The sequence below is a fragment of the Psychrobacter muriicola 2pS genome (assembly GCF_904846535.1).
Classification (GTDB): Bacteria; Pseudomonadota; Gammaproteobacteria; order Pseudomonadales; family Moraxellaceae; genus Psychrobacter; species Psychrobacter aquimaris.
Genome location: NZ_CAJHBC010000001.1, coordinates 288,357 through 519,042 on the forward strand (window position 1 = coordinate 288,357; position 230,686 = coordinate 519,042).

The window sequence follows — 230,686 nt, forward strand, 5'->3', positions numbered from 1 at the left end:
TAACTTGCGCGCATTGGTTTGCTCTGCAATCCATTGTAGCACGGTCATTGCATCTACGACTTCACCATCCGCATAATCGTGCTCGCCAGTCGACTGCCCAACACCGCGAAAGTTAAAGCGTACCACGTGCATACCATTATCACGAGCAAAGCGATACATCGTCGTCACCACTTTATTATTCATCGTACCATCGAATAACGGATTGGGATGACACAATAACGCCACTGTATCGGTATTTGGATCGTTAGGATTGTCTTGTTGCCAAAGCGCGTCGACTTCGAGCACACCAGCAGGAGCAGGAATTAATGGCATAAAATTACTTATTGGTTAAAAATGAATAGGTCAATTATCCTAGATATGGTTTATATTTCAAGTGATTTGCTGTGTCACAGTGCAGCTTATTTTCATTTTCGCTCATAATACGTAAATAGCGCCTATGAATATGTGAGGTCTCTGCAATACCGCACACAATAACCGACTAGACACCCCAGAGCCGAATAGGTTAGATTCATCATAGTTGTTGAGCCACATTTGGATCGATACGTACATGGCATACCATCAACTTTGTTTTGATATTCAACTTTGCGTATGACTGACAGACATTAGGAATCGTTTATGAATACTATTAATAAAACCGCAACACTGACAGCTACTTTAGCGGCAGCACTCGCTCTCAGTGCTTGCCAAACTACCCCTTCATCACCAGTTATCCAACGCGCCAACTCTATTTATGAGACGACTGGTATCGCCGATAGCAAAGTAAAAGCACAGCAAAATGCGATAGACAGCGCACAAAAGACTTGCAGAAGTAAGCAAGTTATCATTGTCGATGACAAAGTCACTTATAACGGTATTTTAGATGAACGTACTGGCCGTATGGTTGGACAAGCGGGTGCGGTTATCGGCTCAATCTTTGGTACTGGCTCGCCAGATTTATCACGTGATGACGATTACGAGTATACAATCAACTTTCGTTGCCAATAAAATAATCATTATTTCATAAAGCACTTATTATCTCATAAAGCATTTAGCCAATAAGTCAGCGATAAGAATATATTAATCGCTGACTTATTGGCTTCTCTTTTTGTGTGGTCGCTTTTGGGGTAAACTATCCTTTCTGATTTTTTATGAATCTTACTCTATAAACAGCCAGTTTTTAAGCTTCCTCACTTTTGGTCTATTATTATGCGCAAACCTAACCTGTCAAATATTAAACCAGCTAAAGTCTTAGAACCTGCTAAAGATTTAGCGACCTTGGAGGCCGAGTTAGCTGAACAAGAAAATAGTCTCGAAGTCAATTTAGAAGATACCGTTCTGCGGCTGAGTGACTATTTGTCAGCCGTTGATATGGTTATCAAGCAAACCTTTAACCACCGTGTATGGGTGAAAGCCGAGATTCGCAATTTATCAAGCAAAGGTGGGCATTATTACTTTGAGCTGGCAGAAAAAGATGATGAAGGCAAAGTTATCGCTAGCTGCCGTGGTAATCTCTGGCGCTTTAAAGCGGCGCGGGTATTAGCAAAATTTGAGCGCGCAACGGGTATGCCGCTTGACCGTGATTTAACGGTATTGCTTAAAGTATCGGCAGGCTTTCACGCACAGTATGGATTCTCCCTCACCATTGAAGATATCGACCCTAGCTACACGTTAGGCGACTTGGCACGGCAATACGCAGAAATGGTCGATCGCTTGACGGGAGAAGGTTTATTAACCCTTAATCAACAGCTACCTGTTCCATTTGATATTGAGCATGTGCTGGTCATCGCCCCTGAAAAAGCCGCTGGATTGGGCGACTTTCAAGCCGACGCTGATCGCTTAGCACGCACAGGTGCCTGTCATTTCCATTATCATAACGCTACCTTTCAGGGCAATCATGCACCAAGCGAAATCCGCCAAGCAATCGTTAACGCCCAACAGCAGTTTTACGACACTTATGAGCGTCTACCAGACTTATTGGTGATTATTCGTGGCGGCGGTGCAGTCGGTGATTTGGCGTATCTCAACGATTATGAGCTGGCAGCTCTCGTTGCCGAGCAGCCCATCCCTGTCTGGGTTGGCATTGGTCACGAGCGTGATAAAGTGATTTTAGATGAAGTGGCGCATACTAGCTTTGATACGCCGTCAAAAGTGATTGCCGCTATCATGACGCATTTAGCCCAATTGGTCTCTCAAACGCTGCAATACCAAGCGCAAATCAAGCAAGCAGCCCAGCGTCAATTAAACACCGCTGAGCAACAAACGACACGCCAGTTAAGCCAAATACAATCACAAACGATTGGTCAATTAACGGCACTGCAAAAAGACAGTGATTACGCGTGGCGTAGTATTCAGCAAAGTGCCCAGCGACAGGTGAAACAAGCCGCTAGACTCACCAGCGAGCTACGCACAAAAACTCAAGCGTCTGCCTATCAGCAGTTAGCAGTGGCTGCTAGCGCCAGTCAAAATAGTCAAAAAACGATTATGCATTCGGCACAGCAGCAGTTAATACAAGCACAGCGTGATAGCGAACATCTGCGTGATATTGTGCTTCTGCACCGTCCTTCTCGGGTGCTCAAGCAAGGCTATACCATGCTTACTGATGCAAAAGACAAGCAGATACTGACCAGCAGTACGCAGCTCCATCCAGAACAAACGGTGCACATCCTCTTAAAGGACGGTAAAGCAAAAGCACAGATTATTGACGTAAATATGAATCACTAGGGCGTGTCCTCAATTCAAATCAATCAAGTATTATCTAACCATTCCTTCTCTTCTAACCGTTATTTTAAAAACTAGGAAACCTTATGACAACCCCTACTCGCCGACGCAAAAAAGCCGCCCCAAAAACCTTTAAGGCGGCTTATGATATTCTAAAAACCAATGCCGCTGAATTGCAGCAACAAGATGAGCCAGATATTGATAATCTGATGACAACGGTTGAAGAGTCGATTGCTGCCTATCGCGTTTGCGAAACCCGCATCAATGCAGTACAGCAAGCACTAGATGCAGCCTTCGCTGAAGAAGATAAAACCGAAAGTAGCGACAGTTAAACAAGCTCTATTCAGGTTCATCAACCTCAAATACTTGGCGCAAATAGGCAAGATATGTATCATTATTGATCATGGTCTTGCCTGGACTGTCTGACAGTTTAGCGACCGGCTGCCCATTGCATTCAACCAATTTTAAGACGATATTTATCGGGGTGATACCCATGTCATTGGTGAGGTTGGTACCAATACCAAAACTGGTCTTTATTTGACCTTTAAAATACTGATGTAAATCCCAAGCCTTATTCAAATCCAAACCGTCACTAAAAGTCAAAATCTTCGTTCTTGGGTCTATTTTAAGCTTTTTATAATGAGCAATCGCCTTATCACCCCAGATATACGGGTCACCACTATCATGACGCAAACCATCAAACAGCTTGGCAAAATACAAATCAAAATCGCGTAAAAACGCATCCATGCCAACGACATCAGTCAGCGCAATACCCAAATCGCCGCGATACTCATGTACCCATGCTTCAAGCGCCGCTGTTTGTGAATTCCGCAAACGCACATCCAAAGCCTGAAATGCCTGCATAAACTCATGTGCCATCGTACCGATTGGCGTCATGCCGAGTTTTTTTGCTAAATAAACATTGGAAGTGCCGCTCACTATTTTTGGTTCAGCTTTATGCAGGGTCTCAACCACATGGGCTTGCCAAGCTTTGCTAAAACGTCTACGAGTACCAAAATCAGCGATAATTAATGGCGGGGTATTAGCATCACATTTTGCCTGCTCTGTCGCATACTGATGCAACAATATGACTTTTTCATCCAATCTACGCTGCCCTTCTTCAATCACACTGGCATTTGATAGCGCATCAAAATATAGCTCATTAACGATCGCGAGTACAAATACTTCAAAGAACATCGCTTGAATCATCGGCCCTTCGATATCGATAAATAAGCGACCTTTATCATCCGTACTGACGGTAATAAAACGACGTTTCAACTTAAACAATTCTAGATAGTCAACGAAGTCTGAGCGCATAAACCGCAAACCACGTAAGTATTCTAGTTCATCCTCTAAAAATCGCAATTCACATAAATTGTCTAGTTGCTGCTCTAGCGCCTCTTTAATATCAGCCAATGGATACAGCGCGTCTTTGTTATTACGACAGCGAAAGCGATAAACACCATGTGTCTGTGGAAACTGATGCAGCATGGCTTGCAACATCGTAAATTTGTATAAATCATTATCAAGTAAAGACGTAATAATAGGTTCAAAAGGTTTAGAGGTATGAGTAACGGTCATGTTACAGCCTTAAATACAAAAATGAAAAGCCGCCAAACAAATCCAGCGACGAAATAGGTATACGTAACCATAAAGGTGTTAATAATAGAAAACTCTCAGCTTTTGAGTATAACGAAGTTTGGTTGGTTTTTCATAATTCAACGGCTATAACAGCAAAAATATAACGATAATAAAAAGAACCCGTGTACTGTGATAGTATTTATACTCAATGCATAAACTATAAAAAAGACGCTAAGAATCCTCTTAACGTCTTTTTTATAGTCGATTATCAATATTAATAATTAAGGTTTTGCAGGCTTAACCAACTTCACTAATGGCGCATAGCCTGACTGCGGCATCACATCGACAGGGATAAACTGTAGCGCCCCACCATTGATACAATAGCGCAGACCGCCACGATCTTTTGGCCCATCTGGAAATACGTGACCCAGATGTGAGTCTGCTACTCGCGAACGAACTTCAGTACGTACCATATTAAAGGCGGTATCTTCATGCTGAGTAATGACTTGCATATCAATCGGTTTGGTAAAGCTCGGCCAACCACAACCAGACTGGTACTTATCGGTTGATAAGAACAGTGGCTCACCACTCACCACGTCGACATATATACCTGGCGCAAACAAGTTATCATATTCATGACTAAAGGCGCGCTCAGTACCAGCATCTTGCGTGATATTATACTGGGCTTTGGTCAATGTATTTTTTAATGCACCTTTATCAAATCCCGCATAACGCTTAGGATCTAAGGTCTCAGCAACCGTGCTCACAGGCGCAAGCTTGGTACGTGCGGTGCCTTCTGGCTTATCATCAGCCAAACTTAAATCAACATGACAATAGCCGTTTGGATTTTTTGCCAGATAATCTTGATGATACATTTCAGCTAAGTAGAAATTGTCTAGCGGCTCATTTTCTACCACAACTTTTTGCTTATACTGGCTTTGCACGCGCTTGAGTGCGGCATCAATCACTGCTTTATCTTCTTTATCAGTGTAATAAACGCCTGAGCGGTACTGCACACCGCGATCATTGCCTTGTTTGTTAAGGCTCGTTGGATCAATCACGCGGAAGTAGTATTTTAAGATGGTATCAAGGTCTGTTTTGTCCGCATCGTAAGTGACTTTGACGGCTTCGGCATGACCTGAGCCACGAATCACTTGCTCGTAGCTTGGATTGGCAGTATCGCCATTGGCATAGCCTGATACTGCATCGACGACACCCTCGACGCGCTCCATATAAGCTTCTACGCCCCAAAAACAGCCACCTGCCAAATAGATTGAGCGCGTATTAATCGCTTTGCCTTTATCGTTATAATAAACGCCATCTTTTTGTTTGATGGTTTCAATTTTACTGTTGTTGTCTAATGTTTGCGCGTTTGCTGGTTTAGCACTACCTGCTTTAAGCTCAGCAAAATCATTATTGGCATTTTCAGCGAGGGCGTAGGCTTGCTTTGCCGATATATTACCTTTTACCAAATGCACCAAGTTACCGCTTTTATCGAGTATCGCCCAGCTTGGATAAACTTGCACGCCAAGCTTATTAATCAGCTCGCCTGAAGCGTCAGACAATACTGGTAACTTTGGATAGTCAGCTTGGACGCCTGCATACCAAGTGCTAAAGTCGTTATCGGCTTTTTCGTTTAGATGACCGGGACTGACAACAGTAACGACATTTAAATCAGCGAACTTGGGATCGGTGCGCCATTCTTCGGTTTCTGCCAACGTACCCAAGCATAATGGGCACCAGCTTGCCCAAAATTTAATCAATGTCGGTTTATTAGGATCAATGACTGCTGTGCCCGTATCACCTAAGCCTTTTGTTAATTGTGGCAGTGCTTGCATTTGTCCAAGCATATCAGAGGGCAGCATGTCACGTGAGCTAGTCACACCACTGTTTTGCTTGGCTGATTTAGTACTGCTACTTGCATTACTCTCCGCACTACTCATTTGTCCACAAGCGACTAATATGCCAGCGCTCAGCACTGTCGTTATACCAACAGCACTGACGTTCTTCAACCAACATGATGAATCAGGTGATGAGCCTGTCGCTAACTTGTTAATCTTACTACGACTATTATGACGAATTTTCTTATGCGGCATGAGAGGTCCTTTTTACGAAGTCTTACGATCATGAACTGAGTTTGTGTGCTCGCTAATGGTCTTCTTACGTGATCAATGAGAGTGGATAAATCGAGATTTTAGCAAAGCTGACACACTATTAGAGTATCTTAACAGTATACATTGATGATGGAGTTTACTTTAATAGTAACTAACGGGTTACTACACTTTTTTAACAACAGTGTAAGAATGACGATATAGACAGAAATCTGTCATTTTGCAGGTGCAATTTATAAAACAGCATGTTATAAAACAACATCGTGTTATTTTTAAATTAAATTTTGGCACGCATAAATTGAGCCACATAATCATCAGCGGGGTTATGGCGCAATTCACTGGGTGTATCCGTTTGTACCAAACGCCCGCCATTTAAAATACTAATACGCTGACCGACCTTAATCGCTTCATCGATATCATGAGTGATAAAGACGATGGTTTTATTTAGCCGTGCTTGTAGCTCAAGTAGTTGGTCTTGTAATTGGGCACGAATGAGGGGATCAAGAGCAGAGAAAGCCTCGTCCATCAGCAATATCGGATTATCAGTTGCCAAGGCACGCGCCAGCCCCACACGCTGCTGCATCCCTCCTGACAGCTCATCAGGGTAGCTTTTCTCCAAATTTGATAGCCCAACTTCATTGAGCCAGTGCCGAGCAACCTCGTGGCGTTCTTTGATACTCATTTTTCGCACCCGCAAACCGTAAGCGACGTTTTGCATCACTGTCATATGTGGCACCAAACCAAAATGCTGAAAAACCATACTGATTGTCTGCTGGCGATAATGCTGTAGCGCTTTATCATTTAGTTCTAAAATATTGATAGCAGACGATGATTTTCCATTTTCTAATAAATCAGTAGAGGATTTGGCATTAGTGGAGGGCTTAGTATTAGTAGACGGCTTCGCATTAATAGAAGTATCAACCCATATTTTACCGCTAGTTGGGTCAATCAAACGATTGATATGGCGTATCAAGGTTGATTTCCCTGAACCTGATAAGCCCATAATACAATGCAGCTCACCTGCTTTAACGCTTAAATTGATATCATAAAGCCCGACCGAATAGCCTGTTTGTTCCTTTACCTGAATACTATCCATACCTTCTGCTAGTAATGCCAATGCAGAACTTGCCTGCGAGCTACTGGCGTTATAAATCTTGCTGATATTTTCCAATTGAATATGATTCATGATGGCTCTCATTTTTATTTTTCTAGTTATCATTATGATTAATAATCAACCAATGGGATGCCTGCCAGCATCGATGGTTTTTTGCCGAGCACGCTTACCTTGACCGAACGCTTGCGTAATGCGGTCAATGATAATGGCAACGATGACAATCGCCGTGCCTGCTTGCAAGCCCTGACCGATATTAAGCGTTTGAATCGATTGCAACACATCTTCGCCAAGCCCCGGTGCGCCAATCATAGAGGCGAGTACCACCATAGAGAGCGACATCATCACGGCTTGATTCACGCCCGCCATAATACTGGGTAATGCTTGCGGCAATTTAATCCAAATGAGTAACTGCAAGTGCGTACTACCGAACGAGCGCCCTGCTTCGACCATCTCGTGATTGACTTGAGTAATCCCCAATGTCGTTAGCCGAATCAGTGGTGGCAAGGCATAAATAATGGTGGCAAATAACGCAGGCACTTTACCAATCCCAAATAACATCAATACAGGTATCAAATAGACAAAACTTGGCATGGTCTGCATCACATCCAGTATCGGCGTCACAACCTTGCGAAGAATTTGACTACCTGACATAGCAATACCCATAGGAATACCAATTACCACCGTAACCAACACAGATACGATGAGCAATGCAAAGGTATCAATCAGTGCGCCCCACAGTCCAAATGCGCCAATTAAAAACAGTCCTACGCCGCATGCCAGCGCAAACCATATTTTGCGGACACCAAACCATGCTAATACGGTTACCAGCGCAATAATTAGCCAAGGCGGCATAACGGTTAATAGACGCTCAATGGGTAACAATAGATAGGTTAATGCCATGGTACTGATGCTACGAAACACATCGCCATAATTTTGGACGACGCTTGATAATGTATTATTAAGCGGCGTCTCAAGTGACCAAGAAGGAAAGCTTGATAATGGGGTTAGTCGGTTAGCACTAGAGGCAGTTGTATCAGCAGTGATAGCAGCGCCCGTTAAGCTAATGCCTAACTTAGCAGCAAGGTTAGTGGCTGCTTCATCAGACAACCATGCTTGCCAAACATCAGGGTTATTACGTAGAAACTCGACTGCTTGTTCATCGCCGCTACGCTTATTCTCATCCATCTCTAAAATTGCGCCGTTAAGCTGATCAGGGGTGAACTGCACTTTTGCAAAAGCATCCGATAGCTCAGGGTTATCAGTAGCAAACTGTCTAGATACCGCGATAGCTAAAGGCGAAACCGCAAAGTCGCTCACGCAATCGGAAGTGCCATTCGCGACCAGTAGATCTTGCCAACAGGCATCGTCATAAGCTGGAAAGTCCAACTCTGCAAAGTCATATTTGGCGATAAGACCAGTCGGCTGCCAGTAATAGAATAATAACGGCTTACGTTGCTCAAAGGCGGAAGCAATCTCGGCGTTAAGCGCAGCGCCTGTGCCAGGTTGCACATTATTAAAGGTGCTATCTAAACCAGTGTTTTTAAGTAAACGTGTATTAAATACCTCACAGGACCAACCGGTAGGACAATTAATAAAGCGTGATCTATCTGGGTCTTCAGGATCTTTAAACAGCTCAGCATATTTAGGTAAGTCTTGATAGCTTCGTAAGCCAGGATTATCATCTATTACATATTGCGGGACGTACCAGCCTTGAGTGGCCCCGCCTTTTAGCGTATCGCCAATGATATCTATCTTGCCATCTGCTATGTCTTTTTCCATAGCGGGAGAACGTCCGTCCCAACGTTCACTGACTACTTGGATATCATTTTGTGCTAGCGCACTGTTGAGTGCTGGATCGGCACCTGGCACTTCTTCAGTCGTGCAGCCATAGCCACCTTCAGCGATGTATTTGAGGATGCCTGTGCTAAATTGCCCGCTCTCCCATGTCAACGCGCCAAACTTGATCGGGGTCTCACATTCTGCGGACGCTGATAAAGGAAATAACAACGAACTTATCAATAATAAGCTTAACGCAATCCATTGGCGCATAGGATATCCTATTCATGATTTTATTATTAATAATTAACGCTTAGCTCAATCATACTGATACTTGAAACCAAGCATGTATTGCTTATAACTCATTTAATCGTTGATAACTTATTCAGTCGTTCATGACGAAGCGGTGTATTCATCTAAAATTAACACAGCTATCGTTTAGACTTACTACAAAGTGTAGCGATTTATAGACAAGATGACAAATGCTCATTAATTTTTTATGGCTTACTTTTATACAAAAAAATAGCATCTACCGAGGTAGATGCTATTTTTAACGTTGCTGCTATGATTATTCACAAGGACCAAATACGCTTTCTTACTTGAATAAAAGCGACTTCAACTTTGCCCGCTTTAGCATTCGTTATTTTAAAAACATTGCCATAGCCTTTTTAAATAACCCGCCATAAGGTGGCAACAACAAATTCAATCCATTCAACTTGGATTGTACAAATACTGGTTTCATATGGCTTAGCCGCTCGAATCCCGCTTTGCCATGGTAAGCACCAGTCCCTGAGTCGCCAACCCCGCCAAACGGTAAGTCATGCTGGGCAACATGTATCAGCACTTCATTAATACATAGGCCACCAGAGACCGTCTTGTTACGTACTTTTTCTAGGCCGCTATAATTATCACCAAAAACGTATAGTGCTAGTGGGCGTGGTCGCTTATTGACAAACTGAATCGCGTCATCTAGTGTCTCGTAATGCATTAATGGCAAAATCGGCGCAAAAATCTCGTCCTGCATCACGTCACTGTCAGGGGCAGGTTCACTCACGATAACGGGTGGCATTAGACGCGTTTCGATATTAGCATCAGCATTAGTAAGCTTATGTATCTCATCGCCCGATAGCGCATCTAGATAGCCTTTGACACGCTTAAACTGCTCACCATTGATGATGCGTGAGTAGTCTGGATTGTTCTCAATATTTGGATAGTGCTTTTCCATCCACTCTTTCGCCAAACGGATAAACTCTTGATGATATTGGCGCTGAATCAGTACATAATCAGGCGCAATACAGGTCTGACCAGCGTTCAGCGTTTTGCCCATCATCACTCGATTGACCACAGACTCTAAGTTTGCATCATCTAATACAATTACTGGTGACTTACCACCCAGCTCAAGCGTCACTGGCGTCAGATTAGGTGCGGCAGCAGCCATCACCTTTTTACCCACAGCAGTAGAGCCTGTATATAGCAGATGATCAAAAGGCAACTTACTAAAAGCGACGGCGATGTCTACTTCACCCAGTACCACACAAATCATGTCTGGTGAAAAATAACGGGCAATCGCACTGGCGAATGCTTGGGCGAACTGCGGTGCCGCTTCACTCATCTTGATCATAATTCTGTTGCCAGCAGTGAGTGCATCAATCATTGGCCCTACTGCTAAAAATAGTGGATAGTTCCAAGGCACCATAATACCAACCACGCCCAATGGTTGAGGCTGAATTTCATTATGCGCTGGCATATACAGCGCTGAAATAGAAGCGCGCTGCACTTTCATCCATTTTTTACCATGCTTTTTGGCATGGCTGATACCCGTAAAGCTAGGAAACAACTCGGCAAACTGGGTCTCTGATTCGCTACGATAACCAAAGTCGGCACTGATCGCTTTGGCGAAACTGGCTTGGTTATCGCTCAGCATAACCTCTAGACTGTCTAGTTGGGTTTCACGGGTGGCCCAGTCATTGATTGGCTGCGTGCGACTGAGTGTTTGTAAGCGTGAAAATTGCGCTTGCATCTCATCAACCGTATTGGCAATGCTAGGCTTTTTAGGCGATTTTTGCTGCAACATATCCGTGTCGATTGAGGTTTGCTCATTCATGTTTTGATTATTATCTGTCATTTATCTTCCTTGTCACATGCGTTGGAGTCAATATTCTATATTGGGTTAGAGACTCTGTATTTCTAGTCAGTGGATGACATCAATGCTAATCCCTGAATATAAGTAATGCGATTCCATTCATTACACTTTAATGTAGCGCATCAACCAATCAATGAACAGCACCTTAAGTTGACTACTGCGTCTGTATGGCATAAGTGTCTGCCAACATTCATAGCGATGCTAGGAATTTTATTTTAAGTGCTAAAGACTTGTCCTTATTATGGCTACTTCTCTAGGGCATTTACCAGTGTTTTAATTGTTGGATTTTACAGCGTGACAAGAGATAATCTTGGGTACCAATCTCAAAAACTGCTACACTCACTATCGATATCAATACTTAACATCAGCGATAAACATCTTTGAACCAGATAACCATAAGACTGTGACTCTCATGCAAAATAACACGCAACAGCTTAATGACACACTGATCAGCAAATCTCTAGCAGCAGCCGATTACGTTCCTACTCTCGATGCGATGCTAGCACGTACTCTCGCACGTATTGACTTAAAAAAACAGCAAGGACTGCGCACACCTGATGAATTATGGATCGTCGATCACAATGATGTCTATACTTTAGGGCAAGCAGGTAAAGAAGAGCACATCTTACAACGCACCAATACACCTATTATAAAAACTGATCGCGGTGGTCAAGTGACATGGCATGGTCACGGGCAGCTGGTCCTTTATTGGTTGTTCGATTTGAATAGCTTGGGCTGGAGTGTGCGCAACTTGGTCTCGCATGCCGAGCAAGCAATCGAAGATGTCATTAATGACTGTTTGCAAAACCCTTCTTCATCAGACCCTACAACCATTAGCGCCCATGCGCGCCGTGACGCACCCGGCGTTTATCTATATGCTGATACTTCTGTAGCAGATGACAGTGACGATGCCGATGCACCAGCCAACAGCACCTTCCTCGATGATAAAATCATGCTGGGGAAAATGGCGTCACTAGGCTTCAAAATTAAACATGGATTTAGCTATCATGGTATCGCGATTAATTTAAATTGTGATTTGTCCGCATTTAATGCCATTAATCCTTGCGGTTATGCGGGTATGCAAATGTTACGCCTGTCTGATTTCGTGGATATGCAAAAAGAGTCAGAGGTTCACACCACTCAGCCAATAAGCGATTTATTAAGCTATGAGGTGGTTACTCAAAAGCTTATTGATAATATTGCTAAGCGTCATGCCGGACTCATTGAGCTACGAGCACTCGCGCCCAAATGAGTTCTTTGAGTCCAGTTTTGCATAATCTTTTTTTGCATAATATCGTGCACGCTTAGACTTAAGCATTGTGAGAAAATTTGAGTCAAACTTGTTATAATCGCAGACGGCACGAATTGGGCACAGTGATAATATCGCCATGCCGCGACGTTATCCTTTTATCATCACTTATTATTCAAACACTTAAAACAAAAGCAAATTGGAGCACTTTATGGCAGATTTTAATAAAATTTTAGATGCAGGCGACGTAGACGGCGGCATTATCAACGTAGTAGTAGAAATCCCAGCTGGTAGCAGCCATAAAATTGAGTGGAATCGCGAATTGGCTGTGTTCGAGCTTGATCGTATTGATCCACAGATTTTTGCCAAGCCTTGCAACTATGGCTTTATCCCGCAAACGCTTGACGAAGATGGTGATGAGCTTGATGTATTATTGCTGACTGAGCAGCCGCTACCAACGGGTATTTTCCTAAAAGCCAAAGTCATTGGTGTGATGAAGTTCGTTGATGATGGCGAAGTCGATGACAAGATCGTTGTTGTACCTGCTGACGACCGCGATACAGGCAATGCTTATAACAGCTTAGATGATCTACCAAAACAGCTGATCAACCAGTTAGAGTTCCATTTCAGCCACTATAAAGACCTGAAAAAACCAGGTACGACTGTGGTTGAGTCTTGGGGTGATGTCGCAGAAGCGAAAGAAGTCATCAAAGAATCTATCCAACGCTGGAAAGATCTATAACCTATCAAAAATTGGCAGAAATGTTGATAAAGGATAGATATTAAAAGACCGCAGTCATTGTTATGATTGCGGTCTTTTTTTGCTTGAATATTACTGCTGTAAAATGGTTATAATAATCAACACTATCGATGCCTATTTTTCATATCGCTATAAGGACAGTCATGTTTAACCCCGACCCTAGCTCAAAACCAGTCAATCCAAAGCTGCCAAAAGCGGTCATCATGATGATCGAAAAAAACAATTTAGTGATGGCGATCAAGACTTTGGCGGCCGATGAAAACATTAGCATGGATGAAGCCAAAAATAGGATTGATGCCTATGAGACACAACTAAAGGTGAAGCAGCAGCAAAAACTCAACACTATTGCCAGCAAGCAAGGCATTCCTAACCATGCTATTAGCTTTGATAGAGAGCAAGATGCTGAGGATGAGACTGGACAGCTGATAAAAAATCGCGTCAAAACGACTAAGCAGAGTCGAGGATTCAAGAGCCTACAAAATGGGGTGGACAGCCAGCTTAATAATTTAGGATACAAAAAACCGCTGATACCCTATTGGCTAAAGCGGCTGTTGGTTATTGCAATTATTATGGCCGGACTATTTTGGATATTGTGGCGGGTGTTTGGCTAAATAAAAAAGGATACTGAAGTGCTATATTTTCTATAGCCTGTTTTCAGTAGTTCCATTATGTTGATCTATTTTGAATGATCTATTTTGAATGATCTATTTTGAATGATCTATTTTGAATGATCTATAAATATATTTAAACATGTCATAAGCTAAGTCCATTAGGGTATACCTAATTAGGTGATTTCCAATTAAGGCTTATTAGCGTGCCCTAACAATATTGGCATCGGTTTTTCTAGAACACTCCCTAGATTAAAGCTTATGCCAATCTTCCATCGCTTTGTGTCCAACTTCTAGTCCTACATCATAGCTATAACGGATTTTAGCTTTATTTTTGGATAATCGACTCGCCATGTTTTTTAAGTTGGGTGGACAAATCTCTAAAATTTTCTGTGATGATGGAGTCTGTAAAAATTGTACCGAGTCGTTATAGCGTTGGGTTCGCGTCAACAAGCTTTGGGCAAAACCATGTCGTTGCTTAGTATAATATTTAGCCAACAGCTGATCGCCTTTACTGCTTGCTTTAGAGTAATTTTGTGGGCGGGTACGTATGACCATGAGCTTATCAATACGCTCTTGCCCAGCTGCCCACTGTACGGGCAAAGCATCTGCCACACCACCATCGAAGTAAGGTTCGCCACATATCTCGACCGCCTGTCGAGTCAACACTGGGATAGAACTTGATGCTCTTAATCCATCCAAAATATTGTCTTTAGCCGCTTTGATGTAGGTAGCCTCTCCTGAAATAGCATGTGTTAATACCATGTAGAACTCAGCATGATGGGCAAATAATTGTGCCTGATTCAGTGGATATTCCTGTTCGACTACATCCCACATCCACTTTAAATCCAGTAAGTCACCACCTTTAAGGAAACGGCCATAGTGGATAAATTCAGATCGAAGGGAATGATCCAAGTAAATGTGCAGGGTGCGACCTTGTTGTGCAGCCAAATAGTTAGCAACGTTAGTTGAACCTGAGGAGACCCCCACACAAAGATCAAAAGGATTGAATTGTTGTTGTAAAAAGGCGTCTAAGACACCGCTGCTAAATGCGCCACGCATGCCGCCGCCTTCAACCACTAGTGCTTGTCGATGTTGTTTCAGCATTGAAAACCTCGAATGACTCTCGCAAAGTACACCCACAAGTACACTAGGCGAGAAGATAAAAAATATTTAGAAATAAATAGCTCAATCTTTAGCGCTGTCTACCCAAGAAAACTCTTCTAAGATACGCATCCATTGGTCGTCTAATTTCGCTTTTAGTAATAATGGCTCACCAGTGACGGGATGGCTGAGCGCTAAAGTCTGAGCATGCAACAGCATGCGCGTACAGTCATAGTGAGTACGAAAAAATCGTGTGTGCCGTATATCACCGTGGCTGGTATCACCCACGATATGATGGAATACATGTCGCATGTGCCGACGCAGCTGATGCTTGCGCCCAGTTTCGGGTGTCAAGCGCACAAGACTATAGCGGCTCGTGTCATGCTTTTTTGATACGGCAAATGGTAGCTCAACCTGTGCCAAACTTTGCCAATGGGTCACCGCCTCTTGAGCGGGTTTGTCCAAATCGGCAAACTTATCGGCGATGGCATCGGGTTGAAAGCTCAACGCATAATCAATGGTGCCTTGTTCTGACATATAGCCACGCACCACGGCTAAATATTGCTTGGTAACTCTGTGTTCAGTAAAAGCCTCGGTCAGGCTGCGCGCCAAGGCTGGGCTCTTGGCAAACAACAACACACCTGATGTAGGCTTGTCTAATCTATGCACCGGAAATACATGACAACCTACCGCATCACGGGTGAGTTGCATGGCAAAGCGCGTCTCGCCTTTATCCAGCCAACTGCGATGCACCAATAGACCAGCCTCTTTATTAATCGCCACCAAAAATTCATCTTCATAGATTATTTCTATTTGATTAGCGATTTGATTAGCGATTTGATTAGCGGTACCGCTTTCGATATCCATGTTTTCCTTACCCATACTTTAGATACTATAATTATATATCTGCTGTCTTTTGTATATGTCTTTTTTATCGTACCTGTAGTGGCATAATAAATTTAGACTATGTTTTAGAAAAAATACGCCGTACACCAATGAATAGTAATTTGAATCCACTATATGTTAGTAAGTTTGACGATCACAAATACATACCCAAAAGAACACCACCATCCTACCCATTTATATGATTATTTATAATTTTTGAAACATTAAAAAAGGATACCGCAGCATCCTTTTTGTATTTTAACTCAAGGCTAATAAAGGCATATTCTAATGATGTTCGCCCGGTAGAATTCTTGCAAAGGCACGTTGAGCAAGGTTTGGTTTTTTATCAGCAGTCAGTCCAGCGCGGGTGCTTGGGAAAATACGATAACCCATCGATTGAATGCCAACGTTGATCGCTGGTGCTAATGAATAAGTGGCTGATGCAAACTTACCCATGTTGCTGGCAATACTGTTTGGTTTATGAACAATCGCTTTTGCAACCATCATCGCTGCTTCATCAGGCATAAGCGCAGGCATATAGCGGTATAACTTAGTAGGCTCAATCATAGGCGTGCGTACCAATGGCATAAAGATATTGGTAATCGTGACGTTATCGCCTTTTACTTCGGCAGCTAAGCAGCGACTAAAAGCATCCAATGCTGATTTCGATGCGACATAAGCGGCAAAACGTGGACTGTTTGCCAGTACGCCAATAGACGAGATATTAACAATTTGACCAGTCTGACGCTCAATCATCGTCGGCAAAAACCCAAGAACTATTTTAACGGCGCCAAAGTAATTGATGTCCATGGTACGCTCAAAATCATGGAAACGATCAATAGACTCGTGAACCGAGCGCCGAATTGAGCGACCAGCATTATTTACTAAAACATCAACATGACCAAAATCTGCTAAAATTTGTTCACCAACTGTTTCAATCTCATTCATATTGGTCAAATCACAAGGATAATAACTGGCCTTGCCACCAAGCTCCTCGATACTTTCTTTAACAGCTTTTAATTTGTCTTCGGTACGTGCCAATAAGATAACATGCGCACCGCACTCACTGAGTAAATACGCTGTACGCTCACCAATACCGCTTGATGCCCCTGTGATAATGATATGCTTATCTTTGACCGCTTTGTTTATTGCTTTTTTTGAGGGATTGGCCATAAAAAATCCTTTTTGTTGGTTCTATGCCTATGAATGTTTGGTTATAGCATAGCAAAAAAGCATGGCTTGAAGTGAAGAAAACAGCCGAATCAGCCAGATACTTTGGCGATTATAAAGACTGATGAAGGTATAATCGTAGCATTGCTCAAACTTACGCTTTTCACCAAGCATGGATAAGGAGTATCTATTTTGATTGCAACTTTAGCTCATTACATTGATTTAATTGCCAAGATAGTCGAAGTCATTGGCGTACTTATTATATTTTTTGGACTTCTTTTTGCTTTTTATCGAGGGATTCGCTTAACCGGTGGTTTTAACCACAAGACCTATATCGAAATCAGACAAACTGTAGGTAAATCTATTTTATTAGGATTAGAAGTCCTCATCGCCGCTGATATTATGGCGACTGTCGTCACAGAACCGACGTTACGCAGCGTCCTAGTACTAGGTTTTATCGTACTCATTCGGACTTTTTTGAGCTTGTCACTACAAGTAGAATTAGAAGGTAAATTTCCTTGGCAAAACAAAAATACAGCACTCAAACAAGAACCAAAGACCGCTCAAGTGGACGAGCTTTAAAGACTTTTTAATTATTTAACAGGCGCTTAGCATGAACCGTCTGCTCACTCGCTATTCGTGCGCCTGCAAAAAATCTTCGACCACGCGAAACTGTCCAGCGGTGCTTTCCTCACCATACATCGCTTGGCGAAAAGCGTTCGAATTTGGAATGCCTGTCGTATACCAAGCAATGTGCTTGCGAGCGATACGGCAACCTGAATACTCGCCATAAAAGTCATATAACTCTTGCAAATGCGCCAGTACGATCTCTTTTATCTCACTGACACTAGGTGCATCCAGACGCTCGCTAGTACGCAAAAAATGCTCGATATCGCGAAATATCCATGGCTGCCCTTGAGCAGCCCGACCAATCATCACAGCATCACAGCCTGTTAACTCGTAGACACGCTGTGCTTTTTGCGCACTATCGATATCGCCATTAGCAATGACTGGAATGTTGATGCTTTCTTTGACTTCGCGTATCAGCTCGTAACGCGCCTCGCCAGTATACATGTCCTCACGCGTACGCCCATGAATGGCAATTGCGGCAATACCTGCTTGCTCTGCTCGCTTCGCCACACGTAAAATATTCTCACGACCATTTTCAAATCCTAGTCTTGTTTTCAATGTGACAGGTGCATCGACGGCGTTGACCGCCGCGTCGAGTAAACGCGCGACCAAATCCTCATCTTGTAGCAAGGCAGAACCTGCCAGCTTACGACAAACTTTTTTGGCAGGGCAACCCATATTGATATCGATAATCTGCGCGCCATTATCGATTTGATAACGAGCCGCTTCAGCCAATTTTTCTGGTTCTGCGCCTGCTATCTGTGCAGAAATAGGCGCAATCTCATTGTCGAAATTGGCACGATATAATGATTTTTTGCGTGCATAAAGCGCCGTATCAGCGATGATCATCTCGCTGACCGCATGACCTGCGCCAAATGATTTACATAGTCGGCGAAAAGGGTTGTCCGTCACGCCTGCCATCGGTGCGACCATCAAACGGTTTTCAATCGTTAGACCACCTATGTTCAATGGCTGTAACAATGGATGGTCAGACAAAGTCGAGGACGAAGATAAAACGGGAGAATCAATAGACATAAAAAAAACGGCTTGATTTGTAAAGAAAACAAGCCGTTATTCTAAGGATTCCTGCGTTTATTGCAAGCTATTAACGTGAATAGCTTGCATAAGCAATACTCATTTTTAATACAGTCAATGCATTATTTATCAAGCACACTTCCCTGCTCTAGCGTGATGTCATCATCATGCTCTTGCATGCGCCATGGCAAACTATCTGGCGACACATTTAAGAAGTGTAGGTATTTTTCGAACTGATCAATAATATCGTTAATTACCGACTCTGATTGATAGCCATATAAATCATAGGTTTGACCACCACGCCGCAAATATACCTCAGCACGATGATGGTGCTCTTGTGGTAATTCATTGGCCATATCTTCAGTATAATAGTCGGGCACATCATGCTCAGATAAGCGCACCTCATACCAAAATTCGACATCGTCGCCACGTTGCAACTCAAGCACCGCACGGTTATTGACCGCGTCGTAGTTGACCTCAGTCGTCCAACCTGTTTCTGCAAATTTAGACGACACTTCCATCATCGAAGGCATAATTACTTCTTTGATATAACTTAGAACCTTATCACGCGTCGGTTTATCGGTCATATAATCGATACGCTCACGCCATGCAGACGGTTTTAGCAAATGCGGTGGTAGTCTGTTGTCATTACCAAGGCTCTGATTACGATGTCCCTCGATACGCAGCGCACGCCACATGCCAAACATTGAAATAAGAATGATAATCGCAAACGGTAGCGCACTGACAATAGCCGCCGTTTGAAGCGCCGTTAGGCCACCTGCAATCAGTAGTACTGCGGCAACAGCACCTTCGGTTACCACCCAAAAGCTGCGCTGCCACCATGGTGTATCACTGCGACCACCCGCCGCTAGCGAATCGATCACCAATGAGCCAGAATCCGACGACGTCACAAAAAAAGTAATGATTAATAAAATGGTCAATGACGACACAAACTCAGTAAACGGTAAGTTTTCTAATAGCTTAAACAAGGCAATCGCTTGGTTATCTTGTACGTCACCGATTAGCGAGGTATAACCATCTATCATAATCATATGTAGCGCGGTATCACCGAACACAGCAAACCAGAAGAACGTAAAGAAAGTCGGTACGAGCATCACACCCAGTACAAACTCACGGATGGTACGACCACGGCTGATCTTAGCAATAAACAGACCCACAAAAGGTGCCCATGCAATCGTCCATGCAAAGATAAACAATGTCCAGCTGCCGATCCAATCACTATTTTCGTACGCTTGTAAGCTAAAGGTACGCTCGACAATATTACCCAAATAACTGCCAGTATTTTCCATAAAGGCGTTCAGAATAAAGATGGTCGGGCCCACAATAAACACAAACAACATCAGCGCAGTCGCCAATACCATATTTAAGATAGACAAGCGTTTTACGCCTTTATCCATCCCTGCCAATACCGATACTAGTGCCGCTGCTGTCACCAATGCAATAGCAATCACCTGTACGGTCGTATTCACTGGGATCAGATCTGGTAACAGATAGTTGAGTCCTGCATTGATTTGCGATACTGACAAGCCCAAACTGGTGGCAATACCGAACATCGTGCCCAATATCGCAAACACATCGACCGTATGCCCGATAGGACCATAAATCTTGTCACCGATAATCGGATAAAGTGTCGAGCGTATTGATAACGGTAGACCATGACGAAAAGCAAAGTATGCCAGTGATAAACCCACCACACCGTAAATCGCCCAAATATGAAAACCCCAGTGAAAATATGCAATTTGCATCGCCTCTTTTGCAGCCGCGATCGTCTGCGGATCGGACATTGGCGGACTCGAAAAATGCATTACTGGCTCGGCAACCCCGTAGAATAGTAAAGCAATACCGTAACCTGCCGAAAAAAGCATGGCAAACCATTCGAGGAATTTATACTCCGCCTCAGCATGATCAGGCCCCAGCTTGATACTGCCATAAGACGAAAATGCCAATACAATAATAAACATTAAAAATAACGCCACTGCCAGCATATAAAACCAACCGAACGTCTGGGTCGTGAAGCTAAGCACATCACTGAACAGAGCCCCCGCTGCTTCAGGATTGATCGCGGTACCGATAACCAGCAGCAGCATAATGACCGCTGCGGGTATAAAGACCGGCAATAAAATGGTAGAGCGTGAACCGTTACTCATAAGCAGTGGTATCCTCAAAGCCAAAGAAATAGGTGATAAAAATGATATCCCTGAAAACAATCAACATAAAAACTGTCAATATAAAAAACGCCAAAGCAGCACAGCGGCGGTAATACCGACTGATGCTGCACGAATCGAGTATTGAGTGTTAAGTAAGCGTACTGTGTAACATACTCTTTGCCTAAACCCTAGAAAGAGCGCTTATTTATAACAATAACTTAACGATTCTTACACAATTATTACTGGGCAATAAAAAAGGCAACTTGTTAGTTGCCTTCTAATCTTATACGTCTTGCCAAGCTATCAACTTATGACTTAAACCTATAAATAGCTATGGACCTTCCAACCATAAAGTATGGTGCTGATATCATTCAGCACTAATTGCTGCAGCAAGTCGCTGCGCAATATCTGCAAGCTCCTTATGATCGGCTTGGGTCACTGCATGGCGGCCCAGCTCATGAATGCTCGATGGAATCAGATGCACATGATAATGAAATACGGTTTGACCGGCTTGTGAGCCATTCAACTGCATCTGAATAATGCCTTCACGCTCAAACACTTGACGCTGTGCTTGCATAACCTTTTTAGACGTCATTAATACCGCAGCGGCATATTCTGGCTCAAGGTCTGCTAAATCAATGGCTTTTTGCTTAGGTATGACTAATACATGACCTTCTGCTTGCGGCATGATATCCATAAAGGCAAGTGTTTTATCATCTTCATAGACTTTGTGATAGGGAATATCACCGTTTAGCATTTTGGCAAAGATATTGTTATCGTCATATGTGGTTTGCTCATTGATTTGGGTCATTATTTTGTCCTTTAATTGTTTGACTATTAGTTGCTCGATAGCTTTTAGAAGCGATTAGACACTCTGTAATTAATATAGTGGACGAAATGTCGTTTAAGCACAAGCGGCTATAGCACTCGTCATTAAAAACTGGCAATCTACAAGCTAATCGCAGTAGCTCACTAATTTGGTTGGCGAGTCAGGCGCTTTAGATGTTATATTAACCCCCTACTTTAACAATGCTATGTTTATGGATTCGTCTACTTTGCCGACTCAATCAAATATGAATGACATTTACAAAGAACCTACTCATGTGGCGCAAACATCTGCCACAGCTGACTCTGCGTTCAATAGTGAGCAAAAACCAAGTAGCGCTGAGACTGAAAATGAGACTCAAGCCCCTACTCAAAGCATTGAGCCTAACGCGCTCATTCTGGCTGAAGTACTGAGCGATAAGACGATTGGTTGGAAAATACACAATTGCAAAATCACTAAAAAGACGGTGACACAAGATTTGCCACTACCGTTTTTATATCATTACGACAGTTTAAATGACGCGATTAAACTAGCAAATCCGCTCACACCCGCTCTACTATCACAGTTCAATACCCCCATGAGCCCTCATGAAGCTGCCAAGCTCATTGGTATCAGCGAAGCACTAATAACCAGCCCTTGGCATGTCAAAGTCATGGGGTCATTGGTGGTTTTTAGCGAGGCGCTGCAATTAGCCGTACGCTTGCATTGGACCAATACGGGTAAAGACACCCAACAACTTTATACCCAAAATGAAGCGGATGCTATCATAGCCGCTTTTAAAGATTGGCAGTTTTTTGGTCGTATCGATGTACTCTATAAAAACAATAAACAAGCCTTAGTCAGTATAAACGAACAAGCTGAAAGCAATGAGCAACTACTTCGTATTGAAGCAAACGCTGATTATCAGTGCTTGCCAGCGACTCATGCGTTAGTCGTTATTGCTAAATTGGAAGCGGATAAGACAGAGCTACCTTGGTTTGAGACGGCGATAGTAGAGCGCGTCGAATAACCCCTTATCTGCCAACTGTTTACGATGTTATGACTACTATTGACTTGGCATTATCAGTGAATGGTTTTCAGTGATTCATATCTAATGGTATGGTAACGACCTAGTATTATTCACTAGTCCTCGCATTTTATAAAAAGCACACTATCAATATTAAAATTGAGGGTGCACATTTTCACAAACCTCGCCTATTTGTAAGGAACATCACATGGATTATCGCTCAAAAACCTCTACTGGCGGCCGTAATATGGCAGGCGCGCGCGCATTATGGCGCGCAACTGGCATGACTGACGGCGACTTTGGCAAACCGATTATTGCCATTGCTAACTCTTTCACCCAGTTTGTACCTGGCCATGTGCATCTAAAAGACCTTGGACAACTGGTCGCACGTGAAATTGAACAAGCCGGCGGCGTTGCAAAAGAGTTCAATACTATTGCGGTCGATGATGGTATTGCGATGGGTCATAGCGGTATGTTGTATTCACTGCCGAGTCGCGACCTGATTGCTGACTCGGTCGAGTACATGGTCAATGCCCACTGTGCAGACGCGCTAGTATGTATCTCGAACTGCGATAAGATCACCCCGGGTATGCTGATGGCCGCGATGCGCCTGAATATTCCAGTGGTGTTTATTTCAGGTGGCCCAATGGAAGCAGGCAAAATTTTAGCCAGTACCGTTGGCAAGAGCCACAATACCGATAGTAGTGACAGCAGTGCCGTTCGTAAACTTGACCTCGTCGATGCGATGATGGATGCCGCGGATGACAGCATTAGCGATGAAGATGTGGCCGCCATTGAAGCCTCAGCCTGCCCTACTTGTGGTTCGTGCTCTGGTATGTTTACTGCTAACTCGATGAACTGTTTAACCGAAGCCTTAGGATTGGCCTTGCCGGGTAATGGCTCGCTACTGGCGACCCATTCGCTGCGTCGTGAGCTATTTTTAGAAGCGGGACGCACTATCGTCTCGCTTGCCAAACGTCGCTATGAGCAGGATGATAATTCGGTATTGCCGCGCTCAATCGCTAGCAAAGCGGCTTTTGAAAATGCGATGACATTAGATATCGCAATGGGTGGCTCAACCAATACTATTCTGCATTTATTGGCAGCAGCTAACGAAGCAGAAGTTGATTTTAAAATGTCAGACATTGATCGTCTAAGTCGCGGTGTGCCTTGCCTAGCAAAAGTCGCCCCTGCCTCACAAAAATACCATATGGAAGACGTGCATCGTGCCGGCGGTGTCTTTGCCTTATTGGCCGAGCTTGATCGTGCCGGATTACTGAAGACTGATGTGCCGACTATCCATAGCGCGACGATGAAAGAAGCGATTGATAAATGGGATATCATGAACTCTGATAATCATGAGGCACGCGCACGATATCTGGCAGCACCTGGTGGCGTACGCACCACTGAGGCATTTTCACAATCAAAAGAATGGTCAAACCTCGACGTTAACCGTGAGTCAGGCTGTATCCGTAGTGCCAAACACGCCTATTCTACAGATGGCGGATTGGCCGTACTGTATGGCAATATCGCAGAGCGTGGCTGCGTTGTCAAAACCGCAGGCGTCGACGAGAGTATCTTAACCTTCACTGGTCGCGCGCGCTTATTTGAATCACAAGATGATGCCGTCGCTGCGGTATTGGCTGACAATATCGTTGCAGGTGATGTGGTCATCATCCGCTACGAAGGCCCTAAAGGTGGCCCTGGTATGCAAGAGATGCTTTACCCAACGACTTACTTGAAGTCAAAAGGATTGGGTAAAGAATGCGCCCTACTCACTGATGGTCGCTTCTCTGGTGGGACATCAGGTCTTTCGATCGGTCACGCCAGCCCTGAAGCGGCTGAAGGCGGTGCCATTGGTCTGGTTGAAGAAGGCGATACCATCCATATCGATATTCCTAATCGTACTATTAACATGCAAGTCAGTGATGCTGATTTGGCTACTCGCCGCGAAGCCATGGAAGCTCGAGGCCGTGATGCTTGGAAGCCAGTCAGCCGTGATCGTCATGTCACTCCAGCTCTACGTGCTTATGCTGCTATGACCACCAGTGCAGATACTGGTGCTGTACGTGACGTGAGTCAAGTTGAACGCTAAACCTTGAGCGATTAATGTTTAAACATACTTGTAGTAATATATTAAGCCTGCGCCATGCAGGCTTTTTTTTCACCAAAAAACAACGCAGCTCTCGTTTTGATAACTATTTTTTTCGGTAATAATTCTTTTTTATCGTCATGATAAGGCATATTGTTGGCTCAACACTTACTATCAGTACCAATCATCAATATCAAAACCCACCCCCTTAAAACTAATCTCTTAAAATACAACGACGTGCGTAAACCTTATGATTGAAAACTACAATTTATTTTTATTAATCTGTGGTATCGCTTTTTTACTAGGGGCATTGTTTCCTGTTATCTTTAAACGCACCTCCATCTCATTACCGATGCTACAAGTCAGCTTCGGTCTGATCATGGGGTATTGGTGGACATCCTTGTCGTTTTTGGATCCTATCAATAATGGCGTAATCATCGAAAAACTGACTGAGATTGTCATCTTGGTCTCGTTGGTTGGTGCTGGTATCAAGATTGATACCGAGTTCTCTTGGCAGCTGTGGCGACCCACAATCAGGCTACTGCTCATCACCATGCCGATTGGCATTTTTGCGATGGCAGGCTTAGGTTATTACGCATTTGGCTTGAGTCTGGGCGCTGCTATTTTGCTTGGAGCAGTCTTGGCACCCACCGATCCTGTTCTAGCTTCTAGTATTCAAGTGGGGCCTCCTAATACAGGCAGAGAAGACACACCGCGCTTTACTTTAACCTCAGAGGCAGGGTTAAACGATGGACTGGCTTTTCCCTTTGTTTACTTGGCAATTAAAGTGGCGGAAGCTTTTAGTGAAGGACAAGCTTTTACTGACGAGATGCTTTGGTCATGGTTTACGCATGATGTCTTATGGAAAATTGGCGCAGGGGTATTGGTTGGTGTCCTAGTTGGAAAGGCTTTGGCCAAGGTCGTGTTCTCTAGACACACCCGTGAGACCACCATTTCGCAAGGATATGTGGTCATTGCCCTGACCTTAGTGGCATATGGTGTCGCAGAATATGTACACAGTTATGGGTTTATCGCCGTCTTTGTCGCTGCCTTTGCATTTCGGCGTTCAGAATGTGAGCACACTTATCATCAAAAACTGCACGACTTTGCTGAGCAATCAGAAGGCTTACTGATGTCATTAGTGCTAGTTATCTTTGGCATGTTCCTTGGTCAAGGTTTACAATCTGGCGTTGAGTTGACATGGCGTGTCTACATCGTAAGCTTTACCTTTTTACTACTCATACGTCCGATTGGCGGATTCATTGCCTTATCAGGACTTAACTTACCTCGCACTGAAAAATACGCAATCTCAGCGCTAGGTATTCGCGGTATTGGTACTTTGTACTATTTATCTTATGCGCTCAATCAAGGTTTTTTCGCTGAGGATGATGCGCTCAAGCTATGGATTGTCTGCTCGATTGTGATTCTAGCCTCAATTTTTATCCATGGTCTAAGCGCAACAAGGCTGCTTAAAATGACACCAAAAAAGCATCATTGATCATTTACACGGCAAATACATTTAATAAAATTAGTTCGCCTAAAGAACTAAAGAACTAAAGAACTAAAGAACTAAAGAACTAAAGAACTAAAGAACTAAAGAACTAAAGAACTAAAGAACTAAAGAACTAAAGAACTAAAGAACTAAAGAACTAAAGAACCGACTTGATCACAGCACCTCATCGACCCACTTCAAGACCGCTTCCGTCAGTGCAAACTGACGAATATCGTTGAGCATGGTGGTATCAAAGTTATGAATAAAAGCAAATGACAGTTGACGCGCAGGATCACACCAAGCAACTGAGCCGTTATATCCCATATGCCCAAACCCTGACAATGCCGGATCAACTCTCTTAGCGGTATTGCTCTTGTTACTGCATATACTAAACAACCTATGATAGCCCAATCGCCACTGCATGGGCGCTGGCATGACTGCATCTAGACCTGTAACTTGCGGTGTAGATAGTTGCTCAAAAGTAGCACTATCAATCAACGTTTGCCCTTTCCAGACACCACCGTTGGCTAACATCGCGTAAATAGTTGCCAGTGCTTGAGCTGAGGCAACGCCATTAGCAGCGGGAATGACTGCCTTTAATGTCTTACGGTTATGATAATCAAGCGCTTGTTTGCCAGCAGGTATGAGCGCCGCCTTATAGTTTTTTAGATTAAGCTGACTGGTATTGAAGTACAAACGACTAATACGAGCCGTGTCCAATATCGGCAATTCGTTTTGTTCATCATCTTTGCTCGGGTCTACCATTTTGCTATCGACTAAGGCTTGCTGCTGCCAGCAAACATAGCTGGGCAGGCTAGCATAAGTACGTAAGGTACTTTGTGAGTCCGATTTTAGGGTCGGCTTTTGACGCTTGTTACGCAGTTGCACGCTGTCTTCATTTGATGCCTCAAAGTCTTTGGCCAGTTTTGCCACTTGGTTGACTTTGCTCTCTGGTACACCAAAATAACAACTATCTGCAATGCCTAAAGGTTCAGTAAGATATTGGCGCAAAGCTTCGGCTAATGACATATGGGTCACGGCTTCTATCACACCGCCAAGTATCCAGCCGTATACCAGTGCACTATAAGCGCTGTCATATGATGCTGCATCTTCAGGAGGTGTGATAGGCATTGCCTCGATATTGTTCAGCATAGCGCGCCAATCGAGCACCGTATCACTGTCGGCTTCGATACTTTGAATTGAAAATAAATCAGCCTGATGCGACATGACGCGTCGTAAAGTGATTTGGTCTTTGTCTTTTGCAGCAAACTCCGGCCAGTAGTGAGCAATAGGGACATCATAATCAAGCAACTGCTGAGAAACCAACACATGCACGAGTGTTGCCAATACTCCTTTACCGGTAGAAAAGTTAATCGCTAGCGTATCAGGCTGCCATGACGTATCCAAACGTGCCATACCTATACTTGCCTGAGCAATACACTTCCCTGCCTGATATACAACCACAGCACCACCTGCTGGCGCATCATCAAGCTGTAAATCCGCCAGTAATTGCTGTAAGCGTTGCTGAAAATCAATCCTCGTTGATGTATTAGAACTTTCTTTATTATGGTCCGTCATTGATATCTTGCTCCAGTGATATGAATTATTCTAGTTTTAAGATGGTGTAAGTAAGCTGTAAAAATGGTTGAACCAGTATAAATGAATTATTGACCAATAAAAAAGGCCACCTATAGGTCGCCTTTTTACTCTTCAATCATAATGATACTTTATCGCGGTACTAGCAAACGATTATGCACTTCTTGTTCAAGCTTGGTCAGGCCGTGACTACGTCCACGCTCCATAGCAGTATCCATCTTACGTCCACGCAACCAGCCTGCCCGTAGCGCAATCGCAGCCCCAACTCTATTGCCCGATCCGCAATGCATGGCAATCTTTTTACCATGATACTGACGCAATATATTATCAAATGCCAGTATTTTAAGTTGCTTTAGCTCTGCAGCACCATTGATAGGCAGATGCTCATAGCTCATTCCTGCTCGCTCAACCGCTGCTGCTTCATCAAAGCTTAACTCATCGTCTGGCTGCAAATTAATCACCAACTCCACACCAGATTTTGCTAATGCGACAACTTTTTCGTCATCTAACGCACCGCATACAATAGTGTTGGCATCTGGACGAAAATACGGCTCAAAAACAGCAGCCAAATCAACACCATTATCAGAATCGACAATTTCATTGCCTAAAGTATCAGTGGCAAAATTATCGTTGGCAGCTACTGTATCAATAGATACTGAGCTATCAGATTGATCGGTGCTTGTCGCATTGTTTTGTGAATTCATAATGATAAATATGTTCGTTAAATATGGTTATTAAGATACAGGCTTTGAGACGCTATACAGTACTTGCTACTTGCTTTCGCTATTTAGTGTCACAACACCAGCCAAATGTGGCTTACTGTTTTTAGAGCTATACAGCCCAAAGTCACAGGTATCGCCTACATTTTTTAGCTGTTCTACTGGCTGAGCGATGAGCTCTACTTCAGCTGGCAAAAAGATAGGCAGTTTGAATGAGACATCGATGGTATAAGCATCAGGTAGCTCACCCATGAGAGCAAGACACTTAGCTTTTGACCACATACCATGCGCAATCGCTTTAGGGAAACCAAAGGCACGTGCTGATAGTGGATGCAAATGAATCAGGTTAAAGTCACCTGAAACAAAGGCATAACGGCGACCAATGTCTTCTGGTACTTCAAAAATGCTATGTACGTCTTTTTTACCTACTTCTGGTTTAACGGCAACTGGACGCGGCGTGCTTTTTTTGTCTTTACTACTGCTAGATTTTTTGCTGCGTGCTAGATAAGTTGACGTACCTTCCCAAATCACTTCATTTTCTGATTTAACGGTAGTGACAAAATCAAATTGCTGACCTTGGGCATGGTCACGTAAATTATCAAAAGTGACCGACATTGCTACTGTCTCACGCTCACCGATAGGACGATGCTGCGTGACGCTATTGTCAACGTGTACGAGACCCAACATAGCAAATGGAAATGGCTCTTTGACCATCATATTCATCTGCAAAGTTTGCGATAGTACCGAGAAGTAAGTGGCTGGTATTTTGCCATCATCAGCAAATCCACAAATTTTACGATAGTCGTTCAGATTGTCCTGATCGATATGCAGATCATCGACGTAATAGGTGGCCTGCGGCAATTCATCTTTACCGACCTTACTACCGTTACCAATAGGTAATAAGCTTTTGACGATATTGGCATAGGTGGTGTGTGCTTTTGGCAACGCGTCATAATGGGTGTCTGACATAAGTAAATCCTAAGTGGGGCTTGAGCAAATTTTCTTGGTGCGCCTAAAGATGCTATAACGTGATTGGTTACAGCCTATAATTGAGCGATACCACTAATATTAGGCCTAAACTAGGCACAATTCATAGGCATGGTCTTAGACCATATAAGCAACTCTCACAGCAAAAAACAATTTGGCTAAGGGTTCTCTGTGTTTTTATCATAAAAAAGCCACCCTTGGGCAGCTTTATTACAATTTATCAGCAATTATTTCGTAAGCATATGTGAGAGAAGTCAAAAACGAAGAAAAACATCATAAAACCACCCTCTCATTATTCACCACATATGCTCATTGATAAATCGGTCTTATGCACCAAGTAAGCTTTGGCCACAGACGCGGACAGTGTTGCCATTTAGGCCACCAGAAGCAGGTGAAGCCAACCATGCGATGGTCTCAGCCACGTCTACTGGTAAGCCGCCTTGGCTCATTGAGTTCATGCGGCGACCCGCTTCGCGAATAGCGAACGGAATGGCTTCAGTCATTTGTGTTTCGATGAATCCTGGTGCCACTGCATTAATTGTCATGCCTTTAGCATTGTCTTCTAACTGTTTTGCCGTAGCATTGACCAAGCCAATAACGCCTGCTTTAGAAGTCGCATAGTTGGTCTGACCCATGTTACCAGCGATACCTGAAATTGATGACACACAAACGATACGTGCATTGTCTTTTAATACGTCGTTGTCTAGCAAGTAGCGATTCAGCCTAGCAATACTACCTAGGTTAATATCAATAACCATGTCCCACTTCTTCTCGTCCATATTTGCCAATGTCTTATCACGAGTAACGCCAGCATTATGAATGATTGAATCGAGTCCGCCACGCTTTTGTGCGGCTTCGGCGATTTGTTTGCCAGCATCATCACTGGTGATATCAACGGTCAATACTGAGCCACTAATTTCGCTAGCCACTTTTTGTAGGTCTGCTTGCTGCTGCGGTACATCAAGGCAGATAACGTGGGCGCCTTCGCGAGCCAACACACGGGCAATTGCTTCACCAATACCGCGACTTGCACCAGTCACCAGCATGGTTTTGCCACCAAGAGGTTGTGTCCAATCGACGTCGACATTACTACCTTTACTAACGCGTACGACTTGTCCTGAGACATAAGCTGAACGAGCTGAGGTGAAAAAACGTAAAGTTGAATCTAGGTTTTGCTCTGCGCCTTCTTCAACATAGATAAGCTGTGCAGTAATACCGCGTTTGAATTCTTTACCAACAGACTTCACAAAGCCTTCAAGCGCTCGCTGAGCCAAAGCTGTATCAATGTCAGTAATATTTTCTGGTGTGCGGCCGATAATAATGACGCGACCAGACTTTTCTACACGACGAGCCACAGTATGGAAGAACTCGTACACTTCTTTTAATTGATCGGCATTGCTAATATTGCTTGCATCAAAAAGCAATACTTTAAATTTATCATCGCCGCCCGTATTGGCTTTTGCTTCAACGCCTGCATCAGCAAGGGCATCTTTGATATCATCACTGCTGTTTACATAAACATCAGCATGTACGTCTGACAAAATCCGCGCAACGGACTCACTGACGCTTTGATCATCACCATTAGCACGGCCAACCAATACACTACCACGTACTAAAGGCTCACCGCTTTCGAAGCGATCAAGGGTAACGGGTAACGGTAAACCCAAATTTTTGGCCACTTTTTTGCCAATAGAAGACTGAACAAAATCACCATAACGGTCTGACATAATATAATCCCTATAACGAACGGTTAGAATAATAATAATAAAAAATGTAATGTGCCTATTATATAGACTCAATAACCTCATCATTATTGATATTTAGTAAATGAGTCTAAAGCTGGCCTAACTATACACTGCCAGCTTAAACAAGTCCAAAAACCGATAATGTCTACAACAATCTGTAAACAAGCCAGTATACAAGACGGTCACTTTTTCTGGATTTAAAAATCACCGCATTGTGCTAAAATCAGACCTATAAGTTATAGCAAATGCAATTATTGATAACAATATATTATCAAATCTATCGTTATGCAATGCCAATAATCGATACTAGCCAGTCTACGAAAGTCATATTGATGTCTTTCAAAGCCAATACCGACCTTAGATAAGCGTCACATAGTTTGCCAAAGATATACAGTAAGGTCGTAAAAATGCCTTATCGTAAACAGCTATGCTGCGTAATAAGTGATAACATTTGCTTCTTGTTTATTTTCGATTATTGAGTTTTCTAATTTAACCATTTTTATTATTAGCTTTATTATTGTTAGCCTCCTTTTTTCTTCTACCCATATTTTTTAAGGATAATATTATGAGTAATAAAAACAATCACCCTGATAGCCCTGTTGTTGAAAGCACAGTCGTAAAAGCCACTGCCCCAAAATCTACTGATAATAAATCAGACAGCACCAAAACAGAAACGCCTGCTAAAAAAGTTAAAAGTACGACAGCCACAGATACATCTAATAATAAAGAGTCTTCTAACAAAACAGAAGCGAACAATAAAGTAGCAGCTTCTACTACGAAAAAGCCAGCATCTGCTGCCAAAAAAACCAGTAAAACCAAAGCTGTTGCCGGTCAAAACCGCGTGGCTATCTTAGGTGGTAACCGTATTCCATTTGCACGCTCGAACGGTTCATACGCTGATGTTAGTAACACCGACATGTTGACAGCAGCGTTAGATGGCTTGATTGAACGTTATAATCTACAAGACGAAGTGTTGGGCGAAGTGGTTGCTGGTGCTGTTATGAAGCTAAGCCGCGATATCAACTTGACTCGTGAAGCAACATTGAACACAGCACTGAACCCACACACGCCAACTTATGATATCTCACAAGCTTGCGGTACTGGCTTGCAAGCGACCTTTGCTTCTGCCAACAAGATCGCACTTGGACTTATTGATTCAGCCATCACTGGCGGCGTAGATACAACCTCTGACGCACCGATCGCGATTGGTGATGGTCTACGTAAAGTACTCATCAAACTGGGCGCGGCTAAAAACAATAAACAGCGCCTAAAAGCGCTAATGGGTCTAAATCCAAAAGACTTAATCGATTCACCACAAAATGGCGAGCCACGTACTGGTTTATCAATGGGTGACCATCAGGCCATCACCACACTTGAGTGGAATATCAGCCGTGAAGCACAAGATGAGCTTGCTTTTAACAGCCATCAGAACCTAGCGCGCGCTTATGATGAAGGGTTCTTCGATGACCTAATCACTCCATACAAAGGTCTAACGCGCGATAACAACTTGCGTCCTGATACTACTTTAGAAAAACTGGCTAAATTAAAGCCTGTGTTTGGTAAAAAGAATGCCAACCCAACGATGACAGCAGCCAATTCTACACCGCTAACGGATGGCGCTTCTTGTGTCCTATTAGGAACCGATGAGTGGGCAAAAGAGCATGGTCTTAAGCCATTGGCTTATATTGTTCATCAAGAAACAGCAGCGGTAGATTTCATCGGAAAATCTGGCACCACAGAAGGGCTATTAATGGCACCTGCTTATGCCGTACCACGTATGCTTGAACGCGCTGGCCTGACACTACAAGATTTCGATTTTTATGAAATTCATGAAGCCTTTGCATCACAAGTGTTATCAACACTAGCCGCTTGGGAAGATGAGACATTCTGTGAAGAGCGTCTAGGACTAGATGCACCACTAGGTTCTATCGATCGTAGTAAGCTAAACGTGAATGGTTCATCGTTGGCTGCGGGCCATCCTTTTGCCGCAACGGGCGGTCGTATCCTAGCCACTGCAGCCAAGCTTTTGGATCAAAAAGGCTCAGGTCGCGCACTTATCTCTATCTGTGCAGCGGGTGGTCAGGGCGTTACTTGTATCTTAGAGAAATAAGTTTGATGACTTTTAGGTTAAAAAGACACGCTGACTTATTATTTTAATCAGCATATATGTGTCAATAAAAAATGCCCTTTAATTTATTTAAAGGGCATTTTTTATTGTCTGTACTTTGTTATGATAGAAATGACCTAGATAACAGCCTCTCAAAAAAGCCGATACGCCACACAAAGGTAATATTTATGGGTAAGACAAAAGTTTTATTAAAAAAAATGAGGCAAGTCATTTTTGGCTCTGAAAAATTGGTGATGACAGCACCCCTTACAACCACTGATTTTCAATCTCTAACGACTAAGGAGGATTTAGATCGGTACAATCAGGAACAAGCCCTCCTCTCTGAACGCATCGAAAAAGATATTCTTGACGATGAACTGCGTCGAAAAATGCATCAAGACTTAATCGATACCTATGATGAAGAACTAGAAAATGAAATAGATGATTATGCACGTGACTTTCGTTTTAACGGACGTGAGATGAGCGAGCAAGAAAAACTGGATCGGCGCACTTACTTCCATGAATTGGTACGCCTACAGCGAGAACTTATAAAACTACAGGATTGGGTTGTTGACCGCGGTGAGCGCATCGTCGTTATCTTTGAAGGGCGGGATTCTGCTGGTAAAGGTGGCGCTATCAAACGCATTACCCAGCGACTAAATCCGCGAGTTTGCCGTGTTGCAGCCTTACCTGCCCCAACGGAACGCGAGCAAACACAATGGTATTTTCAGCGCTATGTCGCGCATTTACCAGCAGCAGGTGAGATCGTATTGTTTGATCGTAGCTGGTATAACCGCGGCGGGGTTGAGCACGTGATGGGCTTTTGTACCGATGCACAATATGAAGAGTTTTTTCAGTCGGTGCCTGAGTTTGAACGCATGCTAGTACGATCAGGCATTCGCTTAGTAAAATATTGGTTTTCTATTACTGATGATGAGCAACATGCGCGCTTTATGAGTCGAATATATGACCCACTTAAACAGTGGAAGCTCTCACCGATGGATTTACAATCACGCCGGCGGTGGGAAGATTACACCAAAGCAAAAGAAACCATGTTTGAACGCACTCATATCCCTGAAGCGCCATGGTGGGTAGTTGAGGGCAATAACAAGAAGCGCGCAAGGCTAAACTGTATTGCGCATTTACTCGAACAAATCCCTTATAAAGAAATACCTCGTGACGAAGTTGAGCTACCCAACCGCAAACGCGATGACGAATACTACCGTGAACCTATCCCAGATGATATGTATGTGCCACCGCGTTATTAAAATGTATGGTGGCTTTACTTAGTCTTATGCTCATTATAAAAAAGCCGCCTTATCGATATATAAAGCGGCTTTTTCCACACTGTTTATTTAGTAATAGTTGTCTAACACTTATCAAAACCATTACAAGTACCATTAATAATTACATGGTATACGTAGACTGCAAACCGTCTATTTTACCCGCCAATAACCGCTCAACTTCGTTTTTAATTCTTTGACCTGCAATATCAGTTCCAATCTGTACAGCAAAACCTGCCGGTCGACCACCTTGAGTTTTAGAATTGATCCAAACCACTTTACCATTCATGGGTAAACGCTCGCTAGAATTGGGTAAAGTGATGGCGATAAATACTTCGTTACCTAGCTGCTGAGCCTGATTGGATGGCACAAATAATGCGCCATTACTGACAAAGGACAAGTAGCTGGCATATAACATTTCGATATTTTCAATATGGCAGGTTAATATCCCGCCGCGTCCTGGCATGGCCATAGTCAGCTTCCTTCATTAATTTTGGTATTTTTATTTGCTATTAAGGCGGATTTTCTTATAAACAAGCCAATTCTTGCATTAGCTTATCATAGGCAAATTTTTCTTGCACATTTTGTTGCAGAGCGATTTTTGTCTGCTGTAAGCTACTAGAAAAAAGCGCCAAGCCATTATTATCAGGTGGATGCTTTTCTAATACAGCGGATAGATTGACGTCTTTTTGAAGCTCATTAAGCCCTAAGCAAACACGGCGCATATCAAGTAGCATCAGCTCAGACAGCTGAATAAATTCTGTGATACTCAGTTGGTTTTGCCAATAGTCACTGGCTGCCACACTACTACGTTTACCACTACGCAATGCCTGCCACGTCGTCAACCATAGCGCACGTTTGCTGTACCATGGAGCTTGTGCCATGGCTATCGCGGCCAAAGGTGCGCCATTTGCCAATTGGATAAGCTGCTCAATCGCAGCCGTACCGACCGCTTCACGATTGACCGTAGAGCCAAGCGCCCGTGTCACATAGTCAACGGCGATCATAGGCTGAATGGTCTGCAATGGCAGCTGCTGCACCCGACTTTTAATGGTGGGCAGTAATTGCGCAGGAGTATCACTGATCAAAAATAAATGGACTTGAGCTTGTGGTTCTTCTAAGGTCTTGAGTAGCGCATTAGCCGCGGCAATCGTCATTTGCTCTGCATGGTCTAACACACAGATACGCATACCTTGACCACCTTGGTAGATAAAAGGCTGCAAGTTACGAATATCATCCACTTTAATCTTAAGAGCACTATTACCGGCTGTTTTGGGTGATTTTTTATCTTTTGCAGCGTTACTTAATTTCTCTTTATTATCAGCATTGTCTGCACTGATTGGCATACTGATCAGTGGCAATACCTGTAAGCTTGGATGCGTACCAGATCTTAGCCACTGGCAACTTTCACATGCGCCGCAAGCCCCTGTTGGATGACTGTCACGCTCACGGCATAACAGCCAAGCGACCAAACGCCATACAAAAGCCCGCTTGCCCATACCCTGCATACCGGCGGCTAATAGCGCATGTGGCAAAGATTGCTGTGATGTCAAAACTCGCTTGGTCAATTGCGACCACAGATTTTGCTGCCATGGCAATAACGCTGCAAAATAAATGTGGTCTGTGGTATCCATTGTGCCTGTATTTTGCGTCTTATCACTCATAGCTAACGTCCTATAACTTCGCTTGATTATTCAGGATATAGCGTGTTCATGACGCTTTAGATGAATTATTTGCTTAGGCTATTTATCCAACTGGACTCTGAAAGTCAGTCAAGCTCATGGCATTTAAGCGGTCTAAATCTTCTTGCGTATCGACCCCTGCTGGTAGATGACAAGCAGCAACTGCAATAGCAATTTGCTCTCCATTTTCTAAAACGCGTAACTGCTCTAGGCTCTCAAGTCTCTCAAGTGGTGTTTGCGGCCAATGCACAAACTGCTGTAATAAACGGACGCGATAAGCGTATAGCCCTAAATGACGATAAGCATTTTTTGGTGGGTTTCTATGATCGTCATTGGACAATACGACATCACGATCACAAGGAATGGGCGCTCGGCTAAAATAAAGCGCACGTTGCAAGTCATTAGATTGTTGACTGACAACCTTTACCACTGATGAGCGCATAAAGGTCTCATAGTCGTCGATAGACTCACACAAAGTCGCCATCACGCTATCACTGTCTGCGACCAAAAGCGCCTGCACCTGCTCTAATAATAACGGTGGCACTAACGGTTCATCACCTTGCATGTTGACTACGATATCATGGTCAGCCCATCCTTTGATGGCGGCTACTTCTGCCAAACGGTCAGTGCCTGAAGCATGCTCGCTACTGGTCATCAACACATCAAACCCTGCATCCATGCATACCTTGGCAATATCGTCATCATCCGTGGCAATACACATATCATCAGCGAAGTGCGCTGTTTGCGCTTTTTCAGCAACCCAAAGAATCATCGGCTTACCATGTATTTCTAGTAATGGCTTGCCAGGCAGCCGTGTGCTCTTAAAACGAGCAGGGATAACAATATGAGTTTTGGCGGGTATAATTACTGACGACATGGGGTTTCCTATAGCAATTTTTATACGGTTTAAAGCATCATTTATTATTTGCTTTATTATTGTTATTGGTACTGTCATTATTTTCGATATCAATACCTAGCTTCTTTAGCTGCTGCTGCAGATTATCATAACAGCTGTCAGAGAGTTCGGCGGTTACTGGCAGTACCCATAGTCTGTTTATCAGCCCTTGATACTCATCATTTAGCGCTTTATCAGTAGTGGCTTTCGACAGCAACGCTCTCATTTTTACCGCATCTTTACTGGTTACTACGATTGGATATTCTGTATACTGTAACAATTCCGCCAAGTCAAAATCATAATGATCAGGATAAGCATGTCCAACGACATCGAAGCCAAGCGAATTTAAAGTATCAAAAAACCGCTGCGGATAACCAATACCGCTCACCGCATGTACTTTATGGCCCTTTTTAGGCGCATCAATGTGAGAATAAGATAAAGTAGGTTGCCATAAGAGTTGCAGAGCATTCGCCTCTAGATGCATCGTCAAGCGATTGGCTCGATATAGACTGCTATTATCTTTGTTATTATCAACTGAATCTGTTTTTAGTGGCTCATGGTAGATGACAGTTGCCCCCTGCAACCGCGACATGGGCTCACGTAAAAACCCTGTTGGCAGGAGTTGCTGATTACCAAAGCCTCGTGTCGAATCGACCACAATCCATTCAATGTCACGTTGCAGTGCATAATGCTGCAAGCCATCGTCGGCAATAATGAATTGCAAGTCAGGATGGGCAGCTAACAAGGTCATAATTGCTTGCTTACGATCAGGACATACTGCCATGGGCGCATTTGTCATATTAACAATCAAACAAGGCTCATCCCCTACCACATTGGGCAAACTGGTGGCATCGACCAAAGCGGGCATTTGACTGGTATCACCACCATAACCACGACTAATAACACCTACCTTTATTCCCCGTTCTTGTAGATAATCAACCAAGGCAATAATTAATGGCGTTTTGCCACTACCGCCCACGCTGATATTACCGATCACCATCACGGGAACCGGCGCACGATAACTTTCTAACAGCCCAGATTTGTAAGCTTGACGACGCAGCGTGGTGATGAGTCCATACAACCAACTAATAGGTAGCAATAGCCATAGCCAAGCGGCTTGACGTTGCCAGGCACGCGTCACTGTCGTCTCAATGCTCATTATTATTGGCTACTTATCCTATTATTTTAGTGCGGCTCAAGTGGCAAGAGTGTTGCAAGATAGCGATACATAAATCTACTCAAAATCGCGCTCATACATTTGTGCATAATGACCTTGCAATTGCATCAGCTCATCATGCGTGCCTAACTCAACGATTTGACCACTATCTAACACTGCGATACGATCTGCGGACTCAATAGTGGTTAATCGATGTGCAATGACTAACGTCGTACGATCTTTCATCACATTATCAAGCGCTTGTTGAATGTAGTACTCTGACTCATTGTCTAACGCACTGGTTGCTTCATCTAAAATTAAAATCGGCGCGTCTTTTAATAGCGCACGAGCAATCGATAAGCGCTGACGCTGCCCGCCAGACAGCTGCAAACCTTCAGCACCGATTTCACTTTGATAGCCGTTTGGCATTTTCATAATAAAATCATGGGCAAAAGCATCTTTTGCGGCGCGTTCAACTTCGGCTTGGGTTTTACTGGCTAAGCCACCATAAGCAATATTGTTAAATACCGTGGTATTGAACAGGACTACTTGCTGATTGACCATCGCAATCTGCGCCCGTAAGCTCTCAAGCTTAATGTCTTCAATCGGTATTCCATCCAAAGTAATTTGCCCAGAAGAAGTCGATAAGGTACGCGTCAGTAAATTGACTAAAGATGATTTACCAGCACCACTTCGCCCTACCAATGCAACCGTCTCACCCGCTCTTACATCTAATGTAAAGTCACGCAAAGCGACCGTCGAATCAGGATAAACCAGACTGACATTATCCAGCTTAATTTCACCTGTCAAAGTAGGGCTAAGCACACCAGTATCTGTTTCTTCTGGCTCATCTAGCAATGCAAAAATAGACTCACCTGCCGCAATTCCTTTTTGCAGTTTTTGATTCACATCAGTCAGTGAGCGCACCGGTTTACTGAGCAATCCTGCAGCAGCGATATACGAGATAAACTCACCCGCTGAGATATTGTCTATCACCGATGGGCGCAGTGCGAGCCACACCACAACTGACATGGCTATCGCCATTAGCAACTGTACCGCTGGTGTATTGATACTATTGGTCACAACGACCTTCATGCCTTGGCGTAAGTTCTTTTTTGATGTTTTATCGAAGCGTGCGGCTTCGTATGCTTGACCGCCATAGTTTTTGACAACCTGATAGCCACCGATAACTTCATTGGTAATATGGCTGACATCACCCATCGTCTCTTGAATGCCCTTAGACAACTTTAGATAACGCTTTGAAGCCACACGAATAAGCCACAATATGGGCGGTAGCACAATAAACAAAATTAACGTCAAACGCCAATTGCTATAAAGCAAGAAGCCTATCAAGGCCACGACAGTCAAACCATCTCGCAGTAGCGTCTTCATAGAGTCTGTGCTGGCTGCGGTGACTTGCTCAACATCAAATATCAGCTTGGATGAAATGGTTCCAGCAGGATTGGCCAAGTAGAAGGAGCTTGGCAGACGAAGCAATTTATTAAAGACTTCCACCCGCAGCTCATATACCAAATTACGCGAGACCAGAGCAGAGTAATAATTACCCAAAAAGCTACCAACACCGCGGACAAAAAATAGACCAATGATCAATAATGGAAATAAATCCTGTTTGCTTTGATCGCTCTGATTAATGGCGTCGGTGATGTATTGAAGTAATTTGGCAATCCAAATCTCTGTCGCTGCATTAATCGCAAAGCCTACCACAGTAAGCATTAATGCCCACCAATATGGTTTTAAATAACTCAGCAAACGCAGCAAGGTCTTATGTTTAGGTATGTTTGACGGCTCTGCTGATAATGTTTTAGCAGCAGTTTTTGCAGAGTCAGGTTGATATGCTTGGCTCATAAAAGCCTCAATTTGGGGGTCATAATATGAATGGACTGCGCTAAAATCACAGTGTTATAAAGGCATCAATGGCACTAAAGTAGTTATAGGCTACTGCGGTAACGGCTGACCAAGTGGCACGACCGTACTGATATTAAGATTCAAAAATCCCAGTTTACCCGCAATATCCATCACTCGTACAACCGATTGATGGGTGGCATTGGCATCCGCAGCAATAACAAATAGCATGTCACGATTACTGCCTGCTTCTTGTTGTAGCATGCTGGTCAACTCTGCCTCATTGCTACTGGCAAGCGTAATACCGTTCACCAGATAACTGCCATCTTCTTGTACTGCCACTTCGATACTATTTTTCTCTTCTGTCAGCGCGACACCTTCAGCTTCAGGAAGAATAATATTTAAACGGCTAAAATGATTAAACGACGTTGCTAACAGCAAAAATACGATCAAAAACAATAAACAGTCAATCATCGGGGTCAAGTTAATTTCGAGCGGCTCAACAGTCGGTTTTCTAAAGCGCATATCACTCTCTTTAATTTACTGAATACTCATGTGCTTGATGGATTATTAGGGCCTGCTGAACAGTCACAAATATTAAGAAGTGAGAGCAACACCATTATTTGAGCTTAACCCATCCACTCCATACTCGTGATCTACAACGTCATCCGATGGCGCACGATGTGCAGGCACATTCAAACCAGCAGCAGACGTATTTTCCAGCAAATGATAATCATACAACTCTTGAATCATTAGCCCCGCTTGCGTCTCAAATTGGGCATTAATATCGATAATACGGCGCTGAAAATAACGATAGGCAACCAGTGCTGGAATAGCCACGATCATACCAGCAGCAGTCGTAATCAACGCTTGTGACACACCAGCAGCAAGCATCGTTGGGTCTTGCATCGCGCCATCGGTAATCGCCAAAAATGACGAAATAATGCCTAATACCGTACCTAACAAACCCAGTAGTGGCGCAATCGCCCCTATGGTCCCAAGCATATTGATGTTTTTTTCTAACTGATGCACTTGTACGCTAGCGCGGTTTTGCATATGCATCGTCATCGAATCTAAGCCATATTGACGATACAGCAGCCCTGTCGCTAAAATATCTCCCAAAGGTGTTTTTTCTTTGACATTCATCAGCTGTGTACGACCAATATCCCCATTCTCACGTAAGCGTGTGATTAGCTGTTCGCGCAACCTACTCGGAGCAACTTTATTAAACTGTAAGGTATGACTACGCTCGATGATGATAACCAATGCCAATATTGAGCACACCACGATAGGCGTCATCAACCAACCACCCGCTTTTACCAACTCCCACATACTGACTCTCTTTTATATTTTTATAAGAATAGCGGTTATCAAAATATCTCAAGTTCAAAGCATCATGACAAACTCGTTAGCGATATCAAGCCTGTGCTTCTATATGCTTAATTAAGGCTGCTAACTGATCTTGGCTGTGGAAAAATATCTCAACACTACCCTGACCATCTTTTTTGTGTTTGAGTTTGACTTCAGCCCCTAACATGTCTGTCAGTCTTTGTATCAAACGCTCAGACTCACGAGATTGCGTTTGCTCAGCACGATTGGCTTTAGGCGCAGGCTGCAAGATCGATTTGACCAACTTTTCAGCGTCGCGTACTGTCATACCGCCATCGATGATTTTTTGCGCGATAATTGGCTGCTGCTCAGAAGATAATGCCAATAGTGTGCGCGCATGACCCATATCTAAGGCGCTATTTGCCAAATGATCTTTGACTGTATCATGTAGCTGATTGAGACGCAGCAGGTTTGATACGGTGGTGCGCGCCTTGCCAACGACTTCGGCAATCATCGCATGACTCATACCAAATTCAGTATGAAAACGTTGTAATGCGGCGGCCTGCTCAATCACTGACAAGTCTTCACGCTGGATATTTTCAATCAAGGCCAGTGCGATGGCAAGCTCATCCGATAAAGCACGTTCAATCGCTGGGATGACAGATTTACCTGCCATTTTTGCCGCTCGCCAGCGGCGCTCGCCAGCGATGATTTCATGGGTAACGAATGCTTCACTCTTGTCTTCATTGGCCAACAACGGACGGATAACGATCGGTTGCATGACGCCATGCTGCTCAATCGAAGACGCCAGCTCTGCAAGCGCCGTTTCACTCATATCACGGCGTGGCTGATACTTACCCGCTTGCAAACGCGTGACATCTATTTGCACCAAGCTGATTTGGTCTTCAGGTGCACTGGCATCTGTTCCATTAACACGACTCTTATTAACCGTACCTTTGTTTACCGTACGCGGCGACCGTGTGCTACGACTACTGGCAATGGTGTCAGAGGCAACAGGTTTGGCCATTGGTTTTTCACTGGTCTCGTTACTATCAGATTGAGCAGGCGTGCTAATATTTAATCTATCAGCGTTTAGCGTTTCAGCTGGCAAAGTACTCTCACGCGCCGCCATATCGTCTTGCAAGGCAGAGGCGGTGATTTGCTTTTCTTTTTTGATTGACCCCAATAAGGCATCTAAGCCTCGATTGGCAGCCAACCCTCTTTTCTTCGCCATGATTACCTATCCTCTAACGCTAAAATAAAAGCCAAATAATTATTAATACAACTTACTCATTACTCATAAATATAATATTCAATATCTGTTTGCACGCTTTTGCTTGCAGTCTATCATTGGTGCTAAAAAAATATGCATATTAGTCACTTTGTTTCATGACTTCAGCCGCCAATTTTTGATAAGCGCGCGCACCTTTTGACCATCTCTCATAAGCGATAACTGGCAAACCATGCGCTGGCGCTTCTGCTAAGCGAATATTTCTTGGAATATGGGTCTTATACATAATATTGCCAAAATGCGCTTCCAGCTCGGCAGACACATCACGAGCCAGTGTATTGCGTGCATCAAATAATGTTCTCACCACACCGCGGATATATAGCTTCGGATTCAACTCGGTTAAACGCTCAATCGTCTGCGACAAATCAGCCAAGCCTTCTAGTGCATAGTATTCACACTGCATCGGAATAATGACGCTATCTGTAGCAACTAACGCATTAATCGTCAGCAAATTCAAGCTGGGTGCGCAGTCTATAACCACATAGTCGTAAGCCGGTTCTTTAGCAGCTAGCTGATCATTGACCAATGCTGCCATTGCTGTTTTAAACAGCTCATGGCTATCGGTCTTATTCATCAAGGTAATATCCATGCCAGCCAAATCACGATTGGCACCGATCACATCAAACCCTGCCGGACTAGTAACAATAGCATCAGACAGCGACACCCCGTCCAATAGCACGTCCGCTATCGTCAGTGCTAATTCGTTCTTATCGACACCCGTACCACTGGTCGCATTACCCTGTGGGTCTAAGTCAATCAGCAGTACATGCTTGCGCTTCGCAGCCAAGCTGGCGGTCAAATTTACTGCCGTCGTGGTTTTGCCCACGCCGCCTTTTTGATTCGCAATTGCTATGATTTCCATACACTCACTCAATTTAATTAGGGTCTATTACTGTTATTTTACTTTTGGCTTAAACAATCAATTTTTCGCTAAACTTTGCATAGCATAATACTCATAAGCGTAAACAATACGAGTATCTCTATATAATTAGCGCGATCTGTATCACCATATTTTGAATATCTTGCCATTAAGATATCCACAAAACTATGTGTCACCGACACGTATCACTTAAAAGGTGTTCATAGCTTAGACATTTTTATAGGACAATTCAATTAAATGACGACTATCATGTAAACGAGGCACTTTAAGTTTAATCGTCTTAATATGCCAGTCATTGTCTAGTGCTTGTAGTTCTTCATCACTTGGTGCTTTGCCTTTCATCGCGCATAAGTAACCATTATCTGCTAAGCGCGGCTGAGCCACTTCGACAAAGTCGATCAAACTGGCGAAGGCTCTAGAGGTCACAACGTCATAGCTGGCTTCATGCGCCTCGATACGAGAAGCGATTGGCTGCATATTATTCAAACCCAGCTCGCTGCTGATTTGCTTAATAAAACGAATTTTTTTCTGATTACTATCAAGTGCGGTGCATTGACGCTCTGGCTGACAAATCGCAATAATAACCGCTGGCAACCCTGCTCCCGTGCCAATATCTAACAGTGACCCTGATGGTAAATGCGTTATAATAGCCAAACAATCAATCACATGTTTGATCAATGCCTCTTCTGGATCAGTGATGGCGGTCAGATTATACGCTTTATTCCACAACAAAAGCTGGTCTAAGTACAATAATAATGTGCGCTGCTGCATCTCACTCAAGGATAGACTGAGCTCATTGACCGCTTGTGCCAAGGTATTCGCCAGCGCTGGCAACTGTGCGCCAAGCTTTACAAAGCCAGTTGGATCAATACGGATATTGCCCGTGTTAGCAGAGGATGAAGATGTTTTAGTAAAGTCTGACATACAACAAGTTATCCAGTTTTGACATGTGAACCGTCTATTTTATCATGCAGTCTGCCCATTGAATAGTTGCAGATTGCGCCAATGTGAGACATCTTATACTATCTGAGCCTATATTGAGGCGTTATTGTTATTTGATCACCTTAAATGGATGATGAATGATTGCTTATATATGCGTTTTTAACAGAGCCTGCTAATGATACAAAACTGCTTTTAATGATTTATCTAAAGTATGGCTATATCTTGTAAAATACCTGTATTAATGATTAAGCTCAGTACAAAAAATTCAGCATAACCATTCCACTTTCTACAAACGATTACTGTACACCTATGACTGAACAGCCACACATCTCTACCTCTCAACTATCAAAAGACGCTAATAAAAAAGACGCTAATAATATGGCAACACCCATCATTGAATTAAAAAGCACCAAATCAGCAACAGCGAATGCACCACATCCATGCTTTATTGATATCAAGCAGCGCTGCCTTGTCACCGCTGAGCAACTAAAGCGGTATAGCGACCCTGATGAGTTGCCCACGGATACCCGCACGGCACCAGATCTAGACGTTGGCTTTGGTCAGCAGCGTGCCCTAAAAGCCTTACAAACGGCTTTGGATATCAAAGCCAGTGGCTATCATGTGTTTGCGGCTGGTGAAAATGGCTTGGGCAAACGCACCGTCATCAGCCGCTTGCTAACGCGTATTGCCGCCGATGCACCCACACCTGATGACTGGGTATATGTGCATAATTTTACCGATCCACGCACCCCACTAGCCTTGCGTCTACCTGCGGGACAAGCCTCCTTATTGCAGCAGCAGGTCAATCATTTATGGCAACAAGCCAAAAAACGATTGAGCCAACGCTTTCGTAGTGACCAATATCAAAGCAAAATCGAAGCCATCAAAAACGACACTCATCAAAAAGAGAGTCAGGCTTATGATGTGCTCAATGCGGAAGGTAAACAATATGATTTAGCACTGACGTTTCGCTCCTTTGATAATAAAGCAGTGTTTGTACATCCCAGTCAACTGGCGACAGAAACTAGTGGTGGTGATGACAAAGCATCTGCTAGCCATAAAAATAAATCCGTGAGCGAGAATAGTAGCAAAGCGAGCACTCCTAGCACCGAGCATAACGATCCTATTAATGCAGAGCGGAATGAAAACAATACTGAATACGGCAATAGTGAATACGAAGCTGAGCTAAATAACTTCGTCCAAAAAAATCATATGCAAAAACGCTTAAGTCAGTTGACCATCGCATTAGAGCAGTTAGAGGACGAAGCCAATGATGCCATAGAAGCGCTGCATCGCAATATTGCACGGCGTGCATTACAACCGTTATTTGCCCCCGTTTATGAGCAACTTGCCAGTCATCCGCTGGTCATTGACTATCTCAAAGCGGTATTTGCAGATATGGTTACGCATGTCGAGCGCATCGTCAATGGCGATGATGAAGAGTTTGTAACGGCAGTTTTGGCCACGACCCCAAGTCGCTATGCGGTCAACGTCATTGTCAGTCACACCCCAGAAGATGGCGCACCTGTCATCTTTGAGGACTTACCGACGCACTTGAACTTGTTGGGTCATGTCGAGCAAATCACCCAATTGGGCACGGTCACCACTGATGTCAGTATGATTCGAGCGGGTGCTCTACACCGTGCCAATGGTGGTTATTTACTATTAGAAGCGAGTCACTTACTTGAGCATCCTTATGCTTGGCAAGGTCTCAAGCGTGCACTACAATCACGAAAAATCAAACTCTCTAGCCTTGAGCAGATGCTAACTTTAACAGGCAGCTTATCGCTAGCGCCTGCCCCCATTGATCTTGATATTAAAGTAATTTTACTTGGCGAAGCTGATTTATATTATGAGCTATTAGAGCTTGAGCCTGAATTTGATGCGGTGTTTAAAGTACGTGCTGACTTTCACGATGATGTGGTTCGCAGCAGTGAGCACGAATTGGCGTTAGTCGCAAAAATGGCTGATATCATTGACTATGCCAACCTCTATCCGTTTGATCGTAGCGCGCAAGCTGCCCTACTTGAACATCTAAGCTTACAGGCAGAAGATCAAGATCGCTTAAGTTTGCATAGTGACTTACTGATTAAGCTCTTACATGAATCCAACCGCCATGCACATTTGAACGGACAAAACATCGTCAGCGCCAATCATGTGACCCACGCTATTGATGATATGGATGAGCGCTCAGGATACCTGCGTGACCTCTATTGGGATGAGCTAAAAAATGGTCAGCAGCTTATTCAAACCCAAGGCAGCGCTGTCGGACAAGTCAATGCGCTGACAGTGGTCAGCTATGCCGATAGTGAGTTTGGCATGCCCGCCCGCTTGACTGCCGTTATTCAACCAAATATCGGTACGGGTGAGATTCTCGATATCGAGCGTGATGTGGATCTAGGCGGTAGTTTACACGCCAAAGGCATGCTGATTATGACCAGTTATTTGCGCGCGTTATTCAGTCAACATCATGCGCTAAACTTTAGTGCCTCACTCGCTTTTGAGCAGAGCTATGCCCATATCGATGGCGATAGTGCCACCGTCAGCGAAGGCTGTGCGCTGCTATCTGCGTTAGCAAATGTGCCAATTGATCAATCATTTGCCATTACTGGCTCTATGAATCAATTGGGCGAAGTGCAAGCGGTTGGTGGCATCAATTCTAAAATTGCCGGATTTTTTGATGCGTGCCGCGAGCAAGAACTGACTGGGCAGCAAGGCGTGGTCATTCCGATGGCCAACGTCAAACAGCTCATGCTGCGTGACGACATCATTGCTGCCGTCAAAGCGGGCGAATTTCATATTTATGGTGTCTATACACTGAGCGAAGCCTTGACGCTGATGACTGGTTTACCTATCGATACCATGAACAAAAAAGGTCGCTATCGTAAAGACACGTTATTTGGCAAAGTTTTAAGTCGTCTGATGTTATGGGATGCAAATCAAGATCGCAATGACGATGATATTGATGATAAAAAGTCCAAAAAGAAAGATAAAAAAAAGCAGAAAGCAAAGCGTCAAAAAAAAGAGGAAAAAAGAAAACAAGAAAAACGTAAAGACAAGGTAAAGGATAACGAAGTCGTTATAAATGAGGATTCAAGCATCGATAACGATGCTAGTAAAATGCCCATTGACGACATATAAGCTGATTTATAGCAAAAGTTAACCGTGTTAAAACCAATCAATGCGTCAGTGGGCTAATTCATGAGATACCCTAGAGCGTGTCCTCATTTTAAAAATGGAGATAGAAATGTTCATTGATTGAATTGAAGACATGCCCTAGACGCTACGATGCTTTTCTGCGATGATAAATGGTTAATGCTACGCTAAGATATACAAAAGCCAACTCGTAATTTCATAAAGGTTATCGCTTAATGACTGTACATTCTATTGACGCCGACCATTCTCACGCTCAAACAAACTCGGTTGAGCAAGTTCATACTGTAGCGGCATCGGACAGTCATGTCTCAGGAGACAGCAACGATAATCGCCATGGCGCAGCAACAACGGCGCGCCAATGGCAAGTGCTATCACAACTACAGCGCAATCGCTGGGTGGGCACAACACATATCTACGAGCAGCTTATGATGGCAGGCTTTGACATCAGCTTGCGTACTGTTCAGCGTGACTTAAATGCGTTGGCGAAACGCTTTCCCATAGAAAAAAACAATGCCAACCCGCAAGGCTGGCGCTGGCGTGATGACGCGCCACTCCAAAGCTTACCGCACATGAATCTATCGCAAGCCGTCGCCTTTAATATGGTTGAAGCCAATCTAACTCAGCTATTACCACCCGTTATTTTAGACGAATTATTTCCATGGTTTGACTTGGCAAGGCGGCAGCTAAAAAACAGTAAAGTCACACATTCATGGATCGATAGAGTGCGTATCGAGCCTGCCACTCAGCCGTTAATCGCGCCACATATTGACTTGGTTAGCAAAGACAATATCTACCATGCACTATTTTATCAATTACAAATCAAAGCCAGTTATACCCGCAGCAATAAATCACAAGCCAGTGAATACCTTTTAAATCCTATCGCTATTATCCAGCGCGGGGTGATTATTTATCTGCTGGCAACTCGTACTGATGATCCAAAAGCCACCATTCGTACCTTTGCTCTACATCGATTTGCTAGCGTTGAAATTCTTGAAAGTGCCGCACAAACGCCTGATAATTTCCAACTCGATACTTATTTGGATGCTGGTGGTATGGGCTTTAGCCATCCCTTATTCGGCGAGCTGCCTAATCATGGTAAAAACACCGCCATTGAGCTACAATTCACCAAACAGGCAGGAAATAGCCTGACTGAAAGCAAACTCAGTGACGATCAAACTGTCACGTTGAATGATGACATGCTGACCATCCAAGCCACGGTCAATCTAACTTCACAACTGGTTTGGTGGTTACGTGGTTTTGGCAATGGTTTATTAACTGCCAAACCAGAACTGTTACATCAAGCCGTGTTGGATAAGTCTTTCGATCATAAATAACAACTGCGGGTAATGACGCTCAAATTTATCCGTATTCAGACGGTTACCACTATTTAAAAATTAAGAACGAAAATAAATAAGGAATGTTATGTCGACCACTGCCTCATTGCCATTACTGTCAGACAGTTTAAGAGGACTGGGCTTAGACGCTGGAACCTTATTTTTTGCGCTAAACTATGAATTTACTAAGATTGAACCAAAAGGTCTGTTTAAGCGCTTCAAAAAAAATCAAAGCGCCATTGATATTGATTTGGCTTGCGTACTATATGACGATAATTGCACCATTAGTGACATCATCTGGTTCAAACAATTGCGCGATAAAGCGGAGTCAGTGAAACATCAAGGCGACAGTCTCAATGGCAAAGATCGCGGCGAACAAGCGATGTATTTGGCACCTCTTGACCAAGAGCAAATCAGGCTTTATTTAGATAAAATTCCAGCACATATCACTCACATCGCTATGATAGCCAACTCTTACTACGGTCATCCGTTTTCGAGAGTCAAAAAAGGCGAGATTCATCTAAGCGATGATGAGGGCAATCGTTGTTTTGAAGTCAATCTAAAGCAACTGCCACGTGATTGTACGACGCTTTGGGTCGCACATTTACGCCGAGAAGTGGATGATTGGCATCTCACGCTGCAAAACTTACCCCTTCCTGCCAAAGACTTGGCAACGGCGGCGCAGCAAGTCGCCCATGAATTGGCACGGGCACTGCCTATTCCTCAAGCCATCTAAATGCCATAAAATATCCGTTTATTTCTAATAAAAAGAGTGCGACGTTCTTATAACGTCGCACCCTTTTCTTAAATACCTATTTGTTTGAAACCTAAAATAATCACTATAAAAGGTTTACAGTGGCTCTCCGCAATGTGGGCAAAAATTCTTTTGTCGTGTTTCTACCTCTCTTTCGCGGCGCTCAAGCTCTTGTTCGCGTAATACCTGTAATACGATATTTTGTGCCTGCTCTTTATTCAGTCCAAGCTCACGGCGAATTTTATCGATCATCATCTGATTTTTTACCAAATCAAAATCGCTATCAATCAGCTGCGCTCGAAATTCCTGTTCAAGTCCTTCCAGACGCTGAGCAAGCTCATTGGCCAATCCAGTCGCTAAAATACCTGCAGGTAAGGCGGCCAGACCTACACCCAATATGGTAATAACCGCACCCAATATTTTACCCGCATTGGTAATAGGCGTGACATCGCCATAGCCCACCGTCGTTAACGTCACCACCGCCCACCACATCGCCTTTGGTATCGATTCAAACTCCTCTGGCTGGGCATGATTTTCAACCAAGTAAATACCACTAGATGCCGTCACAATCATAATTATTAGAATAAAAATAACCGCTTGGAATGAGCCTTTTTCTTTGCTGATGACTACCAATAAGATGCGCAGAGAAGCAAAATAGCGTGTCAGTTTGAGAATTCGGAACAAACGTAAAATACGTAAGAAGCGTAAATCAATCGTAACTAAGAAATTCAGAAAAGCCGGCGCAATGGCGACCAAATCAATCAATGCGGAAGGACTCTTCAACCACTCCCAGCGCTGACGCCAAGTAGTTTGCTCTGGCTTTTCCTCGGCCACACTCCACAAACGCAGCAAATACTCAATAGAAAACACCACAATAGAGAAATTTTCAAACCAAGTAAAATACTCTTGATAAGGGTAATACCAACTATCAACCGACTCAGCAATGACTGCTGCTACATTGGTCATGATTAAAAATATTAAAAAATAATCAACGCAACGGCTAAACAAAGTATCGTGCTCATCATTTTGCAGAATATTGTAAACAAAAAGACGCAAGCGCCGTATAGATTGGAATAGCATGCCGTCCCTATGCGGTGAAACACCGGTCTTGTATTAATAGAATAAAGCAGTCATCACAGCATATGACATTAATGCTCGGTCACCCTCAACACTTCATACCCATTACTACTTGGCAATGCACTGCTCTCAAAGCATTGCTAATAATGGGGCTGGCTTATTAAGTATGAATCATGATCGGTGATTATACAAAATTTAAATAATAAATGTAGGCAGACAAAATTAGAATCAGCATAATCGCCATGATAGCGGATCGTAAGAAATTCTCATCAGCGCGTAACTGCTGACTGACATCTTGCGCAGGCAGCAAAAATAAGTTGCACTCAGGGCAGCAAGAGTCCATCCGATTTAATATCGTCATAGAACGTGCGTTTGTGCAGCGTAGAGGAGAATTACTGCAATAGCCAAGCATAATATATTACGCCTCTTTTTGTACCATTGTCGTTCATTCGAAACTTATTAGACCATCATTACCGACTTTAAGTTCTTAATATTTTAACATTCTGAAAATGTCAGCGAGAGTTCAGCATCATTAACTATAGGCTAAGTTTACTCATCGTATCCCAATACAACATTGGCATGACGGAATCTAAGCCCTACTTCACAAACACTAACTATCCTAGATAATTTTTAATTACTCCAACAAATATACCTTTTACGGTAAATTTATGCCATAAAAGCCATTAATATGCGTTTAAAACCTTACAGTAAATATGGTTTTGTACTATAATAGCGTTGTAATGTTACAGATTAATCAATAATCATAACATTGTGTATCGGTAACTAATGTCATCCCTCATTAGATAACCACCGATAATCTTCTATTACGTTAAGGAATCAAATGATGAAACTACAATCCCTAGTTTTAGCCACTGCTGCTGCACTTACTATGACCACAGCATTTGCTGTACCAGCTGGTACTTGGTCTATCGCTGCTGGCGCTCACATGGTTGATCCAAAGAGCAATAACGGTACTCTTGCAGATGGCACTATTGGTGTCGACGTAGACAGTGATATTCAGCCAACCATTAGTGGCGAATATTTCGTTGCCAATAACGTTGGTATTGAATTACTAGCCGCTACCCCATTCCATCATGACATTACCTTAACTGCTGGCGACACTACTATTGATGCTAAAACTCAGCATTTACCACCCACTCTATCTGTACAATATCACTTCGATGGCTACAACATGCCTATGAATGTGAAACCATTTGTTGGTGTTGGTGTTAACTATACGACTTTCTTTAAAGAAAAAATCTACAGCGATGCTTTCGAAAAATTAGAACTTGATGATAGCGTTGGCGTTGCTGGTCACATTGGTCTTGATATACCTTTTGCTCCAACTGAATACTTCCGTATTGATGCTCGCTACATGGACATCAAAACAGATGCCAGCGTAAAAGCTAATGGTGAGACCATTGAACTTGGTGAAGTTGACATCAGCCCTTGGGTATATGGCGTTGCATTTGTTAAACAGTTTTAATCACAAACCGTATTAACCTCGATTATCTAATTATAAAAAGCCAGCGCTAAAGCTGGCTTTTTTTTGGCTAATAGTTACTCATTTCAAATACAGTACTGCTCAAAAAAAAGACCACCCTTAGGTAGTCTTTTTTTGATTTTAGCTTTTAGAGTAGCGTATGAGCTATAGCAAAATACGGCGCGGATCAGCCAGCAGTGTCGCGATATAGCGGGTAAATACAGCGGCATCTGCTCCATTAATCACACGATGATCATAAGACAGTGACAATGGCAACATGAGGCGCGGCTCAAAGCTTTGCTTTTTAGCATCCCAACGTGGCTGCATGCTTGCCTCAGACACGCCTAAAATACCCACTTGAGGCCAATTTACTAATGGCGTAAAGGCTGTGCCACCTAAATTGCCTTGGCTTGATATGGTAAAGCTTGCGCCTTGCAAATCTTTAGTAGTGAGTTTCTTGTCACGCGCTTTTACCGCAAGCTCACCAATTTCAATGGCTATTTGCTTCAGACCTTTATCTTGCACGTTCTTGATAACAGGTACGATGAGACCATCATCCGTTGCCACCGCGATGCCCATATTGACACTTTTCCGCAAGATAACTTGCGTATTGTCGTCGCTTAAATGACTGTTAAAGCGTGGATGCTGTGTTAAGGCATAGGCCGTCGCTTTGACTACAAATGCCAAAATAGTGAAACCAATGCCTTCAGCCTTCATCCCGCCTTTTAGCTCACCGCGCAGTTTTTCCGTCTCGGTAATATCAGATAGGTCAAACTGCGTTACTTGCGGTAGTAAAGTATTATAATTAAGCTGCGGTATTGACACTTTTTGTAGGCGGCTTAAATCTTGTGCTTCGGTCTCACCCCAAATCTCAGTATTGCTCATGTCAGGCAGTTTTGGTAATCCTGAGCTAATGCTACTATTACTTGCAGGTGCGGCTTTCTGTGTGGTCAGACTCTTTTTAACGTGAGCAAACAAGTCTTCTTTTAAGATACGATCATTCAATGCTGAGCCATTCACTTGAGTGATATCAACACCCAATTGACGTGCCAGCTTACGTACGGCTGGACCTGCATACACGTCAACCAACTTTTCATTAACCTGTGCTTCGGTCAACTTGCCATTGCTCTTGCTAGCGGTTGTTTCAGTTTTTGCAGCTTGGTTTGGCTCGCCAGTTGTTTGCTGCTCGGCAGCACTCATGTCTTTATTAGCACGGTCTTTGCTGACACTATCTTTACTAACATTGTCGTCTGATTTGGCTGGCGCTGAACCCTGTGAGTCAGGGGTATCAGCAGCTGTATCATTACTGACAATAACGATAAAATCCTGACCATTAGCAACCATATCACCAGTCTGGACTAAGATTTTTTCAATCTTGCCCGCGACTGGTGCTGGTACTTCCACCGATGCTTTATCAGATTCAATCAATAGAATTGATTGCTCAGCACTGACAATATCGCCAACACTGACCATAATCTCAGAGACTTGTGCCTCATCAACACCTAGATCAGGCAGTGCGTGAGTCGTGGCTTTGCCAGCGGCTTCAGGTGTGCTTGGCTCAGCAGCTGACTCCGTTGCAACAGGTGTAGATTCTTCACTTCCACTTTTTGTGTCATTGGCTTTCTGATTGTCATCAGCGGCGCTGTCGCTATTGTCTTCTGCATTGTCTGCTTCACTTTCAAGCTCAATAAGCACCATACCTTCACTGACTTGGTCGCCGATAGCAACGCTGATTTTGGTGACTTTCCCAGCAGCGGAACTTGGCACTTCAACTGACGCTTTGTCAGACTCTAGCAAAATGATGTTGTCATCTTTTGCAATGACATCACCCACTTCTACCATAATTTCGCTGACTTCGGCGCTATCAACACCCAAATCGGGGGCTTTAATATCCATGATTTATCTCCTAGTCTTATGATTATTATTCTTTGACATCACCGTTATTAAGTAAAGTCGCATCAGCTTGATCTTCAGCCCGACCCTCATTGCTGATTTCATCATCATCTTCAGCGACAAATTCAGGGACAGGATTTGGATTGACATTACCAGGTGCTGGTGCATCGGGAGAATGATCATAATAAGGCTGTTGTTGCCAAGCAGGTGGCTGATCCACATCAATGCCTAAGCTTGAAATGGCATCTTTCACCAAACGCATCTCAACTTCACCCTCATCCGCTAGGCGTTTGAGCGTCGCAACAACGATATGCGCGGCGTCAACGTTAAAGAAACTACGCAAATTTTCACGGGTATCAGAACGACCGTAACCATCTGTTCCTAAAGTCGTATAAGGACGATTATCTGGTAACCAAGCACGGATTTGCTCTGAATAATTGCGCATATAATCCGTCGCTGCGACTACGATACCTTCGTGCGGCGCTAACTGCTCAGTGACCCATGGCACCCGCTCTTCATCCATTGGATGCAAGCGATTATAGTCATCACAGACCATACCGTCACGAGTCAACTCGTTAAAGCTGGTCACACTCCAGACGTTGGACGTGATATTGAACTCATCTTTTAGAATCTGCGCCGCTTTTTGTACTTCACGTAAAATAACGCCTGAGCCTAATAGTTGCACCTGAGTTGAACCATTGTCTTCGAGCAAATACATACCACGCTTGATGCCTTCTTCCGCGCCTTCTGGCATCTCAGGCTGCTCATAGTTTTCATTCATAAGTGTCAAGTAATAGTAGACGCGCTCGCCTTCACCATACATGCGGCGTAGACCGTCGTGCATGACGACTGCTAGCTCGTAACCGAAGCAAGGATCATACGTCACACAGTTAGGCACGACGTTAAATAGAATTTGTGAATGGCCATCCTGATGCTGCAAGCCTTCGCCGTTCAAGGTGGTACGACCAGCCGTTGCACCCAATAAGAAACCCTGTGCTTGACAATCGCCTGCTGCCCAAGCTAAATCGCCCACACGCTGGAAACCAAACATTGAGTAATAGATATACATTGGAATCATCGGTAACGCGTTCACAGAATAACTGGTTGCCAAAGCAATCCACGTACTCATTGCGCCTGCTTCGTTGATACCTTCTTCTAACATGTGACCGTCGATGGCTTCTTTATAACCCATCAAGGCTTCGCTATCTTCTGGCGTATATTTTTGGCCAACCGCAGAGTAGATGCCCAATTGACGGAACATACCTTCTAAACCAAAAGTACGCGCTTCGTCAGGTACAATCGGCACGACGCGATCTTGGATGTCTTTGTTTTTGAGCATCGCTGACAATAAGCGCACAAACACCATAGTCGTCGATTGCTCTTTACCATTACTGCCTTTTAATACCCGATCAAACATCGATAATTCAGGGATATTCAGTGGAATATGACCACTGCGACGATTTGGCAAATGACCACCTAGCGCTTCGCGGCGACCTTTAAGGTACTTCATTTCCGCTGAACCTTCTTCAGGGCGATAAAACGGTAGCGTCTCTAACTGCTCGTCAGTAAATGGTAAATCAAAGCGATCACGGAAATACATCAAGGCTTCTTGATCGAGCTTCTTAATCTGATGTGATTTATTGACCGCTTGTGTTTGAGTCGATAAGCCATAGCCTTTGACCGTTTTGACCAAAATAACGGTTGGCTGACCTTTGGTTTTCATGGCTTCACTAAAGGCGGCATAGACTTTCATTGGATCATGGCCACCACGATTCAAGCGTGAGATATCCTCATCAGATAGCGCATCAGCCATCTCTTCTAACTCAGGATATTTACCAAAGAACTCTTTGCGCGTAAATTCAGGTGTACGGGCTTCGTATAGCTGATACTCACCATCGACCGCTTCTTCCATACGATGTTTGAGCACGCCAGTTTTGTCATTGGCAAGTAAACTGTCCCATTTACCACCCCAAATAACTTTAATCACTCGCCAGCCAGCGCCGCGGAACACAGACTCTAGCTCTTGAATGATTTTACCGTTACCACGGACTGGACCATCGAGGCGCTGTAAATTACAGTTGACGACCCAAATCAGATTATCTAACTTCTCACGACCAGCAAGCGATATCGCTCCTAAACTCTCTGGCTCATCAGTTTCACCATCACCCAAGAATGTCCAAATCTTACGACCTTCTTTCTCTAGCAGACCGCGGTTTTCCATATAGCGATGTACATGGGCATGGTAAATCGACATGATCGGACCAAGTCCCATCGATACGGTTGGAAACTGCCAATAATCAGGCATAAGGTATGGATGAGGATAGCTTGATAAGCCTTTGCCACCGACTTCACGACGGAAATTATCAAGCTGATCTTCGGTCAATCGACCTTCTAAATAAGAGCGCGCATAAATACCAGGTGCTGAGTGACCTTGATAATAAATCATGTCACCGCCGAAGTGATCGCTAGCCGCGCGGAAGAAATGGTTAAAACCAGTTTCATAAAGCGTCGCACTAGAAGCAAATGTTGCTAAATGCCCACCCAAGTCGTCGTCGTTTTTGTTCGCGCGCATGACCATGGCCAAGGCGTTATAGCGAATCAACGCACGAATTTTGCGCTCAATAGTTAGGTCACCAGGGTACATCGGCTCATCTTCAACGGCGATGGTATTGATATAAGCGGTATCGAGACGATTGAACGGCAGGTCTTCTTGAACTGCCATGTTGTATAAAGCTTTTAGCAGAAACTGAGCGCGATCTTTGTCTGCATGTTTGATAACAGATTCAAACGCTTCCAGCCACTCTTGGGTTTCGGTGCTATCAGCATCCTTATAATAATTCATCACTATTGTCCTTTTTTATCAGTCAGTCCTGCCCGGAGACAGGATATTATTAAATCAAAGTATTACTTCAATATTGTCGTGCGGGAATGATTTTCTCAATGACTTCCTTGTTAATTTGAAGAAGTGACATTTATAGTAGGGTGCGGTTATACAGCAGTATTTGACCGACTCATAATCTGGAGCGGCCTCACATAGCCAAAATAAAAACAGCGCTACTATCCATTGCATATGAATTGAGTATTTAGAAGTGGTTAGATAATAAAATACCAACCCAACTTTTATAGTCAATTATCAAACGATAATAACTCTTTATTATAGGCTCTTATGCTGCGGTTGTTTATAGCTGTAAAGAAATGGTGATATGACAAGTATTTTTGAAATAAATAATGATTAGTTTTTTCAGAAATGTTTCAAAGAAATATCAAGGTCAATCACTAACGAGCTAACGTCTATGGCTCGATACTGTAACTGGTCATGAAATATCTGCCATTCATCCACTTCGTAGGACTTTTACCAAATTATTACTTAATATGTTAAGTTACATAATATATACATTAGTTTAGTTAGTGAAATAATTGAGAGCTAGTTAAACGCTTATAGCAAGTTTTAGCTTCTTATAGGGATAACCATATGCATAAAACGCCATACGTTCTAAATTCAATAATCTCACAACTATTCAGTAAATATATATATCATGTACTGGCATTGATAGCCACTATGGGCTTGATATTGGTAAGTAATGAAGCCTTTGCCGCCGACCCTAATCCTTTCGAGTCTTCTCCGTCTTCTGACTTGGCAAGTTGCCCTGTGAATCATAAGATGTACTATATTGGAGCTAACGCTCCAATATCTACTACAAGTAAGCCTGTAATCTCTCAAGCGCTTAACTGGACTTCTGGAAGTGATAATAGAACTTTTACTTTTACGGAGGGCTCAGGTAACAAAGAATTTGTAATTAATTTTCCTATACTTTTGGATTTAAATACTAATTATGGTGGTAGCCCGCCCTTCTTTGGTTCTATCAATGGCGCTACTACGTCGGCATTGAACCTAGTTCACAACTCACCTTCGGTCAAAAATAATCATAGTCTTAATGTAAGTATCAATCGATCGGTTAGTAAAGTTGGATACAAGATACAAGATTTAGACTCTACTGGTACTACTGGACAAATACCTTATATCGAGCAAGTTGATGTTTCTGCTAATCAAGGACAGTTGACATTCAATACAAACTTTCATACGAGAAATGCTACTAATAATATTGTGACAGCTCGTTCAGGGCTTAACTGTGGTACTGGAGGATGTACTATAGATGCTGCTTGGAACTACAATATTTCGAATATTGCTCTAAACCTTAAGCATAACAACACATTTACACAAACAAATAGCCCACATGCTATCGGCTACTCCGACTTTTATTTTTGTTTAGCACCACCGAAGCTTATTGTGAAAAAGGCATTAAATGGTGCTCGCATCAATGATACTAATACTAAACGCGATCAGTTCGAGATAAAAGTCACTGGCGGCTCGATAGCAGCCAATAATTTTACCACGACGGGTACTGGGTCTAATATCACCATTGGTACCAGTTCATTACTAACCTTAACAGAAGGTAATAGCTACACGATTACTGAACAAGTTATGAATGGTACAACACTTGGCGAGATAGCAAATTATAATGCGACCTACGCTTGTACTAATGCAACAACAGGTAGCACATCCATTATGCCTTCTGGAAATGCTAGCTCTTTTACACTATCAGGCTTAAATTATGGCGATGAAGTTACTTGTACAATTACCAACACGCCAAAAACCTACAGCTTTTCAGGTGTTGTGTTTAACGACAATGGTAAAATTACAAGCCCAACTAAAGATGATATATCCGATAAATATCTAAATAACCCTCTTTACTTCAACGGTAAATACGATTCACCAACTGAATCTGGTATTCCTTTTACTACAGGTCATACTATCACCCTAAATAAATGCGCAAGTGATACGGGCACGTTTACATCTCAAACTATGAACATCAATCCTGATGGCACCTATAATTTCACTCTGACACCTGCACAGCTTGGAAGCAATACGAGGCTCTGTGCTACTCAGAATGAACCTAATAATTACACATACTCTGTGGACACTACGAGCAATGTGCGACAAATAAACATTACAAATAATACATTTAATTATCCTGATAACAACTTCGGTGATGTTATTCAAGATAATGCAGCTCTAGTACTGTTCAAGAGTCAATATGTCCATGATTGCAGCTTGACTGACCTGACGATCATTAGTGTTAATTATACGGGTAGCGCCAGTACTGTTTATAGTACAAACCCAATATCTAACATCATACCAGGCCAGTGTATCGCTTATAGGATTGAAGCTGTTAACCGTGGTAATGTGCCTTTGACAGATATCATTATTAGAGACACCTTACAGAAAAAAGGAGAAAATGGTGCTCTTGTAACGTCTACTTTAGCCACGCCTACACCTATTGGAGAAAATAGCGGTGTACCTTCTTTTTCAAGCAGTTCAGTGTCCATTGGTAATAATGGTCCAGTGCTAACTAATGGCTTTCCGCTAGGCATTACTAGCTCTGATCGCAGTCGAGCTATTCGCTTCAATACTAAGTACGGCACTACCATAACTCCCTAGTAAATACTTTTCCTTGCCTACTACTAAATCTAGAAAAAACTTTCTTACCAATAAAAGCCCTATCTCCTTAGATAGGGCTTTTACCGTTTGTGTACTTCAAAATACCATTTGTCGTTTTTGTAGTGAATATTTGTATTGTTTACGTGAAAATAGTTCTTAGAAACAATTCTAACTTTGTCAGCATCTTTTATTCGTAGTTGACTGCAGTTTTTATGCTGCATAGGACGAAGTCGAGATTAACTTGATAATAATGGTATAAGCAAGGAACACGATATGAAAGGTTTTAATTTTTTACGCAGTGCCATATTAGCAGGCTTAGCATCAGTCACAGTATTAAGTACTGCCCATGCCAATGATGCCTTAAAAATGGATTTAACAGCCAATCAAGTAGTCAAAAGCGCCGAAGGTAAAACTTCTTATGTCCCTGTTCGTAACGCTCCAGCAGGCACGGTTATTCAATATAAAGCAACCTATAGCAATACTATTAATAAAGATATCCAAGATCTGGCTGTCGTACTACCTATCCCTGCCAATATGACTTTCACTGGTGACGCTAATCCTACCAGTGCTCAAGCCAGTATTGATGGCAAGAACTATGCCGATATGCCACTGATGCGTAAAGTCGATGGCAAAATGGTCAAAATTCCATTTTCTGAATACCGTACCCTGCGTTGGAATATAAAGCTATTACCAGCACAAAAATCTGCAGCCGTTGCTCTTAACACAATTGTTAACTAGACCTCCCCTTCAACTCATAAAATACTGCTTTTTCAATTCTAGGATATCTCTATGAAATCAAACAATTTTAATCATAGCCTGTTAGCCATTGGTGTTGCCGCAGTTATGGGTATCTCTACAGGTGCTATGGCTGAAACTAAGACCGCAACAGGCGCAGTCGTTATTGATAATACTGCAAAAGCTAGCTATAGCGTTGATGGCGTTACACAGAATGAAGTCGTCTCAAACAAAGTTACGGTTAATGTATCTGAAAGTGGTTCTTTCTTATTAATTGCCCAAAATGCAGATGGCAACCCTGGTGATGATTTGAACGCTGGAGTAGAAGTTGTTCCTACTGGTATTGCTCAATTCACCCACCGCTTAGAAAACTTAGGTAACTTGACTGATACCTATGCCATGGCATTGCCAAACAAGATTGATGATACTAAGAACTTCGATCTTGCCGCTACTAAAGTCACTTATGTCGTTTACAAAGACAATGGCACCGTAGTTAGAACAGTGAGCGATATAACGGGAACTGCTTTCACGGATACAGCTATTGTTCTAGCAAAAGACGAATATGCGGTCATCACGATCAACGGTAAAACTACTGGTAACGTAGGTGGTGATACTCAGAATTTAACTCTAACTGCTAAGAGTACTTATCTAGCAGGCAAAGGATCAGATGCGACTGCTACTAATACAGATGAATCTATCACTAAACTACCAGTATTCAGTATTGTAAAATCAGTTTCACAAACGTTGGATCTAAACAAGCCTAATGCTACTGCTGAGTATACTATTACCGTCAAAAACGACGACTCTGCTACTTACGCGGCAAATGCTGTCGGTGCCAAAATTGTTGATAACCTACCACAAGGTCTAAAACTTGTATCAGGATCAATCGTTGTATCTGCTGCTACAGGCTCTACTGGGGTAGTGACAGGTTCAACAACTGAGACCACGGCTGGTGCAGCAGCAGGTACAACATTAGATGGTTTTACCATTAATGGTGTTACCCTTCCAAAAGGTCAGTCAATTATTGTTAAATTCCAAGTGCAAAAAGACGCTCTTCCTTTAGCCAAAACTACTATCAACCATGCCAGTGTTGAAGTACCTTTGGGTGGTGGCAGTAATGTCACTATTATCGATAGTACTGATGGTACTAACGGTGGAGAAAACACAGGTACATATTATCCTAATGGCGCCGACAACGAAAATCAAACTGGTGCTACTCCAACTACACCAGGTGGCGACTCTACACAACCTTTGACCTCTAATCAACGTGGTCTAACACTTACTGGTGAAACTGTTAGAGAAATACCAAATACGTCAACGGCTGTTACTCAAGTAGTACATCAGACTGTCATCACTAACACTGGTCGTGAGACTGAAGGTGCTAACGCTGGTGAATTGAAATTCAAAATCGAAGATGGCGGTACTAATGCCAATGTTAAACCTGCTGAGACTGGTGTCATTACGCTTACTTATGATGTAGATGGTAATCCAGCTACTACTACCGATATTTCTATTGTTACTCTGCCATACAATACAAGCGGTGAATATGATATCAACTCTGCATTCGCAGGTGGTATTGCACCTAAAGGTACAGTAACTATCAGTTATCCCGTCGTATCAACGAATGCCGTGACTGGCACTTATGAGACTACCTTAGTCACATTAATCCCAGGTGGTACTGATAGACCAGTGGCTCCAACTCCTGTCACTGATACCACTAATGTCAAAGGTTTACAATTAGTTAAGAGTCAGGCATTAGACGCTACCTGTAGTGGTACCGTTGCTGCCAGTGCATTCAGCTCTTCTGCTACGCCACTCGAAGCATTACCTGGACAGTGTGTGGTCTATAAAATCGTAGCAACTAATACTTTCTCAAGCTTTGGTATCAATGACTTAGTAATCTCAGATTTGTTGTCTAACTTTTCAGCAGGCGCTACTGTTCAATCTATAACTCCTACCACCACTACTGGTTCGGGTAACACGATTACGGTCCCCGCTAACAACAACAACACGTCTATTAATACATCAGTAAGTCCGTTAGCAGCCACTAATACCGCTACTCTACAGTTCTCAATCAAAATCAAACCTTAACTAATTCCTAGTTAACCTACAAGCATTTCAGGATGCTTGTAGGTTCCCTCACTGATATTTTATTGGATAAGCGACATATGACTCTATCTACCATGACACTGTCTAATCGTACCGCATTGTGTACAGCGAAGATCTCTACGCTGTCATTGGCAATGTTGCTTATGCAATCAAACATCGCAATTGCAGCTGATGCATCAAACCCTAACCTACAAATTATCAATAATATTGCAAACGCCAGCTATAACGTTGGCAATCAAAATGAAGTCGCAATCTCCAGCACATCAAACCAAGTACAAGTCAAAGCCTCAGACCTTCCTGAATACGGTATTGAACTCACTCAACAACCGTTACTTACCGTTATGCCTAACGCCTTGGTAAACTGGGTAAACGTCCTAAGCAATACCAGCTATAGCAACCAGACAGTTGAGCTGACATTAGATGTATCGCCCACGCTTTCTAATATAAAAGTTTATCAAGATTTAAATAAAAACGGCATCATCGATAGTACGGATAGTGAAGTTATCTTTGATAGCTTAAGCGCACAAATCAAGCTCGGACACAGTGAAAGCATTCAATTTATTATGCAAGCTTTGTCAGATTCTAACGGCAAAAGTGGCGATACCGCTGATATTAAAATTGGTGCTGTCGTTCTAGAAGACCCGTCCGTATCGAGTGTCAACGCGACTGATAAACTAATCATCGTCGAATCTGGAATAAAATTTACGACGCCTACATTCGATGAAAACAAAACTACCTCACAACTCAACGAAAACGTCTATATTGATGCAAGCTACGCGCAGTGTAACGCCCAGCCGGAAAAAACGGATCAAGTGTGGCTGACAATCACGTCCTTGATGACAGGTGACAAGGTCTCGTGGAAAGCCATTGAAACTGGCAATAATACGGGGCAATATCGCTTGTCTATGCCAACACAAAACAATGCCAATGCCATCAGCGATAAGCTGATTCAAGTATTAGCAAACGATACTGTGACAGTAAGCTTAGATGCTTGTATTGCTCCTTCTGTTAGCACTGGTGATGAAGAAATACCAGGCGATAGCGACTTGACGTTCCGTATCGATAATTTATCTTCACAGATCCGTATCGTCGATGACATTCCAAGCCTTGTCGTGAACAAAGAGAGTGATGTCAAAAGTGCCGAGCTTGGTGACTATGTCAGCTATACCATCAATATCACCAATAGCGGTAACGCTACTGCTTATGATGTGCAACTAAAAGACGCCCTACCACGTGGCTTTGCCTATGTAGATGGTAGCGTACGTGTCAACCAAACTGCTGATATCAATATCGACCAAGAACAAACCACTGAGTTTAAGACTGACGGTAAATATCAGGTGCTAAATTTAGGTAACATGGCAAATGGCGAAAGTAAAAAAATCACTTATCGTGTCTTAATCGGTGCCTCATCATTGGGTGGTGATGGCATCAACCGTGCAACCGCTGTTGCTAGCAATGAACAAGGTAAAAGCTTAGTCTCAAGAGAAGCGCAGTGGAAGATTGAAGTAGAGCGCGGCGTCATGAATACTGATGGCATCATCATCGGTAAGGTCTACCACGATATCAACCGTGATGGTATTCAACAAAAAGAAGATAGCGAGCTTGGTGTTGCAGGCGTACGTATCTACATGGAAAACGGTAACTTTGTCGTCACCGACCCTGAAGGTAAGTATAACTTCTATGGTGTTAGTGCCAAAACTCATGTCTTAAAAGTTGACCGCACCACCATCCCTCACTCAACCGAGATGGTCACTCAAAGTAATCGCAATACTGGCGATGCTGGCAGCCGTTTCGTTGATTTGAAGTATGGCGAATTACATCGTGCGGATTTCGGTATCGTGGTCGGTATGGGCGAGAGCACTGAGCGTTTGAATACGGAGCTTGTCGCTCGTAGCAAGTCAGTGAGCGCTAAGAATGATAGCCTTGAGCAAGCAGTAAAAACCGAGCTAACCCTAGATCCTGACTACAATCGTGACTACGATGATAATGTAGACGCCAGTGGCTGCAACATCAATGGCGACTTAGATCTGGGCAGCAACTGTGACTCTGCTATCGTCAATGAGATGATCAATCCAGCCGCCAATCGGGTTGATATGACCGTAACTACGGTAGCACCGCCAGTAGAAAAAGAGCTGGAAGAATATCTCAAAGAAGTGGCTAACAATGACGTGGCTTTTATCAATTTAAACGAAGGTCAACAGCTCAGCACTTATAAACAAATGGTACAGGTACAAGCGCCACTGGGTTCAATATTTACATTATATGCCAATGGAAAAGCAGTATCAGAACAACAAATCGGCAAAACTGCTGAGCAAGAAAAACAGAATGTGACTGCCTTTGATTACTATGCCGTCGACTTAAAGCGTGGCAACAATACCTTGCGCGGTGTCGCTACTGACGTGAATGGCAAAACTATCTCTGAGCAAACCATTACAGTATTAACGCCAGACAACTTACAAGCCATTGACTACCGTACTCAAGCGCAGCTAGTACCGGCAGATGGCGTTAGCGACTATCAAGTCGTTATTAGCCTAAAAGACCGTGATGGCCGTCCTTATATCGCCTCAACGCCAATCACTATCGATACCAATATTGGCCGTATTAATCTTAATGACAGCAGTAAAGATCAAGCTGGTACGCAAGTTATTGTCTCTGGTGGAGAGCTACTCATACCCGTGACCGCACCAAGTGTACCGGGTAAAGGTGAGTTGGTCATCGACACTGGTAGCAGTAAACAGATTATCCCACTACAATTTACCGCGCAATTACGTCCTCTAATTGCCGTCGGTATCGTCGAAGGTACGATCTCACTTAAAGACTTTGATGGCGGCAGCATTACCGACGCCCAAGGTGCTTTTGAGCAAGAGCTCAATGATTTTGCTGGTAACGATGACTATACCGCTTCTGGTCGCGCCGCGATGTTCCTTAAAGGCAAAGTACGTGGTGATTATTTGCTGACGCTGGCTTATGACAGTGACAAAAAAGGCGAGCGCCTCTTCCGTGATATTGAGCCTGGTGAGTACTATCCTGTCTATGGTGATTCATCTGCAAAAGGCTTTGATGCACAATCAACCAGTAAGCTCTATGTGCGTCTAGACAAGGGTCGCTCGTTCGCTATGTATGGCGATCTAAAAACACAAATTGACAATGATGAAGGCATCAAACTGGGTCAATACAACCGTACGTTGACTGGTCTAAAAGCCCAATTTGAAGATAACAATACTCGTGTGACTGCGTTTTTGGCAGAGACTAGTACTAGCCAGCGCGTTAACGAGACTCGCGGCTTAGGTATTTCAGGTCCCTACCCACTGGCGGAGAACTTTGACGCGGTGCTAGAAAACTCTGAAATCGTCGAAGTTATCACTCGTGACGCCAATAATCCTGGTCTCATCATCAATCGTGAGACGCTAACTCGTTTTGCTGATTATGAGATTGACCCTATCAGCCGCAGCTTATTTTTAAAAGCCCCTATCGCTAGCCAAGATATCGATGGCAACCCTATTTATCTACGGGTCACTGTAGAAGTAGATGAAGGCGGCGAAAAATACTTGGTCGGTGGCATTGCCGCTAAGCAACAGTTGACTAATAAAGTCGCCATCGGTGGTAGCTATATCAACAGTGACGACCCACTGAACAAAGAAGAACTTGCTAGTGTCAATAGCGTTATCAAGTTCAACGATAAGCTAAAGCTCGTTGCTGAATACGCGATGAACAAAGCTGAAAACCCAAATTTTCAGCCAAGCAATCAAATTAATGCGACAGAATTAGATGGTCAGAATGCAGAAGGTGATGCCTTACGTATCGAGCTTGACTTTGATAACAAGAAAAACACTCGTGCCAAAGCTTATTATAACGATACTGATGAAGGTTTCGTTACTGGGGCCTCACCGCAGACTGCTGGACGGGCTGAGTCGGGTATTGAAGTCACTCATTTAATTAATGATAAAAAGACCGCGCTAAAACTAGAAGGCATACGCACTAAAGATCATACCACTGATGCTAGCCGCCAAGGTGTCTTAGCCAGTATTGAACAGCGTTTGAGCACCAACATTGTTGGCGAGATTGGCTTACGTTATTATAAGCAAGATGCGACGGCTGCCTCACGCAATATCCAAGCGGTAACAGACGTTGTAGATGTGACTAATGACACTATCTTTAATGACGATATTATCAATCAGTCGGCACTAAATAATGTTAGTGACTCTGAAAAAGATATTGAAGGTACCACCGCCCGCGCTCGTATCACGGCACGATTACCAAAGCTCAATGACTCTTTAGTATTTGCAGAATATGAGCAAGATATCGAGAACAGTAATCGTAATGCAACCTCTATCGGAGGCGAAACGCCGCTAGGTGGTTTAGGTCGCCTATACGCCCGTCATGACTTGATCAACAGTCTATCTGGTAGCTATGGTCTTGATGATACTGAAGAACGCCAACGTACCGTATTTGGTTTTGATGCCAACTATATGAAAGACGGCAAAGTCTATAGCGAATACCGCATGCGCGATGCTATCAGTGCCCGCGAAGCTGAAGCGGCCATCGGTCTTAAGAACAAATGGTATGTCCAGCAAGGTTTAACCATCAATACTCTATTTGAGCGTGTTGAATCATTAGAGGGTGATACCGAAAACACCGCAACGGCAGCGGGCATTGGTGTAGAGTATCTTGCGAAAGAAGACTACAAAGCCTCGGCGCGTTTTGAAAAGCGTTGGGGTGAGACCAGTGACACATTGTTAGGTAGCGCTGGTATTGCTTATCGCTATACCGACGATGTGACTCTGTTGGCCAAAGACATCTACTCGCGCGTCGATTATGACGATGGCAATCGCACGATTAATCGTTTCCAGCTAGGGGCTGCTTATCGTGATTATGATAGCAATCAGTTAGACATGTTAGCCAAGCTTGAGTATCGCTTAGATGATAACAGTACTGGCGATGATGCCTATCAAAAAGACGCCGTTATCTGGTCATTGAGTGGTAACTATCATCCAACACGTCCGCTGACGTTATCAGGTCGTTATGCAGGTAAATATACTCAATTTGATGCAGATAATATCAGCAGTGACAATACAGCTCATGCGCTTTATACTCGTGGTCTGTATGACATCAGTGAGCGCTGGGATGTAGGCTTGCAAGCAGGCACTTATTGGAACAAACAAGCAGATGATATATCTTATATGCTGGGTGCTGAAGTGGGCTATAGTCCAATGACCAATCTTTGGTTGTCACTAGGTTATAACTTTATGGGCTTTGAGGATGAAGATATCGCCTATGATGATACAACCCAGCAGGGCGCTTACTTTAGACTACGTTTCAAGTTTGACGAAAACTTATTCAAACGTGATGATCCACGCAAAAACAAGCATTTAACGACCCATTCTACATTGTAATTTAGTCTCATTGTCGTGTTATCATCTGACGACAATGCGGGCGTTATCGCGCTGTTCATCATATTACATGACAAATATATTTTAATAAGCAATGAAATCAGTGCCGAAAATTGCAAGTACTGATACTAATCCGCTTAATATAAGGTTTTTCATCATGCCTAATCCTACCAACAAAGCAGCCCATGATAAACAGCCTATAAAAGCTTTGTTATCAACCGTTTTGTTCCTGACAATGACCTCGGTTGCATCGGCGGGTCCTCATATTCCTGAAATGACAGTAACCCATGGCGCTACTCACTGTGCCAATGATATTCAAACTCAGCCTCACCGCCCAAAATACCAAAGTACGCGCCAACGTAATATGAATTGCATGCTGACACAGTTACAAGCGTACCAACAAAAAAATATGAGCGCACGTCAGCAATATTTTGCCTATAAAGCTCAGGCTTGGCTTAACTATGCCCTTCATCAAGACAGTATGAATAGTCGTTCACCTGCTGGCCAGCAAGCCGCACAGGCAGCGGAGACGATTTTGAACACCTTAAAAAATGGCAAGGAACAAGATCTCAACCTTATTCAAGACATACCATCAAACTCTGCTCTCATGCGCCCCGATCTATGGGCGACCTTAAGTGCACTCAAAGATAGTGGTGGTATCGAGTCAGCACCACGAGAGATAGCCTTCAGCGAGGTCGCTTTAATTTGGGCCGCTACGAACCAATGCGAGCGCGGCTGGCGGGAATCAGGTATCCATTTCCGCATGGCAGATCGTTGGCTTGAACAAGCCCGCGAAGCTTACGTCAATACCCATGATTCACAGACCAACGTCGCTTTGGAAGAACTGATCGTCAGCTATTATAAGCAATATGAGACATTAGATACGAGTGCTGATAGTTGCCGTGGGCAAGTATTAACGCCTATCCGTTAAGTCCATTAAAACTACTGCTCATCAAAATAGCAAACACAAAAAAGCCGACATATGATGTCGGCTTTTTCTGTATTTACTTAGCAGATATTAGAGCATGTTAACCATGCCCTAATGTCTTTTTATCACCTATATAGCGAAAAAAACTAGCGATTTTTACGCGGTAGCTTTTCTGGTAGATAGCAACGCAAATAAGCGATAAATGCGGTGTTCGCTTCTTGAATATATTCATTGGTAATGCTTTGATGACGACGATAAGACAATGTGAATATCGCATTAATAATGCTATAAGCAATCAATAGCGTGTCTTGAATATCGTGGAAACTCGGCATCTCATAACGCTCTGACAAACGCTTATAAACCAAATCGACGATTTGATGATCGATATCTTCACCAAAACTATCACCTTCAAAATCAGGCGTGTTCGTGTCATAAATGAGCTTGGCTTTGGTTTCGTCGTTATGGAATATCGTCACACACTTATCAATAAGTGCCGTCAAATAGCCCTGCCATCTGTCATAATTACCAATATCGACCGTTTCTACTATTTCTAATATTTCGATAGCATTCAAAAAACGCAATGCTAAAAATATTGCTTCGATGTTAGGGAAGAAGTGATAAGCAGAAGCTCTTGGAATGCCAGCTTCTTCACATACAGCAGCCAAAGTAATATCATTAATAGGTTGGGTTTCACTCAATTTTTTGGCACCAGCCAAAAGTTTTTGACGGCGCGCACGGCCTTGCTGGCTAGTAAACTTAAACTTATTCGGTACCAGTTTTTTTGCCAGTTCCGAGTCTACCAACACATCTTCAATCTTTTCGTCTTTATTTTCGCTCATCATAATTCTCTTAATGTTACACCCTATTTTATGAATATAATCTTCAATAGTTAGTATTCGCCCTAAATTGAAGAGTTACATCCTATTAGCTAATAATGTAGAACTGGTATCAGCGCTACTACGTCTAACGGAGTGGCATCATAAACGCTTGTACACTATCAAGCAAGGGAGATAAATGGGTTTAAAAAAATGTATAGGTCAACCATTTAATAGCGTTAACCAAGCAATGTAATAAAATTAATCATTGAGTTTAATTTTCGCTCTTATAATACCATGATCGATGACCCTATCTGCATAATCCCACTTCAAATGGTCATTAAAATAGTCCACTCTTTCAACCTGACCAAGTGAAAACTTACTATCAGGTAGAAATTCTTCTGAAACAAATAACTGATCAATCACTTCTGGCATGCCTTGATATATATGGGTATATGCCACATCTTTCATCCAGCCATAACGTGCTTGGATGCGTGCAGCATCGAATAAGGCAACATCACGCATGCCTTTATCGTAATTAACTTCACCAGTCTCAGCCATCAATTGGGTAGTGACGCTACCGGTGACATCGTTCATATCACCTAATAAAATCAATGGCTCTCGAGTATGGTGCAAACGCTCTATGATAGACATACGGATAGAGGCAGCTTCTGCAGCGCGCATACATAAACTACGGAGCTTGGCACGGACTCGAATATTTGGATCATCCATGTCTTCTAACAAATCGCCATTTTCATCACGTAAGAAAAAAGCACGTTTGCTTTTTAGATGCGCCGTAATAATCGTTATCGGTTGACCAAAGGCATCAACCCGTACTACCAATGGTGGACGATTAAAACGTAGATAAGGGCCAATATCAGGGATATCAATCACCGCTTTTGGTGCAATATCTTCAAGCAAGCTGCTTTCTAATTGTTCAAAGCGACTAATGATACCAACGGCAGGAGTGTTTTTCGCCCCTTTTCCATGGGTATAAGGGCTTGAACTGTCATTACTTGCCAATGGAATAACGACATGCTCGGGCTTAAACCCCAATGATAGCGCCAATGCTTCAAGCGCTTTACTATCCCAGACTTCTTGTACTGCAATAATATCGGCATGAGCCTTTGCTAATAAATCGGTAATGCCGCGTAGCTTATGCTCGTATTCATTATCATTGTAAGCCGGCGCATTGTCGTAATAAATTCGGTTAGGATTGGCAAGATTGAGCAAATTGGCAGTGGCGATATAAAATTGTTTGGCGCTGTTACCTGCTGCGTTACTGGTCATAAATTACCTATTATTTTTATTTTAGATTATTGCTTCTAAAGATAACCTTGCTATTAGATATATTCATATATACTAATATACAGTAAAAAAGCCTCCAAAGAAATCTTTGGAAGCTTTAAAATAGCATAAATTGAAATTACTTAGTCTATTAACAGAATAAAGTCTACAATTAGACTAATCACAGTGATGAGATAGTAAGCTTATGTGCTATTTACTTACTTAAATTAGATATGCTGTTAGTTTCGCTTATTTAATTTAAAGGTAGCTCTCCTATCTACTATCACCTCATTCATAATAATATTCTCATATAGGGGTCAACTGCCCTATTACGACACACGATTCCATGCGTCATGCGATGCTCTGCGTGCCTCTTCCCACTCCATGCGCGATTCACCTTTTACTTCATGCCATGAACGCTCTAATTCAGCTTCATGATCTTCAAAGCGCGCATCGACAGGATAACGAGCACGATTGGCATACCCTACTGCATAGGCTGGATGTAGATCACGGTCGAAATCATAACCTTCTTTGTAATAATCTACATTTGCATATTCTGCACGCCAGTAAGCCTCTTCACGCGTTGGGTCAATCGCTTCTGCTGCTGCATGCCCTGCACCGCCACCAACGATAGCACCAATAGCACCGCCAATTAACGTACCAAGTGGGCCAGCCATTGTACCAATTGCTGCACCGGCTGCTGCACCGCCGATACCACCAATACCTGTCCCTATTGGATGCGAGCCTGGCTCACCTGTAATAATGTCAGCATTCAAATCTTGCTTGGTTTCTTTTGACATGTGCTTTACTTCACTGCGATCAATACCGTCATGGTTACTCATTATATTTTCCTTAAATTATTTATTATTTGTTGAATTATTTGTTTGCTAAAAAACTAGCGGTCTTGCTAAATCCAACTGAAGTATAGAAATTTATAGGTAAGGACAGATAGGCTGATTATGTAAACTGTGTCCGTATTGCGATTGCCTTGCGTTACAGCCTGTATCTTTATAACGATTTTGTAGGACAGTGAAGCGTTTTAAGTAATTTTTCATTCAGTTGTTACAATATTTTTATTCATCTATTCAAATACTTATAATGAAGTCAATGCCCTATCAATGGCTCGTTGCCACTTATCCAGATGCTGTTCACGGATATCACTGGACATTTTGGGTTCAAAAATCCGATCGACTTGCCATGACGCTTGCATCGTCGCTTCATCATATAGCCCCGTTTTTAATCCCGCGAGTAATGCTGCACCTTTGGCAGTGATTTCTGTATCCCTCGGACGCAAAACAGGCACATCGAGCAAATCAGCTTGAAACTGCATCAATAAGTCATTATTGGCAGCGCCGCCATCTACTCTTAGCTCAGTTAATGGATGAGGACTGTCTTTTTGCATAGCAATGAGCACATCATAAGTTTGATAAGCAACTGCCTCTAAAGCCGCACGGGCAATATGGGCTTTAGTCGTACCACGGCTCATACCGGTAATGCTCGCGCTGATATCGGAGCGCCAATAAGGGGCCCCTAGTCCCGTGAATGCAGGCAGTAACACCACGTCTTCACTGCTGTCCACTTGCAGTGCTAACTCTTCGATTTCACTGCTTTTTTGAATCATACCCAAATTATCACGTAACCATTGGACAATAGCACCTGCCATAAATACACTACCTTCTAAGGCATAAGTGACTTCCTTTTTGGGTGGCTGCAATATGCGTTTACCCGACTGTACAATTTGATCAAACGATAAATTATCTGGACAAGTTGGTGTGGATTTTCGTTGCCAAGCAATGGTTGTTAGGAGTTTATGCTCGCTAAGTCTGGGTTTTTGACCAATATTCATCAGCATGAAACACCCAGTCCCATAAGTGTTTTTGGCCATACCAGCATCGAGGCAGCCTTGGCCAAAAAGTGCCGCTTGCTGATCGCCCAATACCGCTTGAATAGGAATTTGTTTGGCAAACAATCCTTTCTTGGTTTTACCAAAATCACCATCAGATGGTAGCACTTTAGGCAAGATATTCATGGGTATGGCGAAACGGGCACAAAGCTCGTCTGACCACGCCAGCTTATGTATGTCATATAGCAAGGTACGGGAAGCGTTGGTCACATCAATGACATGCTCGCCACCTGTTAGCTTATATATAAGCCAACTGTCTATAGTACCAACTGCTATTTCTCCTCTACTGGCTCGTACGCTCAATTTTGGATTGTTCTCTAACAACCAAGCGATTTTACTGGCGCTAAAATACGGGTCTAAACGCAGCCCTGTAATGCGTTGCACTTCGCTTGCCACATCATCATGGCTGTCATTCATCATACTGCTAGCACCCTCAGCCGCGAGTGTTTTACAATAGTCCGCAGTGCGGCGATCTTGCCAAATGATGGCAGGGGCTAAAGGTTTACCCGTTTGCTTATCCCACATGACAATCGATTCACGCTGATTGGTAATCGCGATACTGGTGACATCGATAGCAAGCAGCCCTGCTTGATTAATCACATCATGCGCACAGCTAATCTGCGTTTGCCAAATCTGTTGCGCGTCTTGCTCGACAAACCCCGCTTTTGGGGTTTGTAAAGTGGTGGGCTGCTGCGCCATTTTTATCGGACGCGCATGATCATCGTACAATATCGCTCGACTCGATGTTGTCCCTTGATCCAAAGCCAAAATATATCCTGCCATTACTCACACCCTGTCTTATTTCATGCATTTTTGTTATTTGAATTTTATAGCAATGTCTTTACTGATATCACATAATCTGTAAGAGCAACGCTTATCAACTTATCAACTTATCAACTTATCAACTTATCAACTTATCAACTTATCAACTTATCAACTTATCAACTTATCAACTTATCATTTCTATTGAAATGGGTATTGAACCAACGATCAACTGACGACAGTTAAAAGTAAGTACCTTTATTTTTTCTTGATGCTATAAAATGCTGAAATATAGCACACACTTCAATTATTTATAGTTTATAAACTGCCTTGTTGTAGTACAACAATCCTAACTAACAATCATTATCCTTGAAAAATTTTCAAAGTAATTTAAGTGCTAATGACTTGATAAACCTTTTATTATTAATCAACAAATGATGTTATTATTTATTCTGACATCCGACACCTAACATAAAATTATGACTTATTCAACGCACAGTAAGCAAATACTGAGCATTGACCCGTCACCATTGTGGCACTACAGTGTAGCGCTTATTATCAATAACAAGATTTTAGCTTCTGTTAATGGTCTACAATTTTGCTCTTTTCAACCAGGGTCTGACCATAACAGTTGATATTTTTAATAGTTTTTTGCCTAACTCTAAAATACCTTGCATTCTAATTAATGGCTTATGTGACTTATGAAATTTGCTTTATCGACTCTGTCTACTGCGGTGATGACGGTTACGTTCATGGGCTTAGCTGCGTCTACCTCCGCAAGCGCTAACGAGAATAATATTGAGTCACCAAATGAAGTCACAGCCGTGGCAGTGACGAAAATTATTGACGCTGACACTCAATATAGTACTCAAAGCAGCACTCCAAACAGTCCTCAAAAAAACGAGATTCAAAACAGAAGGTCGACGACAGATACGGATATGGGTCAAGCCGAGCAAAAAACTGGCTTAACAACGCTTATTGATCCCATCACTCATAAAAGTATTGATAATAGCTATCCATTAGCAGTATCTAGCCTATTAAGTCTTGAGCAAGCTCAAAATATTTTATTGCAAGTGTCACCCAAACTGGCCGCCAACCAAGCGGCGATTGCCGCCAGTGAATATCAAACAGAGGCTCTCAAAACCTTAGACAATCCATTGGTGTTTGCGCAATTATCAGCCAACGCTTACAACTTGGACGCGGATCTTGACTTATCAACACTGAAAAACGGTATTGTTAATGACGTCAACAATAGTGTCGATAGTGTGGTTCCGCCTATTCCACCGTTACCAGATTTGCCGAATTTCGGTGAATTGGTCGGTGAGCGTATCCCAGATTCTTATGAGTTAAAGCGCTCAGGCTCAACAGCTGGCGCAGGTCTCGGCGTGGTTTGGCCCATCTATACCGCTGGACGTACCACTGCTTTAACAGGTGCTTCCAATGCCCGTACCCAAGAAGCCGTCGCAGACAGTCTATTGGATAAGAATGAGCTTTATAACACTCTGATTGAGCGTTACTTTAAGGCGCAATTGGCCATCATTGCTGCTTACTTACGTGAAGATGCTTATGATACCTTGCAGCAAACTGACCATATGGCGCAGCGGCTTTTTGAAGAAGGTTTTATCTCACGTGTTGATCGCTTAGAAGCGCAATCTGCGCTTGCCGATGCAAAAAGTGAATCCGTCAATGCCAATAATGATGCTCGTCTTGCGATGATGGCCTTACAACGGCTATTGCGTACCGACTATCGTATCAAACCCACGACACCGTTATTTGTCTCTAGTCGTCCTTTACCCGATGTAAACTACTTTCAGAATGTAGCACTCACCAATCATCCAGGTCTACAAAAAGTGGCAGCTAAACGCGCACAGGCTGAGCAGCTACACGCGCTATCAGACACAGGCCATAAGCCTACCGTCATGCTTTATGGCTATGGACAAGTCGAGAAAGATCCCAGTTGGGTAGCAGGTATATCAGCTAGCTGGAAGCTGTGGGGTGGTCTTGATAAAACTGCGTCACTAGCATCGAGTAATGCCAAAATACGCCAAGCGGATCTGTCTGCAATCGAAGTCAGTGACAATTTATTATTACTGGTCGAAAAAAACTGGCACGATGTTAATAACGCCCAATCTCGTTATCAGGCATTACAAAGTAACGTAGATTTAGCCGCAGAAGTATTGCGTTTGCGCCAGTTGGGGCTACAAGAAGGTGTAAATACACCGATTGAGGTAGTCCAAGCGCAAACGCAGTCACTTAAAGCACGTACGGAGCAAGCACAAGCGGCGAATAGCTATGTACAATCGCTGGCCGCACTCATGCAAAGCTGTGGTACGCCTCTTGCCTTTAACGCCTATCTTAATGCGGCTGATATTCAATTACCGACTTTGTATACTGAGTAATGATTTAATTTGAAAATTATAGATAGTGTGGATAAGCGTTTATATAGTTGATTTAACTTGAAAATATGACAAGGCAACTAACTGAGCAAAGATGTATATTTGATACCTCAAGCGAGGTTAACGCTGCAATACTATTGTAGTGGACTGACCATACTCATTATCATGCAGCTGTCAATAACCATACTATTGCTAACTCTATTGTGAATAACTGTTTTATGAAAACCCCAACTTCTAAATTAATAAGTAACTGGCTGCAGCCTTCATTAAAGGCGTTGCGTATTGCGAACAACTATCATGTTTGGGCACATTGCGCGAGCGTGGGGTTTTTTGGTTTCTTATCAATTTTTCCAGCAATGGCTGTGTTTGTGCTGCTTTATGGTCTCGTTTTTTCACCCACTGAGATGCAAGAACAGATCTCACTTTTGCGTCCATTTATACCTGATACGGTATATGGCGTCCTCCATTCACGCCTAAACGAGTTGGTCTCTAATACCACGTTCTCGCTAACGTTCAGTCTTATTGTATCGACCTTGCTTGCCCTTTATACTGGCTCTAAAGGTATCAAATTTTTAATTATTCTTATCAATCTGGCCTTTCATATCACTCAAGAGCGTAACTTTATACAAAACACGATTCGAGCAGTTATTTTGACCTTTGGCGCGGTAGTAGTGTTGATTATAGCGCTCTCTTCTATTGCTATTATTCCTGTAGCGGCAGCCTATTTTCCCTTCCCCCAAATAGCTGAAACGATTGCGCTCTGGAGCAGGTGGCCTATATTGGCTGGTATTATATTTTTAAGCTTTTTAAGTCTCTATCGCCTAGCCCCAAACCGTGAAGGCATCGCGCTAAAAAAACTGGTGCCAGGAGCAGCTCTAGCGACCATTCTTTGGATTTTATTATCTGTGCTATTTTCGATTTATGTGCAAAACTTTAATAACTATAGCGCTGAGTTTGGAGCACTTTCAGCTGCCGTGGTCATTATGCTTTGGCTTTATTATTCAGCATTTATCGTCGCTTTTGGTGCGATTTTCAATTCTGAAGCCCTAGAAAGCGCCAAACCTTATGCTGTCCGAATATACTAGAAATATACCCTTTATCCTCAATTTTGCTGCTTTAGGAATCTCACTGTCATGACTGAATCTACCAACGAATCAGACGACTCGCGCAAATTAAACGACTCAGAGCAATCTACCGACTCAGTCAACAATCATAATGAGCAAGCAACTGATGCTGAAAATGAGCAAGCAGTGCCTACTTATAAGCGCCATGCAGAAAAAACGGATAAATCTGCCATGATAAAAAAGGCACTTCTGGCGCTATTTGTTCTGATTGTATTAGGCGTTATTGCCTATGGTCTATATAAAAGCAATCAACATAGCAAGCCTGAAGTCGTGACTTTGCAAGGGCAAATGCAGATGCAGCAAACCTCCATCGCTGCAAAAGTGCCGGGACGTATTGCCAAAATTCTGGTCACAGAAGGTGATGCAGTGACAGTCGGGCAACAGCTGATTGAAATGGACTCGCCTGAGATTAACGCAAAGATCAATCAAGCACGGGCTGGCAAGCAAATGGCACAAAGTGAGTTGGATAAGGCAGAGAATGGCGCCCGTCCACAAGAAATTGCTCAAGCAAAAGCGGCGTGGCAAGCCAACAAGGCCGCCTCTGATTTGGCTGAAAACACCTATCAGCGTGTCAACCGCCTTTATGAAGAAGGGCTGATGGCGCGGCAAAAACGCGATGAGGCGTATGCGCAATACCTGGCCACTCAAGATCAGACTGAAGCGGCGCGATTGCAATACGATTTGGCAAAAGAAGGCGCTCGCAGTGAGGATAAATCAGCAGCGACAGCGCAAGTAGCAAAAGTCGATGCTCAGTTAGAAGAGGCTCTGTTAGCAAAAGAAGAAGCCAACTTAAAAAGCCCTATTGCGGGTATCGTGGACAATGTCATTGTCAGTGTGGGTGAAGTCATCGGACAAGGCGTGCCGATCTTAACCTTGGTCAACACCGATGAGCAATGGGTCGTGCTTAATGTCACCGAATCGTATTTGAATCAATTTGCGATTGGTCAGCAATTTACTGGTACGATTCCTGCGCTGTCATCAGCAAATAAACCGTATACCAAACAATTCACCGTTTATGCTACGTCAACATTGTCTGACTTTGCCACTTGGCGCCCAACCAATAATGATGACGGCTTCGATGTACGTACCTTTGAAGTAAAAGCACGTCCGACGACTCCTGATGCACGTATTCGCTCAGGTATGAGCGTTATTGTACGCATCAATCCAGCACTTACTAATGCAAGCCAAGAGTAAGCCATGCGCCTGATGAAGTTAAGTAAGGCTTTTTTACGTAGTGCTGCCTATGAGCGACGATTTTTGACCAAAAATCCGTGGGACTTTAGCATGGTGGTATGGATACCATTGGCAACCGTCCTACTGATTTGGTGGATATTTTCACAAACGCAGATTACAGATTTACCCATTGGGGTAATAGATCAAGACAATAGCCCGATTGCCAACACCGCCGTACGCTATCTGGAAGCCAGCCCTACTCTAACGGTCAGACAGCTTTATTACTCAGAGGCTGAGGCAAAAGCGGCTATTTTGCAGCGTGATATTTACGCTATCGTCATTATCCCTGAAGACTTTTCTCGGCATATTTTATCTGATAAGCCTGCACCCTTGATTTTGCAAGTAAATGCACAATACGGTACGCATTCGGGCATTATCCAAACCAGCGTTCAAGCTGTCGCTGGGACGTTATCGGCAGGTGTTGAAATACAGCGCTTAATCAAGCAAGGCATGGCACCGTCGCAAGCCGCGATTGCTTACTCGCCGATTGGTATACAGCGCATCAGCCTATTTAACGCAGCCACCGATTATCAGCAGTTTTTGGCTTCAACCGTTATCCCCGCACTGCTGCATATTTTAGCGATGGTGATCGGTGCAACGACGATTGGTCGTGAGCTTCGTGATAAACGACTCGGCCACTGGTATCGCTTTATTAGTACAGGCCATCCTGATTTGACGCTAACCACACAAAACGAGTCAACATCAGGGCGAACATCAAATGCCGTAGAAAACAGCCAAGACTTGAGCAAAAATGATAAAATTTCAGGCTCTAGCCACGCGAATGAAGAGGTGGCTGAGAGTACAAACTTTTTAGTATTGTTGTTTGGTTTATTGGGTAAATACTTTTGGCCGACATTGGCCTTTAGCGTTTGGGCGATGTTGGCTCTATGGCTTGCCACGCCGCAAGAATCCGTTGCCATTAGCTCAGTGATTGCGACTTATGCTGGTTTGATATTATTAATAATGCTATCGTTTTGGCTGGGCGCTATCTTTACCTTAGGCTCATTCTCATTACGCATGGGCTTGTCTGCTACTGGCTTTATTTCAGCACCTTCTTACGCCTTTGCTGGTGTGACCTTTCCTTATATTGCTATCAGTGACAGTGCACGGCATTGGTCAGATGCACTGCCACTCACCCATTATCTAAAGCTGCACATTGCACAATTGCAGATGCAAGCGCCTGTTGCTGTGTCATTGCCTATCGTCTATGGTCTTGCTATTGCCACGACGATTGCGATGAGCTTGACCACTTTATTAACCAAACGCGCGCTGGCGCATCCTGAACGTTGGGGGGCGCGCTAATGTCATTACCACCAAAAGACTATTTATCTTCGATAACATCAGATTCAACCAAGCAGTCCTCAACACCAAGTTTCTTGGGTAGCTTTTTACAAACCATTAAAGACGTCTTTTCTGATAAAGGTGTGCTATTACTGTTACTGATTGCCCCCATTATTTATGGTTTCTTTTATCCTTGGCCGTATTCAACAGAAGTGGTCAACCATGTACCTGTTGGTATCATTGATAAAGACAATAGTAATCTATCACGAACCATCGTTCGCTATGCAAGTGCCAGTCCGCAGTTGGACACACAGCTTTTTCTCAACGAGCAGCAGGCTAAAGAGGCCATATGGTCAGATGAAATCGCTGGGTATATGGTCATTCCAAGTGGGCTCGAGCAGCAAGTACTATCGGGAAAAGCGGCGAGCGTCAGCGTACTGGGTAATGGCGGCTACTTTTTGTTAAATAAAAACGTGCAGATGGGGTTTTTAAAAGCAGTCAGTACGGTATCAGCAGGTATTGAAATCAAAAAGAACGTGGCACAAGGTGCCTATTCAGCGACAGCCGCTGCTAATACTCAAGCGGTGCCATTAGTAATTGTCCCTTTATACAATCAAACGGAAGGTTATGGCGCTTACGTGGTGCCAGCGGTTTCTATTCTAATTTTGCAACAAACCTTATTAATCGCCACAGCGATGCTGATTGGTACGTGGTATGAGCAGCGGCGACATACGACGAGTATCCGTGGTTGGCTTGGGCGAATTGCGGCGCTCAGTATGTTTAGCTTTATTATTGGCTGCTTTTATTATGGCTGGACATTTGAGCTACACCACTATCCGCGCGGGCAAAACATGCTTGGCAGTTTATTGTTCCTGCTGTTATTTTGTCCAACCGTGGCGACACTTGGCTGTGTACTTGGACTCTGGTTCCGCCAGCGTGAACGTAGTATGCAAATTCTCATTTTTAGCTCCCTGCCGATGTTTTTTGTCAGTGGTTATCCGTGGCCAGCAGATCAACTGCCCACATTTTTACAAATCATACGGTGGTTCATACCCACGACACCTGGTATCAATACCTCTGTCCAGCTTAATCAAATGGGTGCCAGTATTTCCCAAGTTTCTACTGGATTTTATGCACTAGCAGCCTTATGGGCGTTTTACTTTGCGCTACTTCTGTGGGTGCGCTGGCATAATGCTAATAAACCACTTAAAACAGTGTCGTAAAGCAAAAGACGACTACCTGTCATAAACGCCTGCCCTCAATAAATGCCAAATTGATGACCATTAATCAAAAAAAAGCGCCTGCTAATATAGCAGACGCTTTTTTATTTGAAGTGTTTCAATATTCTATCACTTAAAACACACGATTAAGACCATTTAGTGCAGCAACGCGATACGCTTCTGCCATCGTTGGATAGTTGAAGGTCGTATTCACAAAGTACTCAAGCGTATTATTACTCTTACACTTCATCACGGCTTGTCCAATGTGGATAATCTCTGAAGCATGGTTACCGTAGCAATGTATCCCTAAAATCTCCAATGTATCACGATGGAACAAAATCTTTAGTACGCCTGAGCGTTCACCGATGATTTGCGCACGTGCGAGGTGCTTGAAGAATGCTTGACCCACTTCATAAGGTACTTTTTCATCGGTCAGCTCTTGCTCGGTTTTACCGATACATGAGATTTCAGGAATCGTATATATACCAGTCGGTACACTAGATACTGGCTCAGCATCACTATCACCAACCATAAAGGCCGCCGCGCAGCGTCCTTGATCATAAGCAGCAGAAGCCAGAGATGGCCAACCAATCACATCACCAGCGGCGTAGATATTTTCAACGTCAGTACAATAAGTATCATCTACTTTAAGCTGACCACGACTGTTTGCTTTTAGACCAATCGCTTCTAAGTTTAAACCTTCAGTATTACCTGAGCGACCATTTGACCAAAGAATGGCATCAGATTTGATGCGCTTACCACTCTTTAGATGCAATACTACATAATCGTCATGCGTTTCAAGATGATCAATCTCTTCATTACTGCGAATTAGTACGCCAAATTGTCTAAAGTCATGCGCGATGGCATCGCTAATTTCACTATCTAAATAAGTTAGTAGCTGATCTTGGTTATTGATTAAGTCAACTTTATAGCCAAGACCGGTAAAGATAGACGCATACTCGCAACCAATTACCCCTGCCCCATAAATGATGATTTTTTTAACCACATAATCCATTTGCAAGATTTTGTCAGAGTCAAAAACGCGTGGATGATTGAAGTCTAGAATATCAGGACGGTAAGGACGGCTACCTACGGTGATAATTGCTTTATTAAAGGTGATGGTTTCATAAACATTGTCATCGACTTCAACACGTAGCGTATGCTTATCGACGAAACTTGCCCAACCTTGGATAACTTCAATGCGGTTGCGCTCATAAAAGCGTGTATGCGTACTGACTTGACGACGAATAACTTGACGCGCCTTAGCCAATACTTCATTCAGAGGAACTTGCTTGTATTCCATCGCCTTGGTAAACATCGGATCGCGGCGAAAGTTAATCAAGTTAAATACCGATTGGCGCAGCGCTTTACTTGGAATAGTACCCACATGAGTAGAGTTACCACCCACCTGATCACGCGGATCAACAACCACGACTCTTTTGCCAGATTTAGTCAGTTTCATAGCCGCCGCTTCACCAGCAGGACCTGCCCCTAAAATAACCGCATCATATTCATATTCATGATCATCGCTTTTTAAGCGACGAGAGTCTTTAGCAAATCCAGATTTGATATCGATGCGCGTATCATCAAGCGGATTAACGAGATCAGGATGATGCATGACATCGTCAGTGACTTGTTCGTGAGTTTGTTCAATCTTTTGTTGTTTATCTTTTCCTTGAGTATGCTCAGGGCTAGGCGTGTGACCACTCGCTTTGTTCGATACTTCGGTGTGAATGTCTTCACCGATATCATTGGTCGCGTCGCTTGGTTTTTTACTTCCCATCGTGTCCTCTTTATATTTACTTATTTATTTAATATTTAGACTGTGTATGAATCAATAATTGGTTGAGTCAAAATCACAGGACTAAGGCGTGCCCACCATACGTTGTGACACAATATTTTGCAATGTCCAATGCCCAGTCGCAATTTTCTGTCCCTCATCAATCTGAGGACGAGCACTAATCACGTATTCTGTGCCAAGGCTTGGTTTAAAGTCATCAATCCAATCATAAGGAATCTGAAACACGCTACCATCTTTGCTTGATTTGGCCAATAAGCACTGCATCGGTAATGCCGAAGCACAGGCAACACGATTGGGCATAATTGTTAGCGTTTGTGCTTCACCCAATACAATGGTTGGGATATAACGTGGCTCAGGTACTGGCTCACGTGAAAAAGGTGACGTTTGACAAGCACTCAGTAAACTGACCGCACTCAGCAAGCTGGCCAATAACAAAGGGGTCTTGCTAGACTTATAAGATGAACGCATAATATTCTCTATGTGATAATGAGATGGTATTAAATGATGGTTATTTTTTGAGCAATCGTTATTGCTAAGCGATTAATTGATTCAATCGGTTAATTGATAGCTTACACTTTACTAACCGATACGGCGTTTGAGACCAGTCATCTGCAAGATACGCGTAGCGATTTCTTCAACGGACATCTCAGAGACATCAAGGCTTGGAATACCATGCGTGATATAAATCCCTTGTATCGCACGCTGCTCCTGCTGACATTGCTGATAGCTTGAATAACGACTGCCCGCACGGCGCTCTTGGCGAATTTTTACCAAACGATCGGTATCGATCAGTAGACCAAACAATTTGTCTTTGTGCTCGCGCAATGCTTTTGGTAATTGATTGTCGTACAAATCATCTTCAGTTAACGGATAGTTTGCTGCTCGAATACCAAATTGTAATGCTAAGTATAAAGAAGTCGGTGTCTTACCCGAACGTGATACCCCAATCAGAATAATATCAGCTGCATTATAGTGGCGAGTACGTGCCCCATCGTCGTTATCTAAGGCGAAATGCACCGCATCGATACGTTCTTTATAAGTTTCAGAATCCACATCATCATGTGCATGACCTGAATGTCCATCAGGCTCCACGCCAGTCTCTTCGGCAACGCGTCCAATCAAACCTTCGTACATATCCAAGTTACAGCTTTGGGCAGAATTAATCTTTTCACGAATATCAGGGTTAACAATCGTATCAAAGACCAACGGCAACAAACCATCTCGTTGATACGCCATGTTGATTTGCTCAACGGCATCGTCTGCACGCTCTAAGCTATCGACATAAGGCAATACTCGTGTTTCAAAAGGTACTGAGGCAAACTGACTCAAAATAGCGCGGCCAAGTGTCTCAGCAGTAATTGCTGTACCATCTGAGATAAAAAACGCGGTTCGAATAGCTTGAGAGCTGTCTAAGTTTAGTGCATTGCGGTTTTGAATGGTAGGATTCACTTGTTCAGCTGAATTGCTTGAGTACATAACTTTGACACCTCGATTGACAACACAATGGTAATCTTCATTTGGCTTTTATTTTTAAACGACTGTAGACGAAATTCTCGTTTTATATCAGCGCTAATGTTGCACATTTATATAAGGATAAACCGCTACTATTTATGCTCTACATTATACGCATAATAGCGACCTAATAGAAATCAATGTTACAGGCGTACACTTAGAAAGCCACAGTGTCTTTAATCTTATAATAACCATTAATAATCATTAATGTGCTGACTGGTTACTCATACTAGGGCGTGTCCTCATTTAAAAAACGGTGATAAAAATGAGATAAATGGGCGTCAAACAAGGAAAGTAGCGCAAATAATATCGAGATATTGATAAGCTATTTGACGATGTTTGGCAAAATTTAGCTATTTTTAGCCCATTTAGAGGTTAATTGATTGAATTGAGGAAACGCCCTAGCGCAGCATTACCTGCTATATATAAAGGCAGCTATCATAAGAATATTCTAGAGTTCTTCTATTATTCATTTTAAACCCTCTATTTATCAACCGATTTATAGAGATATCTTGATAATCAGAGTGGTCTTTACTCACATTTTTCCATCATCTCAATAATGTAAAAATGAAGCACTTTCTATTAATTATGTAGCAAACCCCACAATTTGTATCTTTTTGACAAAAATATTGATTCAACCCCTCGAAATTCTCCAAATATAGCGGTATAATTGACCGTTATAATCTTTACTAAATAACCTTATTTTCTGGAGTTATCATGGCAGCGCAATCTACAGCACTTGTAATCAATCTGGATCAGCTAGGAAAAGACGACATTGAGATGGTTGGTGGCAAGAATGCCTCGCTTGGTGAGATGATCAGTCATCTTTCTGATTTAGGTGTCAGTGTTCCAGGCGGCTTTGCCACCACTTCAAATGCATTCAACCGTTTTTTGACAGAAACTGGCTTGCTTGACAAAATTAATAGCGAACTAAAAACGTTAGACGTGAATGATGTCAACAAGCTTGCTGCAACTGGCAAAAAAATCCGTACTTGGATTATTGAGCAAGAGCTGCCAAGTGACCTTGAGCAAGAAGTGCGTCAATCGTTTGAAACGATGAGCGGCGGTGAAGACATCGCGGTTGCTGTACGTTCTTCTGCGACTGCCGAAGATTTGCCAGATGCGTCATTTGCTGGTCAGCAAGAGACATTCTTGAACATTCGCGGCATTGATAACGTCCTAATTGCGATTAAAGAAGTATTTGCCTCACTATACAACGACCGTGCTATCTCTTACCGCGTACACAAAGGTTTTGAGCATGAAGGCGTTGCATTGTCTGCTGCGGTACAGCGTATGGTTCGCTCAGAAACTGGCGCAGCTGGCGTTATGTTTACGCTAGATACAGAAAGTGGCTTTGATCAAGTGGTATTTATCACCTCAAGCTACGGCCTAGGTGAAATGGTTGTACAGGGTGCGGTTAACCCAGACGAATTCTACATTTCTAAGCAATTGCTAGCCAATGGTAAGCCTGCGGTGATTCGCCGTAACCTAGGTAGCAAGCATAAGAAAATGATTTACGGTGATGAAGGTAGCACCACTAAATCAGTGAAAACCGTGGATGTTGAAAAACAAGATCGTATGCAGTTCTCATTATCTACTGAAGAGCTGACCTCTCTTGCCAAGCAAGCCGTCACGATCGAAAAGCATTATGGTCAAGCGATGGATATCGAATGGGCAAAAGACGGCGATACTAACGAGATCTTTATCGTTCAAGCACGTCCTGAGACCGTTAAGAGCCGTCAAGACAGCAATGTCATGGAACGTTATATCATCGACACAACTGGCGCAAAAGTATTGTGCGAAGGTCGCTCAATTGGTCAGCGCATCGGTTCAGGTAAAGTACGTATCGTTAGTAACCTAAACGAGATGGACAAAGTACAAGAAGGCGATGTACTCGTATCAGACATGACTGATCCGGATTGGGAACCAGTGATGAAACGTGCTTCTGCCATCATCACTAACCGTGGTGGCCGTACGTGCCACGCTGCGATTATCGCTCGTGAGCTAGGTGTACCAGCTATCGTTGGTTGTGGTAATGCCACTGAGCTATTGGTTGACGGTCAAGACGTGACTGCTTCTTGTGCTGAAGGTGATACGGGCTTCATTTATGAAAGTCAGATTGACTTTGAAGTACAGACCAACTCTGTTGAGTCTATGCCAGAACTTGCGTTCAAAGTCATGATGAACGTTGGTAACCCAGATCGCGCCTTCTCATTCACCCAAATGCCAAACGAAGGCATTGGTCTTGCACGTCTAGAATTCATCATCAACCGTATGATTGGTGTGCATCCAAAAGCACTACTGAACATGAACAGCTTGCCACGCGAGATTGCCCAAGCCATTAATGAGCGTATCGCTGGTTATGCCTCACCGGTTGATTTCTACGTTGACAAATTGGTTGAAGGTATCTCAACCCTAGCCGTTGCCTTTATGGATCAGCCAGTTATCGTTCGTATGTCAGATTTCAAATCGAACGAATATGCTAACTTGCTTGGTGGTAAGTTATACGAGCCATCAGAAGAAAACCCAATGCTTGGTTTCCGCGGTGCTAGCCGTTATGTGTCTGACAACTTCCGTGACTGTTTCGAGCTTGAGTGTAAAGCACTGAAACGTGTCCGTGACGAGATGGGCTTGACCAACGTCGAGATTATGATTCCATTCGTACGTACCGTTGGCGAAGCCAAAGAAGTCATCGAATTACTTGAGAAAAATGGTCTAAAACGCGGTGAAAATGGTCTACGCGTCATCATGATGTGTGAATTGCCGACCAATGCCCTATTGGCAGAAGAGTTCCTAGAGCACTTCGATGGTTTCTCAATCGGCTCTAATGACTTGACTCAGTTGACACTTGGTCTTGACCGTGACTCAGGTATCGTCTCGCATCTATTTGATGAGCGTGATCCTGCGGTTAAGAAGCTATTGACTATGGCGATTGATGCTTGCCGTAAAGCAAATAAATATGTCGGCATCTGTGGTCAGGGTCCATCAGACCATCCAGATCTCGCGTTCTGGCTCATGGAGCAAGGTATCAGCTCAGTGTCATTGAACCCTGACTCAGTACTAGATACTTGGTTCTTCTTAGCTGGTGAAGAAACAAAATAAGCCGTAACGTTCAGTCACAGCAGTAATTCACACAGTCATTAAAGAAACAATTATTAGGGTCTATTTGAAAAATGTTAAATAGACCCTAATATTATGTATCATATATAGTGACTTAAGATATGACTAACTATGCAGGCAATTATGCAGATTTTCCTTGCTCGAAATAACGTACAAGCTGGTCCCTACAATTTGGAGCAGCTAAATATCATGTTGGCATCTGGTGAAGTACTGCTAGATGATTTGATGTGGCATGAAGGCTTAGACCAATGGCAGCGTGTCGGTAACTTGACCAATAATCAAACGGTTTATCGACCTACCAACGTTGGCAGTCATGAGGTTAATGACTCTATTATCAATAACGTAACTGTTTTTCCTGAAGATAACGCTAGCAATAGCTCGGATAGAAAATCAGTTTCATTAGATAGATTGTATGGCAAGCCTGAACGTCCGAAAGACACGGATAAAAATGTGAAAGCTGACATGACCACCAATCGTCAGCAGATACCGCACAATAATGTGTCACTAAATAAGTCTAATAGCAATAAGGCTGCGTCTAGCAAAGACAAAGTCGTCGGCAATGTGACACTTGCACCTATCATGTCGCGAGTATTAGCAACAGCCATCAATGGATTACTCTATCTACTGGCTATTTTTCCGCTAGTGATGGCATTGACTAAAATGGATGTGGATTATACCAGATTCCAAAATATCCAAGATATGGATGCGGCTTATCAGTATTCAATGACACTGATGGAGAGTCTTCCTAGTAGTACATTGATGATGTCGCAAGTTATGGTATTTGGCTTATTTGCGCTGCAATTGGTATTTATCACATTACGTGGTCAGTCACTCGGTAAGCTGATTACGGGTATTCGCGTGGTGGATCAAACCACCCATCGGTTGCCCTCTTTTACCAAGCTTATCGGTGTGCGTACTTTGTTATTGTTTATTATTTACAACTTATTGTTCTCGTTTACCAGCTTTTTAGGGTTCGTGATTATTGCGATTCATTATTACATGGCCTCGAAAAGCCCTGAAAATATCGGTTGGCATGACAAATTGGCCAAAACCTTAGTGGTAAAAGCAGACAGCAGTCAGTTAGTGAAAGAACCAAAAATAAAATAGCTCGTTTATTGATAATCGATCTTACTATTTTGATAAAAAAGCAGCGTATTAGCGTTGCTTTTTTATTGACCGAACATTCCTAATTACTTTAATAATTTATTAACGGCTGCTCAGTGATTAACCTTTGTGTTACTTGCTAAGTACTGTTATAATACGGCGCTTTATAAACTAAGCTTATTTCTGATTTTATTGTTCACAATAATAGCTAGAAATTGGGCTTACCTTATAAATCTCCTTGCTATTAACATAGGGTTAATAGCTACTAATCCGTAAGGAGTCATAATGCGACATTACGAACTGGTGTTACTTGTACACCCAGACCAAAGCGACCAAGTGGTCGGCATGGTTGAACGCTATATCAAGTTGGTTCAAGACAACAACGGCACTATCCATCGTCTAGAAGATTGGGGCCGTCGTCAACTGGCTTACCCAATTAACAAGATTCACAAAGCTCATTACGTTCTTTTCAACATTGAAACTGACGGTGAAACTTTAGCTGAACTTGAAGAATTATTCCGTTATAACGACGCGATCATTCGTAGTCTAGTTATGCGCCGTGACGACGCTGTCACTGAAGAGTCGCAGTTAGCCAAGAATGCCGATGAAAAACGCGCACGCAAAGCAACTACTCGTCGTCCAGACAGTCGTGAAAACGATAATGACGACAACGACAACAGTGAAGACTAATTAAAGGAGAATACTCATGGCACGTTTCTATCGCCGTCGCAAATTCTGCCGTTTCACTGCTGAAGGCATCACTCACATCGACTATAAAGATGTTGAATTGCTAAAACAGTATATCAGTGATAATGGTAAAATCGTACCAAGCCGCATTACCGGTACGTCTACTAAATATCAGCGTCAACTAGCGACTGCTATCAAGCAAGCTCGTTATTTATCGCTACTTCCATACACTGATAACCATCAGGGTTAACCGTTAACTTTAACTAGGAATGACTCATGCAAATTATTTTGTTACAGCGTATCGTCAACCTTGGTAAACTCGGTGAAACTGTCGATGTGAAACCAGGTTACGGACGTAACTTTCTTATCCCTTTGGGTAAAGCACTACCTGCTACTGCAGCTAACATTGAAAAGTTCGAAGCACGTCGTGCCGAGCTTGAAGCTGAAGAAGCCAAAGAAGTGGCTGTTGCTCAAGAACGTGCTGATGCGCTAACTGACGTTAATGTCATCATGCGTGCTAAATCAGGCGACGAAGGCAAGCTATTCGGCTCTATCGGTACTCGTGATATTGCTGAAGCATTGACTAACTCAGGTCTAGAAGTAGACCGTGCTGAAATCAAGCTTCCTGAAGGTACTTTACGTCAAGTTGGCGAATACAATGTTGATATTCAGCTACACCATGACGTTACTGCTACTATTTTAGTTACCATTCTTTCTGAAGATGGCGACAACGAAGAGTCAGCAACAGAAGTTGAAGACGAGAACGAAGATTATTCAGAAGAGTAATTTTTTGAATGTTTAGCTCTAGTCTAAAAAAGCCAGTAACGTCATGTTGCTGGCTTTTTTGCATTTTGCTATCGCGCTTAACTTATGATTTTATCACCTATCTTTTACAGTGATATATTCCAGCAACTATCTGTAATAAATAGCTTAGAAAGCCTATACTTAACAATAAAATACTACTCATATAATCATCTTTATTATTTCTAACTGAGTTGTTATCCTTCTAGTATCTGATTGATAGATTTTTTTAGATAACGATAGGCTGCGATGACATGATAAATACTGACGACAAATTACGATGTATCCAAGGCAATCACTTTTACAGCAAAGGTGAAATTTATAAGGTGGGTAGAATCGTTAACAACAAATATTTTCAAATCCTAACTGATAATGATGCAGACCATTGGTATGCAACACTGGACGATAAAGGCATTTATGTGAGCTTTGATTCGAACTTGGGATTAGCAGAAAACGAGAAAGCCTATTTTGAAAAAATCGATGAGCTACAAGCTGAAAGTTAGCAGTCTCCTAAAGTATTTAAGATTGAACAACGGTCAACATAATGGCCGTTTTTTTAGTGAAACATCAATACGATTACAGGACAGATATGCTACAGAACGAGGCCACTCAGCGGCTGTTTTTGGCACCTCTTGGTCAGTAGCTATCATCTTGGCAGCATTTATCCAGCCTGCATGACCGATGACTAATACTGGGCTATCTTTTTGTTCAGCTGAAACCTTAACCAACCAACCTCCAACACGTTCAAATAGCTGCTGCAAGCTCTCGCCATGATTGGGTGCAAAATGTGCAAAGTTATGACACCACTCATCAATCTCTTGCTTAGTGATTTGCGTCCACGGCCGTCCATCCCATTCGCCAAAATTAATCTCAGCCAATTCAGGCGCGACTCGACACTCAAAGCCACGTTGCGCTAATATTTGCCCAACCTTTAGTGAACGCTGTAAGGGACTGATCCAAATTATTCTTGGTAATTGATACAAACGCACAAAGCGCTCGATTTTATTGGCAAGGCATTTCAACTTACGTTTATCTACGCTGATATCCATTTGTCCGATACAAACTCCTTCGGCTGCAATAGGCCTAGGATGCCGCCAAACATAAAGAATCATAGCTGATAGTGTCCTTTTTTAATGTTCAAAGCCTACATAAGCGGTATAGAAGCAGCCAACCCTATGTAAACAGCGATTTCGCTAAGCTGCTGCGTCGCGCCGAGCCCATCGCCCGTGTAACCATCCAAGCGCCTACGTAATAAACGTCGCATGTAATCAGTGGCTATCAGCGCCAGTATGATGGCTAATAACCATCGACCAATTCCAATCTGCTGCACAGTATTAGGAAACACTAGCACCACTAATAAACCAGCTAACAATAACCAGCCACTGCTTAATAACCCTTGCAATGGCGTCAGCTGCTGCGCCATCGGTTTGGCTTTTGCGTGTTCTATCTCTCCACCATAAGGCAGTAAAGCAAGTAGGCTAATACAAAGTAATCGTGAAACGGTATGCCCTATGATAAGTGCGACAACAGCTATCGATAAGGGCATAGAGGCAAGTAAGCTAATTTTGAGTAATAACGCCGATACCAAACCCAATACACCATAAGTACCCAAGCGTGAGTCTTTCATAATAGTCAGTGTGCGCTCGCGAGTCAGACCACCGCCTAGACCGTCACAGCTATCCGCAAGACCATCTTCATGAAAAGCGCCAGTGAGTTTAATTCCAAAAGCTGTGCTCAACACCGCAGCAACTAGGGGCGTAAATAAGATACTGCCAAGCCAAAACACGCCAGCACAAAGTAAGCCAACCAGTAAACCGACTGCGGGAAAATGGCGGCTGCTCTGGTGTAACCATTGCGGATCATAATGTTTAAATAGTGGTACTGGTAATCTCGTTAAAAATTGAACGGCCACCAGTAACAATATCCATTCATGCTTTATCAATTGAGCAAGGGTTCGTCTAGGCGAAGACGGTTGTGATGGCTCTAGTTGATTTGATGGCTTTTTTAATGATTGCGACATCAGTTGTTTTGCTCGCTGATACCTGCGTCACTAAAGCTTGCCATCTCATTGATAATGGCGCAAGCGGATTGCAACAACGGATACGCTAGCGCCGCCCCACTACCCTCGCCTAAGCGCATGCCCATATTGAGTAAAGGCTCAGCATTCAGTGATTTCAATAAATGAGTGTGCCCCGGCTCAACAGAGTGATGAGCAAAGACAGCATATTGAGCAACTCCGGGCGCTAGGCATTCAGCCACCAACAATGCGCTACTGGCAATAAAACCGTCAATCAAGAGAATACGCCGTTCACTAGCAGCCTGAATCAGCGCACCTGCCATCATGGCAATCTCAAGCCCGCCCAATGCAGCGAGCACATCAAACGGTGCTTGTACCGTTTGATGACGCTCTAATACTTGCGTTAAAATAGTCATTTTATGCTGTAACCCTGCATCGTCAAGCCCGGTACCACGCCCGATACAATCAGCAAGCGGCGCATCAACCAATCTCGCCAGCAATAGACTTGCCGCCGAAGTATTGCCAATACCCATTTCTCCAACAATGAGCAAATTACCCGCTAAATTCTTGACGACTTTCATTCCGTTTTCTAGCGCTGCTAAACATTCTGCTGCTGTCATCGCAGGCTCTATCAACGCGTCTCGGCTACCATGGCGAACTTTATAATCTAGCAATTTTGGATGAGGAGCAAAGTCGGCATCCACCCCAGCGTCAACGACTTTTAACTCAATATTATGCTGGCGTGCCAGTACATTAATGGCAGCGCCACCTTGCAAAAAGTTATAAACCATTTGCGCAGTGACAGCACTAGGAAACGCTGACGTACCATGCTTAGTTAAACCATGATCGGCGGCAAACACTCGGATTTGCGGTTGCTCAATGTGCGGTGTGGTCGTTCCCTGAATCATGCCTAACTGCACAGCGAGCGTCTCTATCCGCCCAAGCGCACCCAGCGGCTTGGTTTTTAGGTCTATAATCTGCTGTAGCTGCTGACGTAATTCATCATTTTCTATATTGGCGATAGTAGGTGCAGTAAATATGGTCAAGGGAGGCATCCTGATATTGGTACATGTGAAACAAGAACCACATATTAGCAGAGTATGGATTTTTTGCCATGAACAAAGTCATATCTGAACCGAATAGATTTCCTAGTAGCACTTATTTGCTATAGAATATGCCCCTTTAAAAATTCATATTGCTATTGATGCTGTTGTTAATGAAATATTAGCTAAGTAGTAGCATCCATAATTATCGCTATCAACCCTACATGTAGAGACAGTAATGATCGTATTTTGGCTTGTGCTGACCATTCTTTTTATTATTTTTGCCACAGCAAAGTTAAAGTGGCATCCTTTTTTAGTGTTGATATTATCAGCTTTTTTAGTAGCGCTGTTTTACCAAGTGCCGCTTAATACCGTTGCTAAAACAATCTCTGATGGCTTTGGAGGTATCTTAGGTTACATCGGCTTGGTTATTGTCTTTGGTACCATTATTGGCTTAATCCTTGAAAAAACAGGTGCCGCCATTGTAATGGCAGAAACGGTCATCAAAGTTTTGGGGCCACGCTTCCCTACTTTGACCATGTCCATCGTGGGTGCTGTCGTTTCAGTGCCAGTATTCTGTGACTCTGGCTACATCATTCTAAACTCTCTAAAAGAATCGTTGGCCGAGCGTTTACACGTATCCAGTGTGGCGATGAGTATTGCCTTAGCAACGGGTCTATATGCTACCCATACTTTTGTGCCACCGACACCAGGCCCTATTGCAGCAGCAGGAAACTTGGGGTTAGAGTCCAATTTAGGCTTGGTTATCATGGTCGGCGTGGTGGTGACAGCCGTTGCAGTACTGGCGGGCTGGTGGTGGTCTAATCGCTTCTTGAATGTCACCCCAGACAATATAGATGCACTGGATGCGCCAGCAGCGACTTTACCTGAAAACATGAAAACACGTGACGACTATAGCAGCATGCCGTCAGCAACAATGGCGTTTCTGCCTATTATTGTTCCTATCGTATTGATTTGCCTATCTTCTGTTGCCAACTTCCCAAGCGCACCATTTGGCAATGGCACGTTGACAGATATATTAGTGTTTATCGGCAATCCGCTCACGGCACTGCTTATTGGTTTATTCTTGTCTTTCTTACTAATTAACACTGAGCAAAAAACGCAGCAAATTAGCGACAGCATCTCACAAGGTTTGGTCGTGGCTGCCCCTATTCTATTGATTACTGGTGCTGGCGGCGCATTTGGCGCTATGCTAAAGGTCACACCGATTGGCGATTATTTAGGCACAACGTTATCTGCGTTAGGGCTTGGTATTTTTATGCCATTCATTGTTTCTGCTGCCTTAAAAACGGCACAAGGTTCAACCACAGTCGCTTTGGTCACCACCTCTGCGATGGTCGCACCGTTACTGGATCAAATTGGTCTCGACAGTGAGCTTGGTCGGGTATTTTGTGTGATGGCCATTGGTGCAGGCGCAATGACTATCTCGCATGCTAATGACAGCTTTTTTTGGATTGTCAGTCAATTTAGTCGTATGAGTGTGGCGCAGGCTTACAAAGCCCATTCTATGGCAACGGGTATTCAAGGCGTGACCAGCATCGTCTTTATCTGGCTATTAACCTTGGTATTTATTTAAAGAGATTCAAAGAGAACTTCATGAAAATTTTAATTGCCCCCGACTCATTTAAAGAAAGCTTAGAGGCACTGGATGTGTGCCGCGCCATTCAATCTGGTTTTAGCCAAGTGTTTCCAGATGCCGACTATAAGCTATTGCCAATGGCAGATGGCGGTGAAGGCACCTCAGCGGTATTGTCTTATGTGTTGGGCGGGCGCTGGAAAGACGTTAAAGTACACGATCCCTTGATGAGACCGATCACAGCAAAATACTTGCTATTGCCAGATGCTACTGCCGTCATCGAAATTGCCCAAGCGTGCGGATTGCACTTATTAAAAGCAGCAGAGCGTAATCCTGTCACCACCAGCAGTTATGGTGTCGGTGAACTGATTGCTGATGCTTTAAAAGAAGGTGCTAAACGTATCATTATTGGTCTCGGTGGTAGCGGAACCAATGACGCAGGTCTGGGCATGCTAATGGCGCTAGGCTTGACATTTCATGATGTCAATGACAGCCTACTCACTCATGGCGGCGGCGCACTTGCCAATCTACATCGAATTGACGATAGCAACCTTCATACAAAGGTGCTCGATACGATATTTGAGGTCGCCTGTGATGTGACCAATCCGTTATGTGGTCTTTTGGGTGCGAGCGCGGTATTTGGTCCACAAAAAGGCGCCTATCCAGAGCAAGTCAATGAGTTAGATAAGGCACTAAATCACTTTGCCACCATATGTGATCAGCAAGGCTATGAGGATTGCCAACATATCGAGGGTGCTGGGGCTGCTGGCGGTCTTGGCTACGCGATGATGACGTTCTTTCAAGCTCAGTTAAAATCAGGATTTAACACCGTCGCTGAAGTGGCTCATCTGTCACAGCATATCGCAGAGGCTGATCTGGTCATCACTGGCGAAGGTAAGCTAGATGTACAGACTGCCATGGGTAAAGTGGCTGGCGGTATCAGTCAAATTGCTAAAGCCACTCATACGCCTGTCATCGCTATCTGCGGCAGTGTAGACGGTCTAAAATCCGCGCAAACCAGCCAATTCGATGTCATCATGCCAAGCATTCAAAAGATAGATACCCTCGATAATGTACTGAGTCAGGCTTATGACAATATCGAGACTACTGCTGCTAATATCGCTGCAAGTATCAAACTTGGGCAAACTTTAAGATAGTCTTAACCTATCAATAAGCATTTTCTGTTACATGCGCAGCTATTGAATGCTTTTGATAGCTGCGCATGTAATATTTTCTCTGAACACCTCTATAGCCATTTTTTGACTTCATCAATGACCGTTTGCATTCTACTTGAGAGTGGATGCTGTCGTCTGACTGCAAGATATAGCGTCTCGCTAATGGCAATAGGCAAATGATGGCTTTTTATAAGCTCAGACTTTGGATAAGCAGCCACTGCATGTGCTGGTAGAACGGTAAAGCCAATTCCCCTACTAACTGGCTCTAAGATTAACCCTATCTGATTAGAAAAGCCTTTTTTCTCAAAGTCATTGATATGCTGGAATTGCTCGTAATTGGCAGTCAGTAGCATGCCTGCATGATGAGCGCCATCTGGATGATTGATAAATCCAAGCTCGATAAGCTGCTCCCAGCTGGGCTCTACTGTAGCCGCAGGTGTCACTAGTATCAATGCTTCTTGCGCCATGGGCTTGCAGCTAACCGTTTCATCATCTGAAATATTCGTCATAAAACCAATATCAATCTCATGTTTGGCAAGCGCTCGCTCGATATCAGAATTTGGGGCAAAGCGATAATCAATCACTAGCTTCGGATGCCGCTGCTGTAAGGTTAAAAGCTGCGGATACAGTTTAAGTCCTACACTACCCGGTGACATCAACCGTACCAATCCTTCGTAAGGTGGATCCTCACCGATACGCTGCTCCAAATTTGATAATCGCTGCAATATCTCGCCTGCTTCTTTATAGAGCTGCTCACCTGCATTAGTCAATGAGAACTGCTTTCCTTGTCGAATTAACAAATCTATATCTAACTGCTCCTCTAACTTACGTACGTGCTGGCTTACCCCAGACTGCGTCATATATAGACGTTCAGCCGTACGAGTAAAGTGCCCAATCTCAGCAAGCGTACAAAAAGTTCGTAGCCATGTGATATTAATCATTACATTTCATACTTATTTATATAATATTTGATAATTTTATATAATGACAGTGCGTTTGTATACTGGCCTCACGTTAAACAAGAGTACAGCAAACAGGAGCACAAACTATGAACAACGTTTATCCAAGAAGCTTTTCGCACATCGGTCTGTCAGTCACTGACTTAGATGCTGCTGTAAAATTTTATACTGAAGTGATGGGTTGGTACACCATAATGGAACCAACTAAGATTGTTGAAGATGAAAGCCCGATTGGCGAGATGTGTACTGAAGTATTCGGTGCTGGTTGGGGCAGCTTCCGCATCGCTCACTTGTCTACTGGTGACCGTATCGGTGTTGAAATTTTTGAGTTCAAAAATCAAGAAGACCCTGAAAACAATTTTGAATACTGGAAAACTGGCATCTTTCACTTTTGTGTTCAAGATCCAAATGTTGAAGAACTGGCTGAGCGTATGGTTGCAGCAGGGGGCAAAAAGCGTATGGAAAAACCGCGCTACTACTACCCTGGCGAAAAACCTTATCGCATGATCTATATGGAAGACCCGTTCGGTAATATCGTCGAGATATACAGCCATAGCTACGAGCTAATCTATAGCGAAGGCGCATACTAAGTTCAGTATAGATACAGCTTAGTATAAATTTAACTTAGTATAGATTTAGCTTATATCTGACCGACAAACTAATAGCTTACTCATAATCTGAGTGCGCTATTTTTGTTTGTGAGCTTTCTATGTCAGTCATCTATTGTATAGGATATGAGCCATGCTACTATTTAGTTGGCTATATATAAAATTCTTAAACCAACCCATTATCAAGGATGATAAATGACTCAATCTGACGTTACTCTAGATACAGATGACCTTTTGGTTATCAGAGAAGACAATGAAGAAAGTGGCGTAGTCACTCTCACCTTAAACCAACCCAAACAATTCAATGCCCTGTCCGTTGAAGTACTATCTGCCATGCAAGCAGAGCTGGACAATATCGCTCAAGACGATACGATCAGAGTCGTGGTTATTCAAGCGACGGGTAAGGCATTCTGTGCTGGTCACAATTTAAAGCAAATGCGTGCACACCCGGATGAAGCATTTCATCGTGCCCTATTTCAGCAGTGCAGTCGAATGATGCTTACCATCAACTCTATGCCACAAGTCGTCATCGCTAAAGTGCAAGGCATTGCCACAGCCGCAGGGTGTCAGCTGGTTGCAGCTTGTGACTTGGCCGTTGCCGCTGATGATGCAAAATTTGCCACTTCTGGGATAAATGTGGGGCTTTTTTGCTCCACGCCTGCCGTTGCTGTCAGTCGTAACTTGCCGCGCAAGCAAGCATTTGAGATGTTAATCACAGGTGAATTTATCGATGCGCATACTGCCTTACAATATGGATTGATCAATCGAGTGGCGCCAGCAGAGCAGTTAAATCAAACACTACAGTCTTTGCTAGCGGCGATTACTACCAAGTCTCCGGTAGCAGTAAGAACTGGCAAAAATATGTTTTATAAACAACTGAATATGAACATCGAAGATGCTTATGACTATGCCAGTGAAGTAATGACCTGCAATATGATGGCAGACGATGTGGGTGAAGGTATTGATGCATTTATTGAAAAACGCCAAGCGGTATGGAAAGGATGCTAATCTCTATGATATTAATCGGTATATTGCTTAGCTGACGTTATACGGCGTGTGCTTGGATTAAAAAGCTAGCATATTCCTTTTCAATAATCGAGTTGGCTTATTGCTACGCATAGAAAAGGCCATGATATCGCTATCATGGCCTTTTTTATTTCTAGTTAATACCGATACTACAAGTACTACGAGCCGTTTATTACTCGGCAGCGATGGCAATCATCTCAACCAATAGCTCAGGACGGGCAAGCGCTGATTCGCCGCAAGCACGCGCAGGTGGCTGTATGCCTTCGAACCATTTGTCATAGACTTCATTCATAGCCGCAAAATCTGCCATGTCTTTGATCCAAACTGTGACTGATAGTAGCTTTGATTTATCACTACCCACTTCTTCTAATAACGTTTGGATCTTTTCCAAGCAAGTCAACGTTTGCGCTTTGATATCGTCTTCTGCATTACCGACCTGACCACACAAATAAATCGTCTGGTTATGGATTACCGTTTTACTCATACGTTGATTGCTATGTAGCTTCTTTATCATGTCATATACCTTTCATTTATTAATTTAAATCTATGCTTAACTATTCAAATTGCTTTTAGTTAGAGAAACGCTGAGCGCTAAATGGTGCAAGATCGACCAATGCAGGCTTATCATGAATCATTTCTTCAACAAGACGTCCTGTCATTGGCCCTAAAGTGAAGCCCTGATGGCTGTGACCAAATGCGAACCATAGTTTGTCATGCTTATCAGCAGGACCAATTACTGGCTTCATGTCAGGCATACAAGGACGTGATCCTGCCCATGCTTCACTCTCTACTGCATCTTCCAATGGCAAGATTTTTTTAGCAAGCTTCAATACGGTTTGCAATTGACCAAAGTTCTTTGGCGCATTCATGGTGGTCATCTCAGCACCCGTGGTGATACGAATACCCTGCTGCATTGGACCCATGACAAAACCTTTATCCATATCAAACATACTATGATGGATTGTATTTTTTTCCGTCACTTTGAAATGCTGATGATAGCCACGCATTGGGAACAATGGCAAATTATAACCAAGTGGTTTGATCAAATCATTTGACCAAGGGCCTGCTGCGATGACCAATTTGTCACTATAATACGTATCTTTATCAGTGATAACTTTCCAGCCATCCGCTTCTTGGACGATTTCTTTTACATCATTTTCTTTGATCGTACCTTTCATGTCTTGGAAGTTTTTCGCGTAGGCTTTCACGAGCGAGCTTGGGTTTGATACTTGCCATGAATTTAACCAATGAATAGCACCAACGAAACCTTCGAAATTGGCGCGAGGCTCTATTGCTTTTAGCTCTTCAAGGTTCAGTACGTTATGCTCAACACCTTGGTTACGAGCATCAATGGCTGATACTTGCGCTTCTTTAAACGTTTCTTCTGAGCGATGTAGTTGCAGCCAACCATCACGAGTAATGAGCTCGTCAGCACCAGAAGCGCTAATCATAGTTTGGTGCTCACTCGTACAATGCTCAATCAGCGTCTGCCACTCTGATTCGATTTTTTTGACTGAAGCAGGCGTAGAGTATTTCCAGTACTGGAGCAGCGCTTGGTGATAACGTAGAATCGCCGGTATGCGATAACGAATATCAGTACCTTGGTTCGGCAATACTCGGATCATCTCTGTCAGCTGACGCGGAAAAGGATGCGTATGAATGGCTTCGCGCTGAATCAATCCTGCATTGCCATATGAGGTCTCTGACCCTGGCAGTTTCTTGTCTAAGAGTAATACATTTGAATTGTTTTTTTGTAAATGCCACGCAACTGACGTGCCAACCATACCTGCACCGATAACGATCACTTCATAGCGCATAACCTATCCTTTTCTTATGGTGTTAATACAAAGTATCAAATATGAGGGTCTAACGGAATAAGGTGGTAATAGTAACGCATTAAGCTGAATATTAAACCCCAATCTCATAAATATTTTTGCTATTAAATACTTTTGGTTATAAGGTTTTTGAAAAAGTATTTTTGATAGGAATAATGAAAGTTTGATTGATAAAATAGTAATGATTAACCATCATTTTTAAAAATACTAGATGCGACTTATCATCATTAATTTCTGTGCTATAGTTTGGTCTTTTTTTAATCTAGAAATTATCAGCCGCCTAAGCATTTTAATTATAAAAACTGATAAACAGTATTTATGATGTGCCAGTGAGGTCAGAGCTAACATTTTGATGATTTGGAAGGTTTAACAAATGAGTATTTACGCACAAAGACTGGCCTCTCAGATTGAGTTCATTAAGCAGTGTGCTTTGATGAAAAAAATGCCTACTCAAGATTTTGCTAAACACAGTGATTTCACTTGTACTGAGGAACAGGTAATAGGCTTGCCGGGTATCAGTCTGAACATCACCGACGATACCTCGGAGGACGTTTGGCTTCGTGTGGAGCGATTACGTGAAAACTCAGCACCTAAACCCAACAGCTCACTATTAGCAAACTGGTTAAAGTTTCCAACAAAATTCAGCGATCAACCTTTATTGCAAGAAAAAATCAATATAAAAAATCTAATAGATGATGGTGTTATCGCTTATGAAGAAGCATTTACACCCTTTGAAGTTGATGATACCTATCAAAATGAGTTATTAGATATAGAAGCATCATCAGAAAAAGAAGTTTATTTAAAAGATTTCTCGGAAAGAGGTACTGTACAAGAGGCATTTAACGATTATCTCAAAGATATTTGGAAACCTTGGCTAGCACAAGAGAAACTCGTCCGCCAAAGTATTGCTTTGTATTCTAGCCTATTCATGCTTAATCAACAGCTTCAAGGCAATCTCGCTGATGCCCAGCTGGAGTTAGTATGGGGTGTGGGTATTGCTCTAAGAAAAAGCGATGACAATGAGCAAAGCAGCAAGCAGATAAAGTATCCCCTATTGACGCAATCCGTTGAAATCACCTTAGATCAAAAAACGATGGCGTTACTCATCAAGCCTACCCTATCTGCTCCTACGCTTGAAACTGAACCTTTTTCTATAGAGGAAAATCAAGGTTTGGCTAAGTTATTAAAAAATAGTAAAGAGTTTTATGATTCAGAAGATGTTTCATTAATTCCTTTTTTGCCAAGTAGCTATGAGCCTATTTTAAAATCAGCCGTTACTTTGCTTGACTCCTCTGGTGTTTATCAGCCAAATCATACTAGTGCAGATGAGCGAAAAATACCTAAAGCGCAGAGCAACCTGATTGTTACTGACACATGGGTCATTATGGCGCGTCCCAGAAGTAATAACATATTTTTGCAAGATTTGAACAACCTATCAATTCAGCTAGAAACGGTCACTGACATCAATTTACCGAGCGCCCTTAAGGCAATGCTGACAGAACCCGCCACAGAAAACAAAGAAACCATACTTCCTGCTTATCGTGGTTTATCAACGGTGAGCGGCAGTGACAGCTATACCGGCACGCCAGCCGAACTATATTTCCCCAAAGCATTCAACGATGAGCAAGTACACATAATACAGCAACTGGATGTCCACGATGGGGTGGTCGTTCAAGGCCCGCCCGGTACAGGAAAAACCCATACTATTGCCAATGTCATTTGTCATTACTTAGCGCTTGGTAAGCGGGTACTGGTCACATCGATGAAAGACCCTGCACTAAAGGTGCTGCAAGGACAGTTACCCGAATCTATTCGCCCGCTCGCCGTTAGTCTACTGACCAGCGAGAACGAGGGTTTAAAGCAGTTTGAACATACCATCAAAAAAATCTCGAGTGAAGTGTCTAGCATCAATCGTGATGCCTACAAAAAAGAAATCGTCATGTTTGACAATCAGATTGATACTATTCATGCACAGTTAGCCAGCACTGATAATAAAATCACGGCTTGGGCACGGTTAAATCTTGACGATATCACTATCGATAACGAGACTATCAAGCCCATAGATGCCGCGACTGAGGTGGCTCAAAACAGGCAGCTTATCGAAAGCTTTCCAGATAACTTGGGCATAGAAGACACATTTAAGCCTCGATTTACTCATACTGATATCACGGTGCTAAAAAATGCAAGAATCAAGCTCGGCAATGATTTGGATTATCTTAATAAAAAGATTCCTGCTGTTTCAGACCTGCCACCTACCAATTCTATAAAACAACTTCACAAAGATTTGAGTTATCTCAATGAGTCACATGCAGCTGAGCAGCAAGGAGAACTACCAAGCTTAATAAATGACAGTGCTAGCACAATAAATATTGCTCACGAAGTCACTTCTCATACTTCTCGTTTAACTGATCTGCTGCAGAAAATTGTAGAGGCTGGGCAGAGTTGGACGACTGCTATTCAGCAGCATTTAGCTAATGAGACTAAGCAAGGCATCATCGCTCATCTCACTATACTAAACGATGAAATCAAAGCGCTTTTTGATGAGAGAACCATTTATTTAACCAAACCTATTACGATGGCTGATGATTTTGATAAAAATCCAGAGCTCGTTGACGCGGTTAAAAACTTATCTGAAGGCAAAAAGCCTTTTGGCTTAGCAGGTATTTTCGGTAAATCGTCAGAAAAGAAAAGCCTTGAATCTATTATGATAATCTCATCACCAGCTTCAAGCGTAGAGGACTGGCAGTATATATCCAGCTTTATAGCGTTTAGAAAAAAATCTCAAGCGCTTATCCTTCGCTGGAATGCTCTATCAAATGAGCTGTCCCTGCCAATATTTGAGGTATCGCATAATAATCTGTCTGCGTTACATTCAGCCGTTCATCTATACGATGATATCGTTGATAGTAACAATTTGCAGCACAGTATCAAGCAGGCGTTAAGCACTATATTTATAGATTGGGGTGTTATTACTACAGCACCTTATGACAAAGAGATTTTGACTGAGATTGAAAGTGTTCTTAAACAACATTTAAAGAGACATAATCTGGCTGAAAGTCTCACCTTAAAAGGAACTTTACTTAATAATCTCGCCGACTGTAAAGGCGATATTAGTGAGAAAATAACAGCCTTTGTCACTCAAAATATTGGTGACCCGAGTTTATCTGACGATGAGTTACAAACAGACTATCAAGAACTGTTGAGTGAGCTGCAACGAGTAAATAACCTTGCAACAGACTTACAGACAGTCGCTGACGTTACCCAACTCATTGAAGATAACGGCGCACCACTCTGGGCAAAAAAATTGCGTTATGAACCTTGTCATAACTCTCAAGACACCTTGGCATCGGATAACTGGCAACAAATTTGGCGAATTGGTAGATTGACAAGCTTTATAGACAGCATCGATGGTCGCAAGGAATTGGTTCAACTGGCAAAAACTCGTGGCAATTTAGAAGTAAATTTAGCAAGACTCTATCAAGAAGCGATCACCAAAAGAGCTTGGCTAAAAGTCGCAGAAAATGCGACGCCAAACGTGAGAGCGTCTTTAGAAAAATACCGCTCTGCCATTATGCGTATCGGTAAAGGAACAGGAAAAGGCGCGCATTATTATCGCCGTGAAGCGCGAGAAGCCTCTGCGGGAGCAAGTGCGGCTATCCCGTGTTGGATTATGCCGCATTATCGTATTTCTGAATCCTTGCCAGCAGAATTTGGAAGTTTTGACTTGGTTATCATCGATGAAGCGTCTCAGTCTGATTTAACGGCGTTGCCAGCCATCATGAGAGCCAAGAAAGTTCTAATCGTTGGTGACGATAAGCAAGTGTCGCCAGAAGGCGTTGGTCTCGATATCGAAAAAATTCGTAATCTGATGGCACAGTATCTGAGCAATCAAGTCCCTGTCTATCGCTCACAGATGTCGCCTGATCGTTCGATATATGATTTATTCAAAGTCGTTTTTGCAGATAGCAGTGTGATGTTAAAAGAACACTTTCGTAGTGTTGCGCCAATTATTGAGTTCTCAAAACGTGAGTTTTACAATCATGAGCTGATACCTTTACGTAAAGCCAAACCCTCAGAGCGCTTAGACCCTCCACTCATTGATATTTATGTCACCGATGGCTACCGGATTAAAGGTTCTGATATTAATCCGTCAGAAGTCAGATTTATTGTTGATGAAATCAAAACCATCGTTTCTGACCCAGCTTACAAAAGTAAAACCATCGGTGTTGTCTCGTTACTAGGTAATAAGCAAGCGCATAATATTATGGAGATACTCAATAAAGAACTAGATGAAGCGATAATGACTGCTTTTGATATTGCTTGCGGTGATGCCAGAACCTTTCAGGGTAAAGAACGCGATATCATGTTCTTGTCATTGGTAGTGGTACCAGGAGCGGCTCATGCACAAACGAGAGATACTTTCGCCCAGCGAATGAATGTCGCTGCCTCAAGAGCACGTGATAGAATGTATTTGGTACGCAGTATTGAACTGGATGAACTAAGCCAAGCCGATCACTATCGAGCGGAGCTTATCAAGCACTTTCAAGCACCGTTCATGAAAGATGAAGAAGAAGTCTCTGATTTGCGTGAAAAATGCGAGTCTCTTTTTGAAACAGAAGTCTTTGATCTTCTCGTTGAGAGAGGTTATCGAGTGATTCCACAGGTTGAAGCCGGTGCCTACCGAATCGATATGGTTGTCGAAGGTGAAAATGATAACAGTCTAGCCATCGAGTGTGATGGTGATAGATATCATGGGCCTGATAAATGGGACAGCGATATGCAACGTCAGCGTATTTTGGAGCGTGCTGGCTGGAAATTTTGGCGCTGCTTTGCGTCCACCTTCGTCACTCGTAAAAACGAAGTCATTCAAGATTTATTAGCAGAACTGGAACGTTTAGATATTCATCCGATAAGTACGGATGCAACTTATAGCAGTTCTTATGTGGAGTCTAGAGTCTTCACCACTGTTGAAGAACCAATACTCAATATTGAAGCTGAGATTTAGATATGTATAGCCTGCTAGATACTCATTTCATAGCTACGATCATAATTGTCTTGAGAAAAAACCGTATTTTGCCAAAGCACGGTTTTTTCTATTCTTAATTTCCTAAACTAAAAACAATTCTTATCATTCACTACAAGCCACAGTTTTACCTAGCTTATTAATACAGACAGACGTACCATCACTTTTCTCTTCTATCTTCGCCGTACCATTATTAAAGTTGAAATACATTGCACCAAAATAAGTAACGCTCATTCTTGTCACTTTATCGTCCGAGAACTTGAAAGGAATGACAGTTCTATTGGCCCCATCTATGAAGCCCCAACGCTTACCTTTGCGCACGCCAGCGAGCTGCTCACTAAAAGGTCTGATTTCATCATAAATGAAAGGAACAGCAACAGTTCCTGTCTTGGTAACAAACCCCCATTTATCATCTTTAATTACACCGAGCAGACCTTCATGAAAACCATAGTGTCCACCCAAATGACCATCCAGACCGTCGTATTGCGGGACAACAACTTCTTTACCGTTAGTGTCTATAAGACCCCATAACTCCGTATTAAAGTCATAAATAGGCGCCCTATCATTGCTAAAAGAATCCATCATGGCATAGTTATTTTCAAAACTGAGAATAACTTTATTGTTAGTATCGATGACACCATATGCACCATCTTTTACAACGACAATTTTACCTTGATAAACAGGGTTTGCCCAAACCTCATTATATTTATCATTAGGATCTATTAAGTTGTCGTAAATAGTAGGTACGACCAGTTTACCTTGTTCGTTGATATAGCCGACTTGATCGTTTTTTAAAACAGGAAAAAATCCATCGCTGTACAACCACGCCTCAACTTTATCAAAATCTTTGAGACTAGCTGTTACTTTACCTTTTATATTGAGTAACGCTTGTGGACGATAATCGTCATCATAAGCAACAAATAGATGCTTATTATCAGTACATTGAATATTTCTATAGTGACTCGTCGGCGGCATACAGTCCTCAACAGCTAAAGCAGGAAAACTACTTATTGAAGCAATAATTGGGACTAATAAAGCTTTAGCTATTTGCTTATACAAAACCTAATACCTCGAAATATTATTACTGTGAATTCGATAAAACACTACCACCACACTGGATCATCACTCTCTTCTCTCACTTGTTTAGAATTTTCTACCGTCACTTCATCAGTAGACAGCTCAGCGATAAAGCGTGATGGCTTGTCAAAATACCCTGAATAACTGGCAAAGTAATCAGGCGCCGTTAGATACAGTCTGCTCTTAGCGCGACTGCAAGCAACATAAAACAATTTTCGTTCTTCTTCTAGCTCTTCAAAATCATCCAAAGAGCGATAATGCGGCATCATGCCATCGACTAAGGAGTTGACGAACACTACTGGCCATTCAAGTCCTTTTGCACTATGAATGGTAGAAATGGTTAATTTATCATCGTCCTGCCCTTCTGCCTCACCTGACGTAGCGACCGAATCATTCGGCGGATCAAGAACCAAGTTTTCCAAAAAATCATCAAGGTTGTCATGCTCTGCCGCTAAGTTTGTGAGAACACGAAAATCCTCGCTACGCTCCCGCCAGTTATCCTCATTGATTTTTAGAACAGGTATATAAAACTCAAGAATCAGCTCGATAACTTGTTCAACGGTACCTGCGCGGCTTGCTTTGCTCAATAATTCATACAATGGCGCAAGTTGTGTGCTTTTTTTGGCAAATTTTGCAGTCAGTAGGGGCTCAAAAGAATTATTGTCAGCGGCAATCGCTTGCGTTAAGCGGGTTGCAGTGACTGCGCCTACTCCTTTAAACAAAGTCAAAATACGATGCCAAGCAATGTTGTCGTTGGGGTTATAGAGTATTTTGACAAAGGCTAAAAAGTCTTTAATATGTCGTCTTTCAATGAACTTGATGCCACCCACTACGATGAATGGAATATGACGCTCCATAAATTCTAACTGGACATAGTTAGACTGAAAGGACGTGCGGCACAGTACCGCAAAATCGTTGTAATCATACTCTGATTTTAGCGCTATAATTTTATCCGCAATGTATTTGGCCTCGCGGGTCTCATCACTTAAACGGCTAAATATCGGCTTTTTCCCCGCTAGACTGACCTTTGAATATAGCTGCTTTTGATAGCCCAAGGTGATTTGCGCTGACAGAGCATTGATATAGTTTAGAACAGAGGGCGTACTGCGATAGTTTTGTTCAAGCTTAATGAGACGGGCTTCAGGATAGCTCTCACCGAACAGCAGTATGTTTTCGTAATTGGCACCGCGAAACGCATAGATACTTTGATTGTCATCCCCGACCACCATTAGCGATACCGAGTCAGGCTCACAAATCAAATCTATCAGCTGCTTTTGCGGAATATTGGTGTCTTGATATTCATCAACCATAATGTAGCGATATTGGTTTTGCAGCATCTGGCGAAAGGTATGGTTGGTTTTTAAATGACGTACTACCTGACTAATGATGTCATCAAAATCATAGAGATGATTGGCGCGTTTATATTCATGAAAATCAATTGCCAATTGCTCAATGATAGGAATGTGCACAGCGATATCAGGATAACTGCTTTCGATTAAATTGCGTATATGAATGCGTCTGTTTCTAGAGGTCGATATGATATTTTGCAGCGTTTTTTTACGCGGAAAGGCTTGGGTTTTGGTTTGCGCAGGATACTTTTTTTCTTTATGGATTAAATCGATGGCATCCTCACTATCACCCGTATCTAAAATCGTAAATCGTGGATTAATACCAAGTAAGCCTGAATACTGACGCAGCAGCATATTACAAAATGAGTGAAAGGTGCCGCTAGTGATACTATTTAACGCCTTATCAGTCGGCAACTTATCCTCAGCTAATTCTTCATTCGATAGCTCTTCATTGGACAGATTACTTGCCAGCAAAGACTTAGCTCGATCTTTGATTTCATTGGCCGCTTTACGAGTAAAGGTTAATAGCAAGATGCTTTTGGGTGTTACCCCGTTTTCTAATAGGTAGCTGGTCCGATAAGTTAAGGTTTTGGTCTTACCAGAGCCAGCACCAGCGATTACCAAAACCTTACCTTCGATGGTAGTAGCAGCTAGTAATTGATCGGGGTTTAACTCACTGGCGTAGTCTACTTGCAACCCTAATGCACCACTCAATCTTTGATTCACTAGCTCAATATTCGCATCGTCATCAGCGTCGATTAGATTTGCCTCTAGTTTTTTAATTGCTTTCTCAAGACGTTCAAGCTTAGGCTTAATCTCCACGAAATTCTGCGGATAATTATAGCGACGCGTGTCAAAAATAGCGGTAGTCATTATCGGAATTTGCCTTTCATTTATTTTAGTCGCCCTTATCGATACAAAGCACTCATCTTCAATAGTGCCACTAGTTAAGTTGTTTTATGGCACAGCTTACCATAATCGATAAAATAGAAAAATTGCCAGTAAGAGCCAAAGCAAAATCTCAGTATACAACACAACAACCTCACCCCTATTCCGGTAAATTTGCTACAATGTGCCCAATTTTGATTTATCATTTAACCAAACTTTATACCAACTGATTTTATTAATACATTGAGAGAATGTTATGGGTTTTAATTGCGGCATCGTCGGCCTACCAAACGTGGGTAAATCCACCTTGTTTAATGCCTTGACTAAAGCGGGTATCGCCGCTGAAAACTTTCCGTTTTGTACCAAAGATCCCAACACAGGTATCGTACCTGTACCTGACCCACGCCTGAAGAAATTGGCTGATATCGTCAATCCTGAGCGTGTACTACCAACGACAATGGAGTTTGTGGACATCGCAGGCCTGGTCGCAGGCGCGTCAAAAGGCGAAGGTATGGGCAATCAGTTCCTAGCCAACATTCGTGAGACCGATGCGATTGCTCATGTAGTGCGCTGTTTTGATGATGACAACGTCGTACACGTTGATGGGCGCGTCAGCCCGATTGATGATATCGAAACCATCAATACTGAACTGGCATTGGCAGATTTAGAGGCCGTTGAGCGTGCCATCCACAACCAAACCAAGAAGGCTAAAGGTGGCGACAAAGACGCGCAAGCATTGCTTGATATCTTTAAAAAAGTTGAGCCTTTATTAGCCGAAGGTAAAGCGGCACGCGCAGCAAACCTAGATGCTGATGAGAAAAAACTGATCAGAAGTTATGGTTTAATCACGCTAAAACCAACCATGTATATCGCTAACGTCAGTGAAGATGGCTTTGAAAATAACCCATACTTAGATGCGGTGCGCAACTATGCGACTGGCGAAGATTCTATCGTTATCGCATTATGCAACCAAATCGAATCTGAAATTGCTCAACTTGATGAAGACGATAAAAAAGACTTCCTAGCTGAGATGGATATGGAAGAAGCGGGTCTTGATCAAGTGATCCGAGGTGGCTACGACTTACTTGATATGCAGACTTACTTTACCGCTGGTGTCAAAGAAGTACGTGCTTGGACCGTTGCTGTTGGTGCAACCGCACCGCAAGCAGCTGGCGTTATTCACACTGACTTTGAGCGCGGCTTCATTCGTGCCGAAGTCATTGCTTATGATGACTTTATCGAATACAACGGTGAAAAAGGCGCAGCAGCTGCTGGTAAATCACGTCTAGAAGGCAAAACCTATATCGTTCAAGATGGCGATATCATGCACTTTAGATTTAACGTGTAGTTTTAAGCAGTACATACCATTTAATATAGTCTGTCCTATATAAATCAGATACTGCGTCAGGCTCACTTAGTCTACTACTTGTAGCACTTTCACTCGCCTTTCTTGTATCTAAATTATCTTGAACCGACTATAGTTAATGAGCCGATGTTGGATATTTGCCATCATCGGCTTTATTTTATATATCAATTGTTATATTATAACATATCTTTATTTTGTTTCTTTGAGGACTCATACTGTGACCAACCATTTCTCTTTTTCTAAATTTGCAAGTGTTGCGCTTGTAGGAAGTATCATGACAGGCTCTCTATTGGGTTGTCAGCCTAATACAGACACTGATACGGTAGTATCTGAAGAAGTAACAGCCGTAGACAATCATGCAGAACAACATCACTCTGAAGATGATCACGACATGCATAGCCACGAAGAGCATAATGATATGGAGCACGGTCATGAAGGACATGATCATGCAGAACACGCCAGCAATAGCACACCATTTTCTTGTGAGCCTACTGCTACTATCGGCGTGTCTTATCATACCGATGATACACCTCAGACCGCGCATCTACTCATCGATGGTATCGAATACGATTTAACAGCTGCGGCTAGTAGCGACGCCAGTACTGGGAAAGCCATCTATACGAGTGATATCGGATTAGATGACACCCATGGCATTATATGGCAAGTGAATAATGACAATGCAACGTTGCGAAATAAGACACTAAATAGCGATGTTGCTATCGAAGCGGAAGAAGTGCTTTTTGACTGCCAGAAATCTTAGTTGCTGTACCAAGGGCGCTATTTTGCTATGCTAAAGGCTCCCTTGGTTTCGGATGTTTCCATATGCTAAGTACATCAACCCCTTTGTCGTCCTCCACCACACAATGGTCCCATCTCCTTAATTCACAACGTCTTGGCGCTTCTAAAAAATTTAATGCTAATACCAGTACCCGATCTCAATTTCATAAAGACTATGACAGACTGGTATTTTCGCACTCATTTCGACAGTTGAATCAAAAAACCCAAGTTCATCCTCTGACCAATCAGCTCGGTATCCATACGCGTCTGACTCATTCTCTTGAAGTGTCTTGTATTGGACGTTCATTAGGGATGATGGCCGCAGAAAAACTGCATAGCAAACTAACCAGCGGTCTACCAGCAGGTATCTCACCATACGATGTCGGGGTGATTGTACAAGCAGCCTGCCTCGCTCATGATATTGGTAACCCGCCTTTTGGACATGCAGGAGAATACGCCATTCGTGATTGGTTTAGTCACTCTGACCGTCATGCTATTTTGCAAAATATGAGCAGCAATGAGCGACTGGACTTGCTGGCTTACGAAGGTAATGCACAAGGATTTCGGTTACTGGCGCGTAATGAGCACCATCCTGATAAAGGTGGCATGCGTCTCACTTGTGCAACGCTAGGTGCTTTTATGAAGTATCCTTGGTTGGCTACTCATAGCAACGATGTCAATGATAAACACCACCATCATAATGTACAAAAATTTGGCTGCTTTTATAGTGAGTCGGCACCACTAGAAGAATTAGCAGCCTGCTTAAATCTGCCACGTTCAACACAGCACGATGGCTTTGCTCGCCATCCATTAGCTTATTTGCTAGAAGCGGCGGACGATATTTGCTATGCCTTGATCGATTTAGAAGATGGTATCAATCTTAATATGCTGACCTATAGCGAGGTTGCCGCCATATTTTATGAGCTGATTGGTGAGCGCCCTAGCGGTATCAGTCTGCCCGCACACATGTCTGTCAGGCAGAGCTTAGCATCATTGCGAGCCCGCGCCATGATGCGCTTGGTCAATGCCGTGACTGATGCTTTTGTCGCTAATAGTGAGGCACTGTTGGCCGGAACCCTCAATGGCAGTCTATTTACCCATTGTGATGCACATGTGCAAAATGGCATTAACCAAGCCAAGCAATTGGCACGCGAAAAAATATTCAATCACCCAAGCAAAGTACGTATGGAGTTGATGGCCAATCAATGCCTGCATCGATTATTAGACGCCTTCATACCATTGGCTTGGACAAATGCAAAAGCTGCCCCAATCTCCTTTGAGCAGCAGCACCTACTAATGTTGTTACAGCCACATCTCAATGAGCATCGGCAGATATTATCAGATAATGTCTATCACAATATTTTAAATATATTGGACTTTATCACTGGGATGAATGATCATGAAGCGTATCGATTGGCACAGGAGTTACAAGGCCATTGGGGTACCATGGTGTAAAACACCAGTGCAGGTCTAGTAAATTAACACAAGTTGCGTATTTCAGTCGTATTTTTACGCCGAAATGAGTATGATAAACCCTTATTGGACAATTTTGAAATATTATGAGCAGTCGTGAACAAAAGAAACTTCAAACTCGGCACGCCTTTTTTAATGCCGTGCTTGATTTATGTATGACAGGGCAATCTTTTAGCTCTATCAGCCTCCGGCAAGTAACGCGTGAGGTTGGCGTGGTGCCGACCGCGTTTTATCGGCATTTCGATGACATGGAATCGCTTGGTCGAGCATTAGTGGTAGAAGAACTAGGGGGTACGCTGGCGATACTAAGCGATAGCTTGCAAATTGGGCGTAAGCGTAGCTTTGATCGCCAAATTGCTAAGAGCATTCAGCTATTCTTGTATATGGTCAGTGATCAGCCTTATTACTGGCAATTTTTAGTCAGTGAGCGTTATGGTGGCTCAGAAGCTGTACGCAAAGCCATCAATGAACTTGTCAAAAAACATGCTCAAAGCTTGGCTGATGATTTAGCGCTACAGCCTGCCTTTACTCATATCAATGCCTATGACCGTCGCCTATTGGCTGAGGCTGGGGTAAATATGTTCTTTTCTTGGATTATCGATTGGTTGGAGCTGACTTATACTGAAGATCATGATGATGAAGTCGATCTAAACGAGATTGAAGAGAATAAGCAGCTGATGCTCCATAATTGTACTCGCCAAGCACAGATGCTGTTTTATGGTGCTTATAACTGGAAATCTACGGAAGAAACGCACTTAGGAGATTAGGCAGTGTCAGGTCAGACATTTCACCTCGGCACTGATCAAGACTCTTTTTAGGTGGCTCAACGTTAGAAATTGGGTCTAAATGCCCATAAACGCTGTGTCACCACTTTAATTTCTTTGGCTTTTTTATTATTGCCATTCTCATTATTACTGTTAGGCGTTCTGTTATTAGCATTACTCCCTGCTGCCGCGCTAGCATCAGTCACAATCTTGCTAATTAATACAGTTGCAAACCGTTGTCTTTGTTGACCAAGATTTGCACTATCAGTTGCTGTAATAAGTGCCATGAACGCTTGGCTATCGACTGCGAGTAGTGGTGTTAATGCTTTTCGTTGATCATTATTTAAGCTGCTCAGCATCGGCAATTGCCACACATCATCAATAGAGGCTAACGCCTGCTTTGCCCGCGTATCGACCAATCCCTGCATCTGTTGGCTGGTTGCGCCATCTATCAGTGCAGCCAGCAAAACTGGACTAGCAGTATTGACATTAATAGGCAGATAATAAGGAACCGTAGTAATATAAGGACGTAGTGCCGCTAGTACTTCAGCATTTACCCCTCGAATCTCTTGCAACTGATCGATACTGACCAATGCTTGGTTGGGCAAAGTCTTACTCGCTGAACCACTTGTTTGCTGAGAATAAACCACACTCTCATCACCACCATCTTGATAAACGTCGCTATCCGTATCTTGATAGTCAAGAATAGCAATGGCAATATCAGATTCTAGATTTAATTGCGTCAACAATCTTTGAAATATGGCTAAAGCGTTGCTATCAACCGCGCCATTCTGATATAAGTTATTAATATTAAAACGACTGGCTTCATCGCGCAATTCAATACTGATGCTGTGATTGGCTAAAAGATAAGGCGGTAGTGGCTGCGCCCAAATATCTTGCTCGCTATCTGTGTCGTTCAGCTTATCGTCAGCACGAATCATCGTGATGGCTAATTGCTGACCAGCATTGATATCTTGTGACAGCTGATTTTGATCAAACAATAAGCTGCTACGTCTAATAGCAATCTTTTGGCTGGCAAGCATCGCTCCCGCCACTACGGTAATACTAACCACCAATAGCAAGATAGTGAGCAGCGCTACTCCGCGCTGAGAGTGCGCTGTCATTGACTTAAGCCGTCTTTATGATTGACCCAATGATACATTTTAAATATTACTTCCTGCATTGTTATTTACATTGCTATTTGGATTGTCATTAGTATTATCACTACTATCGTTATTGCTACCATTGCCATTATTGGAAGCATTGTTATTGCTTTTATTTTTATTGTTACTTGGTATTGGTTGTGGAGCAAGCGCCCATTGCCAAGTTATTGGCATATCCTGATAAGTAAAATTGACAGCAATACCTTTGGGTAGTAAAACCACTGCTGGCTTGGCGCTCACGGCACTGGCCGTTTGCCCAGAGGTTGTATTTGTACTGTTATTACTGCTGTCTGCATTAGGGAACTTGGTGCTCAGTTCAGGTAAATATGCTTGCCAACGCCCTGCGGTGACGCCTTCGAGCAATACACTATCTAGGCTGATGCTATCGCGCCCACCATCGATGCTGGTATATTGGCGACGAATTAAACGCTCATCTGCAAAAATATATTCGATATGCTGGACACTCATGCTACTTTGATAACGTGGATCGGGATCGGCAAAACGAACAAAACTCACATGCTCACCATCCAAACTCATAAAAGGCTCAGGTACTATTTCATTAGCTTGGGCGCTATTGTTTGCACTGTTATTTATCACACTGACATTTTGAGTATTTGGTATTTGATAAGGGATAATTTGACCCATGTCTTGCTGTAGCTGCAAATAAGCATATTGCAAAACAGCTAGATTATCAGCATGAAATTGTGCACGTTCTCGGGCGCGGTTGACACTATCAAATACTTGCCAGCCAGCCACTGCCAACATCGCAAATATCGCCATGGCGACCATCAATTCAAGTAGCGTAAATCCACGCTGCGACCTCACGGATTGCCTCCAGACTGCCCTGCAATATCAGCACCCAAACGGTTTAAGTCCAAACTGCCAACGTCTTGCTCCGCATTGCTTAATATTACGTTGATATCAGTCACGGTGGTGCGCGTCTGTCCATCTATAATGGGTGCGACAGCAATATTCACCTCTTTTAAAGCGGGCGTAATGGCATCACTGACCGTCATTACTACTTGCCAATCACGCCCTTGAGCATTGATTGTTTGTGTGCGATTGGCCGTCAGCCATGTCTCTTGAATACGCAAATCAGCGGCTGCGTTCTGTGCGACAAAATGTGCAAGTGTGCGTGTGCGTAATACATCCACTGAGCTGAGATAGGCACTACTGGCACGGCTAGCAGCCACAGCAACAACCGCTAAAATCGCTAACGCTACCATTACCTCAATCAGAGTAAAGCCGCTTTCATGCTTTGATAACATTGGCTTTTTCTTTATATGAGCAGATATAATCTTACCCTTATCTATCATCAGTTACAGCCCTTGTCCGATCATCATACTGCCATCAGGCATAATGGTAATAACCTCGCCCACCAGACGTGAATTGTGCAGCACCTCAATGGTGACAGGCGTTGCTTGCCCTGTACCAAACCATAATATCTGTGGGACTGCTTGATTGGCAAACCAAGGCTGCAATGTTTGTTCTTGTTCAGGCATTGATAGGTTGCCAGCCTCCAAGCTTTGCACCCTTAAACTGACCCCAGCAGGTAACTCAGGCAAACTGACTTCTGGCTCAATCTCCCAGCTAGGCACTGGCTGTTGCTTTCCTATCCCCCCCGACATACTTGTCAGATCAGCAGACAATTCCATCGAATTTTTAGGCGTACTGTCCATGCTATTTGACGGGATATCATTATTCTGATAGGCAATATAAGGATTGGATAAAGTGACGATAACGGGGTTTACTTGACCTTGTTTATCCGCTTGTAAACTTAAACCCATGGGCTGCATACGCTCAGCAGACAACAACCGTACATAGCTCAGTGAGTCAGTCAAATGCTCATAAAAAGCACGGTTTTTACGCGATTCACTACTACCGACCGACAGGCTCATCGTGCCAGCAAAGATAGATAGAATAACCACCACCACTACAATTTCGACAAGGGTAAAGCCCTGTTGTGCCTGAGCAAGGCTTGAGGATGTATAAAGGGAAACGTTAGCGTTTTGTACTGGAAAGCATTTATGCTGATAAACAAGAGGTAAGGGATATCTATCCGTTTTTTTATATTGCAAATATTGATGACTTAAGTGTGAATAGCAAGTGACCGCTGAGCTGGACGGAGTCTTGGCAGTGACCGGCATATTACACCTATAAACCTATAAGTAGGTTGTGGTATGAAGAATAAAACTATGATTGGGCATTAAAACTGGTAAGCATGTATCCATTTTTAGCATGGATGCACCGTGCTGCGATAACGAATATAGCAACACGAATTTAGAAAAGTTTAAGGCATGTTGAATAAAGACATTAATAACTGGTATTACGGTGCTCTTCTGACTCAGTATCGATTTGCTCTACCAACTCCTGCATATCTTCATCCATCACTTCATCATCAGCCGCAGGATAATGACTCGGCAACTCAAGCATTTGCTGAACGAAAGCATAGCGTAGAGTATCGCGGCGACCCAAATACCGCTGGTAAAAGCTTGAATTTAATAGTCCAGCACCGCCTTGACCCATCGCCCAAATCGAGGACAAATAGTCGCGCGTACTCAAACTACTATGCTCATCCTTTAAATAAGCACTGATAATGTCAATCAAGCGTTTCATACGCTGACGGCGAATATCATATAACTCACCAAATAAACGATTGAGACCCGTCACTGATGCCGCCAAACGCTCTTCGATTTGATTGAGCAACATGGCTTTTTGTGGATTGAATAACTGCTGAAAAATCATACGAGCAACGCCTGCTGATGGACAATCATCAATACGATTAATCTCAAACAGTTGTTCTTCGTAGCGGATAATAATACGTAAATAGAGTTCATCTTTACTGGAGAAATGCTTGTACAGTGTACCTTTAGCCAAATCCAGCTGGTCTGCCAAACTGTCTAAAGTAATATCACCATCGCCCGACTCAAGTAGCAATTGCTCTGCCATTGCTAAGATATTCTCTTCTCGTGCCTTGAACTGATGCTGACGACTCATAATCTCTCCTAAAACCTGACAAGATTAAGCATATGACCATCGTGTGGATTAGTGCGTCGGCGACAAGCGTATCACGTCATACAAAGTCTGCTCGAAAACCACCAAAAGAGATATGCTTATATTTGCTAAATAGTCATTGATAATCATATGCTTACGCTTCAAATAACGTAAAACAACAAGACTGTCTCATAAATGACTGAGTGGTCATAGCATAACCATTTTAGTGATACTGTGCCAGTAAATTTTCAAAGTTTTTTGCGGTTAATGCGCCAACGTCATCGCTACTACAGCCATACATCTCTGCCAGACAACTGGCGACATACGGTACATAGGCAGGCTCATTGGGTCTACCACGCTTGGGCACTGGTGCTAGATAAGGACTATCGGTTTCGATAAGCAGTCTGTCTCTAGGCATATTTTTTGCGGCATCTTGAATCATTTGGGCACTTTTAAAACTAACAATGCCTGAAAATGAGATATAAAAACCTAAATCTAGAGCGCGCTTCGCCGTCTCCCAATCTTCGGTAAAGCAATGAATAATGCCGTGTTCCGCACCTTCCGCTTTTAGAATATCGATCGTATCTTCTTTGGCATCCCGCATATGTATGACGAGTGGCTTTTTCAGGCTTTGACTGGCATGAATATGGCGAGCAAGACTGGCTTGCTGCTCTTTTTTGTTTTCCGTTGACCAGTAATAATCTAATCCTGTCTCTCCAATCGCCCATACATGGTCAGCATCAGCCGTTTCGATCAAACGCTCGACCGTCGCTGATTGCAAGACACTGATATCTTCACAAGGATGAATACCGACGCTCATGCCAAGATTTAGCGCCTCATCACTATAGGTACTGACAATATGGGCAATCTCATCATATTCGGCAAAATCACACATAATCGCCATTGCCCGAGTGACATTGGCAGTTTTCATAGCATCAATCGCGCCAGACAATTGACCATCATACTTGGTTAAATCTAAGCGATTAAGATGGCAATGGCTATCAGTAAACATAAATAATCTCGTTAATAAAAATGAATGAATAAAAAAATATTAGGACATGTTCTCATTTTGAAAATGATGATAAAAATTAGATAAATGGTAGGTCAAATAAGGAAAATAGTGCAGATAATATCAGGGTATTGACCCGCCATTTGACGCAGCTTAGCAAAATTTAGCCATTTTCAATCCATTTAGTCGTTTCCGTTCAGAATGAAGACACGCCATAGTGGTAAGCCTTGAAACGGATAACCCTATTGATTGCTCCAAAGGCAGCTGTTTTCAAGTAAATTTTAGCGGTACACTATCAACACGCTCCTCAACCATATTTAAAACAGCAAACCAACCATAAAAGCCAGCGCTAGAAAAAACATGGCGTCTTCTACTCACTTTTCATAAGCCCTTCATTATGAACCATAAAAAAACCATCAGCCTTTCCCCTATCATAAAAACATTATTACCCAAACAGCTCTATAAAAAGCGGTTTTTATTACAAGACAAAGGGTACAATAATCATATCAATATTGCTAAAGATGTACGCATCATTGGCGATTCAGCCATCACTATTCGTACAGGTCAGGACAATCAAATCACTGTCGGTAAAGGCGGCAAATTTAATCAATTAAAAATTGACATCAACGGCAATTACAATCAAGTCACGATTGGAGAGCAATTGAAGTTCTCAGGACAATTATTGGTTGTCGGTAATCATCTGCATATTTATATCGGTAATCATACCACCGCTATTGATTGCTATATTTTGGCACGCGATAAAAGTGTGACCATTGGTCAATCATGCATGATATCACGTGGTATTGAAATTCGAGCAACTGACGTTCACAAGGTCTATGATATAGACACTAACGCGCGAGTGAATAAGGCGCATACAGACGTCATTTTAGGAGACCATATTTGGATTGCCGCTAATGTGACCATCTCTAAAAACGTCTCTATCGCCAGTGGTTGTATCATTGCAGCAGGTGCATTTGTCAATAAACCAGTGACAATACCCAACTGCATGATTGCTGGTACACCAGCCAAAATCATTCGTCAAAATGTGCGCTGGGAGCGTTAAAAAATCAAGTTATAAGGCGACGTTTTACTAAAGCAAGCACTGGCTATTTGACGTCAATGCAATGGCACCACTCGCATTACTTCTTCTATGGTCGTCACGCCTTCACTAATACGCTTTGCGCCCGATAAGCGCAACGGCTGTACACCTTCACGATATGCTTGCTGCTTCAATACATCTAAATTTGCATCGGCGGCGACCAGTTTTTTTAGCTCATTTGATAACGGCATAATCTCATACAGACCAATGCGACCTTGATAGCCCGTATGGCGGCAATGCTCGCAGCCCTGCGCCGTATAAATTTGTGCTGGAGCGGGCGCACGCCAAGGTTGAACCAATTCCTGCCACTGAATAGCAATTTCACTATCTGGAGTCACGTCTAGCGCTTTTTTACAGTGCGGACATAATGTCCGTAATAGACGCTGCGCCATGACGCCTAGTATCGTCGCTGAGGTTAAAAACGGCTGAATGCCCAAATCATGCAAGCGAGTAAGTGAGCTTGGTGCATCATTGGTATGCAACGTCGAGAGCACCAAATGTCCAGTCAGTGATGCCTGCACTGCCATATTGGCGGTTTCGGCATCGCGAATCTCACCAACCATAATGATGTCTGGGTCTTGGCGCATCAAAGAGCGAATGCCTTCAGCGAAATGCAAATCAACCCCTGGATTGACCTGCATTTGGTTGAAAGCTGGCTCAATCATCTCGATAGGATCTTCAATCGTACAGACATTGACTTGTTCTGTGGCGAGCTGCTTGAGCGTACTGTACAACGTCGTAGTCTTGCCTGAGCCAGTGGGACCAGTGACCAAGATAATACCGTTTGGATGCGCCGTCAGCTCATGCCAAGTCTCGAGCTGTTTACCTGACAAGCCAAGCTGAGCAAACGAGCGCACCAGCACTTCAGGGTCAAACACCCGCATGACCAGCTTTTCGCCAAAGGCAGTGGGCATCGTCGATAGACGCAGCTCAGTTTCTAGACCTTTTGGCGTACGGGTTTTTAGCCTGCCATCTTGTGGTTTGCGTTTTTCTGCCACATTCAGTCGTCCTAATATTTTAATACGTGCGGTCACTGCGACGATAATAGCCAATGGCATCTCATAGACGGTATGTAGCACGCCATCAATACGAAAGCGAACTTTACCCGTCTCACGGCGAGGCTCTAAATGAATATCGCTGGCTCGCTGCTCAAACGCATATTGCAATAACCAATCGACAACTCTGACAATATGTTGGTCATTGGCATCAGGGTTAGTATTGTCGCCGAGTTGCAATAATGCCTCAACATTGGTGACATCAGCCGCTGCCCGCTTGTGGACACTATTTGCTCCTGCAATCGCTTGGGTGACTTGGTAAAACTCTTGACGGTAGCGATTAATTTGCTCAGGATTGACATAAACTGTGCGATAGCTTTTAGACTTGATTAGTTTTTCGATACTTGTCTGCCACTCAGTATAAAACGGCTGGTCTGTACCGATGATGACTTCATCTAACGTCACTTCAATGGGCAAAATATGCTGTGAGCGTGCATACTCAAAGGACATCAGTTGGGTTACGGCTGGGACATCGACTTTTAACGGGTCAATACGGACGAGTGACATACCTGCTTTGGCAGCCAGCCATTGATTCAACCACACCAAAGTCAGTTTATTCTCAACATTTTTATCCAGTGCATGACCGTTTGGCAAACCAAATTCACTGATGGTTAGAAGTGGATGCTGCGCTTTATCACGACGGCTCGTCATCACCAAATTGTAGCCACGCTGATCAATCACCTTATCTGCCAATAATTCATCTAGGCACCAACGCAAATCAATCACGATTGAATATTTCTGAGCAGACATATTTTTCTTCTTTTATCATTGATGCGTTATTTATTGAGGAGTGATTTATGGATAATTCATGCGGCAGTAATGGCGTCACTGAGCACTACAAGCTCACTTTGACAATAGCCGTTATCTGCAACTGCCCTGAGTCTATCAGCTGAAAGCTTACATCGACAGATTTATAGCGCATGACAAACGGCGTATTTATCTTCGTGCGACGGTAGGCTGGACGCGGATCTTGCGCGATTAATGCTTTAATAGTCTCGATATCAAAAATGAGCAACTGCTCTTGCATCTGTTGAACAAGCGTCGCTACGCTATGATTTTTTGCACGAATAGCTTTCTTATTATTTTTATTCTCAATCTTATTGTCATTTTTATCGCATCGTCCAGCGTCAACCAATGTCATAAATTGCTCATAAGCAGACTCAGTAATGATCACTTCTAATAAGTCTGGCGCAGTTGGCGCAAACCCGCTTTTTGCATTGCTGAGCACATCACTATAAGCGACATAGGGCTTAATATCGATAATCGGCGTACCATCTATCATATCCGCACCGCTAATGATAAGTAATACACCTCCTTCTACAATCTCAATACTTTCAAGCTTAACGGCAGATAACCCAAGCGCTGAGGGTCGATACATACTGCGACTGGCGAATACCCCTATTTTTTGATTCCCGCCCAATCTTGGTGGGCGCACTTGCGCTCGAAAGTTGCTATTCGCTTGATTATTGTCTTTATGTCGATAGTTATGATGAAACTGCCAACTGATCCATATATGGCTAAATGCTTCTAAACCCTCAAACGCAGCTGGCGTATCGTAGGGCGCTAGCATTTCAATAGCACTATTTAGCGCGACCAAATTCGGCTGGCGCGGTGCACCAAATTTTTGTGAAAGCGGCGCACGATGGTAGCCAATGATAGGGGCTTGATGATAATTATCTAAAGACAGATTGTCATCAGACATAAGCTTGCTCCAGTAATAACACACTGCCTTTTTCAAACAGTTCTGCCAAATGATACAAAATTACTCACTAACGATATTCCATTTTATCATGCCGCATCGTCGCTGCTAGACGGATTTTTATTTTAAATTTTGGTATTATGAGCCATAAATTCGATGATAGCCTTTATTTTTCAGCCCTTATAAGCGTTCTACAGCAACATCCATTGTCATGGTTTTATAGAAGACAGATTAGGTCGTATCTACCCTTAGACTCTATATGCTCCTCTCCTGATTTTAAATGCTTAATAAAGTGTTAGTATATCGTCCCATAATGTTGGTTAAAACATCGTCTATGCTACTCACTTTGCATGACAAGGTTTTAAACAATTAGCCGTTCCAATGACGATTGAAATTTTACTATCCTTCTTATCATTGAAAATTTTAATTTAACACTCATTTAGACTTAATAAAACCGATAGCAACTTATTAACGAGGACTTTATGTCAAAACTTCGCACCGAAACGGTCACAGAGGTTCATCACTGGAATGACGCTCTATTTAGCATCAAGACAACTCGCGACGATGGTCTGCGCTTTCGTAATGGCGAATTTGCGATGATCGGAATCGTTGTCGATGGCAGACCGCTATTGCGCGCTTATTCGATTGCTAGCCCGAACTACGAAGATCACTTAGAATTCTTTTCTATCAAGGTTCAAGATGGTCCATTAACCTCGCGCTTGCAGCATATCAAAGTCGGTGACGAGCTGTTGGTCAGCAAAAAACCAACGGGCACTTTGGTACTAGATGATTTACTGCCTGGCAAAAACCTTTATATGCTCTCAACAGGCACTGGACTGGCGCCATTCTTAGCATTGGCACGTGATCCTGAAGTCTATGAACGCTTTGAAAAGATCATTTTGGTACATGGTGTGCGCCATGTCGATGACTTGGCTTATCGTGATATGTTTGAAAACGAACTACCTAACGACGAGATATTTGGTGAATGGTACCGTGAAAAATTCATTTACTACCCGACAGTGACTCGTGAAGAGTTCAAAAATCAAGGCCGCGTAACTGACTTGATGACCTCAGGAAAGCTCTTTGAAGACATTGGGTTACCACCGATGAATAAAGAAGACGACCGTGTTATGATCTGCGGTAGCATGCCTTTTAACGCAGAAGTTTCAGCGATTTTGGACGATTTTGGTTTGACCGTGTCACCACGCATGGGTGTCCAAGCGGATTATGCCGTTGAACGCGCTTTTGTAGGCTAAACCAATTTTTTTGATTTAATTGAAAATTATATTAAATAATTCTTGACGGATAAAAATAGGCTGCTATAATACGCAGCCTATACAGAGTTAAACCTGTAGCCCAATTCGATAATTTCTATCTAATAGACCTTATCTTCTAACATGCCAGTGTGATGGAATTGGTAGACATGACGGATTCAAAATCCGTTGCCTTTATAAGCGTGTCGGTTCGAGTCCGACCACTGGTACCAATATTAGTAACAAATCAGCCTCCTCATTAGGAGGTTTTTTTGTGCCGGTAACATTCGTTACTACACTTATATATCTACTTCAGATTGCATCACCGCAATTATCTTAATGTGCACGGCAAATTCCCATGGCATGCCAGCATTACAATAAAAATACCCGTCACGAAATGACACGATATAAGCCGTAAAATCATTACCACAATGATCCATCATTGCTTGCTCATCGCTATCATCACACACCGCACACCATACTTTTTTATCGCCGCGTGCTAGCATCGCTCTTGTTAGATCGCTCCCTTTTAGTTCATTATTCATCATAAGCTCCTTGATCATTCTAAACTCTCTAACGACAGGCTCTTAAAGAGTTAACTTTACCAAAACTCCATTTCCGATCTTGGCATGAGCGATAAGCAATGTCTTTTTTAAATGGTCATAGAGGCGCACAAGGCATTACTTATTGTTTTACAGTCATCCATTAGCGCGGATACTATATTGTAAAACACTGGAATTAAAACTGTAATATCTAAATGTGAGATTCATGACAAACGGTGAGATTGATACGACAAGTGGTGCAACAGTGCAAATGAGTTTGATTTACAGTAGACTTAGACAAATAAATAGTAAAAATATGTTTGCTAAATTGCATTTTATAAGATTTATTCCGTCATTTTTTATTAACTAACCCCATGATATATAAGATATAAAATTATTTATATCTTATTGCTAACGTCCTGCTAACCTATTAAAGAAATCTATCTAAAAACCTAACTTTTGATACTAAGTTAAAGCGATTGAATCAGGTAAAATAGTGAGTATGACAAACTCTATAAACGCTAGCCCTCGTAAAATTATCCATATAGACATGGATGCTTTTTATGCCAGTGTGGAGCAGCGTGACTTTCCTAAACTGCGCGGTAAGCCATTGGTGGTTGGTGGCGATCCAAATGGTCGCGGTGTGGTCGCGGCAGCCAGCTATGAAGTACGTAAGTTTGGTGTACGCTCTGCCATGTCTTGTTATGAGGCACGCAAACGTTGTCCAGAGGTCGTTTTTGTTAGACCACGTTTTGAGGTGTATCGCGCAGTTAGCAGCGATATTCGCCAGATTATGTACCGCTTAACGCCACATGTTGAACCATTGTCTCTGGATGAAGCATATCTCGATGTTACAGGGCTACAAGTCCATAAAGGCTCAGCAACCTTGATGGCCAATTGGCTAAGGGCACAAATACTAACACATACTGGATTGACGGCCTCAGCAGGTGTGTCATTTAACAAAATGCTGGCGAAAATTGCCTCTGATATTAACAAACCCAATGGTACGGCTATCATCACGCCAGCGGACGCTGATGCCTTTATTAGTACGTTACCTATCGAGCGTTTTCACGGTATTGGTAAAGCCACGACCAAGCGCTTACATGCGATGGGTGTCAATAATGGCGCGGATCTCAAGCGAATGCAAGCAGCTATATTGGTGCAGGAGTTCGGCAAGCGTGGGCAGTTTTATCACGACATTGCCCATGGGCGTGATGAGCGTGCTGTCAAATCTGAGCGCACGCATAAATCTGTGGGTTCTGAGACCACATTCAAAGATAATTTAAGTGATAACCATGAATTACGTATACAAATTTATGAACAAAATGCCGATGCCTTTCATCAACTGCAAAAAAAACAGCTGGTCGCCTATACCATTACTTTAAAAGTTAAATATGCAGACTTCACTCAAATCACTCGCTCGCACACGCTATCGACTGCTTTTGACAGTGCTGGTTCTGCCCATTATTGGTTAGACAAACTGTTTTTAGACATCCCTCGTGAGCTACCTATCCGCCTAGTTGGTGTTACTTTCTCTTCATTAGCACCTGCCACCCAATTGTTGCCGCAGTTAAATTTGTTTGAATAACATACTGCCGCTCATTGCTTTTGTTAATTGTTCATTCTAGTAATGAATGATTAGGCTATTTGCTGTTCAAGCAGCTTTGTGCGCATAAGTCCTTACTAAACTGTCCTTTCATGACATGGTTTCTGCTACAATTACGCCAAAATTTACATTCATTTAAAGATTGATTATGACCGATTTTCACACTGTAGACTCTACTACTACTGCCTCAATTGATGCCAAAAAAAATGACAATGGTTTGAATTATTTGAGCGTTGATGACTATGATTATGAGCTGCCAGACAGCCTGATTGCACGCTATCCACTATCACAGCGTTCTGCCTCAAAACTTTTGTATTTGCCCACCAATAATCAAAAAGAACCTACGCTTGTAGAAGATCGCTTATTCGCTGAGTTACCTGAGTTATTAAATGAGGGTGATTTGATTGTATTTAATGATACAAAAGTGATGAAAGCGCGCCTCTTCGGTCAAAAGGATACTGGTGGTAAGCTTGAAGTATTGATTGAACGCTTGGTTGATATCTCAGATTTAAAAACAGCGACTTTGCATCTAGAAGCTACAAATGACAAACCAGTGAATCAAGAACATATTGCACTTTGCCATGTTAAAGCCAGCAAGGCGCTCAAACTTGGACAACACTTGCAGCTTGCTGACGGTCATATGAAAGCAGTGATGATTGGTCGTCAAGACAACTTATTTATTTTAGCGTTTGATGCGCCGATCTTGCCGCATTTAGAGCTTTATGGCGAGCTGCCTATTCCACCCTACTTTGAACGCCATGCGGATGAGACAGACAATAGTCGTTATCAAACTGTTTTTCATGATCCAAGCAAGCTTGCAAGCGTGGCTGCACCGACTGCAAGCTTACATTTTGATGAATCGGTACTGAGCAAACTTGCGGCAAAAGGGATTCATACTGCTTTTGTGACTTTACACGTTGGCGCTGGTACATTTGCGCCAGTAAAAACGGACAATTTGCTCAATCACACCATGCATAGCGAATATGCACATTTACCACAAGCAACCGCTGAGCTCATCAATCAAACCCATGCGAATGGTAAACAAGTCATCGCTATTGGTACCACGGTCACACGTGTGCTCGAAACGGCTTATCAAAAAACAGCCGTTAATGGTCAGCCTCTTTCCAGCTGGTCAGGTGATACTGATATATTCATTTATCCAGGGTTTAAGTTTGGTGTGATAGATCGACTGTTAACCAATTTCCATTTACCAAAATCAACGTTGCTAATGCTGGTGTCGGCATTTTCTGGTAAAGAATCCATTGAGCATGCTTATCAACATGCGATTAAAGAACACTATCGCTTCTTTAGTTATGGCGATGCAATGCTGCTTGATAGAAAACGCGATTAAACAATACTCAAACATTTTTTGCATTGGCCACAACAGTTGTGAAATAAACTGGTAAACTAAATGGTATTTTGTTATAACAGCACAGATAACTTATATCTTAAAGGTCTGCACATGTCTTGTCATTTATCTCATCGGTTGACTACTGTACATCGCGCGGTATCGATGGCACTACTTTGTTCCGTAGGCTATGCGGCTCTCGCATCGAGTGCACAAGCTGCAACGATTGGTAAGACTGTTGTCACCTCTGCCCAGCATGAGCCGCTAGCTGCGAGCATTGTAGTCAGTGATATTCGAGCCGCTGACTTCTCAGCAAGTTTGGCAAACTCTACTATTTATCAGCAAATGGGCTTAGCCCAAACTGATTCGATGACCGTACGTTTCAAACCTACCTCAGCCACTAGCGGTCAAGTATTTATTACTACTTCAAAGCCTGTATCGACACCTTTTGCTGATGTGGTCTTGAACATAAATGATAAAGGTCAACGCAATGTCATTCCCAAGACATTGTTGATGCCTCTCGATAGCAGCTTGCCCACTGATACGCCTAAAAACATCGTTACTGGCGCAAAAAAACCCAATCTACCCAGTGTGTCCTCAAGTACGGCTAAACCGTTGACCGTTAGAGAAGGTGCGCCGCCGCCACTAACATTATCACCCTTACTACCGACTAGTCATTCATCAACGAGCGAGTTAGTGGCGTCTAAATTGTCAGTGCCTAATATCCAAGCGCCTACAACGATTCCTATATCGCAAGGCAACAATCTTGCTTATGCACCTAGCCGACTAAATAACGGTCGTTTAAACAACGTTAACAACGATCTTAACGCTAACGACAATAACCGCAATCCAACCAGTCGATTAGACAATGGTCGCTTGGGTGCAAATGAAAAAGTGACGACCATTGGTGACAGCAATATTGACCTAAATTCTGCTAAAAATGTAGCGAATAATACAGCACCAATCAATAACAAGACCATGCCAATAGGTAATAATCTGGCTGCTATAGCTGTCACTGATAAACAGCTCGATATTTTGAATATCCAAGTTACTCGCCAGATACAGCCGAGTAGTAAATCAGAAGCTGGCATGATGGCTGCTTCTCCTATTATGCCAATACCGAGTGACAACAAAGCAAATACACCAAAAGCTAGTCTTGACACCAGCAATACAGCTGTCGCCACTGTCCCAGCCAATGACATCTCGGTCAATACAGCTTCTAATGTCACCAATAACGCCTCTAGCAATACGGCAGCCAGTACTACATCCCAATATCAAGTACAGCGTAACGATAGCCTATGGGTTATTGCACAGCAGATTGCGCAGGAGAACAACTTAGATATTCAAACAGTGATGAAGCAGATTCAGTCGCAGAATCCTGATGCCTTTATTAATAAAGACGCAGGTCAACTCAAAGCGGATGCTAAGCTTAGCTTGCCCAGTTACGAGGTTGTACCATCACAACAAAAATTAGAAGCGGCTATTAAGGCACAAAGACAATATAGCCGCAGAGCAAACACACCTGTGGAAAAAAAGGCTGCCAAAGCACCATCTAAAAAACCATCTGAGACGAATCAAACCGCTAAACAGCGTAAAAAACCAATGATTACTAAAACACAAACGCTGCCAAAAGCACAGTTTTCAGTTCTAGCTCCTGGTCATAATGGCAACGCAGATGGTACTCAAGCAACATCAGCAGCGGCAACAGGTAATGGTCTCAGTACAGATATATTAGCCACGCTCAAAGCCTCAAGACAAAGTACGGCAGCCCAAGCTCAGCGCCTGTCAAAAACCAGCAGTGCACTTGATAGCTATACGAGAAAAATTCAATTACAAAACCAAAAACTGGCTGAGCTACAAGCTCGTCTCAAAAAACTACGCAATCAATAATTGCCTAACTGATCAACGCAGTTTGCTGTGATCATAGGCGTGGGAGTAACTATGGACAATATGCTATATATCATCGCCGGATTGGTACTTATCCTAATAGTAGCTGGTTTACTATTGTACAAAAAGAAAGCGCAAAAGCCCTCAGCGCAACCGGGGATGAGTACCGCTACGCCAGCTCCGATGCCAAAAAAGGGTCACGACACTCCTGCCCAAAGCCATAGAGGTGATGACAATAAGTTCGATCATATTACGATTGCCCAGCGCTTCATGGATCAACAGCGCTATGACAAAGCAATTGAGACACTTAATCGTGGCCTAAGTGAAAAACCAAATGATGGCCCATTGTCTGTTAAATTACTCAGCATATACGCGACCATTAATCAGCTAGAGGATTTTAACAAAGTTTATGATGCCATCAAAACGCAAAGCGACCCAAAGAGTCTTGCTCTAGCTGATGAGTTAAAAACTTTATTTTCAGAAGAGCAGAATCAAGTCGCGGCAAAAGAGGCACCCGTAGAAGATAATAGCAATTTTGAAAGCATAGATTTTGACTTACCTATTAATCAGGTCGATAGTAAGAACGCGATATCTGATCAGCCAACCTCTGAAGATAACCGTCGTACGCTGATAGATGACAGCATGTCTAATTCGGCAGTGACAAGCACTTCTTATGAGGCCAGTCTTACTAGCGAAAATGTAGAGGATAACTTTGATCTTACGCTGAGTGATTTAGAGAGTAATATCAATGCACCTGAGGCGACTGATACTGCGCCAGTCACATCATTAGAGATGGTAGACGATGAAAGCCTTAACACTGCCAATATTGACATAACTAGTAATGATGTCGCGGTGTCCGCTGAAGATAATGACTTTAATGATCTTAGCGATTTTGACTTTAGCCTTGATTCACCTGAAGAAACTGATGCGCAGGCAACGGATTCGGTCATTTCAGACCGCTCTGATAGTATTAACGATGAGATGACACTAGACGATGACGCGTTCATTTTAGACTTTGATGACCTAGCAACCGATGTCGATAAAGATATTGCCGAGACTGCTGAAGAATTGTCTATCGATGCTGTCCAAAATGACGAAGAAAATGATTTCGCTTTGTCTTTAGACAGTCTTGATGCGCCAAACACCATAGAAACTTCAATAGAAAACGAAGCTCCTGCACCTGAAGAAAATAGTGATACTGATAACTTCATCATTGAAGACAGTGGTGTTGAAGAAGATCGTTTTGAAATTGAAAGCTTTGAAAATATTAATCTCGAAGCGCAATCGCTTGATAATGATGATTCAGAATATGCTCTTGCTGAAGAATCTAGTGTCACACCGACTGCCCCGTTGCTATTCGATGATCACGCTTTATTAGACAATGAATTCGATACTCACTCTTCAACAGCACTGAGCCCAGTTGCTCCGATCGAGGACGAGTCTACACTTACCTCCGAAAATGCCGCTGAAACAGCAGAAGATTTTTCATCGCGCTTTGCAGCAGACTTCGATTTTGTAAAGTCATTAGATAGCAACCAAGTCACGCTAGATTTGGCAGGTCAATATTTACAATTAGGTGAATACGACAGTGCTAAACGTTTGTTGAATGAGGTATTAATTCAGGGCACTAGTGAACAACAGAACCAAGCTCAAGTTCTACTAGATCGTACTGCATAAAAGATCCGTCCTTCTCTTGTCAGCAAGTATTCTATAACACGAAGAATACTTGCTGATTTTTTTTGCATTTAACCTTTATACTATTTATTATTACTGAACGCTATTAGCATCCAACCTTAGTCTCTCTTTTTTCTTACATACTTCTTTATTACGGCTCATACTATGCCATCTTCTGCTATGACAAAAACATTATCCGATCCTGTCCAACTTATTTATGCTGGCGGTACTTTTGGTAGCTATGGACGACCCTTAGCACCGTTACCAGCAGAAATATTCTTACCCACTTTACAAAAGCTATTGGCTGACCAAGATAATGCTGACCATCTGCCTAAAATCTCATGGCTGGATAACACCTTAATTAAAGACAGTAGTCAACTGACTCCTAACGACTTTATACATTTTTATCAGCTTTTGCTGGCCGCCTATGCACAAGGTGATAGGCGTTTTGTGCTCATCACTGGTACAGATACCTTGAGTTATTTGGGTGCATTTTTAGCAGAAGCTTTTGCTGGCAGTGATATTTGTGTAGTCGTTACCGGTAGTATGCGTCCATTGTTAGACAGCGACGTGCTGCACTCCTACACCATCGACGCACATAGCGACGCATGGAATAACCTCAGCGATTCACTAAAACTGGCAGCAGCTGGTGAGTCAGGTGTAAAAATTAGTTTTGGCGGTGAGTCTTGGCCTGCGCAAACGGTTCAAAAAATTCATAGCCACGATTTGATGGCATTTACGGGTCACTCTAGAGCCGCCTATCCTGCCAATAGTTATATCAAAAGCTTACCGAATACCCGCCGCCAGCATTGGCTCGATGATCAGCAAGCTATCATTAAAAATATCGAATCTCGGGCAGCGCAAGCACGCATTCATGCTTTATATTGCTTGCCGAACGATACGGAGGTAATGAGTAGCCAACTACAGGCATTACTATCACAGCCGCCATGTGGCATTATCTTATTGGGATTTGGCGCAGGCAACGTTCCTTATTCGCTAGCGCTAGCAGAGGCACTAGAGCTTGCTTATGAAAACGGCCACATGGTGATATGCGCCAGCCAGTCTCCATTTGGCGGTGTCAGTGACAGTTATGCGGCTGGTAGTTGGCAATACCAGTATCATGTGATTGCTGGCGGACGCTTAACGATTCCCGCTATCTATGCACGATTATTATGGCTATTGCTGCGTTATGACAATCCCGCTCGGCGCAGACAACGTTGGTTGAACAATGTCAATCAGGCGGGCACCACTATCAAAAAACGTTAGACTATCGTTAAATATGTTTACTTTATAAGAACCAATACGAAAATATTCAATACCAATCATGTCCGAGATTAACATGTCCGAGATTAACAGCAGCAACGCTGAAACGCCCCCAACCTACACGTTAGCCATTGCGATTGAGTTTTTGGGGACACACTATCATGGCTGGCAGCGGCAACGAGAAGTATTGGGCGTGCAAGAAGCATTAGAAACCGCTATCGGTAAAGTCGCGAATGAGACGGTAGAGGTCGTCGCAGCTGGTCGTACCGATGCAAGCGTCCATGCCAGTAATATGATTGCCCACTTTACGACACATGCCTATCGTCCTACTAATAACTGGCTACGCGGGGTCAACAGCCTATTGCCTGATGATATCGCCCTGCGGTGGATTCAACCGATGCCTGACGACTTTCATGCGCGTTTTGGTGCCATTGCTCGTCGTTATCGCTACATTACGCTGAATCAAGCACAGCGCCCGGCTATTTTGAATCACCAAGTGACTCACATCTATGAACCGCTCGATTTAGCAGCGATGCAACTGGCAGCAGCCGATATCGTCGGTACTCACGATTTTAGTAGCTACCGTGCCGCTGCCTGCCAGTCTAATCAGCCCGTACGGTCAGTCAGTCATGCAAAACTCTTTACCCATGGTCAGTTTATCGTTTTTGACATTCAAGCAGATGGATTTTTGCATCACATGGTCCGTAACTTAATGGGCACCTTATATGCTATCGGTCGACACGAGTTACAGCCAGAAGCCTTTTTAGATATTTTAGCCAAAAAAGATCGTACTATCGCACCGCCTACTGCCTCTGGTGACGGCCTATATTTTATCAATGCTTACTATCCTGAGCACTTTCAACAATTATTGCCAAATGCTCCTTTAACCCCTATTTGGCTAAATTTGCCTGACTAAATGAATATGAGCTGGCATACATAACGGTTACAGGCTGTCAAGTAAAAACCTAGTGCTGTATTGCTTTAATCCGCTAACTTACGTATAATATGGGCTTATTTTTAATTGATTGATACCAGCTATGGCAAAAGACGATATTATTGAATTTGAAGGTGAAGTCATTGACACCCTTCCTAATACACTGTTTAGAGTTCGTTTAGAAAACGGACACGAAATTATTGCGCACATCTCAGGTAAGATGCGTAAGCATTATATCCGCATCTTGACAGGTGATAAAGTTAAGGTCGAAATGACACCTTATGACCTATCGAAAGGTCGTATTACTTATCGCGGCAAAAACTAATTTCTTATAGACTAAAATGGTTATAAAAATATTTATATAAATACAGCTGGTTGCTAAATGGCTTCTTTTCGCTGGTATAAATGTTTGGGTGGTTTAACTGATAATAATAATGAAAAAGCTAACCTGCTCATTATTGCCTATCAATATTTTAGTTATTCAGTCTTAGTTATTTGTTTTTAACATAAAAAATACCGCTAAATTTCAGCGGTATTTTTTTGTCTAAATTTTATGAGTTAATTTTTTTAAAGAATGGCTAATAAGTAGTGAGTCATTCTTTAAACTCGACGGTTGCACCATTTTGAATCACCCCTAGCAAAGCAAGGGCATCCCAATTTGTCAGGCGTATACAGCCCGCTGACGCTTGACGGCTAATACGGTCAGGATCGGGTGAGCCATGAATACCATAAGAAGGCTTGCTAAGCCCAATCCATACCGAACCTACTGGATTATTAGGACCAGGTGGAAGAATAGACTTGCTACCATCTTTAGCAGTATAAGTATAGTTCGGCTCATGAACCTTCACCTCTACCGTATGTGTACCTGTCGGTGACGGTGTCGCTATACTACCTACTGTGGTCGGATAGCTGGCAACTAAGTTTCCTTTATCGTCATAAGCATATAGCGTTTCAGTGACTTTATCAGCAACGACTCGACTGACAGGCTTGGTATTTGGGTTGCCAGGATTATAAACCGTGATTGTTTCGCCCGCAATAAAGCTAGCTTTAGGGTTTAACGTCTTGAGATAATTTTCACTGATATGAAATTTTTCTGCTAGCGCTTCCGTGATATTTTCGTAATATAAACCCTCGAGTTTAGATTTGGCTTCGGCACCAGCTGGTATTTCTGTGGTCTTGATAGTGACGTCCGCATCAGTTATCTGATAGCTGACCAGCACTGGCTGTACCATGAGTTTCTCATCCTTCGTCAGCGCCTGCCATGTTTCATTGTTTAGCGTGTCAGTGACTGCCAAACCATTTGCTTGTTGAAACGCTTGCATCGCCTTGCGGGTGTTTTTTCCCCAATACCCATCAACAGGACCCACACCGTTATGATGCCAATTCAATAATGCTTGCAATTTAGTACCGATGATACGGTCGATACTCATGCCCTCTTTCCAAGTGGCATTATTCACCTTTTGAGCAGAAACTGATAAATTGTCTGTCGTATACTTTATCGTAGGTAAGAATTTGTTCAGAGCATTTGCTGTTTTGCTATCGCCTGCCAACTTTTGGCTAACGCCATTGGTCACTGGGCTGATATCTTTAGCAGCATTGGCTTGGTTAGCGTTACTTTTGCTAATTTTGGCTTCATTTATACTGGTCGCTTGAGGATTAACATTTGCACTATCCAGTGGCACTGCAACGCTCTGCCCCATAAAAGCTGCCGTAGAAAAGCCAATCATCGCTATAGCCATGCTGATTTTTTTTAATTGATACACCTCATGCTCCTAATTTTTTATAAAAGTGATAAATTTTATTTTTTTATGTGGTCATTAAGGCTTATTCTTTTGAGTTTTAACACCTTAACAATCAACCCTGCTCAAACGTTATCTTCTTACTGTTCTATCAAATTCAAAAGACTGCATTTCTGTTTACAAGCAGTTAATAATGTCATATCACCCTGTGAGCATATAACAGCTTTATGTTAATAAAGCCCTTGTCCTGCGGTGTCTGTGTTAAAACAAGTACTTTTTTACAACTATCTGGTCTAGTGTGTTACCGCTGAACAATGATTCAAACAAACATAAAAAACCCATAATCTGCTGAGCAAATTATGGGTTTAAATTGACGATAAATTGTAAAGGTAAGAGTTCTGCCCTATCGAAATAAAACAGGAAAAAATTCAATCTATCGTGATCATTAAAGCAATTTAGCCAATACTGCTTGTCCCATCTCTTGACAACCTACTTGCTTCAGTCCAGCTTCATTACTATCTAAAATATCAAGCGTACGCAAACCATCATCAAGGACATCACTGACTGCTTGCTCAATCGCTTGTGCTGCTGCCTCTTGCTTAAAGGTATAACGCAGCATCATGGCAACAGATAAAATAGTAGCCAACGGATTGGCTTTGTCTTGTCCAGCAATATCAGGCGCTGAGCCGTGACATGGCTCGTACATGCCTTTGCCTGCTTCATCAAGACTGGCTGATGGCAACATACCGATAGAGCCTGTCAACATCGCAGCTTCATCAGACAAGATATCACCGAACATATTACCCGTCACCATGACATCAAACTGTTTGGGATTCTTGATCAATTGCATACAAGCATTGTCAGCATACATGTGCGATAACGCCACATCGCTATAATCTGCTTGTTGCATCTGGGTCATCGTCTGCTTCCACAGCTCAGTCACTTCTAAAACATTGGCCTTATCCACAGAACAAACTTTGGCAGCCGTACCTGCTGCTTGCGCACGCGTTTTTGCCAACTCAAAAGCAACTTTGCCGATACGCTGAATTTCACTCGTACTATAGACCATGGTGTTGTAGCCTTGCTGTTCACCATTCTCTAATGTACGTATCCCACGTGGCTCACCAAAATAGATACCACCAGTCAGCTCACGGACGATAAGCAAATCCAAGCCTGAAATAATCTCAGGTTTGATACTAGAAGCATTGACCAACTGCGGGTAAAGCTTTGCCACACGTAGATTAGCAAACAAACCAAGCTCACCACGTATTTTAAGTAAGCCACGCTCAGGACGCTTGCTGCGCTCAATACCATCCCATTTAGGACCACCGACCGCTCCTAGCAATACCGCATCTGCTGCTCGGGCACGGGTTAACGTCTCATCTGGCAAAGGCTCACCCGTTGCATCAATGGCCACACCGCCAATCAATCCAGATTCAAGTGTCAAATCTAACGCAAATTTATTATTGACCGCATTAAGTACGTCAATGGCTTGAGTCATAATTTCAGGGCCGATACCATCGCCCGCTAATGTTAAAATCGTTGCCATACTAATCCTTGTGAGTAGATAGTTTTTTATTTATGCTGATGCTACAAACTTACGATATTTTCCTAAAAACGATTTTTGGTGCCATCAATAGCACACAAAACAATAGTCTATTGCTATTTGTGTAAATCAAATGCACCCTAAGCTTTGGCTTTTACTTTCGATGGTATGGGCAGCGCTTTCACGATACGAGTTTCTACAAACTCTCCTTGGTGCTCAGTACCCAGCTCTTTACAAAAGCGGCGCTGTACAGTGTTGCCTTGATACAGCTCAACACATAGCGGCTGTGGTGAAGCAGTGTCCAATAAACTACCCGAATTATCGTTAGATTTTGTCTGATAAGCTCGCAATTGATAAGTATCCGCCTCAATAAAATCGTGAATTAAGACAAAACGTTCAACATAGTCCAAATTATTTTCTGGATAGAAATTCACCTGTACTTCGCGTTTTGCAGGTTTTACCCGCGCATAATAATTGGTTAGACTCGGCATACCTGAAGCAGACAAAGGTACAATTTTAATCTCATTTTTAGATGCGAGTGGTGTCATGTTCATGTTTGTGTACATTGATGTTTGCGCATGCTTAATACCGATACGACCTTTTGCGCTCGCGTCTTTCATCGCAACCAGCATGGCAGGATTGATAGGCTCATGCGTATCCGCTCCTATCACTCGTGTCTTATCTATGCGTGCAATTTCACAGTGATAAGTCCCTATGCAGGCAATATTGACTTCACCAGTGATCGGCTGAATCTTACCTGCCCATGCTTTGGCGTTTTCTGCCTCATCTATTTTCTGATACCCAGTCAATAGCTGACAGCCTGACAACAATAAGCTTGCGGCAACAACCGTACTTGTCCATAAAGCATAACGTTTTTTATTCATAATGGCGGCTACTATTTATGAGAGAAAGAATAAAATATCGTAAAAAAACTATCCTTCATTTTAGCCAGTTCACCGCCATAACTCAACGCTACATTACTACTGTTCAGCAGTTTTATGAGTAATAGCTTGCAGATTTATTGTTTATGCTCGTACATTATTAAATATCCACGGTGTTTTTTGCATCATCTTATGCTCATAATCTTTAATGGCATCGCTTTGCTGCAAAGTTAAACCAATATCATCAAGCCCATTTAACAGGCAATGTTTGCGAAAAGCATCCACATCAAATGCGTATTCTTCACCTGTTGAGGTAATGACGACTTGGCGCTCAAGATCTGCGGTTAGCTCATAGCCTTCATTAGCAAGCGTGTCTTTCATTAATATATCTACAATTGCCTCGTCCAAGACGATTGGTAGCATGCCGTTTTTAAAGCAATTGTTATAAAAAATATCCGCAAAGCTTGGCGCGATTACCGTACGAAAACCATATTCAGACAATGCCCAAGGCGCATGCTCACGACTAGAGCCACAACCAAAGTTTCGGCGTGCCAGCAAAATAGTCGCGCCTTGATAACGCGGTTTGTTTAGGACAAATTCTGGATTGATAACGCGTGTGCTATTGTCTTGACCTGGATACCCTTCGTCAAGATAGCGCCAATCATCAAACAGATTGACACCAAAGCCTGTGCGTTTGATGGACTTTAAAAACTGTTTTGCAATAATTTGATCGGTATCGACGTTTGCGCGATCTAATGGGCAAACGATACCCGTTTGAGTGTTATAAGCTTGCATAGTTTTTCCTTAAAATATCAATTACTAACGTAAAATTTTCTGGCTGCTTAATACAGCTCAAAAGAGCGTGCCATTTGCTTGACTATCTTAGTCATCCTACCCGTTTCATTTTTGGCATAGTTCAAGTGTAGGACAGCTTCCTTACCGTCATCAACTTTAATAACATGATAGAAAACTTGACCGTTTTCTCTATAGCCGCTTACTGTATAGGTGTTATCTTTTAAAAGCTCGTAGGTAACTGTGGTACCTATCTTGTATCGATGCTGCTTTTCTTTCAAATAATCGCTATCGGTATAAGAGAAGACAATTGGTGTATAACTACCAAAGACCAAAATATCGGCATTAGAATTAGCCAACTTAAAATGACGACCATCACCATTATCTGCCTCGGGTAGCCATTTTAATTGGTTAGGCACATCGATACAGTAGGCAAATTTTGCATTACAGTATTCAAGAGCCATCGCTAACTGAGAGCTACTCAATAAATAAAATAAAACAAGTAGCCTTTTCATTTTCATGCTCTATACAAATGTAAAATTAAAACGTTCTTACATCGACAAAATGACCAGCTAACGCTGCTGCCGCTGCCATTGCTGGGCTTACCAAATGCGTACGACCACCATTGCCCTGACGACCTTCAAAGTTACGATTAGATGTTGAGGCACAGTGCTCTTGCGGCTCAAGTTTGTCTGCATTCATCGCCAGACACATCGAACAACCCGGCTCGCGCCACTCAAAACCAGCCTCCGTAAACAAGGCATCTAAACCTTCTGCTTCAGCCTGCAATTTCACTTGCCCAGAACCCGCCACAACGATGGCTTCTTTGATATTGTCCGCGACTTTACGACCTTTAATGACTGCAGCGGCATCACGCAAATCTTCGATACGGGAGTTGGTACATGAACCAATAAAAATGCGATCAAGCTGGATATCGGTAATCTTCTGCCCAGCGTCTAAACCCATATAAGTATAAGCACGTAACCAGCCTTCTTCTTGTGCCTCATCTGCGGCTTGATCAGGTGTCGGTACTGACTGTGTGATATCGACAACCATTTCAGGAGAAGTTCCCCAAGAGACTTGTGGTGCTATTTGGCTACCATCGAGCTCAACCACAGTATCAAATACTGCGTCATCATCTGAATATAAGGTACGCCAGTAAGCTTCCGCTTGCTCCCATTGCTCAGAGGTTGGCGCATAAGGACGACCTTTGACATATTTAATGGTCGTGTCATCGACTGCAACCATACCCACGCGAGCACCTGCTTCGATCGCCATGTTACAAACGGTCATGCGACCTTCCATACTCATGTCTTCAAATACTTGCCCAGCAAATTCGATAGCATGGCCTGTTCCGCCAGCCGTGCCAATTTTGGCGATAATAGCCAATACCACGTCTTTTGAGGTCACGCCAGCACCAAGCTTACCGGTAACACGGATTTGCATATTTTTTGATTTCTTCTGAATCAAGCATTGAGTTGCCAATACATGCTCAACTTCAGACGTACCGATACCATGCGCTAAGCAGCCCAGTGCGCCATGAGTAGCAGTATGCGAATCACCACAAACAACCGTCATACCCGGTAACACCAAACCTTGCTCAGGGCCAACAACGTGTAAAATGCCTTGACGAGCATCATTAATCGTGAATTCAGCGATATCAAATTTGGCGCAATTTTCATCCAAGGTTACTACCTGCAAGCGTGATACCTTGTCTTTGATACCAGGCACGCCTTCTAAACGCTCTTTAGTGACTGTGGGTACGTTATGATCAGGACTGGCGATATTAGCCGACAGGCGCCACGGCGCTCTATTGGCTAATTCCAAGCCTTCAAATGCTTGCGGACTAGTCACTTCATGCAACAGATGGCGGTCGATGTAAATCAGGCTCGAACCATCATCACGCTTGGTGACTTCGTGAGCGTTCCAAAGTTTGTCATATAACGTTTGACCAGCCATGTTGCTATCCTTTATTGGTTGCTAATTACTGAATTTTTTACTTAACGATATTTTATCGTCAGCGGCGCTTGTATAAAAATCGATATTTTCATATTGGCCATGCTGAATAAATACTGCCAAAAATTGGTATTAAGAATGAATGTACGGTAAAAAACATAAATATTGCTTATTGGTAATCTTACATTTATGACCACTGTCAGTGCTTAAAACGTGCAATGAACTGCAAATAATCAATTTAATAGAATAAATACGTCTCGATGTCTTGTGATTATAGCAGGCTAATCCTATAATAATAATTGATGATTTTTGACCAGATGCAAACTTTTATTTCTAATACATTGTGATTGGGTCAGCCAACTTTTATTTATAGCTCACAAAGTAGCTAAGGACATCCGTTTGAACACCACAAACTTGACAACATTCGTTACCGTTATGCACACTGGTAGCATCTCAGGCGCCGCAGAGAAACTGTTTATTACTCAGCCTGCTGTCAGTAAGCGCATCAAAAATCTGGAAGATGAATTTAACATTACTTTGTTTGATACGGTGGGACGCGGCATTGTGCCAACCCAAGCAGCCAGCGAAATGCTGCCACACGCTAAGCGTTGGCTAGAAGATTATGAGAATTTCAAGATTAATCTGCAACACTCTCAACATATCGTATCGGGTAAGTTAGTCATCGGTACCAGCCATCATATTGGCTTGCACCACTTAGCGCCTGTACTCAAGCATTTTATCCAAGCTTATCCTGCCGTACAACTAGAAGTACATTTTGTCGATTCAGAAACTGCTCATAAAGCCGTGCTTGATGGCGATTTATCATTGGCATTTTTAACACTGCCGCCCGTCTATGATAAGCGTTTGACTTATCATACTTTATGGTCCGATCCCCTCTACTTTATGACTGGCACTTTATCTCCTTTAGCGACAAAGTCTAATGTAACACTAGAGCAATTGGCGCGCTATCCTGCTATCTTGCCTTCTGCCAATACCTTTACTAGTCAGATTACCTTGGCTGAATTCGCTAAGCACAATCTCAAGCCTTATGCCACGATGAGCACCAATCCACTTGAGTCTATTCGCATGCTGGTTTCTGTCGGACTGGGTTGGTCAGTGTTACCCCAGACTATGATCAGTCAGGATTTAGAACGTATTGACATGGCAGATAATATTGAATTGCAGCGCTACTTGGGGGTTGTCATTAATCCAAAATTGACAAAATCTAGTAGTGTTACTGCTTTGTTAGATTTATTAGCGCCTATTGAATAGGAGTTTTCTGCCGTAGTAATGATGATTGTAGCGTGCTCTTAAATCAAGAAAGCACGCTATTCGCATTTGTGACCCTCATGAGTTATAATACACCTGACGTTGTTTTCATAACAAAAATTTACCATAAGAACACTGATAGTCATATATTGAACACTTCGAGTAATATATGATAGTTGATAGTAGGTTTAATGGTTTTAAATGATTGGTTATATAGGCGGCCGATACTGATAGATGAGTCGTCAATGCGAGCAATAGAAATCGTAGAATGTGACATTTTTATGGCTTTCTAAGCACGGCGGATTAGTATGAGCCCTAAAACAGCATCAATCATATAAAACTAACAACAGATATTGAATAAAAGCCATTATGTCCTACTTAATGGCTTTTTTCGTCTTTAGATATTGTTTTGGACATCGTCTTATAACACTTAATCTTTATAGTTAAAAATAATTACCGCCAACAATGTTGGTTAAGGACAATTTATATGAACGGAGTTTCTAGCGGCGTGCTGGTATCACTTGGCGCCTATTTTTTAGTGATGATTGGGATTGGCATTTACGCTTACTTTAAGCAAGCCAATGATACTGAAGGCTATATGTTAGGAGGACGCAGTTTAGGTCCCGCAGTTACTGCATTATCGGCAGGTGCATCAGATATGTCCGGTTGGTTACTACTTGGCTTACCCGGTTACATGTATGCTGACGGTGTCGTGAGCATATGGATCGCGCTTGGTTTGACACTTGGTGCATTTTTAAACTACCTTATTGTGGCACCGCGCCTTCGCGTTTATACCGAAGTGGCTGATAACGCCATTACGCTACCTGATTATTTCGCTAACCGCTTCGAAGATAAATCGCACATGCTACGTGTGATATCTGCCTTGGTTATCATTCTATTCTTCACCGTTTATACCGCTGCAAGCCTAGTGGGTGGCGGTAAGCTCTTTGAAAGCTCTTTAAATCTTTCTTATAGCACTGGCCTATGGGTCACCGCTGGCGTTGTTGTTGCTTATACGCTATTCGGTGGTTTCTTAGCCGTTTCGATGACTGACTTTGTACAAGGTATCATCATGCTGTTTGCAATGGTGATTGTTCCTGTCGTCGCTTTCACTGATCTTGGTGGTATTTCAGCCACGACTCAAGCTGTTAGAAACATTGATCCAAGCTTGCTTAACATTACTAGTGGTATGAGTATTCTTGGTATTGTTTCCTTAATGGCATGGGGCTTGGGTTATTTTGGCCAGCCACACATCATCGTGCGCTTTATGGCAATTCGCTCAGTCAAAGATGTCCCTACTGCCCGTAACATCGGTATGAGCTGGATGATTGTCAGCCTTATTGGAGCACTGATGACTGGTTTTGCTGGTCGTGCGTATGTCCAAAAGACAGCGATGACTCTAGATGATCCTGAGACCATCTTTTTAGTATTTACGCAGTTTTTATTCCATCCATTGGTTTCAGGCTTCTTATTAGCCGCGATTTTAGCAGCGATCATGAGTACCATCTCATCGCAACTATTGGTGGTATCAAGCTCATTGACTAAAGATGTGTATAAGCTGTTTTTTGATAAAGATGCACCGGAAGCGCGTCAAGTATTGGTCGGCCGTATTTCCGTAATCATTGTCGCCGTGGTTGCCATTTTACTGGCGTCTAATCCAGAAAGCTCGGTATTGAATTTGGTCTCTAACGCCTGGGCAGGATTTGGTGCAGCATTTGGACCATTGGTTATTTTTAGTCTCACATGGCGCGGTATGAACCGTAACGGTGCAGTTGCTGGTATGGTCATTGGTGCATTGACGGTTATCCTATGGATTTATGGTCCTTTCCAAATGAATGGCATGGCATTAAATAGCTGGTTATATGCTATCGTTCCAGGCTTTATATTAAGCACTATTGCAATATTCGCGGTTAGTATTATGACTGGGGGTCCAAAACCATCAGTCACTGCTAAGTATAAAGAGATGGAGCTGAACTTAAATAAATAAGTTTATACACGACTTTTCTAATAAAAAAACCTCGCCATCATTGGCGAGGTTTTTTATTGAGAGCTATTAGCTCTAATACATAAATTGATAATGCAATTCAAACCTCGAAGATAAATAAATGACTAAATTATAATCATTCAATATACAGTTATATTTTTAAAAAACATGGTGGTGTATGAAAAAATATTCTGAGGTAATAAAGGAAGGCTCACAGCCTGAGGTAATTAAAATCCCAATAGATATCAGCTGTCTCGACTTTCCCAGTCTGAGCTTGAAGAAAAATGGTATAAAAAGCGATGGTAAGCAGAACTACTAATGTGCGGCTCATAAGTTAGAGATATTGCCGTTATGATGTCAATTAGCATCGGCAAAGTACTGAGCGCCATAGAGACATCGATGTTTAAGATTCTCCATAACAGGAAATACTATGAGTGCTTAGAGGTTGACGAATTTTGGGCTTAAGTAGTTCAAAAAAAGTCTAAATCCTGGCTCATCAATGCTTATTATCGTAATAATTCAATGAGATTGTGGCTTATATTTGAGGCAAATATCATTTCATTACGGGCAAGAAACCAATCACTGCCGTCTTAGATATCGTCTGAAAAAAGCTGTCAAATAATCCATTATTTTTCTAAAAATCTTTATGCACAATTTAAAGTCTTTGATGTAATGTTCTTTTATATCAATTTCTATTTCGAACACCCATAAAAAAGCGACCCATCACGGATCGCTTTTTTTATGTATTAATACTGCTAAATATGCGTATTATTTAATATCTTGGTAAGATAATTTCACACCAAAAATATATCCATCGTTATCTTGGAAATCACCAACTATCTGCTTAGTCGGTAACTGACCTTTTGCATCACCAAACCATAAGTATTTGCCGCCCGCTGATACTGCCCAGTTTTCTGTCACGTTATACTTTGCACCCAAACCAGCGCTGTAATAGCCTTCGATAGGACCTAACGAAGTGACAGGGTTGCCAGCACCACTATCCCAACCAACGGTACCGCTAATTGCAAGTGCTGGCGCAACACGCTTGGCAAGACCAAGCTCTACTTGCCATTGATCATCATCATATTCTACGAGTGCTAATCCATCAGGACCATAAGATCTTTTACTAACCTCATTATATAGTGGTGGCGTAATCTTAAAATCACCCCAAGGTACCCAGCGCACTTTTGCGGTTGCTAACGTCGTCGGGTTGATGCCCGTTTGAAAGTCAAAGTTTACGGATTTAGGAGTAGTAATTTCCATATTACTGGTGCGATTGGCTGCTGCTGGGTTACCCGCTAATAAACCTGCTAACGGATACGTTTCAGCGATCTTCATACTATGATCAATCTCTGAACGATAGGTCAACGCCGCTTTTAAAGCAATTTCAGGTTTGCTATATGATGCGCCTACTATATAACCATAGTCTTGATCTGGACTAACATGTGAGGTATAACCAGTGGCAGGTCCATATGCACTACCACGCAATTTGACATCAGCCTGAATCCGCTGAGCAACAGGGCCGCCGTAAACTTGGAACTCTTTATTGGCACCAAATTTGGCACCTAAAATAGCCGTGATACTTTCAGAACGCACTTCAACGTTCGTGCCTTCAGTATTAGCAAGCTGACCAGCAGCATAACCATTTAACCCTTCTAAAGGAGCTAGCTGTGCTTCACCGGCGGCAATTTGTGCTTTACCGGCATCAATTTGTGGACGTAAAACTGGTTCAAGAGCTGGATTTCCTGCAATGGCTGCTTCAGCTTGTCTAACTTGCTCTCTACCCGTCTCTAATTGTTGTTGAACCCCTGTAACGTATGTATCGAGACCTTCAGCGCTAGTAATTGTTTGCCCAGGAACTTTTCCGTTTAGTTGTGAGGCGATAAGCCCATCTATTGCTGCAGTTGGAGCGCCTGTAAAGTTACTATTTCCAGTGTAAGCTGCTGCTGCACCAAATGGCTCATCATATAAAATACCGACACTAAACGTATCGTTGACATCCGCTTTTACGCCATAACGGAAGAAATCGTAAGACTCAGCGATATCTCCAGTCTTATTGCCTTGAACATAACCTGCATCATCGGTAGCGACACGGCCATTATCATAACCACTAACGTCAGCATCAATATAAGTGTAGACGGCTTCAGCATAGGTGCCATCTTGGAGGAAGGCTGTGACATCTTGACCTGAACGGTCAAGACCAGCAGCGTTGGTTACGCTAGCTACAGAAAGTGTGGCAATTGCTACTGCAAGGGTTTTCAAATGAAAGGTAGTGCGCATTGTGTATCTCCAAACGTCCTCGTTGTTTAATCATTTTAATAATCTGTATGTGGCATTGCTGCGCACAACATTCTGACTATTAAAGCGGTGTCCTAAGGTGAATACTAATGCCTTTTTGACACTAAAACAACAATTAAAGCACTTTATTTCTCGAATATGACTGGACAGTACAAATAAGATACACGTACAAAATTGATATTTAATTTTTAGTTCTCATATTTTTTAGAATGCCCTCAGCATTTTTTAGATATAGCCGTCAAATACCTATCGATTATAACTTAGTGGTTCTAATATACTCTAAACCTTCCTTGCACATAAACACACTGACATAAAAAAGCGATCCTATCAGGATCGCTTTTTATTATCTAGGCTATGGATTTATAACTTAACGACTTGCACATCACATTAGTTTGCTTGATAAGACAGCTTCATGCCAAGTGCAAACCCATCGTTATCTTCAAAATTACTCACAACATTTTTATTCGGTATTTGACCTTCAGCATCACCAAACCACAGATACTTACCACCAGCAGACACAGCCCAGTTTTCTGTCACATTATACTTTGCACCCAAACCAGCACTGTAATAGCCTTCGATAGGACCTAATGATGTCACTGGATTACCAGCACCACTATCCCAACCGACAGTACCTGTTACTGCTAATACTGGAGTCAGGCGCTTAGCCAAACCTAGCTCAACTTGCCATTGATCTTCATCATAGCTTACCAATGCCAAGCCATCCGGTTTATATGCGGGATTTACAGCGCTTACTTCATTGTATAGTGATGGTACGATTGCAAAATCACTCCAAGGAACCCAACGAACCTTTGCCGTTGCTAGTGTCGTTGGATTAATACCTGTTTGAAAGTCAAAGTTCACTGATTCAGGAGTAGTAATATCAATAGTATTGCTTCTGCTTGTAGGCTTTCCAGCTTTTATAGCTAAAGGATAAGACTCAGCTGCATTAGTGGTATGATCAATCTCTGAACGATACGTTAGGGCTGCTTTCAATGCAATTTCGGGTTTGCTATAAGCAACGCCAGCTAACCAACCATAATCTTGGTCAGCACTAATATGTGTCGTGTAACCATTAGCAACTTCATAAGCAGTACCACGCAATTTCACATCAGCCTTTACACGCTGTGCCACTGGACCACCATAGACTTGAAAGCTCTTACTTTCGCCAAGTTTCGCACCGACGATACCAGTGATACTTTCAGTACGCACTTCCACGTTAGTGCCTTCGCCGTTTCTATCTGAAGCGGGGTTTTGGTCTACAAAGTCATTATTACCACTGTAATCCGCTGCTGCACCAAAAGGCTCATCATATAAAATACCGATGCTAAACGTGTCGTTAATATCTGCTTTTACGCCATAACGGAAAAAATCATAATACTCAGCGATATCACCAATCTTATTGCCTGACAAGTCTTTACCACTTACATCGGCATCGATATAAGTATAAACAGCTTCAGCGTATAGGCCATCTTGTAAGAATGCGGTGATATCTTGACCTGAACGATCAAGACCAGCAGCACTAGCAACGCTAGCAATAGAAAGAGCAGCAACAGCTACTGTTAGAGTTTTCAAATGAAAATTTGCGCGCATTATATATCTCCAAACGTCCGCATTGTTTTACTACTTTGCCTAGTATTAGTGGGCAAGCAGTATCCGAGGTGGAGGATAGTAAAGATTTTCGAACATTAAAACAACTGCAAAAACACATTATTTCCTCATTATGACTGAACAGTATCTGTATTTCATAACGCGGATATAATGGCTATAGATTTTCAATTATCTAGCTTTTGCCAATCTTAGGGCGTGTGCTCATTTTGAAAATGGTGATGAAAATGAGATAAATGGCAGCCAAATAAGAAAAATAGTGCAGATAATATCAGGATATTAACCAGCTATTTGACGTAGTTTAGCAAGATTTAACCATTTTTAGCCCATTTAGTCGCTTTCGTTCAGATTGAGGACACACCCTAATAATGAGGTGGTCTTTCTGCCATGACATCAAAAGGCGCAATGCCGCCTTCAGGATCCTGACTTTCAACTTGTTTATAAATCAGCTGCAACTGTCGTTGTAATGTCTGAATATCTTTATCTTGCCGCGCAATCACTTCATCGAGTCGCTCTACTGTCATCTCTAGATGCGCCATACTCATCTGTAAATCAATGACTTGTTGCGTTTGTAGGTCAGCATGCACAGCTAAAGCCTCGTTCTGAGCCTTATCTTGAGGATTAAATTGATTCATATTTTTCTCTGAAGTATCATAAATATAAGACTGGTAGAAGTCATTAATAGAATGGCTTGATGACCGATAAAAAGTAGTGATTGGACGACGATGCTCTTTATAAAATAGCAGCCGTTAATAAAACCATAAATAGTGCGGATAAAATTATTTACGCCCACTACAGTCACGTGATGGCATGTTATACTGCTCGCAATTTTGCAGCAACCCCTACCTCACTATTATATAAGCTTAAGATATTCTATGGCACTGATACATTTAAAAGATATCCACCTTGCTTTTGGCGTCGCTCCTGTTCTTGATGGCATTGATTTTGCTATTGAAGCAGGTGAACGTGTCTGTTTAATTGGCCGTAATGGCGAAGGCAAATCTACCTTGTTTAAGCTGATTAGCGGCACATTACAGCCTGATAGCGGCGAAGTCATTATCAACAGCAGCGTGCGCGTTGCGATGCTAGAGCAAGACGTTCCCGAAACCAGTGGACGTATTTTAGATATCGTCATGGGTGGTAGCCGCCGCACTGCTGAGCTGCTTATCAACTACAATGCCCAAACTGACTTATGTGCGAATGGTGATATGGATGCTTGCGAGCGGATGGCCGATTTGCAGCATGATATTGATGCGGTACACGGTTGGGATTTGGAACGTGAAGCAACCCGCCTGATCAAAACCATGGGGCTTGACCCAGAAGATGATTTGTCTTCATTATCAGGTGGTCGTAAGCGCCGTGTACTACTAGCACGTGCGTTGGTTACCAAACCCGATGTATTGCTTCTTGATGAACCAACCAACCATTTGGATGTTGATAGTATTGAATGGTTAGAGCGCTTTTTATTAGATTGGCAAGGTCTGACATTGTTGTTTGTCACCCATGATAGAGCATTCGTTAACAAATTATCGACTCGTATTATTGAGCTTGATCGTGGTCAATTGACCAGCTATGACGTAACCCAAGGCGAAGGTGGCTACGCACGCTATCAAGAGCTAAAAGAGTTACAGTTATTGGCTGAAGAAAAAAACAACGCCAACTTTGATAAAAAACTGGCGCAAGAAGAAGTTTGGATTCGCCAAGGTATCAAAGCCCGTCGTACCCGTAATGAAGGCCGCGTCCGCGAACTAAAAGCACTGCGTGAAGAGCGTAGCGATCGCCGTGAGCAAGTGGGTAATGTCAACATCACGATGGGTCAAGGCGAGAAAAGCGGTAAGCTCGTCTGTAAAGTTAAAAACTTACATCTTGAGTACGATGGCAATGTCTTGGTTGATGACTTTACCACCACTATCATGCGTGGCGATAAAATCGGTATTGTCGGACCTAATGGTGCGGGTAAAACCACCCTTATCAAAGCCCTACTCGATATGTCTGATGACGAAGTCACCAAGACTGGTAACGTCGAATTAGGCACCAACCTAAAAATCGCCTTTTTCGACCAGCTACGCGATCAGTTAGACCTTGAAGCCAGTGTGGCGCAAAACGTCTCAGAAGGCTCAGACTTTGTTGAAGTTGGTGGTCGCAAGACGCACATCATGAGCTATTTGCAAGACTTCTTATTTGCCCCAGAGCGCGCACGTACGCCTGTCAAAGCACTATCAGGTGGTGAACGTAACCGCGTACTACTTGCCAAGCAACTATTGAAGCCTGCCAATATTCTAGTACTCGATGAGCCAACCAACGATTTGGACATGGCGACACTTGAGCTACTAGAAGAGTCAGTAGCCAGCTTTGGTGGTACGATTTTGCTAATCAGCCATGACCGCTCATTTATGGACAATGTCGTTACCTCTACTTGGGTATTTGACCAAGATGAAGACGGTAAAGGTATCGTCAAAGAGTATGTCGGTGGTTATCAAGAATACTTGGTACAAAAAAACCGTGAGCAAGCCGCACAAGCTGCTAGATCTAATCATAGTGGTGCTGCAAACAGTAAGCCAGCTAATAAGTCGACGCAAGCTGTCACGGCTCAGCCTAATAAGGCCAATAAAAAGCTCAATTATAATGAACAGCGTGAATTGGATAACTTACCAAAAGAAATCGCGGCACTCGAAGCCGAACAAGCCCAGTTGCAAGAGAAACTGGCTGACGGCTCTTGGTTCAATACCGATTTTGACGCCGCAACCGCTGCCAGTGAGCGTCTATTGACGATTGAAGATGAGATGATGAGCAAGCTTGAGCGTTGGAGTGCGCTTGAGAGCTAACGTTAGCGACTGAAGCGATGTCTTATAGAACTCCGAGTTTTATAAGACACGAAAGGTAATGAAATAATCACCGTTTTGTTCTTATAAAGCGGTGATTATTGGTTTACGACTACTTACACAGTAGTTAGGTACTGAAAGTTAGTGAACATTGCCTTAATTTCAAGTATCATTCGCTATTGCTGAAAATCCTTATTAATTATAAGGTCATCACGTTCACAATCCTTGTTAAAACAAAGTCGACGTTAAACATTGATAATCCAGCTATTTTGGCTTGGTTGTCACATTCAACCTTATAATATGTCCTATCGAGGTTGCTTTATTTTTAACGCAATAATTTATTTTATCACCGAAATAGCTTAGAATAGCAACAATTAGCAAAATTAGGCACAGCTAAAGTGGCTTGATATTGTATATTTTCTAAGCCACAAACCCAGTGTGGGATAATCCCATTTCATTCACCTGGAGGAAGTATTAATGAGCCAAGCCGAAGGCGTTAATGTACAACGCCGTAGAGTTCTTATTGCCTCAACTGCCGCAATTGGTGCAGCTGGGGTAGCTGCCGTGGCGACACCTTTTGTCCGTTCTTGGTACCCAAGCGCTAAAGCTGAGGCTGCAGGGGCTGCAGTGACCCAAGATATTGGTTCTATCGAAAATGGACAAATGATCGTTGTCAAATATCGTGGCAAACCTATTTATGTGGTTAAACGCACAGAAGACATGCTAGCGACTTTAGGGCCAGTAACACCTTTACTGTCTGACCCTGAATCTAATGCATCATTACAACCCGAATACTGTAAAAATCCAGAACGCTCTATCTCGCCAGAAATCTTGGTGGTAGAAGGCGTCTGTACACATTTAGGTTGTGCACCAAACTACCGTCCTGACGTTGGCGCGGCTGACTTGGGCGGTAATGATTGGTATGGCGGATTTTTCTGCCCATGCCACGGGTCTAAATATGACTTGGCGGGTCGCGTCTTTAGTGGCGTTCCTGCACCTCTTAACTTACCTATCCCAGATTACAACATGGATGGTACCATCTTGACGATTGGGGAGGCTTAATATGAGCATGGGTAAAAAGTTAATGCATTGGGTGGACGCACGCTTTCCAGCGACCGAAACCTATGAATATCATATGTCAAAATACTATGCACCAAAAAACTTTAACTTTTGGTACTTTTTTGGCGTGTTATCAATGGTGGTACTGGTTAACCAATTGGTAACAGGTATTTGGCTGACCATGATGTACAACCCAAGTGCCGAAGGGGCATTTGCGTCTGTTGAATACATCATGCGCGATGTCAAAGGGGGCTGGCTCATCCGTTATATGCACTCGACTGGCGCATCTGCGTTCTTTGTGGTCGTATATCTGCATATGTTCAGAGCACTGCTGTATGGTTCATATCAAAAACCACGTGAGCTTATTTGGCTCATCGGTATGGGTATTTACTTAGCATTGATGGCAGAAGGTTTCTTCGGTTACCTACTTCCTTGGGGCAACATGTCATTTTGGGGTGCACAGGTTATCTTGAACCTTCCTGCTGCGTTACCTGTGATTGGTGACGGGCTTGCAGAATGGGTACGTGGTGACTATATCATCTCAGGTATCACCCTAAACCGCTTCTTTGCTCTACACGTGGTTGCTATCCCATTAGTACTTGTGGGCTTAGTATTCATGCATATTGTAGCGCTACACCATGTGGGTTCAAACAACCCTGATGGTATTGATATCAAGAAGCTTAAAGACAAAAACGGTGTACCATTAGATGGTATTGAATTCCATCCGTACTACACGGTACACGATATGATTGGTATCGTGGTCTTCTTTATCTTGTTCTTTGCAGTGGTATTCTTCTTCCCAGAAGGCGGCGGTTTCTTCCTTGAGCCACCAAACTTTGAGACAGCGAACTCACTGAAAACACCAGCACACATTGCACCAGTATGGTATTACACGCCATTCTATGCCATTTTACGTGCGGTTCCTGACAAGCTAGGTGGTGTGATTGCGATGGGTGGTGCGATTGCCGTACTATTCTTGATACCATGGCTAGACAGATCGCCTGTGCGCTCTATACGTTATAAAGGTATTTTATCCAAGATTGCGCTAACTGTCTTTGCGATTAGCTTTGTAGTATTGGGCTACTTGGGTGCGACACCTGCGACGCCGACATCCACTATCATGGCACGTGTATTCACTATTCTATATTTCTTGTTCTTCTTACTAATGCCGTTCTACACTGCTATTGAGAAGTGTAAACAGCCACCAGAACGCGTTACCGGAGGTCACTAATGAACACGCTAATTAAATCCCTAGCGGGTCTAGGCTTAGGCGCGGCATTAACCTTGACGGCTGGTACTGCACTGGCAGCTGGTGGCGGTGGATGTGGTACATTCACCAATGCTGACGGTGTAGTAGAACACTTAGCTTGTAGTACTGCCCCTATTGATTTTACCAATAAGGGCTCGCTACAAAACGGTGCGAAGATCTTTATGAACTACTGCGCTGGGTGTCACTCAGCCAAGTATGTTCGTCACTCGCGCATTGCTAAAGATTTAGAGATACCACCTGAGCTGGTCGAAAAGTATTTGATGGTCACCACCGATCAAATCGGTGACCATATCACTGCTGAAATTGATCCTGAAATTCAAGCGTCTTGGTTTGGCGCAGCACCACCAGACCTATCACTTGAAACCAGATTACGTGGCGATGACTGGGTATACACTTACCTATTGTCATTTTATGAAGACCCAAGCCGTCCTTGGGGTGCCAATAATTTAGTACTTGCAAATGCTGCAATGCCTCATGTCTTGCATAATATGCAAGAAAAATTGAGCGCTGAAGAGTTTGAAAGTGAAGTGGGCGATTTGGTTAACTTTATGGCGTGGATGGCAGAACCTAACCGTCATGACCGTCAAGTGATTGGTTTCTTCGTGATTTTATTCTTATTAGTATTACTCATTCCAGTTTACTTGTTGAACAAAGAATTCTGGAAAGATGTAAAATAATTAAGTATTAAAAAATATATTGTCATCATAAAAAGGCACTACTTTGGTAGTGCCTTTTTTTATTCATCTTTTAGTAATTAAGCATTTAGTATCACTATCCTTGTTGAGAAAGCAGAGAAGTAAAGCGCTTATCATCAATGTTTACGTACGTTGCCTTGATAATCAAGGCAACTTTGTTTACGATGACAGGCTTTACTATTAACATTAGGCTTTCATGATTGATGCAAACGACATTCCAAGTAGTCAGCTGATTTTATACGCTGATGACGGCTACGACAGTCATGTGGTGCGCCTATTGCTTGAGGAAAAAAAGCTTGCCTATTATCTATCACGTTTGCACTCTGAGCGTCCTGAAGATTTGACTGAGCTTAATCCCTATCATACGTTGCCTGTTCTGCAACAACGTGAAATTGCACTGTATGAGATTAACGTTATCTTTGAGTATCTTGAAGAGCGTTATCACACCAATAAGCTACTGCCTGATACCCCGCAAGAGCGTGCCCAATTTCGCCAGCTGGCTTGGCGTATTCAGCACGATTGGCTGGTACTCGGTAAGCGTCTACTCATGCACCCTAATAGCTTTAATAAAGCACAAGCTGCTATTGCGAAAAAGCAATTAAGCGATTCTTTAATTACTTTGTCACCACTGTTTGCTCATAAGCCTTATTTTATGGCAGACGAGTTTGGGTGGTGTGATGTGCTGCTAGCGCCACTACTGTGGCGACTTGAAGAAATGGGAATCGAGCTACCACGCGCGATTAGTCGTCCCCTATTTGACTATCAACAGCGAGTCTTTGAGCGTACTAGCTTTCAAAAAAGTGTGCGTTAATTAGACAGCTGCAGACAGCTTGCTTACAATAGGAAGCAGTCTAATATAAGCGAATAAAACGAAAGCTAAGCAAATTTTATTGATGTTTTATCGGTAGTAAAACGCTGACAAAAGTATTTTTTAATCATTAAAGACCATTAAATATAGGAAGCCAACAGATGAGCGAAACCACCTCTATTACTCCAACACGTCCCTATATGGTGCGCGCGCTATATCAATGGATAGAAGACAACGCACTTACCCCTTATCTGATGGTTGATGCCACTGCCGAAAACGTACAGATTCCAAGGGAACACGTGCAAGATGGTCGTATCGTATTGAATATCGCTAGCCGTGCGACTGGTAATATGAGTATGGAAAATGATTATATTCATTTTAGCGCGCGTTTTGGCGGCGTGTCACAAGAGATTTGGGTACCACTGACGGCGGTGCTAGGTATTTATGCGAAAGAAAACTCGCAAGGGATGTTTTTTGACCCCAATGAATATGATAACTATCAACCTGAAGATGATGCGATAGCAAGCTCACAAAAAAGCCCTACTGCGATGCCTAAAGCCAAACGTGATAATAAAGCGGGTTTGAAAGTGTTGAAATAGTAAAATCGGACACATAAAAAAGCCAGTCGTATCAAATATGACTGGCTTTTTTTATTGTAAACATAAAAGGGTGACGATTTTAGAAAAATTAGGTTCTTGGCAATGTCACACCGCGTTGACCTTGATATTTACCGCCGCGATCTTTATAGCTGGTTTCACAAACATCATCAGCATCACTTTGGAAAAATAGCATTTGTGCTACCCCTTCGCCTGCATAAATACGCGCTGGTAGATTGGTGGTATTACTAAATTCTAAAGTAACATGTCCTTCCCACTCAGGCTCCAGCGGCGTCACGTTGACGATAATTCCGCAGCGCGCATACGTTGATTTACCAAGACAGATCGTCAATACGTCACGTGGAATACGGAAATATTCCATGGTGCGTGCTAGCGCAAATGAATTGGGCGGAATGATACATTCATCGCCGACGATATCGATAAAACTTTTTTCATCGAAGTTTTTAGGATCAACGACTACTGAATGAACATTGGTGAAAACTTTAAACTCAGGTGCACAGCGCACATCATAACCATAGCTTGACGTACCGTAGCTGACCAAACGCTCGCCTGCATCATTGAATCGTACTTGACCCGCTTCAAACGGCTCAATCATGCCATGTTCTTCGGCCATTTTACGAATCCAGCGGTCAGATTTGATAGACATTGTTGTTCCTTAGCAAATATTAAATGATGGTGATGGTCTGAATAGTATTTTGATAGCGACGATTATACGGAATTGATGGCCCGATTTATAGAGCAGTAGCGACTTTAAAATCAATACCTCTGATAACTTCCTCATCATCACTCTATATTTTACAGCCTACCATTTGGCAAAGTGATCTTCTGCTAAGCCCATTACTTTATCGATTTTAATAACTTCGTCTTTTAGACGAATCTCACCACTATAAAAGCCAAGCCATTGCTCAAAAATACTGGCAATCACACCAAAGTTATCCGTCTTCTTATAAACAGTCATCGGTGTAAAGTTTAAATCAATATCAACATTGCTCCAGCCTAGGTTTTGATGATAGACACGCCAAGTATTTTGCACGGCTGTATCCACGTCTTGAAGTATAAATAGCACTGGTGGTAAATAATAAATCTGCCCATCTAGCCAGCACGCATTTTCGCTGACCCCTGTTTCATTGACACCCATCGACAAGTTCAACGTAAAATGACGACCATCGGGTAAATAGCTGTTGATACAGGTCCAAAACCAATTGGTCTTGTGACGCATATAGCCGAGCGTCCAATCTAGATTGGCTATAGTCGTTTCGGAAAAGTGGATTTGTTTGGCTTGAGCATCCACGTTAAATTTTGAATTGGCTTTAATTAGCAAATGACCAGATAGGGCTATTAACGGCTCTTTTTGGGTGAACGTCCAGCCTCGTCTACCCGTCGGCGTACAGATAGCAAGTGGCTGCGACTGCCGCGCCAATGTTGCATATACTGCAAGAGACTGACTGTCCAGTATTACCTCAACTTGTAAAGGCGTAAAAACCAAGTTTACGGTGAGCTTGGGATGAGTAAATAGCATCTGACCTTGATAGCAGCTACCTTCTAAACTCGTTTGTCGAGTCAACGGCTGCAAAGCTTCACAAACCTCTAACTCATCCGTCGCATCGTTATAAACATAAATGAAGGCGCTGCTTGCCAATTTAATTGTTGCCAATGCCAGACAAATCCGATGAGGCGGCTGGATAATTTGAATAAAGCAGAATTGATTGGCTTTTAAATCTTTGCGCCAGTTTGGCAGCGCCTTTTGCGAAATCAGATGACTGTAGTAGTCCAAATAGTTGATATTTTTTACTTGTGCAAAAACACCAAAAACAGGCTGAGCATTTTTAATAAGCTCATTGAGAACAACTGGCTTCATGCTGGTGGATAGGTACTGCTGATCTTGCTCGTTGCTATTTTGATTCATGATTGAGGCCATCCTAGCCAAACTTTTCTAAAGGTACTATTTTTCCTTGATAACTCACGGCAGTATGTACAGTTTTTCTTTTTGCCTTCGCAGAACCCACAAAAAACGCTTCCGTTATCACCTTAACTTCAATGCTGGTCAATCCATCTGCCAGTGTTTCTGTCACATCGGTAGCGGCTATCGCGCTCATCCATAAAAAATGCCGAGGAAACTTAAGTAACAGGTCAGTTAACGCCTGTGAGAATTTGTTAAAGTCAGCAATCACCATTCGGCGATTGCTAAAGTCGGCGTTGACCTGATGGCGTTTACTACTCCCATCTTTATAGTAGCAAACGGCAATCACTTGATTGTTTGAGAGCTCAATCACGTATATCGGCGGGCGCAATAATTTCAAAAACATATACTGCGTGGGAATATCGTCTAAATGGCGTTGATAAATAGATAAGCTCACAATACTCCCTTTTTGAAAATCTAAGCCCTTCAATTTTATTTGCTTAGGCTATTTAACTATTACTAGAAGCAATTAAAAACTATTAAAAAATACGCTTATCATCGATAGGCTTGGCAAATTTATTAATATTGGCTTCGATATTTTTAGCAATACTGAGATAGTACGGCGCAAATTCATCATCCGCTAAGACGCTTGGCTCACCTTTATCCACTTGTGCACGAATTCCACTGGCAAGTGGCAGCTGCCCTAATAGCGGCACCCGATATTGTTCAGCGATTTTCTCTCCACCACCTGTGCCAAAGATAGCTTCGGTATGATTACAGTTACTACAGGTATGCAGCGCCATGTTTTCAACCACACCAAGTACTGGAATGTTGGTTTTATTAAACATCTCAATACCTTTTTGCGCATCAAGTAGTGCAACGTGCTGCGGCGTCGTAACAATCACGGCACCCGTCACTGGAATACGCTGCGCTAGTGTCAACTGAATATCTCCCGTACCTGGTGGCATATCAATCACTAAGTAATCCAGCTGCGGCCAATTGGTTTGGTTATACAACTGCATCAGCGCACCAGTGGCTTTTGGTCCACGCCACGCGACAGGCGTATTGTCACCATCGAGCAAGCTACCAATCGATAGCATCGCCATACCATGCGCATTGATAGGAACAAACTGCTCATTTTCCAGCTCAGGTTTGATATTATCGACGCCCAGCATCGTTGGCATACTAGGACCATAAATATCGGCATCCAGTACGCCAACACGGTTGCCTAGCTTTTGTAATGCCAAAGCAATGTTGACCGTGGTGGTGGATTTACCAACGCCACCTTTACCTGATGCTACGACGATAATATGGCGAATGCGTGGATGCGCGGCAAGTGACGCTTGTGTCGGCGCTGCTTTGGTAATCGGCGGTTCGGCATCAGCCGTCTTACTATCAGCTGTTTCTGACGACTGACTTTGACTATCCATTGCATTGGTGGTCTTGGGCATTGCCTTCGGTAAGCTTGATCCTGTCCCTTTCGCTGGTGCTGGCAAACGAACATTCATGTGAATAGTCTTGATACCATGCGGATGTAGCAGTTGCCCAAGCTCTTGTTGGATGATTTCAGGATTACTATTTACGGGTAGACGCAAGTCTAAGGTGAGCTGGTCACCATCGCGCTCAAGCCCCGTTACCATGGTGGCAATGCTGACAGTACCTACTTCGTAACCCAGCAGCACTTTGTCCACAGCACTATCGCGCTCTGCCCGCTGCTCTGGTGTTTCTGGTTTTTTGGTGGAGGTTTTCTTCATAAAGTTAAACATAGCGACCATTACTTCCTATACAAGTGGGTGGGCATGGCAAAAACTCAGTGAATACTGTCGTAAATAGCGTAAACAGTATAGCTCATGAGCATTTTAGCCAAACCTTTTATAGTGACAGTGTAGCTGAATTGCCCATATAAAAAAACCACAACGATAGTGGGATTAAGCTTTATAGAAGGTGGCCTATAAGGCTAATATCTATATAATGATTACTATCTTTTAAGCAGTTTTACTTTAACCTATAGACAAAAACTGTGAAGCAACAAACAAATAAATCAGCACACCTGACGCATCACAAACAGAAGTAATCAAAGGTGCACTGGCAGTGGCAGGATCAAAACCTAATTTATTAAGCACAAAAGGTAGGCTCATACCAATCATCACCACAGACATCATACTCAGTGCCAGCACTAACGATACCACGGCATCACCACGTACATAACCGATGATTGAGATAGCAACAGCCATCGTAGCCCCAAGCATCAACGCAACTAGCGCTTCTCGACCCAACAATGAAAACCAGTCGCGCATGACCACATCACCAGTCGCCAAAGCTCTCACCATCAAAGTCGCTGACTGCGAGCCAGCGTTACCGCCACTGTCGACTAATAAAGGTAAAAAGAACACCAATACCAACTTAGCTGCAATCACATCTTCAAAATTGGAAATACTTAACCCTGAGAGTAAATTACCAAATACTAAGAACACCAACCAAAACACCCGCTTACGGTATAACACTCGAATGCTGACGTCTTTTAATTTGCCTACCATGGTCGAGACACCGCCCGACTTATGGAAATCATCGGTAGCCTCATCACTGGCGACGTCCATCGCATCATCGTGGGTAACAATACCGACCAAAGCACCACTATCATCGGTAATCGGCAAGGCAATAGTCGCATAATCAGACGTCATCAACGCACCAGCAGTGCGCTCCTCATAGGCAGATAACTTACGAATATCTTCACGTTGTGCCTGTGCCAATGCTGGTAACAAAGCATCCCGCTGTCCTGACTTAGGTGCTTATATAAGTCGGTACGCTCATCTGCAGGCATCTCGCCTACTATCTTTGCTAGGTTTGCGCGCGGAAACTCATGTGCCATCGCGACCTGAATATCCCCCTCTAGGTAAGAAAATACCGTAGAACGATTTGGCAGCCGTTCCAATAGCTGCCAAGCAAGATTTGGCTCCATGAGTGCCAGAACATCAGCAATATCAATGGGTCGCTAGTCTTGGAATTGATTAACTGATTACTCAAACTTCTGCTGTTCGATCGCACAGTTTAACTTTGCTGCAAAATCTTTATTATTCATTATCTTTACTCTGTGCGACCCGAAACGGTATTCAAGCGCTCATAAAAAAGAGCCAATCTAATTGGCTCAAATTAATATAAAACCAGATGCTAATGGATTGGTCTTTTATTAGCAAGCCAATGATTCTTAAACCAATCAAACAGCCCGCAAACCCATTAATTCACCACTCAGTTAATTCATAAACCAACCATGACTGGCAACGATAGACTGACCTGTGAATACATTGCTCGGGAATGCTGCTAAAAATAATGCCAATTGGGCAATATCATCAACGGCCGTGAATTCTTTATCTACCGTATTCACCAGCATAATATCATTGACTACAGATTCTTCACTGATACCTTTTTCAGCAGCTTGTTGCGGGATTTGTTTTTCGACCAACGGCGTTTTGACAAACCCTGGGCAAATCACATGCGAGCGTACATTATGCTCAGCGCCTTCTTTTGCCAATACACGGCACAGCCCAAGTAGACCGTGTTTCGCCGTGACGTAAGGCGCCTTAAACATTGATGCCTCATGCGAATGTACTGAGCCCATATAGATAACCGTACCGCCCTTGTCATCCTTATACATGTGCTGTACCGCCGCTTTAGTGGTTAAAAATGCGCCATCTAAATGAATGGCGAGCATTTTTTTCCAATCATCAAACGCCATTTTGTTGATTGGGTCGATAATCTGAATACCAGCATTAGAGACCAAGATATCAATACTGCCAAAGGTATCAACAAGCTGCTGCACACCATTATTTACGGCATCTTCAGACGTTACATCCATGGCAATGGCAAGTGCACGCCCGCCTAGCGCTTCGATAGCATCGACCGTTTTCTGGGCGGCTGCAAGATTAATATCAGCAATACCAACCGCCGCGCCTGCCTTCGCATAAGTCTCAGCGATATTACGTCCGATACCACTGGCAGCGCCAGTGACTAATGCCACTTTGCCCGTCAAATCCTGTTGTAATTGGGTCGCCATATATTGTCCTTAATAATGGGTAATGATATGAAGTTATGAGGTAAACCAGTAAATAAGCCACTAAAATCTAGTGGCTATCAAATAAAGTATTACGCAGCCTTTACACTATCAGGTAATGTATCACAGCTATTGAGCAATGCTCACTGGCGTCTTTTCTTGTAGCTCATCAAAGCTAACGCCATCTGCCAGCTCAACCAGTTTCAATCCATTGTCCGTCACATCGAGTACGGCAAGCTCAGTAATAATACGATCAACCACCCCTTTACCTGTCAATGGCAGCTCGCAATTAGCAAGAATTTTTGGCTCACCGTGTTTGTTGACCTGCTCCATCAATACAATCACGCGCTGCACACCAGCGACTAGATCCATTGCGCCACCCATGCCTTTGACCATTTTTTTGGGAATCATCCAGTTGGCTAAATCGCCTTTTTCTGACACTTCCATCGCACCCAATATCGCCAGGTTGACATGACCACCGCGAATCATCGCAAATGACTCTGAACTACTAAAATAACTGGCGCCCGCCTCTGCGGTCACGGTCTGTTTACCAGCGTTGATCAAATCCGCATCGACGTTATCCGCCGTTGGAAACTCGCCAATACCTAATAGACCATTTTCTGACTGTAGCCAAACATCTACATCTTCAGGAATATAATTAGCAACTAAGGTGGGTAGCCCAATACCTAGGTTTACATAATAGCCATCTTCTAATTCTTTTGCGGCACGCTGTGCCATCTGCTCTCTTGTCCATGCCATGGTAACTTCCTTATTTTTATAACTACCCCAAAAAATATGATTAGCGGTGTCAAACTCGCTTCGTCTACTAAATATAGCACTTTCACTCGTTTGCCTTGCTACCCAAATTTTTAGGAATAGTATTACGATATTCTGTTATTAATTTAATATTTTAAAAATTTTTCTATAAAGCCTTTAATTAATTGCTTTCAACAGCTTTAGTCGTGGTTTTTTCAATACGCTTTTCAGGATTACTATTCAAGACGATACGCTGCACAAAAATACCCGGCAGATGCACTTCATCAGGATCAAAGGTGCCTGTCTCTACGATTTCTTCGACTTCAACGATGGTAATTTTTCCTGCCATGGCGCAATCTGGATTGAAGTTACGCGCAGTCTTGTTAAAGATTAAGTTACCCGCTTTGTCCGCTTTTTGCGCTTTTATTAATGACACATCAGCGCGCAATGAATGCTCAAGTATATAAGTGCGACCATCAAAATCACGCGTCTCTTTGCCTTCAGCGACCAGTGTGCCGACGCCAGTTGCGGTGTAGAAGGCAGGAATACCAGCACCACCTGAACGTAATTTTTCAGCCAAGGTACCTTGCGGCGTTAATTCAACTTCTAACTCGCCTGCCAAGTATTGACGCTCAAATTCTTTATTTTCACCCACATAGGATGAAATCATTTTTTTAATCTGCCGCGTTTGTAATAGTAATCCCAAACCAAAATCATCGACCCCAGCGTTATTACTGATGCAAGTTAACTCTTTAACACCACTATCACGCAATGCGGCGATTAACGCTTCAGGAATCCCGCACAGACCAAAACCACCGATAGCGAGTGTTTGTCCATCGCTGACGATACCTTTCAGTGCTTCTTCGGCACTGCTATATACTTTTGATTGACTCATGCTTATCTCCTTGCAAGTCTATTTTTTGTTATTAACTTCTATCATCAATGATTATGAGTAGGTAACATCACTCAATATTTCCATATTTATATTAATACAATTTCTATCGATATATCATAATTAAAAATCTTGTGCTAACTTAACATATTATTCTCGTAGCGAGAAGAGAATAACCGTAAGAACATACAAGCCAGCGCAGTAGCGGCATATATGGTAGGTCAATATCTTATTAAGACAGATTGATGTTTAATAACATATCAAATATTCCATATTTTGAGTGATTTTATTGACCAATATCAATACGTTCTGCATACTCGCTGCCTTAATTTTGCCAAGGAGGGCGATCATGTTTAGTACCTTTGCTATTGTCATTACTTTATTATTATTGATGTTTTTTGCTTATCGCGGTTATTCCGTGCTGATATTAGCACCGATTATGGCGACATTAGCAGTCTTACTGTCAGGTGATTTTTTAAGCACAATTCCTGCCTATACTGATGTTTTTATGGGGGCGCTAAGTGGATTTTTACTTAAGTTTTTCCCTATATTCTTGCTGGGTGCACTATTTGGGCGTTTGATGGCAGACTCTGGTGCGGCGACCGCAATTGCCAATACCGTCGTCGCAAAGCTCGGTGCTAGCAAAGCCATACTCGCGGTGATTTTGGTCTGTGCCATTTTGACCTACGGCGGCGTATCGTTGTTTGTTGTGGCCTTTGCCATTTATCCCATCGCCAAAGACTTGTTTAAGGCGGCTGATGTTCCAAAACGCTTGATTCCAGCAGCAATTGCTCTAGGGTCGTTTACGTTTACGATGACAGCATTGCCAGGTACGCCTGCCATTCAAAATGCCATTCCGATTCCTTACTATAATACCAATGTCTTTGCCGCGCCTATTTTGGGTATTATTGGCGGTACCATCATGTTCATCTGTGGTTGGTTGTGGCTACAGTCACGAGCCAGAAAAGCCAATGCCGCAGGTGAAGGCTATGGTCAGCATGACGAAGAAGATGTAGGAGGCGTTGGCGCAATCAAAAAAGAAAATGACACGCTCAGTACGCATCATACCTCATTTACTATTGCTATGATTCCGCTGATACTGGTCATTGGTTTAAATGCTGTATTAACTTACGCTGTCTTTCCATCAATGGATTTTAGCGGCTTGCAAACCCAATTTCCAGAGCTGAATATCGCAGGCTCACTGGGTTTATGGTCAATTATCATCTCGTTAGTCGTGGCTTGTATCGTTTTAATTGTGCTACGTATCGGTCATTGGAATAACCTACAAAAAACCATCAACCGTGGTACTTATGATTCGATGTTACCGATTTTTAACACCGCCTCAGAAGTAGGATACGGCGCGGTTATCGCCTCGCTGGCAGGCTTTCTTATCATTCGTGACAGCATTTTAAATCTAACACCTGATAATCCTTTAATTTCGGAAGCCGTCGCGATGACCACGTTAGCTGGTATTACTGGCTCATCGTCTGGTGGTTTAAGTATTGCCCTCTCGACGTTGGGTGCAGACTATTTAAGAATGGCGCTCGCAGCGGGTATTGACCCAGAACTCATGCACCGTGTTGCTGTGATGGCAGCGGGTGGTCTGGATACCTTGCCACACAGTGGTGCGGTCATCACGTTACTCGCGATTTGTGGTTTGACCCATAAACAGTCTTATCTAAACGTCGCCATGGTCACGATGGTGATTCCACTCATTGCTGTGGTCGCCGTTATCACTTTAGGGACGATGTTTGGCTCATTCTAGGAGGCATTAGAATTTGAATCATTTATCAGTATCGACTATGAATACCTAAGCGGATAACACGTAAATAAAAACCCACTCGGCAACTTGCTTAGTGGGTTTTTTATGGACGCTTTCTCATTATCACTTCTAAATACAACTGACTATTTATCTCTCAGAATTGAGTGATACTCTATATACCGTATAGAGTTAAGCGCTTTATTAGTTACTGTATTAATTACTAAGGAATATCACAAATTTATCTGAATTACGGTATCATAGGCACACTTTTTGAATTTTTCTTATTTTTGGAAATTTTTGGTCTTGATAATATCGTGTCCAATAAGCATAAACCGCTTAGGACATTTGATAACTAACCCGTTTATATAAAAATATAGGTGATTTTGTGCGTGAGATTCTAGTAACTAGTGCGCTGCCCTACGCCAATGGCTATATCCATTTGGGGCATCTTGTAGAATATATTCAGACCGACATTTGGGTACGCGCGATGAAAGCGCAAGGCCATCAGGTCACCTATGTCTGCGCGGATGATGCACACGGTACGGCAATCATGCTCAAAGCAGAAGCTAATGGCGTCACGCCAGAAGAGCAAATTGCCTCAGTTAAAGCCTCACACGAAGCGGATTTTGCTAAATTCTTGATTAACTTTGACAATTATCACTCCACCCATTCAGAAGAAAATAAGCATTTTTCTGAGCTGATCTATCGTCGTTTGAATGACGCCGGTCATATTAGTACAAAAGATGTCGAGCAATTATTTGACCCTGAAAAACAGTTGTTTTTAGCGGATCGCTTTGTCAAAGGCACTTGCCCTGAATGTGATTCGCCAGACCAATACGGTGATAATTGCGAAGTATGCGGCACCACTTATGATGCAACAGACTTAAAAGACCCGCATTCAACATTATCAGATGCCACGCCTATTCTAAAAACGTCCAAGCATTACTTCTTTAATTTGCCTGAATTTGAGCAATTCTTAAAGGATTGGACGCGTAGTGATAATCGTCTACAAACCTCAGTCGCCAACAAACTACAAGAGTGGTTTGAAGCAGGTCTGGCGACGTGGGATATCTCGCGTGATGCGCCTTATTTCGGCTTTCAAATTCCAGACACCCCAAGCGATGAGCCAGACAAATATTTTTATGTATGGCTAGATGCGCCAGTCGGTTACATGGCGAGCTTCAAGAACCTATGCGATAAGCGCGCAGGCACCGAGAATGCCCTTGATTTCGACCGTTATTGGATGCAAGAAAACGAGCATAAAACCGAAGTGTATCATTTCATCGGTAAAGACATCGTTTACTTCCATGCCTTGTTTTGGCCAGCGATGCTAGCTGGTAGCGAATTGCGTACGCCAACGGGCGTCTTTGCTCATGGTTTCTTGATGGTCAATGGCGAAAAAATGAGTAAGTCACGCGGCACTTTCATCAAGGCCGAGACTTATGCTGAGCATTTGCACCCTGAATACTTACGTTATTACTTCGCCAGCAAATTGTCTGACAAAGTTGAAGACATTAACTTAGATTTAGAAGACTTTATGCAAAAGGTCAACTCTGACTTAGTCGGTAAAGTGGTCAATATCGCCAGTCGCAGCGCTGGGTTCTTAGTGAAGAAATACGACGGCATGCTGTCAGAGGTTTGCGTAGAATCAGAGCTACTGGAAGACATTACCAAAACGGGCGATGAAATTGCTGCCGCTTACGAAAATCGTGAGTTCTCGCGTGCCATGCGTCTCATCATGCAATGTGCCGACAAAGCCAACGAGTATATCGACGCCAAAAAACCGTGGTCACTCGCGAAATTGGAGGGTACTGAACAAGAAGTTCAAGATGTCTGCTCAGTCGCTATTAATATTTTCCGTCAATTGATGGTTTATCTTGCACCAGTGCTACCTGAGCTGACAGCCAATACCAAAGAGTTCTTGAACATTGACGATCTAAGCTTTGCTAGCCGAAATCAATGGCTACTTGGTCATAAAATCAATAAATTCAAACCTTTAATGCAGCGTATTGAAGAAAAAGATATTGAAGCTATGGTAGAAGACTCTAAAGCGTCATTGACGCAAGCCGATGCGCCTACCACGACCAAAGACAGTAAGTCAGCGGCCAAAAATGCATCGGCAGCAGTGACAGATGCTAATACAGATGCCGAACAAACTAACTATATTGGTATTGAAGATTTTGCCAAAGTCGAGATGAAAGTGGCACACGTTTTGGCCTGCAACCATGTCGAAGGCGCAGATAAACTTTTACAATTTACCTTGGATGTTGGCGAAGATAAGCCGCGCAATGTGTTCAGCGGTATCCGTAAGTTTTATGAGCCGGAGCAATTGCTTGATAAAAAAGTGATTTGCGTCACCAATCTTGCCCCGCGCAAGATGAAGTTTGGTGTCTCAGAAGGTATGGTGCTATCAACTGGCAATCCAAAAATCCAGCTGACGGTGGTAACATTGCCTGATAACTGCGTTATTGGGGATGTGCTCGCCTAAGATAGATTTACTTAAAATAGGTTATCTGAACTAAGGCATGCCCTCAATCTGAACGAAAGCACCTAAATGGTGATAAAAATGAGAACACGCCCTAGCAGCGCTTATTAAATAAAAAAGATGCCCCTATGGCATCTTTTTTATTATCCAAAATCCATAGACAGTAAATAATAAAAACCAGTCATCACAAAAACGATAATATCGACAAAAATTGACTTATTACCTCCTTAATAGAGACAATGACAAACGCGTTTTAATTTCTTATTGCCATAAGTTACATTACTGTCATAATATGAACGTAATGATCAATGGATTGATTACTTTGATGTTAGCCCGTTATCTCAGCATGCACATAACATTGACTCGGGTAACCTGCACTCTCTAACCTATGAGCCCCAATAAAATGACCTTTGCTACTACTTTACGCTTCAGCCTATTCGGTGCTGCTATGAGCGCCGCGCTTGGATTAATTGGCTGCTCAAACACGAACGACACTGCCGCAACGTCAGATACAAGTACTGCCGCAGATTCTGATAAGCCTGCCAAGACATTAGCCATCACGCAAATTGTCGAACATCCTTCGCTAGATGCGATGCGCCGCGGCATTATTGATGAGTTGGCAGATAATGGCTATGTTGAAGGCCAAAATCTAACCATTAATTTTCAAAGTGCTCAAGGCAATACAGCGACAGCAGGTCAGATTGCTAAGCAGTTTGCAGGAGACAACCCAGATGCCATCGTGGCAATCTCAACGCCATCAGCTCAGTCTATCGTTGCGTCAACTAAGACAGTTCCGGTTATTTATACGGCTATCTCAGACCCTGTAGCGGCGAAGCTCATTAACGAAAACAATGTGCCTATCCAATCTAATGTAACAGGACTGTCTAGTGAGCTACCTATCGAGCCGCAATTGGACAATATTCAAAAAATTGTGCCCAATGCAAAAACCATTGGTTATGTTTATAGCCCAGGTGAGGTCAATTCGGTGGTGGTACTCAATCAACTAAAAAAAGCCGCGCCTGCACGTGGACTTAAAATATTAGACGTAACCGCCAATCGTCCCACTGATGTGGCCATGGCGACTCGTAGCCTTGCTGGTCGCGTTGATGTGATTTATACCTCACTAGATAACAACGTTGTATCCGCCTTTGAAGCGATGGCAGGTGCTGCCAATGAGCTTGATATCCCCGTCATTGCCTCAGACGAATTTAGCGTAAGACGCGGTGCGACTGCGGCGCTTGGTGTCAATGATTATGACTTTGGTCGTACCACTGGCAAAATGGTGTATCGTGTACTCAATGGCGAGGCAGTCAATACGATTAAGCCTGAAGTAATGAATACCTTAACCTTATATGCAAGCCCAAAACATGCGGCTGAACAAGGCGTAAGCCTGACTGATGAGCTGCTAAAAAATGCTATTAATGTCGATAAAAAAGCGCAAAATGCCAGCAAATAATCTTTAGCTCATGATATTTTAGCTCTCTATATAGATAGCTGCTTTACCCTTTATCCATCTATTAAATAATGTACGGACACATTATTATTTTCAGGAGTGAGACCCATGTTGTATCAGAATCGTTTTGGTCATTTTAACTTTAGCAAAGCACTATTATTAGGTGGCGTTTGTACTGCTATCTTGACGGGCTGCAATCAATCAGCACAAGATACCAGCACCACTGATGCAGCTGCTACTGGCGATGCAGCCACAGCGATGAAGACCGTTGCCATTACAGCTATCGTCGAACATCCAGCGCTTGATGACGTCCGTAAGGGCGTTATCGACGAGCTTAATGAAGCTGGTTTTAAAGATGGTGAAAACTTAACGGTTAATTTCCAAAGCGCACAGGGGAACACGGCCACTGCGGGTCAGATTGCTAAGCAATTCGTCGCAGACAATTCAGACGTTATCGTTGCGATTGGTACTCCATCAGCGCAGTCTGTAGCTGCTGCCACTAGCAGTATTCCTTTAGTATTTTCAGCAGTCACTGACCCAGTTGCCGCCAAACTAGTGACAAAACTAGATGGCTCTGGCACCAATGTCACTGGCGGCTCTGATGCACTGCCTTATGAGCCACAAATTGAATTGATGCGTCAAATCATTCCTAGTCTAAAAAATGTCGGCTATGTTTATAGCCCAGGCGAAGTCAACTCAACGATTATCTTAAAAAACCTGAAAGAGAAACTGACACCACTAGGTATCAATGTACTCGAAGCGCCTGCCCAGCGTAGTACTGATATTGCGATGGCAGCACGTAGCCTCGAAGGTAAGGTTGATATGATCTATACATCAACCGATAATAACGTCGTATCGGCTTACGAATCACTATATCAAGTCGCTAAAGAGAGCAAAATCCCACTGATTGCGTCTGACACCAGCTCAGTGGAGCGTGGTGCAGTTGCCGCATTGGGCGTGAATTACTACGAGCTCGGTCGCGAAACAGGCAAAATCGTTGTACGTATTTTAAATGGTGAAAAAGCAGGGGCTATTCCCGTCTATACTCCGCAAATGTTGGATCTATACGTTAGTCCAAAGCATGCCAAAGAAGAAGGCATTACTTTGTCACAAGCGGTTATCGATAAAGCAAAAGAAGTGGTAGAATAACGCACTTTTACAGTTAGCTCATTACAGCTGTCATAAGGTAGATGCCGAGTTTGATGAATTTGGTGTCAGCTGTTATCTACCTTTATGCGATGAGGCTAAATGTTTAACATCAGAAACCCAGCTATGAATCAGTAGGCTGGGCTTCTTATTTAAACAACATTGATTAAATATAAACTATTTGCATCGTTTCTAAATTTGCCCTATTTTTAATCAAAGCTTTGAACCAAGGTAGCTTATGATAGCTGTTAATCGTGACATGTTTTGGTTTACCCTAACCGCAGATTGTTTAATCTGTTAAATTCACCGCTTAGTCGTTTAGCTAAAATTAACGTATAGATGAGACAGCGCTGGTCTATATCACGCATTTATTCTATGAATTAATACTAAAACGTTAGTTGTTAAACGCTTGGTTATGACTTACTGATCTCTTATGTCTTTAATTGCTTTTTTTGGTGCACTTGAAAGCGGTCTGATTTATGGCCTAGTAGCACTTGGTGTGCTGATCTCATTTCGCACCCTCGACTTCCCCGACTTGACCGCTGACGGTAGTTTTCCACTAGGTGGCGCTGTCGCTGGTATTTCTATCATCGCTGGTATTAACCCATGGCTTGCCTGCGCTTTTGGTATGTTGGCAGGTTCAGTCGCTGGTATTATCACGGCATGGCTACACGTCAAACTTGGCATCCTGCAATTGCTTGCCAGTATCTTGGTGATGGTCGCGCTATATTCAATCAACTTGCGGATTATGGGTGCGCCGAACTTGCCATTATTGGGTGAAACCACGGTCTTTAGCACCTTGGTCACTGATGGCAACGGCTATTGGATGCGCTGCCTAATTATTGGTCTCGTCGTGCTACTGGCCATGTTATTTTTAAACTGGTTTTATAGTACCGAAACGGGTCTTTCGATGCGGGCGACGGGCTCTAACCTCAGAATGGCACAGGCGCAAGGCATCAATACCTCATGGATGACCATCATTGGTATGGCGATTTCTAACGGTTTGATTGCTTTAGCAGGTGCATTGTTTGTGCAGACCCAAGGTGGCGCAGATATCTCGATCGGTATCGGTACCATTGTCATTGGTCTGGCAGCGGTCATCATCGGTGAAACCATCATTCCTGCCAAGCGTATTTGGCTGATTACCTTTGCTGTGGTTGTCGGTGCGGTGCTGTACAAGTTATTTATTCAGGTAGCGCTATCGAGCGATACGCTACGTAGTATCGGCTTTGGCCCGCAAGATTTAAACTTGATTACAGCGCTACTCGTCGTGTTTGCCTTGGTATTGCCAAAAGCTAAAAATAAATTTTTAAGTCGTAAAGTTCGGGCTTAATGTCAATGTGCAACCATAAGGAATAATTATTATGATGCAAGCTACAGATTTGCGGTTGACCTTTAATCCTGGAACGCCCATTGAAAACCCTGCCCTACGCGGTATCAACCTCAATATCGCTGATGGTGAATTTGTCACCGTCATCGGTACCAATGGCGCGGGTAAATCAACCTTTTTAAATGCGGTCAGTGGTACCACGCGCGTCGATAGTGGTTCAATCTTATTAAATGGCATTGATGTCACCAAAAAGACCGCGCACCAACGCGCCCATTGGGTGGCTCGTGTCTTCCAAGATCCGATGGCGGGAACTTGTGAGGCATTAACCATTGAAGAAAACATGGCGCTGGCTTATAAGCGCGGCGGCAAACGTGGTTTGAGCTTTGCACTCAACCAAAATAACCGTGATTTATTTCGCGAAAAATTGTCAGTATTAAAACTGGGTCTAGAAAATCGTCTGACCGACCGTATGGGTCTGTTATCTGGCGGTCAGCGTCAGGCAGTGAGTCTGCTGATGGCTTCACTACAACCTTCTAAAATTCTATTGCTTGATGAGCACACTGCTGCCCTTGACCCTAAAACTGCTGCCTTTGTTTTAGAACTGACCGATAAGATTGTGACGGACAACCAGCTCACTACCATGATGGTCACGCACTCAATGCAGCAGGCATTGGCACATGGCACCAGAACGGTGATGTTACATCAAGGACAAGTGGTGTTAGATGTGGCTGGCGATAAACGTCAAGGCATGACTGTACATGACTTACTTGATATGTTTGAGCAAACTCGCGGCGAAAAAGTCGAAGATGATAGCTTGATATTGAGTTAAATAACTTAGCAAAATTCTTCAACTCTTGAAAAAATAGAACGTCTGTTTAATAGCAGGCGTTTTTTTATGACTGTTTTAATTGATACGACTGTCTTAATTTTTAAGCATCAAGCATAACCAACTTTTGAATCAACTCACTGACATGTTGTGACTGCATTTTTTTCATCACTTGTGAACGATGCACCTCTACCGTACGGACGGAAACGTCTAAATGATCAGCGATATTTTTATTCAGATTACCTTCTAACAATTCATTGGCAACCTGCTTTTCTTTATCAGTCAGCTGTGCATAGAGCTTTTTAATATCATAAAGCTTGGCGCGTTTTAAAGAGAGCTCTTGCGCACGCACAAGTGCTTCTTGTAGAAGGCGGCTATTAACCGGTTTTTCCAGATAGTCAGCCGCACCTTGTTTGAGCATATTGACAGCATCAGCAATCTCGCCATTTCCGGTTAATGCTATTAGCGCTATGGGACTATCATGTTTACTGAGATGCACTTGTAGCGCTTGACCACTCATCTCTGGCATCATCAAGTCACTAACTATCACTGCTGGGCGATAGATACTGACTTGTTGTAAAAAAGTCAGCGCACTTGCCCACACTTGGGTTGACAGACCTAAGCTGCTAATCAAAAAATCACAGGACATGCGCACACTTTCTTCGTCATCAATGATATGAATGATAAGCGATTCTGGCGTAATGCCTGATAAATCGTCAGACAGATGACTGTTTTTATCTTGCCAGCACGTAGGCTCATTTGAGTGTTGATTAGACGTCATATGTGACCTTATGGCTAAATACATTATTGATATTCATTAAAGTTTGTCGTTATTATTCGCTAAAGATAATGGCAGATAAAAAGATATTTGTGCGCCCACCGTGTTTGACAGATGATAGTTAGCATTGGTTTGTAGCAGCTGGATTTTACCATTTAAGGCACGTTTAAAGCGTCGCGGCTCATTACTCGCTACTTGATAAACTTTCTCCATTTCATGTTCGGTATCAATATTGTTTAGCTGCACCATACCGCCCTGTGACTTGCATAAACGCTGACATATCATCAGCCCTAATCCTAGGCCATCTGCTTTTGTAGACTGGGTAGCATATTGACTGGGTAGGCTCTCTGGTAGGTGCCGTGCTTTAAGCTGGGCTTGGTCAAAGCCGCCAGCATCATCGCTTAGATGCAATACCAACCATTGCTTATTATTATACCTCTCTGCCTGACAGCGTAGCATGATATGGGTCGCCCCTTGCTGCGCAGCATTGGTTACGCCATTTATCAGTAACTGATCTAATAGTAAATTTGGCAAGGTTAAATGCTGATAATCACTTGCCAGCCAAAAATTGATACCTGCGGCTTGCTCACCCAATAATAGGATACACTGTTGATAGGTGGCTGCGATATTGACACGAGTTTCATTTGCTTGCGACCGTCCAGCCCAGCGGCGGATATTAGTCACCACAGCAGCGACGCGTTCTGTTTCATATACAATCTGCTGCAGAGCATTCTCTGTCGCTGCATTATCAGGTGACGCTGTCTCGACCATCTTTTTGGATGACTGCGCTTGTTGACTACGTATCAATAACCCTTGCGCATAATTTTGAATGGTTGCTAGCGGTTGATTGATTTCATGAGCGATAGCACCGCTCATCTCACCGATGACCGCAAAGCGCTCTGATTGGTGTAACTGCTGATCATAATCACGGATTAGTCTATTTTGCCGCACTATCTTTTTTTGCCGCCGCCATGCCAGCCAGCTCATCCAAGCATAATTTACTGTCGATATCAGGATAACCAAAATAATCACAGCCATCCATAATCGATGCGCCTTTATCCAGTCGATCATATGCGCACTCAGCTGCTTTTGGGCGGGATGGCGATTCATCTCATAAAGGATGCGCTCAGCATCACTACTCGATTCTGCTGGCAGCCAACGCTGCTCTGCTTGACTCTTGCCAAATAAATTTTGATTGATCTGGCGCACCAAAGCATCTGGCGCTTGTTCGGTCGCTGCCAATGTCCAATTTGGATATATTTTCGTTGAAGAATGGCAGCTAGATACAGTGGCGACTGGATGAATGAGACGGTATTGCTTGTCATTGATTTGACCGCGCCTTGCCATCTCCTCCATCAGACAAAGCGGTGTAATGGCAGCATCTACCTTGCCGCTAGCCAAGGCATGCAAAGTGCGCTCTATCGGATAACCGACAAACTGTGTTTGGTAATGATTTGGTGTGATGCCATTTTGCTGTAATAAATGCGCGCCCAATAAATAACCGCCAAATGCGGCAGTGTCGACGGCAGCAATATGACGTTGCTCCAAATCCTGCAAACGATAAATATCACTGTCGGCAGCAACCCATAAAGCACTGGCGACCTCTTCCATCGCACTGGGCTGTTTTAATGGCGTATGTTCATTTAGTTTATTAAATTCATTGGCTAGGGTGACTGTCGTCGAAAGCTGATTTTGCGATTTTTGCCCATTAAAACCCTCAGCATCAAATCCTTGATTACTAAATCTTTTATCACGAGAACTTTTATCACGAGCGTTTGGCGCATTGCTATTTAATTGAGCCGTATCTGTTTGTAAGGTAGCCAGCCAGCGCCACCTGATGGTATTCATTTTTATAAACTGTACTTGCGGGCCAAGCACTAGCGCAAACTGCTGTGCTTCTATTTGCTGTTGCCAATTCTCCAGCGCCAAAGGTACCAATATCACGGTGTCATCTGATAACTGATCATTAAGCTCGTCAAGCCACGGCTGCCAGCGATTTTGCGCGGCTGTCTCGCCTTGAGGTGCCAGCACACCCAAATAGTAGGTCTGTGCGGTTGCCTTAGATAGCGTTAACCAAGCAGCCGAGGCTACAACGATAATAAAACAAGTCTTTAAAGCAGCCCAAATTTTCGACTTTTTATGCATACACCTAGCCTTATATTTGACCTAGCAAACGCACATTATAAGTAAAAACCTTAATTATAATGTGGTTTTCCACAATATCACAATATTACCCGCTACCCTATACTAGATGACAGTCGTGTAACTTTTAATTCGCTGAGCTTAAATCACAAATATTCGATTTCAATATGGATGATTAATACGCCTCATGAAATATGAGTGATGAATTATAAGCTTGGTAAAAATATCTTATGGAGGGCGGGCTTATGAAAAAGTGGCCACTGATTATAATAATAGCAGCCATCATCGGGCTGGTGGTTGCCTTTATTATTGGGCAATTACTGCCAAATATGCGCACCAACAGTAGCAATATCGAGGTCAATATCACTGATCCTGCTCTCATCAAGCAGGGTGAATATATCGCACGCACCGCTGACTGTGTCGCTTGTCATACCACACTCGATGGCGAGACTTATGCGGGTGGCCTGCCTATGCTAACGCCGCTTGGGGCGATTTATTCAACCAATATCACACCCGATAAAGAGACTGGCATCGGCAACTATAGTTTCGACGACTTTAAAAATGCCGTTAAGCATGGGGTACGCAGTGATAATAAAGCCTTATACCCTGCTATGCCGTACCCATCTTACCAGCTCATGCCAGACGAAGACTTAGCCGCGATGTACGCCTTCTTTATGTCCGATGTCAAAGCCGTTAAACAAGCCAATCTAAAAAGCGAGCTACCCCCCATAGCAAACTGGCGCTGGCCCTTGGCATACTGGCAGGTCTTATTTGATCGCAAGCGTGACTTTGTCCCTGAGACAGACGACGCCCTATTAACTCGTGGTCAATACTTAATCGAAGGTCCTGGGCACTGCGGCTCTTGTCACACTGGGCGCGGTATTGGCTTTCAAGAAATCGCTCTAAGTAATGCAGATTCTAACAAGTATTTGAGCGGTGCCATCATCGATGGTTGGCGCGCCAAAAGTATCCGCGGTGAGCATCGCGGACTTGGCACTTGGACAGTTTCAGAACTAAATGGTTTCTTTAAAACCGGACGTACTGATACCACTGCTGCCTTTGGTGCCATGGCCGAAGTGGTTGAGCATAGCACCCAGTATATGACCGACTACGACATCAACGCCATGTCATCGTATCTAAAAACGTTAACACCAGCGCCAAACAAAGAAGCCACTCTGCCTGCGAAAAAAGACATCACCACGCAAAAACTGCTAGATGGCGACTATGATTCGCGCGGTTCGATTTTGTACGCCGAATATTGCCAAATTTGTCACCGTGTCGATGGTAAAGGAGTCGCGCGTATTTTCCCAGCGCTTGATGGCAATAGTGCGGTTTATTCTAACAATGCCCATTCGGTACTACAGATTACCTTGAGCGGTGGTCGTATGCCTGAAACCCCACATGATCGTATGGCGTTTACTATGCCTGAATTCAGCAATCTTAGCGATGCGGATGTGGCAGAAGTGGTCAACTATGTCCGTAATAGCTGGACCAACCAAGCACCCGAAATCGATATCAATGATGTGGTAAAAATGCGGGCTTTCCTCGCCAAAAAACCAAAAACCAGTACGGATATCGCCCCAGACTTAAGTATTGATGCGCAAACAAAAGGAGCAAAATAATGAAAAAATCTCCACTCAACTTGCCTACTATTGCTAGCGTTATCTCTCAAAAAATCAATATGAGCAACCTAACCACTGCTATCCTTACTGCTTCAGTGCTTAGTGTCGCTGCTATCAGTAGTGGTTGCTCACAGCCCGAGCCTGTGGAGCAAAATGCGCCTGAGTATGGCTTAGTCACCGCTGATGATGCCAACGAAGATATCGGTACTTATGTGCTGCCGCAAGATACGGCTATCTTGGATGAGCCAAATGCTGATGAGATATTTTATGGTAAACGCTTATTAAACGAAACCAAGCGCTTACTGCCAGAGCATGTAGGCGCGCAAATGAACTGTAACAGCTGCCATATTTCACAAGGTAAAATTCCACTGGGTGATCCGTACATCAATAGTTATAATTTCTATCCGCGCGTGATGCCACGATCTGGTAAGGAAGTCGATTTAACCAAACGTATTAATGGCTGCTTCCAGCGCTCAATGAATGGCAAACCGTTAAAACCTGAGTCACCTGAAATGCTGGCAATGTTGGCTTATATGAGATGGCTGTCGCAAAATACACCGAAAGAGCAAAAGGTCGATATCCAAAATGCGGGTAAAGTCGATGAGTCATTGATTCCAGACCCTGTCCGCGGCGAACAAATTTATAAAGTTCAATGCGCGACCTGTCATGGTGATAATGGCGAAGGCCTCAAAGACAGGCGCGGCGATATCGTCTTCCCACCACTATGGGGCGATGAGTCCTTTAATATAGGTGCTGGTATGGCGCGTACTTATAAGGCGGCGGCCTTTGTAAAATACAACATGCCGATGGGTATTCAGACCAAAGGGCTATGGGGTCATGGCAATGTGCTGAGCGATCAAGATGCCGTCGATGTGGCGCATTTCTTTACTCATCAGCCGCGACCTGACTTTGCTGGTAAGATCAATGATTGGCCAAATGGTAAAAAACCTAAAGACGCACGTTACTGACATATTAAGAAGACGGCATTTATGAAGAGTTTACTTAAGAGGACTTCACTTAAGAAGACGTCATTCTACGCTCTCTTGTGAGTGAGCATTTACACGACAAACCTTTAAGAAAATACATTTTTCTTAAAGGTTTTTTTGTTATCTATAGTTAATGCTTCTACAAACTTCTTACTCATCATTATATAGTTGTTGTATATCAAAGTTAGCTACCGCCATTTACTATGAGGTTTGTCATGCGCAAAATTCCTGTCTACTCCCATCCTGCTGCCGGTTGGCCTGCGCTGATTTCCTCTACTCGTAAACTGATGGACTATCAAACTTTTTTGCGAGGCGGTTTGAGTGTATTCAAAAGCAATCAGCCTCATGGAGGATTTGACTGTCCCGGCTGCGCTTGGCCAGATCATAAGTCACATAAAGCCATTGATGTCTGTGAAAATGGCATCAAAGTCATCGCCAGTGAGACCATGACAAAAAAAGCCGATGCTCGGTTTTTTGCGCGACATAGCATCACCGAACTACAAGGGTGGTCAGGTTATGAGCTTGAGCATAGTGGTCGCTTATCAGAGCCTTTATACTATGATGCCGCGCAAGACCGCTACTTACCGATTTCTTGGGACGCCGCTTATCAATGTATCGCTGAGCAGTTAGGACAGCTTGATTCGCCAGACGAGGCGCTATTTTATACCTCAGGCCGTGTGACTAACGAGCCAGCCTTTATGTATCAGCTGTTTGTGCGCTGTTTTGGCACCAATAATTTACCAGATTGCTCCAATATGTGTCACGAACCAACGTCGGTAATGCTAGGTAGACAACTAGGTATTGGCAAAGCGACCGTGAAATTGGAAGACTTTGAGCAAGCCAAACTGATATTGATGTTTGGACAAAATCCTGCGACCAATCATCCGCGCATGCTTGAAATGCTTGCTCATGCTCACGAGCAAGGCTGTCGAATCCTCTCAATCAACCCTATGCGCGAACAAGGCTTACGTAAATTTAGAAACCCGCAAAAGTCCACGCATATGGCAGCTGGTCAAAGTGATGAGATGGTCGATGAGGTCATTCAAATTCAGATCGGCGGCGATGCAGCACTATTAACTGGTATCGCTAAGTGGCTGACTAAAAACAATAAAATCAATCACAGCTTTATCGATGAGCATACCTCAGGATATGAGGCACTCGACGCGTGGCTTCGCCAACAATCATGGCCGGATGTGGAACGCGGGTCTGGTATCAGTAAAGAGGAAATCATTAATATTGCAAAATTGGTAGCGGCGAGTCCTGCGACCATTTGCACGTGGGGTATGGGCATCACTCAGCACGTTCAAGGCGACGACAACGTAGCGATGATTACCAACCTATTACTATTGATGGGTATGATTGGTATTGATGGCGCAGGCGCGTCTCCCGTTCGTGGTCATTCTAACGTACAGGGCGACCGCACCATGGGCATCCATGAGCGCCCTGCACAAAAGCTACTCGACAGCCTTGAGCGCGTTTTTGAACGTCCGATGCCGCAAGAAAACGGTTTTGATGTGGTCTCTGGTGCGAAAGCATTGATTGCCGGTAAGCTAAAAGTCTTTATGGGTATGGGTGGAAATTATGCCGTTGCAGCACCAGATACCACTGCTATTCAACAAGCTTTGACAACCACTCAGCTTAATATTTTCGTCGGCACCAAGCTGAATGAAACTATGCTGTATCCGGGCGCGAACAATCTGATTTTACCTTGCCTAGGTCGCACCGAACGTATTATCACCGCCAAAGGTGAACAGTTTGCGACGATTGAAGACTCCATGTGTCAGATTGTACCCACTCGAGGCAACCTGAAGCCTGTCAGCGATACACTGAAGTCTGAAGCACAAATTGTGGCAGATATCGCCACTCACGTGCTTGGTGCTGATTCGTCCATTCCTTGGCAAGCGATGAGTGAAGACTTCAATGTCGTTCGTGATTATATCGCCAAAGCGATTAACGGTTTTGAAGACTTTAATCAGCGTATTCGCGCAACAGAGCGTGGCTTTCATTTATATCATCCAGCACGTCATCGTGTGTGGAATACTGACAGTGGCAAAGCACAATTTGAAGTACCACAATACCCAATTACTTACGTCGCCGCACAAATGGCAGACGCTAAGGGCATGGATGATAGTGAGAATACAACGCAAAAGGTTTGGCAATTGACCAGTGTCCGTAGCCATGACCAGTTTAATACCATGATTTTCGGATTTGAAGATCGCTATCGCCAAACCAATCGCCGCGATGTGTTGTTTATGCATCCAGATGAAATGACTCGTTTGGGTTGGCAAGCAGGTGACAGAGTGATGGTCTCCCGCCATGCCAGCACAGTTAACTTGAAAGGCACAGACAATTTAGATCAGCCACGCATGCTAGGGCCTTTAGTATTGACTGAGATGGATATCGCCGCCAACGCGGTCGCAACTTATTATCCTGAATGTAATGACTTATTTGATTTAGACACGCATGCACCAGACTCTCACATACCAGCGTATAAATCGACGACCGTTGTTTTGCAACGCGTTGAGGCAAATGCTAGTACGACTGACCTTGTATAGTCAACAACGAGCTGATGCTTAAGTAATGGCTATATTTAAAAGGAACAATAACTTTGGCAATGACCATACGATATAACGAGGTATTATGATTGCCAAAAGTGATACGGAAAGTGACGCAAAATATAGCGATCAATTCTTGGTAAATAACCTAACAAATAAAACCTCAGAAACTTTAGAGTCATCTGCAACACCGCTTGCACGTAATCACTGGGCGCAAAAGCATCATTATCCGTCAGATAAATATGACCATAACAATGTTGCTGAGACCCATGCTGCTAAGACTAGTATTGCGCAGACCAATATTCATCAAATCAGTATTGAGTGTCAATCTGCTAGCTTAGCAGTGGAAGCTGCGGTTGCTATCGTTATCAATGGTATTCATTATGCGGTATTGATGGCAAGCCCTCACCAGTTAGAGTATTTAGCCGTCGGCTTTTTGTTTAGTGAAGGCTTAATTCAACATAGCTATGAGCTGCTTGATTGGGAAGTTACCCAACTGAATGATATTGCAGATTATCAAAAGTTCACGCAAGATTCATTTATGCAGGACTCGTTTATAAAGGATTCTACGAATGAAAGTCTTAAATTTGCACAAAGCTTGTCGTCACTGCAAGATTATGACATTTATGTGGTGGAGCTAGTACTAAACCAGCGTTGCCATCAGCGTATCCAAGCACAAAAACGTCAGCTAGCAGGGCGTACAGGTTGTGGTATGTGCGGCATCACTGGACTGACACAAGCGCTGCCTGACTTGAGTATATATCGTCAAAACAGGCAAAAAGCAGATACACCAAGCCTTGATTATCTATTAGCAATACGGCAGCAAGTCGATGCTGCACAGCACACACATCAATTAACCGGTGCCGTACACGCCGCTGCGACGATGTATAATCAGCATCTATACCTATTCGAAGATGTAGGGCGCCATAATGCGCTTGATAAGCTGATCGGTTGGCAATTGCGCCAAAAGGTAGAGGTTAGCTGCGTCCTTATGACCTCACGTCTCTCAATAGAGCTGGTACAAAAATCCATTCGTGGTCGCATACCTTGGTTGGTTGGTATGTCTGCGCCTACTAGTACCGCGGTAAAGGTTGCTGAGCGTTATGGTTTAGGGTTGGCAGGTTTTTTGCGTGATAACAGAGTCACTTACTATACAAATTATCCAGACCTCTAGCACTCTACGGCAACTTTTCTGTTAAGAGCAATCACCTACAACTGTTTAATGAAAACTTCAACCAAACATACATCATTGTGATTTAAAAAATAGTGACATAGCCATTGTTACTAACTCGAATATACCCCTTCTAAAAAGCCTGTCTTCTAAAATCTTATTTGTTCGTTCTACACAACTCTCTATATGTACTCACTAAACCTTATCTAGCGAAACTTGGATAAAGTTTGAGGTTGACGACATAATAGGTTACCCTTACCGCGCAGATATGTTACATAGGCTTAACAAATATGTAATTTTATTTATTAATGTCTCTAAGTTACACATCAATCGCAATGGTTAAGTAGAAACCTCTTACCTATTGCTTATTACAGCTGATAAAGCTGTCTAAATCGAGTTCGGGTCATGCAATCATGGCTTAGTGCTTATTCGTAATTTTGCTATAGACGCTCATCATATGGGCCTTCTCTAATACTCAGCTACCTTTGTGTATGCTTATTAATAGCATCATGGTTTATCCATTAACTGATGCCTATCGAGAGTAGCCCCTGTCTTTTTGATTTAACACTATGTGACTCATTAAGATTTGTGCATGACACTTAGCACCTGCTTACCACTACAGTTGGTATTTTCGCTATTTATATTAGCCACATACATTTTCTCAGTATTAGGGTGATGTAGGCTGTGCTGTATTCCTAATGGTTTGGTATCTTTCGTTTCTACTGAACTTTATTCATCAACAAACAATTGCGAGGTCTGAGTTTGAAAACTGAGTCATTGTTCCAATTTTCATCATTAACTATTATTTTATTGTTATTAGCATTTTATGGTGGCACCTATCTACTCTCTTTATTGATTAAAAAGGATAAAGAAACGACTTCTGGTTTTATGGTCGCAGGTCACGGCGTGGGCTTCGGTATGGGTGCAGCCAGTATGACCGCCACTTGGATTTGGGCGGCATCATTTTATGCGGCTGCTACCTCTGGCTATAAATACGGAGTATCAGGTCCAATACATTATGGCTTTTGGGGTGCCTTGATGATTTTATTCATTTACCCTTTTGGTATGCGTTTTCGTGAATTGGCTCCAAATGGTCATACCTTAGGTGAACTTATCCACGCCCGCCACGGATCATCAAGCCAATTAATTTTAGCCATATCCAATATTATGGGCAGCTTAATTAGCTTGATGGTCAACTTTACTGCCGCGGGCGCCTTGGTTTCAGTCTTATCACCGTTATCGTTTCAAACAGGGGTAATGATCGCGGGTATTGGTGTGCTAAGTTATACCTTAACGTCAGGCTTTCGTGCCTCGGTCTTTACTGACTTTGCTCAATTGGTCGCCTTGATGGCAATTGGTGTTGTCATTATTCCAGCGGTACTGTTTTCCATGGGTGGCCCTTCAGTTATGGTCGACGGACTCTCTAACCTGACGTTAGAGCAGCAGGATTTCTTTTCCTCTGAAGCCTTCTTTCAGCAAGGTGCACCGTATTTTGTCGCGGTTCTAGCCTATGCTATTGGCAACCAAACCATTACCCAGCGCTTATTTGCGATTGATAAAACCAAGATTAAAGCGACCTTTATCACTGCCACAGTCGGCTACGCCGGTATTGTCATTGGGCTTGGTATGATTGGATTAATGGCGGTGACTATCGGCATCGAACCACTTGATGGCAATATGAATAACTTAATCCCGCAAATGGTCAGTACCTACTTACATCCTGTATTTATCGCACTATTTTTCATATTAGTAATTGGTTCATTATCATCGACCGCGGATTCAGATTTATCGGCGCTATCGACGATTATGATGGCCGATGTCTACGGTAAAAATATCGCTAAAGGTCGCGTCAAACCAAAAACCATGATGCTCGTTGGTCGTGGCACGATGATTATTGCCACAGCTGCTGGATTAATTTTTGCCAGCTTTAAGCTCGATATTTTAGTAATGCTGGTCTTCGTTGGCGCATTATGGGGTGCCATTGTCTTCCCTGTCATTGCTAGCGTCTTCTGGAATCGCGTAACCAATGTGGCATTTACCTCAGCTGTGATCGTCGGGCTTTTATTATTCTGCGTTGCCCGCTTTGAGCTAATACCCATTACTGGCTTCACCGCATTATTCTTTGAAATATTGGCCAGTGTCGGTGCGGCTGTGGTCATTGGTCTGATGGTTTTTGGTTTCTTAGGTCGTAAGATAGGTATGGTAGCTGCCGCTATCACGCTGATACTAATGTTAATCTTTGCTACTGGCTTCCTACGTCAATATATGGTCTTACTCGCCTCATTGACGGCTTACGGTGCCAGTACCATAGTCTGTGTAGTAGTCAGCCTCATGGGAGACGAGCACTTTGACTTTGACCTCATTAAACAGCGGGTTGGCGACTATGATGAAAATCCGAAAACCTCATCGCCAATCAAAATTTAAAGGATCTTAAATTAAAACTGTCTTATACGAATCATGGTGGGTCAGTCTGTAATAGCTCAATAAAACTGACCTACCGTACACTGCGACAAAATACTATAAAGGAGATATTATGGATAACGTCTTTATCTATGGATTGTATATTTTAATTTGGCCAGCGATTACGCTTGGCGTGCTGATATTAATTTGTACCGCAACCTATCGCGATATTAAAAACGCACAACGCAATAATCAAGATATTGTTTAGCACATTACATCAGGTAATGTATTTTGACAAACCATCACTGAGTTTTAAGCTTGATAATGGCTCCACCTGACCTAATGATGCTTTAAATAATCGCTAACTTATGGTCAAATAGCAATAACTTAGCAAATAAGTGACATTTAGCTAAAAAATAACTTGTAATTTAAATTATTTTTGCTAATATAGGCATCCTTGATTGGCTGGGTGGCAGAGTGGTCATGCAGCGGACTGCAACTCCGTTAACGCCGGTTCGATTCCGACCTCAGCCTCCAATTATTTAGGTTAAAATTTTATTCGTATTATATTAATTTTAGCTTGCTTTATTAATATAAATGATTATAATAGCGACCACTATCTAACAAGTAGAAAGTTTACTTTTAGATTATACAAGTTTTGCCCGGGTGGTGAAATTGGTAGACACAAGGGATTTAAAATCCCTCGCTAGTAATAGCGTGCCGGTTCAAGTCCGGCTCCGGGTACCATTACATTAAAAGGCTTCCAAGCAATTGGAAGCCTTTTTCTTATTGTGTCAATTTTTATTTTAATCAAATATTTTGATGACAAAACTGATTGTTCACCTTTTTACCGGACTATTTCTTTCTTCTAAGCAATCACTAACATCACATACAGTATTGACCCGATAAACCATGTCGCATTGATCGCAATCCCTGAATACCATTTACGTTTAACCGCTTTATTTTGGTTAGCAAAGGCCGCTTGCCGCTCTGCCGTGACAGGCAAGATATTATAAGGATTATTTTTTCCATCCCACATGCGCCGACGTTGCACTTCAGGATGCAGTGCAGGGTTGGCGCTTGATTGATAGATATTGCCTTCGGCTAAGTCTAAGTAGCTGACGGTGCAAGCACGTAACCAACCCATGATAGTCAACTCATGGCGCAGACCAGTCAAATCTTTGTTTTTCTTCTCTTGAGCGATATCAGCACAGGCAAGTAATGAGGTGCTAACATCTGTTGGACAGGCGTGGGCATATCGTGGGTCAAGTGGTAGCTCATCTGCGGGACGCTCCATATAGGTTCGAATAAATGTCCACTGGTCATAAGGGTTAAGCTGCATTTTTTCAAAGTTAATAGACAGGCTTGGGTCCCCTGTCGTCTTATCTATTACATGTAGATTAAGTACTTCATACACTAAACCCTCATTACGCCTTATGGAGGCAGTAATATCTCTATAATTAATCAAATGAAAGATAGGGTCTTGCTTGCGATTATGCTCGTAATAGGCAATTTGTTGGGTATTTTTTAATAGCAATATTTTATTATAGTAGGATTTTTTGTTTTTAAACTGTTTATATGCTACATATGGTAGTAATCCGAACATTAAGATAGACATTAGCTGTACGATAATTAAGAAAACAGATATCCAATCAAAGTCGCTTTTAAATAAAATGTCATAAAAAATAACAACTGAAATAAATAAAGTTTGCCCAAACAACCAACTAAAACAATAGGCCATTAAGAAACCAACCAACTGGTGCGAGTTAATAATTGGGTGAAACAATAAATAATCTGGGTTTACCTCATGCACATCACGGCTCAGCTTCTCTATGCTGGCTAATTTTTCCCGATACGTAGGTATGCTCCCTTGCCAAGGTCTACTTAGTAGCTTTTCGATAGGATGGGTATTGTTAGGAGGATTGTAAATCATAATTATGAGCTATTTAATTATATGTTGATTCTTGCTAAGCATTACTAAGCGCTACCCAAGCAACGAGACTGACGTTAATCGCAATCGCCACTGTCCATCTGATATTCACTTGCCAATTCTTACCTTGAAAAGCTTTCTCTGCCTCGGGAGTAATGGGCTGAATGGGATAAGGATTATCTTTACTATCCCATGTCAGTAATTTCTTAACATCAGGATGTAATATGGCTCGTTCAGCACACTGGTAGTTATTGCCTTGTAATAAGTAACCAAGCGCATATATTGAGCTAATTATAAGCATAACGATGCCGCCAGCGCCTGAATGTTGCGTATTGAGAATACCGTATTTGCGAAAGACAATATCGCTACATGCAAACAGTGATTTACTGTTGTCTGCTGGATAAGCCTCACAGAACTCAGGATTTATCGGTAAGTCGGCGGCATCACCTTCAATATAGGTGCGGATAAACGCCCAATGTACACGAGGGTCAACACTGACATCATGCGGTTTAATATGATGAGTAATCTCTCCTGTATTAGTATCTGCAATATAAAGATTCAAAGGTGTGTACGCAGTGTTATGTTTAATGGTATGTATTTCGGGAATGATGTCTTTGTAGTCTACTATCTTTAATTCAAAGGGTTTAAAAAACTGCAGTGATGGTCGGTAGTAGTAAGCTACTTTTTGTTCTTTTTTTAAGAAGTAGTATTGGATGCGGTACGAATTTTTTCTGATAAATTGATAGAAGAGTAAGAAAAGAGGAGTACCAAACACAAGTAGCCAGAAAAAAGTAAGTATTATATCAAATAAGTCAAAATTACCATTTATAAATACAACTTCTCCAATATCTTGCAAAAAATAGTTACCTAGCCAAAATGTAGAAAAATAAACCCAGCCTATGCAGAAATAGCAATACCAAAAGTAGCTAGGTAAGAAAGTCATATAATCAGGATTAATGTTGGCAATCTCTTTGTTAAGATGCTCAATGTCTTCTACCTTTTCAAACAGCTTATGATTTATATTTTTGCTGTAAGTACGCTCAAGTGGATCGTTAAGCTCACTAATGTGGGTAGCAAAGTCGTCGCGTAATTGCATTCAAAGCCTTCTTATTTTTATCTAAGCAATCATACACATCAATAAATCTGTGCATTAATATTAACTACCTGTACCTGCTCTTTTTGCTAAAAACATAAAAATCATACTACCAAAGAACCAGAATAAGGCCAGCCCTAAAGATATAATGTAGTGGCATAATTAAATCGGACCATGTTTAAGAGGTTATACTAGCCCAAAAGAAGGAACATAGTATGACCAGCAAACGCAGAGAATATACCCGAGAATTCAAGTTAGAAGCCGTCTGCTTAGTCGTTGATCACAAGCGCAAAGTAGCAGAAGTGGCAGAATCTTTAGGGGTTGGAGTCTCCACCTTAGACAACTGGGTGCGCAAGTATAAAAAAGAGCAGCAAGGCATTGCACCAGCTACAGGTTTAGCCCTCACCGATGAGCAAAAAGAACTCCAAGAGCTTCGCAAACAAGTTAAACGACTCACTATGGAGCGCGACATTCTAAAAAAGGCTTCCGCTCTGCTAGCCTTGGACAGCCTGAACGTTTATCGCTGATCAGTAAGCTTGTAGAGCAAGACAAACGACTGAGCAAGCGTAAGCGATGCAACCTGTTTGGTGTTGTTAGAAGCAGCTACTATAGTCAAAGAACTTATAAATCGCCACACAGCCATAAAAAATAAAAGAACAAGGTATCAACGCAATCTAGCCACCACTCTTTACGTTTTTGTTTAACCCAAGCCCACATCTGTTCGATAGGATTTAAATCAGGACTGTAAGGCGGCAACCATAAAATAGTGTGATCTGCACTTTCTATGAGTTCAGTTGTGTCTTTTCTCTTATGGAATGTTGCATTATCCATAACAATGACACTGCTTTTCGGTAGGCTCGGTAGCAGCAATTGATCAACCCAACTATGGAACACATCACTATTGACACTGTGATCATAGAGTCCAACAGCGAACAGCTGGCTATTGTAAATAGCGCCTATCGCATTGGTTTGATTTTTAAGCTGCCAGTTGTATTGTCCAAAGCATTTTGCACCTCTATTAGAATAACCGTAAGGCCTGTTCTCATGAGATTTAAAACCACTTTCATCAAGATAGATAATTGGCTTATCATCAAACTTAAATTGCGCCAACTTTTCAAGAAATATAAGACGTTTTGCATCATCCGCTTTTGGATGTATTAAGCTCTTTTTTTTGAGTGATACCGATTCGTTTTAAAGCGATGCCTATAGCTCTTTGAGTGCAGTTAAAACGCTGAGCTCGTTCGTGCTGATAATCATCAGGATGAGCATCTACATCGGCTCTCAGTAACTCATCGTCTATCTTAGTTGGGATAAACTGACGTTTTTTACGCTCAGGAAATGTTTTCCAACGCTGAATAGTGTTGGTGCTAATTTGATATTCCTCTGCAAGTTGTCGAATGCTATAGCCTTCTTCAAGCTTGCACAATATCAGTTGTCGGTAATCTTTTGAGTATGCCATATTATATACTGTAGCGGATTTATGTTTCTTTTACTATATTATGGCGTGCAGACTAAACCAATTGATATTGAACGTATCAAACTCAAAGCCTTGATATGTCAGGTATTCAACGACTCCAAGCAATCGGCTGACGTTCGCACCATTGCCGCCAAGCTCATGGAGCAAATGAATCTGGTCAGTTGCCAGCTTAAGACACACAAGTACAAGCACGCTGATCAAGCGCATAGAACCCATGACAATATATTAGACCGCAGGTTTAGCCCAGATGCACCCAATCAAGTCTGAACGGGGGACGTGACTTATATTCGTATTAAAGGCGGCTGGTGCTACCTAGCCGTAGTGTTAGATTTGTTTGCCCGTCGTGTCGTGGGCTTCGCTGTCTCAGATTCTCCTGACAGTATGCTGACTGCTAAAGCACTACAGATGGCATATCAGACGAGACTTAGACCCAGTGAGGTGCTGTTTCACTCATATCAAGGCACGCATTATACTAGTAAAGCGTTCGCTGAATCCGTGGCTAGTTGTGATGGTATGAAGCAAAGTATGAGCCGAAAAGGTAATTGCTGGGATAACGCCCCAACTGAACGCTTCTTTAGAAGCTTTAAAACGGAATGGATGCCAAAGGGTGGTTATGAAGATATCTTTGAGGCTAAGAGTGTTATTACTGACTATATCTGGGGCTATTATCAAACCGTAAGACCGCATACTTTCAACAATTATTTAACACCAGCTGAAACAGAGAGACGCTACTTTAATAAAACCTCTTATCGGGTGTCCTAAATTAGTTGACCACTACAACCTTTACCCACATCATTAAAAGTTAATGCATAAGGCGTAATACCTCGCACATCTTTTGCCACATACAATATATTCGGATGGTCTTTTTCAACATCCACTACGTCGCTATAAGGCCTGGGTAATAAGGTAATATCTGTTGTGTCTTGGGCAGGTAGTGTATTCATAAATTGTTAATGCTTATATTCTATAGTCAATCTTATATAAAATCGATACAATAGCTATAATAAACTCATTTAACAGCATCAACCATGACTTATTCAATCGACTTTCGCAAGCAAGTATTACGTAGCATTAGAGATGGTATGACTATTCGAGAAGTCGCTATCTTTTATGAGCTGAGTACCAGTACTATTCACAGTTGGCAGCAGGACTTAGTGCCTAAAATAACCAGAAATAAAGCACCGACTAAAATACCTAATGAAGCCTTATTGAAAGATGTTGAGCAATATCCTGACGATTACATGTACGAGCGAGCACAGCGTTTAGGGTGCAGTAAATCAGGCATTGAGTCGGCTTTAAAACGCCTTGGTATCAGTCAAAAAAAAGACCTTAGAGCATCCAAAAGCCTGTCCGACAAAAAGAGCGATATATCAGAATAAACTTGATAGCTTTACACAGCAAGGCTATCCAATTATTTACATGGATGAAAGTGGATTCGAAGCTGAAATCATTCGCCCTTACGGTTATGCACCGATAGGTAAACACTGTATCTATAGTTACAACTGGCAAGGTAAAAAACAAACCAACGTCATTGGTGCTTTGTACGAAAAGATGCTGTTTGCACTAAATTACTTTGAGCAGAATATCAATGGCAATATATTCTATGATTGGTGCAAATACACACTGATTCCAAGCTTAAACACTTCATGCGTGATCGTAATGGATATGAGCGAGGATAAAGCACTGCTTTGCCCGAGCGCAAGACGAGAGCTGTGCTCGAGTGACAAGCTTTCATAAGCGAGCACAAAGACTACTCAACAGGCACGGTCACAGGCTTTTATTTCTACCGCCTTATAGTCCTGATTTAAACCCTATCAAAAAAAATGGGCACAGGCAAAGTTTCTACGCCAAGGCTGGATGGAGAATAATCTGCCTAAACTGTTTCATGATATGGGATGTTCCAGTTTTATTGTGGATTGACTATATGGAAACATTGAGGTAAAGTAACGAATAAAAAAACTTGCATTCTTATTTTTATATCTATATCCCTAACAGGTTGTCTAAGTGATAGTAATATCTGTCCCAAGACCATAAATCCTACAGTTAACATACAAAACTTTCAACAGTTAACTGATAAAGATCAAGCTAGCTTATTAATGATAGATAAAGATAGGGAAATGGTTTTAAATTATGATTTTAAATACACTAAAAGCTTCGAAGACTACACTGTAGTTTATTTTGATAAAAAAGAAATTATTATTCCAAATAATCTATATGAAATACAATATAATAATGACATATATTTCATACATAATATAAAAATAGCAAACAATACTAAATATAGATATTGTAGTGATGAAACAACTTATAATGTAAACGATTGTCAATCTCAAGGTTATATTTTAGATATAGACCCCTCCTGCGCTATTCCCGCTGACCAAGCTGATAGCTATTTTGAAAATAAAATTAAACCAACTATGTAATTAATATATTAACTATTGATACGATGACCAAACCCTCCTGCAGTCTATCGGCGATAGCGAGCATCTGATTAACACGGGTAGCTTATTATCATCGAGTCGCCCTAGTTTATTTACCACGGACAACGGTTTATCAGAATGGGTCACGGATCACCGGACAGAACAAGCTTACTCTCAGCTAAAAGTAGACAGTGCTGGGATATCCGCCAGTCTAAAAATGGGGGTTATCAATCCATCAGACACAGCCAAACGTCAAGGCATCAATGCGGCTACCAATGCCCAAATCAATATAAAATCAGGTGAAGCACTCTGACCCCTGCCGTCAAATCCGTACAGTTAAACTTGGGAGATTTTAGTTACGCAGCTTGACGGTAAAAGTCAAATCACACCTGTCTTGGCGTTTTATAGTTTTGGTGATACACCAGCTCATTCTTTAATGTGCCCCAGAAGCTTTCTATCGGAGCGTTATCAAAGCAATTGCCCTTGCCGCTCATTGAGCCTGTAAATTGATGCTGCTTGATGATCTTGTGGTAGGCATGGCTACAGTACTGACTGCCTCTATCAGAATGTACAATTAGCCTTTGGTTTGGACGTTTATTTTTGATAGCCATATTGAGTGCACGGCAGACTAAATCTGCTGTCATGCGCTTATTAATGGCGTAGCCGACCAGCTCTTTGGTGTATAAATCTTTGACTCCAGCTAAATACAACCAGCCCTCATTGGTCCAGATATAAGTAATATCACTGACCCACGATTCATTAGGACGCTTAGCATCAAATTGCTGATTTAGTATGTTTGGATATACAAGCTTGTTGTGATTGAAGTCAGTGGTGATTTTAAAGCGTTTGTGACGACGGCATTTGATGTCATGTTCTTCTTTAATGCTTCTAACCATATACAAGCTAATATCGTGCCCTTGCTCTATCAGCTTTGCGTGCAGTCGATCAGCACCATATCGCTCACGAGTTTCACTGTGAGCGGCCCTAACAAGTAGCTCAGACTGGTTACGATGTATCTGTTGGTCACTAATATCGCGATTTATCCAGTCGTAATAGCTTAATGGCTTAACATTTATCACGCGGCACATATTGGTGATGCTAAAGAAGTGCTGGTTATCTTTGATAAAGGCTTACCTGACTAGCTGTGCTTGGCGAAGTACGACGTTGCCTCACTCGAGCATAGCTCTCCCCTTGCGTCGGGGCGAAGTAGTGCTTCGCTTTACCCCTCCTCATTTAGTATCTCTCGTTCCTCTTTAGCAACTTTGAGCTGTCGTTTGAGGCGCTTTTTCTCTTCCATCACGGCCATAAGCTGTGGATCTTACTGCTCAGTCCCTTCAAGCTTGCCTTGATTGGCTTTGTTATGCCAGTTCGATAGCGTTTGCATGGCAATACCAAGCTGCTTTGCAGTGGCTGAAATATTCCCATCGTTGTCCGCTATCTTCTTGACGGCTTCTGCTTTGAATTCTGTGCTATAAGTTCTGATTTTCTTGGTCATGGTAAACTCCTTGTCGAGTCGCTAGTTTACCAAGTTTATCTCTACGGTTTCTTCAGCATAGATCAGTACGTCCCATAATCAGAGGAAGGACATTAGTCCTTTCTTAGTATGCTTGGTCATAAAAATAATAGTGCATTACAAAATCAAGAGGTTCCATATGAAAAAGTTTATTTTGTTTCTATTTTTTGTACCTTTAGGGTGTTCAATAGAAAGCAGTGCTATTGAAGACGTGCCTAATATTGCAAAAAGTGAAACTACTTTTATTGAATCTAGTATTGAAAATAATTGTACTGGTGAACCTTTATTATTAATGTATGAAGAATTTGTCAAACTGGGTATTAAAGAATCAAATTTATTAACTAGCAAAGCTAATATAACTTTTACTAAAAGCAATACACCTAAATCAAGGATAGATAAAAACCTAACTTCAGATTTTGGATCTGATTTTTTAAAAGATGCCTGCGCAATAGATGGAACAGTTATTAGTATTAAAGACCTAAGAGAAGGTTATCTTGGTGCTTATCAAGTTACCTACAACTCAGAGGAAAGCGCACTTTTAGCTGCTGATATTATAAAGGATGCAAACTCAACTCAAGGTCTTTAAAGTTGCCACTGTCTTCGATTGGAGATTAGTCAATAACACTATTCTCATCAACTACAATAGCCCAGCTACAACTTTATACTACGAACACAATGTGAATGAGTTATCTAAATAGTTGGTTATGGTGATTTGGCAATTTGATGGTGAGCAAGGTTAGTATTTTACTTATGCCACCTTCGGGTGGTTTAAACACAGATATATTATCCTAGCAAGTCTTGCTCATATCAATGGCGTACCTAAGAGACTTAACCTTTTAAGGCTTATGGTCGACAAAGGTGGCGACGCGAATATTGATACAGGCAATGGCGGAATTTTAGAGAAGATTAAGAAATTTAAAGCAGAAGAGGCAGCACCTTAAAAAATCTAAGAAACCGCTCTTTATCCAAAATAAATTCACCATTCAGCACTCATCATTTAACTATTGTGCTTAGCTATCCAGTTTTGCATTTGCTCAATTTCAGGCTGCTGCGCGTCAATTATTTGTTGTGCCAATTTACGCATTTCTACATTTTTGCCATACTTTAGCTGTATTTTTGCCATATCTACTGCGCCAATATGATGCGGCAACATACCGCGAGCAAATGCCATATCGGGGTTAGGGTCAGCGATACCTGCCATCATTTCACTATGCATCGCATCCATACCTTTAGCGTAAGCTGTCTGCATGGCTTCAGTATCAGACGTTGGCTCAGCAGCATCAGGATTGTTGACAAGCCAATTCTGCATTTGCTCAATTTCAGCTTTCTGAGCGTCAATAATCTCTTGTGCCAACTGACGCATTTCTGCATCCGTACCATACTTTAGCTGAATCTCTGCCATATCAACAGCACCAATATGGTGACCGAGCATTCCTTGAGCAAAGGCAGCATCGGGATCGTTGTATGCCATACCTGCCATCATCTCATCATGCATCTTAGCCATAGAGTCATTATACTCTCCATGTATGCCAGTCATCGCATCGCCTGACATATCATGACCCGCATGCGCATCCATTGTGGTAGTGTCTGTTGTCGCATTATTAACGGGAGCCGCCGCGTCTTTGACAGTAGCATCTGTTACGTCATTCGTCGGCTGACAAGCGCCAAGCATCATCACGGCACTGACACTAACTGCAAGTATGGCAAGACGTGAGTTTCTTATCATTTTCATGGTAGATCCTTAATTACGATCGTTTGGTTGTTATGATTCATATAAAAACTGGAAAATCAGTTAAGATCCACCAGTTGGAAAAAATCATTTAATTTATGTGCTAAAAGTAGTGTGTTTTAAGGCTATTTATTCTAATGCTTCGATCAGTGCCTGCATCTCTTTAATTTCACGTTTTTGTGCTTCGATGATGTCGTCAGCAAGTTTCTGTACTCTAGGGTCTTCTATATCGGCTCTTGAGCTGGTTAAGATCGCAATTGAATGATGCGGTATCATAGCCTGCATCCAATCCACTTGATCGACGGTTGCTTGAGATCTGACGCCCCAGATACCTATGGCAAACATCAACACACTAAGACCATAAATCATTAAGTTGACCTTAGTTTTCTGATACATATTGGTCATAAAGGCGAGCATAATCACTGCCATGCCTGCGCCCATATATAGTGCCATATAAGCTCTGGTCTCACTAAAATAAATATGATCCCACTCATAAGTATTGAAATACATCATGATATACATCACCACGGTAGACGTCAGAATCATAAGGGTGAACTTTATATAAGGGTTCATCTGTTTTCGCTCTGTATGAGTCATCAGTCAGTCTCCATCAATGCCGCTATCAGTACCACAATAAGTAGCTGAAATTTAAAACATCTATCTAAAGTATTAGGGCGTATCCTAGCTTATAGCTGCTGCTCTGCGAACTCAACCTCAGCGTATACTTGGTTTGTGCCATCTTTATTGATTTGCATAATTTGGTATGGCATGAATTTATCTTGATATTCCATACCAGGGCTACCCACGGGCATACCCGGTACCGCCAAACCAATGGCTTGCTTTGGTGGGTTTTGTAAAAACTCAGCCACATATTTAGCAGGAACATGGCCTTCGATGACATAACCATCACTGGTAACCGCGGTATGGCAAGAGCGCATCTCAGTAGGCACACCGTAACGCTCTTTAAATAATGACAAGTCTGCAACATCATGAGTCGTCGTCGTTAACCCGTTATCTTCTGCGTGCCCTATCCATTCTTTACAACAGCCACAATTGGCATCTTTATACACAGTGGCTGACACCTTCTTGAGCAGGTCTGGGTTGTTGGCTGGTGTCACTGTTTGCTTAATCTGTATAGCGCTTGCCTCACCACTGCTGGCGTTAGAGGCATTGGCAGTAGATGAGCTAGCATTAGAAGCGTTGATGTCAGATTGCCCGCACGCTGATAATATAACAGCGGTTGATAAGATCGCTGCCCCTCGAAAAAACTTAACGGTAAAAGCAATCATAGAGGCTTCTCATGGTGTTTAATATTAAAATTAGGATGTACTGAAGCCAAACTAGCATAACGACTCTGACAGTCAGATGACGCCAAGATGACAATTCTGTCATCTTGAAGCCTGAATATAGGTTTATTGCAAGTATTACTCTATGATTGATAATAATAGAGACATTTATATTGATGACACCCTAAACAATTGGCGCGAGTATGCTATGAAAATATTGTTAGTCGAAGATGAGTTATCGCTTGGCGACTATATTAAAAAAGGTTTAAGCGAGGCAGGCTTTATCGTTGAGCATAAAGTAACAGGTTTAGATGGTTATCATGCACTGATGACTGAGGACTTCAATGTCGTGGTGATGGATGTGATGCTGCCTGATGTCAGTGGTTTTGAGTTGGTCAGTAACTATCGCGCTGCTGGTAACACTACCCCTGTGTTATTTTTGACCGCAAAAGATGACCTTAGCGACCGAATAAAAGGCATTGAAATTGGCGGTGATGACTATCTCACCAAGCCTTTTGCCTTCGCTGAACTGCTGGTCAGAATCAAAAGCTTACTACGCCGTGCCAATCAAACAGATTACGCCAGCACAGTGCTTCAAATGGCTGATTTAAAAATGGATATCGCCAAACGTAGTGTGCATCGAGATAAGTGTTCTATCAAATTAACGGCCAAAGAATTTGCGCTATTGCAGTTTTTACTTGAGCATCAAGGTGAAGTATTGCCCCGCTCTGTCATCGCTTCACAAGTATGGGATATGAATTTTGATAGCGATACCAATGTGATTGATGTGGCAATAAGACGCTTACGAAGTAAAATCGATGATGACTTTGAAAATAAGCTCATTCATACCGTACGTGGCATGGGCTATAAACTAGAAGCGGACAATAATGAAACCAATATTGATATGAGTAATGAGGCTAATACTATCTCTAAAATCAATCCTCTTGAAGTGAAATAGCATGGCATATAAATCAGAGCATCGACGCTTATCATTACTGTGGCGCACCACTCTAGTATTAACGGTATGTGTGCTGATATCTCAAGCTTTTTTGTACATATGGATACAGCGTTCGGTCAATGATCATTTTAAACAAATGGATTCCGAGATATTGACTCAAGCTGCGTTTAATTTACGGCAGTACATGACAGATTTGCCATCCGATGCTCAACGCGCTAACGACCTTACCGCCCCCACTCCTCTAGCCAATACAGCATCATCTGTGATGGATAACTTTCGACCAGATTATGAAGTCAAAATAATTATCACTGACCATAATGGACAAGTCATTGATAGTCAGCCAAAGGATTTTATTGATAAGTTCAATGATACCCAATTAATCGAAAAACTATGGCAGCAGCACCACAATCAACCCTTTGACTTGCAGCTTGATAATCGTCATTTTCGCGCGCTGGTCATTGAGCACTCTAATCGTTTGGCATTAATCGCGCTACCGATTGATGTGCATCATCAATACCTTGCCCAGTTTAATCGCCATCTTATCCTGATACTTATTGCAATTACTTTTATATTGGTATCAGTCGCGGCTTTTAGTGTCTATCTAGGATTTGCCCCCTTAGCGACCATCAGCCAAAAAATGACACGTATCAACGCCGAGCAGTTAGACGATAGAATCATCGTATCTGAAATGCCAAGCGAGCTGCGACCCTTGGCTGACGCCTATAACGCCATGATGGATAAACTCGAACACAATTTTACTTCATTATCACAGTTTTCAGATGACATTGCTCACGAACTGCGCACACCACTGGCAACGCTAAGCACCCAAACTCAAGTGATGCTCAGTAAACCTAGAGACCATCAAGAATATGTCGAGCAGTTACATCATCAACACGCCACGCTCAAGCAACTATCCGTGCTAATTAACAATATGCTATTGCTAGCAAAAACTCAAAAAGGTCTCTACGACTCACAACGTCATCTTGTCGATACCGACTCACTGATAATTAAGCTCATCGATTATTTTGAGCTGATAGCCGAAGAGCGCGGTATCTCTTTTGAAAAAAAAGGTGAGTTTGATGTGGTATTAGGAGATGAGAGCTTGTTACAAAGGCTGTTTGCCAACCTGATATCCAATGCGGTTTACTACGCCGCCAGCGACAGCATCATTACTATTGCAGCCGTTTTTAAGACTGCTAGCCTCATAAAAAATAACGCTCATACTCTTAAAGAAATCGTTCAACAGCCATCGCTCAGCATCACCATCACTAATCGCTTGCAGACGCCTCTAACTCAAGCGGAAGCAGATAGACTGTTTGAGCGCTTTTATCGTCATGACAAATCCAATAACCAGCACTCGGGTACAGGGTTAGGATTGGCCATCGTACAAGCGATCGTCAATGCCCATAACGGCAAAGTCAGTATTGCTATTAAGAATGAGTATTACTTTCAAGTTAATGTACAGTTATTAAAATAATCATAGGGCGTATTTTATCGAGAAATGGTCACCTTTTGGTCACCGAGCAGGTGGTCAGCAATTTTTAGAGAGTAAGATTTTCTCACTTGAATTTATCAAAGATATGATCGTAAAGAAAAAATAGCCAACCTTTATGAATAAAGGCTTCAAGAGAAATTTTAGACACAAAAAAACCTCAAGTAAACTAATACTTGAGGCGAAACTTGCTTAAACTCGAAAGTTTAAATTCGTTTTAAATATGGCGCAGCGGACGGGACTCGAACCCGCGACCCCCGGCGTGACAGGCCGGTATTCTAACCAACTGAACTACCGCTGCTTAGGTCGTTTTTAGCATTTTACCTTTATAAAGAGGCCCACTTCGCTAAAGTAGTGGTGGGTGATGACGGATTCGAACCGCCGACATTCTGCGTGTAAGGCAGACGCTCTACCAACTGAGCTAATCACCCTGAGAAGCATTTAACTCCGCAAGTTAAAATTCCTTAAAGGGAATTTTATAGAAAGTTTAATCTTTAAAGTTGTCATGCTTTAAGTCAGTAAAAATTCTAACAACATTGAACTTAATTAAGTCCCCTTGCTGTGGGTGTGTATTATATAGATTTACACATGGCTGTCAAACAGTATTTTCAGTTTTTTAACGTATTTTATAGGTTTTTATTTATTAATCTGACAAGCCTATGTTTTAATTGGATTTATATTTTTATAAAAATCCAATAAATTTTCAAGCATGACCCTATTTACTGGCCAATGCTTGTTAGATATCCATTTTTATGGCTTCTGGTTTGGTGGTTGGAGCATAGCGGTCAATAACCTGTCCATCTTTACCAATTAAAAACTTGGTGAAATTCCATTTAATACCGTCTGTCAATACGCCACCCTTTTGCTCTTTAAGCCAATCAAAAATAGGATGAGCGTCTTTGCCATTGACATCAACTTTTGCCATCATCGGGAAGCTGACACCATAGTTTTTTTGACAAAATGCGCCAATTTCATCATTACTGCCTGGATCTTGACTGCCAAACTGATTACATGGGAAACCAATAACGACCAATCCTTGATCTTTGTATTGCTGATATAGCGCCTCTAGGCCTTCGAATTGTGGGGTGAATCCACACTTGCTCGCGGTATTAACGATTAATAGTACGTTATCTTTGTAATCAGAGAACGCTTGTGAAGTACCGTCCATACGTTCAGCGGTAAAATCATAAATAGTACTCATCATCTGTCCTTAAATCGATTAATTTATTATTTTGTTTTTTTTAAGCCGTGCTCATGTCTCAATAACATTAACATTCATAGTGCTAATAACTGGCAAGGAAGCATCTCGCACTTCCCTGCCATGACTCTAAAACAATCTAAGCGACTTGTTCTACCGATTACTTGTCAGATTTATCTAAATCAATAGACACAGAGTTGATGCAATAGCGCATCCCCGTCGTCTCGCGTGGGCCGTCAGGGAAAACATGACCTAAATGTGCGCCACAGTTACTACAAGTGACTTCTGTCCGCGTCATGCCCAGCGAATTATCCACATGCTCCTCGATAGCGCTGTTATCAATTCCTTGGTCAAAACTTGGCCAACCACAGCTAGCATCAAACTTATTGCTTGAGTCAAATAAGCTAGCACCACAGCCTTTGCAGCGGTAAACACCATCATCAGTCTCATCATTATAGACGCCTGTAAATGGGCGTTCTGTACCCTTCTCACGCATCACGTGATACTCATCAGCACTCAGACGCTCTTTCCAGTCAGCTTCCGTTAACTGGCTGATCTCTTCTTGGCTAAGTTGATTGTCTTGCATAACGTATCCTTAATTTGGGTATGTATTATCTCATCCATTAGTATTAGCTTTTATCTGCTATTAACTAACACTTTATCGCCATATTTTTATAAAAACGATGGGCTCTATCTCTTGTTTATCCACGCAATATTCAAGGCATACATTACAAGAAAGTTATCAAAAACAAGTGATAGCGTAAGGTGTTGAAAAAGCTGTGATAAATAAAATACAGCCAATTGTCTTAGCATATTAATGAATACAGATACAGTTCTAAAAATAATCCAACAAAGAAACTTCATACCTAGCAGATCAGTAAAGAGAAAGAGATGCCTTTATCTAAAATGCAAGTTATTCTTGCATTATCAAATATAACCCTCTTAAAAAGAGCTTGCATTGCTACTAATAATGCAATAATATCTTGCATTACGGCTTGAGTAAAACAAATGCTTACTTTTATTCTCTCTATTACCAACTAATTAACAAAGGCTTGAATGATTATGGCTGATGACAAGAGCAAAGGCACACAAGCTGAAAGACTGGTACAGCTACGTCGTGATAAAGGGATCACTGCTGAACAATTAGCACAAGCCATGACCGCAGCAGGTGCAAAAGTCAGTCGCGGTGCTATCTCGAATTGGGAGCGTGGCACCAACGGTATTGTGTCATCCAAGCTGCCAACGCTCGCACACATTTTAGGCTGCAGTGAAGGCTATCTGTTACGCGGTGAACTAAAAAACGACAGTGATAAGGATAAAGAGGTGGGTAAGAGCGCTCATTCTCATAACAAAAACAGTCAAAGTATGGCACCTGCTCAAGCTGACAAGATACATGAATCACAAGCCAGTCAAACAGCTTCAACCCCTACTACAGACACAAACTCACAAAACAACCCTATGAGTGGTCACGCTATGAACACAATAAAAAAATCGGATAAATTGCAAAATGTTTGCTACGACATTCGCGGCCCGCTATTACAAACAGCCAATAAAATGGAAGCCGAAGGCAAACGTATATTAAAGCTGAATGTCGGTAACCCAGCACCTTTTGGTCTAGAGGCTCCGCATGAGATTTTGCGCGATGTGGCAATGAATTTACCAGACGCGACCGGCTACTCTGACTCGCAAGGGATTTTTTCAGCGCGTAAAGCCGTCTTACAGTACTACCAATCAAAGGGGTTACTATCCGCAGTTGACGTCCGTGATGTGTATTTAGGCAATGGGGTTTCTGAGCTAATTGTGATGACCATGCAGGCGTTGATGAATGATGGTGACGAAGTGCTTATCCCGATGCCAGACTACCCACTTTGGACGGCAGCGGCGAACCTATCTGGCGGCACAGCTGTACATTATCGCTGCAATGAAGACGATAACTGGCACCCTGATATCGAAGACATTAAATCTAAAATCACCTCTAAAACTAAAGGTATTGTGGTAATTAACCCCAATAACCCAACGGGTTCACTTTATAGTGATGAATTGCTAAAACAAATTATTGAGGTCGCTAAAGAACATCATCTAATCATCATGGCCGATGAGATTTACGATCGTATCCTTTATGATGATATGGTACACACCCCAATGAGCACCTTGACTGATGACGTATTGGTGCTCTCATACAATGGCTTATCAAAGTCGCATCGTATCGCAGGATTCCGTGCAGGTTGGATGATGGTATCTGGCAAAAAACACCATGCCGCCGACTTTATCGAAGGCTTAGACATGTTAGCATCTATGCGTCTGTGTTCTAACGTCCAAGGTCAGTATGCCATTCAAACGGCAATGGGTGGCTATCAAAGCATGAAAGACCTAACGTCAGAACGCGGACGCTTATATAAGCAGCGTGAAATGGCCGTGTCACGACTTAATGCTATCAAAGGTATCTCTTGTACCATGCCGCAAGGCGCGTTTTATTGCTTTCCAAAGATGGATCCTGACATTTACCCTATCGAAGATGATATGGCATTTATGATGGATTTGCTTGTTGAAGAAAATGTCTTAATGGTGCAAGGAACAGGCTTTAACTGGGATAAGCCAGATCACTTTCGCTTGGTATTTTTGCCAAACTTACATGATTTAGAGGATGCCATGGACCGCTTAGATCGCTTTTTTGCCAAAAAACGCAAGCAATTTGGTACCGAATAGAATTCACTTTGTTTAAATTGAATTTTACTTTGACATAAAAAAACGCTTATCGGCGTGATGCTGATAAGCGTTTTTTGTGTTGTTCAATAAAACAATTAAATCTCGCTATCAAAGTCTTATTGAACAACTATACCGCTTTAATTTTAAAAAACACTACTTTAAAACATGGCTTTAATCGTGCTATTTTAAAAAATATTGATTAACAAAATGTAGCTAATAGCAGACATTGCCGCCGCGGCAGGGAGAGTGATCACCCATGCTAAACCGATAGGTTTCATCAGTGCCCAATTGGTATCTCTATTGACAATACCGATGCCAAGTACCGCGCCAACTAAGGTGTGTGTACTTGAGACTGGCAGCCCCATAGTAGACGCCCCCATCACCACTGCAGCAGCAGCCAATTCAGCTGAAAATCCAGAAGCTGGATGCATTTTTGCCAAATTGGTACCGACCGTTTGAATGACTTCTTTACCGATGAACCAAAGACCGACGATAAGCGCAACACCAAAGGTCAACATCACCGCAGGTGGTACGGCGGCTTCGGTGGCAATGCTATTGGTACGAATAACATCCATAATCGCAGCAAAAGGACCAACCGCGTTGGCAATATCATTTGAGCCATGACTAAAGGCAAAAGCGGAGGCGGTAAAGACCTGCATCCAGCTAAACATAATAAACGTTGCTTTGGTCAAATCCTCTTTATGCTTACCACGGATACTCTTCGTATAGATAAAGGTCGCAAGCCACACCAGCGCCGCGATCATACCCATGATTAAAAAGCCTTGCAGCGTCGTCATGCCATTATTGACATTCTTTAAACCCTTAAAGATGACCAAAGAAGCCATGACCGCGCCACCAGCAGCCGCAATGATAGGTACCCATTGCTTCAATGCTTTTAGGGTATCAAGGTTGCTGCGCTCGTTTTCAATTTCATAAAGCTGCTTGTAATAATCGGTTTCTAAGTCTTCAACGACGCAATCATCATCTTTGTAAATTTCTTGATCACGTAACATCGCTGACGTATAGGCCAGCTGTTCTGATTCTGTTAGACCATCCAAAAATTCTTTATGGTTTTGTTTTAAGGTTTTTTTGTCGGCTTTCAAAGTCGCAATATGCGCCTCTGTTTTATCATTATATTCAATGATGTTTTTCTTAATCTGTCCATATAATAAATAGGATAAAACGCCGCCCAATAGCGGTGATAATACCCAAGAAATCGCGATGGTGCCAATCGTACCCCAATTCACCGTTGATAATGCCATTTCGGTACCACCTAACGTGATACCCAATACAATAGAGCTACCAACAACGCCGCCAATAATGGCGTGAGTGGTCGAAACGGGCAGACCCTTTTTGGTGGCAAATAATAGCCAGAATGCGGCAGCGATGAGCGCTGACAGCATGACATAAATGAACTGGTTGGGCGTTACTGAAAGACCATCTAGATCGACAATGCCGCTCCGAATGGTATCGGTTACTTCACCACCTGCCAGTACGGCTCCCGACACTTCAAATATCGCTGCGATGCCCAATGCTTGCGGAATGGTCAACGTCCCTGCACCCACTGAGGTACCAAAGGAGTTGGCGACATCATTACCACCAATATTGAATGCCATAAAGACACCAAAAGCGGTAGCTACAATAAATAGCGTCGTCTGCTGACGCATCGTGTAATCTAGACCCCACCACAAAAAGTAGGCGGTCATCGCAATCAGTAAAATGGCAAAAAATAGATTTATTCTCATAGAGCCGACTGATTTGACTGGCTCTGTAGAACTGCTGCTAATACCCATACGTTGATACGTCCTGCGTAAGCTGATTGAAATTATATGCGGTTAATGACATTGCGCGACTATTAATGATGCTAATGTTAGCTTCTAACATTAATATAGCGTATATAAAACACGCAACATGCTTGCTAAAAAACGGTTTTTCTTACTGCTATTTTGATGAACTATCCTAGCGCTTACCTTTACTTAATCATATGTGATTTTGCATAAAGGCAGTAAATAAGGTAAAACACATCACTCAATATGTCACAAAGCCGCAAGTGATATTGCCAAATCCTCTGATTACAGCATCTTGCGGCTTAGATATGTCGTAGTGATAACTTTGGTGTTAATAACTGCAATTGTAAAAAACTGTGCTAGAGTTATTAACATATCTGTGTCAAAGAATAAAAAACACTCTACTCACTCAGTGAGTTTCGTGCATAGCAGAAGCTATTGCGCGCCTATTATATTAAATATATGCACATAATGCATGATGATATTGCAAGATTTGTAACTGCCAGCATCTGAATCAGATAACATCCTTATGCAATGGTCGATTATACTCTTTTTGCATGGATACCTTTAACGTTAAATACATACTTATGGCGCTTTATAACCAGCGCCCCTAATTTATCCAACAATCATGTATTAGCTGCTACATACTGCTAATAATTGCTTAATCGCATGATCTAAAACATCCAAACGCGCTTGACGTTTTTCATTGGTCGCGATGACGCACCACGGTGCGTGCTCTGTATCGGTACGTGCCAGCATATCAGCCGCAGATTGTACGTATTCAGACCACTTTTTACGGTTGCGCCAGTCATCGTCCGTCAGTTTAAATTGCTTGTGCGGTGTCTCCTGACGAGCTTCAAAACGTTTAAGTTGTTCTTTTTTATCGATAGCCAACCAGTATTTGATAACGATTGTTCCTGCCGCGGCTAGATCCGCCTCAAAACGATTGATTTCGTCGTAAGCACGCTGCCATTCATCATCAGTAGCAAACCCCTCAATACGCTCAACCAAAACACGTCCATACCAAGTTCGATCAAAAATGGCGATACGGCTAATACGGTCGGTTTGCTCGTTTGGTAGTTTGGTCCAAAAACGCCATAGATAAGGATGTTGAAGTTCATACAACATTGGCGCACTGATATTATAAATTTGATACTCGCGTGGGTCGAGCGGCGCAACCAACCTTTTAATCGCGCCACCTTTGCCTGCAGCATCCATCCCTTCAAAGGCAAAGACGATATGGCGACCTTTGCGCGCACGTAGCAACTGCGCAAGGCGCGCTTGTTTTTCTGCTAACGCATCACGGTAGTCCGACTTATCAATATCTGCATCATCAATGTCTATTAAAAATTTAGGAATTTTTACAGGTTCAAACTTTGCTGATTTGAATGCTTGCTTGGCTTGCTTCTTAGTCTCTGATTTATCAGAGGTTTTTTCGGTATTGATGTTACTACTTGCTAGCGCGGTTTGCATCGCTTGTAGCACTTCATGGCAGAATTGGTCAGCAGCATCTGACTTGTCATCACCATCAATGATGATCCAGTCATCTTGTTGGCGTAGCAGAATGGTAGCCACTTCATTAAAGGTTTCGACAACTTTTTTACTATTCCAATCAATTTGATACAAAAATTTCGGATCGGCTTCACCGTTCTTTAACCGCTCCTGTAACGTTTCAATATCAACATGGAACCAGCATTTAAGCAGTCGGGTTTGATTGGCGACTAGGTCTTGTTCAAATGCTTGCAGCTTAAGAAGCTGCTGCTGCAAATACGCTTGCCATTGCGCAATCGGTAATACCTTGTCGTTGACTGATTTTTTATCTTTTGATTTTGAATTTTTTGACGGTTTCTTATCGTCGTTACTGGCTGACGTTGCCAGACGCATGACGTTATAAAGCAAGTCAGCATACCAGTTACCAAAATAAACCATCACATCGCCATGACGGGGTAGCGCCTTGGTATGTACCTGCCAAATCGGCTGATACGCTAAAGGACAATCACCAATGGTTGCCTCAACCTTGAGTAGCCGAGGATCTACCCATTGGCGCAATTGTTTAACAGCAGTGCCCTTGCCTGCCTGCTCCATACCATTGACCAACACCAACAGCCCTGTTGGTTTATTGAGGGTTGGCGGCGTCTGTTGGCGCGTTGCTCGTAGGGCATATTGGGCCGTGACCAGTGCCAATCTAAGCGCATCCTTATCCATAGAAAAGTGACTCAGGGGATTAGGGGTTAAGCGCTCATCGACAATCTGCTCACTAAATTGTGCACTGACTGCTTGTGGTGCGTTAGGTGCAGTCGTATTATTATTTTTACTCATAACTGTCATCATCCTATGATTGAAAGCGTGTCAGCTTCATCATAGCATTTGACCAATTCGGTAAATAACGCTGCTATGTAACAGTTTGACATTTGTATTCTGCTTTATTTTCTTTTAAGGTGAACGCAATCTAAGATACATGCTGTAATCACTTTGTATAAATACCACAAGTTTGTATAAATGCAAAAACCAAAAGTATAATACACGATTCCTCTTGACCCTTTTATTCGCAACCTTTTAACCCTCTTTACTTTTATGCAGGTTTACTTACCATGGCCTCTTTAGCCGATTTACAACAACATTTGAACCGTTTTTGGGCACTGCCTTATCATGACGACTTGGCATTAAGTGCCAAACTCAGTGAGGTGCAAGCCTGGCAACGTGGCCGTATTCAGAACACTCATAAAGACTTGTTTGAGCAACCTCAAAACCAACTAATGGCAGATTATTTTTTAACACAACTGTATGGCGGCGATGAGTTCAAATTATTAGCCAAACAGTTAGAACGCATTGTGCCTAAAGCGCAAAAAGTCGAGCGTTTCGCGCCAGCAGCGGCGTTAGAAACTGGCAGCATGGCGATACAAGCAGCTATTTTAGCGATAGAGCTAGATTTACATTTAGCCGAATGGCTATTGGCTCAAGATTTAGCCGTTAATGAAGACACCATGCTGGCCGCTTATCGGGTGGTCGATGAAGCCGACATCAGACGTATCCAAATTGGTCACTTAAAAGAGGTCTGCTATCGTACCGATAAATATATAAACTCTTTTATGTTGCAAAAAGCTTTTGCCTTGGCCAAAGGCACCGCCTACCGTTATAACTATCAACCCTTGTATGAATTTATTAGTGCTGGATTTATCGCGATGCGTCCGTTAGACAGTGTCAGCGGTTTCATCGAACCGTTTTGTGAGCGTGAGCTTGAGATTATTGACCGTGTTCATGAGACGGATAATGGCGGTAAGCCAATGACGTTTGGTGTATGATAGGACGCATCATTTGCTTGGTTAGCTGCTATTTTATACCTTTCAAATAAACAATCATAAAAGTGAATAATAGGATAATGCTATGACCGATAATATCGATAATAACAACGCTCATCTCGATCACAAACCTACGATCAATGGTCATTTACAAGATAAACTGGTCAGAGACAGCATCACCCACAATCAAAATATCACGGCACAAGTGCAAGCACGTCAAAGCTATGAGACTAATACCACGCTTAATACGGGTATTGATGCTGGCGTCGAAAACAGCAAGAGAAATAACTTTACACAAGTTCAAGACCTACCAACGGGAACGCCACAAGGCCAACAAACCACTATGCCAAATAATACTACCAGCAACAACGTAGACAATGCATCTGTACAAGCACAAACTGCCAAGCAAACGCTTTTTAACCAGCGTGATGATATCAATAATCCGCATACGCCTGATACGGATGGTAATGAAGAAACGCATTTTGGCTATAAGACCGTCAATAAGGCTGAAAAACAAGCGCGTGTCGCCGATGTTTTTACCTCAGTTGCCAAAAAATACGACATCATGAACGACTTAATGTCTTTTGGTATTCATCGCTTATGGAAGCGTTATGCGATTAGCTTATCAGGCGTGCGTGCGGGTCAGCATGTGCTTGATATCGCTGGTGGTACAGGTGATTTAGCCAAAGTCTTTAGCCGTGAAGTCGGCAAAAACGGTCATGTGGTGTTATCAGATATCAATGCCGCCATGCTAGAAGTCGGTCGTGAACGCTTAATCAATGCTGGCTGCAATAACGTTGATTTTGTACTTGCCAATGCAGAAACACTCGCGCCATTTGATGACAATAGCTTTGATTTGGTCACTATCAGCTTTGGTCTACGTAATGTCACGGATAAAGACGCTGCTTTAAAATCTATGTATCGCGTGCTTAAGCCAGGTGGTCGTTTATTGATTTTGGAGTTCTCCAAGCCAGTATTTGAGCCATTGTCTAAAGCCTATGACTTATACTCATTTACCGCCTTACCTATTATGGGCAAGTTGATTGCCAATGATTCTGAGAGTTATCAATACTTGGCTGAATCGATTCGTATGCATCCTGATCAGCAGACGCTGAAACAAATGATGCAACAAGCGGGTTTTGAGAACTGTGATTATCATAACTTGACTGCTGGTATCGTAGCCGTGCATCGCGGCTTTAAAGCATAACGATAAAAAATACTAATACCCGATAGTCGTGACCATTAATCCTGACAAACCATGCGCTTTTCTAAAGGCGCTCAATTGAATATGCGAGAGCCTTATGCTGACTGTTCTACTTTTGGCGGGTGCCGAAAAGCTGATTAACTTTGCCATTGCTAGTGATGAGATTACCAAATCAGGATTGGCACCGCTTGCTGGCAAAGTGTTGCGACTCAACATGGCAATGCCTGAGATTAGTTTGGATATTTTATTTACCCATGAGCATTTGCGTTTTGAGCCAGTGACGACCGATAGCGTGTTTGAGCAAAGTGGCGCTATGAACGAGCGCCAAAAAGCCAGTATGGAGCGCGCACGGCTCGGTCATAGTCGTCCAGACTGTACCATTACTGTAGATAACCCAGCGCAACTGCTGAATCTGATGCGCGGTACCGAGGGCAACTTGCCTGTCGCGGGTGATTACAAGGTACTGATGCAGCTTAAACAACTGGTCGCGGGCTTTGACCCAGATGTCGCAGGACAGCTTGAGCCATTTATTGGTAAACCGATGGCCAGTCAGTTGCATCTGCTTATATCGCAGCTTAAAGGCAGCTGGCGCCATAGTGCCAAACGCGCTTTTGATGATGTCAGCGACTGGGCCAATGATGTGGTAGGAAATAGTGTTCCCGATCCTATCGAGGTGGCAGAAGTAAACGACCTTAAGCAGCAACTATTAAAACTGCGAGCTGATGTCGAACGTGAAGAGGCCAAACTTGCTGCTATCAAAGATGAACAGGCACGTTTTCTCAATAACTCGTTTCATCAATAGCTTCTGCCGTCGATGATAGCTCAATCCTATCATCGACAGCACTTTTTATAGACAAGCACAGTTTATAGATAAGTACTGCGCCTACCTTATTTTCGACTTTCTTTAGAGTACCTATATCTCATGCTATTATCTCATCGCGCCCGCTTACTTGAGCTTTGGCGCATCGCCGCAACTTACCGTATTGATACTCACCTTTCTATCGAAGACGCGCCACAGCTGCAACCTTTGGCGCGTTTAATTCGCCTACATCCAGCTGCTTGGGGTAAAAAACATCAACCCAATGCCATTAAGTATGCGCTTGAAGACATGGGCACGCTGTTTTTAAAGCTTGGCCAACTACTGTCAACGCGTCGCGATTTAGTGCCGCCTGAGATTATCGAACAATTGGTTCAGCTACAAGATAAAGTCAAACCTTTTGATTCTGATGTAGCCATCACCCAAATCCAAGACCCCAAACACGGTCTCGGTCAACCAATTGGCACACTGTTCGCACGCTTTGATGTCAAACCTCTAGCGGCGGCTTCGATTGCCCAAGTGCATACTGCTGCATTGCATGATGGTCGTGAAGTGGTGGTAAAAGTGGTGCGTCCTGATATCCGCACCACCATCATTACTGATTTTGAGCTACTACGTGAGCTGGCCAATTGGGCATCAGCGCGTATTGAAGCGGCGCGTGCCATTCATATAATCGATATTGTCGAAGACTATCGCCAAGTGATGTTAAACGAGTTGGATTTGACGTTAGAGGCAGACAATACCACTCAGATGCGCAACAACTTCTTGGGTTCCGCATTGATGTACGTACCAGAAGTCTATGATTCCGCCAAAAATGTGATGGTCATGGAGCGTATCCAAGGCGTTCCTATCTCGCAAATTGAAGTGTTTGATCAGCTTGGTTATGACCGAGCAGCACTAGCAGAAAAAGGCTTAACGATATTTTTTACCCAAGTATTCCGCGATAACTTTTTTCATGCCGATATGCATCCGGGTAATGTATTCGTAGAGACCCCGCCCGTTAAAACGCTCACTGCAGACATGGCAGCGGTTGACTTAGGGCACGAGCCGCGCTATATCGGGCTTGATTGCGCCATTATGGGTACGCTATCAAAAGACGATCAGCTTATCGTCGCGCGGATGCTGTTGGCGGTGATGAATAATAACTTTACGGCGATGGTTGATATTGTCAGTAGAGCGGGCTGGATTCCACCAAATACAGACAAGCATGCCCTAATGCGCGATATGAAACGCACTGTTGGTCCAATGCTGCAAAAGTCTATTAATGATATCGACTTTGCTGGTGTCTTAATGCAGATTCTAGATATTGCCCGTCGTCACCATATGAGTATACCACCGCAACTCATGCTGCTATTGAAGACCTTGGTACATGTCGAAGGGCTTGGTCGCGACTTGTATCCTGACCTTGATATCTGGTCACTTGCCAAGCCGATTTTAAGTAGTTGGATTAAAGAGCAGCTCGATCCGATGCGTAATTTACAACATTTACGCCAGCAGTTACCAGAGATTTTATTATCTACAACGGATATTCCCAAGTTGCTGGATCAAGGCTTACAAAGCCTTGCCTCACAAGGGTCGCGCCAAGACAGTCAACTGCGAGAAATACAGCAAATTCGAGCGGATATGCTCAATGATCGCCGCCGAGATTGGTTGGCGCTTACTGGCTTTGCCATTTTCATTGCCATTGCAACACAGGTTGTTGGCTGGCTCTCGCCTATCTTTTATGTATTGGCTATTTTGGTTGTCGTTTGGCGTATTTTAGCTTAACGCTCTATTATTTTTAATAAAAATAAGTATTGGTTAATAGTCAGTACTATCTAGTATTTATTCAATAAGCTCCCACTCACTTTCATTGCTTTTTAGCGACATTTAAGTGAGTGAGAGCTTAGCTTTTACATTACCTCATTTTTCATTGGCTCGGTAAAGAAGACACCCTATGTAGGAGTCACCTATGTCTACCTCTAAATTATCTATTGCTAAAAAAGACCACAGCGAAGCCATTGCTGCCTTACAAACCCGTTTCGGTAAACACCTTACTACCAATATAACGGTACGTGAACAGCATGGACATACGATGACGTGGCTTGCCAATCAGCCACCCGATGCCGTCTTGACAGTACAAGATAAGCACGAGGTAGCAGCTGCGGTTGAGATTTGCAATCAGTATCAAATGCCAGTGATTGCATTTGGTATTGGCTCATCCTTAGAAGGTCAATTAAATGCCCCGTATGGTGGATTATGCATCGATATGTACTCGATGGATGCAATATTGCAAGTCAATAATGAAGATCTGACGGTGACCGTACAACCAGGCGTCACACGTGAGCAGCTCAATCATTATTTACGTGATACAGGACTATTTTTCCCAATAGATCCGGGTGCCAATGCCAGTATCGGCGGTATGGTCGCTACTCGCGCCTCAGGCACCAATGCGGTACGTTATGGCACGATGAAAGATGTGGTACTCGCGCTTGAGATAGTCACCGCGAGTGGAGAGATTGTCCGCACCGGTAACCGTGCCAAAAAATCTGCCGCTGGTTATGACTTGACCAGATTAATGATCGGCTCAGAGGGGACACTTGGTATCGTCACAGAGATCACGCTGAAATTGTTTGGCATTAGCGAGTGTATTGGCAGTGGCATTTGCCACTTCCCAACGATTGAGGATGCCTGTCAAGCAGTAATGCTGACCATTCAAATGTGCTTGCCGATTGCGCGTATTGAGCTGCTCGATGCGATGCAAATCAAAGCCTGTAATCAATATGCCAATCTTGATCTGGATGAGACGCCTACCCTATTTGTAGAGTTTCATGGCACAGATGCCAGCGTCGCTGAACAAGCTCAAATCTTTACGGATATTATCGAAGAATTTGGCGGTCGTGACTTTGCTTGGGATACCAATGAAGCGGAGCGCAAACGTCTGTGGCAGGCACGGCACAACGCTTATCATGCCAGCTCTGCTCTACGTCCTGAAGCCAGCGCCTTATCGACGGATGCTTGTGTGCCCATTTCACGCTTGGCTGAATGCGTCAGTGCGACAGCAAAAGATATCGAAGCATCAGGCATGATTGGGCCTATCGTCGGTCACGTTGGCGATGGTAATTTTCATGTTTTGTTATTGGTCGATACTGAAAATCCTGAAGAAATTGCTACCGCTGACGGCATTATCAGCCGCTTAGCTACCCGCGCTATTGAAATGGATGGCACTTGTACAGGCGAGCATGGTATCGGGCAAGGCAAACAAAAATATATGCAGCAAGAGCACGGTAACGCCTTAGTGCTGATGCAAGCGATTAAGTCAGCCCTTGACCCTAAAAATATTCTCAACCCTGGGAAAATATGGCCTGAAGCTTTATCTAGTAGCTAATAGCTTTATGGCTAAATTATATTAAAATCAAGAAAAAAGTGCCTACCTTTAATCTCTTAATTAAAGGTAGGCACTTTTTTTCACAAAAATTAGAGTAGCAAGAAAAACAAGTCATACAGCTAGTAGGCTAAGTAAGTTTGACACCGTTAATCATATTTTTGGATAGGTATTATAACATTTGGTCAATCGCCATTTGGGTCAGTACGCGTCCACGAGCTGTACGTAATACATAGCCTTGCTGAATAAGATATGGCTCAATCACATCCTCAAGCGTACCACGATCTTCCGCCATCGCCGCTGCCACTGCTTCCACACCTGCAGGGCCACCATCAAAGCGTTCGTGCAATATTTCAATATAACGTCTGTCCAAATGATCAAGACCACGTCTATCAACTGCCAGCATATCGAGCGCACTGCCAGCAATCGCGCCATTGATACTACCATCACCTCTCACTTCAGCATAATCCCGCACACGGCGTAATAGTCGATTGGCAATCCTTGGCGTACCACGCGCACGGCGAGCAATCTCCACCGCGCCATCTTCGCTCATCGGCACACGCATCAAACGTGCAGCACGACTCACAATTGTGGTCAAATCAGCAATATTATAAAATTCGAGTCGCTGCACAATACCAAAACGATCACGGAGTGGCGACGTTAACAAGCCTGCTCGCGTGGTTGCCGCAACTAAGGTAAAAGGCGGCAAATCAAGCTTGATAGAGCGTGCCGCAGGTCCTTCACCAATCATAATATCCAGCTGAAAATCTTCCATGGCGGGGTACAGTATCTCTTCAATAACGGAACTCAATCGATGAATTTCGTCGATAAATAGTACATCACCCTCTTCTAGATTGGTCAGCATGGCTGCCAAATCACCGGGGCGCTCAAGCACAGGTCCTGAGGTAGAACGCAAGTTACCACCCATTTCACGAGCAATAATATTGGCAAGCGTCGTTTTTCCAAGACCGGGCGGACCAAAAATCAAAGTATGATCTAATGCCTCGCCCCGACCACGTGCCGCGCCAATAAACACTTCCATTTGTTCACGTACCACTGGCTGACCAATATATTCAGCCAATAATGCCGGTCGAATATTAGAATCAGGCGCATCGCCTGCCCCTTCGAATGGATTAATCAAACGATCTTGCATCATAGGTTTTATCATTATATTAAAAAATTAGGTATAAATAGCATAACCAAACGCTACGTATAAGTCATGCAAAACATCATAAAGCAGCTACTAAATAAAGCACAGCCTAAAACGAAAATAAGCGACAATGAATGTCGCTTATCTGTTTAAGAATTATTGATACTTATTAGGGCGTGTCCTCATTTTAAAAATGGTGATAAAAATGAGATAAATTGCCGTCAAACAAGGAAAGTAGCGCAAATAATATCAAGATATTGATAAGCTATTTGACGATGTTTGGCAAAATTTAGCCATTTTTAGCCCATTTAGAAAGTAATCGATTGAATTGAGGACACGCCCTAATAGTAGTGAGCTGAATAAATCAAAAGCCTGACAGCTGTTGCAATGTGGCTTTTAGCAAACCTTGAGTATCGGCAAAGGTATCGCCATTACTTTTAGCAGCTTTAATCGCTTGCTGAGCTTCTCTTTCTTTATAGCCCAAGCTCATCAACGCGCCTTCTACCTCAGCGATGATGCTGCCCTCGTGAGACACCTCAGCAGGTTGAATGGCAAACTCTAAATTACTGCTATCAACTTCAATATTTTTCAGCTTATCTTTTAGCTCAATCAATAAGCGCTGCGCTGTCTTTTTACCAATACCCGGAATACGGGTTAATGCTGTCTCTGACTCTTGCTCGACATGCATCTTTAGCTCAGCAGCTGACATCGCAGATAGCATTGCTAACGCCATTTTTGCGCCAACGCCATTGATCTTGATCAATTGACGAAAGACATCGCGCTCTTTGCGATCGATAAAGCCATAAAGCAGCTGCGCATCTTCACGCACATGAAAATGCGTCCAAATGCTCGCCTGCTCATTGAGACGCAACTGGCAAAATGACGGTAGCGGCAGCTCAATATCATAGCCGACACCAGAGGTGGTCATGACACAGGCAGTCGGTGCCATCAAATGCTGCACTTGACCGCTAATCAATCCAATCATAATCCACTACCTCTGTTAGAGCTATTATAAAAAATGAGCCTAGTTGCTATTTAATATAGCTATTTAATAACTAGCCACTACCTCTTAGTAATTAAGCTTATTTATAAAAATCAACCATACCTTCAAGGCTAATTGGGCGAATTTTATGGGCTTGACCAGCAGAACCGAAGGCTTCAAATCGATTGGTACAGATATCTGACATCGCAACCATAGACGCTTTAAAGTATTTACGTGGATCAAATTCGCTCGGGTTTTCTACAAGGAATTTACGGATAGCGCCTGTTGATGCCAAACGTAAATCGGTATCGATATTTACCTTACGAACGCCATGCTTAATCGCTTCAACGATTTGCTCAACCGGTACACCGTAAGTCTCACCTATGTTACCACCATTTTCATTGATAACTTTTAACCACTCTTGCGGCACTGATGAAGAGCCATGCATAACAAGATGGGTATTAGGAATACGGGCATGGATTTCTTTGACACGCTCAATGGATAAGATGTCGCCTGTCGGTGGACGCGTGAATTTATAAGCACCATGACTGGTACCGATGGCAATGGCTAACGCATCGACGTTAGTGTCTTTAACGAACTGTTCTGCTTCATCAGCACTGGTCAATAGCTGCTCGTGATCCAATACGCCTTCTGCACCAGAGCCGTCTTCTTCACCAGCCATACCGGTCTCAAGACTACCCAAGCAACCAATTTCACCTTCTACTGAAACACCGCACGCGTGTGCCATCTTGACAACTTCGCGAGTCACGCTAGCGTTGTAATCATAGTCCATTGGCGTTTTGCCGTCTTCACCGAGCGAGCCATCCATCATCACTGATGAGAATCCAAGCTGAATTGAGCGTTGGCAAATCGCTGGTGACATACCGTGATCTTGATGCATGACTACTGGAATATGTGGCCACTCTTCGATCGCAGCAATAATCAGGTGACGCAAAAATGCAGAGCCTGCATAACTACGTGCACCGGCACTGGCTTGAACGATAACAGGTGAGTCACAGGCGTCGGCCGCCATCATGATTGCACGCATCTGCTCTAAGTTATTGACATTAAAGGCAGGGACACCGTAATTATGCTCGGCGGCGTGATCTAGAAGTTGACGTAACGATATTAAAGCCATAAGACGCTCTCTGATTAAATTTTGAATATGATATTAAGAAGTCATTCTTAAAAATACGATGTTGCAACAATTGCCCTAAAACCCTAGCCTTATAATAGCCAGACCAGCAAAAAACCGGTGTTTTTTGATCGTAATTATTACGCCGTGATTATAGCAAAAATTGCCACCGCTTCGTAGCAGTTAACCGACTATTTCTTTCTTTACTATATTCACAAAAAAGAATGATAGCGAGTTTATATAAAGGAACTTGATAGGTTCAATATGATACGTAACTGATTGAAAAAACCGATAAGCCTCGTGCGTTATATTTTTTACTGACCAACCTCTAAATTATGATTTTAAATACAAAAAAGCCTTGGCTATCACCAAAGCTTTTTAAATATTTTGAGGGCTTATACAGCAATCGCCAAATCAATAGCCAATTCATCAATCGATAAATTAACAGATCAGCTGCTTATTTTCAATTGCTCATGTATTGATAAATTAGTACTGCTGCTCTGCTTCTACTGCATTTTCACTGGCTTTATCCTCAACAGCAGATGCGCCATCGGCAACCACTTCAGCAGTACTGGCAACGGCTTCATTTGCGCCTACCACAACTGCTTCACCAGTGTCTTCTAGCGCATTGGTAGCAGCAACACCAGCAGTTTCAGCGCCTTCGGCAACTTCAGTACCAGCATCCTTTGCAGCAACTTCAGCTTCAGCAGCAACGGCTTCTGTTTCAACAGCGACATCATCACCAGCAGACTCAACAGCTGCTTCGGTGTTTTCTTCTGTTTGTTGGCTACATGCAGTAATTGCAAAAGTACCAGCAAGTACGCTAGCAAGTAATAAATGGCGTTTTAACATAATAAACCTCTCATAAATAAAGCATGTCAAATACATGATTTTCGCTATTTTATATAGTACAAATTAGACATGCAATCATAATTTTCATTATAGAAACAAATAATTACTACTTAATAATAATCAGTGACCACTCTCGCTTATTGCTCTTAAAACAATAAGATAAGAATAATAGCCAAAATATTATTAATACAGCGTACATTAGATGGGGAGGTTAAATTGTACGGCTAATGTTACTCATCTGCTAAGTATCGTTAAAGCGTTACGCATCAACTTGTAGAGCAGCAACCGCAGGTAATATCTTGCCTTCTACAAACTCTAAAAATGCACCGCCACCCGTTGACATGTAGCTAACGCCATCTGCTACTTGATATTTATCAATCGCAGCAAGCGTATCACCACCACCAGCAATCGAGAAACCTTGGCTATCTTTAACGGCATTTGCCACGATTTGCGTACCCTGACCAAACGCATCGACTTCAAAAACACCGACCGGACCATTCCATAAGATAGTTTTTGCGTTGATAATGGCATCCGCCAGTTGCTTAGCACTTTCTGGGGCGATATCCAATATCATGTCATTTTCGCCAATCGCGTCGACAGATTTTATAGTCGCAGTGGCTTGTTGTAATGAGCCAGTAAAATCAGCAAAATCAATCTCATTTTTATCAGCGACCACAACATATTTAGGCAGTAAAATCTCAGTCTTAGTCATAATGTCACGAGCTGTCTCAACCAAGTCCGCTTCATAAAGTGATGCACCAACGCTATGACCTTGCGCGGCTAGGAAGGTATTCGCAATACCGCCACCAACGATAATCTGTGAGCATAATTCAGACAAACTGTGCAGCACTTCTAGCTTTGTCGATACTTTTGAACCACCAACGATTGCCAACATTGGCTGTGCTGGGGTCTCAAGTGCCAAGCTTAACGCATCAAGCTCAGCCGCCAATAACGGCCCTGCACAAGCTGTTTTTCCTGCTTGATGCATGGCTTGGGTAACGCCTTCTGTCGATGCCTGTGCGCGATGTGCTGTGCCAAACGCATCCATTACGAATACATCGCATAAGTCAGCGTATTTCTGTGCTAAATCTGCATCGTTTCTCTTTTCGCCCTGATTAAATCGTACGTTTTCTAGTAGCACTACCTCGCCTGCTTTAATCGCCACGCCCTCAGTAAGATAGTCCTTGTTTAAGCTAACTGGCTTTGATAGTTGCGTGGCTAGTTTATCGCTTAAATACTTAGCCACTGGTGCTAGCGAATATATCGGCTCAGGACTGCCTTCAGTGGGACGTCCCAAGTGCGAACAAACAATAACGGCCGCGCCTTGTTCTAACGCCATCTTAATCGTAGGCAAGCTGGCTTGTAGACGCGCATCGCTGGCGACTTTACCGTCTTTAATAGGCACATTGAGATCTTCACGAATCAACACCACTTTATCCGTTAAGCTCAGCTCACTCATACGCAAAAAATTCATTACCTGCTCCTATGTATCATCTTTTGTTAATCTATCGGTTGGCTTTTTACTCATTACTGAAAAATATTTATCAAATTAGTTATTCTTTCCTGTGGCTTTATAAAAAAGTGACCAAGCAAGAATTTGAGGCGGTGTATTCTAGCAGTTTTCTAGCACGTGCTCATAAAGAACGTGCCATTAAATTTTACTCAGTAGGTTATAACTAAAGCCCACTGACTTGATTTTAATAAAAAATCAGTAACATTTCGTGGTGGCACTTAGTAATAAGCCTGTTTATGATGCTATTAGCACGGATAATAAATAATGCTAACAATAAAAATAACCCATTAGGAGAACCCCATGAGTATCGACCTTCAGACTGCTAAACAAAACCTACTAGCACTCAAAGAAGAATATGAAACTCGCATTAATAAAATCGAAGATCATATCCAAAACCCGCAAGACGACCTCAATGAGCATTGGGAAGACCAAGCCATCTCTTATCGTCAAAACGACATGCGTACAAATTTGATGGTTGAAGCCCGTCAAAGTTTGATCTATGTCGAAAATGCATTAAGCCGTATTGAAAATGGGACTTATGGTAAATGTGAAGTCTGCGGTGAGCAAATTGAAGAGCAACGCTTACAAGCACTGCCTTACGCTACACTATGTATGGAACATGCTGAATAACGACCCATTTTTATTCTAAAACATCCATTCCAAATCAAAGTTCCAGTGATCAAGTAGGCGTTTTCCATTGAGAGAACGCCTGCTGCCATTGTTTACAGCGCGCAGCGATTTGATCCACGGGCAAATCCATAATATCCCCAACGACCGCCACGTAAGTAATGGGCAAACCTGCCAGCTCGGTGACATTTTCTGCCGTCAAGCCACCGATGACACATATCGCTATATTTTGCTGACAGCCATCCATGAGCTGCTGGCGCGAGATAATATTGGCGTTAGGTTTTGTATTTGAGGTAAAAATCGCACCCATAGCGGCATAGCTTACGCCCTCGTTTTTTGCTTCTTCAACCAGTTCTATCTTGCCATGACAAGTGCGTCCGATCATTTGGTTGGCATGTAGTTCGTGCTTAGCATCAGTGACTTCGCCATCTTGTTGACCCAAATGCACACCAACGCCGAGCTTGGCAGCCAGTTTAATATTGTCATTGATGACGACTGGTACGTGGTACGCTTTCGCCAACTCAACTATTTGTCTAGCCTCTTCGTATAGACGAGACTCACCATCAGGTAGCGCCAATATCTGCTTGCGACGGATTTGTAACAACGCAATGAATCCTGTCGCCAATGCGGCTTCTAATTTCTGGTAGAGAAGTACAAACTCATCATCATTGGTAAGTAAGTATAGCTTTGGCGCTGCTATAACAGTCAGTGCTTGAGTCATATAGTTTTTCCTTGGGCATGTGCTCTTATTTTTATCCGATTTAGATATCCACCGATTGAGTTGAGAACACGCCCTAAATTCAACACAATAAAAAGGCTGTTATATTGAATAACAGCCTTTTTTATAAATACTAAAACAGTAATACTACACCGTGCGACGTGTCGCTAAACTGTTTAAAATGTTTTTAGCATCACCCCAACGTGTGGCTGAGCTGTTCGCTCCTAAGATGACAATAATTGCTGGACGGTTATTCACACGTGTTTCCATGACCACACAACGGCCAGCTTCATTGATGAAACCTGTTTTTGAGATACCAATTGGATAATCACCAGCACGAACCAAGCTACTGGTATTATTGGCTTTATACGTACGGTTACCGCTTGAATAGTTTGAAACGAAAAAGTCATAACTCTTGGTAGTAGAGAAACGGCGAATCACATCGTAATTACCCGCGGCACGTACCATTTTAACCAAGTCATTTGATGAAGCCACATTACGTTTATCAAGACCCGTTGGATCGCCAAAGAACGCAGTAGTCATACCCAGATCTTGAGCCTTTCGATTCATGGCACGTATAAAAGCACTGTAGCCACCTGGATAATTACGCGCTAAACTCTTTGCTGCTGGATTTTCTGATTTCATTAATGCCATCAGCAACATTTCAGCACGATTCAAACGGTCGCCTGATTTAAGGTTAGAGCTGGCACGCTTAGGACCAACGAAATCTTCTGGATCGAGTGTGAGCTCTTCACGCATATCGAGACCAGCGTCCAATACCACCATAGCCGTCATAACTTTAGAGATACTGGCCATGGGACGCGCTATATCAGCATCTTTTTCATAAATAGATTCGCCTGTTTCAGCATCGATGACCGCGACACTACGCGAGTCAGTGCTGATAGGTATCATATCACTGCTACCAAATGAGCCACGATACGTCGTATTGTAACTGTTATTGCTGCTACCAAAGCTATTGGCATTAGTGATGCTGGTCGTACCATTGCCAGTATCGACTTTCTTGATAGCTGAACCATTGGACTTGTACATAATGTTGCGTGCTTCAGACAGACTATCGGCACCGCCCCAACTCATGCGAGCACTAGAACTATTGTCAGCGCTACCATTAATAGTAAGTGCGGCTTGTGCAACACTGCCCAAACTCAATGAAATCATAGCAGCGATTAATTGCTGTTTGGTTAATGGTAGTTGCTTCATTATGCCTCCTGCTGTCGCGATGCTGTTAATTAGAGAATCAGTTACATACTAACCAATAGCAACAACGTACGTAGCGTTTATGAATGGGTTTATAAGTACTCGTATAGAGTTTTTGTATTTTTAGTGTATCATGGTTTGCATTTAAGTTTACTGTATCAAAATGATTTAATGGTTTATTTTGACCTAATTCAAGTTTTGCTACAACCACTTTATATTGTAGAAACATTGACTCACATTTCAGCAATATATTTTAACTTTGAACACTGTGATTATCCGTATTTTGTCATATTAAACAACGGTATCTATCTAATATGTTAGCAGCATTTCACCTTTTTCAAAAACTAAAAAATGACTCTGATGGCCTTATTTTTCTTGTCATTTAGTGTCAATAAAAGCCTTCATTCTGACAAATAACAAAGAGTATCGTTATGATTAAAGTACTGGTAGTAGATGATCATGATTTGGTAAGAATGGGTATTAGCCGTATGTTGTCAGACAGTGTCGATATCGAAGTAATCGGCGAAGCGGACAGCGGTGACATGGCCATCAAATTGGCCAAACAATTGCGTCCTGATGTGGTTTTGCTTGATGTCAATATGCCTAATATTGGTGGGCTTGAAGCAACCAAACGCTTAATTCAGCTGGATATGGGTATCAAGATATTGGCCGTCAGCAGTATGTCAGCACAGCCTTACCCTTCTATGCTCATCAAAGCTGGCGTCAACGGTTACATCACTAAAGGCACGCCACTCGATGAGATGATTCGCGCTGTCAAAAAAATCTATCAAGGTGGTCGTTATTTTAGCCAAGATGTTGCTGAACAACTCGCTGATGTCTTACTGTCGGATAATGCCAACTCACCTTTTGACTTACTAAGTGATCGTGAAAAACAGGTGGCGATGATGGTCGTGAACTGTCAAAGCCCGCAGCAAATCGCCGACCAGCTATTTGTCAGCGTCAAAACCATCAACACTTATCGCTATCGTATTTACGAAAAAGTCGGGGTGGATAGTGATGTGAAGTTAACACATTTGGCCATTCGTCATGGTCTGATTCAGCCATAAATCATTAGGCCGTATCCTCAATTCAATCGATGGACATCTACATGGGCTAAAAATGAGGATACGCCCTAGCAACTGTTCCTTTATTGCGGTCAATCTATGAAGCCTGCTACTAATATTATCTCTGCTGTTACTCACTATTTGCATCGCGATGACACGCTATCACCACCTCAGTTACGCAGGTTAGGGCTTATCTATAGCAGTTACCGCTTTGCCGTTAGTCTGTTTTCTCTACTGATGGTGTATATCACCGCTCACTCTGACAACAGCCTCTCTCTACCAAGCTTCTTACAACAAACGACTCTTAGCTTTTATCTCCTGCTTAGCCTCATTTTACTCGGCTTGTTTTATGTTGTTAATCAACAAATGCGGCGGCAGTTGGCCTTCGGTTTAGTATTAGATGTCATTATATTAAGCTTGTTATTATATACAGCAGGCGCGCCTGATTTACAGTTGACCATGCTTTATATGGTGGTAGTCGCAGCAAGCTTTATGTTGCTACACGGCTCACAAGCTTTGATTATTACCCTACTCGCTATTATTTTTGTCATTTATCAGCAATTCTTTTATGCCATTGCCAATAGCATGAGTTTGGCAAATTTAGGGGATGCTTTGCTCATGTCAGCCAGCTTTTTGGCGGTTGGCGGTTTGAGCTGGTCCATCTCACAGCGCTTAGTACAACTTGAGAAAGTAGCAGCGAGACACGCTAAAGAGGTTGAACGATTAAATGTCATCAACCAAGAAGTCATCACGCAAATGGTTAATGGTGTCATCGTCATTGACAAACAGCATATCGTCTTAGCAAACCTTGCCGCTCACCAACTACTCAGCCTTTCGCAAATCCCTTCCACATCATTGCACAACGCCTCTATTGACACAAAAGGTACTCGAAACAATACTCGCAGTGCGCTCTTATCTAACTTTCAACAACAGCTTAGCCAACAACATACGCAGCTATTTAAAGCTTGTTTGTCGGTAGCGGTCGGCCAATCACGCACCTTTACTTATGATTTGCCTGCAGTCGCAAACGCTTCCATATTTGGTAAACTGCGCGTACAAATCATTCCATTAAAGGATGACAGCAAACTGATAATGCTAGAGGACTTACGCCGTGAACAAGCCAACGCCCAACAGTTAAAGCTGGCTTCTTTAGGGCAATTGACGGCGAGTATCGCCCACGAAATAAGAAACCCTTTGGCAGCAATATCACAAGCCAGTCAATTATTAATGGAAGATGCTATAGAAGCCAATGTAGCAGTCGATACAGCAAATAATACAATAACGGCGAATATCTCAAATGATGATATAGCCGCGAATCATGAGCTTTATCAAATGATATTTTCGCAAACAAAACGCGTGAATCGGATTATTGAAGATGTACTAAAACTGTCTCGCCAGCAAACCGCAAACCAGCAGGCGATCGTATTGGCAGACTGGATGCCAACATTCTTAGAGAACTACTTTCAAGGACACGATGTCTTTCTACGGGTAAAAACTCAACCGACCATATCATTCGACACACACCAATTAGAGCAAGTCTTAATCAATTTAATTAACAATGGCTTGCGTTACAGTAGCTACGCCCACCCTCATGCCTATGTGGAAATCGAGATTTATTGTGCGGATAACGATGTTATAATTGATATTCTGGATGCTGGCCGTGGGGTGAGCGCCAAAAATATAGAACATTTGTTCAATCCATTTTTTACGACAGATCAGGCAGGTACAGGCTTGGGACTGTATTTATCACAAGCTTTTTGTGAGGCCAACCAAACTCGCTTGCTTTATATTCCTGAACATGAGAAAACCTGTTTTCGCTTGATAGCACCTGCTGTTAGCGCTGATACCAATGTAAATAAAATTGAAAATAACGTTAATACCAGTATTTTATAAATATTAACGTCATATGGAATACTTTGCCATTAAGGCCTCTTGGTTTTTACCATTTTATAGCTACTGAATACGATGAGATGATGTATGACAACAACCGCGCTAGTCGTTGATGACGAAGTGGATCTGTGCCGATTGATGCAAATTACTTTGACCAAAATGGGCATTAAAAGTGATGTAGCATATACTCTGTCACAAGCAAGATCATACTGGCAAGACAATAATTACGATTTTTGTCTGACCGATTTAAAGCTGCCTGATGGGTCAGGACTAGAGTTAGTAAAAGAAATCAGCAATAGCTCTAGTACCCCCATTGCCGTTATTACTGCTCATGGCAGTATGGATCTCGCCATTGAGGCATTGAAGCTTGGTGCTTTCGACTTTGTGAATAAACCTCTTGAGTTACCGCGCCTACGTCAACTGGTGCAAAATGCTTTAAAAGTTATTCATCAAGATAATGAAGCAAAAACCACAGCTGAATGCTCACCTGAACAAAAACTGTTAGACAGTAGGCTCATTGGTGATTCTGCTGTGATGCATCCGCTGAAAAATACTATTTTAAAATTGGCACGCTCACAAGCACCCGTATTTTTGTCAGGCGCTTCGGGTACTGGTAAAGAAGTGGTTGCCCGATTGATTCATGATTTAAGCCCACGCCGTGATGGTAGCTTTGTGCCAGTAAACTGTGGAGCAATACCATCAGAGCTGATGGAATCAGAGTTTTTTGGTCATAAAAAAGGTAGCTTTACAGGGGCTGTCGCTGACAAGCAAGGGCTATTTCAACAGGCCAATGGCGGCACGTTATTTTTAGACGAGGTGGCAGACTTGCCTTTAGCCATGCAGGTAAAACTACTGCGTGCCATTCAAGAGAAAACGGTGAGAGCCATTGGTGATACCAAAGAGGTTCCTGTAGATATTCGTATCTTGTCCGCCACCCACAAAAATTTAAACCAACTGGTACAGGATGGGGCATTTCGACAAGATTTATACTACCGTATCAATGTGATTGAATTAAAACTGCCAACGCTCAATGCGCGTCGTGATGACATTCCTGTATTAGCAAAGCACTTTTTAGCATTAATTGCTGATGAATGGCAGTTAGAGAACCCTCCAACACTTACCATCGAGGCTTGTGAGCGTTTGCAAGATCATAACTTTGCGGGCAATGTCCGTGAACTACGTAACGTCCTTGAACGTGCCGTCACCCTAGCAGAGACGCCGTACATTGACATCAGCCATTTGGGTTTGCCTGATATTGATATGACTCATCACCGTGCAGCCTCTCAAGATCAGAGTGAGCCAGCAGTTATTGATAAAACTCAACATTCTGAGCGTCAAACAAACAATCAAATGGTCGCTCAATCGATAGAAAGTAGAGAAAAAATCATTCAATCCATGGATGAGACCATAGCGCCACAAGCCAAGCAAGTGACGACCAATTTGCACCCTTATCGTACTAATGCTCAGCACTACCCTTCTATGATACAACGCTCGGCAAGTAATCATGCTGAAAGCTCAAACCATACACCCCGTCATAATCATAAAGAATCTGCCACTCATCAATCTATTCTGCAAGGACGTGATGAAAAAACAATTCTAAGCGAATTAGAGGATGGCCAACTGCCATCTCAAGGGTTAGAGCATTACCTACAAGAACAAGAAAAACAGTTGATTATTACCGCACTAAAACAAACTGCTTGGAATAAAACGCAAGCCGCTGAACTACTAGGCACCACTTTTCGCTCTTTGCGCTATCGCATGAAAAAACTAGAGATAGCTGAGGATTAATTTGAGTCATAGCATTCGCCATTTTTGAATAACGACAAATGATGATATTTTAACGTTAATATATCGTGCTAGCCTATCTTTAAACGATCTTTATTGAACCTTATTGCCTGCCATCGCTTTATCCTCTTTGGCAGGTTTTCGGACAAAACGAATGCCCGAATCAAGGGCTTTTGTTTTTAGTAAAGCGAGCGCTTGCTGCTCCCATGTACTTTCACTACCTGACAAAGTCATGTCAGGCTCTACACCAATTCCATCGATCTTATTACCTGACGCTGTCATGTAGTTGGCGACCGTTAGTTTGACAGCCTGCTCATCATTCAGTGGGATAACCGACTGTACCGACCCTTTGCCATAGCTGACTTCACCAACAATCGTGGCACGTTTTTGCGCCTGCAAGCTGCTGGCCAGAACCTCTGCCGCTGATGCAGAATAGCGATTTTGCAACACCACCACTGGCAATGATTCAAGTGTCGCTATGCCTTGAGTAGATAGCGTACGCGTGTCACTTTGACGACCCTTTACTTGTACCACATCAGTGTCGCTCATAAACAAACTGGCAATACTCACCGCCGACGTTAACACCCCACCTGGATTATCACGCATGTCTAGCAAGACACCTGAAATAGGTGCATCTAGACCTATCAAGCCTTCCAAGAGTTTTTCACGGCTATTATTTTGAAAAGCGGGCAACTTGATAACAGCGATACCGTCAATGAGACTTGCCTCAACCGTTTGGGGGTGACTGTTATTACGCTGCAAGGTCGTGGTATGTTTACGGCGACCAGCTTTTGAGGTTACAATATCTACTTGCGTACCCGCAATCCCTGTCAGAAGTTGCTCGATATCGTTACTTTCTTTGTCTTCATCCAGCTTAAAATCACCGACTTGATGCAAATAATCCCCAACAGCAATGCCTTTTTTATCTGCAGGCGATGCATCAATAACCTCTGTAATCACCCAATAGCCATCTGTAGGCTGATAAGTGACTTTAATACCGACATCACCCACATCGCCTTCAGTAAAGGCTCGCAGGTTTTCATAAGCCTCAGCATCTAAAAATTCAGCATGGCTATCTAGCTTAGTCAACATACCACTCAACGCATTATTGAACAGCTCTTCATCGTTGACCGCATCTACATATTCACGGCGCACCAAATCCACTACCGCAACAAACGTTTTAAGCGTTTCTGGAGAAATAGCATTCAATGATACTTGCGCAACCTCAGCTGGAATACTGACATCGATCTCACCCGTATCATCGGTCAAGGCGCTCTCATCTGCGACACTGTCTATCGAATCGTCAACTTGGTCGGCTGACTCAAGCATATCAGCGATATCTGATAAATTATTAGTATCACCTTCTGTAGCTATCTCGTCGCTATTTAAGCTGATCAGTTGTAGACTGGCGGTAGGGTTATTGATGGTCGCATTAGCTGGTGATCTCGCTGCTTGTGCAACCATACTGGCAGTGCTTAGCCCAAGCAGACCTATCATTAATGCAGGTTTAAAAATAGTCGGCGCAGTCAATGCCTTCATTGCGTGTTTGCCCAATCGCTTCGTCAATGGTAAGCGCATAAAATAAATAGAACGCATAAGAGAACTCGTTTAGATAATAGAATTATTTTTATAGATATATTGATGATATTTGCCTTATAAGATAGCACCAAGAGCCAGTCTAAGACTAGGGGAGTATTGCAAGTAAAATTAACGACAAATAATATTATCTCCTCAACTTACGATCAGCAGTGTTAAACTTGCTTAGCATACGAAATATCATAATTGCTCATATTTTTCTCACTCCTTCAACATTTAAAATTATATAAAGTCAGCAGAATATATCTTGAAAAATATAAAAAAAGGGAAGAGACAATAAATATCTCTTCCCTTTCATTACTGCTAACAGCGCTAGCAAGTGGTCAAAATACTAATATTGTCTGACTTACAATGCTGGAACCAGTAAGCTCTCGCCCGTCATTTCAATGGGCTGTTCAATATCCATCAGGGCCAAAATAGTTGGTGCGACATCGCTCAACTTACCATTACTACGTACTTGTAGCTTTTTCTCACCCACATAAATGAATGGCACATGCTCAGTAGTGTGTTGAGTATGTACTTGACCGCTTTCATAATCTTGCATCTGCTCACAGTTACCATGATCTGCCGTGATAAGCATGTCACCACCAGCGGTGCGCACCGCTGACTCTATACGGCCAACGCATACATCCAATGCCTCTACTGCTTTTACAGCTGCATCAAAAACCCCTGTATGCCCAACCATATCACCATTGGCATAATTGACAATTAACACGTCATATTTGCCTGATTCAATGGCAGCCACTAATTTATCAGTCACTTCAGGTGCGCTCATTTCCGGCTTCAGATCATAAGTAGCAACGTCTGGAGATGGGACAAGAATACGTGTTTCGCCCTCATACTCTTCTTCACGACCACCACTGAAAAAGAACGTGACATGTGCGTATTTCTCAGTTTCAGCGATGCGTAACTGTGTTTTGCCTTTATCCTGCAAATATTCGCCAAGCGTATTGCTCAATGACGTGGGATAATAAGCAACGCTAGTTTTGGGATTATCCGCTAAAATGTCTGAGTACTTGGTCAGCATGACAAAAGCTGCAAGCTTTGGTCGTTTATGACGGGCAAAACCGGAGAACTCATGATCTGGTAACACAAAAGCCTGCGCCAGCTCACGGGCACGATCAGCCCGGAAATTCATAAAAATCAGTGCGTCATTGTCATCAACGGTATATGGCACCTCATCACGCCCAATCACTACAGTCGGATTGACAAACTCATCGGTCTCGCGTGCCTTGTAAGCAGCTTGTACCGCGCCATCTGCACGCGTAGACAGACGATCAGCCTTACCCTCAGTAATAAGCTCATAAGCTTTTTGAACGCGATCCCAACGATTGTCACGATCCATCGCATAGTAACGCCCAATGATACTGGCAATTTGTACGCGGCCACCTTCATAATGAGCATTAAGTTTATTGATATGATCTCGCAGACGATTGATATATTTATCAGCCGATTTAGGTGGGGTGTCGCGTCCGTCTAAAAAACAATGAACAAAGACATTTTTGGCGCCATGCACTAACGCGGAGTGGCACATCGCTTCGATGTGGTCTTGATGCGAATGTACGCCACCATCTGATAATAATCCCATGATATGGACGTTACCACCCAACTCGTTCGCGGCTTTTACCGCATTGACTAAGGCTTCGTTTTTATAAAATTCACGATTGGCCACTTCACTTGAAATACGAGTCGAATCTTGATAAAGAACACGGCCCGCGCCCAAGTTCATGTGCCCAACCTCTGAATTGCCAAACTGCCCATCTGGCAAACCAACGTCTTCTCCAGAAGCAGATATCAATCCATGCGGATATTGCTGATAAATCCTATCCAAATTTGGCATATTGGCGGCAGCAATTGCATTATCCTTATCATCTTCACGATGCCCAAAACCATCTAATATCATTAAAACATGCGGCACTTTTTTATTTTGATCGCCATCCTGCTTACTATTGAGCTGAGCCTGATTATCATCGATAAATGCTGATTGTTGCTGGGTATTGGTCATGGATTACCGCTCCTCAAGTGAATGAACGCCTATAATGCTGTATTAGGATGTTTAAAGCCCTCTATATTAACACACATCTTAAAATAGCTGAAAAATCGCCCTTTTAGGCCCACCCTTAAACGTTTAAAGTACCTTTATGTAGGCGAAAAGGCGGTTAACACTCAACAGCAATGATACTAATCCCTAAATCTACGTAGTAATCTGTAAATCATACTTGCAATCACTCAAACCATTGGTTAAGATAATTATATTCTGAAGTGTTGGCTAGTAGATGTTTATTCCCTGAGCCGATAATGCTTTACCAGGATGTGGTACCTATCGTCTCATTGTGTATGCCTGCACCGCTTGCGGTGTATCAGGAAACCTGCAGAGATGATGACGCATCCGCCCTGAACTTCACGGTTCATGGGTCACCATCTTACAGCGGCACTTCGGTTGTTTCATTCGGTTCGTAAATATATTGCCTATAATCAATGTGTTTACTGCCACCAAAAAGCCCCTTCCGTCAATGACGAAAGGGGCTTTTTTTATACCTAATTTTTGACTAACCAATTCTCTGATAATTACTCATCGTTAGCAGATTTGGTAATTTTTTTCACATCTTTAGGAATATTTTTGGCAGTACCATCAACAGTAGTATGCTGTTTAAACACATCACCGAATGGGTTTTGCTGTTGTTGACCAAACGGATTTTGGCTATTCATGCCACCTGCGCCGCCGAATGGGTTTTGACCACCCATGCCGCCAGCACCACCAAATGGATTTTGACCGCCGCCCATTTGACCACCCATCTGTTTTGCCATCATCTCCATCATTTTTTGCTGATTATTCATGACATAGTTATTGGCAAAGTCTTTAAGCTTCTTTTGTACGGGTGGCAATACTACCAATAATGCGAGCAAATCGCTCAGCACACCTGGAATGAGTAGCAAAATGCCGGCCGCTGCCATGGCCACACTTTTCATCATGGTTGATTCTTGCGGACGCATCGATGGGTTCATCATGCCACCCGCTTTCATTTGCTGCGCCATTGGATTGAGAGCGGCCATCCCTTTACGTATGAGTGAAATACCGATAACTGCGGCGATAATAAACCACATAAATACCCACCAACCACTCATAAACTGAGCAAGCAAATACCAAAGTAGCATTTCGATAATAAACCAAACAATGGCAATACCAACTATCTGACCCATAAAGTGTCGTCCTATAAAATAAAAACCAATAAATTAAGCGCCATGCAAATTAAGATGGCTAACATATGATGTATATGGGGATTGATTGCTATACTATCAAACTTAAGGCTGATTTTTAAGCCATATAGTCAGTTCAATATGATTTGGATACAAGGAAGGTAAGTGAAAGTGCTACGAGTAGTAGGCTGAACGAGCCTGACACCGTATCCGATTTATATAGGCTTGACGATAAAACAAAATGTAAGCAAGATGGAATACTATGGCAATTATTATTGGAATTGATCCTGGTTCGCGCATGACCGGTTATGGCATCGTCCAACAGACAGGCGACAAGCTAACGTATATAGATGCAGGCACTATTCGTACAGACACCAAAGAGATGCCTGAACGCCTTAAGCGTATTTTTAATGGGCTGACCCGTATTACGCAACATCATTTAAAATATGCCGACGAGCCTATTTATACCGCTATCGAGCAGGTATTTATGGCAGAGAATCCTGACTCAGCATTGAAACTTGGGCAAGCGAGAGGTGCTGCTATTGCCGCCATGGTTGCGCTGGATTTGGAAGTATCAGAATATACTGCACGTCAGATTAAACAAGCTGTTTGCGGTTATGGTGCAGCGGCCAAAGAGCAAGTACAAGAGATGGTTTGCCGCATACTATCTCTAGATGTCGTGCCACAACAAGATGCCGCCGATGGCCTTGCCTGTGCCATTTGTCATGCACACTCAAGCCATTCAATGAATAAATTAATATTAAACAGTGCCATGCGTGGACGCGGTGCTTCTAAGAAGAAAGGTCGCTGGCGTTTGACCGAAGAAGATCTAGGGAATTTACGTTAAAGTAAGAAGTCCAACGATAATAAAATATAGCAAACAACCATAAAAAAACACGCGGCTAAATGACGCGTGTCTTTCGAGCTGTCTAAGTTATTTACGCTATCGTTTTACTATAAAAATAAAACGGCTTAAACCGCCTACTCTGCTACGGCACTCTCAATCACCGCATCCAACACGTAAGCATATTCTTCGCCTTCTACACTCTCGTCACTGTCTAATTGGTAGCGCTGTAGACGTAACACTTCGTCGTGCATACCATCATGCTGATAGCCATCAATTTCACCCGTAAAGACTGCCCACTTACCTTCACTCGTTTTAATGCCTTGGTTATCGTAAGTAATGGGTTTCACTTGTAGACACATCTCTGAATCATTATCGGCGCAAGGTATCATTTTCGAGCTTACTGCCCAAAATACGGTCTCGCCTTTGCTATTATATTTGGCTTGTGGGGTAAGCCTGCCTTCCCAAATTAACGTTGCTGCATCACTGGTAACTTGGGTTAATATTGGCTTATCACTCTTAGGACTATTATCTTTAGCGGCGTCATCTTTGTCACTACTAGCTAGCACTAATGTTAACTGACTTTCACCTTGCATCAACTGACTTAAACTATTTTCAGCCTTATCAAGCTCACCACAAGATATTTTAGTGCTCATACCGTCGTCAATAGTCAAAGTATGACCTTGCAACTGGTAGCCAGCACTCATGGTATTACAGCCAACACTATAGCTTAAAGTATTCTCACCTTGGTATTGGCTAAAAGACAAACGTACTTGGTCTTTAATATCCATCAGCATAGTTAATGGCTGTGCGCCTTTATCCGTGGCAGAGATTAATGTCCAACGATAACGTGTAAGGCTGGCAATCATTTTGTCTTCAGCGCTCATCTCATCCATCTGAGTATTATCAGTTACTGCATCAGCGCTTGTCTGAGTGCCTTCTTGTGCGTCACTTTCTTTGGGTAAAGAAGCGTCTTGGCAAGCACCTAATATCAAACTTAATGCCAACAAACTTGGTAAAAAGGTGAATCGAATTGGCCATTTTCTTACAGATGAGGTCATAGCAGTCATACCTTGTGGTTATCCCTTCTTGAAGTCAAATTATTTGATACTTAATATTAAATACTTAACAATAAGGGGCTGATGATATCCACTTTAATAAAGCGTCACAATTCACCACTATAACGCTGTTGATTACCGTGGTTGTAACAAAGTGTTTATTTTTATGGATTCATCGTAACTGCTATTTTGATATTTAAAAGCATAATAAAAGATCACTGGTCTCAGACAACTGAGAATCTCATCAACTATCTGAGACCATCAATGATCTAGTATTTTTAATTTTTAGCGCTAGTTTTACTCATTTGTATGAGCAATTTTGGCTTTTGCCATATTTCTAATACTGAAACGCTCATTCATCAT

At 42.8% G+C, this 230,686-nt stretch carries 186 protein-coding genes, 5 tRNA genes, 1 other RNA gene and 2 pseudogenes (2 of these 194 only partly in view); 95 read left to right on the forward strand and 99 right to left on the reverse strand.

Translation table 11 applies throughout. The annotated features are described in order from the left end of the window. On the reverse strand, positions 1-312 hold the start of the coding sequence (locus tag JMX93_RS01195; RefSeq protein WP_499203599.1) for an alpha/beta hydrolase. 348 nt of this gene lie to the left of the window's left edge; the window shows 312 of its 660 coding nt (coding positions 1-312); it begins with the start codon at positions 310-312; its stop codon lies off the left edge, out of view. A gap of 303 nt (positions 313-615) precedes the next feature. Between JMX93_RS01195 and JMX93_RS01200 the strand changes: the two genes are divergently transcribed. The 3 genes from JMX93_RS01200 to xseB all read left to right on the forward strand — a co-directional run bounded on the left by JMX93_RS01200 (position 616) and on the right by xseB (position 3,029). Continuing rightward, positions 616-984: a hypothetical protein gene (locus tag JMX93_RS01200; RefSeq protein ID WP_198331997.1), complete on the forward strand. Its 369-nt coding sequence runs from the start codon at positions 616-618 to the stop codon at positions 982-984. 201 nt (positions 985-1,185) lie between these two features. Next, positions 1,186-2,700: an exodeoxyribonuclease VII large subunit gene (xseA, locus tag JMX93_RS01205; RefSeq protein ID WP_499203600.1), complete on the forward strand. Its 1,515-nt coding sequence runs from the start codon at positions 1,186-1,188 to the stop codon at positions 2,698-2,700. A gap of 83 nt (positions 2,701-2,783) precedes the next feature. Further along, positions 2,784-3,029 carry an exodeoxyribonuclease VII small subunit gene (gene xseB / locus JMX93_RS01210; RefSeq protein ID WP_443215279.1) on the forward strand — a complete coding sequence of 82 codons (246 nt, stop codon included), beginning with the start codon at positions 2,784-2,786 and terminating at the stop codon, positions 3,027-3,029. 7 nt (positions 3,030-3,036) lie between these two features. Here xseB and pncB read toward each other — a convergent pair whose 3' ends face one another. From pncB to JMX93_RS01235, 5 genes are all read right to left on the reverse strand, one after another. Further along, a complete protein-coding gene (gene pncB / locus JMX93_RS01215) occupies positions 3,037-4,278 on the reverse strand; it encodes a nicotinate phosphoribosyltransferase (RefSeq protein ID WP_499203601.1) in 1,242 nt (413 codons plus the stop codon). Between the two features lie 281 nt (positions 4,279-4,559). Beyond that, positions 4,560-6,374 (reverse strand): bifunctional peptide-methionine (S)-S-oxide reductase MsrA/peptide-methionine (R)-S-oxide reductase MsrB, encoded by a 1,815-nt coding sequence (gene msrAB / locus JMX93_RS01220; RefSeq protein WP_499203602.1) that lies wholly within the window; start codon positions 6,372-6,374, stop codon positions 4,560-4,562. A 292-nt stretch (positions 6,375-6,666) separates the two neighbouring features. Next, positions 6,667-7,575, reverse strand: a complete 909-nt coding sequence (locus tag JMX93_RS01225) for an ATP-binding cassette domain-containing protein (RefSeq protein WP_499203603.1) — start codon at positions 7,573-7,575, stop codon at positions 6,667-6,669. A 45-nt stretch (positions 7,576-7,620) separates the two neighbouring features. Next, entirely contained in the window at positions 7,621-9,552 is a 1,932-nt protein-coding gene (locus JMX93_RS01230) for a glycine betaine ABC transporter substrate-binding protein (RefSeq protein WP_499203604.1), read from the reverse strand. A gap of 367 nt (positions 9,553-9,919) precedes the next feature. Continuing rightward, positions 9,920-11,404 (reverse strand): coniferyl aldehyde dehydrogenase, encoded by a 1,485-nt coding sequence (locus JMX93_RS01235; protein ID WP_499203605.1) that lies wholly within the window; start codon positions 11,402-11,404, stop codon positions 9,920-9,922. Between the two features lie 430 nt (positions 11,405-11,834). Here JMX93_RS01235 and lipB point away from each other — a divergent pair, with 430 nt between their 5' ends. The 3 genes from lipB to JMX93_RS01250 all read left to right on the forward strand — a co-directional run bounded on the left by lipB (position 11,835) and on the right by JMX93_RS01250 (position 14,042). Beyond that, positions 11,835-12,674, forward strand: a complete 840-nt coding sequence (gene lipB / locus JMX93_RS01240; protein WP_499203606.1) for a lipoyl(octanoyl) transferase LipB — start codon at positions 11,835-11,837, stop codon at positions 12,672-12,674. A 208-nt stretch (positions 12,675-12,882) separates the two neighbouring features. After that, the gene (locus JMX93_RS01245) at positions 12,883-13,413 is read left to right on the forward strand and encodes an inorganic diphosphatase (protein WP_198332004.1); all 531 of its coding nucleotides are present in this window, start codon (positions 12,883-12,885) and stop codon (positions 13,411-13,413) included. A gap of 161 nt (positions 13,414-13,574) precedes the next feature. Then, positions 13,575-14,042 carry a hypothetical protein gene (locus JMX93_RS01250; RefSeq protein ID WP_499203607.1) on the forward strand — a complete coding sequence of 156 codons (468 nt, stop codon included), beginning with the start codon at positions 13,575-13,577 and terminating at the stop codon, positions 14,040-14,042. 249 nt (positions 14,043-14,291) lie between these two features. Here JMX93_RS01250 and JMX93_RS01255 read toward each other — a convergent pair whose 3' ends face one another. The 3 genes from JMX93_RS01255 to JMX93_RS01265 all read right to left on the reverse strand — a co-directional run bounded on the left by JMX93_RS01255 (position 14,292) and on the right by JMX93_RS01265 (position 17,201). Beyond that, positions 14,292-15,146: a patatin-like phospholipase family protein gene (locus JMX93_RS01255; protein WP_499203608.1), complete on the reverse strand. Its 855-nt coding sequence runs from the start codon at positions 15,144-15,146 to the stop codon at positions 14,292-14,294. An 81-nt stretch (positions 15,147-15,227) separates the two neighbouring features. After that, the gene (truC, locus tag JMX93_RS01260; protein WP_499203741.1) at positions 15,228-16,010 is read right to left on the reverse strand and encodes a tRNA pseudouridine(65) synthase TruC; all 783 of its coding nucleotides are present in this window, start codon (positions 16,008-16,010) and stop codon (positions 15,228-15,230) included. A gap of 303 nt (positions 16,011-16,313) precedes the next feature. Next, positions 16,314-17,201: an SDR family NAD(P)-dependent oxidoreductase gene (locus JMX93_RS01265; RefSeq protein ID WP_193011045.1), complete on the reverse strand. Its 888-nt coding sequence runs from the start codon at positions 17,199-17,201 to the stop codon at positions 16,314-16,316. Positions 17,202-17,390: 189 nt separating this feature from the next. Between JMX93_RS01265 and JMX93_RS01270 the strand changes: the two genes are divergently transcribed. After that, a complete protein-coding gene (locus JMX93_RS01270; protein WP_499203609.1) occupies positions 17,391-17,780 on the forward strand; it encodes a DUF1622 domain-containing protein in 390 nt (129 codons plus the stop codon). 51 nt (positions 17,781-17,831) lie between these two features. Here JMX93_RS01270 and dusB read toward each other — a convergent pair whose 3' ends face one another. Further along, positions 17,832-18,863 (reverse strand): tRNA dihydrouridine synthase DusB, encoded by a 1,032-nt coding sequence (dusB, locus tag JMX93_RS01275; RefSeq protein ID WP_499203610.1) that lies wholly within the window; start codon positions 18,861-18,863, stop codon positions 17,832-17,834. A gap of 122 nt (positions 18,864-18,985) precedes the next feature. Then, positions 18,986-21,031 carry a BCCT family transporter gene (locus JMX93_RS01280; RefSeq protein WP_499203611.1) on the reverse strand — a complete coding sequence of 682 codons (2,046 nt, stop codon included), beginning with the start codon at positions 21,029-21,031 and terminating at the stop codon, positions 18,986-18,988. Between JMX93_RS01280 and JMX93_RS01285 the strand changes: the two genes are divergently transcribed. Continuing rightward, the gene (locus JMX93_RS01285) at positions 21,006-21,176 is read left to right on the forward strand and encodes a hypothetical protein (protein WP_443509899.1); all 171 of its coding nucleotides are present in this window, start codon (positions 21,006-21,008) and stop codon (positions 21,174-21,176) included. The two genes, JMX93_RS01280 and JMX93_RS01285, sit on opposite strands and share 26 nt — an antisense overlap. 222 nt (positions 21,177-21,398) lie before the next feature. Here JMX93_RS01285 and JMX93_RS01290 read toward each other — a convergent pair whose 3' ends face one another. Continuing rightward, complete coding sequence (locus JMX93_RS01290; protein ID WP_496190509.1) at positions 21,399-21,842, reverse strand: HIT domain-containing protein; 444 nt, start codon at positions 21,840-21,842, stop codon at positions 21,399-21,401. Positions 21,843-22,071: 229 nt separating this feature from the next. Here JMX93_RS01290 and JMX93_RS01295 point away from each other — a divergent pair, with 229 nt between their 5' ends. The 3 genes from JMX93_RS01295 (at position 22,072) to JMX93_RS01305 (ending at position 26,453) form a co-directional block, all read left to right on the forward strand. Continuing rightward, positions 22,072-22,866, forward strand: coding sequence for a hypothetical protein (locus tag JMX93_RS01295; protein ID WP_443557040.1), 795 nt, complete (start codon positions 22,072-22,074; stop codon positions 22,864-22,866). 205 nt (positions 22,867-23,071) lie between these two features. Further along, positions 23,072-24,958 carry a dihydroxy-acid dehydratase gene (gene ilvD / locus JMX93_RS01300; RefSeq protein WP_499203612.1) on the forward strand — a complete coding sequence of 629 codons (1,887 nt, stop codon included), beginning with the start codon at positions 23,072-23,074 and terminating at the stop codon, positions 24,956-24,958. Positions 24,959-25,205: 247 nt separating this feature from the next. Further along, a complete protein-coding gene (locus JMX93_RS01305; protein WP_193011327.1) occupies positions 25,206-26,453 on the forward strand; it encodes a cation:proton antiporter in 1,248 nt (415 codons plus the stop codon). Between the two features lie 168 nt (positions 26,454-26,621). Here the strand turns inward: JMX93_RS01305 and JMX93_RS01310 are convergent, their stop codons facing one another. The 4 genes from JMX93_RS01310 to JMX93_RS01325 form a co-directional block, all read right to left on the reverse strand. Further along, positions 26,622-28,025, reverse strand: a complete 1,404-nt coding sequence (locus JMX93_RS01310) for a serine hydrolase domain-containing protein (protein ID WP_499203613.1) — start codon at positions 28,023-28,025, stop codon at positions 26,622-26,624. 149 nt (positions 28,026-28,174) lie between these two features. Then, positions 28,175-28,747 (reverse strand): protein tyrosine phosphatase family protein, encoded by a 573-nt coding sequence (locus tag JMX93_RS01315; protein ID WP_443215274.1) that lies wholly within the window; start codon positions 28,745-28,747, stop codon positions 28,175-28,177. Between the two features lie 66 nt (positions 28,748-28,813). Further along, positions 28,814-29,731 (reverse strand): MaoC family dehydratase, encoded by a 918-nt coding sequence (locus JMX93_RS01320; RefSeq protein WP_193011330.1) that lies wholly within the window; start codon positions 29,729-29,731, stop codon positions 28,814-28,816. Positions 29,732-30,075: 344 nt separating this feature from the next. After that, positions 30,076-31,476, reverse strand: coding sequence for a 3-oxoacyl-ACP reductase (locus tag JMX93_RS01325; protein ID WP_193011331.1), 1,401 nt, complete (start codon positions 31,474-31,476; stop codon positions 30,076-30,078). 583 nt (positions 31,477-32,059) lie between these two features. On the opposite strand from JMX93_RS01325, the gene JMX93_RS01330 reads away from it, so the two are divergent. Beyond that, complete coding sequence (locus JMX93_RS01330; protein ID WP_499203614.1) at positions 32,060-33,604, forward strand: acetyl-CoA C-acetyltransferase; 1,545 nt, start codon at positions 32,060-32,062, stop codon at positions 33,602-33,604. Between the two features lie 185 nt (positions 33,605-33,789). Further along, positions 33,790-34,869, forward strand: coding sequence for a polyphosphate kinase 2 (ppk2, locus tag JMX93_RS01335; RefSeq protein ID WP_264298239.1), 1,080 nt, complete (start codon positions 33,790-33,792; stop codon positions 34,867-34,869). 139 nt (positions 34,870-35,008) lie between these two features. Here the strand turns inward: ppk2 and JMX93_RS01340 are convergent, their stop codons facing one another. From JMX93_RS01340 to rsmG, 10 genes are all read right to left on the reverse strand, one after another. Further along, entirely contained in the window at positions 35,009-35,356 is a 348-nt protein-coding gene (locus tag JMX93_RS01340) for a PilZ domain-containing protein (protein WP_087814367.1), read from the reverse strand. A 55-nt stretch (positions 35,357-35,411) separates the two neighbouring features. After that, complete coding sequence (locus JMX93_RS01345) at positions 35,412-36,548, reverse strand: DNA polymerase III delta subunit-related protein (protein WP_499203615.1); 1,137 nt, start codon at positions 36,546-36,548, stop codon at positions 35,412-35,414. A gap of 82 nt (positions 36,549-36,630) precedes the next feature. Continuing rightward, positions 36,631-37,443: a 3-deoxy-manno-octulosonate cytidylyltransferase gene (gene kdsB, locus JMX93_RS01350; RefSeq protein ID WP_499203616.1), complete on the reverse strand. Its 813-nt coding sequence runs from the start codon at positions 37,441-37,443 to the stop codon at positions 36,631-36,633. Between the two features lie 37 nt (positions 37,444-37,480). Next, entirely contained in the window at positions 37,481-38,620 is a 1,140-nt protein-coding gene (gene lpxK / locus JMX93_RS01355) for a tetraacyldisaccharide 4'-kinase (RefSeq protein WP_499203617.1), read from the reverse strand. Positions 38,621-38,695: 75 nt separating this feature from the next. After that, positions 38,696-40,483: a lipid A export permease/ATP-binding protein MsbA gene (gene msbA, locus JMX93_RS01360; protein WP_198332023.1), complete on the reverse strand. Its 1,788-nt coding sequence runs from the start codon at positions 40,481-40,483 to the stop codon at positions 38,696-38,698. Between the two features lie 90 nt (positions 40,484-40,573). Next, positions 40,574-41,005 carry an ExbD/TolR family protein gene (locus tag JMX93_RS01365; RefSeq protein ID WP_025651795.1) on the reverse strand — a complete coding sequence of 144 codons (432 nt, stop codon included), beginning with the start codon at positions 41,003-41,005 and terminating at the stop codon, positions 40,574-40,576. A gap of 72 nt (positions 41,006-41,077) precedes the next feature. Then, on the reverse strand, positions 41,078-41,812 hold the full coding sequence (locus tag JMX93_RS01370) for a MotA/TolQ/ExbB proton channel family protein (RefSeq protein WP_443215272.1): 735 nt from the start codon (positions 41,810-41,812) through the stop codon (positions 41,078-41,080). A gap of 85 nt (positions 41,813-41,897) precedes the next feature. Further along, positions 41,898-43,043, reverse strand: coding sequence for a ParB/RepB/Spo0J family partition protein (locus JMX93_RS01375; protein WP_499203618.1), 1,146 nt, complete (start codon positions 43,041-43,043; stop codon positions 41,898-41,900). A 139-nt stretch (positions 43,044-43,182) separates the two neighbouring features. Then, on the reverse strand, positions 43,183-43,962 hold the full coding sequence (locus tag JMX93_RS01380; RefSeq protein WP_193011337.1) for a ParA family protein: 780 nt from the start codon (positions 43,960-43,962) through the stop codon (positions 43,183-43,185). Positions 43,963-44,187: 225 nt separating this feature from the next. Then, positions 44,188-44,904 carry a 16S rRNA (guanine(527)-N(7))-methyltransferase RsmG gene (gene rsmG, locus JMX93_RS01385; protein WP_499203619.1) on the reverse strand — a complete coding sequence of 239 codons (717 nt, stop codon included), beginning with the start codon at positions 44,902-44,904 and terminating at the stop codon, positions 44,188-44,190. 327 nt (positions 44,905-45,231) lie between these two features. On the opposite strand from rsmG, the gene JMX93_RS01390 reads away from it, so the two are divergent. The 3 genes from JMX93_RS01390 (at position 45,232) to JMX93_RS01400 (ending at position 50,148) form a co-directional block, all read left to right on the forward strand. After that, complete coding sequence (locus JMX93_RS01390) at positions 45,232-48,063, forward strand: AAA family ATPase (RefSeq protein WP_499203620.1); 2,832 nt, start codon at positions 45,232-45,234, stop codon at positions 48,061-48,063. 230 nt (positions 48,064-48,293) lie between these two features. Continuing rightward, positions 48,294-49,412 (forward strand): helix-turn-helix transcriptional regulator, encoded by a 1,119-nt coding sequence (locus tag JMX93_RS01395; RefSeq protein WP_499203621.1) that lies wholly within the window; start codon positions 48,294-48,296, stop codon positions 49,410-49,412. An 88-nt stretch (positions 49,413-49,500) separates the two neighbouring features. Next, positions 49,501-50,148, forward strand: coding sequence for a TerD family protein (locus JMX93_RS01400; protein ID WP_198332029.1), 648 nt, complete (start codon positions 49,501-49,503; stop codon positions 50,146-50,148). A gap of 114 nt (positions 50,149-50,262) precedes the next feature. Here the strand turns inward: JMX93_RS01400 and JMX93_RS01405 are convergent, their stop codons facing one another. Continuing rightward, positions 50,263-51,246, reverse strand: a complete 984-nt coding sequence (locus tag JMX93_RS01405; protein WP_499203622.1) for an ion transporter — start codon at positions 51,244-51,246, stop codon at positions 50,263-50,265. An 841-nt stretch (positions 51,247-52,087) separates the two neighbouring features. Between JMX93_RS01405 and JMX93_RS01410 the strand changes: the two genes are divergently transcribed. Then, positions 52,088-52,729 carry an OmpW family outer membrane protein gene (locus JMX93_RS01410; RefSeq protein ID WP_496190493.1) on the forward strand — a complete coding sequence of 214 codons (642 nt, stop codon included), beginning with the start codon at positions 52,088-52,090 and terminating at the stop codon, positions 52,727-52,729. A gap of 162 nt (positions 52,730-52,891) precedes the next feature. Here the strand turns inward: JMX93_RS01410 and JMX93_RS01415 are convergent, their stop codons facing one another. Both JMX93_RS01415 and aceE read right to left on the reverse strand, forming a co-directional pair. Then, complete coding sequence (locus JMX93_RS01415) at positions 52,892-54,622, reverse strand: 2-oxo acid dehydrogenase subunit E2 (RefSeq protein ID WP_499203623.1); 1,731 nt, start codon at positions 54,620-54,622, stop codon at positions 52,892-52,894. A gap of 25 nt (positions 54,623-54,647) precedes the next feature. Further along, entirely contained in the window at positions 54,648-57,461 is a 2,814-nt protein-coding gene (aceE, locus tag JMX93_RS01420; RefSeq protein WP_193012835.1) for a pyruvate dehydrogenase (acetyl-transferring), homodimeric type, read from the reverse strand. Between the two features lie 630 nt (positions 57,462-58,091). Here aceE and JMX93_RS01425 point away from each other — a divergent pair. From JMX93_RS01425 to JMX93_RS01445, 5 genes are all read left to right on the forward strand, one after another. Next, the gene (locus tag JMX93_RS01425) at positions 58,092-60,119 is read left to right on the forward strand and encodes a hypothetical protein (RefSeq protein ID WP_499203624.1); all 2,028 of its coding nucleotides are present in this window, start codon (positions 58,092-58,094) and stop codon (positions 60,117-60,119) included. A gap of 273 nt (positions 60,120-60,392) precedes the next feature. Then, entirely contained in the window at positions 60,393-60,857 is a 465-nt protein-coding gene (locus JMX93_RS01430; RefSeq protein WP_193012837.1) for a hypothetical protein, read from the forward strand. A gap of 51 nt (positions 60,858-60,908) precedes the next feature. Further along, positions 60,909-62,945: a hypothetical protein gene (locus JMX93_RS01435; RefSeq protein WP_499203625.1), complete on the forward strand. Its 2,037-nt coding sequence runs from the start codon at positions 60,909-60,911 to the stop codon at positions 62,943-62,945. Positions 62,946-63,022: 77 nt separating this feature from the next. After that, the gene (locus JMX93_RS01440; RefSeq protein WP_499203626.1) at positions 63,023-68,356 is read left to right on the forward strand and encodes a hypothetical protein; all 5,334 of its coding nucleotides are present in this window, start codon (positions 63,023-63,025) and stop codon (positions 68,354-68,356) included. 154 nt (positions 68,357-68,510) lie between these two features. Beyond that, a complete protein-coding gene (locus tag JMX93_RS01445) occupies positions 68,511-69,284 on the forward strand; it encodes a hypothetical protein (RefSeq protein ID WP_499203627.1) in 774 nt (257 codons plus the stop codon). A 143-nt stretch (positions 69,285-69,427) separates the two neighbouring features. On the opposite strand, the gene JMX93_RS01450 is transcribed toward JMX93_RS01445, so the two are convergent. The 4 genes from JMX93_RS01450 to glpK all read right to left on the reverse strand — a co-directional run bounded on the left by JMX93_RS01450 (position 69,428) and on the right by glpK (position 74,069). After that, on the reverse strand, positions 69,428-70,120 hold the full coding sequence (locus JMX93_RS01450; protein WP_193012903.1) for a TetR/AcrR family transcriptional regulator: 693 nt from the start codon (positions 70,118-70,120) through the stop codon (positions 69,428-69,430). A gap of 237 nt (positions 70,121-70,357) precedes the next feature. Then, positions 70,358-71,386 carry an endonuclease/exonuclease/phosphatase family protein gene (locus JMX93_RS01455; RefSeq protein WP_443509919.1) on the reverse strand — a complete coding sequence of 343 codons (1,029 nt, stop codon included), beginning with the start codon at positions 71,384-71,386 and terminating at the stop codon, positions 70,358-70,360. A 326-nt stretch (positions 71,387-71,712) separates the two neighbouring features. Further along, complete coding sequence (locus JMX93_RS01460) at positions 71,713-72,225, reverse strand: hypothetical protein (RefSeq protein ID WP_193012842.1); 513 nt, start codon at positions 72,223-72,225, stop codon at positions 71,713-71,715. Between the two features lie 251 nt (positions 72,226-72,476). Beyond that, positions 72,477-74,069 carry a glycerol kinase GlpK gene (glpK, locus tag JMX93_RS01465; RefSeq protein ID WP_087814991.1) on the reverse strand — a complete coding sequence of 531 codons (1,593 nt, stop codon included), beginning with the start codon at positions 74,067-74,069 and terminating at the stop codon, positions 72,477-72,479. Between the two features lie 680 nt (positions 74,070-74,749). On the opposite strand from glpK, the gene JMX93_RS01470 reads away from it, so the two are divergent. The 5 genes from JMX93_RS01470 to JMX93_RS01490 all read left to right on the forward strand — a co-directional run bounded on the left by JMX93_RS01470 (position 74,750) and on the right by JMX93_RS01490 (position 81,305). Next, positions 74,750-76,447: a TolC family protein gene (locus JMX93_RS01470; RefSeq protein ID WP_499203628.1), complete on the forward strand. Its 1,698-nt coding sequence runs from the start codon at positions 74,750-74,752 to the stop codon at positions 76,445-76,447. Positions 76,448-76,662: 215 nt separating this feature from the next. Next, a complete protein-coding gene (locus tag JMX93_RS01475; protein WP_499203629.1) occupies positions 76,663-77,529 on the forward strand; it encodes a YihY/virulence factor BrkB family protein in 867 nt (288 codons plus the stop codon). A gap of 48 nt (positions 77,530-77,577) precedes the next feature. After that, on the forward strand, positions 77,578-78,762 hold the full coding sequence (locus JMX93_RS01480; protein WP_198332922.1) for an HlyD family secretion protein: 1,185 nt from the start codon (positions 77,578-77,580) through the stop codon (positions 78,760-78,762). Between the two features lie 3 nt (positions 78,763-78,765). Then, positions 78,766-80,103: an ABC transporter permease gene (locus JMX93_RS01485; protein WP_198332921.1), complete on the forward strand. Its 1,338-nt coding sequence runs from the start codon at positions 78,766-78,768 to the stop codon at positions 80,101-80,103. Further along, complete coding sequence (locus JMX93_RS01490) at positions 80,103-81,305, forward strand: ABC transporter permease (RefSeq protein ID WP_499203630.1); 1,203 nt, start codon at positions 80,103-80,105, stop codon at positions 81,303-81,305. Before JMX93_RS01485 ends, JMX93_RS01490 begins: the two co-directional genes overlap by 1 nt. A gap of 130 nt (positions 81,306-81,435) precedes the next feature. Here JMX93_RS01490 and sthA read toward each other — a convergent pair whose 3' ends face one another. From sthA to ppsR, 3 genes are all read right to left on the reverse strand, one after another. Further along, positions 81,436-83,085, reverse strand: a complete 1,650-nt coding sequence (sthA, locus tag JMX93_RS01495; protein WP_193009350.1) for a Si-specific NAD(P)(+) transhydrogenase — start codon at positions 83,083-83,085, stop codon at positions 81,436-81,438. Positions 83,086-83,166: 81 nt separating this feature from the next. Continuing rightward, the gene (locus JMX93_RS01500) at positions 83,167-83,571 is read right to left on the reverse strand and encodes a DUF4377 domain-containing protein (RefSeq protein WP_499203631.1); all 405 of its coding nucleotides are present in this window, start codon (positions 83,569-83,571) and stop codon (positions 83,167-83,169) included. Positions 83,572-83,682: 111 nt separating this feature from the next. Then, positions 83,683-84,579, reverse strand: a complete 897-nt coding sequence (gene ppsR, locus JMX93_RS01505) for a posphoenolpyruvate synthetase regulatory kinase/phosphorylase PpsR (RefSeq protein WP_499203632.1) — start codon at positions 84,577-84,579, stop codon at positions 83,683-83,685. 753 nt (positions 84,580-85,332) lie between these two features. Here ppsR and ppsA point away from each other — a divergent pair. From ppsA to JMX93_RS01535, 6 genes are all read left to right on the forward strand, one after another. Beyond that, positions 85,333-87,717, forward strand: coding sequence for a phosphoenolpyruvate synthase (gene ppsA / locus JMX93_RS01510; RefSeq protein WP_193012849.1), 2,385 nt, complete (start codon positions 85,333-85,335; stop codon positions 87,715-87,717). Positions 87,718-87,846: 129 nt separating this feature from the next. Continuing rightward, the gene (locus JMX93_RS01515) at positions 87,847-88,842 is read left to right on the forward strand and encodes an RDD family protein (RefSeq protein WP_499203633.1); all 996 of its coding nucleotides are present in this window, start codon (positions 87,847-87,849) and stop codon (positions 88,840-88,842) included. Positions 88,843-89,124: 282 nt separating this feature from the next. Continuing rightward, on the forward strand, positions 89,125-89,529 hold the full coding sequence (rpsF, locus tag JMX93_RS01520) for a 30S ribosomal protein S6 (RefSeq protein WP_193012851.1): 405 nt from the start codon (positions 89,125-89,127) through the stop codon (positions 89,527-89,529). Positions 89,530-89,545: 16 nt separating this feature from the next. Beyond that, positions 89,546-89,776: a 30S ribosomal protein S18 gene (gene rpsR, locus JMX93_RS01525; protein ID WP_010198808.1), complete on the forward strand. Its 231-nt coding sequence runs from the start codon at positions 89,546-89,548 to the stop codon at positions 89,774-89,776. Positions 89,777-89,802: 26 nt separating this feature from the next. Next, the gene (gene rplI, locus JMX93_RS01530) at positions 89,803-90,312 is read left to right on the forward strand and encodes a 50S ribosomal protein L9 (protein ID WP_045446903.1); all 510 of its coding nucleotides are present in this window, start codon (positions 89,803-89,805) and stop codon (positions 90,310-90,312) included. A 269-nt stretch (positions 90,313-90,581) separates the two neighbouring features. Further along, entirely contained in the window at positions 90,582-90,830 is a 249-nt protein-coding gene (locus tag JMX93_RS01535) for a hypothetical protein (protein ID WP_443509926.1), read from the forward strand. A gap of 33 nt (positions 90,831-90,863) precedes the next feature. Here JMX93_RS01535 and JMX93_RS01540 read toward each other — a convergent pair whose 3' ends face one another. From JMX93_RS01540 to cobT, 3 genes are read right to left on the reverse strand one after another with little or no spacing between them, the layout of a single operon-like run. After that, positions 90,864-91,439: a histidine phosphatase family protein gene (locus JMX93_RS01540; RefSeq protein WP_499203634.1), complete on the reverse strand. Its 576-nt coding sequence runs from the start codon at positions 91,437-91,439 to the stop codon at positions 90,864-90,866. A gap of 32 nt (positions 91,440-91,471) precedes the next feature. Continuing rightward, positions 91,472-92,347, reverse strand: a complete 876-nt coding sequence (cobS, locus tag JMX93_RS01545) for an adenosylcobinamide-GDP ribazoletransferase (protein WP_443509929.1) — start codon at positions 92,345-92,347, stop codon at positions 91,472-91,474. Then, positions 92,347-93,399 (reverse strand): nicotinate-nucleotide--dimethylbenzimidazole phosphoribosyltransferase, encoded by a 1,053-nt coding sequence (gene cobT, locus JMX93_RS01550; RefSeq protein ID WP_499203635.1) that lies wholly within the window; start codon positions 93,397-93,399, stop codon positions 92,347-92,349. Before cobT ends, cobS begins: the two co-directional genes overlap by 1 nt. Positions 93,400-93,625: 226 nt before the next feature. Here cobT and JMX93_RS01555 point away from each other — a divergent pair, with 226 nt between their 5' ends. Both JMX93_RS01555 and JMX93_RS01560 read left to right on the forward strand, forming a co-directional pair. Next, on the forward strand, positions 93,626-94,984 hold the full coding sequence (locus tag JMX93_RS01555) for a GntP family permease (protein WP_443215251.1): 1,359 nt from the start codon (positions 93,626-93,628) through the stop codon (positions 94,982-94,984). A gap of 20 nt (positions 94,985-95,004) precedes the next feature. Next, positions 95,005-96,141: a glycerate kinase gene (locus JMX93_RS01560; protein ID WP_499203636.1), complete on the forward strand. Its 1,137-nt coding sequence runs from the start codon at positions 95,005-95,007 to the stop codon at positions 96,139-96,141. Positions 96,142-96,230: 89 nt separating this feature from the next. On the opposite strand, the gene JMX93_RS01565 is transcribed toward JMX93_RS01560, so the two are convergent. Beyond that, positions 96,231-97,100: a LysR family transcriptional regulator gene (locus JMX93_RS01565; protein WP_499203637.1), complete on the reverse strand. Its 870-nt coding sequence runs from the start codon at positions 97,098-97,100 to the stop codon at positions 96,231-96,233. A gap of 107 nt (positions 97,101-97,207) precedes the next feature. On the opposite strand from JMX93_RS01565, the gene JMX93_RS01570 reads away from it, so the two are divergent. After that, positions 97,208-97,708, forward strand: coding sequence for a lactoylglutathione lyase family protein (locus JMX93_RS01570; protein WP_499203638.1), 501 nt, complete (start codon positions 97,208-97,210; stop codon positions 97,706-97,708). A 213-nt stretch (positions 97,709-97,921) separates the two neighbouring features. Further along, complete coding sequence (locus tag JMX93_RS01575; protein WP_499203639.1) at positions 97,922-98,734, forward strand: enoyl-CoA hydratase; 813 nt, start codon at positions 97,922-97,924, stop codon at positions 98,732-98,734. Positions 98,735-98,924: 190 nt separating this feature from the next. Here the strand turns inward: JMX93_RS01575 and JMX93_RS01580 are convergent, their stop codons facing one another. Together JMX93_RS01580 and JMX93_RS01585 are read right to left on the reverse strand one after the other, a co-directional pair. Next, the gene (locus JMX93_RS01580) at positions 98,925-99,263 is read right to left on the reverse strand and encodes a RidA family protein (protein WP_071003571.1); all 339 of its coding nucleotides are present in this window, start codon (positions 99,261-99,263) and stop codon (positions 98,925-98,927) included. A 58-nt stretch (positions 99,264-99,321) separates the two neighbouring features. After that, on the reverse strand, positions 99,322-100,569 hold the full coding sequence (locus JMX93_RS01585) for an NAD(P)/FAD-dependent oxidoreductase (protein ID WP_499203640.1): 1,248 nt from the start codon (positions 100,567-100,569) through the stop codon (positions 99,322-99,324). Between the two features lie 391 nt (positions 100,570-100,960). On the opposite strand from JMX93_RS01585, the gene JMX93_RS01590 reads away from it, so the two are divergent. Next, positions 100,961-105,592 carry a PDDEXK-like endonuclease domain-containing protein gene (locus JMX93_RS01590; RefSeq protein WP_499203641.1) on the forward strand — a complete coding sequence of 1,544 codons (4,632 nt, stop codon included), beginning with the start codon at positions 100,961-100,963 and terminating at the stop codon, positions 105,590-105,592. A 123-nt stretch (positions 105,593-105,715) separates the two neighbouring features. Here the strand turns inward: JMX93_RS01590 and JMX93_RS01595 are convergent, their stop codons facing one another. Continuing rightward, entirely contained in the window at positions 105,716-106,669 is a 954-nt protein-coding gene (locus JMX93_RS01595) for a WG repeat-containing protein (protein ID WP_499203642.1), read from the reverse strand. 44 nt (positions 106,670-106,713) lie between these two features. After that, positions 106,714-108,909, reverse strand: coding sequence for an ATP-dependent helicase (locus JMX93_RS01600; protein ID WP_499203643.1), 2,196 nt, complete (start codon positions 108,907-108,909; stop codon positions 106,714-106,716). Positions 108,910-109,180: 271 nt separating this feature from the next. Here JMX93_RS01600 and ychF point away from each other — a divergent pair, with 271 nt between their 5' ends. The 4 genes from ychF (at position 109,181) to JMX93_RS01620 (ending at position 113,307) form a co-directional block, all read left to right on the forward strand. Next, on the forward strand, positions 109,181-110,272 hold the full coding sequence (ychF, locus tag JMX93_RS01605) for a redox-regulated ATPase YchF (RefSeq protein WP_193012864.1): 1,092 nt from the start codon (positions 109,181-109,183) through the stop codon (positions 110,270-110,272). Between the two features lie 292 nt (positions 110,273-110,564). Beyond that, positions 110,565-111,050, forward strand: a complete 486-nt coding sequence (locus JMX93_RS01610; protein ID WP_198332909.1) for a hypothetical protein — start codon at positions 110,565-110,567, stop codon at positions 111,048-111,050. A 62-nt stretch (positions 111,051-111,112) separates the two neighbouring features. Continuing rightward, a complete protein-coding gene (locus JMX93_RS01615; protein WP_499203644.1) occupies positions 111,113-112,522 on the forward strand; it encodes a deoxyguanosinetriphosphate triphosphohydrolase in 1,410 nt (469 codons plus the stop codon). 104 nt (positions 112,523-112,626) lie between these two features. Continuing rightward, complete coding sequence (locus JMX93_RS01620) at positions 112,627-113,307, forward strand: TetR family transcriptional regulator (RefSeq protein WP_193012867.1); 681 nt, start codon at positions 112,627-112,629, stop codon at positions 113,305-113,307. Between the two features lie 62 nt (positions 113,308-113,369). Here JMX93_RS01620 and gspK read toward each other — a convergent pair whose 3' ends face one another. The 6 genes from gspK to JMX93_RS01650 form a co-directional block, all read right to left on the reverse strand. Beyond that, positions 113,370-114,428: a type II secretion system minor pseudopilin GspK gene (gene gspK, locus JMX93_RS01625; RefSeq protein WP_499203645.1), complete on the reverse strand. Its 1,059-nt coding sequence runs from the start codon at positions 114,426-114,428 to the stop codon at positions 113,370-113,372. 39 nt (positions 114,429-114,467) lie between these two features. Then, positions 114,468-115,292: a type II secretion system minor pseudopilin GspJ gene (gene gspJ / locus JMX93_RS01630; RefSeq protein WP_443215239.1), complete on the reverse strand. Its 825-nt coding sequence runs from the start codon at positions 115,290-115,292 to the stop codon at positions 114,468-114,470. Then, complete coding sequence (gene gspI, locus JMX93_RS01635; protein WP_499203646.1) at positions 115,289-115,735, reverse strand: type II secretion system minor pseudopilin GspI; 447 nt, start codon at positions 115,733-115,735, stop codon at positions 115,289-115,291. The genes gspJ and gspI overlap by 4 nt, the downstream gene beginning before the upstream one ends. A 51-nt stretch (positions 115,736-115,786) precedes the next feature. Then, entirely contained in the window at positions 115,787-116,614 is an 828-nt protein-coding gene (locus JMX93_RS01640) for a prepilin-type N-terminal cleavage/methylation domain-containing protein (RefSeq protein ID WP_499203647.1), read from the reverse strand. A 166-nt stretch (positions 116,615-116,780) separates the two neighbouring features. Beyond that, positions 116,781-117,464: a TetR/AcrR family transcriptional regulator gene (locus tag JMX93_RS01645; RefSeq protein ID WP_193012872.1), complete on the reverse strand. Its 684-nt coding sequence runs from the start codon at positions 117,462-117,464 to the stop codon at positions 116,781-116,783. A 220-nt stretch (positions 117,465-117,684) separates the two neighbouring features. After that, positions 117,685-118,473: a TatD family hydrolase gene (locus JMX93_RS01650; RefSeq protein ID WP_198332904.1), complete on the reverse strand. Its 789-nt coding sequence runs from the start codon at positions 118,471-118,473 to the stop codon at positions 117,685-117,687. A 394-nt stretch (positions 118,474-118,867) separates the two neighbouring features. On the opposite strand from JMX93_RS01650, the gene JMX93_RS01655 reads away from it, so the two are divergent. Further along, positions 118,868-119,533 (forward strand): acyltransferase, encoded by a 666-nt coding sequence (locus JMX93_RS01655; RefSeq protein WP_499203648.1) that lies wholly within the window; start codon positions 118,868-118,870, stop codon positions 119,531-119,533. Between the two features lie 53 nt (positions 119,534-119,586). Here the strand turns inward: JMX93_RS01655 and tfpB are convergent, their stop codons facing one another. Both tfpB and tsaA read right to left on the reverse strand, forming a co-directional pair. Further along, positions 119,587-121,374, reverse strand: coding sequence for a type IV pilus assembly ATPase TfpB (gene tfpB, locus JMX93_RS01660; RefSeq protein WP_499203649.1), 1,788 nt, complete (start codon positions 121,372-121,374; stop codon positions 119,587-119,589). Positions 121,375-121,459: 85 nt separating this feature from the next. Continuing rightward, positions 121,460-122,326, reverse strand: coding sequence for a tRNA (N6-threonylcarbamoyladenosine(37)-N6)-methyltransferase TrmO (gene tsaA, locus JMX93_RS01665; protein ID WP_499203650.1), 867 nt, complete (start codon positions 122,324-122,326; stop codon positions 121,460-121,462). Between the two features lie 479 nt (positions 122,327-122,805). Here tsaA and JMX93_RS01670 point away from each other — a divergent pair, with 479 nt between their 5' ends. Both JMX93_RS01670 and JMX93_RS01675 read left to right on the forward strand, forming a co-directional pair. Further along, positions 122,806-123,579: a ferredoxin--NADP reductase gene (locus tag JMX93_RS01670; RefSeq protein ID WP_193012877.1), complete on the forward strand. Its 774-nt coding sequence runs from the start codon at positions 122,806-122,808 to the stop codon at positions 123,577-123,579. Between the two features lie 143 nt (positions 123,580-123,722). Next, positions 123,723-123,809 (forward strand) — tRNA-Leu (locus JMX93_RS01675). Between the two features lie 66 nt (positions 123,810-123,875). Here the strand turns inward: JMX93_RS01675 and JMX93_RS01680 are convergent. After that, positions 123,876-124,124, reverse strand: coding sequence for a hypothetical protein (locus tag JMX93_RS01680; RefSeq protein ID WP_227698044.1), 249 nt, complete (start codon positions 124,122-124,124; stop codon positions 123,876-123,878). A gap of 496 nt (positions 124,125-124,620) precedes the next feature. On the opposite strand from JMX93_RS01680, the gene dinB reads away from it, so the two are divergent. The 7 genes from dinB (at position 124,621) to infA (ending at position 133,155) form a co-directional block, all read left to right on the forward strand. After that, positions 124,621-125,706, forward strand: coding sequence for a DNA polymerase IV (dinB, locus tag JMX93_RS01685; protein ID WP_499203651.1), 1,086 nt, complete (start codon positions 124,621-124,623; stop codon positions 125,704-125,706). A 166-nt stretch (positions 125,707-125,872) separates the two neighbouring features. Further along, positions 125,873-127,075, forward strand: a complete 1,203-nt coding sequence (gene queA, locus JMX93_RS01690) for a tRNA preQ1(34) S-adenosylmethionine ribosyltransferase-isomerase QueA (RefSeq protein WP_499203652.1) — start codon at positions 125,873-125,875, stop codon at positions 127,073-127,075. 111 nt (positions 127,076-127,186) lie between these two features. Then, the gene (locus JMX93_RS01695) at positions 127,187-128,962 is read left to right on the forward strand and encodes a FimV/HubP-related protein (protein WP_499203653.1); all 1,776 of its coding nucleotides are present in this window, start codon (positions 127,187-127,189) and stop codon (positions 128,960-128,962) included. A 51-nt stretch (positions 128,963-129,013) separates the two neighbouring features. Further along, complete coding sequence (locus JMX93_RS01700) at positions 129,014-130,636, forward strand: FimV/HubP family polar landmark protein (protein WP_499203654.1); 1,623 nt, start codon at positions 129,014-129,016, stop codon at positions 130,634-130,636. Between the two features lie 162 nt (positions 130,637-130,798). Continuing rightward, positions 130,799-131,899, forward strand: a complete 1,101-nt coding sequence (locus JMX93_RS01705) for an asparaginase (protein WP_499203655.1) — start codon at positions 130,799-130,801, stop codon at positions 131,897-131,899. Between the two features lie 73 nt (positions 131,900-131,972). Then, the gene (truA, locus tag JMX93_RS01710) at positions 131,973-132,812 is read left to right on the forward strand and encodes a tRNA pseudouridine(38-40) synthase TruA (RefSeq protein WP_499203656.1); all 840 of its coding nucleotides are present in this window, start codon (positions 131,973-131,975) and stop codon (positions 132,810-132,812) included. A gap of 121 nt (positions 132,813-132,933) precedes the next feature. After that, entirely contained in the window at positions 132,934-133,155 is a 222-nt protein-coding gene (gene infA, locus JMX93_RS01715) for a translation initiation factor IF-1 (RefSeq protein WP_045446828.1), read from the forward strand. Between the two features lie 268 nt (positions 133,156-133,423). On the opposite strand, the gene JMX93_RS01720 is transcribed toward infA, so the two are convergent. From JMX93_RS01720 to leuC, 6 genes are all read right to left on the reverse strand, one after another. Then, complete coding sequence (locus JMX93_RS01720) at positions 133,424-134,593, reverse strand: L,D-transpeptidase family protein (protein ID WP_499203657.1); 1,170 nt, start codon at positions 134,591-134,593, stop codon at positions 133,424-133,426. A 421-nt stretch (positions 134,594-135,014) separates the two neighbouring features. Beyond that, positions 135,015-136,118 (reverse strand): 3-isopropylmalate dehydrogenase, encoded by a 1,104-nt coding sequence (gene leuB, locus JMX93_RS01725; RefSeq protein ID WP_499203658.1) that lies wholly within the window; start codon positions 136,116-136,118, stop codon positions 135,015-135,017. Positions 136,119-136,255: 137 nt separating this feature from the next. Next, a complete protein-coding gene (locus JMX93_RS01730) occupies positions 136,256-136,999 on the reverse strand; it encodes a hypothetical protein (RefSeq protein ID WP_499203659.1) in 744 nt (247 codons plus the stop codon). Positions 137,000-137,140: 141 nt separating this feature from the next. Then, a complete protein-coding gene (gene leuD, locus JMX93_RS01735) occupies positions 137,141-137,791 on the reverse strand; it encodes a 3-isopropylmalate dehydratase small subunit (protein WP_193012886.1) in 651 nt (216 codons plus the stop codon). 47 nt (positions 137,792-137,838) lie between these two features. Continuing rightward, complete coding sequence (locus JMX93_RS01740) at positions 137,839-138,303, reverse strand: hypothetical protein (protein WP_193012887.1); 465 nt, start codon at positions 138,301-138,303, stop codon at positions 137,839-137,841. A 25-nt stretch (positions 138,304-138,328) separates the two neighbouring features. After that, positions 138,329-139,747: a 3-isopropylmalate dehydratase large subunit gene (leuC, locus tag JMX93_RS01745; RefSeq protein ID WP_499203660.1), complete on the reverse strand. Its 1,419-nt coding sequence runs from the start codon at positions 139,745-139,747 to the stop codon at positions 138,329-138,331. 396 nt (positions 139,748-140,143) lie between these two features. Between leuC and JMX93_RS01750 the strand changes: the two genes are divergently transcribed. Together JMX93_RS01750 and putP are read left to right on the forward strand one after the other, a co-directional pair. Then, entirely contained in the window at positions 140,144-141,016 is an 873-nt protein-coding gene (locus JMX93_RS01750; protein WP_193012889.1) for a LysR family transcriptional regulator, read from the forward strand. Between the two features lie 484 nt (positions 141,017-141,500). Then, positions 141,501-143,000: a sodium/proline symporter PutP gene (gene putP / locus JMX93_RS01755; protein ID WP_193012890.1), complete on the forward strand. Its 1,500-nt coding sequence runs from the start codon at positions 141,501-141,503 to the stop codon at positions 142,998-143,000. A 765-nt stretch (positions 143,001-143,765) separates the two neighbouring features. Here the strand turns inward: putP and JMX93_RS01760 are convergent. From JMX93_RS01760 to JMX93_RS01770, 3 genes are all read right to left on the reverse strand, one after another. Then, positions 143,766-145,277, reverse strand: a complete 1,512-nt coding sequence (locus JMX93_RS01760; protein ID WP_443215220.1) for an outer membrane protein transport protein — start codon at positions 145,275-145,277, stop codon at positions 143,766-143,768. 405 nt (positions 145,278-145,682) lie between these two features. Next, positions 145,683-146,885, reverse strand: coding sequence for an OmpP1/FadL family transporter (locus JMX93_RS01765; RefSeq protein WP_443511171.1), 1,203 nt, complete (start codon positions 146,883-146,885; stop codon positions 145,683-145,685). 377 nt (positions 146,886-147,262) lie between these two features. After that, positions 147,263-147,535: a SlyX family protein gene (locus JMX93_RS01770; RefSeq protein WP_045455183.1), complete on the reverse strand. Its 273-nt coding sequence runs from the start codon at positions 147,533-147,535 to the stop codon at positions 147,263-147,265. A gap of 240 nt (positions 147,536-147,775) precedes the next feature. Here JMX93_RS01770 and JMX93_RS01775 point away from each other — a divergent pair, with 240 nt between their 5' ends. From JMX93_RS01775 to JMX93_RS01800, 6 genes are all read left to right on the forward strand, one after another. Beyond that, a complete protein-coding gene (locus tag JMX93_RS01775) occupies positions 147,776-149,725 on the forward strand; it encodes an ATP-binding cassette domain-containing protein (RefSeq protein WP_443511169.1) in 1,950 nt (649 codons plus the stop codon). 474 nt (positions 149,726-150,199) lie between these two features. Then, complete coding sequence (gene petA / locus JMX93_RS01780) at positions 150,200-150,784, forward strand: ubiquinol-cytochrome c reductase iron-sulfur subunit (RefSeq protein ID WP_193012894.1); 585 nt, start codon at positions 150,200-150,202, stop codon at positions 150,782-150,784. Between the two features lie 22 nt (positions 150,785-150,806). Then, the gene (locus JMX93_RS01785; RefSeq protein WP_193012905.1) at positions 150,807-152,012 is read left to right on the forward strand and encodes a cytochrome b; all 1,206 of its coding nucleotides are present in this window, start codon (positions 150,807-150,809) and stop codon (positions 152,010-152,012) included. Then, a complete protein-coding gene (locus JMX93_RS01790) occupies positions 152,012-152,728 on the forward strand; it encodes a cytochrome c1 (RefSeq protein ID WP_193012895.1) in 717 nt (238 codons plus the stop codon). The genes JMX93_RS01785 and JMX93_RS01790 overlap by 1 nt, the downstream gene beginning before the upstream one ends. A 214-nt stretch (positions 152,729-152,942) precedes the next feature. Continuing rightward, entirely contained in the window at positions 152,943-153,557 is a 615-nt protein-coding gene (locus tag JMX93_RS01795) for a glutathione S-transferase N-terminal domain-containing protein (RefSeq protein ID WP_193012896.1), read from the forward strand. Positions 153,558-153,715: 158 nt separating this feature from the next. Next, positions 153,716-154,153 (forward strand): ClpXP protease specificity-enhancing factor, encoded by a 438-nt coding sequence (locus tag JMX93_RS01800; RefSeq protein WP_193012897.1) that lies wholly within the window; start codon positions 153,716-153,718, stop codon positions 154,151-154,153. Between the two features lie 88 nt (positions 154,154-154,241). On the opposite strand, the gene dcd is transcribed toward JMX93_RS01800, so the two are convergent. The 8 genes and pseudogenes from dcd to JMX93_RS01840 form a co-directional block, all read right to left on the reverse strand. Further along, positions 154,242-154,817 (reverse strand): dCTP deaminase, encoded by a 576-nt coding sequence (dcd, locus tag JMX93_RS01805; protein ID WP_010199897.1) that lies wholly within the window; start codon positions 154,815-154,817, stop codon positions 154,242-154,244. 156 nt (positions 154,818-154,973) lie between these two features. Then, positions 154,974-156,077 carry a DUF2804 domain-containing protein gene (locus JMX93_RS01810; RefSeq protein WP_499203661.1) on the reverse strand — a complete coding sequence of 368 codons (1,104 nt, stop codon included), beginning with the start codon at positions 156,075-156,077 and terminating at the stop codon, positions 154,974-154,976. A gap of 13 nt (positions 156,078-156,090) precedes the next feature. Further along, positions 156,091-156,528, reverse strand: coding sequence for a hypothetical protein (locus tag JMX93_RS01815; RefSeq protein ID WP_499203662.1), 438 nt, complete (start codon positions 156,526-156,528; stop codon positions 156,091-156,093). A gap of 82 nt (positions 156,529-156,610) precedes the next feature. Beyond that, positions 156,611-157,837 carry an iron-sulfur cluster carrier protein ApbC gene (gene apbC, locus JMX93_RS01820; RefSeq protein ID WP_499203663.1) on the reverse strand — a complete coding sequence of 409 codons (1,227 nt, stop codon included), beginning with the start codon at positions 157,835-157,837 and terminating at the stop codon, positions 156,611-156,613. A gap of 234 nt (positions 157,838-158,071) precedes the next feature. Then, positions 158,072-159,057: pseudogene (locus JMX93_RS01825) on the reverse strand (magnesium transporter); the annotation flags it as partial. 264 nt (positions 159,058-159,321) lie between these two features. Then, entirely contained in the window at positions 159,322-160,122 is an 801-nt protein-coding gene (locus JMX93_RS01830; protein ID WP_499203664.1) for a 3-hydroxybutyrate dehydrogenase, read from the reverse strand. 126 nt (positions 160,123-160,248) lie between these two features. Then, entirely contained in the window at positions 160,249-160,878 is a 630-nt protein-coding gene (locus tag JMX93_RS01835) for a CoA transferase subunit B (RefSeq protein WP_443215212.1), read from the reverse strand. 178 nt (positions 160,879-161,056) lie between these two features. Beyond that, positions 161,057-161,770 carry a CoA transferase subunit A gene (locus tag JMX93_RS01840; RefSeq protein WP_443556983.1) on the reverse strand — a complete coding sequence of 238 codons (714 nt, stop codon included), beginning with the start codon at positions 161,768-161,770 and terminating at the stop codon, positions 161,057-161,059. A 346-nt stretch (positions 161,771-162,116) separates the two neighbouring features. Here JMX93_RS01840 and JMX93_RS01845 point away from each other — a divergent pair, with 346 nt between their 5' ends. The 6 genes from JMX93_RS01845 to JMX93_RS01870 all read left to right on the forward strand — a co-directional run bounded on the left by JMX93_RS01845 (position 162,117) and on the right by JMX93_RS01870 (position 170,772). Continuing rightward, entirely contained in the window at positions 162,117-163,532 is a 1,416-nt protein-coding gene (locus JMX93_RS01845) for a GntP family permease (protein ID WP_499203665.1), read from the forward strand. 382 nt (positions 163,533-163,914) lie between these two features. Next, on the forward strand, positions 163,915-166,017 hold the full coding sequence (gene metG / locus JMX93_RS01850) for a methionine--tRNA ligase (RefSeq protein ID WP_499203666.1): 2,103 nt from the start codon (positions 163,915-163,917) through the stop codon (positions 166,015-166,017). A gap of 400 nt (positions 166,018-166,417) precedes the next feature. Continuing rightward, positions 166,418-167,470, forward strand: a complete 1,053-nt coding sequence (locus tag JMX93_RS01855; RefSeq protein ID WP_499203667.1) for an ABC transporter substrate-binding protein — start codon at positions 166,418-166,420, stop codon at positions 167,468-167,470. 105 nt (positions 167,471-167,575) lie between these two features. Further along, positions 167,576-168,616, forward strand: coding sequence for an ABC transporter substrate-binding protein (locus tag JMX93_RS01860; RefSeq protein ID WP_045455214.1), 1,041 nt, complete (start codon positions 167,576-167,578; stop codon positions 168,614-168,616). 430 nt (positions 168,617-169,046) lie between these two features. Continuing rightward, the gene (locus JMX93_RS01865) at positions 169,047-169,946 is read left to right on the forward strand and encodes an ABC transporter permease (protein WP_499203668.1); all 900 of its coding nucleotides are present in this window, start codon (positions 169,047-169,049) and stop codon (positions 169,944-169,946) included. A 31-nt stretch (positions 169,947-169,977) separates the two neighbouring features. Then, positions 169,978-170,772 carry an ABC transporter ATP-binding protein gene (locus JMX93_RS01870; protein ID WP_045446787.1) on the forward strand — a complete coding sequence of 265 codons (795 nt, stop codon included), beginning with the start codon at positions 169,978-169,980 and terminating at the stop codon, positions 170,770-170,772. Between the two features lie 100 nt (positions 170,773-170,872). On the opposite strand, the gene JMX93_RS01875 is transcribed toward JMX93_RS01870, so the two are convergent. Together JMX93_RS01875 and JMX93_RS01880 are read right to left on the reverse strand one after the other, a co-directional pair. Then, entirely contained in the window at positions 170,873-171,550 is a 678-nt protein-coding gene (locus JMX93_RS01875; protein ID WP_499203669.1) for a response regulator transcription factor, read from the reverse strand. 36 nt (positions 171,551-171,586) lie between these two features. Further along, entirely contained in the window at positions 171,587-173,692 is a 2,106-nt protein-coding gene (locus tag JMX93_RS01880) for a PhnD/SsuA/transferrin family substrate-binding protein (RefSeq protein WP_499203670.1), read from the reverse strand. Between the two features lie 242 nt (positions 173,693-173,934). Between JMX93_RS01880 and JMX93_RS01885 the strand changes: the two genes are divergently transcribed. The 8 genes from JMX93_RS01885 to JMX93_RS01920 all read left to right on the forward strand — a co-directional run bounded on the left by JMX93_RS01885 (position 173,935) and on the right by JMX93_RS01920 (position 183,170). Then, positions 173,935-175,311: a cytochrome c gene (locus JMX93_RS01885; RefSeq protein ID WP_499203671.1), complete on the forward strand. Its 1,377-nt coding sequence runs from the start codon at positions 173,935-173,937 to the stop codon at positions 175,309-175,311. Then, positions 175,311-176,279 carry a c-type cytochrome gene (locus JMX93_RS01890; RefSeq protein ID WP_499203672.1) on the forward strand — a complete coding sequence of 323 codons (969 nt, stop codon included), beginning with the start codon at positions 175,311-175,313 and terminating at the stop codon, positions 176,277-176,279. Before JMX93_RS01885 ends, JMX93_RS01890 begins: the two co-directional genes overlap by 1 nt. A gap of 233 nt (positions 176,280-176,512) precedes the next feature. After that, positions 176,513-178,852 carry an FdhF/YdeP family oxidoreductase gene (locus JMX93_RS01895; protein ID WP_499203673.1) on the forward strand — a complete coding sequence of 780 codons (2,340 nt, stop codon included), beginning with the start codon at positions 176,513-176,515 and terminating at the stop codon, positions 178,850-178,852. A gap of 85 nt (positions 178,853-178,937) precedes the next feature. Further along, complete coding sequence (locus JMX93_RS01900) at positions 178,938-180,026, forward strand: formate dehydrogenase accessory sulfurtransferase FdhD (RefSeq protein ID WP_499203674.1); 1,089 nt, start codon at positions 178,938-178,940, stop codon at positions 180,024-180,026. A 774-nt stretch (positions 180,027-180,800) separates the two neighbouring features. After that, positions 180,801-182,447 (forward strand): sodium:solute symporter family protein, encoded by a 1,647-nt coding sequence (locus JMX93_RS01905; protein WP_198332926.1) that lies wholly within the window; start codon positions 180,801-180,803, stop codon positions 182,445-182,447. A gap of 109 nt (positions 182,448-182,556) precedes the next feature. Next, positions 182,557-182,691, forward strand: coding sequence for a putative transporter small subunit (locus tag JMX93_RS01910; RefSeq protein WP_226914643.1), 135 nt, complete (start codon positions 182,557-182,559; stop codon positions 182,689-182,691). Positions 182,692-182,886: 195 nt separating this feature from the next. Beyond that, positions 182,887-182,960 (forward strand) — tRNA-Cys (locus JMX93_RS01915). A gap of 123 nt (positions 182,961-183,083) precedes the next feature. Continuing rightward, a tRNA-Leu gene (locus JMX93_RS01920) sits at positions 183,084-183,170 on the forward strand. Positions 183,171-183,291: 121 nt separating this feature from the next. On the opposite strand, the gene JMX93_RS01925 is transcribed toward JMX93_RS01920, so the two are convergent. Together JMX93_RS01925 and JMX93_RS01930 are read right to left on the reverse strand one after the other, a co-directional pair. Then, on the reverse strand, positions 183,292-184,356 hold the full coding sequence (locus JMX93_RS01925) for a hypothetical protein (RefSeq protein WP_499203675.1): 1,065 nt from the start codon (positions 184,354-184,356) through the stop codon (positions 183,292-183,294). Positions 184,357-184,390: 34 nt separating this feature from the next. Beyond that, positions 184,391-185,449: a hypothetical protein gene (locus JMX93_RS01930; protein ID WP_499203676.1), complete on the reverse strand. Its 1,059-nt coding sequence runs from the start codon at positions 185,447-185,449 to the stop codon at positions 184,391-184,393. Between the two features lie 212 nt (positions 185,450-185,661). On the opposite strand from JMX93_RS01930, the gene JMX93_RS01935 reads away from it, so the two are divergent. Next, complete coding sequence (locus JMX93_RS01935) at positions 185,662-185,973, forward strand: transposase (RefSeq protein WP_499203677.1); 312 nt, start codon at positions 185,662-185,664, stop codon at positions 185,971-185,973. A gap of 94 nt (positions 185,974-186,067) precedes the next feature. Here the strand turns inward: JMX93_RS01935 and JMX93_RS01940 are convergent, their stop codons facing one another. Then, positions 186,068-186,604: an IS630 family transposase gene (locus JMX93_RS01940; protein ID WP_499203742.1), complete on the reverse strand. Its 537-nt coding sequence runs from the start codon at positions 186,602-186,604 to the stop codon at positions 186,068-186,070. Further along, entirely contained in the window at positions 186,585-186,905 is a 321-nt protein-coding gene (locus JMX93_RS01945) for an IS630 transposase-related protein (protein ID WP_499203678.1), read from the reverse strand. Before JMX93_RS01945 ends, JMX93_RS01940 begins: the two co-directional genes overlap by 20 nt. 21 nt (positions 186,906-186,926) lie before the next feature. Between JMX93_RS01945 and JMX93_RS01950 the strand changes: the two genes are divergently transcribed. Further along, positions 186,927-187,190 carry a hypothetical protein gene (locus JMX93_RS01950; RefSeq protein ID WP_499203679.1) on the forward strand — a complete coding sequence of 88 codons (264 nt, stop codon included), beginning with the start codon at positions 186,927-186,929 and terminating at the stop codon, positions 187,188-187,190. A 9-nt stretch (positions 187,191-187,199) separates the two neighbouring features. Then, entirely contained in the window at positions 187,200-187,685 is a 486-nt protein-coding gene (locus tag JMX93_RS01955; RefSeq protein ID WP_499203680.1) for an IS3 family transposase, read from the forward strand. Here JMX93_RS01955 and JMX93_RS01960 read toward each other — a convergent pair. Continuing rightward, complete coding sequence (locus JMX93_RS01960; RefSeq protein ID WP_499203681.1) at positions 187,682-187,867, reverse strand: hypothetical protein; 186 nt, start codon at positions 187,865-187,867, stop codon at positions 187,682-187,684. The genes JMX93_RS01955 and JMX93_RS01960 overlap by 4 nt on opposite strands. 84 nt (positions 187,868-187,951) lie before the next feature. Here JMX93_RS01960 and JMX93_RS01965 point away from each other — a divergent pair, with 84 nt between their 5' ends. The 3 genes from JMX93_RS01965 to JMX93_RS01975 all read left to right on the forward strand — a co-directional run bounded on the left by JMX93_RS01965 (position 187,952) and on the right by JMX93_RS01975 (position 189,346). Continuing rightward, positions 187,952-188,302: an IS630 transposase-related protein gene (locus JMX93_RS01965; protein WP_499203682.1), complete on the forward strand. Its 351-nt coding sequence runs from the start codon at positions 187,952-187,954 to the stop codon at positions 188,300-188,302. A 40-nt stretch (positions 188,303-188,342) separates the two neighbouring features. Next, positions 188,343-188,660, forward strand: coding sequence for a transposase (locus JMX93_RS01970; RefSeq protein ID WP_499203683.1), 318 nt, complete (start codon positions 188,343-188,345; stop codon positions 188,658-188,660). 359 nt (positions 188,661-189,019) lie between these two features. Then, entirely contained in the window at positions 189,020-189,346 is a 327-nt protein-coding gene (locus tag JMX93_RS01975; protein ID WP_499203684.1) for a hypothetical protein, read from the forward strand. Between the two features lie 380 nt (positions 189,347-189,726). Here the strand turns inward: JMX93_RS01975 and JMX93_RS01980 are convergent. Continuing rightward, positions 189,727-190,838 (reverse strand): annotated as a pseudogene (locus tag JMX93_RS01980) (IS3 family transposase). Between the two features lie 157 nt (positions 190,839-190,995). Here JMX93_RS01980 and JMX93_RS01985 point away from each other — a divergent pair. Further along, positions 190,996-191,442 (forward strand): hypothetical protein, encoded by a 447-nt coding sequence (locus JMX93_RS01985; RefSeq protein ID WP_499203685.1) that lies wholly within the window; start codon positions 190,996-190,998, stop codon positions 191,440-191,442. A 411-nt stretch (positions 191,443-191,853) separates the two neighbouring features. On the opposite strand, the gene copM is transcribed toward JMX93_RS01985, so the two are convergent. From copM to JMX93_RS02000, 3 genes are all read right to left on the reverse strand, one after another. Then, positions 191,854-192,588, reverse strand: coding sequence for a CopM family metallochaperone (gene copM / locus JMX93_RS01990; protein WP_499203686.1), 735 nt, complete (start codon positions 192,586-192,588; stop codon positions 191,854-191,856). 126 nt (positions 192,589-192,714) lie between these two features. Then, positions 192,715-193,131 carry a DUF305 domain-containing protein gene (locus JMX93_RS01995; protein WP_499203687.1) on the reverse strand — a complete coding sequence of 139 codons (417 nt, stop codon included), beginning with the start codon at positions 193,129-193,131 and terminating at the stop codon, positions 192,715-192,717. A 140-nt stretch (positions 193,132-193,271) separates the two neighbouring features. Beyond that, positions 193,272-193,874, reverse strand: coding sequence for a DUF411 domain-containing protein (locus JMX93_RS02000; protein WP_499203688.1), 603 nt, complete (start codon positions 193,872-193,874; stop codon positions 193,272-193,274). 205 nt (positions 193,875-194,079) lie between these two features. On the opposite strand from JMX93_RS02000, the gene JMX93_RS02005 reads away from it, so the two are divergent. Further along, positions 194,080-194,829 carry a heavy metal response regulator transcription factor gene (locus JMX93_RS02005; protein WP_499203743.1) on the forward strand — a complete coding sequence of 250 codons (750 nt, stop codon included), beginning with the start codon at positions 194,080-194,082 and terminating at the stop codon, positions 194,827-194,829. Between the two features lies 1 nt (position 194,830). After that, on the forward strand, positions 194,831-196,306 hold the full coding sequence (locus JMX93_RS02010) for an ATP-binding protein (RefSeq protein WP_499203689.1): 1,476 nt from the start codon (positions 194,831-194,833) through the stop codon (positions 196,304-196,306). 239 nt (positions 196,307-196,545) lie between these two features. Here JMX93_RS02010 and JMX93_RS02015 read toward each other — a convergent pair. The 4 genes from JMX93_RS02015 to msrB form a co-directional block, all read right to left on the reverse strand. Beyond that, positions 196,546-196,622, reverse strand: a tRNA-Asp gene (locus JMX93_RS02015). A gap of 54 nt (positions 196,623-196,676) precedes the next feature. After that, a tRNA-Val gene (locus tag JMX93_RS02020) sits at positions 196,677-196,752 on the reverse strand. A 305-nt stretch (positions 196,753-197,057) separates the two neighbouring features. After that, positions 197,058-197,522 carry a glutathione peroxidase gene (locus JMX93_RS02025; protein ID WP_499203690.1) on the reverse strand — a complete coding sequence of 155 codons (465 nt, stop codon included), beginning with the start codon at positions 197,520-197,522 and terminating at the stop codon, positions 197,058-197,060. A 157-nt stretch (positions 197,523-197,679) separates the two neighbouring features. Further along, entirely contained in the window at positions 197,680-198,105 is a 426-nt protein-coding gene (gene msrB, locus JMX93_RS02030) for a peptide-methionine (R)-S-oxide reductase MsrB (RefSeq protein WP_499203691.1), read from the reverse strand. A gap of 569 nt (positions 198,106-198,674) precedes the next feature. Here msrB and JMX93_RS02035 point away from each other — a divergent pair. Further along, on the forward strand, positions 198,675-200,225 hold the full coding sequence (locus JMX93_RS02035; protein WP_499203744.1) for an aminotransferase class I/II-fold pyridoxal phosphate-dependent enzyme: 1,551 nt from the start codon (positions 198,675-198,677) through the stop codon (positions 200,223-200,225). Between the two features lie 185 nt (positions 200,226-200,410). Here the strand turns inward: JMX93_RS02035 and JMX93_RS02040 are convergent, their stop codons facing one another. Both JMX93_RS02040 and JMX93_RS02045 read right to left on the reverse strand, forming a co-directional pair. After that, entirely contained in the window at positions 200,411-202,018 is a 1,608-nt protein-coding gene (locus tag JMX93_RS02040; RefSeq protein ID WP_443558605.1) for an inorganic phosphate transporter, read from the reverse strand. Positions 202,019-202,645: 627 nt separating this feature from the next. Further along, positions 202,646-204,331: an ATPase gene (locus JMX93_RS02045; protein WP_499203692.1), complete on the reverse strand. Its 1,686-nt coding sequence runs from the start codon at positions 204,329-204,331 to the stop codon at positions 202,646-202,648. A gap of 272 nt (positions 204,332-204,603) precedes the next feature. Between JMX93_RS02045 and JMX93_RS02050 the strand changes: the two genes are divergently transcribed. From JMX93_RS02050 to JMX93_RS02070, 5 genes are all read left to right on the forward strand, one after another. Next, positions 204,604-205,314, forward strand: coding sequence for an FFLEELY motif protein (locus JMX93_RS02050; RefSeq protein WP_496191320.1), 711 nt, complete (start codon positions 204,604-204,606; stop codon positions 205,312-205,314). Between the two features lie 340 nt (positions 205,315-205,654). Further along, a complete protein-coding gene (ubiE, locus tag JMX93_RS02055; protein ID WP_404816035.1) occupies positions 205,655-206,518 on the forward strand; it encodes a bifunctional demethylmenaquinone methyltransferase/2-methoxy-6-polyprenyl-1,4-benzoquinol methylase UbiE in 864 nt (287 codons plus the stop codon). A 94-nt stretch (positions 206,519-206,612) separates the two neighbouring features. Continuing rightward, a complete protein-coding gene (locus tag JMX93_RS02060) occupies positions 206,613-207,317 on the forward strand; it encodes a ubiquinone biosynthesis accessory factor UbiJ (RefSeq protein ID WP_499203693.1) in 705 nt (234 codons plus the stop codon). Positions 207,318-207,437: 120 nt separating this feature from the next. Next, on the forward strand, positions 207,438-209,099 hold the full coding sequence (locus JMX93_RS02065; RefSeq protein ID WP_499203694.1) for an ABC1 kinase family protein: 1,662 nt from the start codon (positions 207,438-207,440) through the stop codon (positions 209,097-209,099). Between the two features lie 184 nt (positions 209,100-209,283). Beyond that, positions 209,284-210,699 carry an FAD-binding oxidoreductase gene (locus JMX93_RS02070; RefSeq protein ID WP_499203695.1) on the forward strand — a complete coding sequence of 472 codons (1,416 nt, stop codon included), beginning with the start codon at positions 209,284-209,286 and terminating at the stop codon, positions 210,697-210,699. Positions 210,700-210,868: 169 nt separating this feature from the next. On the opposite strand, the gene ruvB is transcribed toward JMX93_RS02070, so the two are convergent. The 5 genes from ruvB to JMX93_RS02095 all read right to left on the reverse strand — a co-directional run bounded on the left by ruvB (position 210,869) and on the right by JMX93_RS02095 (position 216,289). After that, a complete protein-coding gene (gene ruvB / locus JMX93_RS02075; protein WP_045447074.1) occupies positions 210,869-211,849 on the reverse strand; it encodes a Holliday junction branch migration DNA helicase RuvB in 981 nt (326 codons plus the stop codon). A 361-nt stretch (positions 211,850-212,210) separates the two neighbouring features. After that, positions 212,211-212,831, reverse strand: coding sequence for a Holliday junction branch migration protein RuvA (ruvA, locus tag JMX93_RS02080; protein ID WP_443510787.1), 621 nt, complete (start codon positions 212,829-212,831; stop codon positions 212,211-212,213). Positions 212,832-212,928: 97 nt separating this feature from the next. Next, the gene (fba, locus tag JMX93_RS02085; RefSeq protein ID WP_193011192.1) at positions 212,929-213,966 is read right to left on the reverse strand and encodes a class II fructose-bisphosphate aldolase; all 1,038 of its coding nucleotides are present in this window, start codon (positions 213,964-213,966) and stop codon (positions 212,929-212,931) included. 483 nt (positions 213,967-214,449) lie between these two features. Beyond that, positions 214,450-214,815, reverse strand: a complete 366-nt coding sequence (locus tag JMX93_RS02090; protein ID WP_443214346.1) for a hypothetical protein — start codon at positions 214,813-214,815, stop codon at positions 214,450-214,452. A 259-nt stretch (positions 214,816-215,074) separates the two neighbouring features. Continuing rightward, positions 215,075-216,289 carry a phosphoglycerate kinase gene (locus tag JMX93_RS02095; protein WP_499203696.1) on the reverse strand — a complete coding sequence of 405 codons (1,215 nt, stop codon included), beginning with the start codon at positions 216,287-216,289 and terminating at the stop codon, positions 215,075-215,077. 339 nt (positions 216,290-216,628) lie between these two features. On the opposite strand from JMX93_RS02095, the gene JMX93_RS02100 reads away from it, so the two are divergent. Next, complete coding sequence (locus JMX93_RS02100; protein ID WP_499203697.1) at positions 216,629-216,958, forward strand: TraR/DksA family transcriptional regulator; 330 nt, start codon at positions 216,629-216,631, stop codon at positions 216,956-216,958. A 49-nt stretch (positions 216,959-217,007) separates the two neighbouring features. Here JMX93_RS02100 and JMX93_RS02105 read toward each other — a convergent pair whose 3' ends face one another. Together JMX93_RS02105 and JMX93_RS02110 are read right to left on the reverse strand one after the other, a co-directional pair. Beyond that, a complete protein-coding gene (locus JMX93_RS02105) occupies positions 217,008-217,676 on the reverse strand; it encodes a thiamine phosphate synthase (RefSeq protein WP_499203698.1) in 669 nt (222 codons plus the stop codon). A 144-nt stretch (positions 217,677-217,820) separates the two neighbouring features. Continuing rightward, the gene (locus tag JMX93_RS02110) at positions 217,821-218,891 is read right to left on the reverse strand and encodes a serine hydrolase (protein WP_193011188.1); all 1,071 of its coding nucleotides are present in this window, start codon (positions 218,889-218,891) and stop codon (positions 217,821-217,823) included. A gap of 428 nt (positions 218,892-219,319) precedes the next feature. Here JMX93_RS02110 and JMX93_RS02115 point away from each other — a divergent pair, with 428 nt between their 5' ends. The 3 genes from JMX93_RS02115 to JMX93_RS02125 all read left to right on the forward strand — a co-directional run bounded on the left by JMX93_RS02115 (position 219,320) and on the right by JMX93_RS02125 (position 223,630). Continuing rightward, a complete protein-coding gene (locus tag JMX93_RS02115; protein WP_443510790.1) occupies positions 219,320-219,955 on the forward strand; it encodes a response regulator in 636 nt (211 codons plus the stop codon). A gap of 96 nt (positions 219,956-220,051) precedes the next feature. Further along, a complete protein-coding gene (locus JMX93_RS02120; protein WP_499203699.1) occupies positions 220,052-221,845 on the forward strand; it encodes a sensor histidine kinase in 1,794 nt (597 codons plus the stop codon). An 84-nt stretch (positions 221,846-221,929) separates the two neighbouring features. Further along, positions 221,930-223,630: a sigma 54-interacting transcriptional regulator gene (locus JMX93_RS02125; protein WP_499203700.1), complete on the forward strand. Its 1,701-nt coding sequence runs from the start codon at positions 221,930-221,932 to the stop codon at positions 223,628-223,630. A 90-nt stretch (positions 223,631-223,720) separates the two neighbouring features. Here JMX93_RS02125 and JMX93_RS02130 read toward each other — a convergent pair whose 3' ends face one another. Further along, positions 223,721-225,223, reverse strand: a complete 1,503-nt coding sequence (locus JMX93_RS02130; RefSeq protein WP_499203701.1) for a S41 family peptidase — start codon at positions 225,221-225,223, stop codon at positions 223,721-223,723. Positions 225,224-225,569: 346 nt separating this feature from the next. Next, complete coding sequence (gene gpmI / locus JMX93_RS02135) at positions 225,570-227,228, reverse strand: 2,3-bisphosphoglycerate-independent phosphoglycerate mutase (RefSeq protein ID WP_499203702.1); 1,659 nt, start codon at positions 227,226-227,228, stop codon at positions 225,570-225,572. A gap of 246 nt (positions 227,229-227,474) precedes the next feature. Between gpmI and ssrS the strand changes: the two genes are divergently transcribed. Continuing rightward, a non-coding RNA gene (ssrS, locus tag JMX93_RS02140) (6S RNA) lies at positions 227,475-227,670 on the forward strand. 121 nt (positions 227,671-227,791) lie between these two features. Here ssrS and JMX93_RS02145 read toward each other — a convergent pair. Then, positions 227,792-228,424, reverse strand: coding sequence for an FxsA family protein (locus tag JMX93_RS02145; RefSeq protein WP_193011182.1), 633 nt, complete (start codon positions 228,422-228,424; stop codon positions 227,792-227,794). Positions 228,425-228,683: 259 nt separating this feature from the next. On the opposite strand from JMX93_RS02145, the gene ruvC reads away from it, so the two are divergent. After that, positions 228,684-229,268 (forward strand): crossover junction endodeoxyribonuclease RuvC, encoded by a 585-nt coding sequence (gene ruvC, locus JMX93_RS02150; RefSeq protein WP_045446965.1) that lies wholly within the window; start codon positions 228,684-228,686, stop codon positions 229,266-229,268. Between the two features lie 134 nt (positions 229,269-229,402). Here the strand turns inward: ruvC and JMX93_RS02155 are convergent, their stop codons facing one another. Both JMX93_RS02155 and JMX93_RS02160 read right to left on the reverse strand, forming a co-directional pair. Beyond that, positions 229,403-230,326: an META domain-containing protein gene (locus JMX93_RS02155; protein ID WP_499203703.1), complete on the reverse strand. Its 924-nt coding sequence runs from the start codon at positions 230,324-230,326 to the stop codon at positions 229,403-229,405. A gap of 294 nt (positions 230,327-230,620) precedes the next feature. Next, positions 230,621-230,686: the end of a glutathione S-transferase family protein gene (locus tag JMX93_RS02160; protein WP_499203704.1), read on the reverse strand. Its footprint extends 597 nt past the window's final position; the window shows 66 of its 663 coding nt (coding positions 598-663); its start codon lies beyond the right edge, outside the window; its stop codon occupies positions 230,621-230,623.

Coding starts and splice junctions, on each gene's coding strand:
- JMX93_RS01200 (WP_198331997.1), top strand. CDS start 616: ATGAATACTATTAATAAAACCGCAACACTGACAGCTACTTTAGCGGCA.
- xseA (WP_499203600.1), top strand. CDS start 1,186: ATGCGCAAACCTAACCTGTCAAATATTAAACCAGCTAAAGTCTTAGAA.
- xseB (WP_443215279.1), top strand. CDS start 2,784: ATGACAACCCCTACTCGCCGACGCAAAAAAGCCGCCCCAAAAACCTTT.
- pncB (WP_499203601.1), bottom strand. CDS start 4,278: ATGACCGTTACTCATACCTCTAAACCTTTTGAACCTATTATTACGTCT.
- msrAB (WP_499203602.1), bottom strand. CDS start 6,374: ATGCCGCATAAGAAAATTCGTCATAATAGTCGTAGTAAGATTAACAAG.
- JMX93_RS01225 (WP_499203603.1), bottom strand. CDS start 7,575: ATGAATCATATTCAATTGGAAAATATCAGCAAGATTTATAACGCCAGT.
- JMX93_RS01230 (WP_499203604.1), bottom strand. CDS start 9,552: ATGCGCCAATGGATTGCGTTAAGCTTATTATTGATAAGTTCGTTGTTA.
- JMX93_RS01235 (WP_499203605.1), bottom strand. CDS start 11,404: ATGACAGATAATAATCAAAACATGAATGAGCAAACCTCAATCGACACG.
- lipB (WP_499203606.1), top strand. CDS start 11,835: ATGCAAAATAACACGCAACAGCTTAATGACACACTGATCAGCAAATCT.
- JMX93_RS01245 (WP_198332004.1), top strand. CDS start 12,883: ATGGCAGATTTTAATAAAATTTTAGATGCAGGCGACGTAGACGGCGGC.
- JMX93_RS01250 (WP_499203607.1), top strand. CDS start 13,575: ATGTTTAACCCCGACCCTAGCTCAAAACCAGTCAATCCAAAGCTGCCA.
- JMX93_RS01255 (WP_499203608.1), bottom strand. CDS start 15,146: ATGCTGAAACAACATCGACAAGCACTAGTGGTTGAAGGCGGCGGCATG.
- truC (WP_499203741.1), bottom strand. CDS start 16,010: ATGGATATCGAAAGCGGTACCGCTAATCAAATCGCTAATCAAATCGCT.
- JMX93_RS01265 (WP_193011045.1), bottom strand. CDS start 17,201: ATGGCCAATCCCTCAAAAAAAGCAATAAACAAAGCGGTCAAAGATAAG.
- dusB (WP_499203610.1), bottom strand. CDS start 18,863: ATGTCTATTGATTCTCCCGTTTTATCTTCGTCCTCGACTTTGTCTGAC.
- JMX93_RS01285 (WP_443509899.1), top strand. CDS start 21,006: ATGGTAGAGCGTGAACCGTTACTCATAAGCAGTGGTATCCTCAAAGCC.
- JMX93_RS01280 (WP_499203611.1), bottom strand. CDS start 21,031: ATGAGTAACGGTTCACGCTCTACCATTTTATTGCCGGTCTTTATACCC.
- JMX93_RS01290 (WP_496190509.1), bottom strand. CDS start 21,842: ATGACCCAAATCAATGAGCAAACCACATATGACGATAACAATATCTTT.
- JMX93_RS01295 (WP_443557040.1), top strand. CDS start 22,072: ATGGATTCGTCTACTTTGCCGACTCAATCAAATATGAATGACATTTAC.
- ilvD (WP_499203612.1), top strand. CDS start 23,072: ATGGATTATCGCTCAAAAACCTCTACTGGCGGCCGTAATATGGCAGGC.
- JMX93_RS01305 (WP_193011327.1), top strand. CDS start 25,206: ATGATTGAAAACTACAATTTATTTTTATTAATCTGTGGTATCGCTTTT.
- JMX93_RS01310 (WP_499203613.1), bottom strand. CDS start 28,025: ATGACGGACCATAATAAAGAAAGTTCTAATACATCAACGAGGATTGAT.
- JMX93_RS01315 (WP_443215274.1), bottom strand. CDS start 28,747: ATGAATTCACAAAACAATGCGACAAGCACCGATCAATCTGATAGCTCA.
- JMX93_RS01320 (WP_193011330.1), bottom strand. CDS start 29,731: ATGTCAGACACCCATTATGACGCGTTGCCAAAAGCACACACCACCTAT.
- JMX93_RS01325 (WP_193011331.1), bottom strand. CDS start 31,476: ATGTCAGACCGTTATGGTGATTTTGTTCAGTCTTCTATTGGCAAAAAA.
- JMX93_RS01330 (WP_499203614.1), top strand. CDS start 32,060: ATGAGTAATAAAAACAATCACCCTGATAGCCCTGTTGTTGAAAGCACA.
- ppk2 (WP_264298239.1), top strand. CDS start 33,790: ATGGGTAAGACAAAAGTTTTATTAAAAAAAATGAGGCAAGTCATTTTT.
- JMX93_RS01340 (WP_087814367.1), bottom strand. CDS start 35,356: ATGGCCATGCCAGGACGCGGCGGGATATTAACCTGCCATATTGAAAAT.
- JMX93_RS01345 (WP_499203615.1), bottom strand. CDS start 36,548: ATGAGTGATAAGACGCAAAATACAGGCACAATGGATACCACAGACCAC.
- kdsB (WP_499203616.1), bottom strand. CDS start 37,443: ATGTCGTCAGTAATTATACCCGCCAAAACTCATATTGTTATCCCTGCT.
- lpxK (WP_499203617.1), bottom strand. CDS start 38,620: ATGAGCATTGAGACGACAGTGACGCGTGCCTGGCAACGTCAAGCCGCT.
- msbA (WP_198332023.1), bottom strand. CDS start 40,483: ATGAGCCAAGCATATCAACCTGACTCTGCAAAAACTGCTGCTAAAACA.
- JMX93_RS01365 (WP_025651795.1), bottom strand. CDS start 41,005: ATGCGCTTTAGAAAACCGACTGTTGAGCCGCTCGAAATTAACTTGACC.
- JMX93_RS01370 (WP_443215272.1), bottom strand. CDS start 41,812: ATGTGGGAGTTGGTAAAAGCGGGTGGTTGGTTGATGACGCCTATCGTG.
- JMX93_RS01375 (WP_499203618.1), bottom strand. CDS start 43,043: ATGGCGAAGAAAAGAGGGTTGGCTGCCAATCGAGGCTTAGATGCCTTA.
- JMX93_RS01380 (WP_193011337.1), bottom strand. CDS start 43,962: ATGGAAATCATAGCAATTGCGAATCAAAAAGGCGGCGTGGGCAAAACC.
- rsmG (WP_499203619.1), bottom strand. CDS start 44,904: ATGTCAGACTTTACTAAAACATCTTCATCCTCTGCTAACACGGGCAAT.
- JMX93_RS01390 (WP_499203620.1), top strand. CDS start 45,232: ATGACTGAACAGCCACACATCTCTACCTCTCAACTATCAAAAGACGCT.
- JMX93_RS01395 (WP_499203621.1), top strand. CDS start 48,294: ATGACTGTACATTCTATTGACGCCGACCATTCTCACGCTCAAACAAAC.
- JMX93_RS01400 (WP_198332029.1), top strand. CDS start 49,501: ATGTCGACCACTGCCTCATTGCCATTACTGTCAGACAGTTTAAGAGGA.
- JMX93_RS01405 (WP_499203622.1), bottom strand. CDS start 51,246: ATGCTATTCCAATCTATACGGCGCTTGCGTCTTTTTGTTTACAATATT.
- JMX93_RS01410 (WP_496190493.1), top strand. CDS start 52,088: ATGAAACTACAATCCCTAGTTTTAGCCACTGCTGCTGCACTTACTATG.
- JMX93_RS01415 (WP_499203623.1), bottom strand. CDS start 54,622: ATGGATATTAAAGCCCCCGATTTGGGTGTTGATAGCGCCGAAGTCAGC.
- aceE (WP_193012835.1), bottom strand. CDS start 57,461: ATGAATTATTATAAGGATGCTGATAGCACCGAAACCCAAGAGTGGCTG.
- JMX93_RS01425 (WP_499203624.1), top strand. CDS start 58,092: ATGCATAAAACGCCATACGTTCTAAATTCAATAATCTCACAACTATTC.
- JMX93_RS01430 (WP_193012837.1), top strand. CDS start 60,393: ATGAAAGGTTTTAATTTTTTACGCAGTGCCATATTAGCAGGCTTAGCA.
- JMX93_RS01435 (WP_499203625.1), top strand. CDS start 60,909: ATGAAATCAAACAATTTTAATCATAGCCTGTTAGCCATTGGTGTTGCC.
- JMX93_RS01440 (WP_499203626.1), top strand. CDS start 63,023: ATGACTCTATCTACCATGACACTGTCTAATCGTACCGCATTGTGTACA.
- JMX93_RS01445 (WP_499203627.1), top strand. CDS start 68,511: ATGCCTAATCCTACCAACAAAGCAGCCCATGATAAACAGCCTATAAAA.
- JMX93_RS01450 (WP_193012903.1), bottom strand. CDS start 70,120: ATGAGCGAAAATAAAGACGAAAAGATTGAAGATGTGTTGGTAGACTCG.
- JMX93_RS01455 (WP_443509919.1), bottom strand. CDS start 71,386: ATGACCAGTAACGCAGCAGGTAACAGCGCCAAACAATTTTATATCGCC.
- JMX93_RS01460 (WP_193012842.1), bottom strand. CDS start 72,225: ATGAGTAACCATGACGGTATTGATCGCAGTGAAGTAAAGCACATGTCA.
- glpK (WP_087814991.1), bottom strand. CDS start 74,069: ATGGCAGGATATATTTTGGCTTTGGATCAAGGGACAACATCGAGTCGA.
- JMX93_RS01470 (WP_499203628.1), top strand. CDS start 74,750: ATGAAATTTGCTTTATCGACTCTGTCTACTGCGGTGATGACGGTTACG.
- JMX93_RS01475 (WP_499203629.1), top strand. CDS start 76,663: ATGAAAACCCCAACTTCTAAATTAATAAGTAACTGGCTGCAGCCTTCA.
- JMX93_RS01480 (WP_198332922.1), top strand. CDS start 77,578: ATGACTGAATCTACCAACGAATCAGACGACTCGCGCAAATTAAACGAC.
- JMX93_RS01485 (WP_198332921.1), top strand. CDS start 78,766: ATGCGCCTGATGAAGTTAAGTAAGGCTTTTTTACGTAGTGCTGCCTAT.
- JMX93_RS01490 (WP_499203630.1), top strand. CDS start 80,103: ATGTCATTACCACCAAAAGACTATTTATCTTCGATAACATCAGATTCA.
- sthA (WP_193009350.1), bottom strand. CDS start 83,085: ATGGGAAGTAAAAAACCAAGCGACGCGACCAATGATATCGGTGAAGAC.
- JMX93_RS01500 (WP_499203631.1), bottom strand. CDS start 83,571: ATGCGTTCATCTTATAAGTCTAGCAAGACCCCTTTGTTATTGGCCAGC.
- ppsR (WP_499203632.1), bottom strand. CDS start 84,579: ATGTACTCAAGCAATTCAGCTGAACAAGTGAATCCTACCATTCAAAAC.
- ppsA (WP_193012849.1), top strand. CDS start 85,333: ATGGCAGCGCAATCTACAGCACTTGTAATCAATCTGGATCAGCTAGGA.
- JMX93_RS01515 (WP_499203633.1), top strand. CDS start 87,847: ATGCAGGCAATTATGCAGATTTTCCTTGCTCGAAATAACGTACAAGCT.
- rpsF (WP_193012851.1), top strand. CDS start 89,125: ATGCGACATTACGAACTGGTGTTACTTGTACACCCAGACCAAAGCGAC.
- rpsR (WP_010198808.1), top strand. CDS start 89,546: ATGGCACGTTTCTATCGCCGTCGCAAATTCTGCCGTTTCACTGCTGAA.
- rplI (WP_045446903.1), top strand. CDS start 89,803: ATGCAAATTATTTTGTTACAGCGTATCGTCAACCTTGGTAAACTCGGT.
- JMX93_RS01535 (WP_443509926.1), top strand. CDS start 90,582: ATGATAAATACTGACGACAAATTACGATGTATCCAAGGCAATCACTTT.
- JMX93_RS01540 (WP_499203634.1), bottom strand. CDS start 91,439: ATGATTCTTTATGTTTGGCGGCATCCTAGGCCTATTGCAGCCGAAGGA.
- cobS (WP_443509929.1), bottom strand. CDS start 92,347: ATGTCGCAATCATTAAAAAAGCCATCAAATCAACTAGAGCCATCACAA.
- cobT (WP_499203635.1), bottom strand. CDS start 93,399: ATGCCTCCCTTGACCATATTTACTGCACCTACTATCGCCAATATAGAA.
- JMX93_RS01555 (WP_443215251.1), top strand. CDS start 93,626: ATGATCGTATTTTGGCTTGTGCTGACCATTCTTTTTATTATTTTTGCC.
- JMX93_RS01560 (WP_499203636.1), top strand. CDS start 95,005: ATGAAAATTTTAATTGCCCCCGACTCATTTAAAGAAAGCTTAGAGGCA.
- JMX93_RS01565 (WP_499203637.1), bottom strand. CDS start 97,100: ATGATTAATATCACATGGCTACGAACTTTTTGTACGCTTGCTGAGATT.
- JMX93_RS01570 (WP_499203638.1), top strand. CDS start 97,208: ATGAACAACGTTTATCCAAGAAGCTTTTCGCACATCGGTCTGTCAGTC.
- JMX93_RS01575 (WP_499203639.1), top strand. CDS start 97,922: ATGACTCAATCTGACGTTACTCTAGATACAGATGACCTTTTGGTTATC.
- JMX93_RS01585 (WP_499203640.1), bottom strand. CDS start 100,569: ATGCGCTATGAAGTGATCGTTATCGGTGCAGGTATGGTTGGCACGTCA.
- JMX93_RS01590 (WP_499203641.1), top strand. CDS start 100,961: ATGAGTATTTACGCACAAAGACTGGCCTCTCAGATTGAGTTCATTAAG.
- JMX93_RS01600 (WP_499203643.1), bottom strand. CDS start 108,909: ATGACTACCGCTATTTTTGACACGCGTCGCTATAATTATCCGCAGAAT.
- ychF (WP_193012864.1), top strand. CDS start 109,181: ATGGGTTTTAATTGCGGCATCGTCGGCCTACCAAACGTGGGTAAATCC.
- JMX93_RS01610 (WP_198332909.1), top strand. CDS start 110,565: ATGACAGGCTCTCTATTGGGTTGTCAGCCTAATACAGACACTGATACG.
- JMX93_RS01615 (WP_499203644.1), top strand. CDS start 111,113: ATGCTAAGTACATCAACCCCTTTGTCGTCCTCCACCACACAATGGTCC.
- JMX93_RS01620 (WP_193012867.1), top strand. CDS start 112,627: ATGAGCAGTCGTGAACAAAAGAAACTTCAAACTCGGCACGCCTTTTTT.
- gspK (WP_499203645.1), bottom strand. CDS start 114,428: ATGACAGCGCACTCTCAGCGCGGAGTAGCGCTGCTCACTATCTTGCTA.
- gspI (WP_499203646.1), bottom strand. CDS start 115,735: ATGTTATCAAAGCATGAAAGCGGCTTTACTCTGATTGAGGTAATGGTA.
- JMX93_RS01640 (WP_499203647.1), bottom strand. CDS start 116,614: ATGCCGGTCACTGCCAAGACTCCGTCCAGCTCAGCGGTCACTTGCTAT.
- JMX93_RS01645 (WP_193012872.1), bottom strand. CDS start 117,464: ATGAGTCGTCAGCATCAGTTCAAGGCACGAGAAGAGAATATCTTAGCA.
- JMX93_RS01650 (WP_198332904.1), bottom strand. CDS start 118,473: ATGTTTACTGATAGCCATTGCCATCTTAATCGCTTAGATTTAACCAAG.
- JMX93_RS01655 (WP_499203648.1), top strand. CDS start 118,868: ATGAACCATAAAAAAACCATCAGCCTTTCCCCTATCATAAAAACATTA.
- tfpB (WP_499203649.1), bottom strand. CDS start 121,374: ATGTCTGCTCAGAAATATTCAATCGTGATTGATTTGCGTTGGTGCCTA.
- tsaA (WP_499203650.1), bottom strand. CDS start 122,326: ATGTCTGATGACAATCTGTCTTTAGATAATTATCATCAAGCCCCTATC.
- JMX93_RS01670 (WP_193012877.1), top strand. CDS start 122,806: ATGTCAAAACTTCGCACCGAAACGGTCACAGAGGTTCATCACTGGAAT.
- JMX93_RS01680 (WP_227698044.1), bottom strand. CDS start 124,124: ATGATGAATAATGAACTAAAAGGGAGCGATCTAACAAGAGCGATGCTA.
- dinB (WP_499203651.1), top strand. CDS start 124,621: ATGACAAACTCTATAAACGCTAGCCCTCGTAAAATTATCCATATAGAC.
- queA (WP_499203652.1), top strand. CDS start 125,873: ATGACCGATTTTCACACTGTAGACTCTACTACTACTGCCTCAATTGAT.
- JMX93_RS01695 (WP_499203653.1), top strand. CDS start 127,187: ATGTCTTGTCATTTATCTCATCGGTTGACTACTGTACATCGCGCGGTA.
- JMX93_RS01700 (WP_499203654.1), top strand. CDS start 129,014: ATGGACAATATGCTATATATCATCGCCGGATTGGTACTTATCCTAATA.
- JMX93_RS01705 (WP_499203655.1), top strand. CDS start 130,799: ATGCCATCTTCTGCTATGACAAAAACATTATCCGATCCTGTCCAACTT.
- truA (WP_499203656.1), top strand. CDS start 131,973: ATGTCCGAGATTAACAGCAGCAACGCTGAAACGCCCCCAACCTACACG.
- infA (WP_045446828.1), top strand. CDS start 132,934: ATGGCAAAAGACGATATTATTGAATTTGAAGGTGAAGTCATTGACACC.
- leuB (WP_499203658.1), bottom strand. CDS start 136,118: ATGGCAACGATTTTAACATTAGCGGGCGATGGTATCGGCCCTGAAATT.
- JMX93_RS01730 (WP_499203659.1), bottom strand. CDS start 136,999: ATGAATAAAAAACGTTATGCTTTATGGACAAGTACGGTTGTTGCCGCA.
- leuD (WP_193012886.1), bottom strand. CDS start 137,791: ATGCAAGCTTATAACACTCAAACGGGTATCGTTTGCCCATTAGATCGC.
- JMX93_RS01740 (WP_193012887.1), bottom strand. CDS start 138,303: ATGAAAAGGCTACTTGTTTTATTTTATTTATTGAGTAGCTCTCAGTTA.
- leuC (WP_499203660.1), bottom strand. CDS start 139,747: ATGGCTGGTCAAACGTTATATGACAAACTTTGGAACGCTCACGAAGTC.
- putP (WP_193012890.1), top strand. CDS start 141,501: ATGAACGGAGTTTCTAGCGGCGTGCTGGTATCACTTGGCGCCTATTTT.
- JMX93_RS01760 (WP_443215220.1), bottom strand. CDS start 145,277: ATGCGCACTACCTTTCATTTGAAAACCCTTGCAGTAGCAATTGCCACA.
- JMX93_RS01765 (WP_443511171.1), bottom strand. CDS start 146,885: ATGCGCGCAAATTTTCATTTGAAAACTCTAACAGTAGCTGTTGCTGCT.
- JMX93_RS01770 (WP_045455183.1), bottom strand. CDS start 147,535: ATGAATCAATTTAATCCTCAAGATAAGGCTCAGAACGAGGCTTTAGCT.
- JMX93_RS01775 (WP_443511169.1), top strand. CDS start 147,776: ATGGCACTGATACATTTAAAAGATATCCACCTTGCTTTTGGCGTCGCT.
- petA (WP_193012894.1), top strand. CDS start 150,200: ATGAGCCAAGCCGAAGGCGTTAATGTACAACGCCGTAGAGTTCTTATT.
- JMX93_RS01785 (WP_193012905.1), top strand. CDS start 150,807: ATGCATTGGGTGGACGCACGCTTTCCAGCGACCGAAACCTATGAATAT.
- JMX93_RS01790 (WP_193012895.1), top strand. CDS start 152,012: ATGAACACGCTAATTAAATCCCTAGCGGGTCTAGGCTTAGGCGCGGCA.
- JMX93_RS01795 (WP_193012896.1), top strand. CDS start 152,943: ATGATTGATGCAAACGACATTCCAAGTAGTCAGCTGATTTTATACGCT.
- JMX93_RS01800 (WP_193012897.1), top strand. CDS start 153,716: ATGAGCGAAACCACCTCTATTACTCCAACACGTCCCTATATGGTGCGC.
- dcd (WP_010199897.1), bottom strand. CDS start 154,817: ATGTCTATCAAATCTGACCGCTGGATTCGTAAAATGGCCGAAGAACAT.
- JMX93_RS01810 (WP_499203661.1), bottom strand. CDS start 156,077: ATGAATCAAAATAGCAACGAGCAAGATCAGCAGTACCTATCCACCAGC.
- apbC (WP_499203663.1), bottom strand. CDS start 157,837: ATGTTTAACTTTATGAAGAAAACCTCCACCAAAAAACCAGAAACACCA.
- JMX93_RS01830 (WP_499203664.1), bottom strand. CDS start 160,122: ATGGCGACCCAATTACAACAGGATTTGACGGGCAAAGTGGCATTAGTC.
- JMX93_RS01835 (WP_443215212.1), bottom strand. CDS start 160,878: ATGGCATGGACAAGAGAGCAGATGGCACAGCGTGCCGCAAAAGAATTA.
- JMX93_RS01840 (WP_443556983.1), bottom strand. CDS start 161,770: ATGAGTCAATCAAAAGTATATAGCAGTGCCGAAGAAGCACTGAAAGGT.
- JMX93_RS01845 (WP_499203665.1), top strand. CDS start 162,117: ATGTTTAGTACCTTTGCTATTGTCATTACTTTATTATTATTGATGTTT.
- JMX93_RS01855 (WP_499203667.1), top strand. CDS start 166,418: ATGACCTTTGCTACTACTTTACGCTTCAGCCTATTCGGTGCTGCTATG.
- JMX93_RS01860 (WP_045455214.1), top strand. CDS start 167,576: ATGTTGTATCAGAATCGTTTTGGTCATTTTAACTTTAGCAAAGCACTA.
- JMX93_RS01865 (WP_499203668.1), top strand. CDS start 169,047: ATGTCTTTAATTGCTTTTTTTGGTGCACTTGAAAGCGGTCTGATTTAT.
- JMX93_RS01870 (WP_045446787.1), top strand. CDS start 169,978: ATGATGCAAGCTACAGATTTGCGGTTGACCTTTAATCCTGGAACGCCC.
- JMX93_RS01875 (WP_499203669.1), bottom strand. CDS start 171,550: ATGACGTCTAATCAACACTCAAATGAGCCTACGTGCTGGCAAGATAAA.
- JMX93_RS01880 (WP_499203670.1), bottom strand. CDS start 173,692: ATGCATAAAAAGTCGAAAATTTGGGCTGCTTTAAAGACTTGTTTTATT.
- JMX93_RS01885 (WP_499203671.1), top strand. CDS start 173,935: ATGAAAAAGTGGCCACTGATTATAATAATAGCAGCCATCATCGGGCTG.
- JMX93_RS01890 (WP_499203672.1), top strand. CDS start 175,311: ATGAAAAAATCTCCACTCAACTTGCCTACTATTGCTAGCGTTATCTCT.
- JMX93_RS01895 (WP_499203673.1), top strand. CDS start 176,513: ATGCGCAAAATTCCTGTCTACTCCCATCCTGCTGCCGGTTGGCCTGCG.
- JMX93_RS01900 (WP_499203674.1), top strand. CDS start 178,938: ATGATTGCCAAAAGTGATACGGAAAGTGACGCAAAATATAGCGATCAA.
- JMX93_RS01910 (WP_226914643.1), top strand. CDS start 182,557: ATGGATAACGTCTTTATCTATGGATTGTATATTTTAATTTGGCCAGCG.
- JMX93_RS01925 (WP_499203675.1), bottom strand. CDS start 184,356: ATGATTTACAATCCTCCTAACAATACCCATCCTATCGAAAAGCTACTA.
- JMX93_RS01930 (WP_499203676.1), bottom strand. CDS start 185,449: ATGCAATTACGCGACGACTTTGCTACCCACATTAGTGAGCTTAACGAT.
- JMX93_RS01935 (WP_499203677.1), top strand. CDS start 185,662: ATGACCAGCAAACGCAGAGAATATACCCGAGAATTCAAGTTAGAAGCC.
- JMX93_RS01945 (WP_499203678.1), bottom strand. CDS start 186,905: ATGGCATACTCAAAAGATTACCGACAACTGATATTGTGCAAGCTTGAA.
- JMX93_RS01950 (WP_499203679.1), top strand. CDS start 186,927: ATGTTTCTTTTACTATATTATGGCGTGCAGACTAAACCAATTGATATT.
- JMX93_RS01960 (WP_499203681.1), bottom strand. CDS start 187,867: ATGAATACACTACCTGCCCAAGACACAACAGATATTACCTTATTACCC.
- JMX93_RS01965 (WP_499203682.1), top strand. CDS start 187,952: ATGACTTATTCAATCGACTTTCGCAAGCAAGTATTACGTAGCATTAGA.
- JMX93_RS01970 (WP_499203683.1), top strand. CDS start 188,343: ATGGATGAAAGTGGATTCGAAGCTGAAATCATTCGCCCTTACGGTTAT.
- JMX93_RS01975 (WP_499203684.1), top strand. CDS start 189,020: ATGATAGATAAAGATAGGGAAATGGTTTTAAATTATGATTTTAAATAC.
- JMX93_RS01985 (WP_499203685.1), top strand. CDS start 190,996: ATGAAAAAGTTTATTTTGTTTCTATTTTTTGTACCTTTAGGGTGTTCA.
- copM (WP_499203686.1), bottom strand. CDS start 192,588: ATGAAAATGATAAGAAACTCACGTCTTGCCATACTTGCAGTTAGTGTC.
- JMX93_RS01995 (WP_499203687.1), bottom strand. CDS start 193,131: ATGATTCTGACGTCTACCGTGGTGATGTATATCATGATGTATTTCAAT.
- JMX93_RS02000 (WP_499203688.1), bottom strand. CDS start 193,874: ATGATTGCTTTTACCGTTAAGTTTTTTCGAGGGGCAGCGATCTTATCA.
- JMX93_RS02005 (WP_499203743.1), top strand. CDS start 194,080: ATGAAAATATTGTTAGTCGAAGATGAGTTATCGCTTGGCGACTATATT.
- JMX93_RS02010 (WP_499203689.1), top strand. CDS start 194,831: ATGGCATATAAATCAGAGCATCGACGCTTATCATTACTGTGGCGCACC.
- JMX93_RS02025 (WP_499203690.1), bottom strand. CDS start 197,522: ATGAGTACTATTTATGATTTTACCGCTGAACGTATGGACGGTACTTCA.
- msrB (WP_499203691.1), bottom strand. CDS start 198,105: ATGCAAGACAATCAACTTAGCCAAGAAGAGATCAGCCAGTTAACGGAA.
- JMX93_RS02035 (WP_499203744.1), top strand. CDS start 198,675: ATGACCGCAGCAGGTGCAAAAGTCAGTCGCGGTGCTATCTCGAATTGG.
- JMX93_RS02040 (WP_443558605.1), bottom strand. CDS start 202,018: ATGGGTATTAGCAGCAGTTCTACAGAGCCAGTCAAATCAGTCGGCTCT.
- JMX93_RS02045 (WP_499203692.1), bottom strand. CDS start 204,331: ATGAGTAAAAATAATAATACGACTGCACCTAACGCACCACAAGCAGTC.
- JMX93_RS02050 (WP_496191320.1), top strand. CDS start 204,604: ATGGCCTCTTTAGCCGATTTACAACAACATTTGAACCGTTTTTGGGCA.
- ubiE (WP_404816035.1), top strand. CDS start 205,655: ATGCCAAATAATACTACCAGCAACAACGTAGACAATGCATCTGTACAA.
- JMX93_RS02060 (WP_499203693.1), top strand. CDS start 206,613: ATGCTGACTGTTCTACTTTTGGCGGGTGCCGAAAAGCTGATTAACTTT.
- JMX93_RS02065 (WP_499203694.1), top strand. CDS start 207,438: ATGCTATTATCTCATCGCGCCCGCTTACTTGAGCTTTGGCGCATCGCC.
- JMX93_RS02070 (WP_499203695.1), top strand. CDS start 209,284: ATGTCTACCTCTAAATTATCTATTGCTAAAAAAGACCACAGCGAAGCC.
- ruvB (WP_045447074.1), bottom strand. CDS start 211,849: ATGCAAGATCGTTTGATTAATCCATTCGAAGGGGCAGGCGATGCGCCT.
- ruvA (WP_443510787.1), bottom strand. CDS start 212,831: ATGATTGGATTGATTAGCGGTCAAGTGCAGCATTTGATGGCACCGACT.
- fba (WP_193011192.1), bottom strand. CDS start 213,966: ATGGCTTTAATATCGTTACGTCAACTTCTAGATCACGCCGCCGAGCAT.
- JMX93_RS02090 (WP_443214346.1), bottom strand. CDS start 214,815: ATGTTAAAACGCCATTTATTACTTGCTAGCGTACTTGCTGGTACTTTT.
- JMX93_RS02095 (WP_499203696.1), bottom strand. CDS start 216,289: ATGAATTTTTTGCGTATGAGTGAGCTGAGCTTAACGGATAAAGTGGTG.
- JMX93_RS02100 (WP_499203697.1), top strand. CDS start 216,629: ATGAGTATCGACCTTCAGACTGCTAAACAAAACCTACTAGCACTCAAA.
- JMX93_RS02105 (WP_499203698.1), bottom strand. CDS start 217,676: ATGACTCAAGCACTGACTGTTATAGCAGCGCCAAAGCTATACTTACTT.
- JMX93_RS02110 (WP_193011188.1), bottom strand. CDS start 218,891: ATGAAGCAACTACCATTAACCAAACAGCAATTAATCGCTGCTATGATT.
- JMX93_RS02115 (WP_443510790.1), top strand. CDS start 219,320: ATGATTAAAGTACTGGTAGTAGATGATCATGATTTGGTAAGAATGGGT.
- JMX93_RS02120 (WP_499203699.1), top strand. CDS start 220,052: ATGAAGCCTGCTACTAATATTATCTCTGCTGTTACTCACTATTTGCAT.
- JMX93_RS02125 (WP_499203700.1), top strand. CDS start 221,930: ATGACAACAACCGCGCTAGTCGTTGATGACGAAGTGGATCTGTGCCGA.
- JMX93_RS02130 (WP_499203701.1), bottom strand. CDS start 225,223: ATGCGTTCTATTTATTTTATGCGCTTACCATTGACGAAGCGATTGGGC.
- gpmI (WP_499203702.1), bottom strand. CDS start 227,228: ATGACCAATACCCAGCAACAATCAGCATTTATCGATGATAATCAGGCT.
- JMX93_RS02145 (WP_193011182.1), bottom strand. CDS start 228,424: ATGGGTCAGATAGTTGGTATTGCCATTGTTTGGTTTATTATCGAAATG.
- ruvC (WP_045446965.1), top strand. CDS start 228,684: ATGGCAATTATTATTGGAATTGATCCTGGTTCGCGCATGACCGGTTAT.
- JMX93_RS02155 (WP_499203703.1), bottom strand. CDS start 230,326: ATGACCTCATCTGTAAGAAAATGGCCAATTCGATTCACCTTTTTACCA.